Origin of the sequence: Vibrio porteresiae DSM 19223 (genome assembly GCF_024347055.1) — a bacterium.
Taxonomy (GTDB): domain Bacteria; phylum Pseudomonadota; class Gammaproteobacteria; order Enterobacterales; family Vibrionaceae; genus Vibrio; species Vibrio porteresiae.
Map to the genome: position 1 here is coordinate 1095757 of NZ_AP024895.1, position 230686 is coordinate 1326442.

The window sequence follows — 230686 nt, forward strand, 5'->3', positions numbered from 1 at the left end:
AATTAACCAATTTGTGGATAATCCAAGTGCTGGCGTTGATGTGAATAAATTGGATCAAGTGAAAGCAGGTTTAACCAATTTAAATGCGCTCTCTTTTATTGCAAAACGCAAATTAGGCTTAGATTACTTTAATCAGTTTATTACCGATTTCGATAATAAAGCGAATGACTACCGCCATGCGTATCAACAATCGGCTGAAATCAACCAGAAAGTGGATCAGCAAGGTTTGGTCGTGATTGGCGGCGTTAGCTCCTTGGTTGAGCATTTATCTAAAGCGCAGCAATCTAAAGCGAGCCAAGCGCAATGGCTGATCATCATCATTGCTATTGGTGTATTGGTTGTTGGGACACTATCTGCGTGGTTGATAAGTCATGTGATAACTAAGCCACTGCACGATACGGTTGCTTACGCTCATGATGTAGCGGAAGGCAATTTGCAAGAGATTGCCAAAACAACGCGTAAAGATGAATTGGGCTTATTGCAAAATAGCATGGCAACCATGAGTAGCATGCTTCGCCAGATGATTAATGAAATTATTGAGTTGGCAGAGCAGGTGTCGGCCGCGACCACACAAACATCGGTGCTCACCAAAAACACATCGCGCCGCATGTTGAGCCAGCAGCAAGAGAGCGAGCAAGTCAGCACGGCGATGAATGAGATGACCGCGACAGTGCATGAAGTGGCGAAACATGCAGAGCATGCTTCTGTTTCGACTCAAGAAGCAGCACAAGTAGTGAAACATGGTCACGAGTTAGTGCATGAAACCGCGATTCAGATGCGTAGTCTGGTGGACAACATCAATCAAAGCTCTGTTTCGATGCAACAGCTCAAAGAGTGCAGTGATGAGGTGGGTGACATCCTGGAAGTAATCAACACCGTGGCAGAGCAAACCAACTTGTTGGCGCTTAATGCGGCAATTGAAGCCGCTCGTGCCGGTGAATCTGGCCGTGGTTTTGCGGTGGTGGCTGATGAAGTGCGCAATTTGGCAAGTCGTACTCGTCAATCAATTCAAGAGGTTGAACACTTGATTGAACGCCTGCAAAAAGGGGCTGATGAGTCGTTACAGCTGATGAAAGCGAGCCAAAACTATTCAGAAAGTACGCTGCAGCGCTCACATGAGTTAACCGAATCTTTTGAACAAATCAGTTCGGTGATGGCGCAGGTTGAAGATATGGGCATTCAAATTGCCACTTCGTCAGAAGAGCAAAGTCTTGTGTCTGAAGAGATCAGTCGCAGCATGGTTAAAGTCAACGACATTACGCAACAATCGGCGCAAGATGCGACAGAAACCAGCGGTGCCATTGATTCGCTTGCCGAACAAGCTAAACAACTGCAAACCTTGACTCGTCGCTTTTCGCTTTAAGCACGGAATTTGCTGTTCCAGACCGAGATATTACTTCTATAAAACAAAGGCCTAGCGAATATGCTAGGCCTTTGTCTTTATCTGCAGATCAGTATATCCGAAGATCAGTTTATCCAAAGATCGGCTAACCAAAAATCAGTGCAATGAGAAAGACAACGACAAATAGCCCTGCAAACACTTTCAATAATGGCCCAATCTCAGGAGTTCCACCTGCTGGTGGTTTATTACAACAGCTCATACCGCCTCCTGTTTGTTTACGTTAAGGCCACTATAAAGGTTTCCCTAGGGACAAGGTAAAGCGTTACTTCTCTTTAAAACGCATCACCCCTTCTTGCACTGCTGACGCGACTAATGTGCCATCGCGAGTATAAATTTCGCCACGCACTAGGCCGCGGCCACTCGATGCCGTTGGGCTTTCGATCGCAAACAGCAGCCAGTCATCAAGCTTAAACGGGCGGTGATACCAAATGGAGTGATCAATGGTCGCAACCTGAAATTTCGGTGTCATCAAAGTGACGCCATGCGGCTGTAGCGCCGTCACCAAAAATCCCCAGTCCGATGCATAGGCAAGCAAGTATTGATGAATTAATTGATCATCGGGAACCGGCCCGTTGGCTTTAATCCATAGGTATTGCTTAGGTTCGAGTTTTTCTGGCTTCAATGGATTAACCACAGTCACTGGGCGCACCTCAATTGGACGCTCGCCACAGAAGGTGCTTCTTAGTGGTTCCGGCAGCAAATGCGCAATTTTGGATGCGATTTGATTTTCTGAAGCAAAATTTTCGGGGCCAGGAATAGTGGGCATGCTGTTTTGATGTTCAAAGCCCTCAGCCGCTTGCTGATAAGACGCCGTCAGATAAAAAATGGAACGACCATTTTGTATTGCTTTAACGCGGCGAGTACTGAAACTTTGCCCATCGCGTAGGGTTTCTACGTCGTAGACTATTGGTTTCTCTGGGTCACCAGGGTAGAGAAAATAGCTATGAAAAGAGTGCACGGTTCTTTGAGGATCAACCGTGTAACGAGCCGCAGAAAGTGCTTGTCCAATCACCTGACCGCCATACACCTGTGGCAAACCGAGATTTTCACTCTGACCAATGAACGTATGGTCATCTTGAGGAGAAAGTTGCAGAAGGTTTAATAATTCAGAGAGCGCTTTACTCATGCGGATAACGATTCCTTTGTAACAAGATAACTTAACAGTACGTTACCGTAGTGGGTATAGGCAAGGGATTAGCACATTGTTATTCATTGGTCGGTTTATTCCTGCTCAGGATGCCAGCGATATTGACGCAAATTGATTTTCCCTTGCGGCGATACGGCGATGCCTTCTGCCACCAATTTCTCTTTTTGTCGTAAGAGATCGTCTCCCTGCAAAGAGATGCGTCCTTGGCTATTAATGACGCGATGCCAAGGCAATTTTGAGCCTTCAGGTAGGCGACTGAGCGCTTTTCCTACATGCCGTGCATAGCCGGGAAAGCCCGCCATACGGGCGACCTCCCCATAAGTGGTTATACTACCTTCGGGTATTCTATCAATCACATAGAAGATCTGTGCTAAAAATTGATCCATACTACTAGTGTCCTACTTATGAATGTGCCAAGGAAAGGTAAAGGGGGGATCATATGTTATTTTCGATACTTCAATTTGGTATTACAACCTTATTAGCGGTGGTTTGTGCGAGAGCCATGGGATTAAGTGGCAATGACATTCCATTTATATCGTTAGTGATACCTGCTTTGTGGATACTTCCTCGCGGCGGGATTGCCGGAATTCTTCTGCTAGCAGCGATGGCGGCTTACGGTATGACACTCTCTTATCAACCTGCCTCGCTGTCTGTGAGCGTTTGGGTACTGTTCCCACTTTTGATGGTGGCGTTCTCTCAACGCAGCAACATTGGCGTCGTCGCCTGTTGTGGCTTGATTACGTTAACACTCGAAGTGGGCATTATGGTCACACAAGCCTCCGGTAAGCTCGGTGGTACGCCGATGGTCACTATGGTGCAGATTCTCAGTGTCGCAGTGATCTGGTGGATTGCGCGTAGTTGGCGTCCTCGTCAAGGCCACAGCTGGTGGGCTCTGTTCTTGGTGATTCCATTATGGGTAGCCGATTTGGGTTATGCAGCGTTACTGTCATTGACTATCGTCGGTATCATGGCATCCATGGAAACCATCCGTTCCACTATCAAAGACTCCGAGTTTTGTTGGCATACCTTACTCTGTTGGACGTTACCTTCAGTCGGCTTTGCCACCTTCGTGTTGTCGCCCGATTTAGACGTGCCTAACCCTGTATTTGTGGTTTGGATGTGTCTATTAGTTACCGCATGGATGACGGATTATATATTGAGAAGCAATGAAGAACAGTTGGAATAAATTCATTGTTTGTATAGGAATGAAATCGATTACTGCGTAAAAACGAGCAAAAAGAGTGCGATGCTGCCAGGTTATTTTTGGGCATTGTTGAGAATTATCTATATAATGTGCGCCTAAAATATTGATAACTAAAAACTCAACAACGTCCATGTATAAAAAACTGATCCTTTGCGGATGGTTGCTAGCACTCTTTATAACGATACCCAGTCGTGCTGACACCAATAACCCCGCAAAATTGTATCACGTAGCGACAGAATCTGATGATGTCGTCTCGAGGGTACTTTTTGATGCTATTGCACACGAATTTGGTATTGATATTCAATATGTTACGTACACAAGTTATGACGATTTATTGAATTCGGTAGAGCGTGGTGACAGTGATTTCGCTGCCAATGTTACCTATACCGAAGGACGCTCGAAATATTTCGATTTTTCGAGCCCAATTAATGTCGAATATTCCTACCTGTTTACACGCTCGACTCGAACGTTGAACTCGTTACATTCTGTGGCTGTGCCAAGAGGTTCCATTTACGGCAAGCTACTGGAAGACAAGTTCCCACGACTAGAGGTGCAATATTTTAATGGTATCAATGAAGCGCAAGACATGCTTAAGACTGCACAAGTCGATGGGGTAGTCTCTGCAATCAACCAATTGCGTCCGATGCTTGCCAAAGGTTACGAAGCTCAACTGCTTAACGATAAGATCATGGTGCACCCAGTCTCGATGATTGCAACTAAAGGTAAGCATTTACAGATGCTTAAGCAGTTTGAGCATTTTGCTTACTCGAATGACATGCAAAAATTGCTGCGTGATACCATCGCCCGATATCAATTTGATATGCGCCGCCAAGCATTAAGGCAGCGTGTGTTGGATAGCGGTATTAATGCACAACGAACCTTAAAGGTTAAATTCCAAAACCTGCCAATTTATGCCAACTACCAAAATGATGGCCAAGTAAAAGGCATCAGTGCCGATGTGGTGATGAAAGCCTGTGATATTTTGCTGCTGCGTTGCGAAATTGCCAGTCGGGAAAATGAAACTTGGGAGCACATGTTTCAGGATTTGCGCGAGGGCGACATCGATGTTGTGGCACCTATCATCATCTCTGATGAGCGCAAAAAATTTGTCAACTTTAGCGACAGTTACTACCATCCTCACGCCTTGTTAATTAAGCGTGAGAACTATAAAAATGGTCTCTATCACGACATTTCTGAAATGGTGGTAGAGCGAATCGGCGTCATCAAAGATGATTTCTTTGAAGAGTTGCTACACAACATTTTGCCTCACAAATCACTATCGACATTCAATTCGCAAAAAGAGTTAGTTAAAGCGGTACTCGATGGCGACGTTGATTACATTGTATTGAGTCAGGCGGATTATATTCAGGTGCTACGCGACTCGCCTAAAATGCTGCCTCTAGTCGTGGATGAAAGGGTAGGTGACTTTTATCAATTCGACGTTGCGATTGGCTTTAAGAAAGATGTTAATGGACTAAAGCTGGCGCATCTGTTCTCCCAAGCGCTGAATATTATCGATACAGACCAAGTGATTAAACGCTACGAATATCAGCCAGATTGGCGTTCCAATATGGCGCTGCAAAAGCGTTACGACCGTAATTCACAAATAATGTTGGTACTGGTCATTTTGCTGTTGCTATTTATTGGCTTCTACGTGCAACGGCATATGATCATCGACTCGCTAACTAAAGCGCGTAATCGCCGCAGCTTGTGTCGCCGCTTTGTGCATGGTGTACCTAAAGATCTCTCTTTGGTTTACGTTGAAGTGGATGATTTTAAAGAGATCAACGAGAAATACGGCTTTGATATTGGCGATGCGGTGTTAAAAGAGCTCGCACGCAGAATGAAATCACTCTGGAAAGGGCAATGTTACCGTTTCAGTGGCGATGAATTTGTCGCGGTGAATCTGGTATCACCTAAAGACGTGCAAGCTTATATTGAACACATTGAAAGTTATATCTATGTGGATTCAGAGCGTGAGTTGAGTTTTCCTGTCAAGCTATCGATTGGCGTATCACTCTCGCGCGAACATGCAATGCCACTGAGTGAAGTGCTTCATCTTATCTATCAGCAAATGAAAGAGAGCAAAATATCGTAGGTGAACTGAACAAATCGCCTAGAGTGTAAGCACTTAATGCCGTTTTTGGGAATTTTATCTGCTTTAGGGTTGCATTGGAGTAGGGGATGTTTAATAATCTCCGCACTCTTTGGTGACACGAAAACACTAAAGTGATCTATGGAGGCTCTGGTCCTCCCGCAACACTAGTTTGTGAACCTGGTCAGGTCCGGAAGGAAGCAGCCACAGCAAATGACGTGTGTGCCGGGATGTGGCTGGGGCCTCCACCCATTTCAGGCCCCTGAAAATCCCAAATTCAAATTTTCTCTCTAAGCTTAGTTCATCAAATCATTTTTTGCTCTCAAATTGCTTACTATTCACCCATTTTTACTGATCTAGACTCATTAAGTGGTTTCCTGCCGAATAGGCGGAAAGGATCAGCTCGCAGCAATCTGTAATCGCTGTGTAATCACCCCCTAAATTATTCTCATGGATACACGAAGACAAACCGTGCTTAAAGACGGCAACGTTTACAATGTGGTAGCCTAAATCCTTTATCGTTTTCTTCTACTTTCAGTGAGCCATGTAATGACTACTTCAATCATCTCAAGGTTTCCGAGTCTTATCCGAGTTGGACATGTCCATCATTTTAAAAAGAAAGGGACGTTGCTCAACGAAGGCGATATCTGCGATTCAGTCTTTATTATCGAGAAGGGCTGCGTGAGGTCTTGGTTTAATGGTGATGGTCATGATGTTACTTTTCAGTTCTTCTTTGAAGGAGATATAGCCACTTCTTTCGAAAGCCTTAAACGCAACCTTCCTGCTTTGTACAATATTGAAACGATTACAGAGGCTCGTTTACGCGTTATATCTAAGAATGAGCTAGTTCAATTACTCGATAGCGATAACAGCATAAAACAAGCGGTTGATGACTACATTGCAGAGCGTTTGTACCACTACCAAGCGCTGTTCATCTCTCGGATAAAAAATAATCCACAGCAAAGATATGAAGAACTACTCAATCTTCAACCCGATATCTTTGATAAAGTTCCTCATCACTACATAGCGACATACTTAGGCATGACACCTGTGTCGTTAAGTCGAATCAAAGCAAAAAATAAGCGATCCGTTAACAATTGTTAAGGCTGTAAATCTTTCTATCGATAAAGTGTTCCCAACTTATGACAATAAAAGGTGAACACAACATGAATACAAAAAATCTGAAAGTAGGCTTTATCGGTCTTGGTAAAATGGGATCAGGCATCTGTGAAAATATTCAAAAAGCGGGATACCAATTAACGGTTTACAACAGAACGATATCGAAGACTCAGCCGTTTCAGGCGCGAGGAGCTGCGGTCGCTAACAATATCAGGGAACTCGTTGAACAATCCGATATCATTTTTACTAGCTTGTTAGACGACAATTCCATTATTGAGTTATCGCTTGCTGAATATGGCATTCTTGATTCGATGACAACAGGGAAAATCCATGTTGGATTAACGACAATTCAACCCTCAACAGCAGACCATCTAAAATCAGAGCATGAAAAACGTGGTTGCCAATATATAGCAGCCCCTGTTGTTGGTCGTCCTGATGCAGCGGCGGCGGGTAAGCTTATTACCTTCCTTGCTGGAGAATCCTCTGCTTTAGAAGCCGTTCAACCAATAATAGAGTCTTATACAGTGAAACAAGTACCTGTTGGCAACACCGCTAGCTCAGCTAATGGAATGAAAATATGTGTGAATTACATGGCGATGGCGCAACTGGCAATGCTGGGTGAAGTCTTTACATTTGCAGAGAAAAGTCAGCTAGACAAAAGACAAATATTGGCTGTTGCTCAGATGTTTTTTGCAGGAAATGAAGCCATGAGTTCCTATGCAGAAAAAATCGCGGCTAGAGATTTTGATACGGTTGGCTTCGATCTTACAGCGGGTTTAAAAGACGCATTAATATTTGAAACGGCGTTCACTGCTTGTGGCGTAAAACCCTCAGCAATTCTGGGTGCTAAAGATAACTTAGTCGCAGCAAATGCAAATGGACTTGGACAAAAAGACTGGAGCGCTTTGACTGAGATATCGCGACAACTCGCTGGATTAACTGAGTAATGCATTTATCTTAACTACGTTAGACGGACAGCGCTAACGTAGTTATGTTCAGAGATGTGCTGCTGGGGCATGAAACACGAAAATGCCCCAAGGTTTCTTAACGCATTTACTCAGTGGCAGATCATGCCAACGAGATTAGCGTACTTTTACTCATGGTTAGCCGATGAGTGGCTGTGAAAGATAACTCCCATTTTCGTTCTAAGCGGGTATATCTACATCGATATTTTCATCTGCATGACTATTCAATTGTGAGATTGAATCGGCCAAAGAATATCAGTGGGTGGGTTTAAAAAGCATAATTAAAATTGGAGGACAAAAGTTAGTGAAGAAACGCGCAGGTATATCAGTTCTTTAAATCTTGATGTCGGGCAAGCACTTCAGCTGTACGAAGTCATTGGTAAGAAGAAAGTATGCACTGGACGATGAATACCGTGCAGTGCTATTTAAGTAATTAAAATGCACTAGCCGTGGCACATTCTGCGGTTTAACTCACAATCTAATGAAATATAGAGGGCTATGATAAAATTAATCAAAAATTATAACTACTTGGTCTTATGGGAAAAATAACTCTAGATGGAATAACAACAAACAACTTAAAAAGCCTATCGATCAACGTAGTACATCAGAAAATAACGGGTATAACAGGAGTCAGTGGTGGAGGTAAAAGCAGCTTGGGGTATCACACTCTACACAAACTGTGCAGAAATGAGTTTGAAGCAATCGAAAGTGGTACAGTTGAAATTCCAAGGTATAAAGTAAATAAATTTTCGGGTTTAATACCATCCGTATCAATTTCACAAGAGAATAGGAACAACAATCCACTATCTTCAATCTATACTTTTTTGAATATCTACCAAATTATAATAGCCTATGGTGGAGTAAATATAGAAGAACAAGAGAAAATAATAATCAACTCGCATCATAATACATGTAAAAAATGTCAAGGCATGGGTTATATTAAGGAACCGGACTTATTGAAAATATTTGATTATTCTAAACCAATTAAAGAATGTATTAAAATTAAAAACAATAAGGTATTGCAGACATTTATTGCTTACTGTAAAGAAAATATAGGTGATTTAGACAAAACAATAGAACATATATCAGATGAGGTTTTAAACGGCATACTCTATGGTAAACATAAGCTTAGTTCACCAGTGAAGTTTAAATTAAATGGAAGAGAAAGACAAAGCTCATTTTATAATGGCCTTATCGATGAAATATCAAAATCAACATCACTTAAGAATAAATTATTTTTAGATAGCGTTTGCCCTTCCTGTTTGGGCTCAAGAATAAATACAACATGTTCATCAATAAAGGTGTTTGATATACCTTTTATTGATTTCTTAACAGTTCCGTTCCATGAATTAATTGGTAGAATAAGGAATCACAAACTTAGCAAGTTAATTAATACAATAATTGAACTTGGAGCTGGATATCTTACCTTTTCAAGAGCCATACCTACATTGTCAGGTGGAGAACTACAGAAGTTAAAATTAAGTAAAGTCTGCTTTTCAGAAATTAGTGGTATACTGATAACAATTGACGAGATATCAGCCCACCTTCATCAAAATGAAATAAGGCCCTTGTTAAGCTTAATAAAGGAGATCAATAATAAAGGTAACACTATATTACTTATAGATCATAATGCACAGCTACTTTCGGTTTGCGATAGTTTTTATAATATTGGTCCTTTCGCAGGTGAGCGAGGTGGACATTTAACTAGAAAAATTAATCATAAGTTAAAGTATAACGATAAAGACTATGAGAAGGATGATTATTTCGAACTTAATCATTTAACAAGGAATAATGTAATAAATCAGTCTATTAAGATTCTTAAAAATAAAATAAATGTTCTTGTTGGCGTTTCAGGTTCAGGAAAATCCAGCCTAGCATTAGCAGTATTAGAACAATATAGTAACTCAATTTATATTAGACAACGTTCTCCTCTTATAACATATAAAATAGATGTAGCTAGTTACCTAGGAGTGCGTGACAAGATAATTAATATTTTCAACAAAAAGCAACCTGTAAAGTATTGTAATAAGTGTAATGGAGCTGGGGTTATAAGAATTCAACGCTCGTTCAATGATGACATTGAAATAGAATGTAATAAGTGTGAAGGTAGGTTATTTACAAAGTCAACATTAAAAAACAAAGTAAATGATATAAATATATATGATTTTTTTACTAATGAGATATATGCAATTTCTAAATATAAATTAGATTTAGATCCAGTTGTTTATGAGGCAATTAATATCTTAAATTCACTTTCACTATCTCATCTGTCATTATCAAGAAAACTAAAAAACTTGTCAGGTGGAGAAATTCAAAGGTTAAAGCTAGCCAGAGAATTAATTAGAAACTTTAGCAAGAAAGATGCTTTAATTATAATTGATGAAATAGGTGCAGGATTAGATCCTCAGACTAGTATAACAATACTAAACTATCTTCATGAGATAAAATCTAAATTCGCAGCAATATTGTTAGTGGAGCACAAACCGGAAATATATTCTCAAGCAGATTCAATTATTGTTATTGGGCCTGGTTCAGGCATACGAGGTGGCAATGTGATAGACTATTTATCACCTGCTAAGTATCAAGAAAAATATATAGACTATTAAATTAAATTTCTGATAATATCAAATTTTCTATTATATTTTTTCTATTGCACATTACAGATGTCATTGACCCATTTAATCTTAAGTTTTTAGTACGGCACCCACCAGCACATAAATATTTAATATCACATTTGTTACATGTAGGTATATTCGATGTGGATGTCTCAATATTTATAGCATCAAATTGATTTATCATATGACTGATTTTCTCAGTGTTTCTTATGTTATATTTAGTTGGTTGATTATAATCATTACATGGGTATATATCACCAGCAGAGTTTATTACAATAGAAGCACCAATGCCACAATTGCTAAATCTCTTGCACTTATTATCATTTGTTGAATAGTAAAAACCCTGAATTTCTAAATTTTTTATCAACTCGCGAACTCTGGGCTTGTTAACTTTTATCAGATCGAAATTATTACTTGTTAAGTTTGTCGCATTTCCTTTTTTCTCTAACTCATCATTAATTCTTACTTCCATGTTATCATACGACAAATCAGATAAGAACGATTGGATGTTTTTCTCAACATCGGAAAGGTTATCATCTAATATGGTTATTGCTAATATTAACCTTATATTATTATCTTTGATTAATTTAATAGCATTAATTAACCTAGTATAGGTGTTTTTACCTCTAATATCCTCATAGGCATTTTGACTCACACCTTCCATGCTTAATTGTATGCTGTTAATGTTGTTTTTGAGAAAATCTATGTTAGAGTGATTTATCATTAATCCATTAGTAAATAAACAAACTTTAAAGCCTTTGCTATTTAGTCCTGAAATGATTTCATTTATCTCAGGGTGAATAAGGGGCTCGCCACCTGTGACAACAATATTTTCATCAACCCTATCAAGATCTATTTCATTAAAGAATTTATCTATGTCAACCTTGTCTATATACGTAGCATTCTTTTTTCCAGCAGACATATAACAGTGCTTGCATCTAATGTTGCAGTCAGATGTAATTTCTAGATGTATATTTTTCTTGAAGCTATCTATTTTAGGTTCATTCTCACCATAATTAGATGCATAAAACTTACTTTTTTCTACTTTAGATAATAATGAAGTTATAACATTTATACATCTGGTTTCGCTGTATTCAAACTTGTCATGGATTTCATGTAGTGACTCAATTATGCTTTGTCCTTTATTTAGCTCTAAATATAAATTATATTCTTCTTTGTTAAGCACAACCCAGTTTGGGACTAATGGAGCTAAGAGAATAATCTTATCTGCATAATCATGTACCGTAATTGAACTTGGAAACTCAACACATTGATTCACGTCAAATTTAATTTCAGACATAATAAAATCCTACTTAACCCCATCAAAATGCTTAGCAGTCTTTACGTTTGTGCGTTGTACGACACTGAGAGCGTTGTGCTGTTAAAACTTTGCCTTTATTTTCATTGAGTTTTACTGAGATAGTTTTAAGATTCTTAAACATTGATAATTTCCTCATTAAGTTGCATAGTAAGCTTTCTCATATTACTCTGCTTTTTCAATATAAACAAATTGTATATTTATTATATGGATACAAAATAGAAAAAACAAAAAACAGTTAATAATCAATTAGTTAAAATATCATTAGAAAATCTAGCTTGTTTGCTATTTAAATTCACTATCTAGTGCTGATGCCATTGGTGGCAATTTCCCGTGGGGGTTCCTGAACAATGCCACTCTAGGCTCGGTTATAACTGTAAGTATTAGTATGGGTCCGTTACTGAGTAATCGGACTAACTTGTGGTGGGACATAAGCATGTTAGGCTTCACGGTACTTTGCATGTTCAGTGCAAAGTTTTGCATAAAGTGAATCTGACACCACAGAGTGGGGATGATAACTTTTGCCCATTTTCTTGCAAATCGACCACGCTGACAACGGTGCTCTTTGACGTTTTGGAATACGAAAAGTTATCCGAAGGTTGGGAACCGCCTTGCTCTGCTAAATTGGAAATGTCCATCAACGTGCTAGGTGGATTTTGCCTAGCACAAAGCTGATCATTCTGTTGTGCAACTATTGTTTGTGTCAAACCTTATATGCATCCTTTGACTAACTATTGACCCAGCTTTCATATTAGATGTATGGTCATCAATGTTTCTATTGCTTGGATTAACTAAATGAAAGAATGGGGAAAATGGGTAACGATAGCTGTACTGATATTGATATTTGCAGTGGCATCATACTGGTTTGTTACTACTAATCCGTTCAAATTCTCACTCCAAGATGTCCGAGATGTGCTTAAGCAAGTGTTTGTTTATTCATTCGCTGCTGGCGTAGCGATATTTGGTTATTGGTGGACTCAAAGAGAGCAAGGTAGAAGACATGATGACCAACTTTATGAAGCTCGTTGGAATAAGACCTTAGATTTACAATTGGAAGCCTTAGATAAGCTTTCAAGCAAGCGTTTGGAGTTGTATAGCGAACTAAGGAAAGTGTCTAAGCTCTACCTATTTCAGTTCATAACAGACGATGAGTTTAGGAATTTGAAGCTGTATGATTTCGAGGAGCAGATCAGCTGGCAATCAAACCATACATCTTTTTATCTCCACCATGATGATTCCTATCTTATGGACATTATTTTTGAAATGACCGTAACTATCGGTGAGTTGGAATCTTATTGTAATCAAGTAGTCCCACTTCCCAAAGATGCAAGTGTAGAGTTGGAGGAACTTGTAGCGCTTTCGATAAGGCAACACTTCAATAAGATATTGAGATTAAGCTTCGTTTTGGATTGGGAGATAGGCTGTTTAATTGAAGGGAAGGTACTGGATAGATATGACCTAGATCTAGATGATGACAATCAGTGGGATAAGCACGATGACACAGAGACGTACCTTGAGTGGAAAGAACGAGTATATAAACAGCAGAGAAAACTTGTAGGGCTAACAAATACTAATGTAATTCTTAATGAGATAAACTTTGCTGAATGTAATGATGGTAGTGAGGACAAATCCTAACCAACGCATGCTCGGCATCCCAATTTGCATTCCTTAACAAGTTCGATTCTGTCCTAATTCAGCTTATCAAAACGTAACTGTTTAGTGCGGTAGAGCTAAACTGGTTCTGTCCAAAAACCTCACATAAAGACTAAAACTAGGACAAAAAAGCTCGAAACTTTTCGATGACTTTTGTTGTAGTCTGCCTTTTGCTCTGACTGGCATTAGCTCATTTTAAAACTCAACGCAGTGTGATGTGACGTACTTTCGGCCATACTAAAAGCGGCTACTATGCTGGTGGCTATTCATCTATATCTATAAAGGCATCATGATGTCATCAGACCACTACGGAAACAGTGCTCGTTACGCACGTAAAGAAGCTACCTACCGCGAGAAAGCGCTAAAGCTTTATCCTTGGGTGTGTACAAGGTGCGCGAGAGAGTTTGACTATTCCAATCTCAGTGAATTAACGGTTCACCACAAAGATCACGATCATACCAATAACCCCGAAGATGGTAGCAACTGGGAGTTGTTGTGTATTTATTGCCACGATCACGAACATAGTAAATACCTAGACTATGAACGTTACGGTAGCGAAATAATGCCCGGAGAAGATGAACACAAAGGGGCGACGTATAACCCATTTGCTGATTTAGCCAAGATGATGAAGAAATGATGTAAAAGGATTCGAACGATTTGGGTTTGAGCTCTGAAACACGGAGATTGACTATTCATTTTACGAGTGCATTATTTGACCTACTCAATTCGCTTTAAACCTGAAACGAGGGAATGAATGGATAACGTAAAAAGAAAGTCCGCAGGTTTACCTTATCGCTACGATGATCCTGCATTATTAAGTGATCAGCATATTTATCAAAATAAAATGGTGGAATATAACCAAACGCTTCCTACTGAGACCGAAAAACGCCAACGATTGCTACAAGAGGTCTTCGCTGAAATTGGTGAAAATTGTACTGTTGAAACTCCGCTGAATTCTAACTGGGGCTGCAAAAATGTCCATGTTGGGAAAGGTACCTACATTAATTCCAATGTTACCTTTGTTGATGACGAGCATATATACATCGGAAATAGCTGTTTAATTGCCCCTAATGTTGTTTTTTGTACTTCGGGGCATCCTATTCTGCCCATCCTTCGTGAAAATCACTACGTGTACAATCTGCCAATTCGTGTTGGGAATAACGTTTGGATCGGCTCTGGAGCGCAAATTATGCCCGGAATCACGATTGGTGATAATTCAGTCATAGGCGCGGGGAGCGTTGTTACTAACGACATACCCGAAAATGTCGTTGCATTTGGTGTTCCATGCCGCGTAATTAGAGACATTGGAGAAAAGGATCAAAAATTTTATTACAAGCATCATGAACTGGATGTTTGGGAATAGGAACCATATTGTATTCAGTTAGGACACAATATGGTTTTACTGTGTTGATAAGGTGTAGTTGGGTCGTCGTGCTTTGGTGATTGTCTCGTTGCGAAAAGCATTATGTGCTATTAAAACCATAATCTGTTCCTGCGTGGTTGGGTGTTGTGAATCATCGCTAGTGAATGTTCTTTGAACCAAATATCGCTAACATCCACGTGGCAAATAGCATAAGATACACGGCCTTTATCTAGCACTGAGCCACACAAGTAATGACCGAAACAACTCCGCAACAAACATTTGCCAACCTTGGCCTGATTCCAACGTTAATCGAGCGCCTTGATGCGTTGGAATATCACCAGCCGACGCCGATTCAATCTCATGTTATTCCTCATATTTTAAATGGGCGAGACATTGTTGGTGGAGCCAATACGGGTTCTGGTAAAACTGCGGCGTTCGCACTGCCTATTTTGCAAAAAGTACTGCAAGAAGAAGGGCAGCCTCGTCGTGGTAACCTTGTGTCGCACCTGATTTTGGTTCCTACGCGTGAGTTGGCTTCGCAAGTGGCGTATAGCGTGAAATCATACTCGTACCATGTGCGCGAAAAGGTCAAAACGACGGCTGTGTTTGGCGGTGTATCAGTGAATCCGCAGATGCTAGCTCTGCGTGGTGGCAGTGATATCGTGGTGGCGACTCCGGGTCGTTTACTTGATCTTGTCTCCAGTAACGCCATTAAGTTGGATCAAGTCAAAACACTGGTTCTTGATGAAGCCGACCGAATGTTGAGTCTTGGCTTTACCGACGAACTCAACCAGATTCTGGCCTTACTGCCAGAGAAGAAACAGACGCTGCTGTTCTCGGCAACTTTCCCTGAAAAAGTGACTGGTTTGGCTCAGAACTTACTACGCGATCCAATTGAGATTCAATTGCAAAGCGCAGAAGCGAGCACCTTAGTGCAGCGTGTGTTTAGTGTGAATAAAGGCCAGAAAACCGCTGTGCTCGCACACCTCATCAAGCAACATCAGTGGCGTCAAACGTTGATTTTCGTTAACGCTAAAAATGCGTGTAGCCATCTTGCGCAGAAACTGTCGAAACGCGGTATCACCGCTGAAGTGTTCCATGGTGACCAGGGGCAGGGAGCGCGCACACGTGTGCTTGACGAGTTTAAGTCGGGAGTGATTCAAGTGTTGATTGCGACCGATATTGCGGCTCGCGGTTTGGATATCGAAAAACTGCCCGTGGTGATTAACTTTGATTTACCACGTAGCCCGGCTGACTACATGCACCGAATTGGTCGTAGTGGTCGTGCGGGAGAGGTGGGGCTTGGTCTTTCTCTGATTGACTATGATGATTATCACCACTTCAAAGTGATTGAAAAGAAAAATAAATTCCAGCTTGAGCGTGAACAGGTTGCAGGGTTTGAAGTCGATGATGATCAAAGCGAAGCGTACTTTCTACCAATGACCCCGCGAGCAAAACCAGCTGGTACAGGTAAAAAGAAGAAAAAGCGTCAACAAGAGAATCTTTAATTTAGACCGAGTAATTCGCGGTTAAACGCTAACGGTTCTATAAAATAACGCCCCACTTGATTGCTCAACTGGGGCGTTATTATTTGTTCTTATCGAGCTGAATTAGCGACGTGATTGGCTACCACGAGAGGCACGTTGTTTAAACGATGAAGCCGCTTTGGCTTGAGAGTTTAAAATCGATTCCACAGTCAGTTCCATCGGCTCTTTCGGTTTCAAGCCATTCGGGAACGTACGAGCTCTTGGTGGTAAATCATACTCTTCTGCACTCGCGCGTGGCATGCGCTTGAATCGATACAGATAAAAGTTCTCTAATTTTTCTCTCGCCCAATCGGTTTTCTTCAGATACTTCACGCTACTTTCAACCGAAGGCTTGGTATTAAAGCAATTAAAGCGCATTGCTGTATCGAGAATGTCCCAGCCATAAAAATCCACCAACTCTTGCACCATGGTTTCTAGCTTCAAGCCGTGCAGTGGATTGTTTTTTTGCAGTTCAATTCTTTCTTCGTCAGTCATCATTTTAGTGGGCTCACTCATTAACCGGTGGTGGAGTTTAGCAGAGTATATCAAGCAGCGATATCTATAGTCGTGTGGTGATTAGGTTTAATGTTGAGAGTTGGCAAGTAGAAATAAAAGCAAAAAAAGGGGGCACTTAACAAGCGCCCCTTTTACCTTATTGCAAGGGTTGTCCGTTGAGAGTCGGTTGACCGTTAGTGAGTTTAAATGTGGCTGTATATTTATCTTGTGGGCTTACATCAAAGTAGTGATGCATCACAGGCGAAATTGTTGGGAAACTTTGTACGAGTGATTTATCCAAATCAAAATCGACCTGAGCAGATAGATTCTCAATGAGTTGAGTTCGTTTCTGGTATGGTCTCATCTCGGAATACTTAGCAGGAGCAAGCGCAATTGATCCTTTAGCTAAAGAGTCGTTAACTTTTAAAGTAAAGCTATTTCCATTAATTCCGTTGTCAAGAAGCTGATTGAGTATATTTTCTGCTTGTTTCTTAACAACATGATTCGAAATATTACCCTTAGCTAAAACATCGGAAAACTCTTTTAATTGTGACTTTGGTATTCCCGGTACATTCAGGTTAAGGGTGATATCGAAGTTATCTTTAGGAACATTATCAATGTTGATATTCAGTTTATCTATATCGATGTCTGCCGTTAAAGTTGCGGAAGGCTCATTAGTCAGTGAAGTATTCCATTCAAATCCTGAAACTTGGAGGCTCTGATTGTAACGATTATCCAACAAACTCATTTTGCCTGTTTTGATATCGAATGTGTTCTTTGGCGCGTTTTCACCACCGACTGATTTTATGGTGAAATCAGATAAGGAATACTGCTCATCTCTCTTGTTATATATCAAGCGTGGTAGATGTATTGTAGAGCTAAATTGCTTCGATGAACCTACACTGCTAAACGTCAATTCCCCAAGCTCTAAATAGCTAAGTCCGTCTTGTATTTTACCAACCTGAACTTCACCTTTTAAATCAATATTGTTATCAATAGTAGAAAACGAATAAGCAATGTTGTCATTAAAAGTAGTGACTTCTTCAATAAACTTCTTGGCTAAACCTTTGTCTTTAACAATAGTGAAATTGCCATTAATTGATGATGCAAATAGACCAATTTTTGCCGTATGGTTAAAGAAAATTGGTAGATTATCTGCCCGTTTACCATCAACAATGATGTAAATGACATATTGCTCTTCAATCTTGGAGCCATTAACCTCGGAAGACAATCTTTGAATCTGAATCGAATCATTTTCATAATTTTGCAAAGTATGAAGAATTTCTGTAGTCACTTCTTGACCTGCTTTGTTGATCATTATGTTATTTGCAACAAAACCACAACCTACAGCAGCTAAAATGATCCCACTAGCAACTAACTTTCTTTTCATTATTAGTATTTCCTAAAACAAATGTATATTAATAGACATGACTCATTCTGAAAATCGCTTATTAAGCTATTTGTTATTCAGTTAGGTTACTATTTTACAATGTGAAAGTATGTGTCACCATAAAATTATCCATCAAGTTGAATATCGCTATATGAAATGTGATAGATCTTGCGTTGATAACTTAAATTTTTCACCAAAAATAATAATTAATTTAACTTTCTAAACTTTCCTTGTAATTGGTGTTGCTAAATTAGCAATGCATGGAATTTTCACCATGTACAAAAAACGCACATTTAAACTGTTTGATTAGCAATTTTTTCGTTATTTTTCTTAGCTTGAAATGGTTGATGAAGCACTGAAAATATTCCCCGATGGGATAGGGCTGAATAGAGGCATAGTGGACTCTACCTGATCACTGTAAATGATACAGATCCCTGTTGGCTTTTCTCATATCGAGGATCTGTTCTTATGAATAGTTGATTATGAGTCAACTCGACCTTGGGTGGGGCTTTGCAGGGGGGCAGCAAGAGTGCCTCGTTTGTTGGGATCATGGACTAAAACTGAAAAAAAAAGCCCATTACAGGGAAATGGGCTTAAAGGTTTTCCAATCACAACTAAGGAGTATTGCCTATTGGCAGTCCGTCTATTCTTTTTAACTATAGAACAGGGTGGGTTAAACGAAAGTCGAATGTGACTCTTATTTGAGACATTTGGGGCAATATGATGGTAACTGGCTGATTGTTATCTATAACTTTAGCACTAGCTAAAAACGGTGTCCTAGCTGACTTTTATTAATTCCTAAAATGAATTCAGTATACCTATAAGTGTATTTTATTAATGGAGTGGTGGCTGAAAAACAAAATTGCTCAATATTTTAGGGTGATAACTAATAAAACCGTTTTTATTTATGAAACCGCTTCTAGTTCAGTTATGCTGTATTCATGTTCAGTTGAATAATGTCGTAAAAATGGTTCAGCTATCTTCTCGGTGTATTGTTACGCTCCTTCTTTCCTTGCTGCTTAGTGCTGTAAGTTCTGTGCTATTTGCTGCCGAAAACTCGCCACAACGGATCTTGGTATTACACTCTTATGGCACGTCTTACGAGTGGACGCATCAGTTGCAAAAGGGTATCGAAGATAAGTTCCTTGATACGAATGTTAAGCTATCGGTCGAATACCTAGATACCAAACGTATTTTTAATGAAGATTATTTCACGAGTGTTCGCCAATACATTGCCAGCAAATATCATGATTACCCCTTCGATGCAGTTATTATTACCGACGATAATGCACTCACGTTTATCAATAGCTTGGAAATGAGCAATCTTAAAAATTTGCCTACTGTTGCTGTTGGTATTAATAATTTTGATGCTTCTTTAGCGCCGCTAACTCATGATGGCCTCATTATTTATGAGAAAGATCGAATTGAAGAAACGGTTGAGCTTATTTCCCATCTACGGCCGAAAATAAAAAACCTCTACTATTTAGCTGATCGCAGCTCGACAGCCGATTATATTCTGCAAGAAACACAAAAGGTGGTTAAACAATACCCGCACATTCAGTTGGTGGAAATCAGAGATCTGACTTTAGATGAAGCCAGTTCACTGCTCAAAAAGGTATCCCCTGACGATGCGGTATTACTCACTCACTACAATACTGAAATTGCAAAAAATATTTATCACGATTACAACCAAATCGCTGAAGAAATTGGTTCAGCCAGTCCTGCGCCAGTCTTTGTTTTTTGGAAATTTTATGTTCGCAGTGGAATTTTGGGCGGGGTGGTGAGCGACTCGTATCAATTAGGAAGTTTAGCTGCTGATGTGGTTGCGAATAAATTAGCGGGTAAGGTTGTAATTCCAACGCATTTAGAAACGCAATCTTTCGCTACTGCTTTTGATTATCCAGTGCTGTTAAAACATCACATTGACCAATCACTTCTGCCCAAAGGCTCGGTGTTAATCGATAAACCAGAGTCTTTTGTCGAGGCCAATTTCCGTTGGTTGTTGGTGACCTGCAGCATCATTTTGGTGTTGGTAATCATCATTTTTATGTTGGTACTTGCTCTTGGTCGTAAGAAGATTATCAATCAGCAGAACCAGAAAATTCTGTCGCTGCAGAAAAATACCGTGAATGTACAAAAAGAGCTGATTCATCTGTTGGGAGATGCAATCGAAACACGCTCAGGGGAAACTGGTAATCACGTGAAGCGCGTTGCCAAAATGTCCTCGTTATTGGCGAAATATGCGGGTTTATCACCGAGAGAATGCGAAGCCATTGAAGTGGTTAGTCCTATGCACGATATTGGCAAAATTGGTATTCCTGAGGCCATATTGGAAAAACCGGGCAAATTGGAGCCGCATGAGTGGGAAATAATGAAAACCCATGTCGATATTGGCTACAAAATTCTCAGTGCCAGTGAAGGCGAATTTTTGGACTACGCGGCTGTTATTGCTTTGGAACATCATGAGCGTTGGGATGGAATGGGATACCCCGCCGGTAAATCGGGTGAGCAGATTCATTTATATGCTCGTATCACCACAGTGGTGGATGTATTCGATGCTTTAATGAGTGTGCGCTGTTACAAACCAGCGTGGCCGCTAGAGCAGGTGGTGGCTCTTTTTGAAGAGCAACGAGGAAAACAATTTGATCCGCGGTTGACCCAGTTGTTGCTTACTCATATCGATGATTTTATTGCTATTCGTCAGCAATATCCGGATGTGACGACTATTTAATGAATTTGCCTTATCGTAAGTTAGCTCACCAAGCCTGTTCTACTAAAGAGATATGAAGCGTTACTCGTAGACTAGTATTGATAAATCCCAACAGGTGTTTTATCGATATTCTGAATGGCTAGGAGAATAATATGTGGTGGATTATCACTAAATACGCACTAACAGCAGCAATCGTGGTTTTGATCTCTGAGGTCGCTAAAAGGAGCGATAGGCTCGGCGCGTTAGTGGCTGCGTTGCCAACAGTGACCATTTTGGCTCTGATTTGGATGCGGCTTGAAGGGCAAGGTCAGCAAAAACTGGCCAATCATGCCTACTACACCTTTTGGTATGTGCTTCCTACATTGCCGATGTTTCTGATTTTTCCTTGGTTATTAAACCGTTATTCTTTTTGGGTTTCTCTTGGTATCTGCGCGCTTATAACGTTATGCTGCTTTTTTATCGTCGCGTCGATCGTCAAAGAGTTTGGCATAAAGCTGTTGTGATTTATCGATAACGGTAAAGCCACATCGTTCGCCGTACCGTTTTGCATCATGATTCAAGGATGAATATGACCAAGATAGATTACTTCCCGATTTTCGGTGCTGAATTACCCAAAGAGCACTGGGTCACGATTGACCTTTCCGAACAGAATATCGATTTAGATTTCCCAAGAACCAGCGAGCCAGCTTATCTTGCCCAGTTTGTTCGATCACACTTAGTGGATGCCAACAGCGTTGCTATGGGTGGATACCGAGAGAAACGAGCCACCTATCGAGCCGCAGCGCATTTTTCAGATGCGCCACCAGAGAAGGTTAGGGATTTACACCTGGGTATCGATTTATGGGTAGCCGCAGGTACACCCATTTACGCGCCGCTGGATGGCGTGGTACATAGCTTTCAAGTTAATAATTTATCTTTTGATTACGGCCCGACCATCATTCTTGAGCATATTGAGAATGGGCGAGTGTTCTATACGCTTTATGGGCATCTTGCGCTTAATTCATTGGATGGTTTACAAGAGGGGCAAAAAATCGCTCGTGGTGAGGCGTTTGCTTTTGTTGGCGAAAGTTCAGTAAATGGCGGCTGGCCACCACATTTGCACCTGCAAGTGATGCTCGATATGTATGGTCTCAAAGGGGATTTTTATGGTGCCACTTGTGAGCAAGACCAAGAACAGTATTTTACTAACTGCCCTAATCCCGCATTTCTGCTGGGTTTCTAAATAGCGATGCTTTAGACCTTTATGTCTTTAGGTGCTGTGGCGTTAAATCTTGTGTGGCATTATGGTGGAGAAGTACTGCCTATCGTGATAAAACGGGTGTATTGAATTCGTCGCAAATCGAGCGTATTACCGCTTTTACTTCATCTAATCTGGTCGGTATAAATTATGGACAATGCTACCCAACCACAAAGCACTCACCACTTTAATCGTTCGTGGTTGATAGGAGTGCTGCTTCTTTCGTTGCCACCGCTTTTCTGGGCAGGCAATTTTATCGTCGGGCGCTCGGTGCGCTTTGAAATTCCGCCATTGCAACTGTCATTTTATCGCTGGGTTTTAGCGAGCTTATTGTTTCTGCCGTTCTCAATTAAAGTGCTACGCCGTGAATGGCCTTTGTATCTCAAACATAAATACCTGATTATTCTGGCGTCAGTGACCGGAATTAGCGCCTTTAACACGCTAATTTATTGGGGGTTACAATCAACAAAAGCCAATAATGCGCTGATTCTTAATGCCTTCATTCCGCTGCTGATCAGCTTATTAGGGGTATTTGTTGCAGGATTAAAGTTGCGCGCTAAACAGTGGCTTGGGCTGGTGGTTTCCTTTGTTGGCGTGTTGATCATTATTGCGCGTGGCGATCCGGCATTCATTAGCTCAATGTCGATCAATCAAGGGGATGCCATTGTCTTTGTCGCGATGATCTGTTGGGCGATTTACACCTTGAGCCTAAAAAGTATGCCTAAAGAGATCAATCGATTGGGTCTGATGTCGATCCAGATGTTGGTTGGGTTAGCCTTCCTCGCCCCGTTTTTTGCCAATGAATTGGTGCATGGCGCTCCTGCCCATTGGACCATGCATGCGATCTTAAGTTTGGTTTATGTCGGCATCGTGCCATCGGTGATTGCCTACTTGCTCTACACCCAATGTATTGAACGTTTAGGACCGACCAAAGCCGGTATGTCGATTAACCTCATTCCTGTTTTTGGCGTAGTGCTCTCGACCTTATTTCTCGGTGAAACGGTACACGCTTATCAAGCGATTGGCATGGTGTGTATTTTTATCGGAATAGCGCTTAATTAGCGGAAAGTAGATTTGTTTTTATGCCTCATGGGAGGTTGAACCAAGGTCAATTTCGTTACTAAAGCCACAGAGTATCCTTGCGAAGTACGTTGATGGTTTTACTTTAATCGACTGAAAATTAACCATTTTTAATTAAATGGTGTGTTGTTGGTCATCTATTATCAACGTACTTATCTAACTTATTAATTAAAAAGAAATTCGACTTTTTCGTTCAATAGCAGATAGAAGATAAGTCTCATATTCAACGAGACTTTATTATTCTTAGTGTTGAATATATATGTAAGACATTTTTAGTAAATCGCGTTTGTGGTCACGTTTTAAAAATCAAAGTGTTAAATTTTTCTCAAAATGACACGCTGTTGGGAATTAGCAAGCTAACTTTTAAAGGATGAACTTCCTGTAGAGATAGCCAATGACTCAATCACGTCTAGACATCGTCGTCTACGCCTCCACTCAGAATACTCAGTCTGAGCAAATCGTCGCTATTTTGGCCAAAGAATTCTCCGTTGAGTTACTAGCGTTTGGTAGCGATAACCTGCCAGAAAGCCTAGTAAGTATTGCGCCCAAAGCCCTGTTGGTTTTGCTTGATGATGAGCATCGAGCGAGCATGCTCACTGCTTGTCGTGATGTAAAAAACAATGATGAGACAGCGCTTATCGAGTTGATCGTGCTCGACCGTGCCAATTCCATTCAAGAAAAAATGGAAATCTACGATGCGGGAGCGAGTGATTTGGTGGTTTATCCTTGTGATGACGCTGAGTTGTTCAAAAAACTCAGTGTAGCGATTTCGCATGTCCAACATCTCGAAGAGAGTGCCATGCAAGCTCAGGCCGCGATGGACACCGCAATGAGCGCCATTTTGGACGCGGGTGAAATGGGCAGCGTGATTCATTTTATGCGTGACAGTTTTAACTGTAATTCGGTTGAGAGTTTGGCCGATTTGATCATCGAAAGCTCACTGCGTTTTGATCTCTCAAGTTCGGTACAAATTCGTACTTCTTGGGAAGCGATAAATCGTAGCTCTTCCGAATCCATGTCACCTCTAGAAATCGAAATGTTGAATGCAATGCAATCGGTTGAGCGCATTCATCAAACGGGCAGACGACTGCTGCTGCACTTTGGTCCTATTTCTCAAATTATCAAAAACTTACCGGATGATGAATTCAAATGTGGTCGACTGCGTGATCACCTAGCACTCATTTTGGAAGGGGCGAATAGTCGCCTACAGTCATTGTTGATGACTGAAGAAATGAAAAACGTCATGGCAGAAACCAATGAATCTATTTCTGCATTACAGGCGCGACAAGCCAGTCAGAAAAAGCAAAACGTCAAGGTGATGGACGACCTGCTCGAAGAGATTCAAGGGGAATTTTTCCGTCATGGTTTAACTGAAGAGCAAGAAGCGATCCTTATTGCTTTGGTTGATAAATATGTTGAGAAAATCTTTAGCGCCTATGAAGCGGGTTTAAAAGTCGATGAAGAGATGACCAATGTGGTTTCTCGCATCCAAAGAGTGTTGGACAGTATGGATATCTAACATTTTCCAAGTGAGGGGGAAATTGTGAGTAAAACAGTATTAGTCGTGGATGACTCTCCATCAGTGCGCCAAGTGGTCAGCATGGTATTGAAAGCAAGCGGTCACAAAGTCACCGAGGCAGGCAATGGCATCGAAGGTCTCGAAAAGCTGCAAGGGAACAAATTTAATCTCATTGTTTGCGACGTCAATATGCCTGAAATGGATGGATTAACCTTTGTTGAACATGCGCGGCAATTAGAGAGCTGCAAATTTACGCCCATCTTAATGCTTACCACAGAAACCAAGGATGAGATGCGTGAGCGCGCCAAGGCAATGGGAGTGAGAGCTTGGTTGGTAAAACCATTTCAACCGCAAGTACTACTAAGTGCGATTGCCAAGTTGGCGTGATATCTCTAAATAGAGGTTTATATGAGCAGCGAAGATAACGTCTTTTTTATGCCTTCATCGGTGACGATTTATGATGCCGTTGAAGTGTATAAAGATCTTATGGTTTCGTTACCTGAATGTATTTCGCTTAAGGAGACACAAGAGGTAGATACCTGCGGTATCCAATTATTACTCTGTGTCCAAAAGGAGCTTAAATCTTTAGGTCGACCTTTTTATCTTATCGATATTCAGCCGGATATTGCGCACAAGCTTAAATTGTTTTCGCTCTCATTCAGTCAACAAGAGGCTTGAAATGATTGGACCAATAGAAACATTTCAAACTGAAGCCCGAGAACATCTGGAAGCGCTCGAATCAGCATTATTGGATTTGGAAGAAGATGGCGATAATTTCGAGCTGATTAATCGTGCTTTTCGAGCCATGCACACTATTAAAGGTGGAGCAGGCATGTTCGGTTTTATTCAATTAACGGAATTTACTCACCACGTAGAGAATTTATTAGACAAAATTCGTACCGGTGAGCTGAAAATCAATTCTGATATTATTGGCCTATTGCTCGATATCGGTGATTTCACCGGAACCTTATTGGATGACCCTAATTTTACCGATGAGCAGCATGCCAAGGCGGAGCAGTTTATTGACAGAATCACTGCGCTTAGTCATGTAGATAGTCCCGCAGTCATCTCAGAAGAAACCGTGCAAGATACGGCTGAAATAGCCCCTGAAATAGCAACGGAAGTCGTTGCTGAAAATACGCCATTGCCGAAATTAAAATTGATGGTGTTTCGCGTTAACTTTGCTCCCGACATCAATTCCTTTCGGGCTGGACTGGATGTATTCCCGATATTAAATGAACTGCATCAGTGCGGAGAGCTGTTTGTTACCACGGTTGATGAGCCTATTCCTCACATCGCTGATTACGATCCCGAAAGCGCATATTTACGCTTTGAATGCGTGTTAGTGACCTTAAAAAATCGTCAGTTTATCGATGACATTTTTATGTTTGTCTGCGATGACTGGGCGATCACCATCGAACCCATCGATATCGAGGGGTTTAACGCCAAAGAGGGATCGCTAAGAGATTTTCTTCATGCTCAAGGACACATTTCAGCGCAACAAGCCAATATTATTGAGCGTGATGTGTCCCCAGCGTCTCTAATAGAGTCTTCTGAGACTGAACCTTCCGAGATAGAACCTTCCGAGATAGCGTCTTCCGACATACAAGAGTCTGCGACTGAACCGTCTGACGCGGCGTCTTTCGAGGCTGATGTTGCCGATGCTGAGTCTCTCGAAACCGAGGTTCTTGAAGCCGCTGCGCAAGAGATAAGTGAAATACCCATTGAGCCGAAGACATCTTCAAGTCCAGTACTTGAATTGCCTGATGCTAAAGTCCCTGCGTCTGTTACTCCTAACCTAGTTAAGCGCAGCGAGACGGAGTCAACAGCGAAAAAACCGGAGAGCTCTGCTAGTCACGATGCCAGCAAAGCGACCATTCGCGTTGCAGCAGAAAAGCTCGATTCATTAATGAATTTGGTGGGGGAGTTGGTGATCGTGCAAGCGCGTTTAAACCAATTTGCCACCCAGTCAGAAAACGAAGAGGTGCTTGCCATCGCCGAAGAGTTGGACTTGTTAACCAATCAAATGCGCGATGAAACTTTTGGTATTCGGTTAGTGCCGATTGGCACGACGTTCGGCCGTTTTCGTCGCTTGGTGCGCGATCTCTCGGTGGATCTGCACAAACAGATCACCCTAGAAACCGAAGGGGAAGAGACTGAATTGGACAAGATGGTGATTGATAAACTCAGTGACCCGCTTATTCACATTATTCGTAACTCGATTGACCATGGTATTGAGTCACCGGAGGAGCGTTTAGCGGCCAATAAACCGGCCAATGGCACGATTCGCTTAAAAGCGGAACACGCCGAATCGCATGTGTTGATCACCATTACCGACGACGGTAAAGGGCTCAATGGCAGCAAAATTCGCGAAAAGGCGCTCGATAAAGGGCTGATCAATGCCAACGACGACTTGTCGGAAGAGCAGTTACATCAACTGATTTTTGAACCTGGTTTTTCCACTGCTGCGGTGATCTCCGATATCTCAGGGCGAGGCGTGGGGATGGATGTGGTGAGACGTTCAATCCAAGAGTTGGGCGGAAAGGTGTTGCTCAAATCGACTCAAGGCAAAGGAACTCAAATCAAGATATCTCTGCCAATGACCCTAGCGATTATTGAGGGGCTACTGGTACAGGTGGGTGAAGAACATTTTGTACTGCCACTCAACAGTGTCGAAGAGTGCATTGAATTACCGGTCAATGTAGCCAGTGGCAAAAAACGCATCATTGAAGTTCGCGGCCAACAAATTCCCTACATTGCGCTTCGGGAGCATTTCTCGGTGCAAGGAGAGAAGCCTCGGATTGAGCAAGTAGTGGTGCTGCACAACGAAGAAGAGCGTTTCGGCTTTTGCGTTGACGAAGTGGTTGGACAGTATCAAACCGTGATCAAACGGCTTGGACGTTTTTACGAGGGAATTGTGGGTTTTAGTGGTGCCACAATTATGGGGGATGGCAATGTCGCCATCGTGTTAGACCCCCAATCCATTATTGAATCAACAGCGATGTAGTCGCATACCGTTATTGTATTTAGGGATTAAATATGAATCGCATCACATTGAAGGCCTTGATTCTCAGTGCATTTGGTCTGCTCTTGATCACGCTGGGGATTACTAACTTTTTAGGAATAAACTCGCTATCTGACATCAATCATCGATTGGACTTCATCGCTGATGTCACGTCGGAAAAGGTCAAGTTGACTGCACGCATACGCCAAGATTTGCTGTTTATCAGCCGCGCGGAGAAAAACATTATTTTGTCCTCAGACATCGCTGATATGACAAATTATGAGAAAGGGGTACAAGAAGTTGCCAAGTCGTTAAAAGACAAAATGAACAAGCTCAGTGAGCTATCGACTCCTGAAGAAAAGCGCGCATTAGAGGAATTCAATAAAGTTTGGCAAGATTTTTCGGCCATCAATGCGGAAGTGCTGTCGCTCGCCAAGTTAAATTCCAATACCATCGCCAGTGAATTAAGCCAAAAAGAGGCGCAACATGCGATAGATATTGCGCGTGAATCATTGGATAAACTGATTGATTCCTATAAAGCGACGGCAGAACGCGCCGTATCTATCGAGCAATTACGTAATGCCACGCATATTTTGACTTTGGCTGAAGAGATCAAAGTACGCCTTATCGAGATTCAAAAGGCGGAAAAAAATATCATTTTAAGCGACTCAGATGCAGAGATGCACAGATTTATGGCTGATAGCGACAAGCTAAAGCAGCAAACCAACGAATTAAATGAGCAGCTCAATCGTCAATTGTCGGTGGAAGACCGTTCATTACTGCGTGCTTATACGCAAGAGTATGAACATTATCTCTCCATCAACCAAAAAATCATTGAAACCAGTCTAGAAAATGGTAACGCAAGAGCGTTTCGTCTTTCAGTGGAAAAAGGTCGCCCATTGCTCGAAAAAGGAGAATCACTCCTGGCCAGTATTGTGCAAATTAACGATGAATCGTTAACACAAGGCATGGTAGAAAGTGACCGGTTATATGACAGTGCCAGATTACAACTGCTGCTGGCTTTGGCAGTGGCGATTGTTATCGCGATTATTATCTCTTGGGTGGTTCTGAGTCGTATTAATTTGGTCAGTGCCATTACTGCTCGGATTGGCGGTGGTGACCTAACCGCTGAGTTTGACCCTAATGCCAGCGATGCCGATATTTACGGCGTGCTACGTGGTATGAACAAAAACTTGCGCGAGATTGTTTCCGAGATTATTCAAGCAGCAAGTAACGTTGCCGCGGGGAGCACTCAATCCAGTGCCACGGGTCAACAGATAGCGCAAGGGGCAACGGAGCAAGCTGCGTCATTAGAAGAGATCTCCTCTTCGATGGAAGAGATGGCGTCGAATATTGCTCACAGTGCAGATAATGCGCAGCAAACCGAGCAGATCGCGCGCAAAGCGTCGCTTGATGCAGAGTCAACAGGTAAAGCGGTGAAAGAAGCCGTATCGGCGATGAAGGATATCGCAGACAAGATTGGCATCATTGAAGAGATTTCCCGTCAAACTAACTTGCTAGCGCTCAACGCTGCGATTGAAGCTGCTCGTGCGGGTGAACATGGTAAAGGGTTTACGGTGGTGGCAGCAGAAGTGCGCAAATTAGCTGAGCGTAGTCAAAAAGCGGCAGCGGAAATTGTTACGCTGGCGAAAGGCAGTTTGGATGTCTCTGAGCAAGCGGGCGATATGCTGTCACAGTTGCTGCCTAATATTCAAAAAACCTCAGATCTGGTTCAAGAGATCAGTGCATCGGCGCGCGAACAAGATGCGGGCGCAGCCGAGATCAATAAGGCTCTGCAACAGCTTGATCAAGTGGTGCAGCAATCGGCAGCCGCAGCAGAAGAGATGGCTTCCACGTCAGAGGAGCTCTCTGCTCAGGCTGACCAGCTCAATAGTACAGTGTTGTTCTTTAAACTCAGTAATAACGTTGGTTCTGATCATCGCAACACTAAACGCAGTGCACCGAAAAAAACCGCGAAACCGACTAAGCCAATGGCTGCTCCAAAGCGCAAAGAGAGTGTTAGCGAGTCGGGAATTGATATCCAACTGGATGATGATAAGTCGGAATTCATTCGTTACTAATGTGCAGAGGATAGGGTAATGGCAGTCAGTAAAGAGTCAGCAATGACCGAGACCCATCTTACGGATAAAGAGGCAGGGCAAGTGCAACAACTGTTGACCTTTTTGCTCGATAACGAAGTCTACGGTGCCGATATCAGTCAGATTCAAGAAGTGTTGGAGTATCGCAAAGTCACCAAAGTCCCACGTACTCCGGCGTTTATGTTAGGGGTGATCAATCTGCGGGGCAAAGTGGTTCCCGTGATCGATTTGCGCCGCCTGTTTGCGATGGCTGTGATTGAAAATACCGTTAACACCTGCATTGTGATTGTCGATGTGATGTTAGATGGCGAGGATATTGCGATTGGCATTTTGGCCGACGCGGTGAAAGAGGTGATTGAGCTCACTCAAGCCGATATTTGTGCGCCACCAAGATTGGGGCATCGAATTGATACCCGCTTTATTAGTGGGGTGGGTAAAAAAGAGGATGAGTTTGTCATCATTCTCGATTTGGGGCGAGTGATTGGCGATGAAGAGCTGCATGAACTGGTGCAAAGTACCCATGAATTTGATGCAGGCCGCTAAGGATAGATAACGGTGGAGTGGGCAGCCAGTGATGATACGCTAAGTCAGGCCGACCGTTTGCGGGTCGCGCAGTTTGTCGATCAAATCGCCGGTATTCAGCTGCCTGAATCAAAAAAGGTGCTGATAGAAACGCGTTTACGCAAGCGGCAAAAAGCGCTGGGTTACGGGTCACTCAAAGAGTATGTCGATGATGTATTAACTCATCGTAGTAGTGAATTTGAGCTGACTCATTTTCTCGATGCGCTTACGACCAACAAAACGGGCTTCTACCGAGAAGCGGAGCATTTCGAGTTTCTGGTGAGTTACATCGTCAAGCATAGGATGACGCAGGCAAGCCCATATCGAGTTTGGAGTGCGGGTTGTTCCTCAGGTGAAGAGCCTTATACCCTCGCGATTGAGCTATCAGAGTTAGCGGGAAAATTGCCCCATTTCACATCCGAAATTACCGCCACTGACATTTCTGTCTCTTGTTTGGCTGTGGCCAAGAAAGCCATTTACAGCCACGACAAAATTGAAATGATGCCGATGGAGAAAAGGCGTAGGCACTTGTTGCGCGCCAAAAATAAAACAGACCCCCGTATTATGATTGCGCCTGAGACTGCCAGTCATGTGGCATTTAGTGAGTTCAATTTAAAAACCGGTGATTACACCGCCTTTAAGCAGCAATTTAGTGCCATATTTTGTCGTAATGTCATGATTTATTTTAGTAATACTGACAGACAAACCCTCACAGATCGTTTCGCTGCTAGCCTTAAAGAGGGGGGGCTACTGTTTATTGGTCACTCGGAATCACTGATGGATCAACATAATCGATTTGAACGACTCGTTCCGACGATATATCGCAAAAGAGGATAATCCCTAAATGATTAAGGTGATGATCATTGATGATTCAGCGCTCGTTAGGCAGGCGCTACAAGAGGTTCTAAGTAAAGATGAACAACTTGAAGTGATCGCAACAGCGCAAGACCCTTACATCGCTGTGGAAAAAATGAAAAAGCAAGTTCCTGATGTGATTGTGCTCGATATCGAAATGCCCAAGATGGATGGCGTGACCTTTTTAACCAAATTGATGAGTCAGCATCCTATCCCTGTGGTGATTTGCTCTTCGCTGGTGGGTAATGGGTCACCCATGTTTATCAAAGCGTTGGAAGCTGGCGCGGTGGATATTATTCAAAAGCCGCAGTCGGGAACGAAGCAATTTATCCATGATTCGGGCTTGATGATTTGTGATACGGTCAAAGCGGCTGCCCAAGCGAGGCTCAATAAAACGAGAAGTATTTCGCGCCCGGAGAAGAAAAATACCGCCGATGCGGTGCTGGCACCGGGTAGTGACCGAAAAGCCTTAGCCGAAACCACTGACAAAATCATTTTAATTGGCGCATCGACAGGTGGCACCGAAGCGATTCGTGAAGTATTGGAGCGCATGCCACTTGGATGTCCTGGGATCGTTATTGTGCAGCATATGCCTGAAGGCTTTACCAAATCTTTTGCCACCCGATTAGATTCGTTATGCCAAATTTCGGTGAAAGAGGCAGAAAATGGCGATTCGGTGCTCAATGGTCGCGCCTTAATTGCCCCGGGCAACAAACACACCTTAATTAAGCGCAACGGCGCGAGATATTATGTCGAGGTTCGTGATGGCCCGCTGGTCTCGCGCCATCGTCCATCGGTTGATGTGCTGTTTCGTTCGGGCGCTAAATATGCAGGAAGAAATGCGGTGGCCACACTGCTCACTGGCATGGGGGATGATGGCGCGAATGGCATGGTTGAACTCAAAGAAGCGGGAGCTTGGACTTGCGCTCAAGATGAGGCGACCAGTGTGGTCTATGGTATGCCCAAAGAGGCATTTGTGCGTGGTGGCACTGACAAACAGTTGCCGCTGACCAAAATAGCAGACGAGTTGCTCAAGGCAACGCGACTTAATCTGATATGAAAAAAAGAGTGATTCTGCATGCTGGCGACTATTTCTTTGGCACTGCTCGTCATGAAGTCGCCACCTTGCTGGGATCATGTGTTTCGGTAACCTTGTGGCATCCCCAATTGAAAATTGGCGGTATGTGTCACTTCGCGCTGCCGGAAAATCATTTCATCAATCCACGCTTTAATCCACGCTTTGCCGATGACTGCTATCAGCTGTTTCAACGTTCAGCGGCAAAACATAATACGCATTTAGAAGAATACCAAGCGAAGATTTTTGGTGGTGGCAATATGTATGAAAAAATGCCACAAGCGCGCAATATCCTCTCCTCGGTAGAACGCCTGCCCGTTGGCGAAAAGAATGTGATGTCAGCGGTGTCGTTTGTTACTCAGGCCAATATTCCCTTACTTGTGGCGCATGTGGGCGAGTTTGGTTATCGCAATATCATCTTTGATATTGAAACGGGCGATGTGTGGGTGCGTTTTACCCCCATCCATCGTCAAGGAGACCAATCCAGCTTGTCTGGTGGTTTCTAAACATTCTTTTCCTTTGACGCAATCTCTCATAGCCACAATCATCGCCAGTTAGAGCGTTATAGCGGCCTGTTGGCGACTTTCCCAAGCATCACGGTTACCGAAAAACAGTGGTTAGCTTGTTGAGCAAAACTCAATGTGTAGTGGCATTGCTGGCAAAGGTTATTCACGATCGATAAGCCCAAACCAAAACGCTGGTTACTGGTACGTGAACTGTCCACCTGATAGAGCGGTTGAGTGATGTTAGTGAGCTGATCTTCGGTCAATTTCACATGATGGGGATTGGTGACCCTAAGAAAAGCACGCTGACCTTCTTGATACCACAACACCTCAACCTCGCTCTCTGCTGGGCTGTAAAACAGCGCGTTATCGAGTAGGTTGGTTAAGATGGTTTCCATCACAAAACTGTCTGCGACGATCCGTTCCATGGCCTGATAATGCACTTTTAGCCGTTGTTGCAATTGGGGGTATTTAAACTGCAGCGCCAACTGCACGCGATTGGTGAGGTCGGCAAGACAAATCGGCTCTTGCGTTAAGGTTAACGATGGGGATGAGGCGCGTTGCAGCAGCAATAAGTTCTCCACAATCGCTTTCATTCGCTGCGCAATGTGCAGAATATCGTCGGGGTAGGTTTTACTGATGCGCTCATCGTCTGGGTAGAGCAAATGGATTTCACTCAGCGCTAAAATCTCCGCGATGGGAGTTTTTAACTCATGGGCGATGTCGCTGGTAATGCGCTTTTCATTGGCAACCAATTGGCTGTTTGCATCAATGAACGCATTAAGCTCATTGCGAATCGGCTCTATCTCTTTCACCGGTCTGGCCGGTTGGACAAAATGCGAAACGTATGCGCCGCTTTGTTTTAATTCACTAAACTGTTTTAGCTCTTCATTGAGTTTAACCAAGGGAGCTAGCCCTTTTAAAATCAGCAGATTAGTGATGTAACGAACCAAAGCCATGGCAATTAAAAAGCTGCTCACCAGTAAGATATCGACAATCCATAACACATCAAGAGAGTGGGCCGATTCATACACAGTTAAGTGCAGTGGCTTGGTGCCAGTTGGCGCGTTTTTGGGCAAAAAGGTTGAAATGAGCGCTCGGCCTTCTTCACCGTTAGGCATGGTGATCGGAAATACGCGGTCTTTACCCACTGGCAGCGTTGAGCGAATCAGGTTGCGGTCGGGAAAACGCTTTAAATTCTCGGAGCGAATCAGCGTGTTGTCTTCTTGCCACAGTTGGAAAAACTGTGGGTGCTTCTCTTTTTGATATTGCGGCATCACCTGCTTATCAAAGCTCATCACCAACTGCCCATCTTCTAGGGTCACTTGTGATTTAAGATAATTGGCGCGGTTAACCATAGCGGCATCAAACTGCTCTTCAACCCAGTGATCCATTCCGGTATCGACAGAAAGAAACACCACCAACAAAATGGCACCAAAAATCAGCGATACGGAGTTCACCAAATTGCTTTGGATTGATGCCATGGAGTTTTGATACCGTTTACCAATATAGGGCAGAGAGCTGATGAATCGTCGCACAGAGGGTTCCTAAGCTAAAGGGGTCGAGTTTACTGGCTGATGGTGTAACCAAATCCGCGTTTATTTTGGATCGGCAATTGACCATCGACGGCGCGAATTTTTCGGCGAATCGCGCTGATATGCACCTCAATGGCGTTTTTGGACAAATAGTCATAATGACCCACCACCGCCTCACTGATGCTTTCTAAGCTGACCACACGGTTGGGCTTGCTAAATAAACATTCCACGATTTTAAATTCATTGGGAGTGAGCTCAATCGGTTGATTTTGATAGGTGAAAGCGCGTGATGCGAGATTGAGCCTAAAATCACCGACGCTTAAGCTGTCGTCACTGTTTTCTAAACCACCGCGGCGCATCAAGGTGAGAATGCGGGCGTGTAACTCATCAAATGAGAACGGTTTAGTGAGATAGTCATCAGCACCTTTGAGTAATCCGTTGACTCGGTCTTGCGTTTGGTTTTTGGCCGACAGTATCAGCACCCGAGCGGTGTTGTTTTTACTGCGCAGAGTTTGTAGCAATTCCATTCCATCTAGGTTAGGCAACATGAGATCTAAAATGATCACATCGTAACTGTTTTGCAGCGCCATACTGAGTCCAATCGCGCCATCTCCGGTTTCATCGGTGGCAAAACCGAGGTGATTTAACCCCACCACTAAACTGCGACGTAATATTTCTGAATCTTCAATAATTAATATTTTCATAATGGATGTAATGCTAAGTGCCTATCGGCTTAATAATAATGTGAACATTTTGCTTGTCCACTCGTTGTCTTATTAGTCAGTGCCGAGGAAATAAAGTTTCGCCGCTGGTGGAGCAAAGTGATGGCAGTAAAAATGCGAAGCATGTTTAAAACGGCCAAGACTGCGCAAGTGACAGCGTGGTGTTTACCACCACATTCTCTAAGCTCTTATTTTGGATAAATAATAACTCAAGTGAGTGCACTGAAGGTAAATACCATAACTGAATGACCAAGCAGAGAAAAGCGCCGCTACTGAGCATTCTCGCTTTGGTCACTGACAGTGAGTGGTTTTGGCAGGATTGCCATAATGCATTAAATAATAGGGATAAAAAATAGGCCGCAAGCGTTACGCTCAGTAGCATTAAGCACAGGTATTTGTACTGATGGAGCTTGAGTGGTGATTGAAAAATAAACTCCATTGCCGATTTAATAAGAGCAAAAGTTGGCCGATGTTCAAAATGAGTAATAAAAAATGGCGTCACCATTTCACCGAGTATCGTAATCAGTGTGATGGTTAATAAATAGAGTTTCAATAACGGTTTAAAGCGACACTGTGTGTGCGTAAAGAGAGTGATATTTTCTAGCACGGCCACTGGTATAAAGAGCACGCTGAGGGTAATTAAATCTATGGCGAATCCGTAGCAACTAATATCTGGTAAATCGACGTCGCCAAATAATAACCGGCTATCCCAAATCGTAAAAAAGAGCCTTGCTAGGGTAAGCCCGAGCAAATTGATTAGGGCAAAGGTAAACCATACCGGCACCAATGAAAGTGGCTTGGCGTTAGCAACGGTTCGATTAAGATGCCACGGTGTCATAAGGAGACTCAATAATAGCTAAGGCTCCTTTCATTTAGGCGAAAGGAAAACCTAAGTGAAAGGAGCGCAACGGATGATCAATTAATGCAAGCCAGCGACTGACAAACAACTCGTCTTTATTACGATTGCGGAATCAGGAGAGCTGTTTGCAATTGTGTGTAATATCTAACTGCTCATTATCCACTGTAGTTGAAATTCCATATAAGCCCAGCAACGTGTGGAACAGGTTGTCATGAGATAGCGAGTCCTTTTGTGCGACTTGTTGTAGACATTGAATATTTAAATGTTTTTGCTCGGCGTACTGTTTTGGCATCCACAATAGCCAAGGCACGTGAGTTTGCTCTTTCGGTGCAATCGAATAAGGCGTTCCGTGTAAATACAGACCATTCTCTCCTAACGATTCACCATGATCAGAAATATAGGTCATCACCACGTTATAACGATCAGACAGGTCTTTCAGTTCGGTAATCACTTGCGACAAAACAAAGTCGGTATAGACCAAAGTGTTGTCATAAACGTTCTTAATCTCTTGGTCGCTACAGTTTTCAATATCACTGCGATTGCACGCTGGTTGGAACGGGGCGTGTGCGGTTGGATAACGCTGAAAATAGGTTGGCCCGTGGCTACCGATGGTATGCAGCACTAACACTTTGTTTTGCTCATCCTGATTAATAAAGGTTTGCGCTTTTTTCAGCATCACCTCGTCAAAGCAGGTGCTGCCATTGCAATCACGGTCTTTTAGGGCGTTATTGATCGATTGATGCGGTAAGTTATCAGCCACCCCTTTTGAACCTCCATCGTTATCGATCCACAGCACTTTCACTCCGGCATGTTGCATGACATTCAGGACGTTATCTTGAGTCGCTGCACGTTCTTTATTGTAATCAGTGCGATTCATGTTGGAGAACATGCATGGCACGGAAAGCGCAGTGTAAGTGCCGCAAGAACTCACATGCTGAAATGAGATCAAGCCTTGCGACTGGGTATAGGGTTGGGTATTACGACCATAGCCATTGTCACTAAAGTTCATAGCGCGTGCGGTTTCACCGAGTACGATCACCATCAAGGTTGGTTTGCCATTGCTGGTGGCTGTTACTTTGGCATCTGTGCCCTGTGTCTCATAAGGCAGTGTTTTTGTGAAATAGAGCTTATCTAAGTAGCGAACACCACTGTAGATATGTCCCGGAATGATCATACGGTTGAGGTATTTATTGTTGCGACCCACCGAGGCATAGTTCTTGTACTGAGTAGCGGCAACAAGCGAAAGACCGCACGCAGCAATAACCACTAAACTTACTCGAGATAGCGCGGCGACTTTCCATGAGCGCTGCGGCTTAATTTTTACCAGCAGCAGTAATAGGGTTGGGATTAAGCCAAAACCAATGAGGTAAAGTGTTGAGGCCGCATTGGTATAGAACGAAATTTCTGAGCTGTTGGTCTCAAATACACTTTCCATCATGCTCATATCAAACAAAGTATGGAAATTGACCTCGGCATACAGCGCCGCCGCGGAGGAGATCAGCACCAAGGCCATAAAGGGCTTAAATACATAGCGCCAGGCCACGAATGAAAAAATAATCGTGAACGCACAAATCAAGAGTAGCGGTGCTGAGTAGAAAAACAGCGAATCTTGCACGTTTTGACTAAGGCCATAGAGAGTATGGAGAACGGGATAGTTCATGACCGTACCGAAATAGAGCGCGCACACGACAATCAAAGTCGGCATTGTCAGAGAAATACGAGGTAAATTCAGTTTCATATGTATTGAGAGCCTTACAACGAAGATGCTCACATGATGAGACGTAAAACTTAAGGTTTACTTAGGACAACGATGGAGAAAAAAATGTTTTAGAACAGAGGGCATTAGGGAAAGAGCGGACATTCAGCAACTTAAATAAAATTGTTTTGTTTATCAATAAGTAGTCTTAGTAGCAAAACATTGCTTATGCAAATTTTTCTTACTATACATAAAGTTGTTGTTTCACGTTGTTGTGTCATCTAGTTACTCAACAGGGTTGTGAAGGATTCTATGAAAATTAAAACCAAGCTTATTTTGGCCTGTTCTATCGTCACTATGCTGTTTGTGGCGATCAGCTGTATCTCTTTAGGCTATGTGATCTTAAATGAATCAGAAGCGGTTTTGAAAAAAGACGCAGAAGATAAACTGGTCGCCAGCCGCACGCAAATTGCCCATGAATTAAAACTCTATTTGCAGACTTTAGGATCTGAGGTGTCCACTATGGCACTTAGTCCTGCTGTAAAAAATGCGATGGAGCAGTTTGCTACCACGTTTAAGCAGCAATCAACGCCAACCGCAGATTACCCTGAACTACAGCGCTACTATCAAAACGATTTCACGAGCAATTATCAGAAACAGAATACGAACGCCTCTGGTGTGCGTGAAACCGCGTTACAGACTCTCGCGAGGTTAGGTAACGATACGCGCTATTTTCAGCAGCAGTTTATTGGCCTTAACCCCGCACCATTAGGGCAAAAGGATGAGTTAGTCACGCCTAAAGAAGATACCCCTTATGCTCGTGTTCACACTCAGTATCATCAGCTTATGCAACAGTATCTAAAGTCCTATGGGTTGTATGATATTTTTCTGGTCGATGCGAGTACTGGGAAAATTGTGTATACCGTGTATAAAGAGCTTGATTTTGCCACCTCGTTGAAAGATGGGCCTTATGCTTCAACGCCGCTTGCGACCGCTTACAAAAAAGCGCTCACTCTCACCAATAAAGACAGCTCATATATCACCGATTTTGATCACTATTTCCCATCGTATAACGCAGAAGCAGGATTTATAGCCTCTCCTATCGAAGATCCACAAGGGAATACCATTGGGGTGTTAGTGTTCCAAATCCCCGTCAATAAAATCAATGAGATCATGACGCACAATAAACTCTGGAAAGAGTCTGGTTTTGGTGAGTCTGGCGAAACGTATCTGGTGGGTAAAGATAAACTGATGCGCTCTGATGGCCGCTTTTTAATTGATGATAAGGCGGGCTATTTGCAAGCCATTAAGGATGCGGGAGTGAATCCAGCGACCATCGCTAACATAGATGCGCAAAACACCACCATGGGGTTACAGCCTGTCGATACCATCGGGGTGCAGCGTGCGCTGGCGGGGCAAGTCGGGTTTGATATTTTCCCTGATTATCGCGGCGTTTTAGTTTACTCCGCTTATCAACCGCTTGATATCGATGGCATTCACTGGGCGCTGCTCAGTGAGATTGATGAATCAGAAGCGATGAAGATGCTAGGTGTGATTCGCAGCCACATTACCACTGCTTTGATTGCATTGTTGGTGATGTCCAGCGTGATCAGCTGTTTAATCATCTGGTTTATTGCTAGCCGATTGGTCAAACCGATTGCGAAGATGCAAGAGACAGTGAACTCGCTCTCTTCTGGTGATGGTGACTTAACGATTCGTTTGCCTGTTTCCGGAAAAGATGAAATCGCGCAATTGGCGATGGGCATGAATGAATTTATTGGATTCTTGGATGATACCTTTTCAAAATTGTTGGGTTCTATTGTCCGGATGCAACCCATCTCTGAAGATGTGAAAGACATCAATACCTCGCTTAATAAGAATTCGATGGGCACTAAACATCAGTATGAGAGTGTGCAAAGTAAATTGGATTTTGTGATGGAGCACAGCAGTTCGGTTAATAGTACCCTGCAAAGCATCAAAGCCACGGCCTCTGAAGCGGTGGAAAAGGTGACCGCTGGCCGTTCAACAGTGCGGGCTACATCAACTGAAATGACGACGCTGAGCAATGAAATTAACGAAGCGAGCAGCGCGGTTGAAAAACTCAAGACTGACTCCAACGAAATTGTTCGAGTTGTTGAGGTCATTAACAGCATTGCCGAGCAAACCAACTTATTGGCACTCAATGCGGCTATTGAAGCGGCACGTGCCGGAGAAGCGGGGCGTGGCTTTGCTGTGGTGGCGGATGAAGTGCGTGCGTTGGCCAGCCGTACCCAAGCGTCGACCAATGAAGTGGCGGCGATTGTCGATGCCATCAGTGCGAGTACAGTACGTGTTGAGCGCGTAATGGATGATGGTTTACGTTCAACCCAAGCCTGTACCACACGGGTGCAAGAAACCCAGGTAAGTTGGGAAGAGATTGAACACGTTATGCTGGCGATTGATGAACATGTGACGTCGATTACCCACTCCATCGCAGAGCAGGTGGCTGAGCTCAATAGCCTGAGCCAAAACTTCCAAGTGATGGATGATAACTTCTCTGAAACGCAGAAATCGATTGAGATGTGTAACCGAGTGAGTGAAGACATCACTAAAATGGGACAACAGTTACGCTCGCTGACCGAGCAATTTGATGTGACCAACAGTGATCATTCCAACAAGAGACGTAATAAGTTCCGCGTTGAATAGATTTGTACCCAAGTCACTTAGCAATACCCATAAAAGCCACAGGCCGCATTTCGATGTGGCCTGTGGCTTTTATAGTTTTAGCTACCAAAGGATAACATAAAGTTCCTGCTGTTTAGCTTAAAGTGCTAATCGAGCGGTTTCAATCGCGGGCGTTTCAAGCTGGTTTGGCTGTGATGACACACTGCGGTTAACCAAGGCTAGTGGTAATTCTGTCTCTTGATTACTCACAAGTGACTTGCCAAGTAGAGTTTGCCAAACGTTAGTCGCATCGAACTGCTCGATATCGGTAATGTATTGCGCCTTATCGCCCAACATGCCGTAGACGGTGGGATCGGTATGAGTGAACAGACCAATGCAAGGCGTATTGACTGCATCGGCTAAATGGAGCGGTCCTGTGTCGCAGCTGATAAACCCATCGAGATGGTGTAGAAACCCTGCCAACTCTCTTAAATCGGCGCAGTGACAACTTAAGTGATTAGGCGTAAAGCCTTGCTTCATTCCAGGGCCAAGAATTTCAATCCACACGACCGGATAAGGGCTGGCTTGAGTCAACGTGTCTATAGAGTTTTGCCATTGCTTATCGCTTAACTGTTTAGCGCCGCGTGCCTCACGGAAATAGCCAATACATAAGGTTTGTTCATCGGCAATCGCAAGGCGTGCTGCTTTGCCTTCAGCCAGTTCGTGTTGGGTTAAACGCAGCTGGTGGCAAGTTTGCGCAAGGGCAAGTGGGGCAATTTGAGGTATCAGGGCTAAACAACGCAGCGCTGCGTGTTGATAAAACGAAGGATTATTCAACGGATGCGTGAGCGCGTTACGATACCGTTCATGATCAAAGCCGATTTTATTGCGCGCGTTCAAGGCGCTGCACATCAACGCATCTTGCGCCGAGCCACAAGGCATAAAGCACAGGTCAAATTGAGTCTTGCGCAGAGTAACGATTGTCTTGAGTAGCTTACCTAATGAGCTGAAACGGAAGTGGCTTACAACAAAGTGATCAATAGCGAGGCCTTCTAACAGCGACGCTTGCCAATTCGCACACCCTATTAAGGTGATTTCAGCCTGCGGATAAACTTGCTTAACTTGATTGATAAAGGGAATTAAAAACAGGGTATTACCAACGCGCGCATTGTTACGCACTATCACAATACGTTGTACCTGCTGATGGTTAACCAACGTTTCTTGGGTGGCGCTGATGCGATTGAACAGAGCTAAGGGCAGACTCAGCCAGCGCGACATCACTTTTTTGCGTTGCTTATCAAATTGGCGCAAACGATTTTTAAACCTCAGATGATTCTCTTTTGTAATCCACATCATCGACAACCTCAATCTTCTTCTAGTGATTCTGAGTTTGAGATTACAAAGCAATATTTAAGATTTACTTAAGGTTTGCCAATGAAAGAGGTGAAAGGCGATAAAACAATTGGGCAGCGTTTACGCTGCCCAATGTGATTATTTGTGCTCTTTTTTGCTGATCTTATCGAGATAGCCCATGACAAAGGCTGAAGCAACAAAAGTCACATGCAGCAACAGATACCACTTAATCTTGTCGTTCGCGATATGCTGAGTGTTCATAAACACTTTGAGTAGATGAATTGATGAGATAGCAACAATCGATGCTGCGACCTTATTTTTCAACGAACCGGTGTCCATTTTTCCCAGCCAGCCGAGCTTGTCATTATGCTCATCGACATCGATTTTCGAGACAAAGTTTTCGTAACCAGAGAACATCACCATCACGATTAAGCCGCCCACTAAGGCGATATCAATCATGGATAAAGTGGTTAGCACCAAATCCACTTCTTCAATCGAGAAGATGTTGGGAATGATGTGACAAACTTCTTGGAAGAATTTCACCGCCAACGCGAGTAAAACAAAACTTAAGCCTAAATAAACAGGAGCCATAATCCAACGAGCAGAGTACAGCAATTTTTCAAAAAAACGTTCCATAACGTGGGCATCACACCTAGTTAACAAAAAGTAACGTAGCGGATTTTACACGGTTTTTTATCCGCTTTGCACTCTCTGTTATCAATTTGCGCCTGAAAGAGCGACGGCAAGGTCCGATAATCTAAAAAGTGACTATGTCGTCGCAACGATCGCTGACCAATTGGCCGATAGCAAGCGGTTGATTGAAGAGATTAGTGCGCTTCCGCTGTAGTGTGATCCACCACCTTGGCGGTTGAAGCATTGTCTTTGATTAAATTAATGCGGTTTTCTACGGCTTGTTTCGTTGGGTACATGACGCTTCGAGCAAATACATCACCATTTTTTGATACTAAGACGAAGTAGTACAAAGGTTCGGTAGGGCTGGGTTCCATACGAATTTCAAATCGCTGCATGAGAATGGTTCCTCTGTTGCTTGTGCCGGTGTGACACCATTGTCTAATATTCAAACCATAGCATAATAGTAGTGGGTTATTTCCCACTAGGGGCAGATTATTGTGAAGTTGCGATCCTTGAGAAATTATCAGCAAAATCTTAGTGGTAACGGCTAAAAAGAGCTTAAGTATCGTCGCTTAAAGCCGATAATTCTAAACAGCATGGTTATTGGATACGCGGTTAATCGGTTTCAGCGCTCAGTGAGTTTAAGCAACGGGGGCTAAACCAGATAGGAGAACCACAGATGAAAGGGTTAAGTCGAGTATTACTGGTTGGTGGAATGATGTTAAGCGGGATGATGGTGAGCGAAACGAGCATTGCGGCCAGCAGCTCAAACGGCTTATCGCTGGCGGATATGATCAGCCAACTGCCGACCAAGACGTTAGGGTCCGTATGTGGTTCGGGGCAAGAGTCCAGTGTGACTGGCGATCTCTGCTCGGCACAAGTGGATGCACTGCGTGATCAAGTGCTCAAACAAAATCCCGGCTTGAATGTGGAAAACATGAACAAGCAAGCGCAAACCGTGTTTGAAAACACGTTACAGCCGTTGATTTCAGCACTTTCGTCAGGCAATCAGTAATCCTGTCAACTCATCGCTTTTATCAACACCATTTATCACCAGCGTTTACTTAAAAAACAAGGGCCAATTAGGCCCTTGTTTGCTTTCACTTTGTAGGCCCGAAGGGGCGACTACTGTCTTTATTTCTTTTTCGCTCGCGGTTCACTCATTAAGCCTTTAATCAGTGACACGGTCGCGACCAACAACACTATGGTGAATGGGAAGCCGGTAGCAACTGCCATGGCTTGGGCTGCGGCTAAGCCACCACCTAACATCAGTGCAATGGCGACCAAGCCTTCAAAGGTACACCAGAACACCCGCTGAGGTGTCGGTGCATCGACTTTACCGCCAGCGGCGATGGTGTCGATTACCAAGGAACCCGAGTCGGATGAGGTAATAAAGAACACCACCACCAGTACAATACCGACAAACGAGGTGATGCCATGCCACGGCATCACTTCTAACATGGCAAACAGTTTCAAGGAAAGCTCAGCATTCATCACTGCTTGGTAACCGTCATTGACGTATTGGTTTACCGCTGTGCCGCCAAAGGCGGTCATCCAGAATACACACACGGTCGATGGAATCAGCAGTACGCACACAATGAATTCGCGAACCGTACGACCGCGCGAAACGCGAGCGATAAACATGCCGACAAAAGGTGACCATGAAATCCACCACGCCCAATAGAAGGAGGTCCAACCTTGGGAAAAGTTCACATCTTCTCGGTCAAAGGGCATCGAAAGCGCAGGAATATACTCAATGTAATGCCAAATATTGGTGAAGAAGCTGCTTAGAATGGTGAGAGTTGGGCCTACACACACAATAAACAACAGCAATATCGCCGCCAGCCCCATATTGATTTCGGATAACCGTTTCACTCCACTGTCGAGCCCCGCAAGCACAGATGCCAATGCCATGGCGGAAATAATCAGAATGAGCACCACCTTGGTGGTGTCATTAAGTGGAATACCAAAGAGAAAGTTAAGCCCCGTTGCCGCTTGTGATGCGCCATAACCGAGTGAGGTGGCTAACCCAAACACAGTGGCAACCACCGCCAAAATATCGATGATGTGACCTGTCCAGCCCCAGACGCGTTCGCCAAAGAGGGGATAGAAGACCGAACGCATGGTTAAAGGTAAGCCTTTGTTAAACGAGAAAATGGCTAACCCTAAAGCGAGCAGAGCATAAATTGCCCAAGGATGGAGTGCCCAGTGATAAATGGTTGCTGCCATCCCCAAAGCTTCAGCGGCCTCGGTATTGCCGATGGCGGCTCCCAATGGTGCCCAGTCAGTGCGTACGCCATTTTCCATGGTCGTTCCGGCAAGAGATGTGCTGAAATGAGACATTGGCTCTGATACGCCAAAGAACACCAAGCCAATTCCCATCCCTGCCGCAAACAGCATCGCCAGCCAACCTGAGTAGGAATAATCCGGGGTCGCTTCTGTACCGCCAATCCGCACTCGTCCTAGAGGGGAAAAGATAAGCCCCAGACACACAATCACAAATAGGTCTCCAGAGAGGAGGAAAAACCAGTCTAAGTTGGTGACAATCCACGATTTGAGCGAAGTAAACACCGGTTCAACGTGCTCACGGAATATCAAGGTGGCAAACACGAAGATCACAATGGCTAATCCAGAAATGGCGAAAACGCGGTTGTGAATATCTAACCCAAACGGACCGACGGAAAGTACGACGTTATCTTGACCGACCGTATAGTCGGTATCGATAGGATTAACCTTGCCACTGGGTAATGGGATACCCCCATTGTCGACTTCTTTATCGTCTTGGCTCATAGGCGCCTCTCTTAACAGGTAAAGGGAACTGCCTTAAAGCGTAGAAGAAAACGGCCAAGAGTGAGAAAAATAACCGCTATAAAATCAAAGCGTAGAAAACTGGCATGCAACTAATGTGTGCCAGCGCAACGATCATTTCCCTTTGCACTCGAGCTTTTTGCGGCGTTTTTCTTGATACATGGCTTGATCCGCGCGGTTGAGCAAACTGTCGATGGGGGCTTGTTCCACATCTGGATCGCGAATGATAGTGCCGGAACTAAAGTGAATGGTGAATTGTTCATTTTGCGCTAAGTGGGTCAACTCTTGCTCAAGGCGAGCGGGAATGTCCACTTCACGTTGCAAGCCGTTTAAGGTCATTAACACGCAAAATTCATCGCCGCCTAAACGGGCGATTAAGTCACTACCGCGTACCGAATGACGGAGAGCGGTCGCAAAGAGTCTCAGCGCAAGGTCTCCTTGGCTGTGACCAAATTGGTCATTAATGGTTTTAAAGCCATCGATGTCAAAATAGATCAACACATAGCTCTCTTGATTCTCTATGCAGCGCTCGATAAACGATTCGGTTTTGGCATAAAACCCGCGGCGATTGAGTAGTCCAGTCATATCATCGGTGAGGGCAAGGTCGGCGTGATTAATTTGCAGTTCAAGTAAACGGCTCAGCTCACTTAAGGCGTTGATCTGTTCTTGCGTTAAGTGGCGTGGTTTGCCGTGCATGACACACAGTGCGCCAATGTTCTGTTCTCCATTCACACTGATAGGGAATCCAGCGTAAAACCGAATAAAAGGGTCAGCTTGAACTATTGGGTTGTCAGCAAAACGCGCATCTTTGCTTAGGTCGTTAACAATCAGCGGCTGTAATTGTTGCACGGTGTGGATGGTAAACGAATCGGCAGCATTTATCTCTTCGAGGTCAAAGCCCACCTGAGCTTTAAAATAGAGCTTGTCACCCTCAATTAAACTGACTGTCGCGATATCGGTTTGCGCAATAAACGCCGCAAGCCGAGTAAAACGGACAAATGTCTCTTCGCGGGCTGTCTGAGACGATTGAGAAATCAGTGGTTCTGCCGTGGTTACACCATTCATAGCTGCCTCACCCATAATGGGTTGTACGTTATCATCCGTTGCTTGTGTGCTTTAAAGAGAACGATAAGAAGTGATGCTAACACGCCCAAAACAGCGGAAAATCAGAGCGGAAATTTGTTCTTATACGATAGTAAATCAGCACTTTCTTAGCAATTAATGATAATGATCGTTATAAGATCAAATAGTTACTTGTAACAAGTGTAGTTGCTCCCCTTAAAACTGTTGTAGCAGGAATAAGAAAAAGTGATGTGGGTTGAAAAAATAGAGCTGAGGGGAAAGTCATTGTTGTCAACAAAACCAATTTATTCAATTGGCTAGCTAGTGCATTCAGGATAACTTCTCCTATACTATGGTGGTACACGCCGTTAGATGTTTTGTTAATCTCACAGGAATCTATGTTGCAAAAGTCCAAATATGAGAACTCACGTTTTTTTAGAGCTCGTCTCTATGCCTTTGCTGTTTATCTCATGTTGCTTTTGGCGGGTGGGCAGATGGCCTATCACACGATTACTGATGACGTAGAGCGGCAAGTCAAGCAGAACATCAGCAATATCATTGAGCATATGGACTCTATTTTCCGCCAAGTGGATGAGGCGGGAACCTACATCAACCATTACACCCACCTACCTTGCACTACCTTGCGTCGGATGATGATGATTCGCACCTTAGCGATTCCCAGCGGTTTATCGATGGATCTCAAGCTGCCCAATGGCTATTGCAGCTCTATCGATGGTTTTTCTTTAATGCCAATTCATCCCGAGTCAGATAGAAATCTCTATGTTGCCAAGGGATACATTCAATCTAAGGCGTTGATTTATTCCACTGGTAGCATCACCACGGAACTGAGCGAGCACTATTTTCTCGATCAAATCGACATTCGTCCGTACTTTATGCATTTTCAAATAGGGATTGGGCAGTTAGTTCTGACCATGCCTAATGAGCACGCCAACTTACTCAAAGGGATGACGATTGCATCGGAAAACTATCCTTATTCCATTTCGGTGGATTACGATATCGGTTTGATGCTAAAAGATCTTTACGATGAACTGCTGATTACTGCCCTGTTTTTGTTGTTCTTTCCGTTGGTAGTGAGCTACCAATTTTATAAATTCATGACCTTACCACGCTTTTTGGCACGTGAAATTCGCCACGGTATTCGCGCTGGGCAATTTAAAGCGTATGTACAGCCTATTTTTGCGCAAGATGGATCGTTGGCTGGCGGTGAAGTGTTAGTACGTTGGCATCATCCGAAAAAAGGCATTATCTCGCCTTATGAATTTATTGGTCTAGTCGAACAAGGGCAACTGGCTGCACGGTTGTCGACATCGCTGTTTGCTCAGGTGACTCGACAGCTTAAACCTTATGCTCACCTAGTACGTCATGTGATGCATTTGTCGTTTAACTTAAGTGCCCAGCAGCTGTTTGATCGCACCATTGTGTATGATTGCGTGCGCTTTATTTCCAATATTAATAACGACAACATCAAGCTGGTGTTAGAGCTTACTGAGCGTGAGCAGGTCACCAAAGAAGAGCGGATTTTTGAGATGTACAACGAGTTGTATGCTGCTGGAGTACGCTTTTCTATAGACGATTTTGGTACTGGGCATTCCAGTTTGATTTACCTGCAGATGTTTGAGGTTGATTACATCAAAATTGATAAGCAATTTATTGATTTGATTGGGCAAGATCCGATCTCTAACAATATCGTTAATAACTTATTGGATTTATCACAGCGGTTGGAGATTCCGACCGTAGCGGAAGGAATTGAACAAGTGACACAGCTGCAATATCTCAAGGAGCATGGCGTGGATTATTACCAAGGCTACCTTTTTAGTAAGCCAATTCCGCTCGAGCAATTTATTAGCGAGTGGGTTATCAATCCTCAGCCAGCACAATTACCGATCAGCATCGCACCGTAAGCGAGTCCAAATTTGACACGGTAACGTTCCAATTGGTGGCGTACATCAACAACTTGTACCGCCTTTTTCTCCCTTGCCGTCTACACTCAATATATTCAGCGCATTGTAAAAGCGCGGTTTAGGAGTGATATGGACATTTCATCAGCCGACTTTCGTACCACACAGTCTTCATTAGTGAGAAACCATCGTTACGCCATTTTGCTGTTTTTGGTCGGTTTGGTGGTCACTGCCGCCGTGAATTATTTCACTCTAAGCCTTAATGCCAATCGGATTGATGAGGCGATCAACGAAAAGTTTGACCAACTGATTGAGAAAGTTACCGAGCGTTTTCAGCTCTATCAATATGGGATTCGTGAAGCGCGTACGGCGATTTTGTCTGGCGGTGGTGAAGATGTCACCCGTAAAGAGATGAACCAATTTGGCTCGACATTAAGCCTCAAAGAGTATTTTCCTGGTGCGCGAGGTTTTGGTTTTGTTCGCTGGGTAAAACGAGAAGAGCTTAAATCTTTTATTTATCAGGCCAAATCCGATGACGCTCCGGGGTTCTCGATAAGTCAATATTCACCAAACTTTGGTGACTCTTACATCATTCAATATATGGAACCTGAGTTCTATATGCTCAATGAAAAGGCGATTGGTTTTGATATTGCCTCAGAGCCCAAACGGCGCACCACAGCCGATGCGGCGATGAAAAGCGGGCAAGCGCGAATCACTCCCCCCATTCGCTTGGTAACGAATTCCGGAGGTCAAATCGATTCCCTGCTGATTCTCCTGCCGTTATATCGTGGCGGTGACATTCCTGACACCGAGAGTGAGCGATTAGAAAAAGGATTTGGTTGGATCAACGCCCCGTTAAGTCTTACCGATGTGCTAAAAGACATTACCCCAGATCCCACGAAGCAAATATTGACTATTACCGATGTCACCGATCGGCAAGATGCTGTCTCATTTTATAAAAATAGCCTTGAGGTAGGGCTTTACCCACATGAGCGACCATTGAATATGCTTGGCCGACATTGGCTTTTATCATTGTCGATTACCCCCCAATTTTTAGAGTCGGTTCATCTGCATACCTCTGCAGAAGTGTTTTCTATCGGCTTTGCCGTGAGCGCAATGCTGGCGTTGTTAGTTGCGATGTTTAATGTGCAGCGCAGTAACCGGTCTCGCCTGATCCATGAACAGACCAAATTGCACGCGATCGTCGAAAGCTCTGTCGATGGGATCATTGGTAAGAATCTCGATGGGATTATCATCAGTTGGAACACAGGCGCAGAACAGATCTTTGGCTACACACGGGAAGAAGCAATTGGTCAGCCGCTAAAAAACTTAGTCATTCCCCAAAGATTGCAGTATGAAGAGCGCGATATTCTCGCCAAAATCGCCCATGGTGAAACCATTTCCGCCTTTGAAACCATTCGCCATCGCAAGGATGGAACTGAGTTTCCTGTCTCTGCGACCGTGTCACCTATTTTGTCTTCCACGGGGACTGTGCTTGGCGCGGCAAAAACCGTGCGGGATATCTCGAAGCAAAAGGCCGCAGAAGCCAAAATTCATGAATTGAATGCCAATCTTGAACAGCAGGTGGTGCAGCGTACCGCGCAATTAAATGACCTCAACATTCTGTTTTCCAATGTGTTAAGCGCCGCATCAGAGGTGGCCATCATTGCTGTAGAACCGAGTGGGATTATTAAAGTGTTCAACACAGGCGCAGAAAATATGTTGGGTTATACCAGTGAAGAGATGGTCGATAAACAGCTGCCGGTGGTATTTCACGATGCTGAAGAGATTCGTGAGCGCTGTGCTGCGTTATCCAAAGAGTATGGGCAAGAAGTCTCCGGCATGGATGTGTTTACATTAAAAGCTCGTCTTAATGTGTATGAATCGCTTGAGTGGACATACATTCGTAAAGATGGTCGACGTTTACCGATTAACTTAGTGGTCACGGTGATTCGCGGCAATAACGATGAGATTAATGGCTATTTGGGGATTGCGCGGGATATCTCTGAGCAAAAAAGGTCGGAAAAAGCATTGCGCGATGCCAAAGTAGAGGCAGATGATGCGAACGCTGCTAAGTCTCTGTTTCTCGCCAATATGAGTCATGAAATTCGCACCCCAATGAATGCGGTATTGGGGATGCTGCAGTTGTTGCTTAAAACCACCTTAAGTCAAAAACAGCATGATTTTGCGTCGAAGGCGCGCATGGCCGCCACTTCATTACTCACACTGCTCAATGACATATTGGATTATTCAAAGATTGAGTCTGGTAAGTTAGAAATCGATCCACATCCTTTTGATTTAGAGGGTTTGATGGAGCATTTGGCGGTGGTGATGTCAGGTAACTTACGGGAAAAATCCGTGGAGTTACTGTTTGATTTAGATGAGCAGATTCCGCCCTATTTGCTGGGAGATGAACTGCGTATCCAACAAGTACTGATCAATCTTATTAGTAACGCGATTAAATTTACCGATCAAGGCGAAGTGGTGGTGCGCACGCGGTTGCTCTCTACCCATAATCAACAAGTGCGCGTGATGATTGCGGTGACAGATACTGGTATTGGTATTAGCCCTGAACAACAAGAGCGCATTTTTGATGGCTTTACTCAGGCAGAAGCGTCTATCACACGTCGTTATGGCGGGACGGGTTTAGGGTTGGTTATTTCTCGCCGCCTCATTGAGCTTATGGATGGGGAGCTGCTCGTTGAGAGTGAGCTTGGCAAAGGCAGCCGCTTTTTCTTCGAGTTAACTCTGCCAATTGATTCCTCCAAACCTTGGCAGCCACAATGGTTTGAGCGCCAGCCACGGATTCTGGTGGTGGATGATAACGATGTTGCACGTACTATGGTCGCAGAAAGCTTAGTGCGGTTACATGCACAAGTGGCAGTGGCTCACAGTGGCGTTGAAGCTATCGAGATGATTGAAGCGGCAGATCAACACGAGCAACCCTTTGATTGCCTAATTCTGGATTGGTTAATGCCGCATATGGATGGGGTGGAGCTTGCTCAGCACATTAAACATCAACTTCATTTAAGCAAAAAGCCTAAGGCTATTTTAATTAGCGCGGCAAGCCATGGTGAAATTCCAGTGGTTGACGTCAGTTCACCTTTTGAGGCAACGCTATCGAAACCGGTGACACCGTATCAACTGCTTACCTCGGTCAATGATGTGCTCAATAACCGTCGCAGCAATAATTCCGATTTGGTGACATCAGAACAAGCTGAGCAGATGCCGCTAGTGGGGATGAACGTATTGCTGGTGGAAGATAATGTATTTAACCAAGAGGTTGCTCATGAGCTACTCACTAGTGCAGGAGCGAATGTCACTCTGGCACAAGATGGTCTGCAAGGTGTTAATGCGGTGCTCGATCCACAGCTTCACTTTGATGTGGTGTTGATGGACATGCAAATGCCGACCATGGACGGTTTGACGGCCACAAAAGAGATTCGACAACATGCAGAGTTTGCCACGTTGCCGATTATCGCCATGACTGCCAACGTCAGTGATGAGGATAAAAGCGCCTGTTTAGCGGCTGGGATGAACGCGCATTTAGGAAAACCACTCGATTTTAACTTGGTGCTTGAGACCATTCTTACGCTGACGGGCCATGAACCTTTACTCTCCAGTGCGGGAACTCATTGCGATCCGAGTGACAAATTGCAGCAGGTACTTTCTCGCTTTGGTGGTAATGAGCAGCTTTATCGTAAGTTACTGCAAGGGTTTATGCCGTCGTTTCTCGAATTGAACCAATCTCTTCACCAGGCAATTAATCATCAGCACTGGTCGGAGGTTATGACTATACTTCATACCATGAAGGGGTCAGCGGGTACGGCCGGGTTAGATGAGCTATTTACATGGCTTAAAAACAAAGAAGCTGAATTGAAAAAGGTTGATATTGCTGAGCAAGGCAAAGAGCTGCTGACTGGTGTGGTAGAGACCATCGCCAAACAAGCTGCACAAGAGCATCAAACGCTGATGATGAGTCTGGGGTCAAACGAGAGCATTATGCCAGTGGTTGAGTCTAGCTTAGATGTGCAGAGCGTTTGCATCGAACTGGAAGATTGCCTCTCGACAGGCAATATGAAAGCAATTGAATTGGCAGAGCAATTACAGCGCCATTTTTCAGACAATCAAAGCTATCAGGCGCTGCTGATTGCGGTAGAGAATCTGGAATTTGAGTCCGCTCGGCAATGGTTAACGCAGATAAGGGAAGGTCATGTCACGTAATCGTTTGTTGCAACAGTACATTCAGGAAGGACGTAAGCCAGTATTGTTGGTGGTCGATGATCAACCGATCAATATTCGTGCGATTAATGAAGTGTTCAAAGATGAATTTAATGTACTGATGGCAACTAACGGACGTAGCGGCTTACAAAAAGCCCGTGAGCAGCAACCTGACCTTATTTTGCTTGATATTGTTATGCCTGAAATGGATGGCTATGAAGTATGCCAGCAATTGTCTCTCGACCCTCTTACCACGGATATTCCTGTGATTTTTGTGACTGCAGAAACCGAAGCGAACGTTGAAGCAAGAGGCTTTGAAGTGGGCGCGGTGGATTTTATTACTAAACCGTTTAACCCCTTAATTGTACGTGCTCGTGTGATGACACATCTGACTTTAAAACTGCAGATGGACATCATGAAAGACATGGCCTTGATTGACGGGTTAACGGGGCTCGCGAACCGGCGGCGCTTTGATCAGGCGCTACTAGGGGATTGGAATCTGTGTCAAAGAGAGCAAAAGCCCGTGGCTCTACTGATGCTCGATGTCGATTATTTCAAACGTTACAACGACAGTTATGGGCATCTTGCTGGGGATGAGTGCTTGAAGAGCATCGCGCGTGCGTTGCAAACATCGGTGCGGCGCACGTCGGATATTTGTTGTCGTTACGGTGGGGAAGAGTTCGCTTGTTTACTGCCGTTTACAGATAAGGAGGGGGCGACCTTGTGTGCTGACCATGTGATTGGGGCGGTGAAACAACTCAATATTGCCCATAAATCCTCGGATATTGCTCCTCATGTGACGGTTAGTATCGGTATTGCTGTGCGCACGCCTCATACCGATGTGCAAATTGAGCAGTTAATTCAAGAGGCCGATGAGGCCTTGTATGCCAGTAAACAAAATGGCCGCAACCAGTTTACTGTTTATCGCGCCCCTCCAATTAAAGTGGTTTCTGAAACATAGAATAATGCCGTTTATTGAGAAAATGTTGTAGTTGAGCAACTCTACTTGACCTTTTAGCAACGAGTTTGCTTTCCTCTGTCATAATCTTAAACGTAATTTTTCCGAAACTTGCTTTAAAGCTTTACCATGTTAGCTACATTTATTTGAGAACCATTTCATAGGACATTGTGGTGAAAGTCTCAATTCTTATCGCCAGTGTGCTTTTTGCCTCTGCGGCTCACGCCACTGACGTACCCATCGATGAGCTACGTTTCCCTGATCAACAGCTGCAAAAATGCGTGTTAGCCATGGCGCAGCAGCAAAATATCCATTCAGCACAGGATATGGAGTATCTGCAGTGTGCATTTGAGGGAAATGTCTCGTTGCAAGGCATCAAACAACTCCCAGAATTAAAGTCGCTCGTATTAAGCGGTGGCGAGATTGACGATCTACGCGCCTTAAATCAAATTCCTGCATTACGTGACATGTTGCTTAGTCGGGTCTATTTAAATAAGGTAGAGAAATTAAATAAGCCGGATTTGGATGTGGTGTTTAGCCATGTCACTCTCTCTGATTGGGATGCGTTAGCGAAAGTGCATGTCAGCACCATTTCGATTAAAAGCCCCGGAGTGTGTGCCCAATATCGGCCATTAATGAAAGATAAACGTGTCGCCTTGGTGATAAAAGGTGCCAGCGATAAACAGGTATCAGAAGGGATGCAGCAGGTGTATAACGGAGATAAAAACGTTTTTGTCTCTCTTGATTGCGACCGTGCCGATATCTTAAAACCTCTTTGAGAGACAACGGATACAGATGGAAGATGAGGTAACACCATGGATAAAAAGGTATTACTGGCAGGAGCCACCGGGTATTTGGGCAGTTTTGTTGCGGCCGAATTGTTGAAGCGAGATTACACCGTACGCACAGTGGTACGTGATGCAACTAAGTTAGATGAGAGGGGCATTGTCCCCCATGAGTTACTTGAAGCCGAAGTAACGGAATCACAAACGCTGATCGGGTGCTGTGAGGGCATCGATACCGTGATTTCTACCGTTGGTATTACTCGCCAAAAAGATGGCTTAAGCTACATGGATGTAGATTATCAAGCCAATCTCAATCTCCTTGAGCAAGCGAAAGCCAGCGGAGTCCGTAAATTTATTTATGTCTCGATTTTAGATGGAGAGAAATTACGCAAGGTGTCGCTTTGCAAAGCCAAAGAGCGATTTGTTGAAGCGCTGAAAAACTCAGGGCTAGAGTATACCGTGGTAAGACCCAATGGTTTCTTTTCTGACATGGATGAGTTTTATCATATGGCCGAAACAGGGCGTATTTTTCTGTTTTCTGGCGGCCAGTATAAATCAAACCCTATTCATGGTGCTGACCTTGCCAATTTGGTGGTTGATGCGATAGATACCCCTAAACGTGAAGTCGCCGCAGGAGGACCTGATGTGTTAACCCATCGGCAAATTGCAGAAATGGCTTTCAAGTGTGCGGGTAAGAAACCCACCATCATTTATGTACCAGGTTGGGTTGGCGTTCTCGCCATGGGAGCGAGCCGCTTTTTCACCAGCCGCCATCAATATGGTCCAATCGAATTTTTTATGACCGTGATGTCGCGGGACATGTTGGCTCCACCAAAAGGCCAGTTGCATCTTGAAGAGCATTACCGTGAGTTACATGGTCACTCTGCTAGCAAATAAACCGATTGTTCCCATCTATTAAAGTCAGGCTCGCTGCCTGACGTTCCCCCTTTTGTCGCCAGTGGCGATTTACCCAGCCACTGGATGACATCACCTCTCACTCTAAATAGGTACTTACTAAAATTTGATCTGCATCAAGTTTTAGTGGATGATATTGACCAATTACTCAGGGTTATTTGGCGTGTTATCGAGCTGTTGTACGATAACCGCCCTATAATATGAAAAGCAATTTAATACTTTCAATGTAATAATCCCCTTAACACCTTAATTATTAGGATGTTTATGAGCATTAATCGTAAGTTTATTCTCGGCATCAGCTCGCTTATTTGCCTGTTTGCGATTTTGGTGGTGGCTTATCAAAGCGTGACCAATATCGAGAACGTGACTCTTCAGGCACAAGAGCAGCAAAGTGGCGCGAATCAGGACATCACACGTTTGCTGAATACCACCAATGACATTATGCTGGATCGAGTCAAAAGCAGTATGGCATTACTTAAAGAACGTAGCTTAGCGTTAGGGAAGGCGCAGCTAGGTTCTCGCGTGACCGTCGCTAATCGTCAGGCACCGGACCTGCTGTTTGGCCAAGCATCACAAGCCAATCAATATGAATTAGTGGATCAACTGACCCAAGTGATGGGCGGAACAGCGACGCTGTTTGCCCGAGATGGTGACCAGTTTGTTCGTGTTTCAACCAACGTGAAAAAAGATGGACAACGCAGTATCGGCACCGTGTTAGCGCCGACCGGTAAGGCGATGCGTGCGATTAACGCTGGCCAACCGTTTTACGGTGAAGTGGACATTTTGGGCAAACCTTATATCGCCGGTTATGAGCCGATTTTTGATGGCAATAATGTGATCGGTATTTGGTATGTCGGTTACTCGGCAGACATGCAGAGTATTGCTGAAGCGATTCAAGAGTCACGCATTTTACAACAAGGTTTTGTCGCACTGTACGATGCTAAAGACCAAATGCGCATGCACTCAAGCCATGTTTCGGACCAAACCGTTCAACAAGCCCTGCAAGACAGTGCTGCGTGGCATGTTAAAAAAGCAGAGTTTACGCCATGGGGTTATCAAATCGTAACAGCTTATTCGAATGCTGAAGTGAGTGAACAAATCTGGGCTGAGTCACTACGCAGTGCCGGTTTAATCCTCGTCAGTGGTTTAGTGCTGATCCTGTTTAACTCTTGGTTAGTCAACCGCATTGTTGGTAAACCTTTGGCTGTGTTTGTGCAAGCCATTGAAGATATTGCCCAAGGGGAAGGGGATTTGACCCAACGCTTTGCCATTACCACGCAAGACGAATTGGGCAAAATGGCGCACGGCTTTAACTTATTGCTCAGTCGTATCCAGCAAACGATTAAAGAAGCCAAGCAAGCAGCAAACGAAGTGGCAAGTTCAACAGAGCGTTTGTTAGGCTTGGCGAGCCAATCTCACCATGCTTCTGCTGAGCAGACCAAAGAGACCGAGCAAGTGGCTGCTGCATCACACGAATTGAGTCTGTCTGCCCAAGAAGTGGCGCGTAATACGGCGGATGCGGAAGTCTTTGCGCGTCAAGCGAATGACGATGTACGCCAAGTGGGTGATACATTGAGTCAAACCGTTGCCAATATTCGCCGTCAGGCACATGACATTGAAGCGTCAAGTGCAGCGGTAGGGGAATTGGTTGATGCGGGTAATCAAATTAGCCGCGTGTTGGCGGTGATTCGTGAGATTGCTGAGCAAACCAACTTGTTAGCGCTGAACGCCTCGATTGAAGCGGCGCGCGCGGGGGCTCATGGGCGTGGTTTTGCTGTGGTAGCGGATGAGGTACGTTCGTTGGCTAGTCGCACGCAATCTTCTACCGAAGAGATCCGCGGTATGATTGAACGTATTCAGCACAGCGGTCAACGTGCGTCAGCCCAGATGAACAGTAATCAGCAAGCAGCGCGCGATAATGCAACCCAAGCCCAAACGGCTGACGAAGTGTTAAAAACGGTATTGACTGCGGTGGACCGAATTTCTCAGTTGAATATTGAGATTGCCAGTTCGGTAGAGCAGCAGCGCTTAGTGGCTGCTGATGTCAGCAAAAACGTTGACCATATTCGTCAAAGCAGCAGTGAAAACTTGGCGTATAGCAGTGAAACCACCCAAGCGTGTGAATCACTAGCTCAGTTGGCGCAGCAATTAAGTGACCAGCTTAAACATTACAAAGTGTAGAGCGGTTTAGCATTGATATATCGAGACAGTCTCACGGTATTGTCTCCATAGAAAGGGCGCATTGCGCCCTTTTCTCATTGTTGTCGTTGGTGTGTACGGATTCATCTGTGTTGCTGATAGACCCACTCAATGATCTTAGGATTATTTAGGGTTGGAACCCATGAGAAGTGGTTGAGTGGCACATGCGATGCTGCCATTTCTTGATCGGAATAGAGCGTGTGGTGATTGGCTTTCGCGCCTTGCTTTTGCAAAATATCAAACATCATGATCGAAGTGTACGGCGTACAGATACGATCGTTTTGAGCTTGGGCAAACCAAATAGGAACGCCGGTGATGTTGGTGTCTGACAGGGCGTTTTCCATCTCTTGATAGCTAGACTCGTAATCCTCTTCAGCTAGGCGAAGTGCACTGATTGGCGCATCGAAGCGATAGGCAAGATGATACTTATCAGACAAGGGAACGATGGTATCTTTCGCTGCAATGATCACCGCTGCCGCAAACAGTTTGGGGTATTGCATGATAAAACGCAGCCCTGCACCGCCACCTGATGACGCGCCAGAGATATAAATTCGTTTTGTGTCGATAAGTTTGGCGTTAACTAGACTTTGGATGAGCTCATATTGAGCGGTATTGTAGCGCTGCATTTGGGCAAATTGGTCTGGAATGTCGGCGATACCAAAGCTGTAATTCTCAGGAAATTGAACCGACAACACAGCGGTTGGATGACCACTTTCCACCCATGCTGTCGCGCCGCGATTGGCTTCAAGATTGGCTCTAGGATAGGAAGAGGCAAGCACTTCACCACCACCGTGTTCCCACACCATCAAAGGTGCAGGCTGAGCATCTTTGGGCAAATAGAGCCAATAGGATAGGGTGGTTCCATCTTTGGCGACAAACTGATGTTGCACAAAGTCATCCACACTGCGGATGTGTGTCTTATAGACCAAATGGGAGGTGGTTAGTTGCGCTAAGTTGCTGTCCACCTCAATACCGAGCAAGCCTTTGGTATCAAAATCCTGTACATCGACGACTAAGGATTTTCCCACCCAATCGATGTGGGTAACCGGAAGTTCTACGCGTCGATTGGGTGAGTTGTGCTCTTTTGCACTCTGGCCGTCATGAAATGTCCCAACCAATTTGAGCTTAAGTCCAGCTAAGGTTTGAGGTTGTAGCGGCTGTGCAAATTGATATTCAATTCGATCGAATCGCTTACCTTGGTCACCGATATACCACTGCGCGGTCACCGAGTTTAGCGCATTGGTTGTCGTATCTAAGTTGGCGTGAGAAACACAGCCTGTTAGGGAAAGCAGCACAGTGCTGGATAACAACAAAAGTGAAGATTTAAACGTCATTAGAATCTCTATCATACCTGCCGAGATTTTCTAGGTTAATCAATAATATTGCAGCTGACTTTTCCCGTGATCACATTTCGCAGCCATTTAACTTGATGCTTACTTGGCTAGATAGATCAGTCTATCGAGCAAGAGTTTGCTGGCAGAACAATGAAATATCAAACTTAACGCTTATAAAAATGGACTATGCTTGAAGAGATTAAGCGGCTTTTGCACCTAGGTTTTCCCTCTTGTTATTACCATTTCTATTGATAACGAGCTGGCATAGGTGGAAGAAGTGTCAATAAAATGGTGTTCGATATTAACAACTTGCATAAATCTTGGCCTGTTTTGTGTAAAACATTGTGTAAAATTGGCGTTATATCACAGAGTTGATCATTGCAATTTGTCTTCATTTCTGCACCGTCTATTCTATTAGGATAGTAGTCCTGATCATTGAGCGATTTTTTTATGGTGATGAGCACATTGTTGTCGTTGGGAAATAGACGTTGGTTTGCGAGCAAACCTTCTACAGTGGGTGTGTTTGCCGTCGAATCTCTGCTCAATAAGGTGCAGAGTAGCATGGTATCGGGGCACTTTTATTGCTTGGAAAATCGTCTTACTCATCAAGAGATTGAGTCGATTGAAGAGCACTATACGTATAAAGATTATAAAGCGATTCAAGAGCAGTACGAACAATATGTGGTTTTACTGCGCTTGATTAAGCAAGAAGAAAACAGTGCCAGAGTCAATTGTTTGACAGGTCAATTAGATGTGGTGTTAGGCCAACTCGAAAAGCACCTATCAGCGTAATGGATTCAAAAGAGCAAAATCGGAATTATGAAAAAGGGAACTGAGTAATCAGTTCCCTTTTTCTTTTTTATGCGTTGGTCGCGAGATTATGCCGATTTAAACAAACTGGCTAAGCCGTGCGGCTGGCAGCGTAAATACTGAGGTGATACTGCAATGGTATCCCCCAGTTCTGCGGCAGCATGCCAAGGCCAACGAGGGTTGTAAAGAAGACCGCGCGCTAGGCCAATTGCATCTGCTTGGCCTTGCTGCACGATCTCTTCGGCTTGATGAGGGTCGGTAATCAATCCGACAGCAATCACTGGCATGGTAACCTGTGCTTTGATCTGCTCAGCAAAGGGGACTTGGTAGTTTGGACCCACTTTCAGTTGCTGCTGAGCACTGAGACCGCTACTCGAAACATGTATGTAGTGGCAACCTTTAGTATCCAGTATTTTCGCCAGTGCGATACTTTGTTCAGTATCCCAACCACCTTCAACCCAATCGGTCGCGCTAATTCGTATCCCCACCATAAACGATGACGGTACAGCGGCTTTAATCGCCTCAAACACTTGCAGTACTAAGCGCATGCGATTTTCTAAACTGCCGCCAAATTCATCTTCACGCTGGTTACTGATTGGCGATAAAAACTGGTGCAGCAAATAGCCGTGCGCGGCATGAATTTCGATCCCTTGGAACCCGGCAGCTTGCGCTCGTAAAGCGCCAGCAACGAATTCATTGATCACACGCTCAATGTCTTCGAGGCTAAGGGCGTTGGGGGTTGGATCGGTGGCAGCGAAAGTGCTCTCGCTTGGCGCGACTGTCTGCCAACCGTTGGGTTGATCTGCCGCAATTGGTTTGCCACCTTCCCATGGTTTGCTGGTGGATGCTTTGCGCCCAGCGTGACCTAATTGCATGATCATTGGGGTAGCGCTGTAGCGACTCACGTGACTGACCACTTGTTGCCAAGCATCTTGGCACTCTTGGTTCCAAATGCCCGCATCGGCATAACTAATACGACCTTCTGGTGCAACGGCACTGGCTTCTACGATCAGCAGACCCGCACCCGATTGAGCGAGCGTGGCATAGTGCTGTTCATGCCATGGCTGCACTATACCGTTTTCGGCAGAGTACATGCACATCGGGGCGACGATAATCCGGTTAGCTAAGGTCGTTTGACCGAAAGTGATAGGGCTAAATAGGGCTGACACACTTTTCTCCTTCATTATGATTAGTTAGTGAGAAATATGAATGGATAGTAATGCCATTCATACCGCACTCATTGGGGTTAGACAAGTATGTTGATTGGGTGAATTAATTGGACGGTAATGGATTGACTGTGCGGATGGCTTGTTTCGTTTTATGGGGAATAAAACAGCAAGGCCTCCTTTTCAGGAGGCCTTGAAATGGATTAATTGAGCGATTCGTACTGCTCTTCATCACTGGTTTGCTCAGTGGCAACTGGCTCTTCTGACCAATCGTCTAAATGGTGTTCTAGGCCAAGCACCTTACTGGTTTCCAGCAAGATTTTTTGATTGAGCTCTGGCTGGTCGTGGAGTGACTCACCGTAAGATGGCACCATCGCTTTGATCTTAGCTTGCCATTCAGGACTTGCCATCTCTTGGGCAAAGCAGCTTTCAAGCAGTTCCAGCATGATTGCCGCTGATGTTGATGCGCCAGGTGATGCGCCAAGCATGGCAGTAAGGCTACCATCTTGTGCATTCACTAGCTCAGTGCCCAACTGAAGTTGTCCGCCTTTGCCAGGGACGTTTTTGATGATTTGCACACGTTGACCTGCTTGCCATAAACGCCAATCTTGCTGTTTTGCTTGTGGAAAGAAGGTTTGCAGTGCAGCAAAGCGGTCGTTGTCGGTTTGGCGTAGCTGACCAATCAAGTAGGTGACTAGATTAAAGTTGGTCACGCCCACTTTTGCCATAGGCAGTACGTTGGCTGGGGTTAGTGAACCGAACAGATCCCAAAGCGATCCCTCTTTAAGGAATTTACTTGAGAAACTCGCGAACGGTCCAAATAGCAGTAGGCGTTTGCCGTCTATCACGCGCGTATCTAAGTGAGGAACGGACATCGGTGGCGCCCCAACAGAGGCTTTGCCATACACTTTGGCCAAATGCTCTTCGACCAACTCTTGATTTTCGGTAACGAGGAACTGACCTCCGACAGGAAAGCCTGCGTAAGCGCGCGCTTCAGGAATGCCGGATTTTTGTAGTAAACGTAGCGACGCACCACCTGCACCAATGAATACGTACTTAGCACGTACTTGGCGAATAGGTGTGTTGGCTTTGGTATCTTGCACCGATACAGACCAGCCACCCTGAGGATGACGTTTGATATCAGTGACTTGGTGGTTAGTGTGCAGTGAAAAGTGATCGTTATTAGTCAGTTGTTTAACTAACTGTTGGGTCAGCGCACCGAAGTTAACATCGGTTCCAAGACGGGTACGAGTTGCCGCAATCGGTTGATTTTTATCGCGACCGTTCATCACCAATGGAATCCATGATTTGATTTGATCGGCGTCTTCTGAGTAAGCCATACCATCAAAAAGAGGGCTGCGATGCATTGCCTGAAAACGTTTGCGCAGGTAGCGAACATTATCTTCGCCCCAGACAAAACTCATGTGAGGGACACTGTTAATGAAGCTGCTTGGGTTTTTAATCAAACCGTGCTTGACCAAGTAAGCCCAAAATTGACGAGACAGCTGAAATTGCTCGTAGATTTTGATTGCTTTGGAGATGTCGATTTGACCGTCGCTTTTTTCAGGGGTGTAGTTCATTTCAGCTAAGGCTGAATGACCTGTGCCTGCGTTGTTCCAACCATATGAGCTTTCTTGAGCAACATCGCCCAAGCGTTCAAACATCTCAATGGTCCAGTTAGGTTCAAGCTGTTGTAAGAAAGTTCCTAGTGTGGCACTCATCACACCGCCACCAATTAGAACCACGTCCACCAGCTGTTCCTTTGCATCAGAATGAAGCTGGTTCAATCCATTATGACCAGATACTTTTTTCATTGGGCGTTACATCTCTTTTCACTTGCTAACATTTATAATCACATCCGTCCGCCATGGTTTTTATGATTTAAATCCACAAAAGACCCGATACTGTATCACTGTCACTGAACAATGGATCATCGGAATTGGGGTTTTTTATGCAGCGGCGAGGTTTCTTTTTGTGTGTATCAACACCGAGGAGCCTTCAACTTTAGTATTAGGAACCTTGGGTGAATATACCATCATTCAAACTTGTAACAAGCGGTTATCAATTGATTAGTGCTGTTTACATAGAGATATGTCGCAAATATGTCATTCGGTCACACTTTGTTACTTTTATGAAAAAAGGCACCAGCGGTGCCTTTTTATTCATATTAGAGTAATGGCTCGCTTGCGAGCGCTATTGTGCGGTAGCCAATACCCCACTTTTATTCAAGTGCCAGCGCAACAAATCGATCGCAATGAACACTACTAGGCTTACGCCCATCACTGGCAGTGACCAACCGAGAAACAGTGCGACAATAAGTACCAGTGTGCGACCTAAGATCGATAATTTGAGCCAAGCGGCGGTTAAAGGCTCCATCATGTTGCCTGCTTTAGGGCGGCGGACCCACCACATGCGATAGCCCCAGACGATCATGGTGCATAAAGAGAGGCCAAACAGGGCGAGCACAATTTGATTTGGTAAGCCAAACAGTACGCCCATATGTGCATCGATACCCCAGCGAATCAACTTCGCCACGATTGGATAATCAGCAAAATTGGCATGGCTCACGACGTGATCGTTGGTTGGGTCGATAGCCACACTATCGACTTGCGTTGGCCAGGCGCGATCGATCTCTTGTACCACCCAAGCACTGCCCGCTTTATAGGCGGGAACCACCTCAATTTTGCCAGCATCAATGCCAAAATCGCGCGCCGCTGTTACCACGCTATCAAATTGCGTATCTTGATAGACATACTTGCTGTTGGTGACTGGCAATTGGCGTGATGCCGTTGGTGTTACCCAACCAATGGCTTGCCGCCACTGGGCAATATTACTCCCAGCCCATTTAGACCAAGTTAAGCCAGTGGCAGAGAAAAACAGCAGGCCTAGCGCAATCCATACGCCCACTTGACTGTGGCGCGAACGATGATGCGCCCATGATCCTTTTTTGCTTTCTCGACCAATGGCGCGGCGTTGAGTCCACCATAAATAAAGACCGCCTAATGCCGCCACCCACATCCAAGAAGCGGCGAGTTCGCTGTAGTTACGTCCCACAGGGCCAAGGAGTAAATCGGTGTGCATAAAGTCGATGGCGATACGCAGCGGCAAAATTCCACTGGTGCCATAACTGGCAAGATCACCACGAATGGCTAACGTGACCGGATCAACAAATAGCGTGCGAACTTGGTAGTGATCAAGTGTGGGATCACGAAACAGTACGCGCGTGGTTTGTCCCGGCGCTGGAGCAGGGCGCACGGATTTAATCACCAGTGGCGTGGCGAGCGCTTGACGCGCCGCAGCGATTTGCAAACTCAAGGGCTGAGGTTGACCTTGGCTCGTGGTGGTCAGTTCATCGTGATAAACCCACTGTTCTAGTTGCGGTGTCATCACATAAAGAGTGCCCGTTAAAGCGGCCATAAAAATGAAGGGTCCGATAAATAGGCCGATATAGAAATGTAAACGACGAATAAAGGCACTTGCCCCCTGATTGAGCGGGGTGCTTTTTGTTGAGTCCGATTGTGTTGAGTCTGAACTTTGCTTTAACACGGTATCACAACGAGTTGAAGACGCAGCTTTGGCAGGCATTTTCTCTTCTCTTATTTTGAATATGTGCAAGCGCAACAACAGGCAAAGCGAGATGGCTTGGTTGTTAGCGCTAATCAATCCTCATCGGTTTTAAGAAGTAAATGCGTTTCTTGAAGCCGGTGGGATAATAAGTTAATCAATGAAGTGAAGCGGTTAGCGGCGGGGCGCGAGGTCGATAAATGGCCCGTTGAATCGGCAGATAGAACTGATAATCGGTAGAGATAGCGCGATAAAGCAGCAAAAATGTGGCGGCAGCGATGGCGAGAATTGGACTAAAAACCGCATGTAAGGTTGGTAAAAGGTCACAGTAGGCACACCAGCTCATATGAGCTTGTGCATGATCCATCTCGGTCGCTGGGGCATGATGCTGCATGTGTGACATCTCGTGCCCACGCGGCATCGACATGACCATGCTCATCGAAATAAGCGGTGCGATGTAGAGTAATAGCACGGCAAACAGCGAGAGCCATGCAGCGCGGCGCATTACTGGAGGAAGTAACATCTGCTTATTTTACAATCGCTTTAATCGTGGGTAACAAGTTGGACGACAATATAACATACCTGTTACATCAAAAGATAGAATGAGAGTAATTTGCAATAAAAAAATCCCTACTCGGGCGAGTAGGGATAATGGGGGAAGAGCGTGAACAGCTTCCCGATTAAAGGGCTCTATTTAGAGCGCAAAGGCCTTAACTACTGACGAGTTAATGTGAACATTTGGTTTTCTGCACCGGCAGTGCATTGGTATTGAACAATGTTGGCTCCATCTGCCGTCGAGCTATCGACGACGTTTAGACAAAGCTCACTATTACGGTTGATGATGCGCCATTTGTCTTTGCCTGCTGATTGGAAACGAAACTGTTGGTTGGTGGCATCACGATACTCATAGAGCATGATGTTGGTGCCGCTGGTGCGATAGCCGTTATAGACATCGAACGCTTTATCCGATGCGACAACCGGTGAAATGCGGTGCCAGATACCATCAACATTAGAGATGGCAAATTTTTGGCAATCGTTATTTAACCAACTCCATTGTTGAACATTGGCCCCATTGGCTGTATCGCAATTGGCAATATCGACTGCTTTAGAACTGTGCAGAGGGGTAATACGATAAGTCCCGTTCACCGTTCCGTTGGTGGTATCAGAATCGCTATCACCACCGGAGCTACTGCCACAGTTACCATCCGATACCGCAAGCCCGGTATCTGCGCCAGCAGTGGATGTAATGATGTCTGGCACACAGCTCGCGTCATCAAGAGAATATTGATAAGGGATACTGATCGAGGTCGTAGAGGTTGGATTTGGGCCGGCGGGATAATTCTTGCTCGCTTCGTCTGTCCAAGTGACGTTGTCCCAAACGTTACCACTCACATCCCAGTAGCCCATGTCGTTGGTATAGAACGTGCCTAATGGGTCTTGAGAATCTTTCACATAGTTGTTTTCAACTTTGATTTTGCCACCCGCTCTAGGGTTCATACCGGAAGAGATCAGATTGTCGTAGTAGTTGTTGTAGGAGTGCGCGGTCGCGTGACGCAGCAGCGGTGTCCGAGAGTTGATGTTTTGATAGTAGTTATGGTGATAGGTCACAGGGCCATTTTCAGTATCACTATCACTCGATCCCACCAGACCTCCGCGTCCGGAGTTACGCAAAATACTGTAAGAGAGCGTGATGTACTTGGAGTTATTTTTGATATCGAAAAGAGCATCATAGCCGTCACTTTCACCGCCGCTGGCTTCCAGTGTTACGTGGTCAACCCAGACGTTGCTCACGTCTTTTTCGATACCGATAGCGTCACCTCCATTGGAGATGGGCGAGCCTGATTTTTTCACGTTCTTCACGTGTACGTTTTGAATGATGATGTTGGATGAATCTCGAATATGGATACCTAGCTGATCAAATGTCGCGCCGTTACCCACCCCAATAAGGGTCACATTACTGATTTGCTTGAGTTCGATGGTGTCCTCGGCAGTATTGCAACTATCACCACTTACTTTGGAGGTATTACCGTGATTAATGGTGCCTTCAACTTGAATGATGATAGGGGTATCACTGGTTGCGCGCGAGCATAGCGCTTGATGAATTGCTGTCCCGGTTGTGGCATAAACAACAGAACCACCAGCACCGCCAGTGGTTCCCCCATTTTGGGTGGCATAACCTGTGGCAGCAAAAGCAGAGGCAGAACTGATAGCAAGAGCAAGTACCGAGCACTTGAGTGCGGCGGTCAGTGGAGCACTTGGTTTGATCATGGTGGCATCCTATTTAACTGAATCTGTATTGAGTCAAGATCATTGTTATGAGGTTCGGTTTATGGTTGATGTGGTATTTAACACATAAATAAACCGAAGTTTCATTTTTAAAGTTGACACTTATTTACTTTGTTAAATAGTGTTTTGTTAATCCTTTACGCTGACGATCACATAAATTAGTGTAATTACTTTAATATCAAAAACTCGCTTTAATTATGATAATTATTTTTATAACATCATGTTTAATATCTATTTTTAAATCATTAAAAATAGTTGGAAAATTGAGATCAATAAAGTATCAAAAGGATGTTTGGTTAAAAAATATCCACCAAGGCCGATGCTTATTCGGTTGGGGTGATGAGAGTAATTGACGTTTATTTACGGTAATCCGAATCGTGCTCTGTATCTTGTCTCATGAGATTTTTTTAGCTCTATCGCATTTTATTGCTGCGCAAGTTTCCATAAAACGGCGCACAACTCGCGACGTGATCGATAAAGCAAAGTCTCGATGTACTACGCTTTGGGTATGACAATTGCCTTGATAAACCCCGATGCAACGCTACTTTTAGAGAAGTACAACGAAGAGTTGTGTGAGGTTCGAGAGACCTCTCAAACTTCTGCTGTACATCATCTTTGGTGTGGAATGTATTTGGTATGCAATACGTTTAGTGGTAAATGGCGGGCAGAGGAATAGCAAGTGGAGCTGTGGCACTTTCAAGCCATCAATTCAGATGACTATGTACTGATCGACTGGCATTACAATCAGCCACTACTGATTCTTTCAGTGGTGCTCGCCGTTGTCGCCGCTTATGGCTGCCTCACCATTTTGGAAGGGGCGCGCTTTTCTATTTCCGGTCACTTGGTTAAGCGTTGGCAGTTTATGGGCAGTATGCTGTTTGGTGCTGGCGCGTGGTCCACTTTTTATACTGGTGTGTTATCTCTCGATCTGCCTTTAGCGTTACGGGTCAATCCTTGGGAGTCGGTGTTGTCGATGGTGGCCGCCATTACCGGAGCTTGGATCGCTTTTGCGCTATTGCAAAGAGAGCATTTTACTAAAGCAAAAATGGCGATGAGTGCGTTTTGCTTTACCACTGGAATGGTCTTTATGTTGATCATCGGTACTAAAGCGATCCACATTCCTGGCATCTTGGTCTACGACCCGATGATCTTACTTTGTGGCGTGTTGCTTTCTCTATCTTTGAGCTGCTTCGCTTTGTATCTGATTAAGTTACATCTTGAACATCACCGTAAGGATCTCGTGCGGCAAATCACCATTGCTATCGTGTTGGGATTGGCCATGTTTACCTTGCACTCATCCATTACTTTATCGGCGACCTTGTACGCCGAGTTACACAAAATAGAGATGTCTCATTCCAATGTCCACTCTGGGGTATTGGCAATGCAAGGCATGATTTTTTGTCTGTTTATTTTGGTCAGCTTGTTCAGCTCAACGGCGCTTGGGCAAATCCGCGAAGCCAAAGAGGACGTGCGCCAATCAAAGACCCGAGAACAAGATATTGTCGATAGCTTAACCGATGGTTTAATTATCGTTGACAGCCAAGCTCGGGTGCTGAGTATGAACCCCGTAGGCTTGGCGCTGTTTGACTACCAGACTCAAGATCTCAGTGACCTTTCTGTTTCACAGTTACTGCCTTCGGTCGATTTTCAAACCATGTTAGATGTTGAACATGCCGGACTAAACGATCTGAGCCACATTCGTGCCAGAGCGACCCGCAAAGATGGCACTTTTTTCCCTTGTGACTTTACCCTGTCACGAATGTCGGGTCTCTATCAAGGTCATGCGCTTTATACCCTGCTTGTGCGCGACATTTCTGAAATACTCATGTTGGAACAAGAAGTTCGACAAGCCAATCGAATGGAGTCGATTGGTCAGCTTGCCTCGGGAATTGCTCACGAAATTAATACGCCCGCACAGTATCTCACCAATAATTTGACCTTTTTGCGCGATGCTTATGGTCGGTTGATGGGCATGTGTCGTCAACTGAAAGCCGACGAGGAAGATAGCCGTATCTATCAAGCTCGGGCCAATGCTCTGTTTGCTGATCCCGAGTTGGAGTTCATTCGCGATGAGATTCCAATGGCAATCGAGCAATCATTAGAAGGGATTCAACAGATAAGCCACATTATCAAAGCGATGAAATCCTTTACCCATAATAGTGAAGACAAGTTGCAATACATTGATCTGAATGAAGCCATTCAAGCTACCGTGACCATTGCGACCAATCAGTGGAGTAAAATAGCGCAGATTGAAGGGCTGTATGATGAACGATTAAGTGCCATTCCTTGTTATCGTGACCTGTTTAACCAAGTGATCCTCAGTATCCTAGTCAATGCGATACAAGCGATTGAGGAGCGCAAGCGCCAGCAGGAAGAGCCCGCAGGCAAAATTGTCATTACCACGAGTGCAGAGAGTGAGCATGCCGTGGTGCGGATAGCCGATAACGGGGTGGGGATTGACGCAACGATTATCGAACGAATTTTTGATCCTTTTTTCACCACCAAAGAGGTGGGTAAAGGCACTGGCCAAGGATTGAGTCAGGCCTATGCGATCATTGTCGATATGCACCATGGTGAATTGCTGGTGGAATCGACCGTGGGTGCTGGGGCAACGTTTATTCTCAAAATACCCAATACCGTAAAAAAACACAGCCGTGAAATGGAAGAGGCAGATGAAGATTTTATTAGTGGATGATGACCAATTGGTGCTCAACGGTCTGCGTCGAGCGCTTTTTTGCAGTGATATACAGGTACTCACTGCAAATGGTGGTAAGCAGGCGCTAGATATTCTCTCTCATGAAGAGTGCGATTTGATCATCTCAGACATGATGATGCCCAATATGAATGGGTCTGAGCTGTTGGAAATCGTCAGTAAAAAATATCCGTGGATTATTCGCGCTTCGCTCTCTGGGCATGCCGACCCGATGATCACCGTCAAAGGGGGATTTTATGCGCATCAGGCGTTTATGAAGCCTTGTGATACAGCAGTGCTGAAGGACGAAATTGGCCGTATCGGTGTAATGCTCGATCAGTTTCCTGACCGCTTGATCCAAAATGCGATTGGTACGATTACATCGCTGCCTGTGGCACCGAAAATCTATTTTAAAGTGAAAGAGATGTTGGCAAGTAATAGCGCATCGCTAACGGATATCGCAGGAGTGATTAGTGAAGATCCTGCTATCAGTGCCAAGATGATTCAAATGGCCAATAACGCTATTTTTCGCGGTAAGTCTGAGGTGAAAAACGTCGAAGCGGCGGTGTCGCGGTTAGGGTCACAGATTGTGTTGAATGTGATTGCCATGTTAGAGCTCTATGTGTGCCAACAAGATAAGCCCAGTAAAGCGCTGGAAACGCTGTGGAAGCAGAGTTTAAAAGTGGCATTAGTGATGAGCAAATTGGTGCCAGAAGCGCAGCGTTTAGATGCGATGTCTATAGGCATTTTGCATCAAGTCGGTGAATTTGTTCGCACGATGATCTTGCCGGATTTAATGAAAACCTACTTGCATTGTAGCGAGAAAGATGGCGACAAAAGCTACCTAGAAAAATATCTGTTCCATACCAAATCGGAGCAGTTAGGTGCTTATCTACTGCATCTTTGGGGATTTCCACTGCAAGTGATTGAAAGCATTCTCGATCAAAATGACTACGATAAAATCATGGCGCAGCCATACTCGTTAGTGACGGCGCTTTTTGTTGCCAAACGGGTTGTGGGTAAGGAGCAGATTCCACAAGCGATGTTAGAGCAATTTGACCTGCAACAACCCTTGGCTGTGATTGGCTAGAAATTGGTGTCGGTGCGCCAATCTCTTTTTGAGAAAAGTGCGGCAATTTGATAAAACAGCGTATGATTGCACTGCGCCATGGGGCTGCGCCGCATTGTCTAGCCAAGGAAAAGATGAAGTCACAACACTCAGTTCGCGAGCAATTTCCTTTGCCGCAGGATTTAAATGTTCTCATTACCGTCGTTCGCCAAGAGAGTTTTGTTTTGGCGGCAGAAGAATTGGGCGTTTCGCCTGCCTATATCAGTAAACGTATTCAGATATTGGAAAAAACGCTTAATACACGGCTATTGCATCGTACTACCCGTCGCGTGGTCTTGACCGAAGATGGTCAACGTGTGTTTAACCAAGCGATCCGCATTTTGGATAACATGGATGAGATGCTCGATGACCTTTCCCAATCCAAATACATGCCGCGCGGGCAGTTATCCATCTGTACCAGTTTTGGTTTCGGCCGCGCCAAAGTCGCCCCCATCGTCTCTCAATTAGCCACTGCTTATCCGCAATTGGACATTCGTCTCGATGTCAGTGATAAGAACATTGATCTGGTCAAATCCGGTTACGATCTCGAGATCCGAGTGGGTGGGGTTTTGCCCGAACAGCATATTTGCAAATTGTTGGCGAAAAACCGACGTGTTCTCTGTGCAAGCCCAGCCTATCTAGCCAGACAGGGGACGCCTAGTTCATTGGATGAACTTAAAAATCACTCGTGTTTGGTGCTAAAAGAGAAGATCAGCACCGCGGGCATCTGGAATCTGGAACACATCAACGGGGGAGAGACCGCGTTAAGAATCAACAGCGCGCTCTCCTCTAACGATGGTGGTATCGTGAAACAGTGGGCGGTGCACAATCAAGGTATTATCTTGCGCTCATTTTGGGATATTGAGGACGATCTTAAGCAAGGTCGCCTTATCCAATTGTTACCAGACTATTTCCAAACAGCAGATATTTGGGCCATCTATCCAACGCGCATGACGGAGTCTGCCAAACTTCGTGTCTGTATTGAGTTCCTGCAAAAGAGTTTTCAAGAACTTAGCTATGATGAGCGCACTTTTTTTAGAGATTAATCCTGTTATTAAATACGTAATGTTGTTTATATTTTGTTAATTGCCACTATTAAACACACTTTGTGTATATTGGTAACACGGAACGGATTTTGTTTCGGCTAGATTGTTCTCTACTATGGAGTCAGTTCTCCTTGTTGGGCTTCATATCGGGACGTATAGCCGGAGCATTTGAATGACATTATCAAACAGTCAGTCAGTGACAGTGCAGCAATGCACTCGACCATATCACCAGATCTTACCTTGGCTGAGACTTGCCAAGGACACGAGCCGTCATCGTGGCGATTCGGTTATACGTTGTCGCTTTAAGGGAGAGCTAAGCTGCGGTACTTCGTGGCAGGATCTGGTGATGGTCACAATCTCTCGTTTTACCCCAATTCAACTTGCTAGCACCATCTTGGTGTTTGAAGGTTCGACTTTAGCGACGTTTTCAACGGATACCCAATTGGCGATGTGCCGTATGGCGGTGGAAAACGGTGCGCTCAGTGCAGTATGCCAAAGTTCGGATGCGCTATTTCACTGTCAAGCCGATGCTCGTCGTCCTAGTCAAATCTCGATTGCCGAGTTTGGTGTTAATCAGTGGCGTAAACGTTATGCCAGCCAATGGAAACAGGCGCTGGAGCAAGAGTTTGATGTCAGCGCTATGATGCCAGTCATTTGCGCGCCCAGCAGTCAGCGTCTGTTACATCCAGTTCATAGCGTGAATTATGCGATTATCGGTACGGCGATGTTTGCCCCGATTGAAGAGCTACGTAAATTGGCGAGCTTATGTGACGGATGCACCCTTGCATCGGGTATTGCAGGGATTATTGTGTTTCAATCCCGCTTGATGCTTGAACATGCAAAAGAGGAAGGCTTAGTCAAACAATTTGAGTTGGCTGGTTTTCAGTGGTGCATGCTCGATGAGTTACCGCTCTATTTCTATCAAGATCTTGCGTTTGGTTTTTGCGCTGCCAGTTTTGATTTGGCAAGTGAAGCGCTTTATACCGAACAGACCTACCTAATGAGTTCTTCGCAGGTGATGCTCACCGCACTAAACGGTCACTTGTGAGCCAGCCATACGCGCGCCCATAGCCCGAGTGGCGATAATATCCCAGTTGAAGAAAAGCGAATCTTATTCTTATAGATAATCAAGATGCTTGGCGGTGAAGTGACCTGCCATTCGCGGCTAATGTCGTTATTGCTGTCGTTGACGGTCCAGTAGTTGAACTGATGGTCATCAAGATATTGGCGCATCTCTTCATTGCTACCCGACATCATGGCAATACCCACGGTTGGATAATAGTGGCTTAGCCATTCAACCGACGGTGTTAATAGTCGACAACTGTTACACCAAGATCCCCAAAAATAGAGAATCACCGGTCTGCTCTGGCTAAGCTGCGCGATGTTAACCGTTGTGCCTTCCATGTTTTTCATCACGATGGCATCGTTGTAGTCGGTTGGGATGGTTTTGTCATGCCAAGTATCACACAGCATGGTAATGAGCATGATGCAGCACAAGATCAAAAGCCACTTGCTGGTTTTTTGTAAGAAAGAGTGATGCTTTAGAATCAGGCCTTTGATAATAAAGCCAATGAGTATTAGACAGATAACAATGGCGGAGATTAATAAGCTGTTATGTTGCAATGTACTCAAAAACGACATGGGGCACTCTACTTCTTTAGGGGGCTGCATTGTACAAACTTGTGCTAGTGATGACCAATTTATTTGCCTTCAAACCAGTATCAAGGATAAGAATGCCCATCCAAGGCGAAGGCTTCAGAGAAAATGCCAGACCCTGACTTAGCTATGACAAGCGTTGTAAATGAGGTCGTTAGGCTAACCTTTTGAGTATGAAAAATGAGGCCGTAACGCATGAAGGTAACTGTTTTTACACCCATTCTGGGACTGCTACTCGTCGCCAGTAACACCATGGCAGCAGAAACATCCGCTAAGGACAAGCCGAAAAATAACCTCACAGGTAGTGCAAAACTTGGCTTTATCTATTCCAAAACCACCTCTTCAAGTACTTCGTTAAACTCCGGAATAGGTCTTAAGTACAAAACCGAACCCTATACTCAAGAATTTAAAGGCAACACCTATTACACCAATGCCAAAGATGACGACGATGGTGTCAATAAATACTCATTAAACTACAAGTTTTCCTATGAGCTAGAAGGGAGTTACCAAGCCTATATCGATAACGAATACAAACATGACCAATATGAAACCTACCGTCATGTTTATGATGTCACCGTCGGTATCGAAAAGGCGCTTATCGAGACCAAAACCAGTGAGTTGAATGTGGGTGGCGGTCCGGGTTATCGATACACCAAGCGTCAAGGTAACGACGATGATCATCCTAATAAAGTGGAAGAAGATGTGATCGTCAATGCGTTCATTGATGGCAAAACCACCTTGTCAGACAGCTTATCGGTTGGCGGTAGCGCGGATGTCGACTACGGTGAATCCAACACCACTTATACCTTGGGTGGTAACTTGACCAATAAGCTGATTGATAATGTGGCGTTGGTGCTCGATAGCCAATACATCTACAACACTGAAGTGGCATCGAGTAAATCCCACGATGAGATTTACAGCACAGTGAGCATTACTTACGATTTTTAACGCCTGCCACGAGGTCGCCCGTTATGGGCGACCAGCAACAACAGGATAGGCGGATGCGGCGCAATCGGTCCCTTTACAATGGGTTGTGAGCATCTTGATCACACTGGCTGTGGCGGCCGATTTGAGTGTTTGATGATTGACCCCTTTATCTTGCCACTCTAGCTGCGCCATCACATTGTTGGCCGGTGCAAATGTGGCACTGTCGGCACAGCTACTTTGTCGGCTTGGGCATAACAGCTCATCATTGGTGCCCGCCGACAGGGTATAGAAACTGACCATCGGATGGTTTTGTGCCATCGCCCGTAGGCTTTTAAGACCGCTGTCGCTGGTCCATTCGTTGTACCCATCTAAGCTATCTTCACTTGGGTAGAGCCCGAAGTGAAACGCGTTATCCAAACTTTGGGCTGCGCAAACATTTTGCCCTTGTGAGGCATCTTGTTGAGTGGTGCAGTTTGGCAATCCGCGTAGTGGTCCCGCAATATTGACCATTCGGCGCACTTCATCCCAACTGCCACTGTACTCCAGTGTCGCGAGCGCTGCGACAGCACCAATATCGTAACCCACTAGGTCAACTTGGCTGGCATGGGTGAACAGTCGCACACGTTCAATAAACTGATGCAGTAAAGTGAAGGTATCGGGTTGTAACGGATTGTACTCAAGGGATTTTCTTCCCGCATCGGGAATGTAGGTGATGCCAAACAGTTCACAAGGGTTGTAGCCTGCCGTGATGAATTGTTGATAAAGAGACGGTTGGTTATCGGTCGATTTCATCCAATCACTGGCGGTATCTTGTCGTCCATGAATGAAGATGACTGGCGTACGAGAGACTTTACAATCACCCCCGCCAAAACCGCCAAAGGTGGCTCCTGGATGAAATGGCGCTTGAAAATGGTCAAAGGGAGCCGTAGTGGTTTCGCTGTGAGCTGCTGTGCTAATTAGGCAAGCGGCAAAAAAAGTCCAATACCAAGGAGTACCACGATGTTTTGGGGTCATAGGTCGCTCTGCTTGTACGTATCATCATGAGTTTATTTGGATATAGCATAATCCCTTTAAACAGACAAAACGTGTTGATAGGTCAAAGTTGCATTGACTGACGCAAAATTCACTGCATCCGCAGCTAAGTAGCAGAGAATGACGTCAGATAGTGGACGAGATGATGAGGTGAAAAAGGGGTTAGTGTCCTTGCAAATGCTCATCCTTGTAGTGGCGAATGCTGGCGATAATCTGGCGGACTTGATGGTTAAGGTTATTGGGTTCCCATGCTACGACCACCTGACTCACTAATGGCATTTCTGGGATATCAGCCACTGTGGTGGAGTTATCCAGATGTTCCGCCAGCGAGCGGGGCACAATGGCGATGCCAAACCCAGCTTGTGCCATCGCTACCGCTGAGCGCAGTTGCGGTGCAGAGTAGAGCGGATCGCAAGTGATCCCGTTATGACTAAACAGCGACGTCATCTCATCATACAGTGCGGGTCCAGTTTCACGCGGAAACTGCAAAATACGCTCAGTGCGTAACTGGCTAAAGGTGAGGCTAGATTGACTCGCCAGCGCCGTATTGGAAGGAATAACCGCAATAAAAGGTTCTTCAAAAAGCACGATGCGTTCGAGCTGCTCACAGGCATAGCAAGGCAGACGTTTGAAGGCGAGATCGAGTTGCTTCTCCTTCAATTGCTCAACCAATTTGTGCATCGGCAGTTCAACCCCAATAAAGCTCACTTTAGGGAAGGTTTCTCGCAGATGACGCATGATCGCCAGTACTTCCTTGCAAATCGCCGTAGAGGTAGCAAACCCAATCCGCACTTCGATGTTTTCGCCGCGGGCCATTTGCTGCGCTCTGGCTTTGGCTTGTTCCACGCTTTTGAGGATGTTTAACGCATCGACATACAAGGTTTCGCCGACTTTGGTGAGCTCTACTTTGCGCGATGAGCGGTCAAACAGCGGCACACCGATCTCTTGCTCCAACTTTTTGATTTGTTGGCTCAATGGTGGCTGTGCGATGCCCAGCTGCTCTGCAGCTCGGGTGAAATGTTGCGTTTGTGCAACCGTTACGAAATATTTTAGATACCGTAGTTCCATATTTTTTACATATCGAAATAAATGTTTTTTGTATTAGATTTTACGTGTTACAGGTTCCATGCTATTAGCATTCGTTCGAAACCGTAATGGTGTTTATATGTGTGAAATCTACAACTCTCTTTGTTCTTGTTCATTTGATGTAGCAAAAGAATTCGCTGAATATCACAAATTAACTGGTCAAGGAGAGATCTATCAGACTTCATTAATGAGTGCATTAATTGCTGGAGTCTACGATGGATCTACCACAGTTAAACAATTATTAGAGCACGGTGATTTTGGGTTAGGAACCTTTGATCATCTTGATGGCGAATTAATTGCGTTTGATAAAGAAGTATTTCAATTAAAAGAAGATGGTACTGCAAATCAGGCAAGAATGGATCAAAAAACCCCATTTGCTGTCATGACTTATTTTAAACCACAAATCGAATTACCGATCACCGAATCGATGAACCGCGAACAGCTGCACAAGATCATCGACCAACTGGTTCCCTCCGATAACCTATTCTGTGCGGTAAGAATTGACGGGACTTACGAGTATGTTCGTACTCGGACTGTGCCTCGCCAAGAGCCCCCATATCGCCCCATGTTGGATGTGGTAAAAGAACAGCCTACGTTCAGCTTCCGTCAGCTACAAGGGGTTATTGCTGGTTTTAGAAGCCCACAATATACCACGGGAATAAATGTTCCCGGATACCATGAACATTTTATTAATAATGAAAGAACCGGTGGCGGTCATATTCAGGATTACCGTATCGCATCTGGTTTTTTACAAATTGGTGTGGTGTCTAAACTCATTATTGATTTACCAACGACTGAACAATTTTTAGATGCGGACCTTGCTCGAAAAGATATTCGTCAGGCAATCGAAAAAACAGAAAAATAATATTTATTTCGTATATTCCTGACTAATAAAAGGACAACATGATGAAAACAGAATCTTCAAGATGTGGTGCTGATTTAATTGCTCAACAATTAGAACAACTGGGCACTCAATATATTTTTGGTATCCCTGGTGCCAAAATCGACCGCCTGTTTGATGCGATCAATGATACCCATATTCAGATGATCCCCGTGCGCCATGAAGCGAATGCGGCCTTTATGGCTGGGGCTATGGGCCGTTTAACCGGTAAAGCGGGCGTGACTATGGTGACCTCTGGTCCTGGGTGCGGCAACTTAGTCACTGGGGTCGCAACGGCCAACTCTGAAGGTGACCCTATGCTGGCTTTGGGTGGCGCGGTAAAACGCACGGATCAACAGCGCGAAACGCACCAAAGTTTGGACACCGTCGGGATTTTTCGGCCGATTACTAAGTACTGCGCTGAAATCCAACACGTTGATGCCGCAGCAGAAATTATCGCTAATGCGGTACGTGCTGCTGAAACCGGCCGCCCTGGTGCTAGCTTTGTCAGTTTACCTCAAGACGTGTTAAGCGATACCACAGATAAACCGATGATTTTACCACAGCGTTCTATTGCTCAAGGCACTGCAGATGTTACCGCGATTGAAGCTGCGGTAGAACGAATTGAAAAAGCGCACAATGTAGTGGTTTTGGCAGGCTTGCATGCCAGCAAAGAAGAGAACGCACTGGCGATAACTCGCTTTTTGCAAAAAACGCAGTTGCCCGTTGTGGGCACTTATCAAGCCGCTGGAACGTTGGACATTAACCACTATAACCGTTTTGCTGGTCGTGTCGGTCTATTCAATAACCAACCCGGTGACGTGCTGTTACGTGAAGCCGATTTGATTCTCACCATTGGTTTTAACGTGATTGAATATGACCCAGACCTATGGAATCAAAAAGATTGCCCAGTGATTCATCTCGATATTGAACCAGCGGAATATCAACAGCATTATCAACCCGATATCGAATTGGTCGGCAATATCGCCACTACCGTTGAACAGATGACTAATCGCATGTCGTCGTACTCACGTTTATCGCCTTTGAGCTTATCTATTCTGGAAGAGGTGGCTCACCGTCGTCAGCTGATCAAAGCCTATCCAGCGGTTTGGAACAAGGGTGGTTTTCATCCGTTAAGCATTATCAAAGTGATGCAATCCTTGATTACTCAGGATATGACCATGTGTTTGGATATGGGCAGTTTCCATATTTGGCTTGCTCGATACATGGGTTGTTTCCGTGCTCGACAAATGATGATTTCAAATGGTCAACAAACGATGGGCGTAGCTTTGCCTTGGGCGATCAGTGCCAGCCTTTTAAAACCAGGCAGCAAGGTGATTTCTGTCTCTGGGGACGGTGGCTTTATGCAATCCAGCATGGAGTTGGAAACTGCAGTCCGTTTAGGTTGTAACATCCTGCACATTATTTGGGTCGATAATGGCTACAACATGGTTGAGATTCAGGAAGTCAACAAATATGGCCGCCCAGCAGGGGTCAAATTTGGCCCAATCGATTTTAAAGCGTATGCCGAATCGTTTGGTGCAAAAGCGTTTGCGGTGACAGATCCGAAAGGCTTGGCGAGCACACTAAAGCAAGCGATGGATACTCAAGGTCCAGCTGTTGTTGCCATTCCGGTCGATTACAGTGACAACTATAAATTGTTGCAAGCGCGCGGAGCGGATAACAAAGACCCCGTCTTTGTTGGTAACCAAACCGTGTTGGCATAACCGCTACTCTATTCAACATGATGAAAGCGCCGAATGGCGCTTTCGTTGTTTGACGTTTCTTTTGTTGTTTGACCTTTAGCGCGGCTAAGTTTGACCATCAGCGCCGTCAAATTTGCCATCAGTGGCGAATTTCACTTACCTTGCCCCAACTGACTTTGTGTGTCATCCACATAAAGGCAGCGCTGGAAATCAGCGAGATCACAATCACACACAGCCAAGTTGCGAAGTAGCCAATCCCTTCAACTAATAACCCCATCACCACATAAGCCGGCACCATACCGACGTTTTTCATGGTGTTAATCACGCTGCTAATTCTACCGCGATGACTGCGGGGGGACTGGTTAGCGATATAGACATTTTCATTAGTGACCAGCAGCACCTCTGCGGCAGCAAGGATAAAAAATGAGATAAAGAATGCTGGTACCCAATGAGTGGCAATCATGATGACATAACCTAGCGCGAGTAAAGAGCCGCACCACATAAGACTTTTTAGCTCACCATGACCATGTGTTGCTTTGACCAATATAGGAGTGAGGATAACCACCGCAATACATGCCAAGGTCATCAATTGACCGTACAGTTCCGGCCCTTGTTTATCAAACATATGTGCCAGATAAAGCGGCGACAATACAGTCATTTGCGTCATAGAAACGTAGAGTAAGGTACACGATAGGCCAAATGCGATGAGCTGTGGACGAGCTTTCAATACTTGCCACACTGAACCCGTTACGTCTGCTTCTAAACCTTCTGTACTCTCTGATGTTGGTTCACTCTCTATCGCCATCGCTTTATCATTATGTTTGGGGTCACGGACATAATAAGCGACCAAACTAATGCCAACCATGGCAGCAATGCCGTTACACCAGTAGATAATCGAGCTATCAAACCAGAACAGGTAGCCTGCGAGTAGTGAACCAATCCCAGAGCCAATATTGTAGGCAAGATAACTCATCGACATGACCGCAGAGCGGTTTTTGGTTGTGGATAAATTGGCAGCTAAAGCATTACCGCCGGGCACGGACATACCGACCAGCACGTAAGCAATGACGATCATCGCGGGAGCAAGATAATGGTGTTCGGCAAAAAAACCGCAGATGGTGAGGATCACTCCCGCGCCAAACTCGCCGCCCACCATCACATTTTTGTGACCGAAGCTATCTGCCAGCTTTCCGCCTATCATGCTCCCGACCATAAAGGCGCTCATCACGACCATCACCATGCTACTGGCAATCGCTTCGGAATAGCCCAATTTTTGGGTCAGTAACAGCACCAGAAATGGCATGATGAAATTGCCAAGACCGAGAATAAATCGGGATAGGGCGATAAAGTAAATATCGCGCGGAAGTCCTTGGTACATCGCAAGGGATCCCGCAACTCGTTTAAACATGTTGAACATCCTTGAAACACGTTCATCAAGAGGCTGAATAGAAAATAGGGACATAATCTGTCCCTTGATGAGCGATAATAACGGTAAAAGGTACAAGTTATTGGTGGAAATTAGTGATTTTCACCCATTTTTAGTACATTGTTGCATAAGAACTATTGGTATACCGAATCATTGCTGAAATTGCCAGCGCTATTTGTTTGATATTTCGACATTATGTGGGGAAACCGATGAGAGGCTGTTTCGCTCTTATGCAAGCTGCTGGTTATATTGACTGGTTTAGTGACGACTAGACGATCCACCCGCAAATAAAAAAGCTGTGAAAAGATTTCACAGCTCATTGTATTCGTTAGATATCAATAGAAATTAAAGTAAGTCGTTCATTAACGCTTCGTACTCTTCAGAGGCTTCAACCAATAACATGTTGAGGTCTCTGGCATCCCGTTTATGCAGTACCAAAGTGGTGAGTTGGTTGCCCTCTCTGTCTGACACGGTCTCTTCTGCCATGCATACTAAGCAAGGACGACCATTACTGAGTTGTACTTCGACACAGTCCAGCTCAGTGACAAAGTGTTCATCTGTTTCAGGTATATCAATTGCGATAGTACCGCAACGGGTGACTTCTATCTGGGCATGAAAATGGTTCTTGTCCTGTAAAATGTACTCTTTCCGGGTAGACATCATAGTCGCCATCCTCCGACTGTCAGCAGGTTTCGCTAATAAGGATAGAAGAGATGCAAGGAAAGTTTCGGCTCTTAAGTCACGTAAAAAATTAACTGACTGAATGCTCGATAGTTATTTTTTACCCCTAAAGTGGCGGGTTTGTCAGGATGAACGTGAGATCACTAACTGTGAGAGAAAACACTGTTTTATTGCGCGCCTTCTGTCGTGTGTCCCGATGCTTGCCAGCGTAAACTGTACATGCGGCATTCGGCGATAAGGGCGCGGATGGCTGGGTTGTGTTCGCTGGCTCGGTTCATCAACAGATAGATACCATGCGACTCTCTAAGTTCTGGAGCTAATGGGTAAGACTTTAAGCCAATTTGTTCGGAAATTTCTGCTAAACGCAGAGGCAAAAGCGCTGCATAAGCACCGGATTTAAGTGCAAAACTTAAACCAAAGATACTTGAAAACTCAGAATGAATATCCACTTTGCCGTCCAATTTTGCCATCACTTTATCGAAGGTTTCCCGTAGGCCAAAACCTTGAGTTAGGGTCATGTACGATTGCTGTTTTAAGTAGTCAGCTTGGATCGGGATTTGATTGGGTTTGGGTTGTTCACTGCTTTGTGCGACGGTGAAACTCAATTCATCGTCGAACAATTTCATGGCGGTGTGATGGGTATTGTTTTCTAGATGATGATCGCCATAAATCATCAATACATCGAGTTCGGAGCGCTTGAGCTTTTCCACCAACTCACTATTGGAACCGGAATGAAATTCAAGTTGTACATCGGGACGACGATCTTTATACGCTTTCAAAAGATGCGGCACTAAGTCGATGGTCAGTGAGTTCACCGATCCGACACGGATTTTTTTCGGTGTGATACCCGCAGAGATCTGGGTGTTGTCGATAGCACGCGATAGGTCGCTCAGCGCGGAGACACACTGTTGATAGAGAATCTGCGCTGCCTGCAATGGCACGAGGCTGCGACCGCGTTTTTCAAACAGTACGCAACCTAAATCTTCTTCTAAGGCATGAATAGAGCGATAGACCGAAAGTGTATTGATGTCCATCGCTTCGGCTACTTGGTTCATGTTGGTCTGTTCCATGTAGCTGATGAAAATCTCTAACCGTTTAATGGTCGTGGGTATGCGTCTATTCATAATGTCCTAAGTCAGGGAGTTAACCGTATCTTTGCATCAGTGCTGCGAGGTTATCGAGGCTTTCCGATTCCATCGCCACCGCGATAGTATCTGGCATACTCGCTTTGCACAAGCCAGTGAGTACGCTGCCCGGTTTCATTTCAATCGCTAAGGTGACGCCGCGCTCTTTGAGCATAGCGACCGTTTCCCACCAGTGCACTTGTCTTGCCATATTATGGGTTAAATCATCGCCAATTCGGTCCGTTGGATAGAGCACACGTGCGGCATTGGCACTCACATAGGTCACTTTAGGCCGCGCGAGTTCAATATCATCAAAGGCGTGAGCAAATTGTTGTGCTTGAGGCGCGAGAAGTTCGCAGTGGGATGGTACATTGACTTTAAGCCGTTTCGCGCTGGTGGCTTGCTTAGCTAACGCCATCTCACATACGTAATCCAGTGCCTCGATGCTGCCGGAGATCACCACTTGGGATTCGGTATTGATATTGGCGATAAAGACTGGGTGACCTTGTTCTTGAGCGGTGGCGAGTAGGGCTTGCAATACAGGTAAAGTTAAGCCTATGACGGCCGCCATGCCGTAGCCTTGCGGATAAGCGCTCGCCATTAATTCGCCGCGACGAGCCACTAAGTCTAACCCTTGTTCAAAGGTGATAATGCCAGCGGTCATTGCCGCTGGAAATGCGCCTATGGATAAACCCAGTACGTAATCAGGTTTGATCGCTAACGACTGTAAAATTTGAGCGTAGGTATAGCTGCACACGGTCAGCGCCACTTGGGTGTTACGGTTATTGAGCAGCGCTTCTTCGTTATCTAGGCTCAGAATATCTTGTGCTAAATGGTCACTGGCTTGCTGCAAAATTTGCTGACCAAGAGGAAAAGCGGTGAGCTCAGAGAGCATGCCCGCTTTTTGCGTTCCTTGACCAGGAAAGGTGAATAGAGTTGCCATCAATCGCTCCTTAATCAGAGTCTGTTTGCCAAGGGTTTTGGGTGAGAAATGGGCCTTGGTTACTTTTTATCATTACGCTACCGGATGTGTGTACCCATTCAGAAAGAGCAAATGCTCCCAGCGGGGTTTCAATTTGCACATCCGGTCTTTGTTGCAAAGTGGAGAGCTCTTTTGCCAGTTCACTGGCGACCCTTTTATCTAACGTGGTCGGGGCTAATATTCTCAGGTCAATATCACTTTGCTGATTAGCGGTTTCAACGGCGGTAGCCAGTTCAAAGGCCAAACTGCCGGTAATACCCCACGAAAGATCAAACGATCGGAAAATGCGATCGATTTGAGTGAGCGTTTGCCAATGGGGGAGTGGATGCGTTTGCTGCTGTGTATGCCAGCTTTGTTTTTCCACCAACTGTTCGGGAGTGATATGCCGAAATACCGCTTGAGATGTGACAAAGCTTGCGTGACGCTGCGAGCGGTTAAAACCGCGGATGCCGACCGCAATACGGTCGGCTTCGTATGGAGCTCGTCTCACCACCACTGGGCGGCTTATCAGGTCTTTAAGGTGAAACCAAGCTGGCGTTAATTCATCATTAGCCAATTGGTTCACCCAGAGTAAATCATGGGGTTGATAAACGAGTTCCATCATCACCTCTTACAGTAAGAAGTACATAAACAGTGGCATGGTCAGTGCGAACAGAATGGTCGACAGAAGCAGTGTACCTTCCGAGTCTTCGTCTTGCACACCAAAGCCGTTACCAAACATCACACCAAAGAAACCTGTTGCCAATGCGATAAGGAATACCGATGCAGCCAATAGTGTAGCTGGTAGGCCAAAGGCGACAGCAATGACGTAAGCAATCGCTGGTTGAACCAAGTTTTTCAGAATGAAACCAAGGATAACCGCGCCGTTGATTTTCAGTTTACGTGCTGAAACGATAAGACCTGTTAGGAACAGAGCACCGCCGCCAGCGGCTCCTGCTAATGGTTTTAATGCGTGAGTCAGAAGTTCAGGCATTGTGGTACCAAAGCAAGAGAAAATGGTACCCAAAATTGGCCATAGTACGATTGGGTTTTTCAGTGCTTTGATTAATAGAGGCACGATCAATGAGCTCATCGGTGCATCTTTAAATTCGGCTTTGGTCTCTTTTTCCAATACCATCAAAGTCAGTGGAGAAAGGAAGATAGAACCACAGGCAATCGAGATGGCAACGTTTAGAGCGATATCACTACCGGTTGCACCACTGATGGTTTCACTCAAAATGGGCACACCCAGTGCTGCGTAGTTTGGTAGTGAAATGGTCAGAGCATAGATAGCCGCTTGTGCGGGTTCTTTATGAAACACTTTACGTGCAATGTAGTAAGTGACTGCCCATAGGATCCACATTGCCAACACCAAAATCGCGATCAGCGGCAATTTAGCAATGAAGCCGGCAATTGGAGTATGCCATGTGGCAGTAAAGAGTGCGGTTGGCAGCGCAAAGCGCATGACAAACACATTGAGAACAGACACGTTCTTGTTATCCGCAATTTTGCGGTAGCCACAAAAGTAACCCAAACCTAACACAACAAAAATTGGGGCTATGGCATTAAGTACAGCATGAAACATAATAATTATACCTTTTAGGGCAGCATAACCCTGTTATCCACTGAGCGGGATACATCGAATTATGCTGCGTGGGGGAACATTACCAAGCTTTCGCCATCTGTTGACGAACTTCTAATGAAGCGCGACGGTTACCGTTATTGAGACGACCAGAGAGATCACGTTTGCTGTCTTGAGCGATGTCTTCCAGTGCTTGAGCTAACACGGTATTAATAGCGTCGATATCTTGAGCCGCAGGCGCTTGTGCATCAGTTACTGAGACTTTTTTCCAAAGTAGACCGAGTGTGCTGTAGTTCTGAATATCGTAGGCCATCGGTGGAATGGTCGCGGCCAGTTTTTCGAGTTCTGCTACTGAGCGTAGAGTGATACGCGCAGCTGATGCTTTACCCATGGCGTGTACCATACAGCCTTCATCATCTAGCGCGATCAGGCGGTTAGCTTGATAGCCGTGAGCGAGGAAACCACCCGACATCGCTTTACCGACGATGAGACCAATCACTGGGTGACCTGCGTTACGAGCGGTGGCGTAAGCGTTTGCCGCTGCTGCAAGCGCTTGGTGAATACCGTAGGCTTCTTCACGTCGACCGTAAGCTTGTGAAGGAACGTCGATCACAGCCACGATAGCGGTTTTGGTGTTGCTCTCTTTGTCTTGAGCCACGATGTCGCTGATCGCTTTGGCGAGATTCCAACCTTCAAGTAGGCCTACTTCGCCGTTACGAGCGCGAGGAAAAGCGTTGTTTTCATCGGTGACCACCGCGATAAAGCGCGCTTTTTGGTCGCCAATAGTGCCATCAACCACTTTGACTGATGGAGTAAAACCGTCGGCTGCAGTGCCGTTAGCGGTTAAGGCATTAAGCCAAGTCAGACCACGATTACTCATTGGATTCTCCTTTGGCAAAGTAGTGACGAACAAGTTCTGGAGTGGCTTGTTCTTGTTTATCCATCGCTGCAAACACGGAAAGGAAATGCTCTACCTGTTCACAACGTGCCGTTTCTGGCAGTGGTTGATTGATGATGTTGGTCACTTCACCGCGGATTTGTTCTGCGTCGTCTTCAACGAACACGTCAGCAAAACCGGTTGCGAAACGAGGTGCACCACCGGTAAATGACCAAATGAATGGGCGGTTACGTGAGTCGTACTCAGCAATGCCTGCTTCTTGTTCAATCACTTGCGGACCGTTTAGGCCTAAACGCGCTTCTTGAGTCAAAATCAGTTTGCTACACAGACCTGCTGCGATAGACATACCGCCGAAACAACCTACGGTGCCTGCAATCACACAAGTCACTGGCACGTATTGGCGTAATGCAATGATGCCCGCGTGAATATCAGCGATCGCGGCAAGACCTAAGTTGGCTTCTTGTAGACGTACACCACCGGTTTCTAGCAGCAGTACCACTTGAGTTGGGTGGCCAGCTTTGGCGTCTTCTAGGGCAAGTTCTAGCGCTGCCGCCATTTTCGCACCGGAAATTTCACCAATAGCACCGCCTTGGAATGTACCGTCGATGCCAATAACCACACTTGGTTTGCCATCGATAGTCCCTTTCGCTACCACACAGCCATCATCGGTTTGTGGTACAACGCCTTGAGGAACTAGCCATGGCGAGAATGAGTGGTATTCGTTACCCATCACTTCACGGAACGTGCCGTTATCCAAGATGAATTTGGCACGGTCACGGGCGCCCATTTCGATAAAGGAAATATTGCCAAGTGGCGTTGCTGTGGCTGGTGTTGGTTCGCTATTGAGCTGTTCTAGTGCTTGAATAAGACGTAGACCAATCACACCTGGTGTGGCACCAAAATCGTTAATGGTGACGTTCATACCAGCGGTTTGCGCGTCGAATTGACGGTCAAAGATCGCCTGCCACAGTGCTTTACGGTTATCGACAGAGGTAATCAAGTCGATAGTGATGTCGTTATTGTCTGTTGGTTCAAGCAAGATCTCTAAATCGCCAGAACCGACGTTACCTACACGGACCATCTTGTTGATAGATTGTTGTCCCTGATAGGAAAAATGTAGTTGTTCCATAAGTGGAACCTCCCAGTTATTTGGATAGTTCTGAGTGTTCAACCCAGTCGACAAACAGAGTGGCTGCCAGTAGGTCGGCTGCGCCACCGGGTGAAGCATTGAGTGCGATCATCTCGCCATCTAACTGCTCCAGTAGCGCGTAACCTTGCGGGTTACTGACGCCGCCGAGTGCCAAAATCTCATTACTGCGCTGTTGCAGTAAGGTTTGTCCTGCAAGTCCCGCACGACTCAACACACAGGTGTCGGTAAGGTGCGCGGTGAGAGCAAGTAAGGCATTAAGGCGAGCCTCTGTTTCCGAATGGCCAAGTAAACGACTAAGACGCAAAGTTGGCAGAGCATGTTCAGTAATGGCTGGAAAGCCGAGCTGAGCTTGTTGTTTCGCGCCATTCACCTGAAAGTGATTGCTCGCTAACTTACCCTTACTAAAGGTGTTAGGGGCATGGCGATCTTCAAGGCTCGCTATCTGTCCAGCGATGAGGCACAGCCTTTCAGCGCTGTACTCTTTATTGTCCGCAACCATGGCCGCGGTACTGAGTAACCCTAATGCCCAGATGGCACCGCGATGGGTATTGATCCCTTGGGTTTCTGCCATCATCGCCACTTCCGCATCACGTCCAATGGCGCCAATCTGTTCGCGCAGCCAAACCGATACCGGTTGACCGAGTCCCGCCTGCGCCATATCGGCAAAAAACGGTGCTAAACAGGTGGCAGAACGCAGCATTAGGTTCAAGGTCAGATCGGAGTGTGAACCGGTATTGCGACTATCGACTAACCCTGGTTTTGGCGTTAGGGTCACTTCCGCAATCAAGGCTTGTTTGGCGAGATCACCAATCACGGCACACTCGGTTAGGACTAAACGCTCTCTCTGACAACTTTGCATAGTGATCACCAGCTACGGTATTTTGCTGGTGGTTGATACAAGCCGTCTGACCATTTCACTAGGTCGGCAACGCTTTTCGCGGCCAGCAGTGAACGGTTCGCATCGCTACGTTTGATGCCAAGATCTTCTGGTGTGGCCACTTTGCCAGCAGCGCGAAGCTCTTTAACACGTTCTTTTGTCACGCGCTTGCCAAACTCAGAAACACCGGCAACCGCGGCAATCATCTCTTTACGCTCTTCAAGGTCTTTGGCCATGTAGAGGTAAGCGATGCCTTCTTCGGTTAGAAGGTGAGTGACGTCGTCACCGTAGATCATGATCGGTGCGATCGGCATACCGGCTTTTTTTGCTACGTCAACAGCATCTAGGCGGTCAACGAAAGTCGATTTAGATCCATCTTGGTAAGTTTCAACCGATTGAACGACCAGTTTTTTACCTTTCACTACGTCGTGTTGTTTCTCTTCGTCGGTGATCATGTTGAGCCATGCGTCAGTCGCATGACGACGACCACGAGGGTCGTGACCCATGTTTGGCGCGCCACCAAAACCAGCGAGACGACCATGAGTTACGGTGGAAGAGTTACCTTCTGGGTCCATTTGCAGGGTTGAACCGATGAACATGTCAGCAGCATATTGACCCGCCAATTGACACATGGTGCGGTTGGAACGCATTGAACCATCAGGGCCAGTAAAGAACACATCAGAACGAGCACGAGCATACTCTTCCATACCCAGTTCGCCACCGAAGGAGTGCACGGTTTCTACCCAGCCAGATTCAATCGCAGGGATTAGGGTTGGGTGTGGGTTCAAGGTCCAGTGTTTACAGATTTTGCCTTTCAGGCCAAGCTGTTCACCGTAGGTGGGTAGCAGCAATTCAATCGCGGCGGTATTAAAACCGATACCGTGGTTTAGGGTCTGTACGCCGTGTTTTGCGTAGATACCTTTGATTGCCATCATCGCCATTAAGATGTGAGTGTCTTTAATCAGACGAGGGTCACGAGTAAACAGCGGTTCGATATAGAAAGGTTTGTCCGCTTGCACAATGAAATCGACCCAGTCCCCTGGGATATCAACACGTTCTAGGTCATCAGTGTTGTCGACAATTTCATTGACCTGAGCGATGACTAAGCCATCTTTAAAGGCCGGCGCTTCAACCAATCCTGGGGTATCTTCGGTTGATGCACCTGTGTAGAGGTTACCTTTACGGTCAGCTTTGTAGCCAGCAACCAACGCCACGTTAGGAATGAGGTCTGCGTAAAGACGAGCATAAAGTTCGATGTAAGTGTGAATCGCACCGATTTCCAAAATGCCATCTTCCAACATTTGCGCCACGCGCACACTTTGTGGGCCGGCAAAGGCGAAGTCCAGTTTGCTGGCGATGCCTTTTTCGAAGATGTTCATATGCGATGGCAAGCTTACACTTGGCATGATCATATGAAGATGATGAATTTTATCCGGATTTACCTGCTCAAGAACGCGAGCAAGGAAGTCTGCTTGTTTTTGGTTATTGCCTTCAAGAACAACTCGGTCGTTCGGCTTAATCAGCAGTTCCAGTGCGTCAACCATTTTATCGGTTGGCAGTACTTTCCCATCAGCCAAAGACGCTACCGCAGCGATACGCGCTAGCTTTTCTGTTCTCTTGGTTGTCCATTGTTTGGTAGACATTGAGACACCTTCTCTTTGAGATATGAATACACATTACTGAATGAATTGAACGTTATGTTCCGTCTCAGTAACTCTGTAAATCCATCATACGAGTAAGGTGATTTAGAAAAATCAGCACGAATGAACGCTCTATATACAAAAAGTGATAATGTTGAGCGATGCACATCACAAATGCAGCTATAGAAAGGTGCAGAATTGACCGATGATTGTGCAACGGAGCCTGATTTTGGCTCAAATAGCGAGTTGATTGAGATGAATCACTAAAAATGTGATATTTACCGCAAAAAATTCTGTATCTAAATCGACAGTTTATCAAAGGGATAAAAATTGAACTGATCGAAAGTGATAATAAAAGTGCGCGTTTAGCGATTTAGGGCAAGATAAATAGCGCACTGCGAGTCCAATGACTCACAGTGACACAAGGGGGTTTACAGGTCGTTCATCAAATTCTCATAATCTTCGGCGACATCATCTACGTCATGGTGTAGCTGCTTGGCATCTTCGGCGCTCAAAATCAATTGCCACTCTTTGGTCTCGTGAGTTTCATCGTCCTCTTCGACCCCAATGACTTTGATTTTGTTGCCGACTTTCTCAAATGCCACATGGTCGAGATCCGTGGTGAGATGAGTGTGGGTTTCGGTGATGTCGACCTCGATGGTTCCACACACTTTCACTTCGATGTGAGCATGATTATGTTCCTTATCTTCAAGTGTATAGTCACGTTGAACGGCAATCATCGTTAGTCCTCCTTGTGCTTCATCGATCAAACTTTTTTCAGTGTAGAGTAGCTTGGTGAACTTGCTATAGGGAAAAGTGTGTAGATTTATTAACCAATTGATAGTTTTAATAACAGAACTCATCGGATCAGTTCTTGTGGCGCAGATTGCTGCAAAATGAATGAAAAATGTCTCAATTCAACGTGGTGTTTTGCTGGTAAATATCTATGCAATAGTTTGTTATAAAACAAATTAATTCTACAATGGCCGACATTATTACCCCTTCACCTGCCTTGGTGAAATGTAAAAAGGAAATCTCATGGAGAGAATGGACTGTGATCGCATGTTTATTGCAGTGATTGAATTGGGCAGTTTTACCAAGGCTGCAGAGCGGATGGGCACCAGCAGTGGTCAAGCATCAAAGTTGATCTCGCGTTTAGAACAGATTCTCGGTGTGCAGCTGTTTAAGCGCAGTACGCGCTCACTGGCTGCAACGGATGTCGGTCGAGCATATTATGAGGGCATAAAACCCATCATTGACGGCTTTGATGCACTGGACGATTCAGTGCGAAATGCCGCCAAAGATCCGGCTGGCAAATTGCGCATCTCGGTTCCAGTGACCTTTGGCACGACCACGTTGACCCCGTTTTTCATCGATTTTGCCAAACGTTATCCACGCATCGCATTGGATATCAAATATGAAGATCGCAGCGTCAATATTGTTGATGAAGGGTACGATGTGGCGTTGCGGATTGGGCAGTTGAATGACAGTGCGCTCATTGCCCGTAAACTTTATGAAATCCATGTGTTGACCGTCGCCAGTCCTCAATACCTTTTGGAACATGGCGAGCCACAGCACTGGCAAGAGTTAACTCAGCATCAATTGATTATTGATTCCAACTTTCGCGATGCGCACCATTGGACGTTTCAAAATGAGCAGGGAGGCATTGAATACCTCCCTGTGAATGGACGACTGCGCTTTTCTAATGCGACCGCTTGCCTCCAAGCTGCAACCGAGGGGCTAGGTATTACAAAGCTGCCTTCATTTGTGGCATTAGATGAGTTGCATGCAGGGCAACTACAGCCGATTTTGACCCAATATGACATTCCCGCATTAGGGCTGTATGCCCTTTATCCGCCGTCAAAGCACCTCTCTCAATCCTCGCGCGCTTTTATTGATTTTTTGGTGGAGCAGTTTACTCATACCAAGTTAGCTCACTTGCCGTTGTAGCTGAATAAGGATAAAGATAAAGAGTAGTCGATTTCCTTAAGCCTTATCACTGTGGTTAAGCAACCGTATGCCAAGTGCACAGACAGAAACTGTAGTGGCAAAACTCATCACCCCAGTCCATCCCATATGCGCATAACAGTAACTGGCGACTAGACTACCAAGAGACATGCCGATAAACACACCGACCAACAAGATCGAGTTGACGCGGCTCAGGGCGTGCTCTGCTGCCTTGTAACAGATGTTTTGGTGAGCAATCAGTGACATTTGCACCCCAAGGTCGAAGAAGATGGTTGCTATCGACATCAGTACCAGTTCAATCACAATCGATGTGATGAGTAAGTGGGTGACGAGCATGAGAGCAAATGAAAGTCCGGTTAAGGCAGCTCCAATACGAGCGACGTATATGCCCCCTTTTTTATCGGTTAATTTGCCAAGCTTGGGCGCTAACAAAGCGCCAAAGGCGCCAAGTAGGCCGAATAATCCTGCTACAGAACTGCCAAGATGCAGTGGGCTGTCACTTAGGTGGAGTGCAATCGTGGTCCAAAACGCACTAAAGCCCATAGAGAGTAAACCTTGTACTAAAGCGGCTTGACGTACCACTTTATGGACAACAAACAGCTTAGCAATCGAACCAATCAATTGTGGATAAGAAAGCGTGCTTTGTGGTTGGCTATTGGGCGCGACTTTATAAAGTAATGCGACGATCACCGCGACGAAAATCGCAGCAAGCAAAAAAACTATGCGCCATCCCCAAAGGTCACCGATAAAACCGCTAAAAACTCGTGATAGCAAAATGCCGCAGAGCAATCCTGTCATCACTGTACCCACGGTATGACCACGTGATGAGCTTGGTGAAAGTTGTGCAGCCATGGGAATAATATCTTGAGCCAGAGTGGCCATGAGTCCCATGAGAAAGCTAGCGAACATCAGTAAAGCAAAAGAGTGAACGTAGGAGGTCAGCAGCAGTGCAGCAACCAGCGCTATCCCTTTGTACAGGATGATCGAGCGTCGGTTGACTCGGTCACCAAGTGGCGTTAGCAGCAACATGCCAATCGCATAACCCGCTTGGGTTAAGGTGGGCAAACTACCGATTTGTTGTGCAGAGACATTGAGGTCTGTGACCAAATTGCCAAGCAGTGGTTGAGAATAGTAAAGGGATGCGACCGCTAAACCTGCGGCCATAGACATCATAAGCAACAAAACTCGAGAGAGTGATTGTTCCTTAGCGTCAGTAAAAAGAATGTCGGTCATGGAAAGCTACCTGTTGTGAAGTTTCGGCTATTTTGTGGCGGGTAAGCTTGCTTGGGTAGACCTCAAGTGGGTATATTGGTTATACCTAATGCGTATAAAGAAGATGGATATGGCTGTAGCAACTACCGACAAAATCGAACTGATGAAGACGTTTGTACGCATTGTTGAAGCTGGTAGCTTATCGGCAGCCGCGCAACAAATAGGAACAACCCAGCCTACGATTAGCCGTCGTCTTAAACAGCTAGAACACTACGTCGGTGGGCGACTTTTTAATCGTACTACCCATCACTTAAAACTCACTGAGATCGGCGAAAAATACTACCTTGGTGCGGTTGAGCTATTGGCGAATTGGGACGCTTTCGAAGCGGGCGTAGTGGGGTCTGCCAGTGAACCTACGGGAAGGTTGCGTGTGATTGTTCCGCATGCCTTCGGACAAGATACGTTGATTGAGCCGTTAACCGAGTTTATGGCATTACATCCAAAGCTCAATGTTGAGTGGCTGCTGCATGATGATCGCTCGATATTGGATTTTGTGACCAATGATATTGATTGCGCCATTCAGGTCGGCGACAACATTGATGACAATATGGTCGCAATACGTATTGCTGAGGTGCCGCGTATTGCGGTTGCTAAGCCCGGCTTGATCGAAGATTTAGCCAGCGTAAATGAAGAACCACAAAAATTGACGCGCTATCCTTGGCTCGCTTTGCAAACCTTTTATCGCTATCAAGTGGAATTTCATCATCACCAAGGTAAGCCTTCTCAAACGGTGGCGATGGTTCCGCGTTTCTTCACCGATAGTTTATACGCATTGCGTAGTGCTGCTGTTAATGGCCTTGGCGTTGGAGTAGGATCTCAGTGGTTATTAGAGCGGGATATTCAACAGGGTCGACTCATCAATATATTACCCAGTTGGAATGCTGCTCCGCTGCCAGTGTATCTCATCTATCCTTATGCGAAGTTCTATCCTGCAAAATTAACCACTTTTGTGCAGTTTATGCGCCAGCGAATTTCGCAATCGCTTAACACGGTGACGCAAATAACCAACTGAGTTTTCATCGGCTAAGATGATGAAGATGGAAACAATTTATTACCTTAATCGGTTAAGTGCCTTTAGGATTAGGCCGATGAGGTGTCTCAAAATATGCTAAATTAAGCATAAGTTTTCACCAATGGATACCGAACGCTTCCTTGCTTTACTAAAGCTTTTGGTGAGTTAAATAGGTTTATCATGTTACACAATCGCATTGCTTTGGCGCTTTTTGGCGCCGCTCTCACATTTTCTTCTTCTGTCTCTTTTGCTGCTGCATCGCTCACTCCTGCTGATTGGAAAATCATCCAAGAAGGCATCTTAGAAGATGACGGCGCTGCCTATTATCTTGATATTTACAATACCTATGAGTTGACGGCAGTGACGCTGGTGGCTGGCGATCCCGAACAACTTCTGATCGGCTACGATCGTGGCGATCAATGGACGTTCAATAAGCTACCCAAAGGGGATCATATTCCTGCGGAATGTTGGAATCCTAAGAGCAATGTGTGGGTCGCTGAAGATGGGGATTCGAGAGCGAAAGTGACGGTGGAAGGCAATATCATGCATACGGAGTACACCGGAACAGGGGTGCCCATTGATATGCGAGTGACCGCTTACAATACGCGTGACAAAGCGTGGCAAAAGTTAGTGGCCAAATGGCCGCAGTCATTGCAGTTGAGTGCAGTCACATGGCCGGATAAGGTCTATCGTGTGGAAATGTCTCAGGCGCAAGATGTACTGTGTCGTGATCAGGACCCTAATCTTTACCCTTTGCCCAAAGGGATCACTGCCTTCGCGCAGTTTGATTCGCCAACCATAGTGCAAATTTTGTTTGAAGATTTCTTCCCGCGCAATTTTGCCTTTAGTGGTAACCGTTTCTCACTGGGTGATGGTTTGGCGTATCAATGGGAAATCATTACCTTATCTGACGGCGTACAACTACTGGAGTTAATGCAAGAAGATGCGATGGAAATGGAAGAGGAGATGGAGCAGGTGCCGGAATACTACTTGCTGCAAAACGGTCAGCTGTTTGCCGTAGAGCTCTACTCCAAATTCAATTATGAAGATCAAACCAACAACACGCGTTTGACCTTTACTGGCAAATTTGGTGAAACCTTACGTCAGCACTTTAAACGTCTTTGAATGAAGCAAACAGGCCAACCAGCCACTCAATAAATACGCTCACGCGTCGCGGCTGCTGACGACGAGATTCATACAGCACCGACATGGGCATGTTGGTGCAGCGAAAGCTTGGTAACACTTCAATTAATTCGCCCCGTTCAAGGTGATGTGCCACGCCTTGACGGGGTACCTGAATGATCCCTAGTCCATTAAGACACGCCGCCAAATAGGCATCGGTGGTGCTCACCGAAATCAAGCTGGGCATGGCGACATAACGCGGTGTCGCCCCCTCTTGATACTCAAACCCAAGCTGAGTTTGGCGCTCGTCGGGGGAGTAGTCGACGACGAAATGACGATTAAGATCCGCGAGTGACGTTGGTGCGCCATGCTTGGCGATGTAACTTGGACTCACGCAGTTCACCATGTCGAGTTGGCCTAATCCTTTGGCAATCAAGTTGCTATCGTTTAACTTTCCGCCGCGAATCACACAATCGACTCGCTCCTTGATCGGGTCAATCCGATGGTCGGCGCCAATCAGGCGAATTTGGGTGTGAGGATGCAAGGCAAACCACTCGGGCAGATTGGGGGCAATTAAGGTCGAGAAGAGCCGGCTTGGCATATCGACTTTGATAAGCCCAGTGAGATCTTGGCTCTCATGTTGAAATTGCCGCTCCAATTCATCTAATTCTTCAAGCAACTGGCGACTTTGCAGCAAAAAGCGTTCACCAGCTTCGGTTAAGGTCACCTGCCGAGTGCTGCGATGTAGCAAACGGGTCTGAAGATGCTGTTCAAGCTGACTTATCGAGGTTGATATCGCTGATTTGGGTAGGTTCAGTTGATCAGAGGCTTTGGTAAAACTTCCTGTTTGCGACACCGCAATAAAGCGTTTAATGGTCTCGATTTTGTCCATGAGCTTATCCTCAGCGCAGCTTACGACCGTGATTGATCTATTGTTCATATAATACGAACAGTGTCGTCATATTATGCCTATTTTTCAGCCCAGTCATCTTGCTTAGGATAGTTATTACATTAACCAAAGGAGTTTGAGATGAATAAGATTGCATTAATTACTGGCGGAAGTCGTGGGCTTGGTCGAGCTGGTGCGATAGCGCTTGCTGAGCAAGGTGTGGATGTGATTTTTACTTATCAATCTAACCAACTGGCGGCTCAGCAAGTCGTGGAGGCCATTGAGGCGTTAGGACAAAAAGCAGTGGCTTTGGCTTGTGATACACGCGATGTGGAGTCGTTTGCTTCGTTTGCTCAAACGCTAAGTGAGGTGTTAACCAAGCAATTTGGTCGAGATAGCTTTGACTATTTACTTAACAATGCCGGCACTGGCCTGCATGGCAGTTTTGAACAAACAACCTTAGCTGAACTGGATGAGATGTTGACTATCCATATTAAAGGGCCATTTTCCCTTACCCAAACCCTGCTGCCAATGATTGCCGCGGGTGGTCATATAGTGAATGTTTCAACGGGATTAACCCGGTTTACCTTTCCTGGTTCGGCAGCGTATGCCATCGCAAAAGGGGCGGTGGAAGTGATGACACGCTATATGGCAAAAGAGCTCGCTGAGCGCCAAATACGGGTTAATACCTTAGCGCCGGGCGCCATCTTGACCGATTTTCGTCAAGGCGCGATTCGCAATAGTGAACAGGCTCAAGCAGGCGTTGCCTCCGTTACTGCGTTAGGGCGAGTTGGCGAAGCAGAGGATATTGGCAAAATGATTGCTGCGATGCTCAGCGATGGTTTTACATGGGTCACCGGACAACGAATTGAAGCTTCAGGTGGCATGATGCTGTAAGTCGTCTTGGTCACTCTGAACAAAGCTCTTGTGCTGCCTCTGAGTGACCAACCTTGTTTGAATTTGATGGTTGCGTTTGTCGTGGTCAACAAAAATGGGCTAAACGGTTTAAGAAGGATAGCTTACTGAATTGTCAGTAAAATCCGCACAAAAACTGTCAATTTAAAATTTATGTAATGATAATGATTCGTGTTTATTGTTGTGTTATGGTGTCTTCCATTATTCCTAACACGTAGAAAACATCATGCTAAAAACAGCACCCAAACGCTCTTTAGCAGCGTTAGCCATCATGGCACTTTTTGCCGTTACTTCTTCTGTCAGCGCCACCGAATTGGTCGACCAACAGTCACCAGTCAGTGCGGGTAAAAACGTGTATCAAACGGTTTATGGTCCGAAAAGCGATAGCGTTTATGTGGCAGCCGCTGGGGGCGAACAGGGCGAAATCCATGTTTTCCAAGGCCATTCACTAACCGCTAAACCTGTCATCACAATGCAAGATAAGCCGTTAGGTTTGGCTATCGATGAGCAAGACAATGTGCTGTTTACGGGCAATACCTTTAATGGTTCTGTGACCAAAATTGACCTGAACAGCGGCAAAGTATTGGCCAATCTTGTAGTCAGCCAACCAGCCCCGAAAGGCACGCCTCGTGATCAAATGCCACCTATGGTGCATGGTGTACTTTTCCAAGCGAAAGGCGACGTTATTTATGTCACCGGAGCGGCTAAAAATGGTGTGGTTTGGAAAGTGGATGCGAAGTCATTCAAAGTGATCGATACCATTAAAGGCGTTGGTGCTGTACCGACAGGCATGGCTCTAGATGAGTCAACAGGTCTTTTGTATGTAACGGCGCACAGCTCAAATCAACTTACCGTGATTGATACCAATACGGATAAGGTCGTGAAGACCATCTCTGTTGGACAAAATCCGCTATCTGTTGCCATCAATAGCCAGTCACATCAGGCTTATGTGGCGAACAGTAAAGACAACACCGTTTCGGTTATCGACCTAAGCAATGACAAAACGGTTCAGGTGATTTCTGTAGGTCAGTTCCCGGTCGATGTGAACGTTGATGCTGCGATGAATCGTCTATTTGTTGCCAACCGCAGCTCTGGTACGGTGCAAGTATTTAATACCAAGAACTTTACCCTAGAAGAGACGTTACACCCAGGTCTACACCCTAACACTCTGGCGATTGATACCGTGCATCACCAAGCTTATGTCACCAGCAAAGGTTTAAGCCGTCATGAAAAAACCATGCCGGAAGGTATCGTGAATAACGCTGCGGATGTCATCACTCCACTGACCAAATAGGTGTGATTTTGCCGTACCTTATTGGGTGATACTTAACAAAAATGGGTTCTACGTCAGACGCTAGAACCCATTTTTTATTTCAGCTATCTGCTTATCTGTTTATCCAATGATGACCTGACATTGCTGCTCGGCAAAATAGCGAGCGATAGAAGAATCGCTATCAGTGCAAACCAAATAATCCAAATCTTGAGAGTCCAAAAATGGATAGGAGGCGAGTGCTTCGACTTTATCTTCGGTACACAACACGGCGATGGCTCCAGAACGTGTGCACACAAGATGTTTGAAGTCACCATCTTGGTAATGCAGAGCACTGAAACCCACCTCTGAAGACCATGCGCAAACACCAACAAAGCAGAGATCGAAGCGAAATTTACTGACCGCTTGAGCTGCTGTGATATCAATCGCCCCGCCCACGGCATAGTCCAGCACGCCACCGATCAAGATAGTTTTGATGGTTTGTCGTTCCAATAAGCGCGTTGCAATCGCGGGGCTGTTGGTGACAACCGTTACATCAAGATTGGTAGGTAACATACTTGCCAGCAACATGTTGGTACTACTTGCGTCGAGAAAAATCAACTGCTTAGGTTTGATTAAACTCAATGCGGCAACCGCTAAGGCTTGTTTCTCGCTGTTGTGATTACTCAAGCGCTCTTCTGGAGTACCCGTTGGCGGAGCAAGAGATAACGCGCCGCCATGGATGCGTTTACACAGCCCTTCATCTGCTAGGTAACGAAGATCGCGGCGGATCGTCGCTTCGGTTGTGCAAAGCTGAGTGGCAAGATCGACCGCCATCACTTTTTGGTGTGATTGCAGCAGTTGCATGATCAACTGGTGTCGTTCTTCTGGAGAGTACTTGTCCATGGCGCGTTTCTCTATGGGTTTGTTTGGTGTTGAGCGATGAGCTACATGCGCTTCATTCTACTTGGATTTTCCCTGCAGTTGTAACATTTGTAGAATAGTGGTCATCACCGCGTCTTGGTCATTGGAACCGGTGATGTATTTGGCTGCGGCTTGCGTCTCTGGAAAGGCGTTACGCATGGCAAAGCTAAAAGCGCCTCTTTCCATTAATTCGATATCATTAAATCCGTCGCCGAACACCATGGTCTCTTGCTCAGTAACACCAAGCATCTCTTGCAATCGAGCTACCGTTGTCCCTTTATGCACGCCTTGATTGGCAATATCAATCCAGTTTGCTTCTGAAACGACGATATACGCTTGCTCGTCAAAATCCGTTAAATGAGTGCGCAGCTCTGGACATCCACCTTTCGGGTCATAAACGGTAATTTTGACAAAATCCCCGTCTATCTGCTGATAGTGACGTACTTCAGTTAGCTTGGTATAGGAGCGACGCATCAGCGCTTTTAATGGTTCTGGGGTGCTGTCTTGGAGGTACGCCCCGTCTGGGGTACAGGCGATGATAATGTGTTCACCTTGCTCTGATTGCAATCTGTCGATGATCGCTTGCCCAAGAGAGTTAGGTAGCAATGACTGATAAACATACTCGCCTTGATGTTTAATCCGCGTAGCGCTGTCGCCTAAGATCCAAAAATCGCGACTGATATCGCCAAACAGCTCTTCTACACGTTCTACTTGCTTGCCTGTGCATGGGGAAAAATGCACCCCAGCTTGTTGCATTTTCTGGTTCACTTCTTGAAATAAGGTGCGATTGTAATCGCCAGCAGAATTTAAAAAAGTGCCATCCATATCGGTAATGATCAGTTTAATCATGGTGTGTTCCATCTTGTATGTTGATGATGCAAACACGCTATCATGAGTTTAAAATGAACACAAATGAATATTTTAATGTTTATATTTGTTTTTATATGTTCATTTTGTGTTTGTTTGTGTATGCTTTGACTCATGTTGTCACCCTCTGTTTGATGATGAAACGAGTGACAATATGCTTGCTGATTACCCCCCAATCATGGCAAAGGGATGGTGACATCCCTTTTATTCGATGAGTTTCTATTGAAAACAAAGCAGGTGGCAAATGGTCAAAATGGAAGATGTTGCAAGGTGCGCTGGTGTATCAAAATCGACCGTATCAAGGGTTATTAATAACAAAACTGTGTCGAGGGATAACTACAACCGGATTATCGAGGCGATTGAACAACTTGATTACCAGCCCAACAAATTGGCGCAATCTTTAACAACGCGTACAACTGGGTTGATTGGCGTGATGGTGTATCAACCCATCACCACTTGTGTAGCCAAAGCGCTACAACGATTTGAGCAAGCAGGGCTGTTGAGTGTGCTGGTCGTGATCGAAAAAGACCGAGTGAGTTTGCATCAAGCAAGCCAAAAATTGCGCCACTATGGTTGTGACCTGATTGCAATTCAGTCTCAGTTTCACAACGGGCTGTTTATACATGCGCAAAAAAACAAGCAGAGCGAACTCACCCATTTATTGAGCTGCTCTGCTGCAAAATTACGCACGAATTATCTCTACTTGCCGCTAAATTGAAGTCTTTGATATGAAAGCTATTCTTCTTCCAAAATCGTCACAATGTCGTGCATGGATTGCTGATACTGAGCGTCGTTGGAGTTTTTGAAGATCAGTAAGTCGTCAATTACATTAGGATCGTCAAGGCTGGTGGGAATATCAAAGTTAACCCCTTGAATATACTCATCCCAATGCGCCAATTTCCACGTGTCGCGCGGTGAGTTACGGTCAATCATGCGCTGTTTCACCACATCCACAGCGGTTTCAACCCACACCACGGTGAGGCGCGCTTGTTTCTCAGCCAACTGCTTTTTCAGTCCATCAATGTAATTGGTTTGGCGAATCTCGCGGGTAAACGGTGCGTTAATCAGCACAATGTCGTCATACTCTAACGCTTCCATCGCAAGTGCCAAAATCGCATCGTATTCGTAGTTACGAATGTGCTCTTCAAAAAAGTCGGAGCTGCGATTGACCTCTTGATGAGCCACTTTAAAAATCTGATGGGAAAGGACGATTAAGGTATCTTTATCCAAATACACAACATGTTTGAGTGCTTTGGCAAGTTGTTTGGAAATATAAGTTTTGCCACTAGCCGGTGGCGAGGTGACCAAAATCAAGCGTTTCATTATGTATCCTTACGGTCTGTTTCTCTCTGCTCATGCTAATCGAAGCAGAGAGAAAAAACGTGAGAACTCAAGCAAAAGCCGCTTTAGATCTCTTTCACCTTGAGGCGATTCTTATTGTCGCGACTGGCTAGAATGGTTTGATTGTCATCAATCTCGCGCGCAGATTTAGCCAAACGGTCATACAGCAGCACGTTAACAGTGGCAGCCAAATTCATACAGCCAACGGTAGGAACATACACGACGTGATGCGCTTTATCGACCACGTCTTGTGGTAGCGATCCATCTTCAGGGCCAAACAGATAGATGGCCTTTTTCGGGTGAACGAAACTGGGTAGCGAGGTCGCGCCAATGGCAAATTCCACACAGACGATTTCGACGTCGTCTTCCAATCCTGCCGTTAAGTCGGGCATATCCACCAATTGGATCCGTTCATGAACGTTCTTGGTGTCGGTCTGAAATTTCATTGCTCGGTTGTAACGAGTGCCGTTATAGCGCACTTGTGTTGCTTCATAACATCCTGCGGCACGCATCACTGCTCCAACGTTGGTTGGATTCTTCGGGTTATAAAGGCCGATAATGACCGTAGATTGGGTAGACATATTCACTCTTCGACAAAAAATTTGCGCAGAGTATATACCCAAACTCTTAGCGAATGCAGCATTGTGATGGTTTGTCGTGGTTAAACGATGAAGGAGCAAGAAGATAGCGCAGCCGATCAGAATGTTCAGGCTGTTGAGAAAAATCTTCATCCCAAACGCCTTGTGCGCGTTCGATGACTTTTCGCGAGGCGATATTATGTTGATCGCAAATCAAATAAGCGGGTGCATCGATCACGTGTGTTTTCACATGATCTAATAAACTGCTGGCAACCCCTTTGCCTCGAGCGCTGGGCTTGGTGTCATAACCAATATGGCCGATGTCATTGGCGATCACATCATCGGTGCCGTGGCGAACACGAATCGCTCCTAGGATTTCCCCATCTTGAATGGCAAAGTAGGTTGAGCAAGGTACCCAACCTTCGGGTAATTGCTGCCCTTGGGCATTTGCGATCAATTGCGCTAAAAATCGCTCGGGATTGCCTTCGGCCAATTCGTAGTAATCCAACTTAGCCTCTAAACAAATCTGTATGTAGCGAGCGAACATTTCTTGATGAGATGGGTGGGCAAGTTGAATTTCCATGTTTGATATTCCAAATTGATACAATAGCTTAGATAACATTATCAAAATAATGACGTACGCCAAAACAAAAATTTGTGTATCCGTTAGGGTGGATAGAGTAAAGCGAAAAAGAGCAGACGGACCCCCAGCATGAATCAATCGATTGAGAGTTTAGAACAAGAGTTATTGGCTCAATTTGAGCAAGCACAGCACTGGCGACGCGACCTGCATCGCCACCCACAACCGGGGTGGCTTGAGTTTTATGCCACGGCATTTGTGGCAGAAAAACTCGATCAATGGGGATATGAAATAGCGCAAGGGGCGGACATTATTGAGCCTTCAGCCCGTCTTTTTGTGCCAGATGATACCGAGCTACAGCAAGAGTATGACGCGGCGTTGACCTATGGCGCCAACCCGCGTTATCTCGAACCTGCACAGCATGGATTAACTGGGGTAGTGGCGACTCTTCGCGGTAAGCAAGATGGCCCAACCATCGCCTATCGTTTTGACCTCGATTGTTTGCGGATGCAAGAGAGTTTAGACAATTCTCGCCGTGCGGTGATGGAAGAGTATGTCTCATGCCATGCAGGGTTTGCCCATATGTGTGGTCATGATATCAATACCGTGACCGGTTTACTGTTAGCGCACCATTTTGCTGAGCATAGAGATGAGTTAAAGGGGACGATTAAGTTGATTTTTCAGCCCGATGAAGAAGGGCTTTCTGGTGCGAGAGCGATGATTCCCCAAGGTGTGGTTGATCAGGTTAATTATTTAATTGGTGGGCACTTAGCCTCGAACTTACCAATGCTTGGGCAGTTTGCTGCCAAGTCGACCCATATTTTGGCGGTAAAACGCTGGAAATTTCGTTTACTGGGTCAGGCTGCACACTCAACAGGACAGCCACATCTAGGCAAAAACGCGCTGCTGGGAGCGGCTGTCGCGACAGTTAATTTGCATGCGATTGCGCCGCACAGTGCCGGTGTGGGGAGAATTAATGTCGGACGAATAGAAGGTGGTGACAGCTGGAACATCATCGCTCCGAGCGCTGAACTGTGGGTAGAAATTCGCGCGTCAACCGATGAGGCTTTCGACTACTTAACTGAACGAGTCGTCGCAATCATGCAAGCAGCGGCCGATATGTACGGTTTAGGGTTAGAAACCGAGCTGATGGTTGAGGCTCTGGCGGGGCGCAATTCACCAGAGCTAGAAGCGTTAGCTGCTGATGTCGGGCAAGAGCTATCGCTTATCAAAGAGGTAGTGGCAGAACATGCGGTCAACGCTTCGGAAGATTTCACGCTATTGGCCGAGCATGTTCAATCACAAGGTGGTCAGTCGGTCTATGTGATTCACGGTACGCCCATTGCGGGCGGGTTACACAGCCACTCGCTTGAGGTGGATGAACGGGTGATGATTAACGCCGCCGCGATTTATGCGCGAATGCAGCAAAAACTGACACAAGATTAATTGATTAGCGCACTCAGAGAGTATTGGGGCTACGCCAATACTCTTTTCTTAAAAATACCTCTTTATTTCCACATCACTCTCTTTTAAATAGGCAACTCTATGTCTATATTTTTCAGATAAATGTTATTAATGGCCAATTAATTTGCAACTAATTACATAATAATGCTGAATCGTAAAAGGTTGTTTAATTGAAATCGTGGTCATTATTTTAATTGCTTATAAATTGAATGACATTTTATCAGTGGATTGTTCATTTTTATTAATTTAAGGTTGATTGTTTGTCCATTATGTTAATAATTAGCCGGCCAAATTTAAATCGTTATGCTTAATTAGAAACTGTGAGTCTATATGCAACTTAAGTCTATTAAAAAATCATGCGCTATTAATTTTATAGGTGCTCTTTCCCTAGTCACTTTGAGCTGTGTGGCTCAAGCCAACGAGCCTGTTGATTGGAGTGGTCAATATGCTGGCGTTGCGTTAGGTGTGGTTGCAGGTAAGGTCAATCCTACCGTTGAAGCTACCGATGGAAACTATTTCAATACGAATAACTTAAGTGATTTAAAGAGTACCTTTAGCCAAGATTTTTCTGATAACGATGTGTCAGCTACCTTTATCTATGGTTATCAATGGCAGCAAGAAAATTGGGTCTATGGTTTGGAAACAAACCTGTTCGTTAGCAATTTTTCGTCCAAGAAGGGCGAAAATGCACATGTATACGAGAATACACCGACCATTAGTTATGGTTACAGTGAACGTGTAGAAAATAAATTTGGCATTAGCGTTAAACCAAAAGTGGGTTATGCATTCGATAATATGCTAATTAACTTTTCAGTAGGTCCTATACTCTCTAAATTCAAATACACATTTAATTTCAATGATTCAAATTCTACTACTGATGTTTCTAGCGAATATTCTGATTCTAAGTGGGCATTAGGTGTCACTACGGGATTAGATTTCAACTATAAATTGGAGAATGACTACGTACTCTACGCGAGTTATATGTATACCTATTATCCTGATGTTGTTGATGGTAAAAGTGGATTGAATGCTAGTAACTTCACTTGGACTGATGAGTTCAAACATGACGCAAGCTTCTCATCTCACACTGTCTCCGTGGGTTTAGTGAAGTACTTCTAAGTGTCGCGTTAAGCACATGAGTAGGTAGGTAAAAAGGACAGGGCGACCTGTCCTTTTTCTATGGTTGTTAACTTGTCATTTAGGCTTATTCTAAACGGCGATAATCTTGTGTATCTAAGTGGCCCATTTGCACTAACACCCACTGAACGCGTTCTTGTACATAATCTGTCATAGGAGTCGGATGAATCTTATATGGGTTAGGTAGTACGACAGCTAATTGCGCCGCTTGATGACGAGTCACGCGGCTGGCAGGAACGCCAAAGTAAGCTTCACTGGCTGCTTGAACACCATAAATTCCCGGACCAAACTCCACGATATTGATGTACATCTCCATGATGCGCTCTTTGCCCCAAATCAGCTCAAGTAACAGCGCGATATAAAGCTCATAGGCCTTGCGAATATAAGTTTCACTAGGAAAGAGAAAGACGTTTTTGGCGGTTTGCTGCGTAATTGTGCTCGCGCCGCGCTCTGGACCATCTGCGCCACTCGCTTCAATCACCGAAACTAACGCATCAATATCGATACCCCAATGAAATGGGAAACGTTGATCTTCTGATGCCATTATAGCCAAGGGAATCGCAGGGGAGACAGCAGCAAGCGGAACCCATTGATGTTGGGCGTGTTTGGGGTAACCTTCGGGTGGGAAAAGAGTGCGGTTTATTTCCCATGCCCAAAATGGTGGATTAATAAATTTAAGCAAAATGACCAGCACGAGAGGCAATCCCATGAGTAATGCCAGCGTGGCAATCAGCGCGCGTTTTATGCGGCGCTTGATTCGTCTCGTCAACAATTTCACATCATTTCCTTGGTAATGAACTGCCAACACTTTAGAGAGTCGTTTTATATAAATCAACTAAATGAAATTTGTAGCAGGGAAGTGATTAAAACAAATCGCTGTGTGAGCCGATACGAGCAAGTTGTAGTTGTTGATTATAAATACGGTAAATAAGCACTAAATCGGGTTTGACGTGACAATCTCTAAAACCCACCCAATTGCCTGTGAGTGGATGGTCTACATTTTGTGGGGCAAGAGTTTCCCCTCGCTGAAGTTTGGATATGATATTGCCGACCTCAATAATATCCGGAATCGGCATTTTAGTTATCTTCTTAAAGTCTTTCTTAAATTGAGTTGAATACTCGAGACTATACATTTTTGACCTTACCATCAGTCAACTCATCGAACATGGCATCAAGCGATTCTGCTTGGTGACCCTTGCCCTCAACTAGCTCTTTTATTGCGGCAGCTGTGATTTCATTCGGTTGCGTGACGCGCAGTTCGAAAGGAATACCGCCGTGATTGATGACTGCTTTGGCAAACAATTTAATGGCTTGCGAAGTACTTAATCCCATCTCATCGCATATGCTAGTGAAAGCCACTTTTGTTTCATGATCAATACGAGTGCTCAACATTTCTGTTCTCATAACTACACCTTTTTGCACACAATGTAATACATAGTTATACAGAGTATAAGGTTAGATGACAAAGTGTTCAACAAACCATCGACACGGGATGAAACTAGATATGAAAAGAACGTTAGAGTTCGGTGCCCCATATGGGGACCTCGCAAAGGTGTTAGTGCCTTGAAGGTAAGTGATAACGGGGGATTATATGAGAGCGTTTCCCCATTCTGCTATTGCTAAAATGAACGTGATTGTTGAATATGGGTATCTATAACTAACTGATACAAGAATATATATCGTCAAGGTTACGTGAATTTCCAGCTATTGAACAAAGGAGTGTTCGATGAGTATTGAAATATGGATGATGTTTGCCTCCGCTTTCCTTCTTATTACTTTATCACCAGGGCCCAATGTCTTGCTGGTGCTGAAAAACAGCATTCAATATGGCTGGCAGTCTGCCTTTATTACTGTTCTTGGCAATTTATCGTGTCAATTATTGATTGTCTGTTTAGTCGCTATTGGTGTTGGTGGCTTACTGGCGCAGCTACCCAGTTGGTTTTTGGTGATGAAGTGTGTTGGGGGAGCTTACTTAATTTATCTTGGTATCAAGAGTCTTCGTTCAAAACCGAAAAACAGTATGACATTGCCAGACAGTGCGGATAAAACTGAGCACAAAGGATTGCTATCGTTATATCTCCAAGCGTTTTTGGTTTCGGCTAGTAATCCTAAGACATTGATTTTTCTCTCCGCTTTCTTACCGCAATTTTTGGATGTGAGCCACTCCCACTTTGAGCAGTTTTCTATCATGTACTTAACCATCGCCGTGATTGTTACTTTGGTACATCTAAGCTATGCCATGATTGTCTGTCGCTTGGGGCAGAAGCTGCGTACCCATCATTTTGAGCGCAAACTGGCTAAAGTCACTGGGGGGCTTTTTATCACTATGGGTAGTGGGGTGCTACTCAGTTCAAGGCCTTAATTCGTTTTATGGTTTAGAGGTTGGTGATGGGGTTTATTAGCCTTTCAGCCATTGCACATCAACCATGCCTCCAATAACCAAATACTCACGTTCCCCACGCAATAGATTGGGAAGCAGATCGGGAAAGTAGAGGATCTTGGTGGTTGGGATATTTGCGCTAAACACATGGTCACCAAAGATGCTCGCTTGATCGCGAGCGTCACTGAACGAATTGTTGTTATTGAGCAGAAGTTGGCTACAAGAATTGGATTTGGGGAGCCCATTCACACCCCTAAACAGAGCAAGGTGTGTGGTTTTAGGCATTTGCCGAATGAGTTCATATTGGCAGTAGGTGTAGAGCAAATCGAGCTGTGATTCCAGCGCATTACTGTTGTATAAACCGCGTACATAATCTTGAAGATAGCGTTGATATTCATCGCTCGACACTCCTTGAATAACGCCTTTGTGGTTAAGGGTTAGAAGGCCAAAACGCGATTCAACCCAACGTTTTATGACGGCGGCTTCAATACTATTGGCGTCAAACATCCAACCGCGAATCAATCTTAAGTAATCGGCTTTATCGCGGCGAATTCCGTTGTTTTGGTGGCTAAATCCTACTTGTTCGCTGTCGCTTAGTAGAAAGGCAGAATTCATGTACTGACGAAAATGTTGGGCGCGTTCGCTAGGTGTGTCTAGTCCATCCAACTGCGTGAATAGACGTGCATGAAACTCTTGCACCATATCGATATGCAGGGCCGTAGGGCAGTGTTGGTAGGTTAATCCACCCAGTATCACGGCTGGTAAATTGCAGCGATTGATTGGAGCGGCAGCAAAAGCGGGCAGTGTTAGCAGCCGATCAGCTAACGAAATAGTGGTATTAGTGTCGCACGGTTGAGTGGATGTCATGGGCTATCGTATTGCAATTTTATCCGTTTATTGACGTTGGTTTTAACATCGGATGTTAAAAGCAAAGTTCAAATTAAAAGCGATTGGAAGAGTATAGAAATGTCTACGCAAAAAGAACGTTATCAAGGTTGTCTTCTAGGACTTGCGATTGGTGATGCGATTGGCACGACGGTGGAATTTCAGCCGCGCGGCAGTTTTACCCCAGTCACGGATATGGTCGGTGGCGGTGTATTTCGGCTAAAAGCGGGGCAGTGGACTGATGATACGTCGATGGCATTGTGTCTTGCGCACTCGTTGCTGGAATGCCAAGGCTTTGATCCCAATGATCAAATGAACAAATATCAGCAATGGCGAGTGAATGGCTACATGAGCAGTAATGGCCGCTGTTTTGATATCGGCACCACCGTTTCAGAAGCATTAGCTCACTACGCGGCGACCCATCAACCTTTCGCAGGTTCAACCCATCCTCTTGCTGCGGGTAACGGGTCACTCATGCGTTTAGCCCCCGTGGTGCTTTTCTACCATCCAGATAAGCAATCAGTTGTTCATTACGCGGGTGAGAGTTCACGCACGACTCATGGAGCCAAAGAGTGTATCGATGCGTGTGGTTACTACGCCTCACTTTTGAGTGCAGCGCTTGATGGACAAACTAAAGATCAGATTCTTAGCAGTGATAGTTACCACGCCCAAACCGCCAAAATAGCGGCGATTCAAAAGGGCTCATATCGAGCTAAAGAGGAAAAAGAGATTAGCGGCACTGGCTATGTGGTGGATAGCTTAGAAGCGGCATTATGGTGTTTTAACCAGAGCGATTCCTATGCGCAAGCGGTACTTCTGGCGGCAAATCTCGGTGATGATGCCGATACCACTGCTGCCATTTGTGGGCAATTAGCGGGCGCTTTTTATGGTTTGCAAGGCATTCCTAGCGCTTGGCGAGAGCGTGTTTATTGGAGCGAGGAGATCCTTTCTTTAGCTGACTCTTTTTATCAAATGAACGAATAATTCATATCAATCAATTAATTAACTGGAGAATGGGTTCGGCGTTGCTTGCTGTGTTTTTATCATTTGATGGTGGGTTAATCATTTCTTCCAAATTGGAAGTAAAGTTCCCCGTTTTGACCCAATAATCATTACAGTGGAAGTAAGGTACAGTTTCATCATCAACTTGTGAGGGAGATTGTTACCATGACTGATTCAAAAACCACACCTTATGCTGCTTTGCTGCTCCGTATTACTCTTGGCATTTTGTTTCTTGCCCACCTTGGCTTGAAATATTTCGTCTTTACTCCAGCGGGCACAGCCCAATTTTTCCAATCCCTATCTTTGCCAGGCTGGTTTGCTTACGTCACTATGCTTTGGGAATTGTTAGGTGCATTGGCACTGATCACCGGTTTCTATACTCGCATTAGCGCGATCGTTATGGTGCCTGTGCTACTTGGTGCGATTGTGACTGTACACGGTCCAGCAGGGTTTTTCTTTACTGACCCGAACGGTGGTTGGGAATACCCAGCATTCTGGATTGTCGGTTTGCTTGCTTTGGCACTGATTGGTGATGGCCCTTATGCGATTAAGCCAACCAAATTCAACTTTGCCAAATAGGGTTATCAATAACAGAAATTTATCGATAACGCTGGAAAAATGATGTGAAAAGGCCAACAGTGATGTTGGCCTTTTGGTCTTCTAGGGCGCAAATACATCACCAGCTCTTATTTACTAAAGAGTATGACCTCGCTACACCATTCCTTTGACCATCCTTGATTTAACGGCGATTTCTTTGCAACACGAACGAGTTACCGCCGAAATACTCTAAACGAATAAAAACTTATTTATATAGAACGCAAAGTCATAATTATGTGATGAATATAAGCATTTGTTATTATTTTTTGACATGTAACAAAAGTTTTCCGTTGTGAATGATAATAGTTTGCGATAGCATTCGCGTGTTCAGGGTATTACAGGGATTTCACCATGTTAAAGCTCGCGAAGCTTTTCATCGTTATGTTGTGTGCATTTGTGGCCGTTACTTCTCAAGCGGCAATCATTGATTATCAAGCTGCAGCAGACGACATCAACCAACGTCTAGATAAAACCGTAGAGCTTTATCAATCTGGTCAAACGGCCGAAGCCAAAACCACAGTGCAAATGGCTTACTTTGAGGTATTTGAAGGCCTTGAAGGTCCAATTCGAATTAACTACTCACAAAAATACGCTTACGAGCTGGAAGCCAAATTTGGCGAAATCCGCAAAATGATTGCAGCCCAAGGGGATGTTGGTGAAGTCACGCAACAGATCGCTTGGCTTAAAACGCAAATTGCTTCCGTGCCAGACATCTTAGAGTCCGGCACTCAATTGGTGGCAGAAACCACTGACGTGCATCAAGACAGTATTTTGCCTTACTGGCGTGAGCAAGTACTCACCATCGAACGTCTGGTTAACCAAGGTTTGGCTAGTTACCGCTTATCTGCACAAGGCAGCGAAACTGAGCAGGTAGAGAAGCGTCAAGCTGCGACCCAATTAGTACAGCAAGCTCAGTTTGAGGCCTACAAAAACTCCGATTTGGAAACAGCGATTCGTTTGAATCGTTCTGGCAGTAAAGCGGCTGATTACAACGACCGTTTTAAAGCGCTGCTGGAGATCACTAAAGAGCCGTTCTCTATGCAACACTTGGTGGATTTTGGTTATCAAGTATCAACCTTAACGCAAGATCTTAAAGACGATTTACCTGGGTTACCTGCAACGCGTGATTCACAAAAACAGACCCAAGATGAAGCACAAGCGGTAGTAAAACAGGACTGGCAAGCAGTGATTACGGGTATTGATGCCGCGATTACTCAAGCCATTGATACGTATCAAAAAGGCAATGTGTCTGAAGCGATGATGGCGGTTCAAGATGCCTACTTTGATCGCTTCGAAGCTACCGGTATGGAAAATGCCATCGGTGCCCGTGATACCGCATTCAAGTCCGAGTTAGAAGGCTATTTCACTCGTATCGTCAGTATGATGAAAGCCGGTTCGAAACTTGCTGATATCCAAGCACAGCAACAAGCACTTAGCCAAGCGCTAGATAAAGGTGCGGCGATGCTGGGTGAGGGTAACCAAGGTTTCTGGGCGATTTTCATCGCAAGCTTGACCATCATTTTGCGTGAAGGTTTGGAGGCACTGCTGATTGTGGCAGCCATTACGGCCTACTTGGTGAAAAACGACCATACCGACAAACTGCACATCATTAAAAACTCCGTCATCGTGGGCTTGATTTGTAGTCTGATTACCGCGGCACTGTTCCAGTGGCTATTTACCAATGCAGGCGCGAGTCGAGAAATGCTCGAAGGCATCACTATGCTGGTGGCGGTTGTCGTGCTGTTTATGATGAGTTACTGGCTGCTGTCTAAAGTGGAAGCGACCCAGTGGAAAAAATATTTGGAAAGCAAACTGTCACGCTCATTAACAGCGGGCTCAGTGGCTGGGCTTTGGTTTGCGAGCTTCCTTGCTGTCTACCGTGAAGGTGCGGAAACGGTGCTGTTCTACTACGCATTGGGCGCAGATGGTTCAGCCAGTTCGCTAGGCGGCATCTTTGGTGGCTTGGCGTTGGGTATTGTGATTCTCGCGGTGATTTTCGTCATCATGCGCTACAGCGTGGTGAAGCTGCCGCTAAAACCTTTCTTTATGTTTACCGGTGGATTTATGTATCTGATGGCCTTTGTCTTTGCTGGCAAAGGGGTGTTGGAACTGATTGAAGCCAAATTGTTTAATCCAACACTGATGGACGCCGTTCCGCAAATCGGTTTGTTGGGTATTTACCCTTACGTCGAAACCTTGATTCCGCAAGTGGTGCTGCTGGCTGCAGCGGTGCTTGCGTTGGTTGTCATTCGTCGTCAGGGACAAAAATCAGCATAGCGACATTTTTATATTTATAACTGCGTGACTTTAGCGCGACAAACTCTTGTTAAAAGGAATAACGATAATGGCTAACAAAATTTTGGTTCCAGCTGCAATGGCAGCGATGCTGTTCTCAGCAACAACAATGGCTGGCGAGCACCCTGCTGGTGAAACTATCGAAATGAATGGTATGGAGCTAGCGGCAGTTTACCTAGAGCCAGTAACTATGGAACCTCAAGGTATGATGATGGCAGCTTCTAAAGCTGACGTTCACCTTGAAGCGGACATCCACGCACTAAAAGGCAACAAAAACGGTTTTGCTGCAGGTGAATGGATTCCTTACCTAACCATCAGCTACAAAATGAAAAACCTAGACACAGGCAAAACTCAAGAAGGCACTTTCATGCCGATGATCGCGTCTGATGGTCCACACTACGGTTCAAACGTAAAAATGCTGGGTGTTGGTAACTACGAGCTGACTTTCCACATCGAATCTCCTGCTAAAGCAGGTCTACTACGCCACACAGATAAAGAAACAGGTGTAGGTCGTTGGTACAAACCTTTCGATGCAACTTACAAATTCAAATACGTTGGTTTGAACTAAGCCAATCAGCTGCTAGCAGTGATTTTGCACTGCTAGCACAAAAGGTGGCCGGTTCGTCATCGGCGAAACGGCCGCCTTCCATAATAATATGATGTGAGCAATATGAGTTTTTATCTCTCTCAGGTACTTTCTTATTTCCTCCTCCCCGCCGTCATGTTCGGACTGCTTTGGTCCGGTGCAACCTCTTCATTCTACAAACAGCGTTTTTGGTGGTCTGTACTGGCAAGCGTTGCTGGTGTTGCAGCGAATGCATTGTTGCCTTACAGCCAAACATCACTGTTGATCATCGGCGCAGGGGATATGGCACTAACGGTATTGCTGTTGGTGTATGGCCTATGGGTAACCAAACCCAATCGATTGTTGCTGCTGTGGCAATTTATCATTGTCGCGTTAACCGCTTTTATGTGGGCGCGCGTGGCAAAACTCGATATGGTAACGGCCACTAGTGTGATTAATACGGAACTGATCTTGAATATCGCCGCGCTGTTGCTTGGGTGGATTCTCATCGGTTTGGTGCACTATTTTACGGCTCAGGTGATGGCTGAGCGCAGTGCGCTGTTTAAACGCGTGTTCTTTTTCGTCTTAATCTTACTGGCATTACTTCCTCTCTCTGGCGACGTGCTGCTTTCTGCGATGAAGTTACAGATTCTGGACCTTTATCAAGAGTTATTGAGCTATGTGTCGCGGGTCACCAACTTCTTTTGGACCTATGCCTACGTGGTGATGGCGATGTGTTTGCTGCCGGCTTTAGTCAAATATCGCCACGATATTGTGCCGATCAAAACGGCGATAAAGGGTGAGCAGCGCGCCATCGAACGTCGCAAATGGCAAGCTAAGTTGATTGGTCAGCAGCGTATTGTGCGCTGGTTCTTATTCTCCTTAGTGATGATATTTGCTGCCTTGCTCTATTGGGATGCCGTCGCTTCTCAACCACCGACTCGTTCTCCAGCTCAAAGCATCGAATTAAGCGCAGATGAGTCCGTGCATATTGCGATTACCGATGAGCTCAAAGATGGCAAGTTGCATCGTTATCAATGGATTGCCAGCGACGGTAAAGTGGTGCGTTTCTTTGTCATTGACCGCTACCCAAGCGAAATGAAATTTGGTGTGGTGTTTGACGCTTGTATGCTTTGTGGCGATGCAGGGTATATTCAAGACGGCGATCAAGTGATCTGTTTGGCTTGCGGCGTGCACATCTTCATTCCTTCGATTGGTAACCCGGGCGGCTGTAACCCGATACCGATCAAAGAGTGGTCATTGAAAAACAACGAAATCGTCATTAGCCAAGCGATGCTGGAATCGGGTCTGCAGTATTTCAGTGAGGTGGTGAAAATCACGGTGAAAGATCCGGTTAACGGCGATGCCTTAACCAATATCGACGCTCCGTTTAGTTATCAATTTGGCGGTAAGACCTATTTCTTCTCGAAACAAGCTTCTTACGACGCCTTCCGCGATAACCCTTGGCAATATGTAAAAGGCAGCTCAGCGTTGGGAGGTGACCAATAATGTTATGGACTATGTTGCGCCAATCTTGGCGCCATGACAGTGGTCGTAAATGGCTTGCGACCACCACTATCTTTTTGGCTGCAGGTTTGATTTCGGCGCTGCTCGCTATCTCGATTACCATTGGCGATAAAATGTCAGTGGAGATGAAACGCTATGGCGCTAACATCGAAATCACCCCAGAAGGTCAGGTGCAGTTGCCGTATGCATTGAAAAATGCCTTAGCGTCGATGGATAAAGATGACCTGTTGCTGGAATCTGAACTGCCGAACATCAAGAACATTTTTTGGCGTAACAACATCATAGGTTTTGCGCCTTTTGTGCGTGGTTCTGTTCAAGTTGCAGATAGCCAAAATCATACCAGTCAACATAAGGTGGCGTTAGTCGGCACCTTCTTTGATCAGTCGTTAGCTGTTCCCGATGAGCCGGATTACCACACCGGTAATAAGATCATTGCTCAGTATTGGAAAGTAAATGGCCAGTGGCCAGACGATAGCCAAGCTCAAGCCTTGGTTGGGCAATCTATTGCGGCGCATATGGGTTGGAAAGTGGGTGACTCACTGACGTTAACTCGTGGTAAGCAAACCATTTCCGTTCAAGTGACCGGCATTTTGACCAATGGCGGTGCTGAGGAAGAGGCGATTGTGGTGCCGTTGCATATTGGTCAAACACTGCTCAATCTGCAAGATCGGGTGGAGAGTATCAATGTATCGGCTTTGACCGTGCCAGAAAATGCGTTGTCAAAGAAAGCCCGCGAAAACTTGGAGTCGCTTGACTCCGATGAATACGACTTGTGGTTTTGTACTGCGTTTGTCTCTTCGATTTCATTCCAATTAGAAAAGGCCTTAAGTAATGCCAGCGTTCACCCTGTGTGGCAGGTGGCTGCCTCCGAAGGGATCGTGATTGAGAAAATCCAAAGTTTGCTGTTTATGGTGACCTTAGCTGCCTTTATTGCTGCTTCAATGGGGATTGCATCACTGATGACCAATGCGATTTTGCAACGTTCAAAAGAGATTGGTTTGATGAAATCGCTCGGCGCGCATAACTGGCAAGTGTACTTACTGTTTTATGCTGAATCGATGATCTGTGGTTTGCTTGGTGGCTCACTGGGATGTGTTGCTGGCTGGGGGCTTGCCAAGGTTATGGGCTATGCCTTGTTTGGTTCAAGTATCACATTCCATTGGATTATTATCCCGTTGATTCTCGTGATTTCTGTGGTAATGACAGTGTGCGGAACCTATTTCCCATCGCGTCGTATTGCTGCGCTTTACCCAATCGAGGTGTTGTATGGCCGCCAATAATCGTTCGATGAATACTCTGCTGGTGGTGCGATCTTTGAAGTTGCGCCTGCGCCGCGTGATTGTGGTGTTGGCTGCGCTGACTATGGGCGCGGCGATTGTCACGGCCATGGCGGGCGTTTATTTCGATATCAACCAAAAAATGAGCCATGAGCTACGTAACTATGGCGCTAACTTTTATGTTGGACCGGGTGCCAAAGAGAGCACTTTATCTACCGCCGATTACCACACCATGGTGAGCATGGCGCCGCAAGGCAAGCTGGTCGCCTCAAGCCCTTATCTCTATGGCATGGTGCAATCGGATTTGGAAAAAGTGGTGGCGATGGGCGTTGATTTTTCGCAATTGAAAAAGCTGGTGCCCTATTGGCAAGTCCAAGGTGAGTGGATTGGTGTCTCGTTTGATAAACGCAATGCCATGATAGGTGCGAGCCTAGCCAAAAAATTGGAGCTAAAAGTGGGCTCTGAAATCAGCATGATCAAAGGGCAAGAGCGTCATACCTTTACCATTAAGGGTATTATCGACTCCGGTGCCGAAGAAGATAACTATCTCATTGTTAATTTGGGTGTTTTACAAGAATGGCTCGGCCAAGCTGACCAAGCGAATTACGCCATGTTCAGTATCGATAACGATAAAGATCAGGTCGATCAATTTGCCAAACAGCTACAAGCGAAATTCCCTGATCTAACGATTCGCCCGATCCTTAAAGTCTCCTCATCGGAGGGGAAAGTGCTCGATAAAATCAAGCTATTGATGGGTGTGGTGGCCTTTGTCATTTTGGTGTTATCAACCCTATGCGTGAACACCACGTTGACGGCCATGATTGGCGAGCGTCGCCATGAGTTCGCCCTGCAAAAAGCTTTAGGCGCTTCCCACAAAGCGATCACCAGACAAATCTTGGCAGAAACGTTAGTGATGACGGTCGCTGCAATCGTATTGGGGTTGGGCATCGGTTATGTATTGGCTCAAATTTTAGGGCAAACCGTGTTTAGCTCGGCGATTGATTTACGTGCCCCTGTGTTTGCCATTACGGCAGTGTTATCGATCGGTGCGGCACTGATTGCTGCCACGATTCCAACTTTGCGCGCGATGAATGTTGATCCCGCCAAAGTGTTGAAAGGAGAATAAGATGACTGCATTAGCTATGAAGAACGAACTAGCTATTGAAAGTGAATTTGCCATTGAAACGAAAGGGTTGTGCAAACGCTTCGACCAAGTCAGCGCCCTCGACAACATCAATATTTCGATTCGCAAAGGGGAATTTGTGGCCATCATGGGTGCCTCTGGCTCTGGTAAAACCACGTTAATGAACATTCTCAGTTGCTTAGATACCGCGACCGAAGGACAGGTGATTCTGGATGGGCAGGATGCCGCGAGCCTTGATGAAGATGGTCGACGTGCTTTTCGCGCCGAAAAAATTGGCTTACTGTTCCAACAGTTCCACTTGATTCCATACCTTACTGCGTTAGAAAACGTCATGCTGGCGCAGCACTACCACAGCGTGACCGATAAAGACGCAGCAGTCAAAGTGTTAGAGGAAGTTGGGCTGGGGCATCGTATTGATCACCTGCCAAGTCAACTCTCGGGTGGTGAACAACAGCGCGTTTGTATCGCGCGCGCCTTAGTTAATGAATGTCCGATTCTGTTTGCCGATGAACCGACAGGTAACCTTGACGAAGCGAACGAGCAGATTGTACTGGATATTTTTAAGCGTCTGCATGAGCAAAATCGTACCATCATCATGGTGACCCATAACCCTGATTTGGGGCGCTACACCGATCGCATCATTCGTCTGCAGCATGGCAAATACATCGGTGAGGAGCGGATGAATGACGCTTAAGCGGCTGGGATGGGTAAGCTTACTGGTCGCGATGTTGGCGATCAGTGGCTGCAAAGAACAAACGTTAGCGATTGGTCAACCTGCACCAGACTTAGCTGTGCTGGATAACCAGAAAAACAAGATGACCTTAGACGAAGCTCAAGGTCAGCCGGTGGTCGTCGAGTTCTGGTCATCGACCTGCGGCGCGTGTTTGGTGATGATGAAAGCGTGGCAAGATTATGTGGCGGCGCATCCAGGTAAGATTCGCTTTATTGGTGTGGGCATTCCCCCTTTTCCTGATGATTTACCCGCATTTGCCGACAAGCTGGGTGTTGATTTGCCGTTAGGTTTGGATCAATTGGGTATTACCCAAGAGCGTTATCAAGTGGTCGCAACGCCCACCACCTTTTTTATTGATCGCCATGGCGTGCTTCGTGAGCAGCACATCGGTTATTCACCGGGTATGGATTTTGATCGCTATGTTAATGCCATTTTAAAGTAGGAAGGAAAAGTGCTTAGTCAGGTAGAGGATATACCGTGTGTGCATCGGTTACTGTGTGGTTTACTGATGTTGCTGGTCAGTGTTTTTTCTGGCGCGGCGACAGCGCAAAGTGTCGATGTTGAAGTTGGGCAAGCGGAGATTTTTTTGCCACAAAATGGCGCTTCGGCGACTGGCTCCAAAATGACGATTTACAATCACACCGACCAGCCACTAGTGATTACTAAGGTTCAGGGAAAATTGTTTAAACACATTATGTTGCATGAGACTGTGTTTGAAGGTGGGCAACGTGTCATGCAGCCGATTGCGCAAATTACCGTCAAGCCTCATCAGCAACTCGCCTTAACACCCAATACGGCGCATATCATGTTGATGGGCTTATTGCGACCGCTGAAACAGGGCGAATTGGTTCCGCTCACCTTAGTGACCAATCAAGGGGCAGTGAATGTGATCGCCCGTGTTGTCCCTATGCATCTTCATTGATTTTCTTTTCACCCAGCTATTTTTGAGAATGGTTATGAAAAAAACACATCTTCTTGTCGCCGCTCTTTTACCCAGCACACTGTTGTTGACGGGGTGTTTTGACAAAGCCAGTCAGTCTAACCAAGCGGTCGATGCGTCTAGCACTATCGTTAAGGGAGCTGCGGCGAAAAAGTCGGAGACTCAATTGGTGCTAAAGGATGACAAGCGAACCCTGTTGGAAGTGGCCGATTTAGACCAAATTCATGACAGCGCGAGCAAAATCATCGCCACGCACCTTGAACCTATGCTGGTGGATTTCACGCAACATACTGTGACTAATTCAGTCAGCGCTATCAGTCAATATCAGCAAGCGTTACAACAAGATAAAGTCACCACGATTGAGCTGAGCTCAACCGACAATCCCGCTGGACTCACTAACAAGCCAAGTCAGCAGATCATTTATCGAGTCCATAATAGCGATGTGGTCATCTTGCCGATTGAAGGACAAGGGTATCTTTCGTATCTCAAAGGCTTTGTCGCGTTGCATTTGGCTACGGGACAATTTGCTAAGGTTCGTTTCTATCAGCAAGGGGAAACCCCCGCGCTCGGTGGGCACATCATGACGGATAGGGTTTGGCTCCAACAGTTTGTGGGCAAATTGGCGCTAAAAGATTCTCAACCTGCGTTAAAGATTGTTCAGCCTGCTAGAGTGGAAAACAACAGTTCAGAAAACAAAAGCACCGACACTTCTACCGCAAACCCAAATCAGTTAGATGAGTACACGATTGATGGTATTACAGGTGCAACCAACACCAGTCAACGTGTCGAGCACATCATTAATTATTGGTTAGGTGATGAGGGATACGGTCCGATTCTTAAGCAGCTTAATACCACACAATCCTAATCTCGTTATTATTGGTTGAAAAAAGGCAGCTAGGCTGCCTTTTTTGATGCTCAATTTTCAAGTGTAGTGGCAAATCTAATGCCACTTAGCGGTTTTGAAACTCTGGCAGTAGTGGCGGAATACTTGGTACGACTGGCGCGTTATCAATATCTTCTTGAGTGATTTTGAAAGCGTCAGGGTAGTGTTCACGGCTAGTGCGACGTAAAGGTTCAGTTGAGCGCCAAGTATAGAGACAATGTTGGCATTGATACACTTCCCAGACATTTGCAACAGGGGAGGTGGCAAGTACTTCGATGTGGTCTTCTCCGCAACGTGGACAAATCATTATTTTCTCTCCTGTTTTTGTTTGGCGATCATCTCAGTCAGTTTGCTGACCCAAGCTTTGGTTTCTGGCAAATCTTTCACTGGCTGGCTGTAATGGCCGCGGTTATCTGGAGCAACCGGTGTGGTGGCATCAATGATCAATTTATCTGTGATACCTGCAGGTGATGAACCAGGATCAAGTTCAAGAACCGACATATTAGGCAGCTGAACTAAGTCGCCAGCAGGGTTCACTTTGGATGACATTGCCCACATCACCTGTTGCAAATCGAATGGGTCGACATCTTCATCCACCATGATGACCATTTTCACGTAACCTAAACCGTGTGGTGTCGTCATCGCGCGCATGCCGACTGCACGAGCAAAGCCGCCAAAGCGTTTTTTGGTTGAAATGATTGCTAGCAGGCCGTGAGTGTACATAGCGTTAACCGCTTGTACTTCAGGGAATTCTGCTTTGAGCTGTTGGTATAGAGGCACACAAGTGACCGGACCAATCAAGTAGTCAATTTCCGTCCACGGCATACCTAAATAGAGCGATTCGAAAATTGGATTAGTGCGGTAAGAGATTTTGTCGATGCGCACTACGGTCATGTTACGACCACCAGAGTAGTGCCCAGTAAACTCGCCAAATGGACCTTCGATTTCACGCACGCGACCTTCAATCACCCCTTCAAGAATCACTTCAGATCCCCATGGCACATCAAAACCAGTGAGAGGCGCTGTAGCGATCGGATAAGGTTTTTCACGTAGCGCGCCAGCCATCTCATATTCAGATTGGTCATATCTTAGAGGCGTCGCCCCCATCAAGGTAATCATAGGTTCGTTACCTAGTGAGATAGCGATGGGTAAATCTTCACCACGCTCTTCCGCTTTGTTGAGGTGAATCGCAATGTCGTGCATTGGAATGGGTTGCAGCGCCAACTTGCGTTTGCCTTTCACTTCCATACGGTAGATGCCGACGTTTTGTTTACCAAAGTTGTCAGGATCGGATGGGTCGCGAGAGATGGTACAAGCTTTATCCAAATAGAAACCGCCGTCACCGTCATTGAGGCGGAACAGTGGCAATACGTCAAATAGGTTAACGTCTTCACCTTCAAGGGTATTTTCTGCCCATGGTGGATTGGCACGACGTTCTGGAGCAATAGGGTATTTGTCCCAACGGCGAATCAATTCGGCAATCTGCTCTTTCACTGGTGTGTTGGGTGCCAAGCCCAGAGAAATCGCGTGGTTTTGCCAAGAGCCAATGGTGTTCATAGCTACTTGGGCATTGTTGAAACCTTCGATGTTATTGAACATCAATGCTGGAGCGCCTTCACCAATACGCCCCGTCGCATTTGCTGCCGCGGCGATATCCGGTTCAGCTTTAACTTGTTCGGTGATAGGCAGCAGTTGTCCGTGCTCGTTTAAGGCGTGCAGAAAACTGCGTAAATCATCATATGCCATCGTTATTCTCCTTGGATGGTTAATCTAAATTATTGCCGTCGGATAGACCTTGCCAGCGTTTGGCTTTGGGGAAATCCAAGTTAAATTGGTCCAGCACGCGGGCAACAATATGGTTTTTGATGTCGTCGATGGTTTCGGGATGGTTATACCAAGCTGGCATGGGAGGAATCATGGTGACGCCCTTTTGGGCTAAAGCGAGCATGTTTTCGAGGTGGATGGTACTCAAAGGGGTTTCACGAGGGACAAGGACTAATTTGCGATTTTCCTTGATGATCACATCAGCTGCTCGTCCTACTAATCCATCGGCGTATCCGGCGCGAATTCCCGCTAAGGTCTTCATGCTGCAGGGGATGATGATCATCCCATCGGTGCGAAACGACCCTGAAGAGATGGCAGCGGCTTGGTCAGCCGAGCTATAAGTCACATCTGCGAGGGCGGCGACATCTTTCGCCGTGTACGGAGTCTCTAGTTCAATGGTGGTTTTCGCCCAACGTGACATCACTAAATGGGTTTCAACTTCTGGGATAGCGGCTAGGGCTTCTAGTAAAGCGACCCCTAGTGGCGCTCCAGTCGCGCCGGTCATTCCAACAACTAGTTTCATATTACCTCTTGCTAATTTAAGTTCGTACACGAACATTGTGGGTAAATGTACGCTCATTGAAACGAATGTTCAATAGTTCATAAAAGTTAAAGATCGTGCACGAATTATAATTTCAACTCATGTTTTCAGATTTGGTAACAAAATTTAGCAACAACTTATGGTAAAGTGTCGAAAGTTATCAATCACGTATGAGTAGTAAGCGGATATGTATTCCAAATTAGATCATGTTGCATTTCACTTGTTGCGTAAGCTAATGCAAGAGCATACTGCCGCATGGCAAAGCGAAATGCCCAATTTGACTAAACCTCAGCACTCCGTAATGCGCGCTATCGCCGATCAACCAGGCATCGAGCAAGTGGAGTTAATGGGGGCCTCGGTCACCACCAAAGCCACCTTGGCTGAAATGCTAGGTCGTATGGAAAAACGTGGGTTGATCTATCGCGAGCAAGGAGAGACGGACAAACGTCGTCGTTTTGTGTATCTCACCGAAGAGGGGCAAGCTCAGCTTGAAGCATCCACTTCATTAGCGAATAAAGTGGATGATGTATTTTTGCAGCGCATTGAGCCAGAGGATCGCGACGCGTTTATTCGTATCCTCAAAACCATGATTTATGGCCCGAAAGAGGACTAGTGCAGTTTCAGTTTAAGGATAAATTGATCAAGTAGTTCTGTTACTAGGGACTGAATGCTTTTGATTTGCTGCGCATCTGCATTATCCATGTGGATGCCGCAGCTCACACTCACCACACAGTTGAGATGCGACGCGAGTGTTTGTGCCAAATGGTGCGCTAACATGTCTTCTTTATGGCCCATCACACAGAGAACGGAGGTCGATGCACTGATCTTCTCTGAGTTTTTCAAACTGGGTCTCGGTTGCGCCAATGCTGTCGCTCCGATGTGAGCTTTATCGCCACCGGATACAATCGTCACCAGATCGCTTCCCACTTTAATACCTTGAAAGCAAACAGAAAAACCTGCTCGTTCCCCTGACAATTCAATCATGGCTTGATGCGACATGATAGGTTCTCCTTAATCGTATGCGAACAAAATACATGCTAGCACGTAACTAATTCTGCTCTCTAGAGAATTTTTTCCCTAAGTCTGTGAATAGAAACTGAAGTTACCCTTGGTGTCCATTACGGTAGGCAAGCGGAGTGCGGTTGAGCGCGGTTTTAAAAAAGCGCGAAAAGACCGCTTGAGAAGAAAAGCCGAGTTGATCGCTAATATCTAAAAGGGACAAATTGGTTTGCGTCAGTAGTTCACAGGCTTTATCAACACGCACCTTTTTGACTAGCTCTGTAAAGCTGGTCTGCTCCTCTTTTAAACGCAAATTCAGCGTCCAGCGGCTGACTTTCAATTCAAAACAGACTTGGTGAAGTAAATGGGTCTCCGGTGTTGAGCTCTGATTACCCAACTGTCTTTCAATCTGCTCAATCACATTTTGTCGCCAAGAGGTTTGTTCATCTAACGACGTATTAAGCCGTGCTACACGTTCCAACTGCAGCGCATAAAGCGTGGCATTCCAGTAGGGATGTTGGGTGATAAGTGTGCTTTGGTCGATGACTATTTGGGTCGTTCCGGCATGATAAACGCATTGGTTGTCAAACGCGGTAGCCAGTTTCGATTGATAAGCGGTGCTGCTCAATGGCAAGTAAATGGTCACTTTAGGTACGGGTGTGTAGTTGTGCAGCAATTCATAGATCAGAATAAAGTAACTGATGGCGGCAAGAGTGTTGCTCTCGTTACAGCCGCTGCTCACCACGTTTAAATGCCACGCTTGTGGGTAACATTCGATCTCAATTTGGTTGGTATTTTCAATCAGACTACGATGGGCGAAAAAGTGCTGCAGGCAGTGCTCAACATCAGGGCTATTGAGACATAATCCGAGCAAATCTGGTGATTGACTGTAGAGAAATTGAAGATATTCAGACTGTTGCTGCTTGACCATCAAGTAATCATAGTACTGAGAAGTATAGCGGGTTAAGGACTTGAGCAATTTGGCATATTGGTCTTGTGTCAGGCGACCTTCAGGGCGTTCCAGCTCGCAGCGCACAATTCCTGAGTGATGGAGAATCGGTTCAACAGCTATCCCTTTCTCGTCGAAAAAACGCAGAATGTCTCTCGCAATCCAATTGGTACAGGTACCCACGATCTCCTCCATTTCGTCACTCTTGTTGTCAGTAATCTACGATTGTTTGACCATGCGAACAAATGGAGAAAAGTGAAACCATGACTAACCACGCAAAATGCAACCGGTTTCACTTGGGCGCCAATAGTTAGTTAAGATTTGGGCGATCTGCTACTTGAGAGAAGGCAAGCCATACAAAATATACAGCGTCTTGTCCTTTGATACCCATTGTTTGAGAATCTTTGCTTTACCTAGATCCAAGTTTTGAATTGATATCTCTTTAGTATTCGTTTCGATGTTTGAGTGAAAAATACCATCGCGAAGGTGTTCTGTTATTTGCGTTGAATCATCAATAAATGATACTGCTTGCTTTGATAATTCGGCTTGAGCATCCAACTCTGCTGCTAGCATTTGTAGTCTTTTATTATTGTCTTGCTGTGGTGGTGCTACACCTACCACGGTCGTGTAACCCTTCACGAAAGGTGCAAAGACCCAAGCTGGTAATTGCTCTTTAATTTGTTTTTTCTCTACTGTGTTTGAAATGCTAGCATCATTGACACAAGCAGATAATAGGAAAACAATTGATAAAAAGAGAAAATGAAATTTTTTCATAATAAATAGCTATCTATTTATGCAATCAAAAAACCGTATCAGGGAGAACTGTGTATATTAGATCTCTCTTAATAAGCCTGATTACCGATTGTATATACTGCAAATTTGTAATCATAATTTCTTATTATAAAGTCAATTGAGCACTTGGAAATGAAAATAATAGGTTGTTGAAGTGTGAATAATGCGTGTTACAAAAGCTTAGTTTAAAAGTTGCCATTGCCAACACCGCTGAGATAAATTTTTTTGTGTGAGTTTAGATGCCTAAAGTCAATTGTAATCAATATGTTTGAGTGGTAACTTTATCATATTATTCATATGTAAATCATTTTGTATTGGATAAATATACATGAAATTTGGCAAGGTTTATTTAGGCGCTCTTTGTTCTTTCGGATTTGTTTTTGGTTGTTATGCTGCATCTGCTTCGAACTTAGATGCTTTAGAAAAGGCGATGGAAAAGTCTAGCATCGCTTATCAAATATTGACGAATAAGTTTGAAAAAAAACAGATAGAACTTAAGAATGCAGAACAATCCGCAGATTTTGCCCTCAATAAATACGCCCAGAGCAGAGAAAAGCTTCAAGAATTATTAAAGATAGATGATAAAAATCCAGGTTCTATTAATGGACCTCTCGCAGCTGGCCGTAAAGAGCGTGATGATAACTACGCTGTATTAAAAGAATCAAAAAATGCGTTATCTGACAATAAAGAGCAACTTTCACGCCTTTCTATCGAGCTTGAGGCTGCTAATCAAGATTATGAAAACAGTGTAAAACAATACATTGAAAAGGCTAACCAAGTCATAGATTCAAAACTATCTGAGAAAATTAAGAACTATGAGGAAGTTCGTGAAGTTACTGTCGAAGGAACTCATAACTGTGGTGACGATGAGACTCGTAGACAATGTCGTGAAAAAGCTCAACAAGATGCAGAACGTAGAGCAATAGAACAAGGTTCTAGTATTTTTATAAACTCTGTAACAGAGATGAAGAACTTCAAAATTCAGAAGGATGTTATTGAGAGAAAAGTAAATGCTTCGATTGTATCTTCTACCGAGCTGAAATCTTGGCACTCCTATTCAGGCCAAGGTGAGAATGAAACAGAAACGTACTTCTACAAAATGAAGGCGAATGTAAAGCCTAATTTTCCATCAGAAATACGTAAAGATCTTCGTTATGCAATTCAATTGCAACTAGCTGGGAAATATAGCCAACTATTGGATTCCGATAAAAAGGATAAAGAACAAAAAATCGTGGCACAAAAGAACCACGAAAAAGAAAAGTTGTTAGCAACAAAGCCAAAAGAAAATCACTTCGCCATCGAATGGAAGGGGGACGGAAAATCATATTGGCTTTATGTCGATGGTAAAGACATATCGAGTAATGGTGGAACAATCAGTGAACTGATTGGACATGATCTATTCGTGAATCAGTTAAGTACGGGCAAGTATTATTTATTAGAAGATTATACTTATAGAATTGATGATAAATTGCGTCCGGCCAAGAATATCAATTTTCTTTGGCGCGGGAAAAGCGGAGCCTTTTGGAAAGGTGAAAGTGATCTGTATTGGCTTTATGTAGACGGAAAGCTGATATCTGGTGATAGCTCAGTCACAAGTGAGTTTCTCGATAATGATTTGCTTGTACATGATCTTAAAAGTGAAGATTACTATTTGCTTAAAGACTTTAAGCATAACTTAGATGAAAAAATGAGACCGGCTAAGTTAGTAAAAAATCTATGGCGCAGTAATGGTGAATCTTATTGGGTCTATGTCAATGGTAAGCTTATATCCGGTGATGTGACCAACAAGTTGTTAGGCAATGATCTGTTTGTTCACGATGGGAAAACAGATAAGTACTATTTACTTGAAGACTACAAACATAAATCGGATAACAAAATTCGCCCGGCTAAGTTGATTAGCAACGTTTGGCGCAGTGATGGTCAATCATACTGGCTTTATGTCGATGGTAAGCAAGTCTCTGGCGATGTCACTAGTGAATGGCGAAATGATGACCTTGTTGTTCATGATGTAAATACCGATAGTTATTATTTGTTTAAAGATTATAAACATAAAGGTGATAACCAATTTTATCCTGCACAAAACTACTATAAGTCATAACGTTTTTCATATGCCTTCTTCTTCCCCTTATTTGGGGGAGAAGAGCATGATACTAAAAGAGTTATTGGTGAACTTTGTTACTAGTATTGACTTTAAACGGATAACCCTTAACTCATCCGATCAATTACCCATCCTCCCACTTTTCGTTATAATGCCAGCGTTTTGGAATTTTGAAGCTTGCTTTAGCAGAGCTTCTTTTGATTGAGTTGATAATGCATACACTTGAACAACTGCGCTCTGGGGCGTTACAAGGGATTCGTCGGTTAAAGCTTTGCTGTGGGTTGACGGAGTTCCCTCGCGAGATTTTTTCGTTAGCGGATACGTTGGAAATTCTTGATCTTACGGGTAATGAGCTCACTACGCTTCCTGAGGATCTGGACCAACTCACAAAGCTTAAAGTCATTTTCTGTTCGCAAAATCAATTCACTCAGTTACCTGCCGTGTTAGGTCGTTGCCCCTCATTAAGTATGGTAGGGTTTAAAGCCAACCAGATTGTTGATGTACCCGCTGACGCTTTGCCGGTTAACCTGCGCTGGCTTATTTTGACCGATAACTGTATTGCATCACTTCCAAAGAGCATTGGCGATTGCGCACACTTGCAAAAACTGATGTTGGCAGGAAATCAGCTCACATCTTTGCCAGACGCATTAGCCTCTTGCCAGCGTTTAGAATTAATTCGCGTAGCGGCAAACAAACTGACGTGTTTACCTGAGTGGTTACTGGCTTTACCTAGGTTGACTTGGCTTGCTTATGCGGGCAATCCTTTTTCTGCGCCACTTGAGCAACAAGCGCTGGCGCTGAACATGGCTGAGATTGATTGGCAGCAGCTAGACATTGGCGAATTACTGGGTGAGGGCGCTTCCGGATTAATTTATCGTGCCAACTGGATGCACTCTGACACTTCTTATCCTGTTGCGGTGAAGCTATTTAAAGGGGCGATGACCAGTGATGGGTTGCCGCTGTGTGAAATGGCATCGACGATGAAAGCAGGGCAGCATCGAGCGCTTACCCAGACGTTAGGACGCATTCACCACCATCCCGAAGGTAGTGATGGCTTAGTGATGAAGTTGATTCCTGCAAAATTCGATAACCTAGCGGGTCCACCAAGTCTTGAATCTTGTACGCGTGATGTTTATCAAGCAGATGTGCATTTTTCTGCGGCGGCGCTATTTAAACTGGCAATAAGTATTGCTGATGGGGCGCATCATCTTCATCAGCAAGGTGTGATGCATGGTGACCTATATGCGCACAATATTTTGGTGACCCCTAGCGGTGAGGCTTTGCTTAGCGATTATGGTGCTGCGTCATTTTTCGATGTTGCCGATGTAACAATAGCGTCTAAATTACAACGACTGGAAGTACGAGCGTTTGGCTATTTATTGCAAGAGCTGAGCGAACGTTGTGCAGAGTTATCTACTGAGGGGCTTTTAGAAATCAATGCGTTAATTGCCTCCTGCTTGCAACCAGAGATGATGGCAAGACCCAATTTGGCACAGATTGGCGAGCAGTTAAAAGAGCTTAGTTACCGCTAATTCAAAGCTCTTTCGTTTGAAGTGAAACGTCCCATGCGAAAGCAAAACCCCGCGCGATAAAACACGGGGTTTTTCATTTCTCATGTCAATTATTTAACTTCAATACAGCCAGTGGCATCAACTTTATAACCCACAGGTAGCGCTAATGCGTTTGGTGTGGTTTGTGCGATGAAAACCGCTTTCTTCACGGTGAATTTCACCGGTTCAATGCCAGTTACATCAGACGATGGGGCGATATACGCTTGATACTCTCCGGGTTCGATAACCCATTGGTTGGCCTTCGCATCAAAGCTAGCAAGCCATTTGGCGGGAATATCGAAAGATAGAGACTCTTTTTCACCTGGTTGTAACGCGGTGGTTTTAGCAAAGGCTTTCAATTCAATCGCTGGTTTTACCAACTTGCCTTGCGGCGCACTGATATAGACTTCAGCAACCTCTTTCCCAGCCAATTTACCAATGTTTGCAATGCTGGCTGACAACGACACTTGTCCTTTTGCTCCCGCTTTATCCAGTGTATTGACGGTCACTTTCGCATCATCGTATTGGAAGTTGGTGTAAGAGAGACCATAACCAAACGGATACGCAACCGGCTTGTTGGCTGTAGTGTAGTAGCGATAGCCTACCATGATCCCTTCGTTGTAATAGTTGGTGTCGATTTCACCATCGCCATTGGTATCACTACCAAAGAACGATTGAGCGGAAGGAACGTCATTGTAGTTGAGTGGGAAGGTTTGAGTTAGCTTACCACTTGGGTTGGTTTTGCCTGAGAGAATATTGGCAACAGCATAACCTGCTTCCTCCCCAGGCATATACGCAAGCAGGATGCTGTCGACTTTGTTACTCCATGAGGTGTCGATAACACCCGGAATATTGAGCACGACGATGACTTTTTTATCCGCTGCATGGAATGCTTTAGAGACATTGTTAATCAGCGCGGTTTCATCGTTGGTCAGTAGATAGTCGCCTTTGGTCACGGTGCGGTCGGTGCCTTCACCCGCCATACGAGAAATGGTGATAACCGCGGCGTCATTTGTTTTTGCGGCATTAGTCAATTGGGTTGCTGTGAGTTTGGGCTCCTCACAGGTGTACGTTTTACTGATGCCAAACTGGTCAGTATGTTCTACTCGATGGGCTGCATACCAAGTTTGATAGGTGTTTTGCAGCTTAGCATCGACTTTAAACTGTTCAGACAGCCCTTCAGTAATCGTCACTAAATGATCAGGGTGAACGTCGCCACTGCCAGTTCCCCCTTTTTGGGTGAGTTGCTGAGCAATACCAAACATGGCGACAGGTTGGTTAGCTTTGAGTGGCAGAGCTTGCTGGTGGTTTTTCAGCAAAATCATGCCTTGCTCTGCTGCGTACCGCGAAACATTGGCATTGGTCGACAAGTTGGGATGGTTAGTTAAAGGCTGATTTTGTGCCGCAGGGGTTTTGAGCATTTGAGTGACAATACGCTCTGCGCTGAGATTGATCTCTGCGTCTTTAAGCCTGCCTTCTTTGTAGCCTTGTTGCAGAGCTTGCAACTGTTTCTCTTTGGTGACCATATTGATGCCGCCCGGCTGAATGCTGTCATTCCCGGCATTGATCATTTCAACGGAATTATCACCAGCGAACCAGTCACTCATCACTAAGCCGTTAAAGCCCCATTCATTGCGCAGCACATCGGTCAACAAGTCATAGCGTTGCGCAGTGTACGTCCCATTTACCTTGTTGTAAGAGGACATAATTGCCCACGGCTGGGCAGTTTCAACGGTATCTTCAAAGCCACGCAGATAGATTTCACGCAGCGCACGCGGAGAGATGATGTTATTGACGGTACGACGGTTGGTTTCAGAGTTATTGGCAATAAAGTGCTTGATAGTGACACCAATACCTTCTTCTTGTACGCCTCGAGTAATGGATTCGGCGATTTTAGCTGTGACAAATGGATCTTCAGAATAGTATTCGAAGTTACGACCATTGAGAGGGTTACGTTGAATATTCATCCCCGGAGCAAGCCAAAAATCGACACCGTAGGCGCGCGCTTCTTGACCAATGCTTTCCGCCACTTTGTGGGTGAGATTGGTATCCCAGCTTGACGCGAGTAACACGCCGATAGGAAACGCGGTGGCATGATAGGTGTTAGGATCATTTTTACGCGTAGCATCTAAACGTACACCTGCAGGGCCGTCAGCTAATACGACCGCAGGAAGGTCGATGCCTTCTTCCGTGTTGTTCACACCATTGATGTAGCCCGCTGTCCCTTTCACACTGTTTTTCGCGTTAGTACCATCATTACCATAGCCGGGACCAACCAAAATATTCAGCTTTTCATCGACGCTCATTTTGCTGACCATTTCATGTGCAGCAGCGCGAGCGGCTTGGTCTGTATCTTCGCTGGTTGTGCTACAACCGACCAAACCAACTCCAAGAGTTAGTGAGACAGCCACTGCGACCGTACTTAACCGATAGTGTTCACCGTATTTCATTCTAATGTCCTTTTGCTTTTCGACGTGACGCCAAAACATGCGTGCACAAATTCGTAGCGCCTAATGCGATACCGTTTCAGTAGGCACATGTGCATTAGGTGCTATCAATGCCTTCTATGAAAGCGGATTGTGGAACCGATTTCTTTGCCTATGGGTGCAATTTTTATCGTTTGGGTGAATGTGTAGGAAATGAGAATTGGGTCATCCTTCTATCGCTTTATTAACAGAGATATTGGATGACCCATTTGACCCAAACTTATTTAACGATATAAGAAGCCGTTATGGCGCGATAACACCCCCTGTAGCGTTGGTTTCAATCCCTGCAGGGAGAGCAAGAGCGCCTTCGGTAGCTGGAATGATCACCGTTTTTTTAACCCGAAATGTTAAAGGCGTGACCTCAGAAACATCTGAGGATGGGCTGATATAAGCCTTGTACATACCGGATGCGACAACCCATTGGTGATTGGCTGCATCGAAGCTGGCTAACCAACGAGTTGGAATCGTGAAATGCAGTGTTTGTTTTCCGCCCGGTTGTAGAGTGTGGGTTTTGGCAAACGCTTTAAGTTCATAGCGCGGTTTGGTTAAGCCATTTTGTGGCGCAGAAATATAGACTTGCGCTACTTCTTGCCCGGCAGTATTTCCGGTATTGGCCACGGTTACTTTCAGTTTGAGATGACCTTTTTGTCCTTTGTCGCCAACGCTATTGAGTTGCACAATCGGACGATTGTAGGTGAATTTGGTGTATGACAGACCATAACCAAATGGGTAGGCGACAGGTACATCATTTGTGGTGTAATAACGATAACCGACCAAGATACCGTCATCGTAATAGTTGGTATCGATCGTGCCATCACCATCGGTATCGACTCCGGCAAACGAATTAGCCGATGGGACATCTTGATAATCCATCGGGAAGGTTTGTGCGAGCTTGCCGCTTGGGTTGGTGACGCCACTGAGAATATCGGCGATGGCATAGCCAGCTTCTTGCCCTGGCATATAGGCTAGCAAGATGGCATCAACATCGTCGCGCCACGAAGCGGTATCAATGACCCCAGGAATATTTAGAACCACCACCACTTTTTTGCCTTTTTCATGGAAAGCAGTAGAAACTTGGCTAATCAAATTGGTTTCATCTTCAGAGAGTAAGTAGTCACCGGCGGTCACCGTGCGATCGCTGCCTTCACCAGCAACACGGGAAATACTGATCACGGCAACGTTGTCGTCTTCCGCGGCTTGAGCGATTTGGTCATCGGTTAAGGTCAGTTCATCGCAATAGTAAGTGGTGCTCACGCCCAAAGAGTCCGTTTCTGACGTACGGTTATTGGTGTACCAAGTGCTGTACAGACTTTGCAACGTGCTGTCGACGGTAAACTGCGACGCCAAACCATCGGCAATATTGATCACATGAGCACTGTTGACATCGCCACTGCCGGTGCCACCTTTACGAGTGGTGTATTGGGCAATACCGAACGAAGCAACGTTATTACCACTGGCAATCGGTAGGGCAGAACCGTCGTTTTTCAGCAGCACCATACCCGCTTCAGCGACTTGTTTAGAGAGGGTGGCATGAGCATCGAGGTCTGGATTGTTGCTTGGCGTAACACGGGCATAAGCTGGCGTTTTGATCATTTGCGTCACGATATGAATCGCATTCGCTGTAATGGTTTTTTCATCCAGTTCGCCCGCTTCATACGCGGCTTCTAGGGCGCTAAGCTGGGCTTCACCACTAACCACATTGGTGCCGCCGGGCTGGATCAAATCGTTGCCCGCTTGGGTTTGGGCAACAGCACTGTCACCCGCATACCAGTCACTCATAACTAAGCCACTGAAGCCCCATTCACCACGTAAAATTTGCGTGATCAAATCATAGCGTTGAGAAGTGTATGTCCCATTCACTTTGTTGTAACTGGTCATCAAAGCCCAGGGATTGGCGTTTTCAACCGTATCTTCAAAACCGCGCAGGTAAATTTCACGCAGCGCACGAGGGGAGATAATGTTATCGACATTCATGCGGTTGGTTTCGGAGTTATTGGCGACAAAGTGTTTGATGGTGACGCCCACCCCTTGCGATTGAACCCCGTCAATTTCAGCTTCAGCAATCTTGGCAGTGACGAGGGGGTCTTCAGAAAAATATTCAAAGTTACGTCCGTTGAGTGGGTCACGTTGAATGTTCATCCCCGGAGCAAGCCAAAAATCGACGCCATAAGCGTAGGCCTCTTCACCCACTGCGGTACCGATTTTTTTGACCAGTTTAGGGTCCCAAGTGGAAGCGAGCAGTGTGCCGACGGGAAAGCCGGTTGCATAGTAAGTGGCTGAATCGTCATCGCGAGTGGGGTCGATACGAATACCCGCAGGTCCGTCAGAGAGTACGGCAGCAGGTAAATCGATCCCCGTTTCGCTATTGATTACCCCATTGATATACCCAGCGGTACCCGAAACACTCTTTAATGCATTGGTGCCATCAACACCATAACCGGGACCAACCAAGAGGCTCAAACGTTCGCTAATGGTCATCTGTTTAACCAATTGAGTGGCCATTTTTTCGGCGGTCATTTTGGTCGCTTTATCGCTGTGAGGGTTTTCCTTAGCCGTGACGCTGGTTGCCAAAGATAAGGCAGCCGCAATCGCACTCAAAGTAAAGAGAGAATGAGTTACTTTCATGTTTCTATCCTTTATTTGCATTTTTGTTATTGATTTAATTAGGGTTTAAGAGATTTTGAAAGGCGATAAAGATAGCGTAGGGAGACATCTTTACCTGTGAAAAATGGATCTCTTAACGAGACTGTAGATGAGGAATACGCGAAATATTTTGCCTTGCGGGGAGGATTTTTTGCTTTTCGGGGAAATGCCCATATTTGGAATCAAGTGCAAACATTCACTGTGATCTGCCCGACATTGAATCTTTGCCTAAGTACCTGTAGCACATTAGAAAGTGATTAAGTAAAAGTTTAATTGAGAAAAGTTATCATTTCGATTGAGAAAAACGATTGGATTTTAGTCATTGTTTTAACCGAAGATAAGGATGTTAACCGAGGTTAACTTGTGTGAGGTGAGTTTAATGCTGCAATCTATTTCAGATCGTTCTATCCAATTTCAAGCAAGCAACGTGTTGCAAGGCAAGGCTGCGCGCTTTAGCTGGCTCGTCATGTTTGGGCCAGCCTTGATTGCAGCGGTTGCCTACGTCGACCCTGGTAACTTTGCCACCAATATAGAAGCTGGCGCTCGCTATGGTTACGCCCTGTTGTGGGTGGTGTTAGCCGCAAACCTGATGGCGATGTTGATTCAAGGTATGTCGGCCCGTTTGGGGCTGGCGACTGGGCAAAACTTGGCGCAAGTGATTCGAGATCGTTATCCGCGGCCAGTAGTGTGGTTTTACTGGGTTCAAGCAGAAATTGTCGCCATTGCGACCGATTTGGCGGAATTTTTAGGTGCAGCACTCGCATTTCAACTGCTGTTTGATATCCCGATGATTTATGGTGCGCTGTTAACCGGTGTGATCACTTATGCTGCGCTGCTGCTACAAAAATACGGCTTTCGCTTAATGGAGATCCTGATTGGCGCGATGATCATGGCGATCGCTTGTGGCTTTGGCGTGGAGTTACTGCTTAGTCGTCCTGATATGGCGGCATTGACGCAAGGCTTGTTGATTCCATCCTTCCCAGACAGTTATGCCATCTATCTTGCTTCAGGTATTTTAGGCGCGACGATTATGCCGCATGTGATTTACCTGCACTCTGCCTTGGCGCAAAACCGAATTAAAGTGCGCAATCAAGCAGAGCAACAAAAGGTGGCTCGCTTCTATCGCTGGGATGTGATCATTGGGATGGCACTGGCTGGTGTGGTGAATATGGCCTTGCTAGCGTTAGCCGCTTCGACATTCCACAATAATGGTCATCAAGATGTCGCGACCATTTCAGAAAGTTACCAACTGCTAACCCCGTTAATGGGTGGCAAAGCCGCGAGCATTATCTTTGGTGTTGGGTTACTTCTGGCGGGTTTATCTTCATCGATTGTGGGTACGTTATCTGGGCAGGTATTGATGCAAGGTTTTGTGCGCTTCACCATTCCTGTTGGCGTACGTCGCTTGATTACCATGATTCCCGCATTAGCTGTGATTATGTTGGGCGTATCAGAGCAAAAAGCCTTGGTTGCCAGTCAAGTGGTACTGAGTTTTGGCATCCCCTTTGCGCTAATTCCACTACTGACCTTTACCTCCAAACGTTCCGTGATGGGCGAGATGGTCAATAAAAAATGGATAACTGTGCTTGGAGGCTTGATTTGTAGTTTAATCATAGGCTTAAATGTGTATGTCATTTTTTACACTGTAGCTTAAGAACCATGCCTAAATCACAACAGTGCGCCTATTTTAATAAGACCAAAGAAGACCACCAAAGTGAGCTGGTGGAGGACTATGTTGAAGAAATTGCGGACCTTTTCCAAACTCATGGGGAGGTTCGCAGTGCCGATCTCGCCGCCCGCTTTGGTGTCAGCGCCGCCGCGGTATCTAAATTTATCACTCGCCTGAAAAAAGAGGGCTTGGTTGAATCCATGCCCTATCGAGGCGTGTTTCTCACCGACAAAGGGCGCGAACTCGCCGAAAAAGTGGCCCATCGCCATCATGTGGTATTCGAAACCTTGATTGCTTTAGGCGTACCAGAAGCGAATGCCCGTGCCGATGCAGAAGGTATTGAACACCACTGCAGCCAAGAAACCGTGATTGCCATGGAAGCGTTTTTAAGTAATAAAGTTTCTGGTTAAGAGACTTTCCTTTCACTGTGGCAGGGTGTGGCCATGCTTCACTTGGGTTATGACGTCAGCTAAATGTTAACGTTTTACCCATTCCTTTCATAATGCCTTTTCTTTGCTCAGAACGGTTGATTTGGCTGTGACTGAGATCGCAGCTTTGATATCGATATTCACCATTTTCTCTAATAAATACAGGTAATAGGGTGTAAAAGTGTGAGCTGTTCCTCTTTCTGACTACTTTGTGGAAACGTTTCCATTTGCTGGCGTTGGGATCACAGAATTTGCCTAGTGAAGTAAACATAATGTTTACATCATAAAAACATATAAAGGCTCTTACTCTATGAAACCTACCCATATTACTCTAAAAACTAAGGCGTCCTACGGCCTTGGTGCATTAGGTAAGGATCTCGCCTGTGCGCCAATCTATATCTTCTTAATGTTTTACTTCACCGATGTGGTGGGCCTTTCTGCCGCTTATGTCGGTGCGGTGTTCCTTGCTGCGCGTATTGTCGATGCGATTACCGACCCGATGATGGGGATTGTGGTGGATAACACTCGCTCACGCTTTGGTAAATTCCGTCCGTGGATTGTGATTGGGACAGTGGTGAACGCCTTTGTTCTGATTGCCCTATTTAGTACGCATATGTTCACTGGGACCAGTGCTTATGTGTATGCCGCAGCCATCTATATTTTGTGGGGCTTGACTTACACCATTATGGATATTCCTTTTTGGTCAATGATCCCAGCCATTTCTGACTCACGTCGTGAACGAGAAAAATTGGTGGTTTGGCCCCGTCTTTTCGCCAGCATTGCGTGGTTTATTGTCGGTAGCTACGGCTTAGTGATCGTGAAAGACCTCGGCAATGGCGACCAAGGCCAAGGCTTCTTCAACGTCTCTTGCATTATTGCTGTGCTGTTTGTCCTCAGTGCGCTGATTACGTTTAAAAACGTCAAAGAGAAAGTGGTGGTGTCGACTCAAACTGAAAAATTCAGTTTGAAAGATACGCTGCACATTATCGGTGGTAACGATCAATTAAAAGCACTGATTGCGACCGTTTTGAGTTTCCAGATCGCTAACCTGCTGGTAGGTGGATTTGCGATTTATTACTTCACTTATGCCATGGGCAACGCGGAACTGTTCCCGGTTTACATGATGATCGCCGGTGGCGCAGAAGTGGCTGGCGTATTCCTTTTCCCTCGTTTAGCCGCCATTTTGCCACGTAAAAATCTGTGGGTGATTGCTTGTGGTCTGCCGGTGGTTTCTTGCTTACTGCTGCTTGCGATGAGCATGATTGCGCCGGGAAATACTTTAATGATCGGCCTTGCTGGTGCAGCGATTAAGTTCGGGGTCGGTATCGCGAACGCATTGCAAACTGTGATGTTGGCCGATGTAGTGGATTACGGTGAATACAAAATTGGTCGTCGTACCGAAAGCGTTATTTTCTCGGTACAAACCATGTTGGTGAAATTTGCTGGTGCAGCAGGCGCATTCATTGTGGGTGTCGGTCTGTCAGCAATCGGTTATGTACCGAATGTAGTCCAAAGTGACAGCACTGTGTTTGGCTTGAACGTGATGATGATTGGGTTACCAACCATCATGATGGTGCTAAGTGCGATTATCTACAAACGCTACTATCGATTACACGAAGGCTTTATTCGCCCAGAAACAGAAGCGGAAACCGAGTCAGCCCTGCATGCTGCAACAGAAAAAACCGCGTAATCAGTGGCTAGGGCAAGCCTTAGTTAACATCCTGATTATGCAGAAAGAGTTATAAAAATTGTACTAAAAGGGGGAAGCGGATTGTCCCCCTTTGTTCGTCGTTATGAGGTCTTCTATTATGCGAACTTTTCACGATATTATCGCAAGCCAAGAGTGGCAAAATCCGTTAGTGGTGAAATTGGGTACACTTGCCCCTCATGCACCACTGCATAGCTTTCGTAGTGCGGACGACGCACTGACTCAGAGTCACTCGGCTCGTCATTACCTCAATGGAAAATGGCAATTCAAACTCTATTCTGCGCCCGAGCAAGTAGAGGCTGAGTTTATTCAGCCGCAAACCGATCTCAGTGCTTGGCATGAGATTAGCGTGCCCGGTAACTGGCAGATGCAAGGGTTTGATAAGCCGATTTATACCAACGTCAAATATCCGTTTCCAGATAAAGCGCCTTATGTTCCAGACGAAAACCCAACGGGCTGCTACGTGTGTGACTTTGAAGTTGATTCTCTTGGTGCAGAGCAAAGCCGCCTAGTGTTTGAAGGGGTTAACTCAGCGTTTCACCTTTGGTGTAATGGTCAATGGGTGGGGTACTCGCAAGATAGCCGTTTGCCAGCCGAATTTGATATTTCTGCTCATCTGCAATTGGGCAGCAACCGCATTGCCGTGATGGTGCTGCGCTGGTCAGATGGTTCTTATCTCGAAGACCAAGACATGTGGTGGCTGAGTGGAATTTTCCGTGACGTGTTTTGGTATCAAAAACCTCAACTCGCCATCAAAGATGTCTTTATCCGCCCAAGTTTAAGCCCTGAATATCGTGATGGAATTTTGGATATCACCACCACTTTAACCGCACCAAGCAGTGAGCATACTGTCTCTATTGCTTTGTATGACGCTCAAGGCGTTAAAGTGACGCTGCAAGGTCCTAGTGAATTGGGTACCAACAGTTATGCCGTGGATGAAAAGGGCGGCTGGGGTGATAAAGTCGAACAGCATTTTATCGTCAGTCAACCCGCGCACTGGACTGCTGAAACGCCAAATCTTTATCGCTGCGTGGTGAGTTTGCTTGATAAGCAAGGTAACACCGTCGAATGCGAAGCTTTTACCATAGGTTTTCGCTCTGTATGTATTGAAGATGGGTTGCTCAAAGTGAACGGTCAGCCTTTGCTGATTCGTGGGGTAAACCGCCATGAGCATCATCCTGAAACGGGTCACTTTGTTGATGAAGAGACCATGATTCAAGACATCGTGCTGATGAAACAGCATAACTTTAATGCGGTGCGTACTTCCCATTATCCAAACCATCCACGTTGGTACGAACTGTGCGACCAATATGGTTTGTATGTGGTAGATGAAGCCAACGTGGAAACTCACGGTCAATTTCCGATGTGCCGTTTGTCGAACGAAGTGCAATGGAACCACGCTTATATGCAGCGCATGATGGGGATGGTGGAACGAGATAAAAACCATCCATCGATCATCATCTGGTCGTTAGGCAATGAGTCGGGGATCGGTTTTAACCATCACGCCATGTACCAATGGACCAAGCAGCGCGATCCTTCGCGTCCAATTCAATATGAAGGGGGCGGTGCTAATAGCGCAGCGACCGACATCATCTGTCCGATGTATGCTCGCGTCAATCAACACCAAGGTGGGGTAAACCCGAAATACGCGATCAAAGATTGGATCGGTCATCCCGGTGAAACACGACCGCTGATTTTGTGCGAATACGCTCATGCGATGGGCAACAGCCTTGGTAGCTACAGCGAATACTGGCAAGCGTTTCGTGATTTTCCTCGTCTGCAAGGTGGGTTTATTTGGGACTGGGTTGACCAAGGTATTTCCAAATGGGACGACCAAGGCAAACACTATTGGGCTTATGGTGGCGACTTTGGTGATGAGATTAACGATCGTCAATTCTGTATTAACGGTTTGATTTGGCCTGATAGAACGCCGCATCCTACCTTGCTTGAAGCCAAGCGCGCGCAGCAGTTTTACCAAATGGCCTATGATGGGCAAAAAGCGCTGACGATAACCAGTGAGCATCTCTTTGCCAGCGAAGCACTGCTGTGCCGTTGGTCATTATTGGAAGAGGGCGTTGAGATAGCCTTTGGCGAGTTGTCACTCGAGATCGCGCCGCAAGCCTCGGTCGAAATTCCTGTCACGTTCGATAAAACCGGCTGGAAAGATGCCAATGCCTATCATCTTAATGTCGATCTGATGCTAGCGAAAGGCACGGCTTGGGCGAGTGCGGGTCACTGTGTGGCAGAGTTCCAACAGTGTTTAAAAGCCGCTTATCCTAAAACGCGGATTCCGTGCATCGATGGGCAACTGGATGTGACTGAAACTGAGCAATCACTACTGATTCGTGCAGCACAAAATCAGTGGCAGTTTGATCGCCACACTGGGTATTTAACCCAATGGATCGCCCATGACCAACATCTCTTGGTTGCACCGCTCACCGATCGTTTCTACCGCGCTCCTTTGGATAACGATATTGGCACGAGTGAAGTCGATCGCCCAGATCCCAACAGTTGGATGGCACGTTGGAAAAAGGCAGGGCTGGATCGCCTTGAAGCACATTGCAGTCAATTTAGTTATCAAACCCTTGCTCACCAAGTGTTGGTCACCGCGCAGTTTGAGCATTATGCCCTAGGGAAAAAGGTGCTTGGCAGTGTGTGGCAGTATGCTATTGATGCTCAAGGGGTGATGAACGTGAGTGTCGATGTGACCCGTTACGCTGAGTTGCCTTCTTTGGCGCGTGTTGGGATGAGTTGCGCGATACCACTGGCACAGAACGTCAGTTGGTTTGGTCGTGGCCCACATGAAAACTACCCTGATCGCCAACTGGCTGCGCGTATGGGCCGTTATCATCGCCCACTTGAAGAGTTACATACTGACTATATCTTCCCAAGTGACAATGGGTTACGCTGCGATACCCAAGAGCTCACCATTGGTGCATTAACCGTGAAAGGGCATTTCCATTTTGCGGCAAGCCGTTACAGTTTAGCCAATTTGGAACAGGCCAAACACACCAATGAACTGAATGCTGAGCCGCATATTTACCTCACCCTTGATGGTTACCATATGGGAATTGGCGGCGATGATTCATGGACACCCAGTGTCCATCGTGAATTCTTACTGGAAGCCCCTCACTACCGTTACCAAGTGAGTTTTGTTGCTGAGCCTAACGCAGGAGAAAAGTGATGAGTCAAGAAGTCTATCAACTGAGCGGCACGCGCAGTCAGTTGATTGTGCAAGTTGGTGAAGTGGCTGAAATCGTCTATTACGGTAAGCGTTTGCAGCACAAAGCCTCGCTCACTGAATTGGCCGCAATTGCTCGGGCGATTCCCTATGGGCGTTTAGATGTGGATGTGCCTGTGTCACTGAATCCTCAACTGGCAAGGGGAGCCTTTGGCTCTCCTGGGCTTGAAGGACATCGCAACGGTTTGGCTTGGGCGCCAGCATTTACCCTGCAAGAGGTAAAGCAGCAAGGAAATGGTCTCTCTTTTACCAGCCGCGATGAGTTGGCCCAACTTAGCCTAGTAGTGGAGCTTGAGCTAGACAGCGACGATGTGTTGCAAATTCGTCAAACCCTGACCAATGAAGGAGAGCAGGGGTATAGCGTGACGCGGCTAGCCAATACGCTCCCATTGCCAGAGAGAGCCAATGAAGTGCTCTCCTATTTTGGTCGTTGGGTAAAAGAGTTCCAACAAACCCGCACCTTGATTCAAGCGGGTGGTTATATTCAAGAAAACCGCCGTGGCCGCACCTCCCATGAACATTACCCAGCCTTGATGGTGGGGCCGCAAGGTTTTGCGCAAGAGAGTGGCGAGGTGTGGGGCGCACACTTGGCATGGAGCGGCAACCATCGTATGCGCGTGGATGTCAAAGCAGATGGCCGCCGCGTATTGCAAGCAGAAGCGCTTTATCTGCCAGGGGAAGTGTATCTGCAACCCACTCAGAGTATAACCACACCGACTTTGTATGTGAGCTACAGCGCGGCGGGTTTAAATGGCATGAGCCAGCAATTCCACGAACATGTGCGTCACGCCATTTTGGGTGAACGCCTGAGTAAGCCGCGTCCAGTGCATCTTAATACTTGGGAAGGCATCTATTTTAAACATGATCCTGACTACATTATGCAGATGGCAAGCGCTGCCGCTGAAATCGGCGTTGAGCGATTTATTGTCGATGATGGTTGGTTTAAAGGCCGTAACGATGATACGTCATCGCTTGGTGACTGGTTTATCGACAAACATAAATACCCGCAAGGGATACGCTCGCTGATCGAACATGTGCATGGGTTAGGGATGGAGTTTGGTTTGTGGTTTGAGCCAGAAATGGTCAACAAGGATTCCGACTTATACCGAGCTCATCCCGATTGGCTGCTAGCGGTAGAAGGCTATGATGCGCCAACGGGTCGCCACCAATATGTACTCGATTTGCAGCAAGAAGAGGTTTTTGACTACCTCTTTGAGCGGTTAGACAACTTCTTAACCAACTATCCTATCGACTACATCAAATGGGATATGAACCGAGAAATCGTCCAGCCAGCACACCATGACATGGCCGCCGGCATTGGTCAGGTTGAGCAATACTACCGTTTGGTGGATAAGCTGGTGGCGAAACATCCGGATGTGGATATTGAATCTTGTGCTGCGGGTGGCGGTCGTATCGACTTTGAAGTGTTGAAACGTACTCACCGTTTTTGGGCGTCAGATAATAACGATGCACTGGAGCGCCAGCAGATCCAACGTGGTATGAGCTACTTCTTTCCACCGGAAGTGATGGGGTCACATATTGGCGCTGAACATAGCCATACGACAAGACGCACTCATTCCCTAGGTATTCGTGGTTTAACCGCCATGCTCGGCCATATGGGACTGGAGCTTGACCCAGTCACTTTAAACGAAGAGCAAAAAGCCAATTATCGTCATTATGTTGAATTGCATAAAACATGGCGTGGTTTGCTGCACTCTGGTGTTACGTATCGGTTGACTCTTGATGATGCCCAAGCGCAACAAGGGTTAATGGTGCTAAGCGAAGATAAAGAGCTGGGTTTGGTCAATATCACCCAAACGGCGATGGGCACTTATTCGCTTTCAGGTGTTTTGCGTTTACCGGGGTTAGATCCACAAGCGAGCTATCGTATTTGTGTGATTGATGAACCGCAAGGTTTACACCAGATTGTCAATCGCCAACCCCTTTGGATGACAGAATCCACGGTACTCACCGGTGAATGGTTAGCAGAAGTAGGATTGGCGATGCCATTGATGGACCCAGAAACCGCGCTGCTATTTTCTCTAGAAAAAGAGTAGCGATTGGGCTTGGGTGCTTCGATTCAAAGCAAGATAAGCGATTCAAATTAAGATAAGCAAAGAGGACGCTGTGGCGTCCTCTCTGTTTGTACAGAGAAAACCCCCAGCTTGGCTGGGGGTTCCGTTAAGCTTATAGCTATAAGTCAGTTATAAAACCCCTTTCAATTTGTTAGAAATACCTTGTGGTCTGGCAACTACAAGAGTTAATCAGAAATTGAAAGGGGGTCCCAATATGGGGGACGAGAAGAGCTTAGCTCACACAAAATAGAACTGTAAATATCATATAGTATTCGCACCCAAATATAGAAGGCAGGTGTTCTACGGTGAAAAACGTCGAGCAGTTGGAGAAATATTGCGAAAGCTATGTGAATGGAAAGACGTGAATATACTTGAGGCTGAATGCTGTAAAGATCATGTACATATGCTTTTAGAAATCCCACCGAAGTTGAGAATTTTGGTGCCGGGGTTATTACGTTGATACAGCCGGTAAAAATACAAGCCAGATCCAAAATTACATCAAGCATCAATTAGATCAAGATAAAATGGGAGAGCAACTGTCGCTCCCATATTCAGGTAACCCGTTTACGGGTCGCAAGAAATAGTCATATGCAAATGTCAGATCACGATGCGCCTGCTAGGGCGCTGCTGGTAGGAGAGCCTTATAGGCGCATATGAAAAACCTCCGGCTATGCCGGAGGATATTTTTTTTTGTTGCTTTATCGTTGCATTGAAGCGATGGAGATTAAATCTCATCCACCACTTGTAATACCGCTGCCAGGGTATCTTCACCAAAGGCACTACTGCGCTCAGGTGACCAACCATAAAGCTCATCAGGATGGTTATCGTTATCTTTAAACGGCATTTCAATGGTGTAAGAAAGCACTTTAAATTGCTCGGCAACCCATTTAGAGCCGATCAGCAGATTGGCCGCTCCCGGCGCATTTTTAGGATAGCCGTGCTCATCTTGAAACTCTGGTGTGATAGTGAGTAGGGCTTGTTTAAAGTGCTGCTCCAGCTTCGCCATACGCTCATCGTAGCTTGGCACACCTTCGCTGCCCGCCACGAAGTTATATGGAATCGCTTCGTCGCCATGAATATCAAGGAACATATCGACACCGGTTTGCAGCATACGTTCACGCACGTAGTAAACTTCAGGGCTACGTTCAATTGATGGGGTTTGCCATTCGCGGTTTAGGTTTACCCCAATCGCGTTGCAACGCAAATGACCACGAATACCACCATCGGGGTTCATGTTTGGCACAACGTAAAACACAGCTTTATCCAGTAGTGCGCGGGCTACGGTGTCGGATTCATCCAATAAACGCTCAATTAAGCCTTCCATAAACCATTCGGCCATGGTTTCCCCTGGGTGTTGACGCGCGATGATCCAAATACGTTTTTTCCCTTGGTCGGGTTCACCTATGGTCAGCAGCGACATGTCGTTGCCATCAAGTGTTTGACCTAGGGTTTCTAATTGGCACTGATAGCTCATTTGCGCTTGATGCAGCAGATCCAAATGGCGCGAGTAACTGTAAGGCGCAAAATAGGCAAAGTAGATTGATCCAAATTCAGGAATAAACGTGGTGGTCAACGTATCACCATCAAACTCACAAGGAATACGGAACCACTCTTGACGATCGTACGAGGCGACCATGTCGTAGTCCTTCCAACCTTCTGGGTAGGCAGATTGAGACAGATTGAGTAGCTGGATTTGGTGCTGAACTTGCGCGGTGGTTTCCAAACGGAAATGGAACCATTGGGCAAATTCTGATTGGTTGTCTTTAGGAATGGTCAATTGAATATTGAGTGGGTCATCGGCGCGGACCACTTCAATATTGCCACTTTCAAAATTACTGAATACTTGCATCGTCATAAACTCGAAAAATTATTTCCATCAAATTAGCAAGAATAGCGCTTATTGAAAAGCGGCATTACCCTTTGGTTTATGGGAAATTAAGTGCTCGTCTACAGAATTATTGAGTCGGTCATTCTGATTGGCATGCAAACATTTTTTTCTACATTTCTTTCATATTTTTTCATATTTTTTCATATTGACGGCGTTATCCCGATTTTATTGGCTATAACATAATTTAATGAATAAATAGGTGTTTTTAGTAGAAATTTCTATTGGTTTCATATGGGAAGGGTAAGTACAATAAGTGAATAAAAATGGTCAATATTATCGCGAGTGTAAGCCGTGTATTAAGTAAGTTGTGCTAAGGGGATAGTGTGTTTAAGGAAAGAATTTACTGGAAGTTTATTGTGAGCTTTGTGCTCTTTGGTATCAGTATTCTGACTATCTCGCTGCTGTTACTTACTCGCCATGCCCAAGTGGTTATTGAAAGTTCTGTTGCGCAAAGTATTCAGTTTCAGCAAGCGCGTGTGGATGCTGTTGCCCGCTTTTTTACTGAATCCGGTTCGAGCTCAGTGGTGCGCTTAGCCGACAGTATGGAAGCCCACCGCTATATGCTTGATCAGAACTTAGATGATCTAAAAGTCATCTCGCGTTGGATGGAAAGTATCGTCTCCGCTTCGATGGATCACTATCGCGTTGAAATGTACGACACCCAAGGTAAAGTCATTCTTTCGTATTTCAGTAGCCCGCAAAAGTTTATCCGCCAAGATCAAACGTCCGTTGGAATGGTTCGTTTGAGTTCGAAAGTGTTACAAGAAAACGTCTTCAATCGCTACTTCCCCATAGTGCCTGCAAGCCAATATCATTTTTCCGATCACCCCAACATTAAAGTAATGTTGGTGCTGGCACCCATTTTTAAAGATGGCTATGGGCATATCGCCGGTTATGTTGGCTTGTATGTCAATGTTGATTTGTTACTTAAGGTAATGACCACCAACAATACCCTTGACCTGTTCGTTGCCGATAAGAACAACAATCTTATCGATGCGTCGATACCCAATGCGAACGCCATCTGGCTCCATTTAATCAATAACCCACAAGCCAATGACTATGTTGCCAAAGAACGCAGATTAGTCCGTTATCCGATTGAAGGGATTAACAATGGGCAAGGACTGGTTCTCTACAGTCGGGCAGCTAAATCCTTTTTGGTTGAGCGCGAGAATGAAATTCGGCAAGACATTGTGAACATCGCATTTGTTGTTTTTGTGTTCTCGATTGTGTTTGGTTTACTGCTGGCAGTGAGTCCTTCGCGAGTGGTGACTCGGTTACATCGGGTCTCTAAAGAGCGCAATCAATATCTGAAAATCATGGATCAATATGTACCGGTTCTGGAAACCGATCTGCACGGGGTGATTACCAACTGCAATAACGCTTTTGCGATCATTAGTGGTTACCCTAAAGGTCAGTTGGTGGGGCAGCGCGCCAGTGTGCTTAGCTTTTCGTCAGATAGAGCCCAAAGTCAGGATATGTGGGATACGCTAACCCGCAGGCTGCCTTGGCAGGGCGAATTTCATAACGTCACTTTGGATGGGCGCGAGTTTTGGCTCTTTAGTACGGTGATTCCTATTTACCATGATGGCAAGGTCACCGGATATATGTCGGTTTCGACCGACAAGACGGAGAAAAAACGTCTCGAATTACTGGCGGAGATGGATTCCTTAACCAAGCTTTATAACCGTGCCAAATTGGACAAGTGTTTAGCGCAAGAGCAATCACGAGCTCGTCGTTACGGCACCTATTTCTCAATCATTTTGTTGGATGTCGATCTATTTAAGCAGGTTAACGATACCTACGGGCATCTTATCGGTGACAAAGTGCTGCACCAACTTGCGATCATGCTTAACCACAGCACCCGGATTACCGATGAAGTGGGGCGCTGGGGCGGTGAAGAATTTATGATTGTTTGCCCTGAAACTGATCTTGAACAAGCGGAAATCGTGGCAGAGAAAGTACGCAAAGCTGTTGAAGAATATGAGTTCCCAGAAGCGGGAAATATCACGGTGAGTCTTGGAGTTGCCATGTATGAAGCGCCTCTGGACTTGCAACGCACCATTGCCGAAGCGGATTGCTATCTCTACGAGGCGAAGAAACTCGGCCGAAACCGAGTTGCTAGCCGCTTATCAAAAGTCACATCATTAAAAACGGTTGGAAAGGCAAGGTCTTGAGCTTGCCCTTGTCCTTGCCCTTTCTCGCCCTATTCCCTATTTAACGCATTTGCAGTTGAGCATCACGCGCGGATTTTGGCTGCGGAAACGCCTCATTCAACAGGTGTAAATCGTCTTGAGTAAGCAGCAGCTCTGCTGCGTCTAAGTTCTCTTTGACGCGCTCAAGGTGGGTCGATTTAGGAATGGCAATAACGCCTTTTTGGGCAAGCAGCCAGGCTAACGCTATTTGAGCAGTGGTTGCATCATGGCGTTCGGCCAATTGACGTAACACCGGATGTTGCAGCAAGTGGCCTTGGTCAAGCGGGCAATAAGCCATTAACGAAATTTGCTTACTGTCCATAAAGGGTTTTAATGCGTAATCGGCTTCACGACGTTTGAGGTTATACAACACTTGGTTGGTTGCACATAGGCTAAGCTGGTCGGCATCACACCACTCTTGCATGTCATCAAGGTCAAGGTTACTGACGCCGTAGTCGACGATTTTGCCTTGTTCCCGCAGTTGATAGAGCGCTTCTAAGGTCTCTGCAAAAGGCACCGAGCCACGCCAGTGCAGCAGATACAAATCCAAATGATCGGTATTTAAGCGGCGCAGTGAACGCTCACAAGCAGTAATCACCTGTTTGCGACCGGCATGATGAGGATAGAACTTACTGACAAGATAGAGATTGTCACGATAGCCACGCATCGCTTCGCCAGTGATCAGCTCCGCTTCACCTTCACCATACATTTCTGCAGTATCAATAAGCTTGGCGCCATACTCAATACCAAAACGTAACGCTGCCACTTCTTGCTGGCGTTGGGATTTGTTTTCACCCATATACCAAGTGCCTAGCCCTAAGCGAGGAATCCGCTTTTGTGAGGGAAGTTGAATGTCTGCCATGGAATTCTCCTTTACCAAAAGGTGCAATGTTCAGTTGAGTGGCCTTGGGCTAACAGCTGAATGAATGAGAGCTTTTTATTGTAACGAGGCTCGACAGGGCGTGCTATGGGCTTAACGCCAATAAGTCTCAAATCTATAGAGGAATTTTTGTGCATGGTGACAAATCAACCGGTGTCTACCAGAAACAGTGCTGATGAAATGAAAAAAGCACCGCAAGTCAGCGGTGCTTTTTGATTCGAACCAACGGCATGCTCTTATTGAGATTAACCGAAATGACCACCTACGTAGTCTGCTGTCATCGTTTGATCAGGAGAGTTAAAGATCTTCTCAGTAGGAGCAAACTCGATAAGCTTACCTAAGTGCATAAACGCAGTGTAATCAGAGATACGTTTCGCCTGTTGCATGTTGTGCGTCACGATAACAATAGTGAAGTCACGACGTAGCTTAGTGATCAGCTCTTCGATACCTTGCGTTGCAATTGGGTCAAGCGCAGAGGTAGGTTCATCCATCAGCAATACTTCTGGTTTCAGCGCGATAGCACGAGCGATACACAGACGTTGCTGTTGACCACCTGAAAGACCCGCAGCATCAGTGTGCAGCTTCTCTTTCACTTCTTTCCATAGACGAGCTTGCTCAAGAGCTTGTTGAACTCGCGCATCCATTTCTTTCTTCGAGAGATTTTCTTTCAAACGCAAACCGAACGCGATGTTTTCATAAATGCTCATCGGGAATGGTGTTGGTTTTTGGAAAATCATGCCCACTTCACCGCGCAATTGGTTGAGGTCATAACTGCTCTCAAGGATGTTAGTTTCATCCAACATGATGGTGCCGCGCGCATGTTGTTTTGGGTAGAGCTTATAGATACGGTTTAGTGTACGTAGCAAGGTCGATTTGCCACAACCAGACGGACCAATAATAGCGGTAACGCGGTTTTTATAAATCGGCATATTGATGTCGAATAAGGCTTGTTTGCCTTCACCGTAGAAGAAGTTCAGACCTTCAACACTCATACGTTTTTCTGATGCGACAGCACTGTCAGTTTCTGCTGCGATTTCACGAATTGCTTGAGGTTCAATAAACGAGGTCATCATAGTTACCGCCTATTAATTAATGCTGGAATGGAACGTGAAAGAATGTTGAGCGCTAGGATTGTCGTTGTAATGATCAGTGCACCTGTCCACGCCAAGTTATTCCACGTTTCATATGGGCTCATCGCCAAGTTGTAGATTGTCACAGGAAGGTTTGCCATTGGGCCTGCCATATCCAGAGACATAAATGAGTTACTTAATGAGGTAAACAGCAAAGGTGCTGTCTCACCTGCGATACGTGCAAAAGAGAGCAAAATACCAGTGACGATACCTGCACCTACGCTGCGATAGCTCAGTGCTGTGGTCACTTTCCACATTGGAGCACCGATACCCGCGCCAGCTTCACGTAAGCTAGGTGGAACCAATTTCAACATCTCTTCTGTGGTTGAAATGATCATTGGCAAAGCAATGATGGCGAGTGCAATTGCACCGGCCCAACCTGAAAAGTGATGAAATGGTGCCACGAAGATCAAGTAGACAAACAGACCAATCAGAATCGATGGTGATGACATCAACATCCCGTTCATAAAACGGATGGTGTCAGCCATTTTTGACTCTTTACCAAATTCTGCAAGCCATGTACCGGCCATCACACCGATTGGAATCGCAATCAGGATACCCAATACGCTGATCATCACTGAACCGACAATCGCATTAGCCAGACCGCCATCTGTGTCGCCAGGAGCGGGTAGGGATTTGGTAAACACATCTAAGTTAAGTGCGACTGTGCCTTTGCTGATGAGGCTGTACATGATGGCTGCCAGAATGAACAGACCAATCGTTGTTGCCGCAAAACACGCTGCTTTGAACAGCCAGTTTTTCACTTTACGAGCTCTCATTATGCCACCTTACTTTTACGTAGTTGCAGACGGGCATATCCCATAACAAGGAATGTCACAATGAACAGCACTAGGCCTAATGCCATGAGTGAAGCCATTTTGATGCCATCCGCTTCGTTGAACTGGTTTGCAATCGTCGCGGAGATCGAGGTTGCTGGCATAAACAGTGATGAGCTAATGTCTTGCGAGTTACCGATGACAAACGTCACCGCCATGGTTTCCCCAAGCGCGCGGCCAAGTGCCAGAATAAAAGCACCAAACACCGAGCTTTTGATGGATGGCAGCAGGATATTGCTGATCACTTCGTAGGTGTTCGCGCCAATGCCGTATGAGGATTCACGAAGTACATTAGGTACTGTGCTCAGTGCATCTTTAATCAACGAGGTCATGATAGGCAGAATCATGAACGAAAGAATGATGCCTGCAGTTAATAATCCTTGTCCTAGTGGTGCACCGCTAAACAGTGGACCAATCACAGGAATCACACCCATGTGCTCAATCATCCACAATTGCGGACCTTCAGCAAACCAAGGAGCGAACACGAACAAGCCCCACATACCATAGATGATACTTGGAACAGCAGAGAGCAGCTCAATCGCTAGACCAACTGGATAAGATATCCATTTTGGAAGTAGCTCAGAGAGTGTAATCGCAATCGCAATACCAATCGGTGTTGCAATAATGACTGCGATGATCGAAGAAACTAAAGTGCCATAAAGGGCGTTACCCGCGCCGAAGACAAAATTAATAGGATCCCATTCTGTACTGAAGATAAAACTAAGACCGAATTCCTGTACTGCTGGCATCGCTCCGCCTACTAACGTAGCGAAGATAGCGGCCATCATTACAGTGATCAGCAAGGCGGTACTGAAACTACCTTGTTTAAAACAACGATCATAAATAGCGTGAGAAGCAATCACAGATTCATACCGTTTTAAATAAAAAGGGAATACGACCCCTGATGTCATCACCAGAGGCCATTAAAAAATTACTACTTTAGACTCTGGCGATTAGTAAACTTTCTTACCGTTCGCTTTGATGTCTTTTGACCACATGTCGTTAACCATGGTCACAACAGATTTAGGCATTGGAACATAACCTAGGCCTGTTGCTAGATCGCCGTGCTCATAACCCCATTGGAAGAATTTCAACACTTCTTTAGCGTTATCTGCATTCGCTTGATCTTTGTACATCAAGATGAATGTCGCAGCGGTCATTGGCCATGATTTCGCGCCAGGTTGGTTGTTTAGGTCGATAGCAAAGCCAGGTGCTGAGTTCCAATCTGCGTTAGCTGCAGCGGCTTGGAATGTTTCAAGAGAAGGCTCTACGAAGGTACCTGCACTGTTTTTCATTGCGGTGTAGATCAGTTTGTTTTGTTCCGCGTAAGCGTATTCAACATAACCAATCGCACCTGGAGTACGTTTCACTAAGTTAGCAACACCTGCGTTACCTTTACCGCCTAGGTTTGTTGCTGCTTTTGGCCATACCACTTCTTTACCTTGACCTACTTGTTCTTTCCAGTCGTTGCTGACTTTTGCTAGGTAACCGGTGTAGTTGAATGAAGTACCTGAAGCATCAGAACGGTGAACAGTCACGATAGGTTGGTGTGGCAGAGTCAAAGAGGCGTTGTCTACTTTAACTGCTTTGTCATCCCAGAATTTCACTTTACCTAGGTAGATGTCAGCCAGTAGTTCACCAGAGATTTTCAGTTCGCCAGCGTTAATTCCTTTAACATTCACAACTGGAACGATAGAACCCATAACAGCTGGGAATTGTACCAAGCCGATTTTGTCTAGTTGTGTTTCGGTTAGCGGAGCATCAGAAGCACCAAAATCAACAGTTTTTGCAGAGATTTGTTTGATACCACCGCCAGAACCGATCGCTTGATAGTTAAGTTTTACGCCAGTTTCTGCTTGGTATTCTTTTGCCCATTTCATGTACACAGGATATGGGAATGTTGCGCCTGCACCGTTGATTGTTGTATCTGCGAAAGCACCAGCAGATAGCATGGTTAGTGAAGCAGCTAATACCGCAAATTTTTTCATTTTTTGAATCCCTAAAAGATGACTTGTTGGTTCGGGAATGGATGTTAGGGAGATATTTTTAAGAGATAAAGTTTCATTTTTAAAAATAACTTTCCGAATATGAGGGTCTAAAAAAGTCATTTTGAAATATTACTGACACAATATTGAGTTAATACAAAAGGGGTATTGATAGGTGTAACCGTGGGAATTTCTTTGATTGATAGGCGTTGGCTGGCTTTTGTAATCTTTCTGTCACATTGGTGACATTTAAAGTTCTTATTCAAAATGCACAAAAAAACAGCACATGCCGAGGGTTTATAGTCGCTGGTGATGAAGTGACTAATTTATATGCGCAAACGCTATATTGGTGGCGAATCTGGAGAAAAAGTTCAATGCCTTAAGCAATCGGTTGAGTGAATAGTCAAGGCGACTCTATATGATTTGTCAATAAAGATGAGGCTTTGTTTTGAGATGGGTTCCGCTTCAAGTGCAATGAGTGCACTTGAAGGGAACGAAACGAGTCAATAAAGAAGTGGTTATTGGATGTCGTAGGTGACAGTGATATTAAATTCCCGTTGCAGCCAATCCACATTGCTTGGGGCTGCAGGAAATGGGCTCGCTTTGGCCAGCATTTTTACCGCAGCTTTATTAAAGGCGCGAATACGTGACGCTTTGGCAATCTCTGCTTTGAGCACTTTACCTTGTCGGTCTAGGGTGAAAATCAAGGTGACTTCCCCACGGATGCGACTTGAGCTCATCAAATTAGGCGCCATTTTCTTCGCCAGTAAATGTTGCCGTACTAAATAGTCATACTGTTCGCTAGCACTTGCTGCAGCGCGGTTGGCTAAGCCAGTTTCGCTTTGTTGCTGGCTATCTTGAGTTGAACCGTTCACTCCTTGCTCACCGGCGACGCTATCAATCGATTGAGTCTGAGCGATAGCCGCTTTGCTCACTTTGGGCTGCTCTTCTTGTTTAGGCTCTGGTTCTTTTTTTACCACCTCTTTAGGTGGGGACTCTTTGGGCTTAACTTCTTGCGGTTTGGGGACAGCCTTAACGAGTGCTTTGGGCGTTTCTATTGGCTTCGTCTTTTTAATTGGCTTTTCTTCACGCTGCTCTTCTGGTTTTACAGGCTTAGGTTCAACATTGGCTTGCATCTCTTTCGCTTCGTTTTGTGCCTGCTTCGCATGGCTTGTTGCAGCCCCTGCAAGAGCCGCTTGCAAGCCCAGTGATATCGCCAGTTTGTCATTACTCTTCACTGGCGTTGGCGGTAACGATTGTATTTGCCACAACACCATCGCCAAAATCACTAGGTGCAAAGCAACAGAAAACACCAAACTCAGAGAGAAGCGAGTTTGAGTCGGGAATTTCATTTAGCGCCCCGTCTCTTTCAGAGCCAATTGGGTGACATCGAGCGGTACCGATTGCAACAAGGTAAATAGTTGCACCATACGTTCCATGGGCACTTGTTTGTCACTATTGACGATCACCTGCAGATCGGGATGAGCAAGTTTGCGCTGCTTTAATGTATCTACCAGCGTTTCACTGTTCATCGGCTGTTGGTCGATATACCAGTTGTCATCTTGGTTGATAATCGAGAGCGTGACACTCTCTTTTTTTACAGTGATGGTCTGTGCCGTGGCATCTGTGCTCGGCAAGCTCACTTCCATTGACGCCAGTGGCGTATTGATCATGAGCATCATAAACGCGATCAGCGTGAAGATAACGTCGATCATCGCCGTTAAAGGTTCAGATGCACCTTGCTCTTCTTCTAAGGCACTATTATTAATCATTTTTGGCCTCTGCAACTAAGTGAGTTAAGCAGCAGCGGTTAAGAAGATCGGTCACATCGCTCAAATGGTAACGAATGCGAGACTGAAACATTGCATGGCACATGACGCAGAGAACCGCGATGATCATCCCTGCTGCCGTTGTCGATAGGGCTTGCCATAAACCGTCCGCAACTAACGCAGGTTCAACGGGACCATTACTCAGTCCAATATTATGAAATGAGCGCATTAGACCGACTATCGTACCCAGCAGCCCCAGCATAGGCGCTAATGTTGCGATGGTAGTTAGGGCCGATAAGCGACGACGTAAGGTTTTGGTGTAACGGGCAAGCCACAAGCCTAATGCTTCTTCGCGCAGCTCTTTATCCATGGACGTTGTGCTAGCAAATTCACTCATTGCCGCTTGATAGCCCTCGCCAGAAGAGGCGATGGCGTTACTCACTTGGTTCACTTCACCATTGTTAAGCAGAGCTTGTACTTGTTGCTGCTGCTTTTGCGACAGGACCTTACAACGCAAGGCTGCCACACTGCGATCGAGAATCAGCGCCAACGCGATCAATGAACAGATCAGCAGTGGAATAGCGGTCGCTATGGACCAGATATCTTGGTTTAAAATGACATCACTCATTGAAATTCGCCTCTATTAATTAAGGTCATTGTTTTTAATTGGTCGTGTTTTCTATCGGTAGTTCAATTCGCGTTTGGCTCGCGGGTTGCGGAAATATCTTATCTGCCCACTGGGTGAGCGATGCTTTGCTTATGTTTTCATCTAACGAAAGCATGCGCGTTAAATACTCAGGGGATTGATAACGTTCAAAACTCAGTTGCAGACGGCGCAGCCAAGTGTTTGGCGATTGCAAACGAACCTGCTCGGCAAACTCAATATCATCTTTGATGAGGTCGATATTCTCTTGCTCAATCTGACGGTCAAGGTGGTTGAGCACCTCGGTTGCGGCGGCAATCAGCTCATCGACACGCAGTGGGTCGGTGGTAAAGCTGAGTGTGGATTCCACCTGATTATTTTTGTTCAAGTTCATCTCAAAGTTCATGCGATACACACCACCAAGTTGGTGACGCAGACGGTTTTTCAGCGCGCGCTGCGCAATTGGATTGAGCGCAGATATCTCAAAACTCGCCTCTGGCGACCATTGCATCGGCGTTTGTGACTTCACCGTTACTGTGGCTTTGTTGTCATGGTAAATGTGTTTCACTGTTTTGGTTGAAGCTGGTTGCTTAAGGTGTGTGTCCTGCTTAGCGCTTTCCTGTGTAGCGGAAGTGTTGGCCACGCGATGGTCGCGCTTAATGCCAGCAAGATACGGCAGCACATTTTGCTCGATAGATTGGCTAGATAGCTTCCCAACGATATAGAGATCAATCGGTTGACGAGCTAATACGCGAACGGTTTGTTGTAATTGGGCTGTGCTAAATTGTTCTACCTGGGCTAGCTCGGCTTTATTGGTGAGCTGCTTCGCCAGATCCTTTTTCAAATCAGTGATATTGAGATCAAGCCATTGCGGTGCTTGTTGCATCGCTGCGTAACTTTGCATCGCTTGGCTAAGGTGTGTGTCCTTTTTAGCGGCCGTTTTGCTCTCCAACATTAAACCGAGGTCAAGTTGTTGCTGGTGGGGTGCCCATTGCCATGCCACCTTGTGACTGTCGCGCCAATCGTTAAAAGCGGTTTGTGTCGCAAAGGCGTAGTCTGCCTGTTGCCAAAGTTGGTAAGCCGTTTGGGTTAACCAATCTGGCTGATGCAAGGTGTTGGCTGTTGTTTGTGAGAGCAGACGTAAATACACCTTACCTTGCGCCGGTTGATCTAACCAAGTGACCGTGTCACCATTTTTTAGCGTCCAGCGGGTTACATGATCACGTGACCACGCTTGTTTGCTGGCAATGTTGAGCTCTGCCTGCTTAAGTTCGGGCACTGTAGGTAGCTGTTTAAGTTGTTTCGGCGCTGCCTTTTTTGTCACCATCGCTACCGCGGGTGCTTTTTCTAACCTTGTGTTGCTCAGGGTTTGCTGTAGCTTTCGCACTTGCTCTTTGCTTGGTAACTCGGCGTCACGATTGCCAGGGACTTGGTAAAACAAAAACTGATCTTGGCTGGAAAGTAGCTCGTGTAAACGACGATTTAAACTCTCTACGGTTTGACCCGTAATGGCTTTACGCAGCAGCGGTTCGCTCGCTTCATAACTGGTTAGTACGCCATTTTGCATAATCGCAGAGGCAATTTTGTCCTCCCAATCGGTGTAAGTGCGGTGGGTACTTGCGATGCGGTTGTTGTCTAGCGAGCGTAATAAGGTCTGCTTCAGTTTGATCAGCTCTTTTTCATCAATGCCATTTTGCAGTAGACGTTGCCACTCGGTTAAAGCAATGGTTAATCCTCGTTGGTGATCGAGTGTACGCACTTGAAAGGCAATAATGCCACGCTCTGGCGTTGGCTCTTTAGCGGTGACCAAAATGGATTTGATATCGCTTTCATTTTTATAGCGTTCTTTAGCTCGTGACAGCTCAGTTTTCATCAGTCGACGTAACATGTTCTGCTGAATGCGCTGCTCAATACCAGCATCCGTTGCACGGCTAAGCAGGGGAAACCTCAGTCCAAAAGTGGTGAATGATGAGGTACCTTGTGGGTCTTGAACTTTGCCGATATAGAGATCGTTCACGAGTGGAAAATCGACATAATCGCGATTGACGACGTTCGCTTTTTCGCCTTGTCCAAATGCTTGTTCGATCGCCGCTTTAGCGCGCTTCGCCGTTACATTGCCGCTCACAATCAGGGTCATGTTCGCTGGCACATAATAGGTGTCGAGAAACGCACGAATGTCGCTTGCAGTGGTTTGTTGAATGGTTTGAGCAAACCCAATCGTTGGACCATTGGTATAGCGAGAATCATGACGAATAACCGCTTTCTTTTGGTCGTTAATGCGGCTTGCTACGCCTTCGCCCAGACGTAACTCTTCCAAAATAACCTTTTTCTCAATCTTCCATTCATCTGGTTGAATAGTTGGGTGCAAGCTTAAATTTGCTAATAGGGCAATGGATTGCTCTAAATTTAATACGTCATTAGGACGAGTTCGCACCATAAATTGTGTTTCAGTTGGGCGAGTTAATGCATTTATTTGCAGACCCGATTTCCAACCGATTTGATTTAAAAATTGATGGATACTAATGCCGTAAATATCGTTATGGCGAAACACCATATGTTCAACAATATGCGCAATACCGGGGATGGTGTCATCAATAGAACCCGCATGAACCACTAAACGTAAATTAAAGGGTTCGCTACTATTTTTACTCGGGTAAATAATGTATTGGAAACCGTTAGGAAGCTCACCAACGGTTAACTTTTCGTCCCATTGTTGGGCGGAAAACACCGTAGTAGAGAAGAAGTAGCAAATGCTAATTAAGCAAATTGTGAGAGTGCGCATTATTATGACCGATTAAAAAGAAGTATTACAAATTGTAACCATGAATTGCTGATGAGAATTAATTTCATTATCATTGCTCTTTACATTCTGTGAATAATACAGAGTTCTTACTCTGAAGCAAACAAAGAAACAATGACAAATTATGAAATTCACGCATTTTAGTTTGGCAGTGGTAGCCATAACTCCTTGTTCTAATTTGGTTTATGCAGAGCCTATTGAACTAGGGGAATTAGAAATTGTTGAGTCAACAGTGCAGGATGATCCGGCCAAAACGGTTGGCGTGAATGGTGCACCGGTGATGAGTCGCAGTTACGATCCTATCGATACAGGTAAAACGGTTATTGATAAGAATGCGATGGCGTTGGGGTATGACTCTGGTGTTGATACAACGAAAATCATCCAAGATGTTCCGGGCGTTCAGCTTGATGTAAACGAATCTCAAGCGACTCAAGAGAAAATACAATCACTTCGTCCTGCAGATTTTTCAATTAATGGTGGTGCTTATTACGAAAATAACATCATGATTGATGGCATTGGTGTTAACTCAGTCATGGATGTCACCTCTAATTCCTATGGTGATGTGGATGGTGTGGCTGGGGTAACCTCGCAAATAATGTACGTTGACGCATCATTATTGGGCACTGCTCAGATAATGACCAATAACGTATCTGCAGAATATGGTGGTTTTCTTGGAGGAGCGGTGAATTATGATATTCGCGATCCTGCTAAAGAATTCCATATGACCCTAAATGGCAGATATCAAAATGACTCTTTCTTAAGCTATGTCTATGCTAAATCGGATTTAGATGAAGGAGAAGAATTAATCGCTCCGCCAGATTTTAGTAAATACAAGGGCACTCTCGCATTTGATTTACCAATGACCGACAGCTTTTTTGTGTTGGCATCCTATTCACGTGGTGAGTCAAAAGTAAAATACACCAACGATGAGAGTTACGGTGGTGAAAATCATTTTAAAGGTGATACTTCTGAACAATATCTTTTAAAAAGTTTGTATGAATATCGCGATGACTTAACATTCAGAGGCACGTTGCTCTATAGCCCTTACCGAAGTGAATATTCCCAACCTAACCAAATTGATAACTATACGGTGCATCATACTGATGGATTAAAAGCTCAGTTTCAGGCAAATGGCTATGTGGGCTTAACCACTTGGGAAAGTAAGCTCGCTTATGTATCGAGCGATATGGGTAAAGAATCGGCCGATTATCAAGTCAATTATCGAGGAGCATCGGTTGACTGGTGTTCCGCTACAACATGTTGGGCTGGCGGTTATGGAAACCTAGGGATATTACAAGAAGAGTACACTTGGAAATCGAAAGTCTCTACACCGTTATGGCTGGGTAATCTTGATTCAGGACTCGATCTAAAATATACCCATGCAGAAAATAATCGGTTGTCCGACTATTACACCTATTCAGGTGCAAGGTCTAGCACCTGGAATTGTGCAGACGATGATATTTCATGCACAAGTACCAGTGCAGCTAGAACTCGTATTCTCTATCCAGAAAATAGCGCAACAGTTAGTTTTGCTAGCCAAGCTCTATGGTCTCAATATACACAGCCTATTGGTCCAGTAGAATTGCGTCTTGGATTGCGTTATGAACACGACGAGTTTTTAGACAACCATAATATTTCTCCAAGAGTCACTGCCACGTGGGAGTTTATGGAAGATACCTATTTTACAGTAGGGGCTAACCGTTATTATGCCAATGATATGGTTGGATATGCGTTAAAAGCTCAGTCTGCTGATAAAATAACTTATACGCGCACCCTTGACAGTAGTACTGGTGATGTTGGGGAATGGACGCAGTCAAGAGTAGTCAGCGCCACGAAATACAATAATGCCAAACTGAAGACGCCTCACTCGGATGAATTGGTTGCTGCTTTTATCTTTCCGACCGCGCTTGAAGGGAAACTCCAATTAGAGGCCGTATATCGTAAAAACAGAGATCGATTTGCATTAAGTCAAATGATTGAAAGTGATGACGGTGACTATTACGAAATGACTAACGAAGGTAAATCAGATTACCGAGGATATACCATTAAATGGAATGGTGGCATTGAACATCATAAATTTGGTATGGGGCTTACTTGGTCTGAAACGAAGTCTTATGGTCAAAGTGATTACACGGATATTGTTTCAGACGTTGATACAGTTTATTACCATGGCGATTTGGTGACAAATAGTGAGTTGTATTCTTCAGCCGCTGCTAATAATTTTGCAGCGCCCATCACCGCCAAATTATCATGGACGGCTGATTGGTTTAGTGAGCGTTTGGTGACGAATACTGAGCTGAGATATCGCCATCGTTATAGCGCCATTGGGGATACCAAAGAAAATATCACTATTGATGGCTCCTCTTATGATGTTTACGATGAAATCGAAAGACCATCATTTACCTCGGTAAATATGAAAATTCTGTATAAATTGATTAAACAACAAGATCAGCAATTAAATGTAACGGCTGAAATTACCAATGTGTTTAACCGAATTCCTTATACCGATACAACGGCAAGTAACCGCTACCAAATTGGTCGCCAAGTATGGATTGGGTTTAACTACTATATGTAACTTAAATAAATTAAGTGTATTTACAAGATGATACAACCGCCCGACACCCCATCGGGCGGTTTTTATTTGGTTTGAACAAACTTACTGTAGGTACTGACTTGGCCGTTAATGTATTCAATACCGCAGTGAATACTCTCTTGCGCATTGCCGACAATTTGGTATTCGACAATAAACTCACCGCTGACGATTTTAATAAACAGAAAACCGTCGATGACTTTCCAAACTCCTTGTAGCGAGCTGGCGCTAAACAGGTCAGATTCCGTTACCTTGCCATTGGGCAAGAGTCGCAAACACGACGAACCGCCCTCGATATTGACTTTGACCCAAGGATGCTGATGCACTTCAAAGTTAAGAATTTTGCGGCGTCCTTTGACCCAATTGGCTAACTCTTGATGCTGTGCAGGCGAAAGCTCTGGAAGGTCTTCCATTTCCAATAAAGTGTGGTGCTTTTCATACCAGAACAGTTGTAGATGGAGTAATTTCATTGTCAGTCATGGAGTTAGGTTGGTGGTTAGGGTTAGTTAATGTGCGCTTAGCCATAGGTAAAGTCAATCTAGAACAGGATACCCTATCGAATGCAAATCGGTAAGAAAGCATGTGATGTCCTCGGGGGAAGACATCACATGTCCCAAAGGGAGCAAATCCACGGCATGAGTGGCATGCGGGATAGAGGAGATTCATCGCATTTATTATGGTTGAAAGGAGTGCTTAAGCTGCAAACAAGCGTGGCAACTGCGCGTTATCACACGCTTGGTTGAGCCTGCGTTTGGCTAACTTAATGTTCTCTTTCCAGTTTTCATCATGGGCCCACATTTCAATCACCATGGGAACCACACAATCTGTTTCTTTGAGGGTTTGGAAAATCGCATCAAAATTCACCTCACCATCACCAATGACTAAGTCACGAAATTGTCCTTGATAACCAGGGCTCACTTTGTGTGTGTCCTTTAAATGGATTTGGGTAATATGCGCTTTACTCAGAGCCAGTTCGGTACACACATCGTAATTCCAACCAGAGATATTGCCCACATCCGGATAGGCGGTGAAGTAGGGAGAATTGATCGCCCGATTGAGAATTTCAAACTTACTCAAAGAGTTGAGATAGTTCGTATCCATGATCTCAACCGCTAACATCACGCCAGCACGTTCTGCCATTTTCGCCGCTTGACGCATACCCGCAATAAAGCGTTCATGGGTCTCTTTATTCGCTGGCTCGTAATAGACATCGTAGCCAGCGAGTTGAATGGTACGAATGCCCAGTTTAAAGGCGAGGGTAATCGCTTTTTCCATGTGCAATACGGCTTGATGGCGAATTTCTGGGTCAGCAGAACCAAACGGATATTTGCGATGCGCACTTAAGCACAACGATTGCAAAGGTAACCCTACTTTTTCACACAGGTGGCGCAGTGAATAGATGGTTTCATCGTCCCAATCTAAACGGCTACGGCGCTCATCGGATTCATCTACCGAGATTTCCAGAAAATCAAAACCCAGCTGTTTGGTGGTGGTGAGTTTCTCTTCCCAACTCAGGTCGTTAGGAAGGGCTTTTTCATAAAGCCCGATCCGTTGACGTTGCAGAGGCTGATACATAGGCGCTCCTTATTCGTTCCAATAACGATCAATTTGTGCACGTAGCGCCGCGGCGACTTCTGCGCCTTTGTCACCGGCGAGTGCGCGCCCAGCGATAAAGGTTTTAGCTTGAATGCCTTCAAATAAGTGAATGTCTTCAGGAACAATGCCACCGGTAATAGAGAGTTCGATGCCCATGTCAGACAGCTCGCGCATTTTGGCAATATCCGCATCGGTCCAACTCACACCAGCCAATTCAGCGTCACGTGAGCGGTGATAAATGGCTTGTTTGATGCCTAAATCGACCCAAGCTTGCGCATCTTCCATGGTCCAACGACCGTAAATTTCGATCTGAATTTCACCACCGAATTCATCGGCAACTTTCTTACACGCGGTGATGGTGGCAATGTGGGCTGCGGCGGAAACGGTAATCCAGTTTGCTCCTGCTTCAAATGCCATACGGGCAAGGATGGCACCGCCGTCAGTGGTTTTCATATCACACACCAAAATATGGTTAGGGTGATTGTGCCGCAGAGTTCGAACCGCGTTCATCCCTTCGGCGAAGGCCAAAATGGTGCCCACTTCAATCACGTCGACAAAGCCTTGCACGTTATGTGCAACATCAATAGCAGGAGCAAGAGAAGTTTGGTCTAGGGCGATTTGAATAAGAGGTTTAGTCATGATGTTATCCTTGAATTTTTTCACGTATAAGGCGGGCTAGGCCGTCTTGGTTATTATTGGTTGAGCAAACAAGGTTAGCGCCTTGTTTGACAAGATCAGATGCATTCGCCATGGCAACGCCAAGGCCAGCAAAACGAATCATGGAGAGATCGTTTTCGTTATCGCCGACCGCCATCACATGGTTGGCGTCGTAACCCAGTTCACGCACATATTCAGCTAGGCGTTTGCCTTTGCTGTTGCCTTGAGCAGAGAAATCGATGCGATTGGACCATGACCGTTCCCCATTGAAGGTCTTTTGAATCCACTCTTGCTGAGCAAAGCGTTCAACAGAATGAGGCTGCCCTTCAACGACAAATTTCCAGATGTACTCGGTTTGGCGCGCCAGTTCGGCAAAGGAGGCAATTCGTTCAATGCGCGGCTGTTGCTCTGGAGGAAATTGCTGTGCCCAATGTTCGAGTGCTTGCATGTAAGCGATGGGATTGCATTTGGAGTAAGTCATGGCGTTGGTGACGTACATGACTAACTTCATTTGGTACTGCTGCGCTAAGTCGATAAAGTCGAGCGCATCGTCTTGTGCAATTGCGTTGTGTTTCAGCACTTGGTGGTTTGCATAATCATACACATAGGTCCCGTTGCAGCAGATGATCGGTGTGGTGAGCCCCAACTCATCGTAGTAAGGCTTGGCTGCAGTATGATGGCGACCGGTGACAATCACGACATGACATACTTCTTGCGCGTCGCGAATGGCTTGCTTCACTGCAGGATGGATGGTCTGTTGGTCGTTAAGAACCGTACCATCTAGATCAAGTGCTAATACTTTGTACATAGAGATTACCTTTGTCCGTAATAGGCATTGGCGCCATGTTTTCTTAAGTAGTGTTTGTCTGACAATTCACGCTGAATGTGCACGCCGCTATTAATGGTGCGTGTGGCAATCGCCATCGAAGCGACTTCTTCTAACACCACAGCGTTGTGCACCGCATCGATACCATTTTTGCCCCAAGAGAAAGGGCCATGACCTGCGACAACCACACTGGGGACAGCAAGAGGATCAAGATCGCGACGTTGAAACTCTTCAATGATCACTGCGCCTGTGTTCTTTTCGTACTGCTCGGCAATTTCTTGTTTTGACAGCAGTCGTGTACAAGGAATGTCGCCGTAGAAGTAGTCGGCGTGAGTGGTGCCGAGTGCTGGAATGTCACTTTCTGCTTGGGCCCAAACGGTCGCAAAGTGAGAGTGGGTATGAACGATGCCACCGAGTTGTGGAAACGCACGGTACAACTCTAAATGTGTGGGCGTATCACTGGAGGGATTGAGTGTGCCTTCAATGATGTTGCCATTAAGATCCAGTACCACGATGTCGTTCACTGTCATCACATCGTATTCAACGCCTGATGGTTTAATCGCAATCACACTGCGTTCGCGGTCAATTTCAGAGACGTTACCCCAAGTGAAGGTCACTAAGCCGTAGTCTGGCAATTTGAGGTTAGCTGCGAGTACGCGCTCTTTTAATGCTTGATACATGATGAACTCCTACGCCGTAGCTTCTTCTAGAGCAGCATCAATGACTTGATAAACGTCTTGCGCGCTCTGGCAGCGACGTAACTTGTCCAAGTCGACGCCCGTTTCGCTCTCTTCATCGTCTAACACTTGAGTGACTTCCATCAGACCTTCCATGTGTTGGTCAGAAGTGCTACCGGCTAAGGTAATCAAAACGTCTATTGGGCTCTCTTCGCCGTCAAAGAACACCGGTTCTTTTAAGGTGACTAAAGCAAAAGCGGTGCGCACCACGCCATTTTCTGGGCGAGCATGAGGCATCGCTAAACTTGGGGCGATAACGATATAAGGCCCTAATTTTTCGACACTACTAATGATGGCGTCATGATAAGAAGGCTTAATTGCGCCTGATTTGATCAACATGTCAGTGCCAATTTTGATCGCGGCTTTCCAGTCACTGGCTTCTGCTTGCAGGCAGATGGAATTGTTTTCGATAAGAGATTGTTTTAATGCCATGATATGTCTCTCCTATAGGCGCCGGAGGAGTCCGGCACCTTCAGTACATTGCTTACGTTTTGGATATAGAGGTTTTATTTGGTTGGAATAAAATTCTTATTAATGATGTCGAGCAGCTCATCGCCAAAGGAGTTGGGATTGAGCATGTTTTGCACCCCAAGTACAAACTTGCCTTCACCTGGGTCCATCTCACCGGATAAGTGTTTGGACGAAACAATGATGTCAGTGGTCGCCAGTTTGGCTTTGTAATCAGATAGGGCACAGGAATCCATGACATGAGGGATGCCTTTTTTCTCTAGGTATTTGCCAATTTTCATCTTCATCATCATCGATGATCCTTGACCATTACCACACACAGCTAAGATGCTAACTGGGCGAACTCCGTCGCTTGCGGCGATGGCTTGTTCTACTGCTTTGATGATTTCAGGTTCTTCAGCAATATTCACAAGACCAGCTGCATCTTCTTCTGCGCGCAATTTTTTGGAAGCGAAGAACATGTAAACACAAGCCAGTGCAATCAACACATAAAAGAACATTTTAGAAATTGAGATACCTTGCATGACCGCAGGGAAAAGAATTGCCCAGTCAGCCATACCCATCCAACCGTTGAATGAGGTGCCAAACACAGAGAACAGATGAATTGCCCAAGCAGAACCCAAAATTTCGATAATCCCCATCACGAAACAGATTTTCATCACTGCACGCCAGCCGCCGTAGTGGTTCGCAAACACACCGATGGTTGCGTTAGAGAAGAACATCGGAATAAATCCTGGGATGATCATGATTGGAGCATTAAAGGCCAGCATTGCAAGGACTGCAGTAAATTGCCCGATAGCGCCCCACATAAAACCAAATACCATCGCGTTAGGTGAGAAGGCATAGATAGCGGCACAGTCAATTGCCAGCACTGCATTTGGAATCACACGTTCAGAGATACCTTTAAACGCTTCAGACAACTCGGCCACGAACATACGTACGCCGACTACGATAACCTGTACGGCCACCGCAAATTTCAAACCGGTTTCGAGGATATAGATAGACCAGTGAGTAGAACCCGCCATGGACTGTAAGTTATCTAGGCCAAATGAAAGCAGGATAACGCCAAAGAACAGAGTCATGACGATTGCCGTAGAAGCGATGCTGTCGTGGAAAATGTGCAGCCATTTAGGCAAGTTTAAGTGGTCAACGCTTTCGTTCTTGTCACCCAATTTCGGCGCTACTTTGGTGGCAATCCAAGACGCTACTTGTTGTTGGTGACCGATAGAAAAGCCGGCTCCACCAGTCACTTCTTCCGTGGCCTTGAACATGATATTGGAAGAGATCCCCCAATACAGTGCCATGATCACGGCAGAGTAGATGATGGTTTGCCACATGCCAACGCCCATCACGTAATAGAACACAGCAATCAGACCTGCTTGCTGGAACATGATGTGCCCAGTCAGCATGATGGTGCGAATGCCGGTAATACGACGAAATAGCACCAGAATAATATTGATCGCCAGTGCCAATAGAACGGTGTAACCGACCCAAGAGTAGTTATCGCCCATGGCATCCATGGTCGCCATCATTGAGGTGTATGGGTCTGCAACAGAACCTGTAAGGTGATGATATTCTGCTAATTTTTCTATTACTGGTTTAAAACCAGCCGTCAGTGTGCCTGCACCGACTTGCACCAGCATAAAGCCAACAATGGTTTTAATGGTGCCTTTTAAAATCGTGGTGCCGTCTCGTCTCAGTAGCCAGTAGCCTATCAGTGTAACTAGCCCCAGAAGTAGCGGCGCTTTGGTCATCACTTGGCTGTAAAAAATATAGAAGATGTTATACAAGGTCTCCATATCTTTACCCCTGAATATGTTGTCGTTGTAATCGTTGTAGGTCAGAGAAATTCTCGTAAGATGCGGCGAGAAAAACTCGTTAAGTGCTCACGCAATAAACAATACCAATCAAAAGTAATCATTCAATGCGCGTTTATGATTACTTTGAACTGCGTCAAATTTGTCCTTGATTTGGCCTCTATTTTGATAGCCAGATCACTTGTGTGGAATTAAATATAAATAAAAACAATCACTTATTTTTATTTGTGATCAAGGTGTCGTTTTTCCTCGTTGATTGTTTGACAATCATTTTTGAGATTAATACAATCAAATCAAATCAAAAGTAATCAAAAATAATCATGCGAAATCATGAGGGTGATAAAATGAATGAAGTTCAGAGACATAATGGCATTCTGTCGTTGTTGGAAGAGAAGCAAACCATCAACGTCAACCACATTATTGAGCAGTTCCATGTCTCTCCCGCCACTGCCCGCCGTGATATCGCTAAGCTCGATGAACTTGGTAAGTTGAAGAAAGTGCGTAATGGTGCCGAGCGTATTGAAGGGAAAAAGCGCACTTGGTCGCCACTCAATATCGATAGCACTGAGCATTATGAAGAGAAAGAGCGTATTGCTATTCATGCGGCGCAACTCTGCCAACCTGGTGATAGTGTGGTGATCAACTGTGGTTCAACCGCGTTCCTACTCGGACAGCAGCTTTGCGGGCAAGATGTACAGATAGTGACCAACTATTTTCCGCTGGCAAGCTATTTGATTAACGAAGATCACGATGATGTCATCATCATTGGTGGTCAATACAACAAAGCGCAGCACATCTTTCTCAATCCAGCTCCTGATTCACTGGGCAGTTACGCGGGTAACTGGATGTTCACCAGTGGTAAGGGATTGACAGAAAACGGTTTGTATAAAGCAGACATGCTAACTGCAGTGGCGGAACAGCAGATGCTTGAGCAGATCGATAAGCTGGTGGTCGTCGTCGACAGTTCGAAAGTTGGGCAGCGTACGGGCATGCTGTTCTGCCCAGCGGAAAAAATCGATATTGTTGTCACTGGTAAAGAGGCCGACCCAAAAGTGGTCGCCGCACTGGAGGCGCAAGGGACGCAAGTGATCTTGGTCTGAATCGCGCCATCTTAATTACACATTAACTTAATCACCTTAAATTTAGCCGCCTTGTGCAAAACAAGGCGTCGACTCCCTACATCTTAAATTTAATAAAACGCGATAATTCGCGGTGAAACAAAAAGGTATATGGTTATGAGCAAAGTAGATGAAATTACACGTGAATCTTGGATCTTAAACACGTTTCCTGAATGGGGAACTTGGTTAAACGAAGAGATTGAAAAAACCGAAGTGCAACCTAATACCTTTGCCATGTGGTGGCTTGGTTGTACTGGTATTTGGTTGAAATCAGAAGGTAATACCAACCTCACTATCGATTTCTGGTGTGGTACAGGTAAGAAAACGCAGAAAAACCCATTAATGAAACATCAACACCAAATGATGCGTATGGGCGGTGTGCGTGCATTACAACCTAACTTACGTACTTCACCATTTGTGTTGGACCCATTTGGGATCAAACAAATCGATGCAGTCATGGCAACCCATGACCATGCAGACCATATTGACCCTAACGTTGCCGCTGCCGTTTTGCAAAACTGCGATAACCATGTGAAATTCATTGGCCCACAAGCTTGTGTTGATTTGTGGTTAGGTTGGGGCGTGCCTAAAGAACGTTGTGTTGTAGCGAAAGTAGGCGATGTGATTGAAGTCGGCGATATGAAAATTCACGTGTTGGATTCTTTCGACCGCACTGCGTTGGTCACTTTGCCTGAAGGTGTCTCTTCTTATAATAAAGAGATTTTGGATGGTATGGACAAACGTGCGGTGAACTATCTGATTGAAACTACAGGTGGTAACCTTTACCACTCTGGTGACTCACACTATTCAAACTACTATGCTAAACATGGTAACGACTACAAAATCGATGTGGCCTTGCTCTCTTATGGGGAAAACCCACGCGGTGTTACCGATAAAATGACGTCATCTGATATTTTGCGTGCCGGTGAATCGCTAGATTGTAATGTGGTGATTCCATTCCACCATGATATTTGGGCAAACTTCCAAAGTGATCCGCGTGAAATCGAAGTGTTGTGGAACATGAAGAAAGACCGTCTCAACTATCATTTCAGCCCATTCTTCTGGCAAGTGGGTGGCAAATATACTTATCCAACCGATAAGGACACGATGCATTACCAACATTTCCGCGGTTTTGCTGATATTTTCACCGATGAACCAGAGCTACCATACAAAGCATTCTTGTAAGGTTTGACATTTGACTAGGCAAATCTGCTCACATTTGCCCAGTCTCTAGGGGGATGCGCTCCCATACCGATACAGCCCAACATTCGTTGGGCTTTTTTGGTGCAGGCTTGTTTATTAGGTCGCAAAGTTGTTATTCTGTTTCGCGTTATACTGCAGTGCAGATCGACAATGAGGTAGGAGAATTACCTTGAGTGAGCGACGAGTCAATAGACAGCCTGGTGAGTTGTATTCGGCGATGGATCCCGAATTACGACGCTTACAATTCAAAGCCAAAGAGAGAACGTATCAATATAATCAAACTTTGCCTAATCAAGCGTTGCGCAGACAAATTTTGTTAGCGGAACTGCTTGGAGACTGTGGCGAGCAGACGTTTATTGAGCCCAACTTTACCTGTGATTACGGTTTTAATGTGCATTTTAAAGGTTCTGCTGTGGTGGAATCTGGGTGCGTAATGCTTGATAGCGCAGAGATTACGATAGGCAATAATGTCTATTTTGCGGCCAATGTGTGTTGCGCTTGTGCTAGTCATCCGCTTGTGGTGGAAGAACGACAAAATGCCTTGGCGTATGCGCAAAATATTACCATTGAAGAGGATGTTTGGATTGGCGCGCATTGCACCATTTTGGGTGGTGTAACGATTGGGCGCGGCGCAATTATTCAAGCAGGATCGGTCGTAAGCGAAGATATTCCAAGTAATAAAGTGGCGGCTGGTAATCCGTGTAAAGCGATACGAGAAGTCTCTGAGGCGGATAGAGAGGATTGTAGATTACCAGAGAGCTGCATCCTTGCAGACTCTCCGGCAGTGGATATTCATCAATGATCTAGAATCATTTGGGTTGCTAAGCGATGTTTTTCTTGTTCAAAACGTTTTAGCAGGCGGTGTAGCGCTAACAACTGTTCTGATAAACGGTTTTTCTTGCGCACCGCGAGTACCAGTTTGGCAACCCAACTAAAGCGATTTAGAACCGTTTCTGCGAGGCGAAATGCTTTGTCTGTACCGTGACCAAACTCCTGGTACCAGTGCATTAGCGCGCGTAGACGAATGTCATCGCTGACCTCATTGAGACGATAAGAATCCAGCAAAAACAAAAGGAAGTCGCGCGTGCGCAAAGTGGGGTTGCTTGAGATTCTTGCTTCTTCTAAATCTAAGAAAGTCACTTTCCCTTCATCATTGACCACGATATCGCGCATCGCTGGGCGACCATGAATCATGTTATGACGATGGAATTCACATAGAACATCGGTCGCTTTCATAAAAAGCGCAGCGTGTTTTTGCTCATCTTGGCGATGAATAGGCTCACCTGCGTTTTTGGTAATAAAAAACGAACGACCTTTAAAAATCAGATCAGGGGTTGATAAACCATGTTTGTTAGCGTAATCCAATAGTGCCACTTCTTTTTTAAAGCGTTCTTTTGGGCTTAAGCCACTGGTCAACACAAGGTGAGACAGATTTTTTTTATGTCTCAGATAAAAATTGATTAGCCGATTAATGGCATTGCGCTTGTCTTCGCCACATTTTTTGAGCCAGTAAGTTGAATTACATTGCTCAAGCATGTAAACGAACACTTTGCGGTGATTATTACTCATACATTCCTCAAAGCCGATTTCGAGTGTTTATTATAAAATTGTTAATTGCACACTGTTCATCATTAGAGTGTCATAATACTCTGAAACACCTTGAAACATATGTCATGTTTTTGTCAGAATTTATGCATATTGGTTTATATATAACTGAAATCAATAAGTTGCAATCGTTGATATATTGTCCAATCAATTATTCGGCATAGGCTAACGGTGTGTGTCCTTTTCCACTCTTGTTTGGCTTTTTTTAGCCAAATGTCGCTAGCGTATTGAAAAGTAGCAACTACTATCGTCTAATCAAATCACAAATGAGAACCGCGTTATAAAGGATATCAGCGGTGTCGTTCCTTAGGATGTACAGGAAAAGAATCTATGAGCTCTTATCAAATCGACGAATACGATATTAAAATGCTGACTCTGCTTCAGGAGAACGGTCGTTTAACCAGTCAGGAACTTAGCGAACTCGTGGGTTTATCTCCATCACAATGTTCACGTCGCCGTATTCAGTTAGAACAGCAACAGTTGATCTTGGGCTACCAAGCTCGTTTGTCCCCACAAGCGTTAAAACAAGAAGTGGTGGCGATGGTCGAAGTTAAATTGCTTAGCCATGAAGAAGAAAACGCTAGACGTTTTCTTGAATATATTCACAGTGAAGCTGCCATTTTCGATGCCTATAAAACCACAGGTGATGGCGACTATTCACTTCGTTGTGTCGTTTCTGACCTCGCGAATCTGAACGATCTCATCAACCGCATTTTCAGTACTCGTACGATTGCTCATATCAAAACATCCGTGGTACTTGATCGCGTCAAAGAGAATGGCATCGTAATTAGCTAATACCGTTTTTTCCGCTCACTTCATGCAAATAATTTCAAATGATGCATTTATTTCGCATAAGTGAGCAAATAATCCTTGATTTTGCCCGTGTGCAGTGTTTAATGAACTGCAACGGAGAATTAACTAAGGATTGTTACTATGACTCAAGCGTCCAACGCTCAGAGCCTCTCTGCGGATGTTTCTGCTATCAAGATTGATCACCGCTGGTTTGAAGATGTTATTGCTATCATGATTGGCTCAAGCATGGTGGCTTTTGGTGTCATGTTCCTCAAACAGATTGGCATGATCACTGGTGGTACCGCAGGGCTTTCGCTGTTTCTGCACTACAAATTTAATATTGAATTCGGCACTGTCTTTTTTCTCATCAATTTGCCGTTCTATTATCTCGCTATTCGCCGCATGGGGTGGCAGTTCACCCTAAAAACGTTTCTCGCGGTCGGATTGGTCTCTTTCTTCACCAATATTCAAGGTCAGTTTATTCAGATTTCGTCACTGCAGCCGCTTTATGCCGCGCTGTTCGGCGGCTGTATATTTGGTGTAGGATTTATCGTGTTATTTCGTCACAAAGCAAGCCTAGGTGGATTTAATATTCTGGCGCTTTACATTCAAGAGCGCACGGGGCTGCGTGCGGGGTGGTTATTGATGGGATGTGATGTGGTCATTATGCTCATTTCTCTGTCGGTAATTGGGACCTACGCATTGCTCTTATCCATCGTTTGTGGCTTACTGCTCAACCTTATTATTGCGTTAAACCATCGCAAAGACCGTTACCAAGCTTAGTCAACAAGGAGTATGACTGTGTTAAACCATGTGAAGCCATATGCTGGCGACCCAATTTTGTCGTTGATGGAAAAATTCTTCGCCGATGAGCGTGAAGGAAAAGTCAATCTGAGTATTGGTCTCTATTACGACGCAGATGGTGCGATTCCAACATTGGATTCGGTACATGCTGCAAAAGAGCAGTACAATCAACAGCCAGAACAACCTTGTTTATACCTACCGATGGATGGCATTCCAGCCTACCGCAGTGCGGTGCAATCCTTGGTGTTTGGTGATGAGCATCCAGCCTTAGCTCAAGGTCGCGTAGCAACTATCCAAAGCCTTGGCGGCTCTGGCGCTTTGATGATCGGGGGAGATTTCCTTCATCATTATTTCCCAGAATCAAAAGTGTATGTGAGCGATCCTACATGGGAAAACCACCATGCCATTTTCCAAGGTGCGGGTTTTGAAACAGCCACATACCCTTACTACAACTCAGAAACCAACTTGTTGAACTTTGATGGCATGATGGACACGTTGAGTCAGTTGCCAGAGAAAACCATCGTTCTACTGCACCCATGTTGCCACAACCCAACAGGGGTTGATTTGAATAATCAACAGTGGGACGAAGTGATCAAAGTGGTGGTTGAACGTCAATTGATCCCATTCTTTGATATGGCTTATCAAGGCTTCGCCGATGGCATCGCTGAAGATGCGCATGTTATTCGTGCTTTAGCTGAGCGTACTAATGCTACTTTCTTGGTGAGCAACTCGTTCTCTAAAACCTTCTCTCTATACGGTGAGCGTGTTGGTGGTCTATCAGTTGTGTGCGAAAACGCAGCTGTTGCTGCCAACGTTCAAGGTCAACTAAAAGCGACTGTTCGCCGCAACTATTCAAGCCCAGCTAAATACGGTGCGGTTTTGGTCTCTTGTGTACTTAACAGTGACTTAAAAGCAACTTGGTTGGCAGAAGTTGACACGATGCGTGCGCGTATGAGCGAAGTACGTGAAGGTCTATACGAACGCCTGCAAGCGCTTTGCCCTGAAAAAGATTTTAGTTTCTTGATTAAACAAAAAGGCATGTTTAGCTACACAGGTTTTAGTGTTGAGCAGGTGACTGTGCTACGTGAAGAGCATGGCATTTATCTCATCAACAGCGGCCGTATGTGTGTGGCTGGTCTGAATGCTGCGAATATCGAGAAAGTAGCACAAGCTTTTGCTGCGGTAGCGTAAGTACAGATTTCTCTCTTCTTATAAAGTGTTATCAATTTGATAAGTGTTATAAGTGTTGGCGACTTGTGGTAAGTCGCCTTTTTTCTTTTTAGCGGGACACACACTTTTGCAACAGGACACACACCACAGTCCAAAAAACTAAAAGAGTCCAGCTAAAAGGGACACACACCTTCATTTTGAATAATAGGTCGTCATTTTCAGTTGTGGCTAAACCAATGAACTTTCTGTCTTTGATAAAAAGGGGGTTATTGGGATGAATGAGTATTGCCAGCAGGGCAACCCCTTACACTGTTTTTTTGAGGTGGTGGATGGGTTTTTAGAGAGTAGGTTTTTGTTTATTCGTTAATTATGCAATGACCAATGCGACCATTCGTTGACGTTCTAATTTTGTCTTGGCATTTACGATATTGTCGGAAGTGCCTATCCAAAGGCGTGGTTTGCTCTCTAGGGCGGTACATACGCAATAGTACTCCTTGTGAGACAAGGTTAATCTTTGCAAGATTTTAGGCTCAGTTTTTTCAATATGCCCTTGTTTATCTTCGCGAATTTGTCGTCCGATCCAATCTACTAATTCCAAATAATCAACAAAAGAAAATGGGATAGAGTGAGATGATTTTTCGTTAAGGTCGCTAGCAAAAGGGAGCAACGCAATAGGTTGTTTTTGCGAAAGTTTCAATGAATCTAAGCGATATTTAAGCGATGTATGTTCTGATGTTTCTGGTAGCTTGGCCGTGTTCGCTCGGACAGGATTAAGATCGACGTAAGCCATCGCAGCTAAGAGTGCTTTTTCATCAAGTAATGCTTGTGATTTAAATCTCCCTTCCCAAAATCGGCCTGTGCATTGATCTTCTTTGTTCGCTTGCACGGCGATGCCATGGTTTAACTCTTTCATAAACCAACTAATAGAAGATAATCGTTCTCGCCATATCGTGATGATCTCAGAACAAACCTGCTTTTCGGTATCCGTCATTATCTGATGAGATTTGAATTTTTTTATAATGCTTGGAGAGTCATGTTCTGAACACCATCGTTCAATAACTTCATGATCAGAAAGATCTTTGCCTTTCTTTTTATCAATATGAACCACGATGTGATAATGATTACTCATCACCGCATAAGCACATACATCAATGCAATACACCGAGCCGAGTGTGAGTATTCTCTCTTCAATCCATGCTCTTCGATGTTCATACGATTGGCCCGTAAAGCTATCTTCTCCACATAGAAATGAGCGACGCACACAGCGAGAAACACAGTGATAATAAGGCGTAATGTCGGGATGAATTTGCTGTGAGCGGGCGGTTGTCACGTGATGTACTCCTATCAAGAAAACATCAGGATCATGACGGATACTGTATAAAATGCCAGTGTATCGAGCATTTGTTTGGATCTTATTCGCACTACGCTGCAAAATCGGTGTTGAGTGAGTATTAATACTTGTGAATCAATAAAGAGCAATAAACGGGACACACAGCATTACTGTGGGTGTGTGTCCAGTTTAAAAAAGCTCGTTTAAAAAACTATGTGTCGGTGTGTGTCCCGTTAAGGGGGAGTTACTCAACCTCCTGCTCTAGGTTGCGATTCATCTCATTAATGATGAAATCACAAAACGATGCGACAGCTTTAGGTAGGGTTCGCCCTGCTAACACTTGCACTTCTAAGTTTCTAATTCCCATGCCTTTATCGCTGATTGGGATCGATTCAAACCAATGTTGACGAATCATACGTCGTACTGAAATTTCCCCAGAGAGTGAAATTCCAGCGCCGGAAACGGTGTATTGATTCAATGCCGACATATAGTTACTCACCAGAGCAGGCTCGTAGCTCAAGCCTTGCTGACTGGCACAAATATCAAACAGTTGGCGCACTGTGGTGTCTGGATAAGGCAGAGCCAATGGATAAGCGCAAATTTGGCGTAGCGAAACACGCTTTTTATTGGCAAGAGGATGCCCGATGGGAATAAGGGCTCGAATAGGCGCTTGCTGAGAGTGCACCACACGAATGTTTGGGGTGGGACTAAAACTAAACGCGAGCCCAATATCGGCATCGCCGTTTTGTACCGCTTTGGAGACTTCTCTTGGTGGAAAAACATCAACTTGAAAGTGAATGCCTGGAAATTGCTGTTGAAAGTCTTTGATGCAAAAAGGCAGAAACTCCATGCTAAACCCTTCGGTTGAGGCAACGATCACTTTGCCTTTTTGCAATCCCTCTAACGCATCGATTTCGCCAATGACACGGTGTGTGTCCAGTTGAACTTTACGGGCGTAAGCGGCGAGCAGTTCGCCAGCGGCACTTAAGGTCATTCCGCGAGGTTTTCGCTCAAATAATGGCGTGCCAATTTGGTCTTCCAGCGCCGATATTTGGCGGCTGATGGCACTGGTTGCCACATTTAGGTGCGCAGATGCTTCGCTGATCGAGCCGCATTTGGCTACGGCGAGAAAGTAGCGTATCGCAGGTGCTGTGAGTTGATAGAGAGATGCCATGGCTTTGATTCCTTTCCTTCACCAATTTGGTGCCCAAAAATGAAGCAATTGCGTTGCTGGTTTGGCAATGCTTTGTTGCTGATTTACTAATTGTGGCAAGGTTTTTAATAACATAGTATGAAATCAAAGTGAATGATTTTTGGTCAACGCTTGCTTACATCAACTGACTGTTTTGTCGCAAATTTTTCGGCCCAGTCATTCACTTTTACGCTCCCGGTTAGCGTAGTCTTATTCAAGAAGTGCACTGCTATACACGGCTTGAATATGTGCAGAAAGGGATGGATTAACGAGTACTCAAGTATAAGGAAATGCTTATGACTCTGGTTAAACATGGACTCTCTCTTGTTATCGCTTCAACTCTTGCAGTGGCATCGGCCAGCGCGTTTGCTGGTAAATCAGATGACACATTGACTTACGCCTCAAACAGTTGGCCAGAAAATATCAGTCCTTATCACAATAACTTACGTGAAGGGGTAATTCTGGGACACTTAGCGTGGGACACTCTAATTTACCGCGATCCAGCATCGGGCAAATATGAACCAATGCTCGCGACAGAGTGGGAATGGAAAGATCCAACGCACTTAGTGGTCAAACTGCGTAACGATGTGAAGTTCCAAAACGGCGACCCGTTTAGTGCTGATGATGTGGCTTTCACCTTTAATTACGCCCTCGACCCAAGTTCCAAAGTGGTTACCCTGCAAAACATCAACTGGATTGATCACGTCAATAAAATCGACGATTACACCGCTGAGTTTGTACTAAAACAACCTTTCCCTGCTGCAATCGAATACCTCTCTGGTCCGCTGCCTATCTATCCTGAAAAGTACTTTAAAAAGGTCGGTCTTGCTGGCTTTGATAAAGCGCCAATTGGTACTGGGCCGTACAAAATTGTCAAAGTCATCAGTGGTCAAGAAGTAGAAATGGTGAAAAACCCAGACTACTTCAAAGAGAGCCCAATTGGTCAGCCTAAGATTGGCAAAATCAACTTTGTGATGATCCCAGACCCGGACACTCGCGTTGCTCAGCTCATGACGGGCCAAGTGGATTGGATTTGGCGTGTTCCTTCCGACCAAGCCGACCAATTGAAACAGATGCCAAACGTTTCTGTGCTCAGCAGTGAAACCATGCGTGTGGGCTTTTTGACATTGAACAGCCGTGGCACTGACCAAGCTGATTCACCATTTAAAGATTTGAAAGTGCGTGAAGCAGTTAACTATGCAATCAAGCGTGATGCACTCGCTAACGCCTTGGTTCGTGGTGGCAGTCGCCCATTAGATGCCCCATGTTTCCCTGACCAATTTGGTTGCGCCGTCGATAAAGCCGTGTCGTACAAATACGATCCTAAGAAAGCCAAAGCGTTACTCGCAGAAGCTGGCTATCCAAAAGGGTTTGATACCGATATCTACGCCTATCGCGATCGCGATTATGTGGAAGCGGTCATTGGTGACCTGCGTAAAATTGGCATTCGCGCCAAATTGCATTACCTCAGCTACGCCGCACTCCGTGACCAACAACGTTCAGGCAAAGTGCCAATGGCTTTCCAAACTTGGGGCTCTTATTCCATCAACGATGCATCGGCTATCGTGAGTGTCTACTTTAAAGGTGGTGCAGACGATGAAGATAAAGATCCACAAGTGATCAAATGGTTAGAGCAGGCGGATACCTCGGTTGATCCAACTGAACGTAAGAAGCTCTATGGCGAGGCGATTGAGAAAATCACCAAAAACGCCTACTGGGCACCGATGTTTACTTACTCAAGTAACTACGCCTTTACCTCAGACCTGAACTTTAAAGCCTATCCAGACGAGCTGCCACGTTTTTGGGAAGCTAGCTGGAAGTAATCACTTGTTATCTCAGGGAAGGGAGGAACACTATGCTTAAATATCTATTGCGTCGATTGTGCATGGCCATTGGAGTGGCCTTCACTGTCTCCATCGTCTGTTTCATGTTGCTGCACTTATCCGGCGATTTAGCTACGGCCATTGCTGGGCCAGAAGCAACAGCAGAGCAGGTTGAACAGGTACGGATTCAATTTGGATTAAACGATCCGATCATGATTCAGTATCTGCATTGGTTATGGGGAGCGTTGCATTTTGATTTTGGCAACTCCTATTACTTCCCTGAGTCGGTCAGTGATTTGATCAGCACTCGTTTACCGATCACCATGACGCTTGGTGGTATTGCATTAGCGGTTGCTACGCTGATTGCCATTCCACTGGGAGTGATTGCGGCGATCAAACAAGACACATGGATTGACCGTTTAGCGCTGATGATTGCGGTGTTTGGTCAAGCCATGCCAAGTTTCTTTTTTAGCTTAGTGCTGATCATCATCTTTGCGGTGACGCTGCACTGGCTACCCGTTGCGGGTAACCAAACATGGCAACACTTTGTTTTGCCAGCCATTGCTCTGGGCTACTACGCAACCCCATCGATTATGCGCTTAACTCGCACAGGGATGCTGGAAGTGCTTGGTTCTGACTATATTCGTACCGCCCGCGCCAAAGGCATCAGTGAAACCAAAGTGGTGCTCAAACATGCGCTGCGTAATGCGGTGATTCCGGTCGTTGCACTGCTGGCTGTGGAGTTGGGCTTTATGCTGGGTGGCTCAGTGGTTGTGGAATCGATTTTCTCATTGCAAGGGCTAGGGCAGCTGGCTTGGGATTCGATCTCCCGTAACGATTATCCAGTGGTGCAAGCGATTGTTCTGCTTATCGCGCTGTTTTATATCGTATTGACCTTTCTTGCCGACATGCTGAATGCGGCGCTCGACCCTAAATTGCGCATCGCTTGATAAGGAGATTGACTATGAACGCAACCGTGATGAGTTCTGCTCATGCCGCATTACCGGAAGTTCCTGCGTGGCGTAAAGGGTTAAATCAAATCCTTGGCCATCACAGCTTAACGCTGGGTGCGGCGGTATTGCTGGTGGTGGTGCTCGGCGCACTGCTCGCACCCATTATCGCCCCGCATGACCCTTATGCCCAAGATGTTACCCAACGTATGATCCCGCCGGTATGGCAGGACAAAGGTTCGTGGGATCACGTTCTTGGCACCGATAAACTTGGGCGCGATTACCTAAGCCGCCTACTGTATGGCGCACAAATCTCCATGACGATTGGTCTGGCAACAGCGATGCTGTCAGGGTTAATCGGTACCACGCTTGGCATTTTAGCTGGTTACTTTGGTGGCAAAACCGATGCGATCATCAGCTATTTGATTACCACTCGTCTCTCTATGCCGGTGATTTTGGTCGCGTTGGCCATGGCTTCTTTGGTTGGGGGCTCATTGCAGATGGTGATCATATTGTTGGGGGTATTGCTCTGGGACCGCTTTGCGGTGGTTGCGCGTGCAACAACTCAGCAGCTGCGCGATGCCGAATTTATTGCCTCCGCCAAAGTGCTAGGCGCTTCAACACCTTACATCTTAGTTAAAGAGTTATTACCCAATATTTTGAGCCCTTTGATTGTGGTTGTGACCTTGGAAATGGCGCACGCCATCTTATTGGAAGCGACCTTGTCTTTCTTGGGTCTTGGCGTTCAACCTCCTTTGCCATCGTGGGGATTGATGGTGGCGGAAGGCAAAGCGTACATGTTTTTCCAACCTTGGGTGATTGCGATTCCTGGGATTGCCCTGATGGTGTTGGTGATGGCGATTAACTTGGTTGGTGATGGTTTACGTGACCTTAACGCGCCACAAAACCGTAGCTAAGGCTCAAGGAGGAGTTATGCAAGAACAATATGCGCAAGAGACCTTACTGGAAGTCAAACAGCTCAAAGTCTCTTTACCAACAGCAAACGGCCCTTTAAATGCGGTGCGTGGTATCGATTTCTCGGTCAAACGAGGAGAAATGCTGTGCATCGTAGGAGAGTCGGGTTGTGGTAAATCGATGACATCAATGGCGCTCATGGATCTCCTACCGAAAAAGGCCAAGTGCCAAGCGGAGAAAATCGAATTCTTAGGTCATGACCTGCTCACCATGTCGAAAAAAGATCGCAATAAGCTACGTGGTCTTAATATGTCGATGATTTTCCAAGAGCCTATGACCTCGCTAAATCCCTCTTATAAATTGGGTGACCAACTGACTGAAGGGATCATCAACCACAAAAAAGTGTCACGTAAAGAGGCTAATGAACGGGCACTTTATCTGCTCAAGAGGGCGGGTGTCCCGTTCCCAGAAGAGCGTCTTAATCAATATCCCCATGAATTATCTGGTGGGTTAAGACAGCGCATAATGATTGCGATGGCCTTGATGTGTGAACCGGATTTGATCATCGCCGATGAACCGACCACGGCATTGGACGTGACCATACAAGCGCAGATACTCACTCTGATTCGTGAGTTGCAACAAGAGTTTGGTACGGCGGTTATTTTCATTACCCACGATCTTGGTGTAGTGGCGCGTATTGCTGACCGAGTTGCTGTGATGTACGCCGGACAAATTGTCGAAACGGCAACCGTCAAAGAAATCTTCGCGCAACCTAAACACCCTTACACTCGTGGCTTATTGAATTGCATTCCGATTCCAGGCAAAACCAAACCGGGTGAAGCGTTAGCCACCATTCATGGCGTTGTGCCCAGTTTGGTCGGTGAGACCATAGGTTGTGCATTTGCCAATCGCTGCGAACAAGCGAACAGTCGCTGCCAAGAGTGTCAGCCACAACTTGAAAAACGTGGGCAACAACATTGGGTTCGTTGTCCTATCACTGTTTATCCAGTACAGGAGGCGTCGTAATGGAATATGCGTTAGAACTGTGCGATCTCACTCGCCACTTCGAAGTGAGTAAAGGCTTGTGGAAAGAGAAAAAACGCTTCACTGCGGTCAATAAAGTCAATTTGCGTCTGCGACCGGGAGAAGTGCTGGGGCTAGTGGGTGAATCCGGCTGTGGCAAAAGTACCTTATCGAAAATGATCTTGGGCTTATTGGCACCCAGTGAAGGGAACGTACTGATTCACGATAAAGAGATGGATCTCAGCGATCGCATGGCGCTGGCAAAAGTGATTCAGCCTGTGTTTCAAGACCCTTACTCATCACTGAATCCGCGTAAACGAGTCAAAGATATCATTCGTTTACCTTTGGTTTTGCATGGCGTCGGTAACCGTGCGGAGCAGGAACGTATGGTGGTGGACATTGCACGCAAAGTCGGCTTGCCAGATCGACTGTTAGAGCAGTTTCCTGGGCAGCTTTCTGGTGGGCAGCGGCAACGTGTTGCGATTGCTCGCGCCTTGATTCTTAAACCCAGCATTTTGATTTGTGATGAACCGACGTCCGCATTGGATGTGTCGGTGCAGGCACAGATTCTTAATTTGCTGATGGAGCTGAAGCAGGAGCTTGGTTTGACCTATCTGTTCATCAGCCACAACTTAGCCGTGGTGGAGTATCTCTCTGACCGAGTGGCGGTGATGCATCAGGGGCGAATTGTCGAGCAAGGGGAGCGGGAGCAGATTTTCCACGATCCGCAGCATCCTTATACCAAAACCTTATTGGCATCGATTTTAACGCCTGACCCAGATCTTGGACTGCCCAATCCCCAAGATTTGGTCTGGTCGAAAGCCAGCTAGTGCGATAAGCCAATCCCATAATTGGCCAAAATTATAAGTAGAGACGCCTTGCATCAAAGCCAAGGACGGCGTCTCTCGTCTCAAAAAAGGAGATTACCCATGACTCGTCAACTTGCCATCGACAGTGTGACTGAATATTTTGAATCAGGGGCTTTTTTACGCCTGCTGACTGAACGTGTTGCGGTGCACAGTGAAAGCCAAACCCCAGCGGGTTACCCAGCGCTAACCGATTATCTTAAGTCGCAAATGATCCCTTATTTGCAGCAGATGGGCTTTGCGTGCGAGATATTGCCCAACCCAGGGGCGGATGACCCGATGGCATGGCCGCTGTTACTTGCTGAACGGATTGAAGACCCCGAAAAAATCACGCTACTCACCTACGGTCATGGTGATGTGGTGCGTGGCTATGATGAGCAGTGGCGCGAGGGGTTAAAACCTTGGCAACTGACTGTGGATGGTGATTTCTGGTATGGCCGCGGCACAGCGGATAACAAAGGCCAGCACAGCGTGAATTTAGCCGCGCTGAAAAATCTGCTCGATGTGAAAGGTGAGCTGGGCTTTAACGTCAAAGTGTTGCTAGAGATGGGGGAAGAAGCTGGCTCTCCGGGGCTCGACCTTTTTTGTCAGCAATACAAAGATCGCCTAGCAGCGGATCTTTTCATCGCCTCTGATGGCCCTCGGGTAGGCGCTGATTATCCCACTCTCTTTTTGGGCTCACGTGGCTCGCTCAATTTTGATTTGACCGTCAAAGCACGGGAAGGCTCACACCACTCAGGTAACTGGGGCGGATTGCTCTCGAATTCGGCAACACGATTGATGAACGCGTGGAGTTCCATGGTCGATGCCAACGGACGTATCTTAGTGCCGGATCTTTTACCCAGCTCTCTGCCTGACGCGGTGCGTGAGGCAGTGAAACACATTCCTGTTGGCGCTGGTGCCAATGACCCTGAATTATCAGCCCATTGGGGCGAACCAGGCTTAACACCTGCCGAGCGTGTGTTTGGTTGGAATACGCTAGAAATCTTGGCCTGCCATGCCGGTAACCCAGAGGCGCCAGCCAATGCGATTCCGGGCAAAGCCAGTTTGCATGGTCAGCTGCGTTATGTGGTGGGCAGCCAAGCCGATCGTTTTATTGATATTATCCGCGAACATTTAGTGGCACACGGTTTTGACGATGTGGCAGTGACCACCAGTGGTGTGGTGCAGATGGAGGCGACCCGTCTTGACCCTACCGACCCATGGGTTGAGTGGGCGATGAGCTCAATTTTAACCACCACTGGCCAACCCGCCTCACTGATTCCTAACCTCGGTGGGTCACTACCGAATGCGAGCTTTGCCATTACCTTAGGCCTACCTACTTTGTGGATCCCGCACTCTTATCCAGCGTGTTTGCAACACGGCCCGAACGAACACTGTTTGGGATCGGTGATGAAACAATCTTTGCAAATCATGACCGGGGTATTTTGGGATCTAGCAGAAAATGGTCAACAAATTAAGGAGATGCGTCAATGAGTGACACCAATAAAATGATGACCTTCGTTAGTGAATGGTTGCAAGAGCAGTACGAACCGATGCGCCAATTACTGCAAGAGTTGGTGGATATCGACTCATACAGCCTTAATGAACCGGGGCGTCTTGCTGTGGCGCAACGGGTGATTAAGCAGTTAACCGATGCTGGGATTGATGCTGCATTGCTTACCGATCATGAAACCTACGCAGTCAAAGCGTGTGTTGGCGACCCAAGTGCGGCTCCTGTGGTACTTTCTGGGCATATGGACACGGTATTTCCGACTGGTGAAGTATTAAAACGCCCTTACACTGAGCAAGATGGCAAGGCGATGGGCCCAGGTGTGACTGATATGAAAGCGGGCATTGTGATGAACTGCTTTATCTTGCAAGCCTTTCACCACTACCAAATGGCCAGTGGTAAAACCCTGCCATTGCAATTGATGCTGCTGGCAACTACTGATGAAGAGATTGGATCGCCACAAGGGCGACACGTTATCTATCAACACGTGGAAGGGGCTAAGGCGGTGTTTAATGCTGAACCGGGACGTATCTCGGGTAACGTGGTTAACGCCCGTAAAGGTGGGGCAACGTACACATTTGAAGTGACAGGAAGAGCCGCACATGCGGGTGTGAGTCACCAAGATGGGATCAGCGCCATTGGTATCTTGGCTGACCTGATTCAAAAGTTACATGCCTTAACCGATTACGATGCGGGCATCACCACCAACGTGGGGGTGATTAGTGGCGGCACAACACCCAATACGGTAGCGCAATACGCCAGTGCGAAATTGGATGTCCGGTATCTCACTGCAACACAAGGGGAGTGGCTAGAAGAGCAAATCACCCAATGTGTTACTGCGGCGCAGCGAGCAAACTCGACTATCGCTTGGCATAAAAATGCGGGCTTTGTTCCCTTTGAAGAGCCGATGAGCCGTTCATTGTTGAGTCTGTATAAAGAAGAAGCGCTAGCGCTCGGTATTACCGTAGATGGGGAGTTTACCGGAGGCTGCTCGGATGCCGGCTGGACCTCTTCGATGGGCATTCCAACGCTTTGCGCAACGGGCCCGGTGGGTGGTTATGCTCATACGGAGCGGGAATTTTGTGACTTAACTACCTTTGTACCTCGCGCACTGATTGTTGCGCGTTGCTGCTGTGCGATTGGTTAAGTTATTAAGTGTTGAGCCTTTAAGCGGTTAAGCTGGAGTGTTCATCACGTAATTAGAAACACTGTTTCAAAACCAGTTTACCGGCTGCGGTAAGCTGGTTATCATGCTTAGCAATCATTGTTGCTAAGGAAGAAGTTATGTTTATCGCGACCCAAGCGGAGTTGTCTTTTACTCGCGCCTTGCATCCTAAATTGGTTTCTCTCATCAACCAAGTTTTCGACAAAGTGAATAGTGGTTTAGAAGATGGACGTTATGCTCTCGAAGGAGATAACGCCTTTTTTATGCTCGTTCATGACCAAACTCACCCTATCAGTGAACGCATTCCTGAGTGTCACCGCCAATACCTTGATGTGCAATGTCTTTTGGAAGGTGAAGAGACGTTTGGTTACAGCACCCAACCCTTTACTGGTTTAGATAACGATATGTTGGCTGAGAAAGATTTGGCGTTCAGTCTGCAATTGCAAAACGAACGCTTTGTCACTCTAGGTGCGGGCGATTTGATTGTGTTCTATCCAGGTCAACCTCACCGTCCTCTTGTGGCTGGTAATGACACGCCAGCACCGATTCGTAAAGCCATCATCAAAGTTCACAAAGATATCCTCATCTAAACAACCGTTGCTACTCATGATCCAGTTCTGATAAGCAGACCCTCTTTGCCAAAGATGGCAAAGAGGAGCTCATGGATGGGTTAATGCGAGTCAGCGTTTAGCATTGGCCTAAGACCTATATTTAGGAACAGTTAGTTAGAGTCTTGCTCTGTGCAAATCGCGTCATAAAAGCGTGTCGGTAATGATAAGCTTTTGGGGTGATTTGCAGACATCATCCTTTCCCAGCGAAAATCAGCCAATAGCTAAGAAGGTTATTTGGGTATATCTATTCATTTTTGGTTCATATCATTCATCTAATAACCACGGTTATTTAGTTATCATTTGATAATATTAAAACATAGAAAATATAGGTTATAGATACGAGAAAAATGAGCCGAATTATCATTATTTAACCTGAGTAAAATAGTCTTTCTTTGTGTGGTTGCAAATTATTACACGTCGGTTAATTATTGTGCTTTATTTTTATAACTGTATGATTTTATTATAAAGCCATGATTATTTATATTTTTTATAGCTGTTATTAGTATTACTTATAATGATAGATAAAATATTATACAACGTGTTTATTATTGTCTATTTTAATTGAAATTAATTCTCATTACATACTTAAAATGGTGAATTTAATTAAGATTATTCGCATGCAGATGATCTAAATCATATATCTGAGCCCTGTTCATGGTTACGCTATTTTCATACAGATTGTTCATATTTTTAAATAATAAAAACCACATCATTTATTGCATCAATCTATTGAATTAAAACAAACGTTTTTCTTATACATCACCATATCGAGCGATGAGAGTAACCTGATTGTGAATGCGCTCATTCCTCCTTATGGACCAGATGTCATTGGGGTTATTAAGCGGAGTATTCCATGAGCAAGTTGTCCTTCCTCAACGTCGAAACCACACGACGTAAACTACTCGAGTATTCAGGGAAGATCGGTGCAGGTTCTGCATTGCTTTCTACACTCACCACTTTACCATTTTCCAAAAAAGCCTTGGCACAGTCAGTGGCACTACAATCTGGTGTGACTTACAAACACAGCGCTTGCTTAGTGAACTGTGGTAGTCGTTGTGCACTGCGTGTACGAGTTGAAAATGATCGTATCGTTCAAGTTGAACCTGAATTACCAACCGATGAAAGCGTGTTCGGTGAACACACTATTCGTCCTTGTTTACGTGGTCGTTCTAACAAATTTCGCGTATATAACCCAGACCGTTTGAAATACCCAATGAAACGTATTGGCAAACGCGGGGAAGGCAAGTTTAAACGTATCTCTTGGGAAGAAGCGACGCAGTACATTGCTGCAGAGATCGAACGTATCAGCAATAAATACGGTAACGAAGCGATCTTCTACCAATACGGCACTGGCGCGTTTTACCACACTCAAGGTCGCCCAGCATGGAAACGTCTGTTGGCGTGTGCTGGTGGTTACATGGATTACTTCAATACTTATTCCACTGCGCAAATCGCTAAAGCGACTACTTACACTTACGGTAAGTACGAAGGGGCGAACTTTACTCAAATCGCTCACTCTGATTTGGTTGTGCTGTTCGGTCTGAACGTTTCGGAAACTCGTATGTCTGGCGGCGGTCAGGTAGAAGAGCTACGTCGTGCATTGGAAAAATCTCACGCTCGCGTGATTGTCATCGACCCACGTTACACCGATTCTGCTGTGGTAGAAAATGCTGAGTGGATTCCGATTCGCCCAACCGCGGATGCGGCATTGGTTGCAGCTTTGGTGCACACCATGATTGGTGAAGACCTTATCGACGAAGATCAAATCAACAAGTACGCAGTAGGTTACAGTGCGGCAACATTGCCAGCATCAGCGAAGAAAAACGCGAGCTACAAAGATTACGTGCTAGGCCAAGGTGATGACGGTATTGAGAAGACACCTGAATGGGCTTCCGCTATCACGGGTATTCCTGTTGCTCGTATCAAACAGCTGGCACGTGAAATCGCGAGCGCGAAAGCGGCGTATATTTGTCAAGGTTGGGGGCCGCAACGTCATGGTAACGGTGAGCAAACCGTTCGTGCGATTCAAATTTTACCCATCATCGCCAACCAATTTGGTCGCTTAGGTACTAACAACGGTAACTGGCCACACGGTCCAAACTACAAAGTGCCTTATTTGCCTTCGCCAGCAAACAAAGTGGCGATTAAGATCCCAGTGTACGTGTGGACTGATGCGATTGCGCATCCAGAAACCATCACTGCCAATACTCACGACTTGAAAGGTGCGGACAAGTTAAACGTGGGTATCAAGATGATCGTCAACCAAGCAGGCAACGTGTTGGCTAACCAACATGGCCAGCTCAACCGTACTCGTGAAATTCTTGAAGACGATACTTTGTGTGAAACCATCATCGTGATTGATAACCACATGACGGCAACAGCGAAGTTTGCTGACATTTTGTTACCTGAAACTGCGTATCTGGAATCAAGTGACCTAGTAGGTAACTCACATGCTGGTGCGCACCAATACATGATCTCAATGGAGAACACCATTACTCCAATGTGGGAATGTCGCAGTACTTATGATCTGTGTGCGGATATTGCTCGCCATCTGGGTATTGAAGAGCAGTTCACTGAAGGTCGCACTCAAGCACAGTGGGTAGAATTGCATTACGAACAAGTACGTAAAGCGCGTCCTCATTTGCCACCATTTGAGCAAGTTCGTGGTACAGGTATTGTGGAGCAGTTCCTCTCTCCAGAAGCAATGAAACCAGTAATGGGTGAGTTCTTCGCTAACCCTGAAGCGAGCCCATTAACCACTCCAACCGGTAAAGTTGAGATCTATTCTGCAGCGCTACAGCATTTGCAAGAGACTTGGACTCTACCTGAAGGTGACCGAATTCCAGCGATTCCTGAATTCTTAGCGGTGAAAGACACCATTTGGGACCAAGAGGTAGCGAACAAATATCCGCTACAACTATCGGGTTTCCATACTAAAGGTCATGCTCACTCAACTTACGCTAGCGTGGGTGTACTGAAAGAAGCGGTACCAAACCAAATTTGGACCAACCCCATTGACGCGCAAGAACGTGGCATCAAAAACAACGACTTGGTCAAAGTGTATAACGATCGTGGCGTAGCGATGATTGAAGCAAAAGTCACGCACCGTATTTTGCCGGGCGTTACTGCGATGCCAGAAGGTGTTTGGTCAGTCGTGAAAAATGGCGTTGATATTGGCGGTTGCATTAACTCATTAACCAGTCACCGTTTATCACCTTTAGCAAAAGGTAACCCACAGCACACCAACATGGTTGAAATTGAGAAGGCTTAAGTAAATGAAACAATTAGGATTTTATATTGATACTTCCCGTTGTTCAGGCTGCAAAACCTGTCAGGTGAGTTGTAAAGACAAAAACAACATCGATGTTGGTCGCAAATTCCGCCGTGTTTACGAATACGGTGGCGGTAGCTGGGAAAAAGTCGATAACGCATGGCAACACAATACATTTGCTTACTATGCCTCTATCTCTTGTAACCATTGTGATGAGCCTGCGTGTGTGAAAGGTTGCCCAACTGGCGCGATGCACAAACGTGAAGATAACGGCATTGTTTTGGTAAACCAAGACGTGTGTATTGGTTGTCGTTACTGTGAAATGCGCTGCCCATATGGCGCGCCACAATTCGATGAAGAGAAGAAAGTAATGTCAAAATGCGACGGCTGTTTAGACCGTCTGCAACAAGGCCTAAACCCAGTGTGTATGGACTCTTGTCCACAACGCGCAATTGAGTTCGGTCCAATTGACGAACTGCGTGCCAAGTATGGTCATGAATGCGATATCGCGCCGCTGCCTTCATCGTCTTTGACTCATCCCAACTTGATTATTAAACCGCATGCAAAAGCGGTTGCTAACACCGAGAACCGTTTCGGGGAATTGCAAAACCCTAAGGAAGTGAAACATGCATGAGTTACCGTTAGTTTTCTTCACCGTATTGGCACAAGCTTCAGCGGGTTTGTTGATCCTTAGCGTGTTGCATCAGCTACTCGGTGGGCGTCAGGTTCATTCCGCCACACTCTCCAAAGTCGGTATTGCGGCTTTGGTGATCGTGGGTGTGGCGGGATGCTCTGCGATTCTGCACTTAGGACGTCCATTCCGTGCAATGAATGCGTTGTTTGGTGTTGGCCGTTCGCCAATGAGTAATGAGATTTTCTCTTGTGCGGTTTACGGTGGTTTGTTGTTTGTCTCTTTGGCAGTGACCTATCTACGTCCAGCAATGGAAAAAGCACAGCTGTTGCTGCGCGTACTCACCGCAGTGGCTGCCGTAGTATTACTGATTTTGATTCCAGCGGTATACACCATTGAAACCATTCCACAGTGGTCAACGTCATACACCTTGTGGCAAATGGTGTTGGCTGGCTTCACTGCAGGTGGTGCGCTAACGCTGATTTGGTTACCTTCACGTGTGAGCATGATGATCACTGTGGTTGCGACCTTGCTTAGTGGCATGATGCTGCCTGGCTACATGGCACATCTAAGTGCAACAGCACCAGACATGCTGCAACACGGTATGGGTTTCTTTAATGCAAAAATGGCGTTGTATGTCATTGCGTTAGTGTTATCTGTGGTAGGCTTTGTCAAACAAAAAACCTCACTAGCGAGCATCGCAGCGGTGGCGTTTATTTTGGCAGAATTGGCGGGTCGTATTGCTTTTTATGACCTTTGGTCAATCGGCATGTAACTCGCCAAATAAGCGAAGCAAACTCAATCAAGGCGGGCTCGCCCGCCTTATCGAAAAGGAAATGGTATGAGCAAATTAGCTATTTTGCCTCGTCTTCTCGGTAGCTTAATGTACTTATCTCCGAGCAGCGAAACGAACCAAAGTTTATTCGAACAGCTTGATGTGCTAACCGACGTATTTCCTTGGCATGAGGAAGCGCAAGTTAAACACTTGCTTGATGAGCTAATTCAGACGCGTGTATCCGCCACCGATTACACCTTCTCCGTATTGTTTGAAGGGCAGGGTGAGATGGTCGCGCCGCCTTGGGGTTCGGTCTACCAAGAGAAAGAAAACATTGTGATGGGTGAATCCACAGGTCGATGGGATCTGTTTGTGAAAACCTATGGCATGGAGCTAACCGACAAAATTGAACCCAACGATCAATACGGGTTAATGCTTTGGGCGATGGCAGCGCTGCTCGAAGATGGTCAAGAAGAAGCGGTTGTTACCCTACTTGAGCAACATCTGCTGCCTTGGGCATATCGCTATCTCGAATTGCTTGCCACTAACCAAGAAAGCGCTTTTTACGCCGCATTGGCTCAGCTAAATACGCTGTTTTTACAGCAGCTTGAGCAACAAATGGCGCTATCACCAAACGTGGTGCAATTGTACAAATAAAGCAAAATAACGGGGACAGTCGCCTTTGCGACTGTGCTTGTCACTGATGAGGAGAGCAACATGACGCAATTTGATCCAAGCCGCCGAGCACTTTTTCGTCGCTTGACCTCCGTTCCGGCTTCGTTGCCTTCAGAAGTAAGTTTTGCTCGACCACCTCATGCCAAAGCGGAAGTCGATTTTCTTGCTCTTTGCGCACAATGTGGTGAGTGCTTAAGTGCCTGCCCAACCAATGCGCTGACGCTGGTACAAGGTTTTCCGGTGCTATCAGCTCCAGAGCGTTGTGACAGCTGTATGGCGTGTACCACTGCTTGTCGTCATGGTGCATTAGATAAGGGCGGTTTGACACTGCGAGTCACTAGTCAATGTTCTCCAGCACTCGCAATATACTGTCAGAGCTGCCAAGAACAGTGTGCCTCTCAAGCGATTACTATCCAAGCGGGACACGCAGCACAAATTGATGCTGCACTCTGTAATGGATGTGCTGCTTGTATTCCATCTTGTGACTTTAATGCGATTCAGATACTCAATTAGCAACAAAATAGGTGACTGGCTACGCTTTATTTTTATGCTTTACTGAAAATAAAATCCTTATATTTTTATAATTCTAATGTAATAAGAAATTTTGAACCGTGTTGCTTATTTTTAATCATTGGTTTTTTGTGAATTTATTCACCGTATTTCTTGTTTATTTACACCGTGATTTCTCTAAAAACTCCTCCACCATTTCTTCTGGGTTATTTGTTTTTTTTCACCATTTCCCTGTAATTCTGATTTTCCTATTTTTACCCTTAATTGTTGATAAAATGTAACTTTTATCTGATTTTGTCCCTGCGGATTTCTTATCTATCCCATTAGTGAATTATATAGCTCATATTTATTTTGTATATACAACTGAGTGAGCAAGATCGTATTTTTTATGATTCTATTTTGTATATAAAACTAATTTTATAGCAAATGATTTAGATCATTTTTGTTCCAAAGCAAAAGTCCTATTTTGCCTATTAAGTCATCAGATTTCTTGCACGATATTTAATAAATGTTGCTGTTTAACATCAGCTTAACTTACGCAATAAATAACTTACGCAATAAATACGCTTTATAAATAACAATATGGATGACACCACATCCCTATAGCGCATCAATCATTATTGAAACGAATAGGGGGAAGCAAGCCGTCGCTTTCCTTGGCTAACCACACTTTAAGCCGTCTCAGAAAGCGCATGACTGAACATATCGACATTACTTATCGACATTGGAGCATTCCATGAGCAAGTTAGCCTTTTTGAATGTCGCGACAACTCGGCGTTCATTACTCGAATATTCGGGCAAAATCGGGGTGGGTACGGCATTACTATCGACGTTAGGTTCGTTACCATTTAGCAAAAAAGCATTAGCGCAAGAGGTTTCGGCTCATACCGAACCCCAGTTCAAGCACAGTGCTTGTTTGGTCAACTGTGGTAGCCGTTGTGCGCTGCGCGTACGAGTAGAAAATGATCGCATTGTGCAGGTAGAACCGGAAATTCCGCTTAACGAAAATGAGTTGGGCACACATCAAATTCGGCCTTGTTTGCGTGGTCGTTCGAACCGTTTTCGAGTGTACAATCCCGACCGTCTCAAGTACCCGATGAAACGAGTGGGTAAGCGTGGTGAAGGCAAATTTGAGCGCATTAGCTGGGATGAGGCGACCAAATACATCGCCGATGAGCTAGTACGAATTCGTGAAAAATACGGCAATGAGTCCATCTATTATCAATACGCAACTGGCGCGTATTACCACACCCAAGGTCGCCCAGCATGGCAGCGATTACTCAATTTGGCGGGTGGCTATCTGCAATATTTCAATAGTTATTCCACCGCACAAATCACCACTGCCACCCCATATACCTATGGTCTCTATGAAGCGTCGATGTTCACGCAAGTGGCGCATTCAGATTTAGTGGTGCTGTTTGGTTTGAACCTGTCGGAAACTCGTATGTCTGGCGGCGGCCAAGTCGAAGAGCTGCGTCGTTCGCTAGAAAAATCCCATGCGAAAGTGATTGTGATTGACCCACGTTATACCGATTCTGCCATTGTGGAACATGCCGAATGGATTCCGATTCGCCCAACAGCCGATGCCGCTTTAGTCGCTGGCTTAGTGCATACCATGATCAAAGAAGATCTGGTCGATGATGAAACCGTTGACCGTTATGCAGTCGGTTATACGCAAGCCAGTCTACCTGCTTCAGCCAAGCCTAACGCAGGCTACAAAGATTATGTGCTCGGTAAAGGTCCTGATGGGGTGGAGAAAACCGCCCAATGGGCATCGAATATCACGGGTATTCCAGTGACGCGCATTATCCAGTTGGCCCGTGAAATTGCCAGTGCCAAAGCCGCCTATATTTGCCAAGGGTGGGGACCGCAGCGTCATGGCAACGGTGAGCAAACAGCGCGCGCTATTCAGATTTTGCCTATCATCGCTAATCAATTTGGTCGCTTGGGCACGAACAATGGCAACTGGCCACAAGGTGAAAACTACAAAGTGCCTTATATGCCAACAGGAACTAACCCGGTACAGGTAAAAATCCCCGTCTATACCTGGACTGATGCGATTGCCCATCCAGAAATCATCACCCCTAAGACTCATCACTTGCAGGGGGCTGAAAAGCTCAATCATGGGATCAAGATGATCATCAACCAAGCGGGTAACGTGCTGGCCAACCAGCATGGTGAACTCAATCGTACACGCGCCATTTTGGAAGATGACACCCTATGTGAAACCATAGTGGTGATTGATAACCACATGACGGCCACTGCGAAGTTTGCCGATATCTTGTTGCCAGAAACCACCTATCTCGAAGCCAGTGATTTGGTGGGTAACTCTTACGCAACGGGTGCTCATCAGTACATGATTTCGATGGAAAACACCATCACGCCAATGTGGGAGTGTCGCAGTACCTATGATGTGTGTGCCGATATCGCGCGCCATCTTGGAGTTGAAGAGGCATTTACGTTAGGTCGTACTCAAGCGCAATGGGTGGAATACCATTATGAACAAGTTCGTAAAGAGCGCCCACACTTACCGCCATTTGCCAAGGTACGAGGGACTGGGGTCGTTGAGCAGTTTATCTCGCCGAACTCAGAAGTCCCGGTGATGAACGAATTTTACGCCGATCCAAAAGCGCACCCGTTAACCACACCATCGGGCAAAGTGGAAATCTATTCTGCAGCCTTACAAGAGCTACAAGATAGCTGGATTTTGCCAGAAGGCGACAAGATTGCGGCGATTCCAGAATTTTTGGTGGTACCTGATACCCCATGGGATACCGAGTTGGCGAAGAAATTCCCACTGCAATTATGCGGCTTTCATACCAAAGGACACGCGCACTCAACTTATGCCAGTGTCGCGGTGTTACAAGAAGCCGTGCCAAACCAAGTGTGGATCAACCCTATCGATGCCATGGCGCGCGGGATTCACAATAACGATCTGGTCAAAGTGTATAACGACCGTGGCACAGTCATGATTGAAGCGAAAGTGACTCATCGCGTCTTACCTGGGGTGGCATCGATGCCTGAAGGGGCTTGGTCTGTGGTGAAAAACGGTGTGGATATTGGTGGTTGTATTAACTCGATTACCAGTCATCGCATTACTCCGTTGGCGAAAGGTAATCCGCAGCATACTAACTTAGTTGAGATAGCGAGGGCGTAAGATGATGAAACAATTAGGCTTTTATATTGATACTTCCCGCTGCTCTGGATGCAAAACCTGTCAGGTCAGCTGTAAAGACAAAAACAATCTCGACGTTGGACGCAAGTTTCGCCGTGTGTATGAATATGGTGGCGGTAGCTGGCAGCGGGTCGACAACGCCTGGCAGCACAGTACGTTTGCTTACTATGCGTCGATCTCCTGTAACCACTGCGATAACCCAACCTGTGTTGAAGGTTGCCCAACGGGGGCGATGCATAAACGGGAAGATAACGGGATAGTGTTGGTCAATCAGGACGTGTGTATCGGTTGTCGATATTGCGAAATGCGCTGCCCTTATGGTGCACCGCAGTTTGATCAAGAGAAAAAAGTGATGTCCAAATGCGATGGCTGTTTGGATCGCTTGCTTGAAGGACTTAATCCAATTTGTATGGACTCTTGCCCACAGCGTGCCATTGAGTTTGGCCCGATTGATGAACTGCGTGCCAAATATGGCAGCGCGTGTGACATTGCGCCGTTGCCTTCTTCACAACTGACCCATCCTAATTTGGTGGTTAAAGCACATCCTCAAGCGGTATCGAATCAAGAGCAAAATTTAGGGGAATTGCAAAATCCTAAGGAAGTGAAATATGCATGAGTTACCTCTGGTCTTTTTTACCGTCTTAGCGCAGGCGTCTGCTGGGTTATTGATTCTCAGCGTGATTAACCGCTTGGTGTTTGCCAAACAATATGACGAAGAGCGCAACAAAACGATGCTGTTGGTTTGCTTTGGTATCGTGGCTCTGGCGAGCATTTGTGCCATCTTCCACTTAGGTCGACCACTGCGAGCCATCAATGCACTGTTTGGTTTGGGCCGCTCTCCCATGAGTAACGAAATCTTCTCATGCGCGGTTTATGGTGGTTTGGTATTGGTGTGTGTCCTGCTTAGCTATTTGCGCCCAGGTCTGAAAGGGGTACAACTGGCGGTGCAAGTGCTGGCAGCGATAGCTGGCGTTGTGTTGTTACTGCTGATCCCTGCCGTTTATTCGTTCCCAACGGTGACGCAATGGAGTACCTCGTTTACCCAAGCGCAGATGATTTTGGCTGCCTTTACCCTAGGTGGTGCACTGTGCTTGGTATGGCTGCCTAATCGTTTTAATGTGGTTGTTACGGTTGTGGCGACGTTGCTGAGCTTTTTCATTGTGCCAAGTTACATGGCATTTGTGGCCGATACGGCCCCAGCCATGCTTAACAATGGCATGCAGTTTTGGGATGCTAAGTTAGTGCTGTATGGATTGGCGTTGGTCTTTGCATTATTTGGCTATCAAAAATCCTACCGAACCGTCACGCTCGGTTGTTGTGGGCTGTTCCTACTGGCTGAATTGGCAGGACGAGTGGCGTTCTATGATCTTTGGTCGATCACTATGTAGCGCGTAAGCTATTTGAACCATAACAGTCCAAATAATAAGGCGAGCTGCTGCTCGCCTTATTTATTGTTGCTGTCGATGGGTATAACGACAGAGACGTGCAGTGATTATTCCGACAGAGCAACAGCAAAGGTGCCTTGTGGTTGCACTGGCAGGTATTTTGCGTAGAAATCTAAGTAGCTCTGTTCTGGATTAAGATCTTTAAATAGCTCTGGATACATGGATTTCGCCATAAATTGCAGCATGCTGGCATCCATAATTGAGCGAGAACCGTAGTGGTAAATCCCGTAAATACGATGATGTTGCACGGCAGGAAGGCTATCCCAACCCAGTCGAGATTCAAACCCTTTGAGGCGAGCTTTAGCGGCTTCGCGGTCAATGCCTTCGCCCATCAATGTCGAATGGCTGTCTTTACCAAATTCAGTGCCGGTTAAGAAAATAACGTCAGGACGTGCGGCAAGCACCTGTTCAGGATTGAGATGTCCCCACCATTTGATGAACGGCGCTGCAATGTTATCACCGCCAGCCAACATCGCCATTTTGCCCCACATGTTTTCACCAAAGGTGTAGCCATATTCATCAGGCCCAGTGAAACCATATTCTACATACACTTTAGGTTTAGGTAGATTCGCTTTTGCAAGGCGATCTAACACCAACTGTGTGTCGCGAACATAATTATCGGCAATCTCTTTAGCGCGTTTTTCTTGGCCAGTCAGTTGACCAATGATCAGCGTGCTTTGCACATGGCGTTCAACGGTTTGTGCGTTGTAATCCACCACAACCACTTTGATGCCTGCTTGTTCCATGCGAGGAATTTCAGCGGTCAGTGCTTGGTATTGCCACTCAGCAAGCAGGAGCACGTCCGGTTTTAGGCTGATCACCTTCTCGACAGAGAAGGTTTGTGTGTCTACTTTGCCAACTTCAGGCAGAGTTTCCAGCGCAGGACGGTGCTTAACGTACATCGCCCAGTTGTTTGGACGCCACTGTTCCCAAATGCCTTTTGACATACCCACGACATGGTCGTAAGAGGCTTCACCACCAATCGCCATATAGTCTTCGCCATAAAAGCCGATGACCACACGTTGTGCAGGAAGGTCGAGTTGAATTTGACGGCCCAACACATCAGTAATAGTGGTGGATTTTGCATTGGTAAGGGCAGAGAAAAAAAGCGTAGTAATAACCAGAAGTAACTTTTTCATTTCATATCTGTTATGCGGATAATAGTAATGATTATCATATTTATTAATGTATAATCGCGCAACTTATAATATTGATGTTATTACATTCATGAGATGTTTGATTGGTTGCGCCGAGCGATGCTGCGAATCAAGCATGAATGGAACATGATTAGGAACGTGCATGTCTTCATCTACCATCAGTAACGCGATTGCATTACAGCGAAAAAGCGAGCAACGGCGTTGGAAAACTTTGTTGTTGATTGGCGCTTTACTGCTGCTCACATTTGTTATGGATATTGCCACCGGCCCCTCTATGCTGGACGTGACCAGTGTGACGTACGCGCTACTCCATTTTGTCGGTTTCCCTTTGCAAGTTGACCCAACGACGGTTGTGATCGTAGAAAACCTGCGTCTGCCTATCGCTGTGATGGCGGTGATTGTGGGTGGAAGTCTTGGCATGGGCGGCGCTGAGATGCAAACCTTGCTTAACAACCCGATGGCAAGTCCTTACACCTTAGGTATGGCTGCGGCGGCAGGCTTTGGTGCTGCGCTGATGTTGTACATCGGTTCGTTAGGTTTGAATTCAGATTATGCGGTGCCGCTTGGTGCTTTTGTCTGCTGTATGCTTTCTGCCAGTTTTCTGTTTATGTTGGCCATGATGCGACATATCTCGTCAGGTCAATTGATTTTGGCCGGCATTGCTTTGCTGTTTTTGTTTCAATCGCTTTTGTCACTGGTGCAGTTCATCTCCTCACCGGAGCTAAGCCAACAAATTTTGTTCTGGTTATTTGGCAGCTTATCGAAAGCAACGTGGACCAATCTGGCGATTATCGGTACGGTGATTTTTGCCAGCTTTGCGGTGCTGATGGGGGATGCGTGGAAACTAACCGCGCTGCGAATGGGTGAAGAGCGGGCCAAAAGCTTGGGGGTCGATGTTGCAAAACTGCGCATGAAGATTCTATTTATCGTGGCCTTGATGACCGCAACGGTCACCAGCTTTGTGGGCATCATTGGTTTTATTGGTATTGTGGCACCCAATATCGCACGTATGATCGTAGGTGAAGACCAACGCTTCTTTTTACCGCTCTCCTTTTTGGTTGGTGCATTTTTACTTTCCAGTGCTTCTGTGCTGTCAAAAGTGATTGTACCGGGAGCACTGTTTCCAATCGGTATCGTTACGGCCATCATTGGCGTGCCGTTTTTCTTTTGGCTGATTATCGCAAGGAGACGCTAAATGCTGACTGTTCAAGATCTCAATTTAAAAATTGATCAGCTCACCTTGGCTGATGAGATGAATTTCTCCCTTCAGCCTGGGCAAATCAATGTGATTATCGGTCCCAATGGTACCGGCAAAAGTACGCTGCTCAAAACCTTGTTTGGCGATTTAAAACCCCAGCGTGGCACTATTCAATATCAAGGCAATGCACTAGATTACAAACGGTTAAGCCAGTGGCGAGCGCAGATTGGTTATATGCCACAAGACATCCGTTTGGATGTCAATTTATCAGTGATTGAGGTGGTATTACTGGGGCGTTTAGATGCGCTCAGTTGGCGAATTGATGAAGCGATGTTGCGCGAAGCCGTTAATGCGCTGGAAGAGATTGGCTTAGCCCATCTTGCCGATCGCGATGTGCGCACGTTGAGTGGTGGGCAATGTCAGATGGTACTGTTTGCGCAGGCGATTTTGCGTCAGCCGCCATTTTTGATGTTGGATGAGCCGGTGAGTGCGCTCGATCTGCATTTCCAACATGTGCTGCTCGATCACTTAGTGGATAAGACCAATCAACACGGTTGGACATCGCTCTTAGTGCTGCATGATCTTAACCTTGCGGCGCAGTATGCCGATAACCTTTTGGTGCTAAAAGCAGGTAAAGTGGTGGCTTCTGGAAGACCGTCTGAGGTGCTGACGCCAGCCTTGATTGATGAGGTCTATGGGGTTAATGCGCAAGTCTCGTACGACCAGCAAGGAATTCCTTTCGTAAGGACTTTACGTCGACCGCAAGTTGCTTAATAATTCAACAATCATTTGCCTATCGCGCTGTTTCATGCAGCGCGTTTTATTCCGAGGTTACACCGTGTTCTCTTTGCGTCGCTTAAGCGCATTTTCACTTTTAACAGCGCCATCTAAGGTGCTGATACTCAATTCATTTTCGTTTAACCTCGGCTTTTATATGCTCCTGCCATATTTGGCGGACCACTTGTATCAGCTGGGACTCACCAGTTGGCATGTGGGGATCATCATCGGTTTGAGGGTGTTGAGCCAGCAAGGACTGTTTTTGATTGGGGGAACGCTGGGGGATCGCTTCGGCTATAAGCCTTTGATTTTGTCCGGCTGCGCTGTGCGCATTTTGGGCTTTATTATGCTGGGCATGGGCGAAACTTTCTCGTTGCTGATTTTGGGGGCATTCTTAACCGGTTTTGCTGGAGCGCTGTTTACGCCAAGTAGCGATGCGTATTTAGCATCAGAATATCCTGATGCGCGGGTACGTAACCAAGTTTTTTCCTTGAAAAAAATGGCGGGGGAAACAGGCATGTTACTCGGGCCGCTGGTTGGTTTAACTCTGCTGAGCTGGAGTTTTATGTCGGTTGGTTTGACCGCAGCCGCACTTTTTGCCGCACTGTTGGTGTTGCAATGGTGCTATTTGCCAGCACAGGCAATCAATACCGAGAGCGAAGGGGAGAGCGCAGATTTCGTTTTCTGGCGTCAATGGGGCAGCATGTTACGTAAGCCAGTGTTTGTGAAATTTATTCTGGCTGCGTCGGTTAACAGTATCTTATTCCATCAACTCTATCTGAGTGTGCCACATCAAATCCATGTGATGACGGGCAATGAATCGATTTTGACTTTGGTGTTTATGACCACCTCGATTTTGGGGGTGTTCTGCCAGTTACCGATCAGCCGTTGGGTTGTCGCTGCTTTTGGTGATGCTCGTTCGATGGGGTTAGGCATGAGTCTCATGGGCTGTGCTTATTTGGTATTGCAATGGCACTATGCACCTATGCCTGCCTTACCATTTATTCTTTACGCCGCGCTATTTAGTTTTGGCACCATGCTTTCGTTCCCTGTGATGTATTCCTATATCCCGAACTTTGCCCCTCGCCGTGAAATGGCCAGTTACTATGGGCTGTATTCTTGCGCTGGTGGCTTTATGGCGTTTATGGGCAACTGGATCACTGGTTGGTATTTGAGCCTTGACTCGTTTTCGATCGGTACGCTCACTGCCTGTCTCGCTTTGCTAGGTGTGATTTCCGGCGTGAGTTTGTTTGCTATTGTCTCAACGCATCAACGCAAAGAAAAAGTCATGGCTCATTGATAAAGCCACTTCTAAGCAGGACACACACCGTAAGTCTATGAACTAAGCCACTGCAATTGCAGTGGTTTTTTATTTGCCCGTTTTTCTAAAGAAAACTGTTAACGGGACACACACTGTAATGTTAAGGGGACACACACTGTAGGGATTGTGGTGTGTGTCCCTTTAAGAACTTGGCATTATGTGTGGCGATTAGGGTGTGTGTCCTGCTAACAATAAGGAGCGTTTGCAGTGATAACTTATGTCAAAGTGTGAGGATCTCCGATAATTACCCATAAGGGTAAGATAATTAGTTGCACACAATATAGTTGTGCGCTATCTTGTTGCAAGTTGAGTTGGCGACCACGGTTGGCCAGCCGAGATAAAAACGAAGCAAAAGGAAGATAAAATGAGTTCTCTATACGATATCGAAGTGGTTTCAATTGAAGGCAAAACACAAAAATTGTCTGAATTTTCTGGTAAAGCACTTCTGATTGTTAACACTGCATCTGAGTGTGGTCTGACTCCACAATACGAAGCACTTGAAGCTCTTTACAACGCTCGTAAAGAAGAAGGTCTAGTGGTACTTGGTTTCCCATGTAACCAATTTGGCGCACAAGAACCAGGTGAAGAAGCAGAGATCAAATCATTCTGTACTGCTCGTTTTGGCGTAACATTCCCAATGTTCAGCAAAATTGAAGTGAATGGCGCAGGTCGTCACCCACTGTATCAAGCCCTATTTGCAGCGCAACCAGCACGTACTACTGCTCCAGAAAGCGGTTTTGTTGAAAAGCTAAAAGGCTACGGCTTTGAAGCAAAAGATGGCGATGTTCTATGGAACTTTGAAAAATTCCTAGTGAACAAAGAAGGCCAAGTGGTAGGTCATTTTGCACCAGATATGACTCCTGACCACCCAATTCTAGTAGAAGCACTAGACAAAGTGCTTGCATAAGCCTGATTTACATGACCAATAGTGGTCAATAAAACAGCAAAAAACCGCGGTTGCAAGACCGCGGTTTTTTTGTCGTGATTCTCACTATGCAAGAAAGTGAAATCTCATATTCCAAAAATTTTGTGATCCATCTATCTTTTTGTTAAAAAACGAGCGACAATCGCTCCGTTTCTGGAACCGTTTCTTTTTTCTACTGAGTCGTTATGAACCAAACTTTAGCATCGGCGCCACCTGTGACGCGCCATAGTCAGTATATGCGTGTGTTTGCACTCGGATTTAGTGGCTTCATTTTCAACACCACAGAATTTGTCCCTGTTGGCTTGTTATCCGATATAGCGAAAGATTTTGATATTACAGCGGCTCATGCCGGCTGGATGTTGACCATCTATGCATGGATCGTCGCATCCATGTCTCTACCTATGATGATGTTGACCAGTAAGATTGAGCGTAAAAAGCTGCTGATTGGCATTTTCATGTTGTTTATTGCTAGCCATGTGGCATCGGTCTTCGCTTGGAGTTTTGAATCACTGGTTGCCAGTCGTGTTGGTATTGCTTTTGCCCACGCTGTTTTCTGGTCGATTACCGCTTCTATTACCATCCGTGTTGCTCCTCCGGGTAAGAAAACCTTTGCTTTGAGTGTATTGGCAACAGGTACGTCGGTCGCGATGATCCTCGGTGTCCCAATGGGACGTATGGTCGGTCAATGGTTTGGTTGGCGTGCTACGTTTGGTCTGATTGCGGTCGTGGCATTCATCGTGATGTTGCTGCTTATTCGCCTATTGCCACAGATGCCAAGTCTGTTTAAAGGCACCAGCAAAACCTTGCCACGCTTGCTGAAAAACCCAATGTTGATGGGCTTGTATTTGTTCATCTTCCTACTATTTACCGCGCACTACACTGCTTATAGCTATATCGAACCATTTATGATGGAAGTAGGTAAAGTGAGTCCAAACTTCACTACGTTGTTGTTATTGGGCTTTGGCGGCGCTGGTATCTTGGGCAGTATCGTCTTTAGCTACTGTGGTGAGAAACACAACACGTCGTTATTGGTGTGGAATTGTGTGGTGGTGATTATCTGTATGGCATTGTTGCTAGCCACCGTATTTAGTCCATGGGCCGTGATGACCGATGTGATTATTTGGGGTATTGCCTTGACGATCGTCACTCTTGCTATGCAGGTGAAGGTACTGAATATTGATGCAGATGCATCTGACATGATTCAATCGATGTATTCAGGGATTATTAACCTTGGTATCGGGTCTGGTGCATTGATCGGTGCAAAAGTGATTCAGTGGTTTGAATTGAGTTGGGTTGGTTTTGCCGGGGTGATTTTCGCGGTTGTTGCGATTGCCTTTATGGTCTTTCTACTGCGTCGTTATCCAGCACTACGTTAATTCATTGAATGAAATAACAAAAAAGCGCCACATCCTGTGGCGCTTTTTTATTGAGCCAGTGAAAGGCGATCCCGAATCTTGGGGAGGCTGGAATCACTTTCCACTGGCGACAATTAGATTACCTATAAATTTTTAAGATAGCAACGATTATCATTTATATTAAGTTATGCTTATTTATCCATAATAAATGCATCAGCCAAGCATATAAAACATTATTCTTATTGTGGATTTTGCATCGCGAATTAAGTATAGCATAGGAATGAAATTACGATGCCTGACGAGTCGACTCACGACTCACTAATATACCTGGATAGGTTTTGTGCGTGATAGCCGCAGGTTGTTTCAAACTACGTTGAATGGCTATTTGCATCGCATCATGGGTGAGATCTTGGATTGGCAGTGAGACACTAGAAAGGCTTGGCAGGGCATAAGCGGCGGCGGGTTCATTATCAATACCAATGACGGAAATATCTTGTGGCACCGCGTAACCTGCATCGTGCAGTGCTCGAATTGCGCCTAGCGCCATGTCGTCATTACACGCAAAAATGGCACTAAAGGGGCGTCCGGATTTAAGCAGTTTTTGCGCACATTGATAGCCCGTCTCTAGCGTATTCTCTCCTTCGGCAAACCATTCTTGATAAGCGGGAAGTCCAGCCTGTTTTAGGGCGTCAAGGTATGCGTGATAACGTAATCGGCCAGTTTCACTTGCAAGGGGCGAGGAGATACAGGCGATTGATTGATGTCCTAAATCCAATAAATGCTGCAGCGCAATCGCTGCCAGTTGAGTCTGTTCTAAACCAAAACTGTGCACATTACTGAGGTGAAGTTGGCGATTGAGGATGATTAACGGGACGCCTAAATCTTGCTGACAATCATGCAGTTGCGCTGGAGTGAGGTGACGGCTATAGAGCAAAATGGCATCGCAGCGTTGCATGGCCAATGTCGCTAGTGCCTCTTGTTCACCTGCAGCGCTGTTTTTACTGCTGACGACCAACAACTTTTTGTTTGCCCGTTGGGCGGATTGCTCCGCTTCACACAAAATGGTGCCGAAATAGTTACTCTGAAACTGCGGTAAAATCAGACCAATTGAGTTAGAAACGTTGGTTGCGAGCGCTTGCGCGACCGAACTTGGATGATAATTGAGGGTCTTCATGGCGCTGAGAACCTTTTCACGGGTGCTCTCTTTGACTTGCCCACTCGCATTGATTACCCGCGATACGGTCGCTTTGGATAATCCAGTTAGGTTACAAACGTCAGTGATGGTTGCCATGGAGACTCCTAATTAATATCGCCACCCAGAGAGATAGGGTGGCGAGTGTAGCAGATTTTCTTCATCCTTGAGGAAAGAGATCAATACCTTGCCAATCAAACGCTTGATAAAACCCAACTGAGCTTTTGCGCTTTGCTGGTGGTCATCTCTTTTAATAACGGTAATTAGATTTCTTGACCGTTGCTACGTATGACGTTTTGGTACCAGAAGAAACTCTTCTTCTTCGAGCGAGCCATCGTACCTGTGCCGTCATCGTGTTTGTCGACGTAGATAAAACCGTAGCGTTTTTTGTATTCACCCGTGGTGAAAGAGACGCAGTCGATACAGCCCCAAGGGGTGTATCCCATGACTGGCACACCATCGAGTTCAACCGCTTTCTTCACTTCACGGATATGTTCTGCAAGATATTCAATACGATAGTCATCGTTAATTGAACCATCGGCTTCCACAGTATCGACAGCACCTAGGCCGTTTTCAACAATGAAAATCGGTTTTTGATAACGTTCATACAGTTCTGATAACGCGTAACGTAGGCCTTGTGGATCCACTTGCCATCCCCAGTCTGAGGCTGGTAGGTAAGGGTTCAATCGACTTTCGCCAAATAGGCTGTCAGATTGACCTTCAACAGGTTGTGCAGACACGATATTGGTCATGTAGTAGCTGATGGCAAGATAGTCGGAGCAGCCTTGGCGTAGAATCTCGGCATCGCCTTCTTCCATTACCACTTCAATGCCTTTACGTTCCCACTCTTTCAGCAAGTAAGTTGGGTAGTAACCACGAACTTGAACATCACTGAATAGGTATTTTTGACGCATCATATCTTGCGCTTTTAACAGATCTTCAGGGCGGCATGATGCAGGGTAGAGTGGCATCATGTGAATCATGCTACCAATCTGCATGCTTGGGTTGATCTCATGACCGAGTTTGACCACTTTCGCGTGTGCCACAAATTGGTGGTGAGCGACTTGGAAAAGCGTCTGTTCTGGTTTTTCATGGTCAACGTAAATAACGCCAGAATTACAGTAGCCAAATAAAGGTGCACGCCAGTTAGCTTGGTTATTGATCTCGTTAAAAGTGATCCAATATTTCACTTTGTGCTGGTAACGTTTGAGTACCACTTCAGAGAATTTAACGAAGAAGTCGATCACTTTACGGTTAGTCCAACCACCATACTCTTTTACCAAATGGTGTGGCATTTCGAAGTGAGATAGGGTGATGACTGGCTCGATACCGTATTTAAGTAACTCATCAAACATGTCATCGTAGAATTGTAGGCCAGCTTCGTTTGGCGTCTCTTCATCACCCAATGGGAAAATACGCGTCCAAGCGATCGAAGTACGAAAACATTTAAAGCCCATTTCCGCGAACAAGGCGATGTCTTGTTTGTAATGACCATAGAAATCAACGGCTTCATGGTTAGGGTAGAATTTATCGCTCTCTACTGTTTCAGTAATAACGCGAGGAACGCCGTGTGCACCTTTGGTTAATACATCAACAATACTTGGGCCTTTGCCTTGAGCATTCCAGCCACCTTCTACTTGGTGAGCTGCTACTGCGCCACCCCACAAAAAATCATCAGGAAAACCTAATTTGGACATTGAACACCTCTGTTACGCGACAATCGATCGCTATCTAGATTGGATTGCTTATGATTGTAGATCATTTTTTTGATTATTGTAACCGGTTTCTGTAACCGGTTACAAAAGTACAGAAATACCAGCTATTTGTGGTCAGAGAGACTATGGTTTAATGTTTAATTGTGTTGTAAACGGTAACGAAAATGCCCTCAAAAGAGGGCATTATTGTCATTAATGAATAGAGTGGCTCGTATTGAGTTGACCACTTATGGCAGATCAAACAGCAGTGCAAGAATAGGCTGTGTTCCGACATTGACCAGATCCAATGCACACTCTTCGGCAATTTTGGCTCCATCGCCGGGTTGAAGCTTGATGCCATTGATCTCAAGTTCGCCAGTAATCAAATGGACGTAAACACGACGGCCATGTTCTACGGCAAAACGCTGCTGAGTCTCTTGCGCTAACGTCACTTGGTAAATGGTCGCGTTTTGTTTAATGATGAAAGAGCCGTCATGACCATCTGGTGAGGCAATCGGCACAAAACCTTGGCGAGTTTCGAAGGGTTTTTGTTGATAGCCCGGCTCTGTGTCTTGCACATTAGGTTCAACCCAGATTTGCAAAAAATGTAGGGAATCTTGTTGTGATGCGTTGAACTCACTGTGATAGATACCACGACCAGCGGACATTAACTGAAACTCACCTTGTGGCAGGGTTTCAATATTGCCAGTGCTGTCTTTATGGGCAATAGTACCATCTAATACAAAACTCAAAATTTCCATATTACGATGCCCATGAGTAGCAAAGCCTGCTCCTGGTTGTACCGTATCATCGTTAATGACTCGCAGCGCGGAAAATCCCATGTGGTGAGGGTCGTAATACTGGCCGAACGAGAATGAGTGGTAGCTATTGAGCCAACCCATATCCACATTACCTCTGTCATGCGCGGCACGAATTTCTATCATAAGATGTCCTTACAGTGGTCAAAAACGTTTGTTTGCCGAGCGATGCCATGTCACTCAGCAAAAATATCAAGCGCAGTTTAGCCAGTCCTTACGGGGGATAACACTGGGTTCCCCCGTTGAGGTCCATCAAAAAATTTGAACATGTCACCGATTAATATGGGTGTCTTTCGATGTTCATTTTTAACCGTTTACTTAGTGTCGCCTCATCCAGATGATAGAGAATGTCTAACATCTCCCCAGCCAGAAAACCGGGTCCATCACATTGCTCGGCGGCAATTTCTCCGACGACGCCCCAAATTGCCGCAGCAGCTAAACCGCTGCACTCACCGACGGCAGCAAAAGCGCCAGTGAGTGAACTTAATGCGCAGCCTAAGCCAGTAACGTAAGGCATGATTGGCGAACCATTAGTTAAATAATAGTCGTGATTTTGGGTAACGATAATATCCGTCGCTCCAGAAATAGACACATCCGTTTGATATTGCTCACGAATTTGATGAGCCGCTCCAAGGGCACTCAGTGTTGAATCTTGGCTATCCACCCCTTTATTACCTCGGGGACATTCATCAATAGAAGGTGTGTGTCCCGCTAACGGATATCCTTCTGCTGAGTTATCTAGTGGTGTGTGTCCCGCTAACGGATATCCTTCTGCTGAGTTATCTAATGGTGTGTGTCCCGCTAACGCAATCACTTCTGATGCGTTGGCTCGAAGGGTGAGGTGGCAGGCGAGTGAGGCGAAGTAGCGGCTCACTTTGGTGCGATAGGTGCTGGCTCCACAACCTACAGGGTCGAGTACGATGGGAGTATGGTGTTGGTTTGCGCATTCAATGGCGTATTCCATCTGTGCGACGCGTTTCTCATCGAGTGTGCCGATATTGACCACTAGCGCTCCAGCCAATGGCATCAGCTCAGCCATCTCTTGGCGAGAATGGGCCATGATTGGGGATGCGCCTAACGCCAAAAGACTATTAGCGCAAAGATTCATGACCACATCGTTGGTCATGTTGATGACCAACGGACGTTCGCGGCGCACTGTTGCAAGAAAATCAGCAATTTGTTTAATGTTCATAGGATTCATAACGCCTCCGCATAGTCGGCATTGGCCACTGGTGTGGCGTTGTAAGCATAAAAGTGATGAACAGGGCCGTGACCATGACCCACTTGGAGTCGATGACTGTGGCGTAGCGCTTCAGTGAGATAAACTTTCGCTGTTGCGATCGCTTGTTCGAGCGAGCAGCCCAGTGCTAACTGAGTTGCAATCGCGGCAGAAAGCGTACAACCCGTGCCGTGGGTATTGTGGGTAGTAATGCGTGGGCCGTTAAAGGTGGTGATCTTGTCGTGGTGGATCAGGTAATCATTCGCATAATGAGCATCGTCGCTGTGACCCCCTTTGAGCAAGATAGGATAGTCAAAGCGTGTTAGGGCAGAGCGGAGGTTCTCAACGCTGGTGTAATGGAATGGTTTGTCGACCATGATCGCCGCTTCGTAAAAATTGGGGGTCACTAGCGAAGCTAAGGGAAACAGGGTTTGACATAAGGTGTTAATCGCATCTGGAGAAACTAACTGATCGCCGCTGGTTGCTACCATCACCGGATCGATCACCACATGTTTGATAGCATATTGCTGCAGTTTTGCCGCAACGGCTTCCATAATGGCAATATTAGGCAGCATGCCTATTTTTATCGCATCAATACGGATATCTGAAAGCACCGCATCAAGCTGCGCGGCAACACTTTGTGGTGGAATGGGATGAATATGAGTGACGCCGCAACTATTTTGCGCTGTTACTGCGGTGATAACGCTACAAGCAAACCCACCATTTGCGCTAATGGTTTTGATATCGGCTTGAATACCGGCGCCGCCACCACTATCAGACCCTGCTATGGTCAGAATGTTAGGTAGGGGAGATGGGGTAGATAAAGAAATGTCTGTTTTAGAGTTCATGGTTGTGCTCCTCAACATGACATGAGGAACCAACCTAAGGCACAAAGACCCTAGTGATTGTCGTTGGAAAATGATCGGTAAATGGATCGCGCCGCAGACTCTCATAGTTCCCTACGTCAGTGTTAACTGAATCAGGTTCAACGGGTCTCGCAAAGCGATCTCAGCCAAATGGCACCCCGACTATCGGCTTTTATCCTAACAACTTAGATCAAATTAGCAATCAATTAATCACACCTATTGTTGAGTGTTACCTATCAAGGAACGACTCAAGCAAGCAAAGCAACGCACGCGGTTATTTTTTGTAAAGACACAGAAACGCTTCGACCGCTTTATCGACGGTTTCGCGAATCTGTTTATCCGTTGGCATCTCGATAGCCCTTAGAGCGTAAGGTTCGAAGTGCTCTGCGGTTAATAGCCCTTTTAACTGCATTGCCGCATACCAAGGGTCCGCTTGGCGTAAAGTGCCGCGTTCCATTTGATGACGTAAATAGCCACTAAGATGAATCCAGCCTTTCTTTGGTCCATTTTCATAAAAATGACGGCCGATCGATGAGCGTTCTGCTTCATTGATCGCCATGCGGTAAATCGCCATTAAATCTGGCTTTAATACCGATTGCAGAAAATTAAAGCCAAATTCTGGCAAAGCCACATGAATATCATCTTGGTGCTCTAGAGAGACAAAGGCGTTCTCAATCTGCTCGGTCGCAGAAGACTCCATCACCGCGGCGAAGATTTCTTCTTTAGAATTGAAGTAGTTGTAGAGCGTTGCCTTTGAGCCTCCAAGCTGCTTGGCAATATACGACATGGATGTCTGCTCAAATCCTTGTTGGGTAAAAGAATCCTTCGCTATGTCCAATATAGCTTGCCTTTTTTCTTCGCTTTTTACTCGCATCGGCTACTCGTGTCCTATCAGAAATTGTGGATAAGTTTCGCTTGACGAACGATCAAAGTCAAGAGTATAACTGTACGGTACGGTTTAGTTATAAGGTAATTTAGCGTGAAAAGCAATGCGTTATGTCCTCGCTGGCGCGCCATTCGTCCCCGTCATCTGGCTCTGACTTTGATCAGTGTGGCGGTACTCAATGGCTGTGCAGCCCCTGATGATGAAGCCACTCCGCAACTGACGGTTATGAGTGAACTTCACTACCAACAAAGTTTTGCCAACAGCCAATTAGTTAATTGGCCAACCATGGAGTGGTGGACTCGCTATCAAGATCCACAACTCAACACTTTGATGCAAGAAGCCTTTGCCAACTCGCCTGATCTGAAGATCGCGCAGGCGCGCTTACGTGATGCGCGCGGTATCGCTGAACAAATTGGCGCAGTTAAGCGTCCTTCAGTGGGGTTAAATGCCAGCGCTTCAGAAAGCAAGGTGAGTTACAAATATCAAGCTTACAGTCCGCCATACGATTGGAACGACTACGGTTCCGTTACCCTCAACTTCCAGTATGACTTTGACTTTTGGGGTAAAAACAAGGCTGCTGTGGTGGCTGCGACCAGTGAATTGGCTGCAACACAAGCAGAAACCGTTTCTGCCCAGTTAATGTTGGCGACCTCAATTGCCAATGCGTACGCCGAGCTGGCCCGTCTGTATAAAAACCAGCACACGGTGGATGAAGCAGTACAACTGCGTGCTAAAACCGTTGAGCTAATGCAAAAACGTTATGACAACGGACTTGAGACACTCGGCTCGGTTAACCAAGCCAAAGCGATTCGCGCCAGTGTGGAAGCGGAATTGCTGGGAATTAATGAATCGATCGCATTGCAGAAAAACGCCATTGCGGCACTGCTTGGTGAAGGCCCCGATCGCGCGTTAACCATAACCGAGCCTAAGATTGCTCTCGATAAACGCTATGGTTTACCCAGCGAAGTGGGCATTGGCTTACTTGGACACCGTGCTGATATCACCGCCGCTCGTTGGCGCGCAGAAGCTGCAGCTCAGCGTGTCGGTATCGCCAAAGCGCAATACTACCCAGACGTAACTTTATCTGCGTTTATCGGTTATCAAGCCTTTGGTTTAGATAACTTAACGCGCACAGGTAACGATGCTGGCGGTATTGGCCCTGCTATCTACCTACCGCTGTTTACTGGCGGTCGATTAGACGGGCAACTCACTTCTGCTCGTGCCCATTATCAAGAAGCAGTCAACAGCTATAACCGCACGTTGACCAACGCATTGCACGAAGTGGCGGATGTGGTGACCAGCAGTTCTGCGCTCGATGCTCGAATTCAAAAAACGCACGAAGCGGTTAATGCAGCACAGCGTGCCTACGACATTGCCAATAATCGTTACAACGGTGGACTGGCGACTTACCTCGATGTGTTAGTCGCGGAAGAAGCGTTACTGAATAACCAAAGGGCGTTGGTTAACTTGCAATCGCGCGCTTTCAGTCTTGACCTCGCTCTAGTACATGCCTTGGGCGCAGGCTACCAACCTCAAAAGTCATGATCGGTTAAAAGGTTTTACAAATGAGTACTGAACAATCTCAAAATGAGACAACTAATCTCGATAATCAACGTGTTAACCGTGCGCGCAAACGTGGTTTTACTGCGTTAGCGGCAGCGATTGTGATTGCCGCGGCCGGTTATGGTTCTTACTGGTATTTTTACGCATCTCGCTATGTCAGCACCGATAACGCGTATGCTGAAGCGGAAGTGGCTGCGGTGACGCCAGCGGTGGGTGGCATTATCGGTAAGGTAAATGTGGTCGATACCCAATTTGTGCACAAAGGCGATGTGCTCGTCCAGATTGATGATACCGATGCTCGCATTACCCTTGATCGCGCCGCTGCCGATTTGGCGCTGGCGAAACGTCATGTGCAAAGTTACTTAGCCAATAATGACGGGTTAACCGCTTTAGTCGATGCACAAGAAGAGAATGCCAAACGCGCTGATGCTCAACTGCAAGCGTCAAAAGCAGACTTTGATCGTGCCACCATCGATCTAAAACGTCGTGAAGACCTAGTGCGTTCTGGTTCGGTGTCTGGTGAAGAGCTGACGAACGCTCAAACTGCATTTGAACAGGCAAAAGCCAACTTAAATGCAGCCAAAGCCGCTGCAGCGCAAGCGCATGCCAACAAGCTCTCTACCATTGGGCAAAAAGAGGCCAATGAAGCTTTGATTGCCAATACCACAGTGGAAAACAACCCAGAAGTATTGGCGGCGAAAGCGCGCTTTGAACAAGCTCAAGTCGACCTCGACCGCACTGTGATTCGCGCGCCAATTGATGGTGTCGTTGCTGAACGTCACGTCCAAATTGGTCGTCGCGTCCAAATCGGCGAAGCTTTGATGACCGTCGTTCCCGTACAGAACATCTATGTAGATGCCAACTTTAAAGAAGTGCAGCTCAACAAAGTGGATGTAGGTCAACCAGTTGAATTGATAGCCGATCTTTATGGCGATGATGTGGTGTATCACGGCGTAGTGACTGGCCTATCCGGCGGTACAGGTTCTGCGTTCTCTATGATTCCTGCGCAAAACGCGACAGGTAACTGGATCAAAGTAGTACAGCGTTTACCGGTGCGTATTCAGCTCAATCGTGACGATTTAAAAGCTCATCCATTGCAAGTTGGTTTATCTATGGAAGTGACTATCGATACCAGCCGCAAGGTGGATGACGATACGTTACAAGAATACCGTACAGCAATGCTGACTGAATAAGTCTTGGGGGAATGTCATGAGTCAGACGAATGACAATCAGATCCAGCCTTTAACCGGAGCTGCGCTGTTTTTTGGGGCGCTCTGTTTAGCGATGGCCAACTTTTTGGCCATCTTGGATACCACGATCGCGAACGTGTCTGTGGCGAATATCGCCGGGGCACTGGGGACATCGACAAGCCAAGGGACATACGTCATCACCTCGTATGCGGTAGCGGAAGCGATTTCCGTACCGTTGACCGGGTGGCTCTCTTCACGCTTTGGTTCGATTCGCGTATTTGTGGTCTGTTTTCTGATGTTTGGGGTGTTCTCACTGTTATGTGGGATGGCGACCAGCATGAGCATGTTGGTCATGTTTAGGGTCTTTTTAGGTTTTTCGGGCGGGCCACTTATGCCGCTATCGCAAACCTTGATGATGCGAATTTTTCCAAAAAACAAAGCGCATGCAGCGATTGGGATCTGGAGTATGACCACCTTGGTGGCTCCAATTATGGGACCCATTCTCGGTGGCATCTTGTGCGACCAATACAGCTGGCCATACGTATTCATCGTAAAAACACCATTTGCCTTGATTGCTGGTATTGCGTGTTGGCAACTGTTGAAAAAATTCGAAACCAAAACCATCAAGGCCAAAATCGACAAAGTGGGTTTGGCTCTGCTGGTGGTGTGGGTTGCTTGTTTGCAAATCATGCTTGATGAAGGGAAAGACCACGACTGGTTTGCTTCAAATCGCATCTTGATTTTGGGCATCATCGCTCTGATTGGTTTTATCTCGTTCATCATTTGGGAAATGACCGAACGTAACCCTGTGGTCGATTTGAAAGTCTTCCGTCACCGTGGTTACAGCGCCTGCATGATTACCTTGTCGTTGGCATTTGGGGCTTTCTTTGCCATCCAAGTGGTGACGCCACTGTGGTTACAAGTTTATATGGGCTATACCGCCACCATTGCCGGTTATTCAACCGCTACCATGGGGATTTTGGCGGTGTTTATGGCGCCCGCTGTGGCGAATTTGGCATCGAAAATCGACCCAAGGCCGTTGGTGTTTATTGGGGTGTTGTGGCTGGGCTCGTGGACCTTCATTCGTGGTTTCGCCAATTTGGATATGACCTTTGCTCAGATAAGTTGGCCCATGTTTTTCCAAGGAATTGGCATGCCGCTGTTCTTTGTGCCACTGACGGCATTAGCTTTGGGGAGCGTGAGTGATGCAGAGATGGATTCAGCGGCAGGCCTAATGAACTTTATCCGAAGTCTGGCTGGGGCGTTTGCGACTTCTATTGTTAACACTTCGTGGGAAAACGAAAGTCGTTATGTTCATGCCGAGTTGGCGGGCTTGACCGACAAGGCGGGCGTTGCCACCCATATGATGCAGCAATCGGGGATGTCGATGGGGCAGATTCGCAGTTCGATTGATTGGCTGGTACAAAAACAGAGTGTGATGGTAGCTACCAACCAGCTGTTTTTCATTATTGCCGCCATTTTTATCGGTGCCGCATTTCTTATTTGGTTAGCACCAAAACCCCGTCTTGGTGTGGATACCAGCTCAGCTCACTAAAATTTTAAGCACTGCTATCAACTCACAGAGTTTGATGTTTGGCTGACTATGCGTAATAGGACACGCTGGTCAGCCTTTTTTATTCGTACCGCGATGCAAAATAATAGTGATGAAGTGGATCAGCGTTAGCTAATCACCCATTTATGGTGGGGATCGCTGGATGCGATTGTGCTGGACTTGGATTCATTAATCGTGACCGATGTATGTGCTTCCAAACACAGCAATATCTTTTTTAACGTGGAATATTTGGGGTCAGTGCGACCATTTTCGATGCGTTCTAATGTCGAGACAGCAATGCCGATGTTATCAGCTAAGGCTTCGCGGGAAATTCCTTTATATTCGCGGATCTCTCTTATCATATGATGTAACTCAGTCATAACTGATGTTTCGCCTCGATAACGTACCTGTGGCTATTATATTGGCTAATCAGTAATAAGCTCAAAGGAGTTAGCCCAATAGCCGTATGCTGTCTGTTAATTGGTCAATAATTGTCCTGATAATATAGTTTATTTAAATTAGTTATTTTGGAATGGTCAGCAAATAATGACACATTGCAAAATGTGGTTTGGCTTACGGTTCTATTTAATGAAAAATTAAAGGCTCTATTTTCCATTATGATACATGGGGTTTACTGACTATAGTGATGGATATCTAAACTTGAAATAACGTTTTATTACGAGTTTATTAATATTATAAGATGATTTTATATTCTGTTTTAATTGTGGTGCGGTTCAAATAACTACTCTAATAGAGCATGAGTGCTCTGGATGAGTATGCATTTTAATTTAATTATTTCTCTATCTAATGCTAAGAAATTCCTATGAGCTTCTTAGCAGTTTGAAAATGCTCAAATAACATAATGCTCAAATAACATAGAGATGCGTTATATTGACAGTGTGATGGCGTCTTTACGTTATTTGGGTGTGTCATTCTCAATAGGAGATAGAGAACGTATGAAATTGACACTCACCCCTCTTAACCGATGGATAAAGCTTGGCCTGATGGCATCGTTGCTGGTGACGCCACTCGCAGCGTTAGCAGCGGATGTGACCTTAGATGGAACTGCCGGTGATGGTAAAGTGGTACTGACGTGGGATAGCTCTGATACCGATTCCAATTACCAAATCTACTACGATACCGACAGTGATGCTTCAGGGCGTGTTCGCTTAGGTTCAGTGAACTCCTCCACTTTGCACTACACCGCATCGGGGCTTAGCAACGGTACCCAATATTGGTTCTGGGTCAAATACAAAAATGCCAGTGGTGATTACGAAGACTCTTCAACCTTTACCACCACACCACAATCGGTGGTGTTAGCGGCAACTGCAGGCAATCAGCAAGTGTCATTAACATGGAATGATTCGGGCGCAGATTCCAACTATCAAATCTACTACGACACCGACAATGATCCTTCAGGTCGTGTTCGCTTAGGCACGGTTAACTCATCCACCACCAAATATACCGCCACGGGGTTAACCAATGGCACCCCGTATTGGTTTTGGGTGAAATACACCGACAGTGATGGCAACCAAGCCGATTCCACCAGTGTTAAATCCACACCAGAATCGGTAGTCCTGACAGGGACCGCCGGAGATGGCCAAGTGGCGCTCAACTGGACCGATTCAGGCTCGGATTCTAACTACCAAGTTTACTACGATACCGACAGCAATCCTTCTGGTCGCGTGCGTTTAACCACGGTGGGCTCATCCACTCTGAGCTACACCGCAACGGGATTGACCAACGGAACGCCTTATTGGTTCTGGATCAAATACACAGACGCCAGTGGTGATAGTGCCGATTCAACGGCGTTTACCGCAACGCCAGATAGCACCACTACCGTCGACCCAGACGCAACTGTGGTCAGCACCGCCAGCGCGATCATTTCTGCGATCAACAGCGCCAGTGCCGGTGATGTGATTTATGTGCGCGGCGGCACATACTACTTTGATGAACCTTTAGAGTTGGATGCCAAAGGCAGTTCAGGTAACACAATCACATTGCGCCAATACCCGACCGATTCTGCAAGACCAGTATTTGACTTCTCCGCTGAATCAGAAAGTTCATCTAATCGTGGTATGGAGTTGAGTGGTAACTATTGGTACATCTACGGAATCGATGTCCAATATGCGGGTGATAACGGGATGCACATTAGCGGCTCGTATAACACGGTCGAATACTCAACTTTCTCTCATAACGCAGATACGGGTCTGCAACTCGACAGTGGTGCTTCTTACAACCTGATTAAGAACGTCGACTCTTACTACAACGCCGATTCCTCTTTGGAAAACGCCGATGGATTCGCGTCAAAAATGGGCGTAGGAACGGGCAACACCTTCTATGGCTGCCGCGCGTGGAACAACCTCGACGATGGTTATGATGGTTATTTGCGTGGCGCAGACGGCGTGACCACCACTTATCAAAACTGCTGGGCCATTCGTAACGGTTATTTGGAAAGCGGGAAAGCCAGTGGCGGTGATGGTAACGGCTTTAAAACTGGGGGCAGTGACGATAAGGACTTGCAACATAACGCCATTTTCACCAACAGCATCGCAGCGGGTAACGCAGAAGATGGTTTCGACCATAACAGCAACCGCGGTACGGTCACCATTTACAACAGTATTGGTTATAAAAACGGTCGCAACTTTGGCTTTAGCAGTACCAATCCTCTGAAAAAACTGACGATCAAAAACAGCATCTCTTACCAAGGAGATTCATCTGACAGTTTGAAAGCGACCAGCACCAGCATCTCAAATGACAGTTGGAGTGGCAGTGTATCGGTGAGCAGTAGCGACTTCGAAAGTGTCAGCATTGATACCTTGTTGGCGGATCGTCAATCAGATGGCAGCTTGCCGGACGTGACCTTCTTCCATTTGGTCAGTGGCAGCGATTTGATTGATGCAGGGACCGATGTGGGCTTGGATTACGAAGGTGATGCTCCAGATATTGGTGCATTCGAATCCGATTATTAAGCTCGGCGGTTAACTTGCTTAAATGACTAATGAAGTGCGGCAATAAGCGCTCTCTGTGTAGGGCGCTTTTCTTTTTATGGGCAATTTGCATGCAATAAGGACAAAGTGGTTAAGGATAAGTGATTCGAGAAAATAGTGACCTTAGGTGAGGAGGATTCATCAGCAGAAATAGGCGGAGCTGCTACACTTTGATCAGATTAACTCTCTGGTTTTCCATTGATTTATGTTCAGGCTTAGCCTGCCTCTTGACTTAAGTTATTCGGAGAATGTGATGACCGCGACGCTAGCTCACCGCTCCGTTTCCCTTGAAACTGAGCTTAATCCCTTCCAATTGTTTATCTTGGTGCTCTCGCTATTTGTGTTACTTGAATTGACCATTCAAGCCGTGTTTCCTTTACCTGCGCAAACCAAGCAGATCCTCAATATGGGGGACAATATTATCTGTGTGTTTTTTCTTGCTGATTTCTTTATTCGCTTTAAACAAGCGGAGAATAAATGGCAGTTTATGCGCTGGGGCTGGATTGATCTGCTCTCGAGTTTGCCTCTGGCCGATGTATTGCAGTATGGGCGCATTGTACGAGTGGTGCGGGTACTGCGTTTGCTACGTTCAACGCGCATCATCATGGCTTTTCTGTTTCGTAACAAGGTGCGCGGTACGTTCTCTTTGGTCTTTTCAGTCTCGATTATCTTGGTGATTTTCGGGGCACTGGCCATCTTGCAACTGGAGAAAGGCGCTGAGGGAGCCAATATTCAAGACCCTGTCGATGCCCTGTGGTGGGCGTTTGTCACAGTGACGACGGTTGGTTATGGCGACTATTATCCGGTCACCTTAGAGGGACGAATTGTCGCAGCCATATTGATGATGGCTGGAGTAGGGATGTTTGGCACTTTCACTGGGTTTGTGGCGTCATGGTTTTTGGAAGATGACAAAGAAAAGCAGGATAAACACGTCGCAACCAATATGAGTAACGATATTAGTGAGTTAAAAGACGAGATTGGTGAGCTTAAGGCCATGATCATCCAGTTAAAATCACCCGATAGACGAGAGTAATGACTCACCACTATTGGGCATAATGCACTCTTTTGGTTCATCAATGCATAACGCTTAAATTATTGATGAAGCAAACGATAACTTACAGTATGCTGCTCCCTGAAATGACAATTAACAATAAATGGAGTTACCATGACCCCAACGTTTTTTTTGCGTTCTAAATGGACGCAATTAGGTGCAATTACTTTAAGTGCACTTCTTAGCGGATGCAGTTACCAACCAGCACAAAGTGCCGCAGCAGCGCCAACATCAGCGTGTGCTGTCGGTGATTTGATGGCAGAAACCACACTGTACTTTGGCATGAGCCGTCCTCACGGTCCAGACATTACCGATAAAGAGTGGCAAGCTTTTGTGGACAAAGAGGTGACCCCTCGTTTTCGCGATGGTTTGACCGTATTTAATGGTAAAGGACAGTGGTTAGGCGCTGACGGCAAAGTGGCAAAAGAGTCGAGCCATGCGTTGATGCTGATCCACTCAATCAACGATGCAGAAAGTGAAAAGAGCATTGAAGCTCTACGCACTATCTACAAAACCCAATTTGCACAAGAATCTGTAATGCGTGTCGACACCAATAAGTGTGTGGCATTTTAAGACGCTGTTTTAAATTGCTATTGAAAAGATTCTGAAGGGCGGGGTAAACGCTCGAATAATCTAAGCGCAGAGAATTTGGATAAACAAAAGCCAGCACTCATTATGCTGGCTTTTTCGTTGTTGTGGTTTAGAACCCACTCGTTATTTTACGAGGCGAGTTACATCACCAATCCGGCAATAGCCGCTGATAGCAAGCTAACAAGTGTAGAACCGTACACTAAGCGGAAACCAAAACGTGAAACGATGTTGCCTTGGTTTTCATCAACCCCTTTGATGGCACCTGCAACGATACCAATCGAAGCGAAGTTAGCAAATGACACCAGGAACACCGACAAAATGCCTAGGCTGCGTGGTGCAAACTCTGCTGCAATTTCTTTCAGTTGCAGCATGGCAACGAACTCGTTCGATACCAATTTGGTTGCCATGATACTGCCCGCGTGCAGTGCATCTTGGCTAGGAATACCGATGATCCATGCCAATGGATAGAAGACATACCCCATCAATTCTTGGAAGCTAAAACCAATCACTGCTGAAAACAGCGCGTTTAGCGCAGCAATCAGTGCGATAAAACCGATCAGCATTGCGGCAACGATCATCGCAACACGAAAACCAGCGAGAATGTAATCGCCAAGCATCTCAAAGAAGCTCTGTTTTTCATGCAGTTCGCTCAGTTCAGGTTCTGGTTCTTCGCTCGCATCGTATGGGTTGATGATCGATAGCAAAATGAAAGTGCTGAACATGTTCAAAATCAGTGCGACCACAACGTAACGTGCTTCAATCATCGACATGTACGCGCCAACGATGGACATCGAAACGGTCGACATCGCTGTTGCCGCCATCGTGTACATACGACGTGGTGATTGCTGACCTAGAATACCTTTATAAGCGATAAAGTTTTCTGATTGACCCAGCATCAAAGAACTGACCGCGTTAAACGATTCCAGTTTGCCCATGCCGTTGATCTTTGAAAGCACAGTACCAACGATACGGATGAACCAAGGTAGGATACGGAAATGCTGCAAAATGCCGATCAAAGCGGAAATGAAGATAATTGGGCACAATACGTTTAAGAACACATAAGCCATGCCTTGCTTACTCATGTTACCAAACACAAAGTCTGAACCCTGTCCTGCGAATTTCATCAACTCATCAAATAGACCAGCAAAAGAAGAGACTGCAACGACACCGGCTTTAGAGTTCAACAAGAACCAAGCTAACAGTACCTCAATAACAACTAACTGAATGATATAACGAATTTTAATCTGCTTACGGTCGTAACTGACCAAAAGAGCTAGGGCGAAGATCACCGCGATAGCCAAACAGAAATGTAAAACGGATTGCATAAAAAATTATCCCTAAACAAAGAACAGCAAAACCAAGGAGCCGGAGTATACCATACGCCTAATGAATAACGACTAATGAGTGAGTTATTAATATTCGCGTGCTTTATGAAATTAGGCGGGCTGAACGAAGTAAAGAGAAGTGAAGGAAGCAAGTTATCGGACGGTGTGGAATGTCCAAGAGAAGTTTACCTCCATGCCTCCATACTTAGCTATTTAGCTATTTAGTTGCATGGAGGCGGGAAGGTAAAAGGTTAACGGCAATCTGTCGGGGCGCTGTCTGGCTTGACGATGGATTGAGCGATAGGGTCGACCACCGCATCAAGCCAGCTTTGGGCAAGAGCATTTGCCATGGCTTGATAACCTTGTGCGCTCAAGGTGTCGCCATGGGAGAATCGACCACATTGGATGATTTTCCCTTCAGCACTGCGTAGCAACCATTGACCATTGATAGTGAGTTTTCCATCGGGGCTGGCATCAAAACGCGCCACATTGATCATCAATTGCTGCGCCTGGGCAGAGTTAAGATCAAATGGGGTTAGCCAATGGGCCGCAGGTAAACGCTGTTCTAGGCGATTGAGTGCTAACCGTTGTAATTGAGTGTCTAACGGCTCTGCCCACAGGTTTTGCCGCGCGCGGCTCACCTGTCCCTGTTCACTGACCAGTACCATACCGTTGCCCGCTAAATAGAGCGGTACACTGACGGTCGGCACGACCACAGTGCCATGATAAGCGGTGCTCAATGCTGGCGCTGTTTGACTCATCAGCAGATATTCTTGCGCTGGTGGTGCTGAGGTAGAACAACCAACGAGCACCATGAGTAACGCACTGGCACTCACGCAACGTCCCAAATAACGAGGTAGGGGAAACATACGACGCATTATTGTCCTCCTTTGGTTGGAATGGTGTCTGGAGCCGCATTGCTTTCAAAAATCAATGCGTTCGGTTTTTGTTGTAATTGGCGTAATACGGGTTGCAGATCGTTTAAGGTGCGCTCTAAGGTGCCTAAACTTTTTTGCAGTTGCGAGCCGACAGCCCCCTCTTCTTGATAGGTTTTTAGGGTACGTTGCAGGTCTTGCAGCGACAAGGTCAACTGCTCTGGTAACTGCTGAGTATGCGGCGCAGCGAGCAGTGTATCGATCTGCTTACTGACCGTATTGAGCGTTTTCAACGTATCGTTAGCACTTTGCAGTGTTTTATCTAGCGAATTCATGGTGTCGTTAAGTGGCAAGTTATTGAGCTTATCCAGTAGAGAAGCAAACTTCTGACCTAGGCTATCAAAGCTATTAGGCACCGATGGAAAGACCGGGTAACCCGCCACTTGTTCGGCCTTAGCTGGTTTAGCTTGCGCATCAAAATCGACGCTGATGATCTTACTGCCGGTGAGAATGTTGCTGGTTACCAAACTGGCACGAAAACCCCGCTTAATCGCATTATCCAAGAGCTGACGCCATTCGGTCAGGTTCATCTCCTCACCGGTGCTCAAGCTACTTAAACGCTGCGGTTCAATACGACCAAGGACGGGAAGTACAGGATTGAGCATAGTGGCACTCCAATCTCGAATGCTCACGCCTTGAAAGGGAACCTGTTGAACCGTCCCGATGCGCACGCCACGAAACTCGATTGGTGCGCCGGGTTCAAGGCCGCCAATATTGCCATCAAATAGGAACATGAACGGAATCGCTTGGGTGTAGCGATTATCGGTTGCTTGCTCTTTGGATTCATAGAGGGTGAAACGAGTCATGTCTTTGACAGGTTTTCCTACAGCACCTTCTTCGGTGGTGCCAAAGGAGATGCCGCCAGTGATTAAGGTTTCTAGCGAGTCCATTTTCACCGCTATCCCTTTGGTTGAGCTTTGAATAGCAAGGCCTGGAGTCACCCAAAACTGCACAGCATCACTGACTAACGAATCAAACGGTTCTCTGATAAAGAGGCGATAGGTGATATTTTGCTGTTGCGGATCAAAGTTAACATCTTCGATATGACCGACATCGAAGCCGTGGAAATGGATAGGAGTGCCCACAGTCATCTTCGGAATGTCTTTACTGACCAATTCTAAACGCAGCCCTTTATCGTCTGCTGTTGATAGCGGTGGCTGAGCTAACATGGTGTACTCACGTTTGGCATCCCCACTGGTGCCTGGTTCAGCTTCAATGTAAGCACCAGACAATAAGGTACCAAGGCCGCTGATACCTGCAGTACCGACACGCGGTTTAATGACCCAAAACTTAGTGTCTTGGCGCAGCAGCTTGTCGGAGCCTTTTTGTAACTCAATCGTGATAATGGCGTGTTCAAAATCATCACTCAGTTTCACTTGAGTCACTTCACCCACGTCAACGTTATGCACTTTGACTTTGGTTTTTCCAGCTTCGATACCATCGGCATTATTGGCGATGACCGTTAGCTGTGGTCCTTGGCTATCCCAATCTTGATAAAGCATCCAAGCAGCGACAAACAGCGCTAACAGGGGTACTACCCACACCGGGTTAAAACTAAAGCGAGTCGTTGGACGCGACTGCAATGTAGGCTCAGTCAAGAGAAGTCTCCTTAGTTGGGTTGTCCCGCAATGAACGGGGATTATCCCAGAATGAACGTGGATCAAACGATTGTGCTGCTAACATAGTCAGGACAACAACACTGGCAAAAGCAATAATGGCTGGCCCTGGGATGATGCGCATTAAGCTGCCCAGTTGGACCAGCGCAGTCAAAATTGCGACGACAAAAATATCGATCATCGACCAGCGGCCAATCAATTCTGTAAAGAAGTAAAAGTGCTGCAACTGTTTTGCTGAGCGCGCCTGTTGATGACGGCTTTGCCAGCACAGCCAACTTAACAGCAAGATTTTGAAAATGGGCACCACCACACTGGCGATAAAGACCACCAAGGCGATTGGGTACGAACCTGTTGCCCACAGCAATATCACACCACCAATAATGGTGGATCCATGGCTGCTACCTAAAAAGGCGGTATCCATGATCGGAAACCAGTTGGCGGGTATAAACATCACGCAAGAGGCAATGAGGAGCGCTACAGTCTTTTGCTGGTGGCCCTTAGTGCGCGATTCCACATGGGTTGAGCAGCGTGGGCAATATCCTTGTAAGCCATGACTCACTGCGCCGCAGCACTGACATACCGCAAAACCTTGCTCGCGTGCAACGCCACTATGTAGCGATGCTGGAGTCGGTTGCGGGAACAGGCTGTCCCAAAGCCAAACGCTGTCACACAGCAATAAGGTTTTGATTAACAACACGACAAACAAGCAGAAAGGCCAAAATGAGAGGCCAAACTCCACGTGCGCCATCGAGTGCAATTTAATTAACGCAACTAAGATGCCAACGAGGAACACATCCATCATCAGCCAAGGTTCAATTCCCCAAAGCATGCGTAAACTGAGCTTAAGAGCTGGGAACGTTCGTTTTCGCTCAATGGCACTGGCAACGTACATCGCCAGTAGCAAATAGATCACCGGCAATATCAGCAGCAAACTGAGCAAGATGCCAAGGGCGACAAAATGATTGGTGAGTAGGACTTCAATGGTATCGGTAAAACGAATGCGATGCTCAACCCCTTTAGCCGAAAAGCCTAAAAAGGAGTACAGCATCGACATCACCAGCATCAACATGGCCGACAATGCGTACCATTTTAACGTGGTTGCTTGGTGAGCGGTTTGATGAGTAATACGATGACCACAACGCTCACAACGTATTTGTGTTGGGGATGATTCCTCAGTTGTGACGGAAACCGAAGTGACCCAGTCACAATGTGGGCAAACATAATGTGCGCTAGACTCTTGGTTGCTCGTAGCACGCAAAGTGGTTGGGTGCGGCGCGTTATGCATTGACGGACAAATAGAACACCTCCCTTTGACGGCGTGCGGTCAGAGTGCTGATAAATAGCATGGTCATGACTTACTGTCCTTAATACTAGCCTATTCCCAAGCGGGCATTTCTATTGGTATGAGCTATGAGTTAACTCTATGGCAAATCAGCAGGTTAGATGCAGTGACTGCCTGTAACATCGCAACATTAGTCGTATATATATCACAAAATCATGTAAGGCGATGTCAGAGTTAAAGCTTAAGTGGCACGCAGTTAACGAAGAGTTAAGAAGCTCAGTTTGAAGAGCGAAAAGCAAAAGGGTTTCTGTGCTCGATGAGGAGGAGTCACTGAGTATAGAAACCCTATCTATTGATTCTCTTTATGTCGGTAAGCTTAATCAGTAAGTGCGAATATCGGCTTCTTCTACTAATTTAGGCAGAGCACTTTTCAGTGCTTTTAGATAAGAGGTGTTGGAGTGAAATTCAAAATCGGCTTTGCTTTTATACAGTTCATTGACCAAAAAACGTTGGCTATCTTCGGTACTGGTAAACACTTCATAGGACAGACAGCCCGGTTCTTTACGGGTATGAACGACTAAATCGTCTAAAACTTCTTTTAACTGTTGCGCTTTACCTTCGCGAGCGGCAAAGACCGCCACACAAGTTAATGTTTTTTCACTCATTGATATTTCTCCAGAGCAATGATGTGCTGTAAATGCGTTTGGTATTACCAACCAAAGCTCCGCCAAATGGCGTAGATTAATCATACTCTTATTCAATGATACTGTATTCAATTGGTTTGATAATAATTGTGTTTGCTCAAGCGCATTCTGGTTGCATGAGCTTTACTCTCTGCTTAACCCAACCTTAACCAAATAGTACGTAAACTAACTTAACCTCGATATGATGGTTCCGATGCAGCATAAGCATCATTCTGTAAACTGGGTATAATAGCCCGCATATCGATGTCACCTTGGGCAAACTTTCATTTTCACAGTACAATTTTAATAAAGAAAGTTGCTCTTCTTTTGCCGACAACAAGTGACACTAAAGATGGCTTTATTGTTGGTATTCAGGGTCTTGGAATCGAGTATTGCCAAGCACGCGCAAGAATAAAATCTCTCGGAGTAGGGAAGGCTGCGATGCCTGAAATTGGTTCATTTTAAGAGTGGTAGGTTGTCATGTTTAAAGCCCTTTTAGTCGAGGATGATTTAGATTTAGCGACTGCATTGATTGACTACATGTCGTTAGAGGACATCGAGTGTGATTATGCAGCCGATGGTCAAGTCGGTTATAACCTCATCATCAGCAATGTGTACGATGTGATTGTTCTGGATCTTAACTTGCCTAAGATTAAAGGATTGGCGGTCTGTGAACGCATTCGCGCTCAAGGAGTAGAAACCCCAGTGTTGATGCTGACTGCTTGCGATACGCTCGATGATAAGTTGCAAGGCTTTAGCCATGGGGCTGATGACTATTTAGTGAAACCTTTTGCCACCGAAGAGCTGATCGTTCGTCTTAAAGCATTGTCGCGTCGCCGCAGTGGGCAAATCTCCAAATTGCGTGTTGGCGAACTCGAACTCGACCTCACGCATCGCCAAGCCAGTCGCCAAGGTACACCCATTAAACTCTCTCCAATCGCGTTAAAAATCCTAGAAGTATTGATGCGCGAATACCCTTCTGGTGTGTCTCGGGAAAAAATTGTCCAATCGGTTTGGGGTGATGAACAGCCCGACAGTAACAGTTTAAAAGTTCACATCTTTAACTTGCGTAAGCAGATCGATAAACCCGGCTTAACGCCGCTGATTCAAACCGTACCTGGCTACGGTTTCTGTCTTAAACCATAGTGATACGCCATGAAGATCAGTCGTAGCCTTAAGATCTATTTTGTGTTGTCGGTCATGGCGATTGCCACGGTCACCGTCATTAGTTTTTCGACCATTGCTGCCAACTATTTTGTCTCTGGGCTGGACATCAGTTTGCGCTATTCGATGTTGGAAATTGCCAAGCAAGTGGATACCAGTGATAACAAACCGGTTGACGTGATTGGTTATCAGCTAGCCACCAAATGGGAAGATGTGCAGCCGGAGATCAAAAGAAATTTGCCCCAACCCGTTGGCCCGTTCGGTTTTCAAAAGAAAATGGATAAAAGCGGTTGGTTTCAATCACCAACGAAAGCCTACTTTGTGATGCGTTTCGATCGCCCTAATGGGCAAACGGTTTATATCTCGAAAGTGTTTGATAAGCTAAGTTCTGATGACACAACAAAAGAGCAGTTTCACAAAGAAGGCAACAGCTATGACATGATGTTGATCCTCTATGCCTTTTTAGCCTTGGCGTTCTTTGCGATTGGTCTGTTTTTTATGTTTCGTCATATTGCTCGTCCACAAGAAAACTTAGTCGAGTGGGCAAAACGTCTTACTCCAGAACAACTTGAGCAGCCGACGCCCGATTTTTACTTCAATGAGCTCAACCGATTGGCTGATATCATTAAAAACAGTTTGTCTTCGGTACAGGTTGCGTTGAAGCGTGAACAGAGCTTTTTGGCGAATGCCAGTCACGAGCTGCGTACGCCTATTGCGGTGGTGCGCAGTAACGCCGAGCTGATGAATAAGCTGATTGATAAACCGCATTCCGAACAGATTCACGTTAAAAAGAAACAGGTAATGGAGCGGATTTTACGTGCCGGCGTCACCATGACCGATTTGTGTGAAACCTTGCTGTGGCTAAACCGCCGTGAGCAGAGTGAACTGCCATTGGGTAAGGTCAGTTTGGCCAATATGGTGGACCAAATCAGTCGCGACTTGAGCTATTTACTGCGCGATAAATCCGTGGAAGTCGAGCTGCACATCAAAGAGGGCACCTACGAACTGCCATCCACCTTGTGTCGTATCGTGATCAGTAACCTGATACGTAACGCTTATCAGCACACTCATGCGGGTAGAGTTTATATCGAGCAAAGCGGCACGCGCGTGCTTATTGTGAATCGAGATGAAGGTGAAATTGATAGCCAAGACCAGCTCGGTTTTGGTTTAGGATTGGAACTGACCAACCGTATCATTCGTCAATATGACTGGTCGTATGAAACCACCGATAGCCTTAACGGACGTGAAGTTACCATCGATTTTCGCCCGCTCAAAACCCCAATGCTAGAGCAAGATAAAACCGCTCTTTGAACCGCGAATCATCAAGTAGGCGAGACAGGATAAGCTGACTCGCTCTACTTATCCTTTCTATTTGCCCTAACTCATTGACTTAGCCTCTATGCTGAAAAGCATAAACGAGGGTCATCTGGTGCTGTCTGTTTGCTGCTCAGCAATAAAATAACCCGCTTGCAAGCAAGCGGGTTAGGATGGGGGAGGAGCAATTTAGAGATTAAGCAGCCGCTTTCACGTTCGCTTTTTGTTTGTTACGTAGGCTCAAGGCAACCGTTACGCTAAATGAGATAACGATAGAGATAAGCATACCAATCACGTAGTAACTGAGTTTGTCAGGTACGATGGAGATAACACCTGGCAGACCTGCAGTACCCAATGCCAATGCTTTAACATGGTAAAGAGTGATAAACGCACTTGCTACGCCAGCGCCAATGATGGCAGCAAAGAATGGGTAACGAAGTTTCAAGTTCACACCAAACATGGCAGGTTCTGTAATACCTAGCAGAGCAGTAACGCCTGATGGCAATGCAATACCTTTCATTTTTGCGTCTTTAGTGGTGAATGCCACAGCAAGTGACGCTGCACCTTGCGCTACGTTAGACATCGCAGCGATTGGGAAAATAAAGGTACCGCCAGTGCGAGCGATGTCCGCTAGGAGTTGAGTTTCAATCGCAATAAAGCTGTTGTGCATACCAGTGATAACAAATGGTGCATAAACAAAGCCCATGATACCGCCACCGATAAAGCCTACGTTGTCATAAATCCAGCTTAGGCCATCACCCAGTAGGAAACCGGCATCACGTGTGATTGGTCCCACCAAAGTAAAGGTCAGTAACCCTGTGATGAGAATAGAACACAGTGGAGTTACTAGGTTGTCTAGCATGGATGGCGTGAACTTACGGAACGTCAGTTCTACTTTCGCTAGGATAAAGCAGCTTACCAATACAGGCAGTACCGAACCTTGATAACCCACTTTTTGGATTTCAAAGCCCATGATGTTCCAGGTTGGAATATCGCCGCTCACCGATGCGCTACCAAAGCCCCAACCACTTAATAGGTCAGGGTGAACCATTAGCATCCCTAACGCTGCGCCAAGGAATGGGTTACCACCAAATTTTTTGGTTGCTGAGAAAGCAAGTAACACTGGCAAGAACACAAACGGTGCGTTAGCAAAGGTGTTAAGCATGCTTGCCAAGTCTGCAAGACCTGGGTGAACATCGATAATCGATAAGTTATCGATAAACAAGCCTTTAGCAGTAAAGACGTTGTATAGCCCCATCAGCAAACCACCCGCAACGATAGCTGGGATGATTGGCATGAAGATGTCAGATAAGCCTTTTACCGCACGTTGCAGTAAGTTTTGTTTTTCTGCGCCAGCTGCCGCAACATCCTTGGTCGACATCTCTGTCATACCAGTCAGTTGTGCCAGTTCTGCGTAAACTTTGTTTACTGTGCCTGAACCAAAAATAATTTGGTATTGGCCAGCCACTTTAAATTGACCTTTCACACCCTCGATGTTTTCGATGGCCGCTTCATCAATGACAGAGTCGTCTTTCAGAGCAAGACGTAAACGAGTAGCACAGTGAGCCAGAGCTTGAAGGTTTTCTTTGCCGCCCAATTGCTCAAGTAGTTGTTTTGCTATGACAGGATAGTTCATAACACACCCCAGATATTGTTATTCGTCAGTACAGTAGTCATTGTTGTTTTTAATTTTTGGGAACGTTTGCAAAACCTATTTTTGAGTAAGTTTTTGTTGCGGTCAAAACGATTGATTGAATTCTGTGAAAAAGATCGACTATTACACCCCTCATCAATAGCAAAACAAGGTTAAAATCACGTTCTGCACGAGATTCGTGTATCATTTGGTCAATCCATTCTTCGTAATAATGACAATAAGGATCATGAATGGCGAGTTTACATGATGTTGCACGTCTGTCTGGCGTTTCGAAATCCACCGTTTCCCGCGTGATTAACAATGAGTACGGCGTTAAAGAATCAACTAAAATCAAAGTATTAGAAGCAGTTGCTCAATGTGGTTATGTGGTTAACCAAGTGGCAAAGGATTTAAAATCGCAGCGTACTAACTTAATTGGTGTGATTGTGCCACGCGTGTCATCTCATGCGACCGCACAAGGTGTCGACGGATTAACGTCTATTTTTGAACAGGCAGGTAAACACGTATTACTGGCCAACACCCATCAAGTTCATGCCAAAGAATTGGAATACATTCAGATCTTCAATCAAAAGCGTGTCGAAGGCATTGTCTTTTACGCAACCCACCTTGATCCACCGCTGATTCAAGCTATTCAGGGCTCGAATGTGCCAGTGGTACTAGTAGGCCAAGATGGCTCAATGTATAACATCCCAAGCGTAGTGCATGATGATACGCGTGTCGGCTATGAAGCAGGAGTGCGACTTATCGCAGCGGGATGTCGTCAGGTAGGTTTCGTTGGTGTTCAAAGTGACGATACCGCAGTGGATTCACTGCGCTCGCAAGGTTTAGAGCAGGCGTTACGTATGAACCAACAAGAGTTGCTGTTTCACGTACACAGCGATTTCTCGATTGAGTCTGGCTATCGTTTAACTAAAAAGATCCTCGCTGAATACCCCAATTTAGATGGTCTATTTTGTGCAACTGACCGTTTAGCGGTCGGTGCGGTTAAAGCACTCACCGAGTCTGGACTCGTGGCAGGAGAGAAGATCAAAGTGCTAGGCGTTGGTAATGATGAGCTGGCGTTTGTGAGCAATCCAAGCCTGTCCACTTTTAACTATGCCTTTGATAAAGCTGGTGAAAATGCAGCTAAGATGTTGTTAGAACGTATCGATGGACGCGGTAAAGAGATGAGTAAAGTGGTGCTCACTTTCCAAAATATTGCCCGTCAAACCTGTCCTTAAGGCTATTTAACACGCCATTCTTGTGAGGAGTAACCACAAAATTTGTGTGTGCCTCCTCACAACCATGTGAACCAAATACACTGAACCAACATTAAAACTTGCTTAACCCTGCATTGTTTTATATTTTGAGAACGTTCCCAAAAATTTAATTAGGTAAGACTATGTCTCTAGAATTCCTTGTTGAACTGGCTGGTGGGGTGGAAAATATCCGCCGCATTCTTGCGCCAGCCGGGCGAGTTACAGTCGCCGTTCATCAACCAGAGTCATCTCCTCTACCAGAGTCCATCTCGGCAGAGTGGGTGTTAGGCGAGCGTCAGTTGAGTGTGGCGCGTGACAATATCACCGATGATCAATTGCGTGCTCTTGGCGAGCAGATCGCAACACAACAACGTAAAGCGGCGACGCCTTATCTTGAGCCAAAACCTTCCCATTATCGACCTGCATGGCATATTGCACCGCCACAAGGGTTGGTGAACGATCCAAACGGATTTATCTATCATGAAGGTGCTTACCACCTGTTTTATCAGTGGTATCCCTACGGTTGTGAACACAAAGACAAACATTGGGTACATTTAAAAAGCGCGGATCTTATCAACTGGCATCATCAGTCGATTGCATTAACCCCGTCCGATTGGTTTGATAGCCATGGCGTATTCTCAGGGCACGCAGTCAGTCAAGATGATGGCTTATGGGTGTTTTACACTGGTAACGTACGCTTAGGTGAAGAGCGTTATCGTCAAACGACTCAATGTATGGCTCACAGTGCTGATGGCAAAACGTTTGTCAAACATGGCCCGGTGATTCGCGAATTGCCTGAAGGTGTCACTGAGCATTTTCGTGATCCGAAAATTTTCTATGCCAATGACAAATGGTTCATGATCCTCGGCGCGCAAACCACGGCCCTCGAAGGACGTTTAGCCGTGTACCATTCTGCAGATTTAATTCATTGGACGTTTGATAAGTTATACGGTGATGAACTTGCGCCATTTGGTTACATGTGGGAGTGCCCAGATTGGTTCACATTAGGTGATGAATCCTTTTTGGTCTTTGGTCCGCAAGGGATCAAAGATGGCAATCCAAACCACACCATTGGTCACCAAAACCGTATCTTCCGCATGACCTTAGATGAACATGACGCGTTTCATTTTATTGAAGGATGGCAATTGGATGCAGGCTTTGATTTCTATGCGCCACAAAGCATGCAAACTCCAGACGGTCGCCGCGTGATGGTCGGCTGGATGGGCTTACCTGATGAAGTGAATCAACCTAGCTGTGAAGATGGCTGGATTCATCAGCTGACCACTCTACGTGAACTGCGTTGGCAAGAGGGTCATATTGTGCAAACCCCAGCCCAAGAAATCACTTCTTTACGTGGCAAAGCGCAAGCACTGACACTTAGTGAAACCACTATCGACCTAGGCACCAAGAGCTTTGAGCTGCAACTGACACTGCCTTGGGGCAGTGAGTTACAGCTGATGCAAAATAGTGATTATGCAGTACGTTTGATTGCTGACAGAGAGCTGGGCGTATTGCGTTTTGACCGCTCGCAAACTGAGTTACGTGAAGGCGATGTGATTCGTGAATTACAACTTGATGGTGCCGACATTGCTTTAACCATTTTGGCTGATCACTCTTCTTTGGAAGTGTTTATCAACCATGGTGAAAAGGTAATGACCAGCCGCGTATTTACGCCAGCAGACGCGACAAAGGCAACAGTCCTTGGCGGTGCAATCGATGCAACCTTCTACCCACTCAACGGCGCATTTCAAACCTATCCACTGAGTTAAGTACGGTAGGTTTAACTCCCTAAAAACGCAGCATTAGCTGCGTTTTTTGTTTGGATAACTTAATGATTTTTCGCAATCTATTAAGTACAGAATCCACATAGCCCATGTAGCTAAAACACTTTCCTATCTCAGTTCCTGACCTCGTTTTATCTACAGCGGATTATGACCGCGGATGAATATGTCTAAACGCTTGCAGAGCGAGTAATCAAGGTTAAGTTATGAACCCAAATTATTTAATCCACGACGAGATCTATGCTCAGGTCAAAAATGCGGGCTTAGCAGGGTGGGGTGGAAATGAAAGAATGGCTCGGGAGTCAGAGTTTATTGATCGAGTATTTTCAATAAACGATGTTCCAACGGCAGGCAAACTCCTTGAGTTAGGTTGTGGTGAAGGGCATTTTAGTCGGCGTTTCGCTCAATTAGGCTATGAAGTCACAGGGGTAGATATTTCAGCAACCGCTATCCAATGGGCTAAGGAAAAATCATTATCCATGAAGATTCCGGGTCAATTCTATGTGGCAGATCTCACTCAGCCCCCGCTCGAATTTTTAGAATCCTACGATGTGATCATCGATGGAAACTGCCTTCATTGCATCATTGGTGATGACCGGCAGACATTTCTCCACTTGGTTTATACGTTACTAGCCAGTGACGGGGTCTTTTTTGTGAGTAGCTTATGTGCCAAAGACGATCAAAATCACTATATCAGCAAAGCGGGTTTTGCATATCGCCACATACCATCGGTAAACCATTTGCTTGCAGAACTATCAAGCGTGGGCTTTGACGTTTTAAGTGTCAACGTCTATGAACGAGAGCAATACAATCACATCACAGTGCATCTAAAAAATAAGCACTTAGCCCCAAAGTCGTTAAGTCAGGTTTCGTCCTTGGCATTTTATCACTTGATTGCAATACCTGTTTTGGCGTTCTCGTTGGGCATGTTTTTATGCTGTAATCGCCACTTTTATTTGCAATAGAAAAGCCCAACAGGGTTGGGCTTGAATGGACAATTGAATTTAGGTAGCAGCTCCCATCAGGGGAGGGAACAATGGGAACTGAAAAGAGTGACGGAGCGTTTTCAGGCAGTGTCGCCCCGTAACTCTATGTGATGGTTAAACCAATCGAGGTTAGAACCAAGTTTCCATTTGTAGAGCGAAGATAGTTTCGCCGCCATTACCCATAGTGGTTGCACCTGTTGCTGTGCTGACTGCGAAGTTGTCTAGGTCGTTACTCCAATCTACATAGCTTACAGCAAAGCGCAGTTCTGGACGGTCAAAGAAGCCTGCTACAGTAGACAGTTTCAATGTTGGGGCGATAGTCGCTTTGTAGTAGCTGCCTTTCGCGGTATCCACTGAGTTGTCTAGGTCCATGTATTGGTAAGAACCTTCATACACCATGGCAAAGTTTTCGTTGAAGTTCTGTTGTACACGTAGGTTGAATGTACCCCATTTGAACTCATCATTATCTTTGATGCGATCTTTGCTGATTTCGGCCATCAATGCCGGTGCAATGCTCCAGGTGTCGTTCAGATTCGTTACGCCGTAAGAGAAAATACGCACTGCTTTTGCGTCGCTGTTCAGGTTGCCATCAGAGCCAATACCTTTTAGCTGCGCACCTAAACCAGAACCCAACAACATCCCAGTTTTAGAAAAGCCATCGCGTCGACCATAGAAAGAATCGTCGTGATAAGCGAACAATGCGTGGAAACCTGATTCAGCGCGATCAGTCGCTGTTGAATCTTCAGTCACTTTGGCATTGTCATTTGAGTACATGGCACTCAACATCACTTGAACTTTGCCAATGTGGTTGTTCATTGTTCCGATGTAGTTCTCGACGTCAGTTCCCGCGCTCTCTACTGAGCCAAAATCACGACCGTAGATAGAGAAGTTGGCTTTCCAGTCGTCAGACATTTGCACATCATAAATACCCGCACCAGTACCTGCGAGGAAGACGATGTCAGAATCCATAAAGTGGATATCAAAGTTGTCACGGTCAAAACGTTTACCAGCCCAAACTGTAGAGTTGGCGAACGCACCAGTGAAAGAAGGTATACCTGACATCTGTGTATAAACTTGGCGAATGTTTAACTCGCTTTCATCTTCTGTCCAGTCGTTGCTGGTTTCAACGCCATCGGCCAACATGATTTTGAACATCGCGTTTGAGCCATTATCCAGTTGACGATTATGGATAAAGTTCGCTTCCAAATAGTTGGTATCTTCTAAGCCTAAACGGCCAACAGGAGCGCCAAGGTCACCAGCTGCTGTCATGTAAGGACCAGTGCCAGTGGCACCAGTACGGTCATCATTCATCAACAGACCAGAACGAGCGTAACCATGAAACTCAAAAGAAGAGGCGGTGTCTTCCGCTTTCTTCGTTGCTTGTTCGTTTTGCGCTAAACGACTTTCTAAATCATTAATGCGCGCTTCAAGGGCAGAAATATCACTTGCAGCCCACACAGAGGTTGTAGGTAGTAGGGCGGCTAGAGCCAAAGTAAGTGCTTTTGCTTTCATCTTATTGTTACTCCGAAATGGATGTTATTAGTATTGGAATCTTGCAAACGTTCCCAATAAATTTCACAACAA

At 45.6% G+C, this 230686-nt stretch carries 195 protein-coding genes, 1 other RNA gene, 1 pseudogene and 1 riboswitch (1 of these 198 cut by a window edge); of the genes and pseudogenes, 109 read left to right on the forward strand and 88 right to left on the reverse strand.

The features are described from left to right. Positions 1 to 1363: the 3' portion of a HAMP domain-containing methyl-accepting chemotaxis protein gene (locus OCV11_RS05170; protein WP_261895422.1), read on the forward strand. It extends 554 nt beyond the left edge of the window; 1363 of the gene's 1917 nt are visible here — the last part of the coding sequence; its start codon lies off the left edge, out of view; the stop codon is at positions 1361 to 1363. Between the two features lie 301 nt (positions 1364 to 1664). Here OCV11_RS05170 and tesB read toward each other — a convergent pair whose 3' ends face one another. Both tesB and OCV11_RS05180 read right to left on the reverse strand, forming a co-directional pair. Next, on the reverse strand, positions 1665 to 2528 hold the full coding sequence (gene tesB / locus OCV11_RS05175) for an acyl-CoA thioesterase II (protein ID WP_261895423.1): 864 nt from the start codon (positions 2526 to 2528) through the stop codon (positions 1665 to 1667). A 95-nt stretch (positions 2529 to 2623) separates the two neighbouring features. Then, a complete protein-coding gene (locus tag OCV11_RS05180; protein WP_261895424.1) occupies positions 2624 to 2935 on the reverse strand; it encodes an MGMT family protein in 312 nt (103 codons plus the stop codon). A 53-nt stretch (positions 2936 to 2988) separates the two neighbouring features. Between OCV11_RS05180 and OCV11_RS05185 the strand changes: the two genes are divergently transcribed. The 6 genes from OCV11_RS05185 (at position 2989) to OCV11_RS05210 (ending at position 10538) form a co-directional block, all read left to right on the forward strand. Next, positions 2989 to 3735, forward strand: coding sequence for a VP0952 family biofilm-associated protein (locus OCV11_RS05185; RefSeq protein ID WP_261895425.1), 747 nt, complete (start codon positions 2989 to 2991; stop codon positions 3733 to 3735). Between the two features lie 148 nt (positions 3736 to 3883). After that, positions 3884 to 5851 (forward strand): GGDEF domain-containing protein, encoded by a 1968-nt coding sequence (locus OCV11_RS05190; RefSeq protein ID WP_261895426.1) that lies wholly within the window; start codon positions 3884 to 3886, stop codon positions 5849 to 5851. 145 nt (positions 5852 to 5996) lie between these two features. Continuing rightward, an RNA gene (ffs, locus tag OCV11_RS05195) (signal recognition particle sRNA small type) lies at positions 5997 to 6093 on the forward strand. A gap of 304 nt (positions 6094 to 6397) precedes the next feature. Then, positions 6398 to 6952: a Crp/Fnr family transcriptional regulator gene (locus tag OCV11_RS05200; protein WP_261895427.1), complete on the forward strand. Its 555-nt coding sequence runs from the start codon at positions 6398 to 6400 to the stop codon at positions 6950 to 6952. 62 nt (positions 6953 to 7014) lie between these two features. Continuing rightward, the gene (locus OCV11_RS05205; protein WP_261895428.1) at positions 7015 to 7914 is read left to right on the forward strand and encodes an NAD(P)-dependent oxidoreductase; all 900 of its coding nucleotides are present in this window, start codon (positions 7015 to 7017) and stop codon (positions 7912 to 7914) included. Between the two features lie 554 nt (positions 7915 to 8468). Further along, complete coding sequence (locus OCV11_RS05210) at positions 8469 to 10538, forward strand: ATP-binding cassette domain-containing protein (RefSeq protein WP_261895430.1); 2070 nt, start codon at positions 8469 to 8471, stop codon at positions 10536 to 10538. A 1-nt stretch (position 10539) separates the two neighbouring features. On the opposite strand, the gene OCV11_RS05215 is transcribed toward OCV11_RS05210, so the two are convergent. After that, entirely contained in the window at positions 10540 to 11847 is a 1308-nt protein-coding gene (locus OCV11_RS05215) for a radical SAM/SPASM domain-containing protein (protein ID WP_261895431.1), read from the reverse strand. Between the two features lie 813 nt (positions 11848 to 12660). Between OCV11_RS05215 and OCV11_RS05220 the strand changes: the two genes are divergently transcribed. The 4 genes from OCV11_RS05220 to OCV11_RS05235 all read left to right on the forward strand — a co-directional run bounded on the left by OCV11_RS05220 (position 12661) and on the right by OCV11_RS05235 (position 16389). Further along, the gene (locus OCV11_RS05220; RefSeq protein WP_261895432.1) at positions 12661 to 13500 is read left to right on the forward strand and encodes a hypothetical protein; all 840 of its coding nucleotides are present in this window, start codon (positions 12661 to 12663) and stop codon (positions 13498 to 13500) included. Positions 13501 to 13810: 310 nt separating this feature from the next. Further along, positions 13811 to 14155 carry a YajD family HNH nuclease gene (locus tag OCV11_RS05225; protein WP_261896230.1) on the forward strand — a complete coding sequence of 115 codons (345 nt, stop codon included), beginning with the start codon at positions 13811 to 13813 and terminating at the stop codon, positions 14153 to 14155. 117 nt (positions 14156 to 14272) lie between these two features. Beyond that, positions 14273 to 14881, forward strand: coding sequence for a sugar O-acetyltransferase (locus tag OCV11_RS05230; protein ID WP_261895434.1), 609 nt, complete (start codon positions 14273 to 14275; stop codon positions 14879 to 14881). A gap of 251 nt (positions 14882 to 15132) precedes the next feature. Then, a complete protein-coding gene (locus OCV11_RS05235; protein ID WP_261895436.1) occupies positions 15133 to 16389 on the forward strand; it encodes a DEAD/DEAH box helicase in 1257 nt (418 codons plus the stop codon). A gap of 102 nt (positions 16390 to 16491) precedes the next feature. On the opposite strand, the gene OCV11_RS05240 is transcribed toward OCV11_RS05235, so the two are convergent. Then, complete coding sequence (locus tag OCV11_RS05240) at positions 16492 to 16905, reverse strand: VF530 family protein (protein WP_261895438.1); 414 nt, start codon at positions 16903 to 16905, stop codon at positions 16492 to 16494. A gap of 154 nt (positions 16906 to 17059) precedes the next feature. Then, positions 17060 to 18292, reverse strand: coding sequence for a YdgA family protein (locus tag OCV11_RS05245; protein ID WP_261895439.1), 1233 nt, complete (start codon positions 18290 to 18292; stop codon positions 17060 to 17062). Between the two features lie 967 nt (positions 18293 to 19259). On the opposite strand from OCV11_RS05245, the gene OCV11_RS05250 reads away from it, so the two are divergent. The 13 genes from OCV11_RS05250 to OCV11_RS05310 all read left to right on the forward strand — a co-directional run bounded on the left by OCV11_RS05250 (position 19260) and on the right by OCV11_RS05310 (position 32938). After that, a complete protein-coding gene (locus OCV11_RS05250; RefSeq protein ID WP_261895441.1) occupies positions 19260 to 21023 on the forward strand; it encodes an ABC transporter substrate binding protein in 1764 nt (587 codons plus the stop codon). Between the two features lie 131 nt (positions 21024 to 21154). Then, positions 21155 to 21505, forward strand: a complete 351-nt coding sequence (locus OCV11_RS05255; RefSeq protein WP_261895443.1) for a DUF3147 family protein — start codon at positions 21155 to 21157, stop codon at positions 21503 to 21505. A gap of 65 nt (positions 21506 to 21570) precedes the next feature. Beyond that, entirely contained in the window at positions 21571 to 22224 is a 654-nt protein-coding gene (locus OCV11_RS05260) for a peptidoglycan DD-metalloendopeptidase family protein (RefSeq protein WP_261895445.1), read from the forward strand. Positions 22225 to 22389: 165 nt separating this feature from the next. Further along, on the forward strand, positions 22390 to 23301 hold the full coding sequence (locus tag OCV11_RS05265; RefSeq protein ID WP_261895447.1) for a DMT family transporter: 912 nt from the start codon (positions 22390 to 22392) through the stop codon (positions 23299 to 23301). Between the two features lie 412 nt (positions 23302 to 23713). Beyond that, positions 23714 to 24838 (forward strand): response regulator, encoded by a 1125-nt coding sequence (locus OCV11_RS05270; protein ID WP_261895449.1) that lies wholly within the window; start codon positions 23714 to 23716, stop codon positions 24836 to 24838. A gap of 24 nt (positions 24839 to 24862) precedes the next feature. Then, a complete protein-coding gene (locus OCV11_RS05275; protein ID WP_261895451.1) occupies positions 24863 to 25225 on the forward strand; it encodes a response regulator in 363 nt (120 codons plus the stop codon). 21 nt (positions 25226 to 25246) lie between these two features. Next, positions 25247 to 25516, forward strand: coding sequence for an STAS domain-containing protein (locus tag OCV11_RS05280; protein WP_261895453.1), 270 nt, complete (start codon positions 25247 to 25249; stop codon positions 25514 to 25516). A 1-nt stretch (position 25517) separates the two neighbouring features. After that, positions 25518 to 27845: a chemotaxis protein CheA gene (locus OCV11_RS05285; protein ID WP_261895454.1), complete on the forward strand. Its 2328-nt coding sequence runs from the start codon at positions 25518 to 25520 to the stop codon at positions 27843 to 27845. A 32-nt stretch (positions 27846 to 27877) separates the two neighbouring features. Continuing rightward, complete coding sequence (locus OCV11_RS05290; protein ID WP_261895455.1) at positions 27878 to 29923, forward strand: HAMP domain-containing methyl-accepting chemotaxis protein; 2046 nt, start codon at positions 27878 to 27880, stop codon at positions 29921 to 29923. An 18-nt stretch (positions 29924 to 29941) separates the two neighbouring features. After that, on the forward strand, positions 29942 to 30484 hold the full coding sequence (locus OCV11_RS05295; protein WP_261895457.1) for a chemotaxis protein CheW: 543 nt from the start codon (positions 29942 to 29944) through the stop codon (positions 30482 to 30484). A 12-nt stretch (positions 30485 to 30496) separates the two neighbouring features. After that, the gene (locus OCV11_RS05300) at positions 30497 to 31339 is read left to right on the forward strand and encodes a CheR family methyltransferase (RefSeq protein WP_261895458.1); all 843 of its coding nucleotides are present in this window, start codon (positions 30497 to 30499) and stop codon (positions 31337 to 31339) included. A gap of 7 nt (positions 31340 to 31346) precedes the next feature. After that, positions 31347 to 32417, forward strand: coding sequence for a protein-glutamate methylesterase/protein-glutamine glutaminase (locus tag OCV11_RS05305; protein WP_261895459.1), 1071 nt, complete (start codon positions 31347 to 31349; stop codon positions 32415 to 32417). Continuing rightward, positions 32414 to 32938, forward strand: a complete 525-nt coding sequence (locus OCV11_RS05310) for a chemotaxis protein CheD (protein ID WP_261895461.1) — start codon at positions 32414 to 32416, stop codon at positions 32936 to 32938. The genes OCV11_RS05305 and OCV11_RS05310 overlap by 4 nt, the downstream gene beginning before the upstream one ends. A gap of 56 nt (positions 32939 to 32994) precedes the next feature. Here OCV11_RS05310 and OCV11_RS05315 read toward each other — a convergent pair whose 3' ends face one another. The 4 genes from OCV11_RS05315 to OCV11_RS05330 all read right to left on the reverse strand — a co-directional run bounded on the left by OCV11_RS05315 (position 32995) and on the right by OCV11_RS05330 (position 37756). Beyond that, on the reverse strand, positions 32995 to 34473 hold the full coding sequence (locus OCV11_RS05315) for a sensor histidine kinase (RefSeq protein ID WP_261895463.1): 1479 nt from the start codon (positions 34471 to 34473) through the stop codon (positions 32995 to 32997). Positions 34474 to 34502: 29 nt separating this feature from the next. Then, positions 34503 to 35174: a response regulator transcription factor gene (locus OCV11_RS05320; RefSeq protein ID WP_261895464.1), complete on the reverse strand. Its 672-nt coding sequence runs from the start codon at positions 35172 to 35174 to the stop codon at positions 34503 to 34505. A 145-nt stretch (positions 35175 to 35319) separates the two neighbouring features. Beyond that, the gene (locus tag OCV11_RS05325; protein WP_261895465.1) at positions 35320 to 36030 is read right to left on the reverse strand and encodes a hypothetical protein; all 711 of its coding nucleotides are present in this window, start codon (positions 36028 to 36030) and stop codon (positions 35320 to 35322) included. 133 nt (positions 36031 to 36163) lie between these two features. After that, positions 36164 to 37756 carry a phosphoethanolamine transferase gene (locus OCV11_RS05330; protein ID WP_261896231.1) on the reverse strand — a complete coding sequence of 531 codons (1593 nt, stop codon included), beginning with the start codon at positions 37754 to 37756 and terminating at the stop codon, positions 36164 to 36166. A gap of 303 nt (positions 37757 to 38059) precedes the next feature. Here OCV11_RS05330 and OCV11_RS05335 point away from each other — a divergent pair, with 303 nt between their 5' ends. Continuing rightward, the gene (locus OCV11_RS05335) at positions 38060 to 40432 is read left to right on the forward strand and encodes a methyl-accepting chemotaxis protein (protein ID WP_261895467.1); all 2373 of its coding nucleotides are present in this window, start codon (positions 38060 to 38062) and stop codon (positions 40430 to 40432) included. 117 nt (positions 40433 to 40549) lie between these two features. On the opposite strand, the gene OCV11_RS05340 is transcribed toward OCV11_RS05335, so the two are convergent. From OCV11_RS05340 to OCV11_RS05350, 3 genes are all read right to left on the reverse strand, one after another. Then, positions 40550 to 41746, reverse strand: a complete 1197-nt coding sequence (locus OCV11_RS05340) for a glycosyltransferase family 9 protein (protein ID WP_261895468.1) — start codon at positions 41744 to 41746, stop codon at positions 40550 to 40552. 135 nt (positions 41747 to 41881) lie between these two features. Next, the gene (locus OCV11_RS05345) at positions 41882 to 42379 is read right to left on the reverse strand and encodes a TIGR00645 family protein (RefSeq protein WP_261895470.1); all 498 of its coding nucleotides are present in this window, start codon (positions 42377 to 42379) and stop codon (positions 41882 to 41884) included. Positions 42380 to 42570: 191 nt separating this feature from the next. Next, positions 42571 to 42771 carry a YegP family protein gene (locus OCV11_RS05350; RefSeq protein WP_261895472.1) on the reverse strand — a complete coding sequence of 67 codons (201 nt, stop codon included), beginning with the start codon at positions 42769 to 42771 and terminating at the stop codon, positions 42571 to 42573. 284 nt (positions 42772 to 43055) lie between these two features. Between OCV11_RS05350 and OCV11_RS05355 the strand changes: the two genes are divergently transcribed. Next, a complete protein-coding gene (locus OCV11_RS05355) occupies positions 43056 to 43391 on the forward strand; it encodes a hypothetical protein (RefSeq protein WP_261895473.1) in 336 nt (111 codons plus the stop codon). Positions 43392 to 43510: 119 nt separating this feature from the next. On the opposite strand, the gene OCV11_RS05360 is transcribed toward OCV11_RS05355, so the two are convergent. Continuing rightward, positions 43511 to 45166, reverse strand: a complete 1656-nt coding sequence (locus OCV11_RS05360) for a BCCT family transporter (protein ID WP_261895475.1) — start codon at positions 45164 to 45166, stop codon at positions 43511 to 43513. A gap of 132 nt (positions 45167 to 45298) precedes the next feature. Beyond that, entirely contained in the window at positions 45299 to 46249 is a 951-nt protein-coding gene (locus tag OCV11_RS05365) for a sensor domain-containing diguanylate cyclase (protein ID WP_261895477.1), read from the reverse strand. 395 nt (positions 46250 to 46644) lie between these two features. Between OCV11_RS05365 and OCV11_RS05370 the strand changes: the two genes are divergently transcribed. The 6 genes from OCV11_RS05370 to OCV11_RS05395 all read left to right on the forward strand — a co-directional run bounded on the left by OCV11_RS05370 (position 46645) and on the right by OCV11_RS05395 (position 57225). Continuing rightward, positions 46645 to 48168: an EAL domain-containing protein gene (locus OCV11_RS05370; protein ID WP_261895479.1), complete on the forward strand. Its 1524-nt coding sequence runs from the start codon at positions 46645 to 46647 to the stop codon at positions 48166 to 48168. A gap of 129 nt (positions 48169 to 48297) precedes the next feature. Next, positions 48298 to 52389 (forward strand): CHASE domain-containing hybrid sensor histidine kinase/response regulator, encoded by a 4092-nt coding sequence (locus OCV11_RS05375; protein ID WP_261895481.1) that lies wholly within the window; start codon positions 48298 to 48300, stop codon positions 52387 to 52389. Further along, positions 52379 to 53347, forward strand: coding sequence for a diguanylate cyclase domain-containing protein (locus OCV11_RS05380; RefSeq protein WP_261895482.1), 969 nt, complete (start codon positions 52379 to 52381; stop codon positions 53345 to 53347). The genes OCV11_RS05375 and OCV11_RS05380 overlap by 11 nt, the downstream gene beginning before the upstream one ends. Before the next feature lie 170 nt (positions 53348 to 53517). Further along, positions 53518 to 54123 carry a hypothetical protein gene (locus OCV11_RS05385; protein ID WP_261895483.1) on the forward strand — a complete coding sequence of 202 codons (606 nt, stop codon included), beginning with the start codon at positions 53518 to 53520 and terminating at the stop codon, positions 54121 to 54123. A 36-nt stretch (positions 54124 to 54159) separates the two neighbouring features. Continuing rightward, positions 54160 to 55026: an SDR family oxidoreductase gene (locus OCV11_RS05390; protein WP_261895484.1), complete on the forward strand. Its 867-nt coding sequence runs from the start codon at positions 54160 to 54162 to the stop codon at positions 55024 to 55026. 282 nt (positions 55027 to 55308) lie between these two features. Next, positions 55309 to 57225 carry a methyl-accepting chemotaxis protein gene (locus OCV11_RS05395; protein WP_261895485.1) on the forward strand — a complete coding sequence of 639 codons (1917 nt, stop codon included), beginning with the start codon at positions 55309 to 55311 and terminating at the stop codon, positions 57223 to 57225. Between the two features lie 101 nt (positions 57226 to 57326). On the opposite strand, the gene OCV11_RS05400 is transcribed toward OCV11_RS05395, so the two are convergent. Further along, positions 57327 to 58577 (reverse strand): carboxylesterase family protein, encoded by a 1251-nt coding sequence (locus tag OCV11_RS05400; protein WP_261895487.1) that lies wholly within the window; start codon positions 58575 to 58577, stop codon positions 57327 to 57329. A gap of 450 nt (positions 58578 to 59027) precedes the next feature. On the opposite strand from OCV11_RS05400, the gene OCV11_RS05405 reads away from it, so the two are divergent. Next, positions 59028 to 59369: a hypothetical protein gene (locus OCV11_RS05405; protein ID WP_261895489.1), complete on the forward strand. Its 342-nt coding sequence runs from the start codon at positions 59028 to 59030 to the stop codon at positions 59367 to 59369. Between the two features lie 86 nt (positions 59370 to 59455). Here OCV11_RS05405 and OCV11_RS05410 read toward each other — a convergent pair whose 3' ends face one another. From OCV11_RS05410 to OCV11_RS05430, 5 genes are all read right to left on the reverse strand, one after another. After that, positions 59456 to 60556, reverse strand: coding sequence for an NADH:flavin oxidoreductase/NADH oxidase (locus OCV11_RS05410; protein WP_261895491.1), 1101 nt, complete (start codon positions 60554 to 60556; stop codon positions 59456 to 59458). 200 nt (positions 60557 to 60756) lie between these two features. Beyond that, complete coding sequence (gene mqo / locus OCV11_RS05415) at positions 60757 to 62367, reverse strand: malate dehydrogenase (quinone) (protein WP_261895493.1); 1611 nt, start codon at positions 62365 to 62367, stop codon at positions 60757 to 60759. A gap of 379 nt (positions 62368 to 62746) precedes the next feature. Beyond that, complete coding sequence (locus OCV11_RS05420) at positions 62747 to 64138, reverse strand: PepSY-associated TM helix domain-containing protein (protein WP_261895495.1); 1392 nt, start codon at positions 64136 to 64138, stop codon at positions 62747 to 62749. A 136-nt stretch (positions 64139 to 64274) separates the two neighbouring features. Next, on the reverse strand, positions 64275 to 64640 hold the full coding sequence (locus tag OCV11_RS05425; RefSeq protein WP_261895497.1) for a DUF2946 domain-containing protein: 366 nt from the start codon (positions 64638 to 64640) through the stop codon (positions 64275 to 64277). A gap of 191 nt (positions 64641 to 64831) precedes the next feature. Next, positions 64832 to 66385 (reverse strand): pectate lyase family protein, encoded by a 1554-nt coding sequence (locus OCV11_RS05430; RefSeq protein WP_261895499.1) that lies wholly within the window; start codon positions 66383 to 66385, stop codon positions 64832 to 64834. Between the two features lie 697 nt (positions 66386 to 67082). On the opposite strand from OCV11_RS05430, the gene OCV11_RS05435 reads away from it, so the two are divergent. From OCV11_RS05435 to OCV11_RS05450, 4 genes are all read left to right on the forward strand, one after another. Beyond that, positions 67083 to 69098 carry an ATP-binding protein gene (locus OCV11_RS05435; RefSeq protein ID WP_261895500.1) on the forward strand — a complete coding sequence of 672 codons (2016 nt, stop codon included), beginning with the start codon at positions 67083 to 67085 and terminating at the stop codon, positions 69096 to 69098. After that, a complete protein-coding gene (locus tag OCV11_RS05440) occupies positions 69076 to 70185 on the forward strand; it encodes a response regulator (RefSeq protein WP_261895501.1) in 1110 nt (369 codons plus the stop codon). Before OCV11_RS05435 ends, OCV11_RS05440 begins: the two co-directional genes overlap by 23 nt. Positions 70186 to 70298: 113 nt before the next feature. Then, positions 70299 to 71249 carry a LysR substrate-binding domain-containing protein gene (locus tag OCV11_RS05445; protein ID WP_261895502.1) on the forward strand — a complete coding sequence of 317 codons (951 nt, stop codon included), beginning with the start codon at positions 70299 to 70301 and terminating at the stop codon, positions 71247 to 71249. A gap of 172 nt (positions 71250 to 71421) precedes the next feature. After that, complete coding sequence (locus OCV11_RS05450) at positions 71422 to 72297, forward strand: aconitase family protein (RefSeq protein ID WP_261895503.1); 876 nt, start codon at positions 71422 to 71424, stop codon at positions 72295 to 72297. Here OCV11_RS05450 and OCV11_RS05455 read toward each other — a convergent pair. Continuing rightward, positions 72288 to 72890, reverse strand: coding sequence for a protein disulfide oxidoreductase (locus OCV11_RS05455; protein WP_261895504.1), 603 nt, complete (start codon positions 72888 to 72890; stop codon positions 72288 to 72290). The genes OCV11_RS05450 and OCV11_RS05455 overlap by 10 nt on opposite strands. A 210-nt stretch (positions 72891 to 73100) precedes the next feature. Between OCV11_RS05455 and OCV11_RS05460 the strand changes: the two genes are divergently transcribed. Further along, the gene (locus OCV11_RS05460; protein ID WP_261895506.1) at positions 73101 to 73853 is read left to right on the forward strand and encodes a DUF481 domain-containing protein; all 753 of its coding nucleotides are present in this window, start codon (positions 73101 to 73103) and stop codon (positions 73851 to 73853) included. Between the two features lie 21 nt (positions 73854 to 73874). Here OCV11_RS05460 and OCV11_RS05465 read toward each other — a convergent pair whose 3' ends face one another. Both OCV11_RS05465 and OCV11_RS05470 read right to left on the reverse strand, forming a co-directional pair. Then, positions 73875 to 74846, reverse strand: a complete 972-nt coding sequence (locus OCV11_RS05465; RefSeq protein ID WP_261895508.1) for a lipase family protein — start codon at positions 74844 to 74846, stop codon at positions 73875 to 73877. A 180-nt stretch (positions 74847 to 75026) separates the two neighbouring features. Continuing rightward, positions 75027 to 75932: a LysR family transcriptional regulator gene (locus tag OCV11_RS05470; protein ID WP_261895509.1), complete on the reverse strand. Its 906-nt coding sequence runs from the start codon at positions 75930 to 75932 to the stop codon at positions 75027 to 75029. A 97-nt stretch (positions 75933 to 76029) separates the two neighbouring features. Here OCV11_RS05470 and budA point away from each other — a divergent pair, with 97 nt between their 5' ends. Next, the gene (budA, locus tag OCV11_RS05475; RefSeq protein WP_261895511.1) at positions 76030 to 76815 is read left to right on the forward strand and encodes an acetolactate decarboxylase; all 786 of its coding nucleotides are present in this window, start codon (positions 76030 to 76032) and stop codon (positions 76813 to 76815) included. 38 nt (positions 76816 to 76853) lie between these two features. After that, positions 76854 to 78557 carry an acetolactate synthase AlsS gene (gene alsS / locus OCV11_RS05480; RefSeq protein WP_261895513.1) on the forward strand — a complete coding sequence of 568 codons (1704 nt, stop codon included), beginning with the start codon at positions 76854 to 76856 and terminating at the stop codon, positions 78555 to 78557. A 118-nt stretch (positions 78558 to 78675) separates the two neighbouring features. Here the strand turns inward: alsS and OCV11_RS05485 are convergent, their stop codons facing one another. The 11 genes from OCV11_RS05485 to OCV11_RS05535 all read right to left on the reverse strand — a co-directional run bounded on the left by OCV11_RS05485 (position 78676) and on the right by OCV11_RS05535 (position 89615). Further along, complete coding sequence (locus OCV11_RS05485; protein WP_261895515.1) at positions 78676 to 79944, reverse strand: MFS transporter; 1269 nt, start codon at positions 79942 to 79944, stop codon at positions 78676 to 78678. A 363-nt stretch (positions 79945 to 80307) separates the two neighbouring features. After that, positions 80308 to 80625, reverse strand: a complete 318-nt coding sequence (locus OCV11_RS05490; protein ID WP_261895517.1) for a hypothetical protein — start codon at positions 80623 to 80625, stop codon at positions 80308 to 80310. A 185-nt stretch (positions 80626 to 80810) separates the two neighbouring features. Further along, positions 80811 to 81767, reverse strand: coding sequence for a LysR family transcriptional regulator (locus tag OCV11_RS05495; protein ID WP_261895518.1), 957 nt, complete (start codon positions 81765 to 81767; stop codon positions 80811 to 80813). Positions 81768 to 81786: 19 nt separating this feature from the next. Beyond that, positions 81787 to 82710: an ACP S-malonyltransferase gene (locus OCV11_RS05500; protein WP_261895520.1), complete on the reverse strand. Its 924-nt coding sequence runs from the start codon at positions 82708 to 82710 to the stop codon at positions 81787 to 81789. 10 nt (positions 82711 to 82720) lie between these two features. Then, positions 82721 to 83353 carry a malonate decarboxylase holo-ACP synthase gene (locus tag OCV11_RS05505; RefSeq protein WP_261895521.1) on the reverse strand — a complete coding sequence of 211 codons (633 nt, stop codon included), beginning with the start codon at positions 83351 to 83353 and terminating at the stop codon, positions 82721 to 82723. Positions 83354 to 83359: 6 nt separating this feature from the next. Continuing rightward, entirely contained in the window at positions 83360 to 84313 is a 954-nt protein-coding gene (locus tag OCV11_RS05510) for an AEC family transporter (protein ID WP_261895522.1), read from the reverse strand. Positions 84314 to 84392: 79 nt separating this feature from the next. After that, positions 84393 to 85190, reverse strand: a complete 798-nt coding sequence (mdcE, locus tag OCV11_RS05515) for a biotin-independent malonate decarboxylase subunit gamma (protein WP_261895523.1) — start codon at positions 85188 to 85190, stop codon at positions 84393 to 84395. Beyond that, the gene (locus tag OCV11_RS05520; protein WP_261895525.1) at positions 85183 to 86337 is read right to left on the reverse strand and encodes a biotin-independent malonate decarboxylase subunit beta; all 1155 of its coding nucleotides are present in this window, start codon (positions 86335 to 86337) and stop codon (positions 85183 to 85185) included. The genes mdcE and OCV11_RS05520 overlap by 8 nt, the downstream gene beginning before the upstream one ends. A 16-nt stretch (positions 86338 to 86353) precedes the next feature. Then, complete coding sequence (locus OCV11_RS05525) at positions 86354 to 87217, reverse strand: triphosphoribosyl-dephospho-CoA synthase (protein ID WP_261895527.1); 864 nt, start codon at positions 87215 to 87217, stop codon at positions 86354 to 86356. Between the two features lie 5 nt (positions 87218 to 87222). Next, positions 87223 to 88878, reverse strand: a complete 1656-nt coding sequence (mdcA, locus tag OCV11_RS05530; RefSeq protein WP_261895528.1) for a malonate decarboxylase subunit alpha — start codon at positions 88876 to 88878, stop codon at positions 87223 to 87225. 428 nt (positions 88879 to 89306) lie between these two features. Further along, entirely contained in the window at positions 89307 to 89615 is a 309-nt protein-coding gene (locus tag OCV11_RS05535) for a hypothetical protein (RefSeq protein WP_261895530.1), read from the reverse strand. 298 nt (positions 89616 to 89913) lie between these two features. Here OCV11_RS05535 and OCV11_RS05540 point away from each other — a divergent pair, with 298 nt between their 5' ends. Then, positions 89914 to 90825 (forward strand): LysR family transcriptional regulator, encoded by a 912-nt coding sequence (locus tag OCV11_RS05540; protein WP_261895532.1) that lies wholly within the window; start codon positions 89914 to 89916, stop codon positions 90823 to 90825. A gap of 36 nt (positions 90826 to 90861) precedes the next feature. On the opposite strand, the gene OCV11_RS05545 is transcribed toward OCV11_RS05540, so the two are convergent. After that, positions 90862 to 92076: an MFS transporter gene (locus OCV11_RS05545; RefSeq protein WP_261895534.1), complete on the reverse strand. Its 1215-nt coding sequence runs from the start codon at positions 92074 to 92076 to the stop codon at positions 90862 to 90864. Positions 92077 to 92185: 109 nt separating this feature from the next. Here OCV11_RS05545 and OCV11_RS05550 point away from each other — a divergent pair, with 109 nt between their 5' ends. Next, complete coding sequence (locus OCV11_RS05550) at positions 92186 to 93127, forward strand: LysR family transcriptional regulator (RefSeq protein WP_261895535.1); 942 nt, start codon at positions 92186 to 92188, stop codon at positions 93125 to 93127. 180 nt (positions 93128 to 93307) lie between these two features. Further along, complete coding sequence (locus OCV11_RS05555) at positions 93308 to 94252, forward strand: hypothetical protein (RefSeq protein WP_261895537.1); 945 nt, start codon at positions 93308 to 93310, stop codon at positions 94250 to 94252. Here OCV11_RS05555 and OCV11_RS05560 read toward each other — a convergent pair. Beyond that, complete coding sequence (locus OCV11_RS05560) at positions 94239 to 95141, reverse strand: LysR family transcriptional regulator (protein WP_261895538.1); 903 nt, start codon at positions 95139 to 95141, stop codon at positions 94239 to 94241. The genes OCV11_RS05555 and OCV11_RS05560 overlap by 14 nt on opposite strands. 138 nt (positions 95142 to 95279) lie before the next feature. On the opposite strand from OCV11_RS05560, the gene OCV11_RS05565 reads away from it, so the two are divergent. Both OCV11_RS05565 and OCV11_RS05570 read left to right on the forward strand, forming a co-directional pair. After that, positions 95280 to 96035 (forward strand): SDR family NAD(P)-dependent oxidoreductase, encoded by a 756-nt coding sequence (locus OCV11_RS05565; RefSeq protein ID WP_261895540.1) that lies wholly within the window; start codon positions 95280 to 95282, stop codon positions 96033 to 96035. Between the two features lie 244 nt (positions 96036 to 96279). Then, a complete protein-coding gene (locus OCV11_RS05570; protein WP_261895541.1) occupies positions 96280 to 97347 on the forward strand; it encodes a YncE family protein in 1068 nt (355 codons plus the stop codon). 99 nt (positions 97348 to 97446) lie between these two features. Here the strand turns inward: OCV11_RS05570 and OCV11_RS05575 are convergent, their stop codons facing one another. Beyond that, positions 97447 to 98208 (reverse strand): DeoR/GlpR family DNA-binding transcription regulator, encoded by a 762-nt coding sequence (locus tag OCV11_RS05575; protein ID WP_261895543.1) that lies wholly within the window; start codon positions 98206 to 98208, stop codon positions 97447 to 97449. Positions 98209 to 98265: 57 nt separating this feature from the next. After that, positions 98266 to 99075, reverse strand: a complete 810-nt coding sequence (locus tag OCV11_RS05580; RefSeq protein ID WP_261895544.1) for a Cof-type HAD-IIB family hydrolase — start codon at positions 99073 to 99075, stop codon at positions 98266 to 98268. 262 nt (positions 99076 to 99337) lie between these two features. On the opposite strand from OCV11_RS05580, the gene OCV11_RS05585 reads away from it, so the two are divergent. Then, the gene (locus tag OCV11_RS05585; protein ID WP_261895546.1) at positions 99338 to 99811 is read left to right on the forward strand and encodes a LacI family DNA-binding transcriptional regulator; all 474 of its coding nucleotides are present in this window, start codon (positions 99338 to 99340) and stop codon (positions 99809 to 99811) included. A 17-nt stretch (positions 99812 to 99828) separates the two neighbouring features. Here OCV11_RS05585 and OCV11_RS05590 read toward each other — a convergent pair whose 3' ends face one another. The 3 genes from OCV11_RS05590 to OCV11_RS05600 form a co-directional block, all read right to left on the reverse strand. Beyond that, positions 99829 to 100416 carry an AAA family ATPase gene (locus OCV11_RS05590; RefSeq protein ID WP_261895548.1) on the reverse strand — a complete coding sequence of 196 codons (588 nt, stop codon included), beginning with the start codon at positions 100414 to 100416 and terminating at the stop codon, positions 99829 to 99831. A gap of 83 nt (positions 100417 to 100499) precedes the next feature. Further along, entirely contained in the window at positions 100500 to 101015 is a 516-nt protein-coding gene (locus tag OCV11_RS05595; protein WP_261895549.1) for an RNA methyltransferase, read from the reverse strand. Positions 101016 to 101061: 46 nt separating this feature from the next. Next, complete coding sequence (locus tag OCV11_RS05600) at positions 101062 to 101595, reverse strand: GNAT family N-acetyltransferase (protein ID WP_261895550.1); 534 nt, start codon at positions 101593 to 101595, stop codon at positions 101062 to 101064. 129 nt (positions 101596 to 101724) lie between these two features. Here OCV11_RS05600 and OCV11_RS05605 point away from each other — a divergent pair, with 129 nt between their 5' ends. Together OCV11_RS05605 and OCV11_RS05610 are read left to right on the forward strand one after the other, a co-directional pair. Further along, positions 101725 to 103038, forward strand: a complete 1314-nt coding sequence (locus tag OCV11_RS05605; RefSeq protein ID WP_261895551.1) for an amidohydrolase — start codon at positions 101725 to 101727, stop codon at positions 103036 to 103038. A 348-nt stretch (positions 103039 to 103386) separates the two neighbouring features. Next, a complete protein-coding gene (locus tag OCV11_RS05610) occupies positions 103387 to 104175 on the forward strand; it encodes an outer membrane protein (RefSeq protein WP_261895553.1) in 789 nt (262 codons plus the stop codon). A gap of 85 nt (positions 104176 to 104260) precedes the next feature. Here OCV11_RS05610 and mtgA read toward each other — a convergent pair whose 3' ends face one another. From mtgA to OCV11_RS05625, 3 genes are all read right to left on the reverse strand, one after another. After that, positions 104261 to 104950, reverse strand: coding sequence for a monofunctional biosynthetic peptidoglycan transglycosylase (gene mtgA, locus OCV11_RS05615; protein WP_373332819.1), 690 nt, complete (start codon positions 104948 to 104950; stop codon positions 104261 to 104263). Positions 104951 to 105056: 106 nt separating this feature from the next. Then, positions 105057 to 105326 carry a type II toxin-antitoxin system RelE/ParE family toxin gene (locus OCV11_RS05620; protein ID WP_068713044.1) on the reverse strand — a complete coding sequence of 90 codons (270 nt, stop codon included), beginning with the start codon at positions 105324 to 105326 and terminating at the stop codon, positions 105057 to 105059. Continuing rightward, the gene (locus tag OCV11_RS05625; protein WP_261895555.1) at positions 105319 to 105597 is read right to left on the reverse strand and encodes a type II toxin-antitoxin system RelB/DinJ family antitoxin; all 279 of its coding nucleotides are present in this window, start codon (positions 105595 to 105597) and stop codon (positions 105319 to 105321) included. The genes OCV11_RS05620 and OCV11_RS05625 overlap by 8 nt, the downstream gene beginning before the upstream one ends. Positions 105598 to 105919: 322 nt before the next feature. On the opposite strand from OCV11_RS05625, the gene OCV11_RS05630 reads away from it, so the two are divergent. Further along, a complete protein-coding gene (locus tag OCV11_RS05630; protein WP_261895557.1) occupies positions 105920 to 106555 on the forward strand; it encodes a LysE family translocator in 636 nt (211 codons plus the stop codon). 36 nt (positions 106556 to 106591) lie between these two features. Here OCV11_RS05630 and OCV11_RS05635 read toward each other — a convergent pair whose 3' ends face one another. Then, positions 106592 to 107440 carry an NAD(+)--dinitrogen-reductase ADP-D-ribosyltransferase gene (locus OCV11_RS05635; RefSeq protein ID WP_261895558.1) on the reverse strand — a complete coding sequence of 283 codons (849 nt, stop codon included), beginning with the start codon at positions 107438 to 107440 and terminating at the stop codon, positions 106592 to 106594. Positions 107441 to 107539: 99 nt separating this feature from the next. Between OCV11_RS05635 and OCV11_RS05640 the strand changes: the two genes are divergently transcribed. From OCV11_RS05640 to OCV11_RS05690, 11 genes are all read left to right on the forward strand, one after another. Beyond that, positions 107540 to 108442 carry an ADP-ribosylglycohydrolase family protein gene (locus tag OCV11_RS05640; protein ID WP_261895560.1) on the forward strand — a complete coding sequence of 301 codons (903 nt, stop codon included), beginning with the start codon at positions 107540 to 107542 and terminating at the stop codon, positions 108440 to 108442. Between the two features lie 183 nt (positions 108443 to 108625). Beyond that, positions 108626 to 109039 carry a DoxX family protein gene (locus tag OCV11_RS05645; RefSeq protein WP_261895561.1) on the forward strand — a complete coding sequence of 138 codons (414 nt, stop codon included), beginning with the start codon at positions 108626 to 108628 and terminating at the stop codon, positions 109037 to 109039. Between the two features lie 369 nt (positions 109040 to 109408). Beyond that, entirely contained in the window at positions 109409 to 111334 is a 1926-nt protein-coding gene (locus tag OCV11_RS05650) for an FTR1 family iron permease (protein ID WP_261895563.1), read from the forward strand. 67 nt (positions 111335 to 111401) lie between these two features. After that, positions 111402 to 111920, forward strand: coding sequence for an iron transporter (locus OCV11_RS05655; protein WP_373332805.1), 519 nt, complete (start codon positions 111402 to 111404; stop codon positions 111918 to 111920). A 102-nt stretch (positions 111921 to 112022) separates the two neighbouring features. Beyond that, positions 112023 to 113426 carry a Fe-S-containing protein gene (locus OCV11_RS05660; RefSeq protein ID WP_261895565.1) on the forward strand — a complete coding sequence of 468 codons (1404 nt, stop codon included), beginning with the start codon at positions 112023 to 112025 and terminating at the stop codon, positions 113424 to 113426. Next, positions 113426 to 114724, forward strand: a complete 1299-nt coding sequence (locus tag OCV11_RS05665) for an ABC transporter permease (RefSeq protein WP_261895567.1) — start codon at positions 113426 to 113428, stop codon at positions 114722 to 114724. The genes OCV11_RS05660 and OCV11_RS05665 overlap by 1 nt, the downstream gene beginning before the upstream one ends. Next, positions 114711 to 115847 carry an ABC transporter permease gene (locus OCV11_RS05670; protein ID WP_261895568.1) on the forward strand — a complete coding sequence of 379 codons (1137 nt, stop codon included), beginning with the start codon at positions 114711 to 114713 and terminating at the stop codon, positions 115845 to 115847. The genes OCV11_RS05665 and OCV11_RS05670 overlap by 14 nt, the downstream gene beginning before the upstream one ends. A 1-nt stretch (position 115848) precedes the next feature. After that, entirely contained in the window at positions 115849 to 116559 is a 711-nt protein-coding gene (locus OCV11_RS05675) for an ABC transporter ATP-binding protein (RefSeq protein WP_261895570.1), read from the forward strand. After that, the gene (locus OCV11_RS05680; RefSeq protein WP_261895571.1) at positions 116549 to 117040 is read left to right on the forward strand and encodes a TlpA family protein disulfide reductase; all 492 of its coding nucleotides are present in this window, start codon (positions 116549 to 116551) and stop codon (positions 117038 to 117040) included. Before OCV11_RS05675 ends, OCV11_RS05680 begins: the two co-directional genes overlap by 11 nt. Positions 117041 to 117079: 39 nt before the next feature. Next, positions 117080 to 117520, forward strand: coding sequence for a copper chaperone PCu(A)C (locus OCV11_RS05685; protein ID WP_261895573.1), 441 nt, complete (start codon positions 117080 to 117082; stop codon positions 117518 to 117520). Between the two features lie 34 nt (positions 117521 to 117554). Continuing rightward, complete coding sequence (locus tag OCV11_RS05690; RefSeq protein ID WP_261895575.1) at positions 117555 to 118403, forward strand: FMN-binding protein; 849 nt, start codon at positions 117555 to 117557, stop codon at positions 118401 to 118403. An 85-nt stretch (positions 118404 to 118488) separates the two neighbouring features. Here the strand turns inward: OCV11_RS05690 and OCV11_RS05695 are convergent, their stop codons facing one another. From OCV11_RS05695 to OCV11_RS05705, 3 genes are read right to left on the reverse strand one after another with little or no spacing between them, the layout of a single operon-like run. After that, the gene (locus OCV11_RS05695) at positions 118489 to 118728 is read right to left on the reverse strand and encodes a non-oxidative hydroxyarylic acid decarboxylases subunit D (protein ID WP_261895576.1); all 240 of its coding nucleotides are present in this window, start codon (positions 118726 to 118728) and stop codon (positions 118489 to 118491) included. Further along, positions 118728 to 120167 (reverse strand): non-oxidative hydroxyarylic acid decarboxylases subunit C, encoded by a 1440-nt coding sequence (locus OCV11_RS05700; RefSeq protein WP_261895578.1) that lies wholly within the window; start codon positions 120165 to 120167, stop codon positions 118728 to 118730. Before OCV11_RS05700 ends, OCV11_RS05695 begins: the two co-directional genes overlap by 1 nt. A gap of 19 nt (positions 120168 to 120186) precedes the next feature. Continuing rightward, a complete protein-coding gene (locus OCV11_RS05705) occupies positions 120187 to 120768 on the reverse strand; it encodes a non-oxidative hydroxyarylic acid decarboxylases subunit B (RefSeq protein ID WP_261895580.1) in 582 nt (193 codons plus the stop codon). A gap of 205 nt (positions 120769 to 120973) precedes the next feature. Between OCV11_RS05705 and OCV11_RS05710 the strand changes: the two genes are divergently transcribed. Next, positions 120974 to 121399 carry a MarR family winged helix-turn-helix transcriptional regulator gene (locus tag OCV11_RS05710; protein WP_261895582.1) on the forward strand — a complete coding sequence of 142 codons (426 nt, stop codon included), beginning with the start codon at positions 120974 to 120976 and terminating at the stop codon, positions 121397 to 121399. Here OCV11_RS05710 and lpdD read toward each other — a convergent pair. From lpdD to OCV11_RS05725, 3 genes are all read right to left on the reverse strand, one after another. Continuing rightward, positions 121396 to 121785: a prenylated flavin chaperone LpdD gene (gene lpdD / locus OCV11_RS05715; RefSeq protein ID WP_261895584.1), complete on the reverse strand. Its 390-nt coding sequence runs from the start codon at positions 121783 to 121785 to the stop codon at positions 121396 to 121398. The genes OCV11_RS05710 and lpdD overlap by 4 nt on opposite strands. Before the next feature lie 103 nt (positions 121786 to 121888). Next, positions 121889 to 122929, reverse strand: a complete 1041-nt coding sequence (locus OCV11_RS05720; protein WP_261895585.1) for a helix-turn-helix transcriptional regulator — start codon at positions 122927 to 122929, stop codon at positions 121889 to 121891. A 138-nt stretch (positions 122930 to 123067) separates the two neighbouring features. Further along, a complete protein-coding gene (locus OCV11_RS05725; protein WP_261895586.1) occupies positions 123068 to 123508 on the reverse strand; it encodes a hypothetical protein in 441 nt (146 codons plus the stop codon). Between the two features lie 346 nt (positions 123509 to 123854). On the opposite strand from OCV11_RS05725, the gene OCV11_RS05730 reads away from it, so the two are divergent. Both OCV11_RS05730 and OCV11_RS05735 read left to right on the forward strand, forming a co-directional pair. Further along, positions 123855 to 125624 (forward strand): hypothetical protein, encoded by a 1770-nt coding sequence (locus OCV11_RS05730; RefSeq protein WP_261895588.1) that lies wholly within the window; start codon positions 123855 to 123857, stop codon positions 125622 to 125624. Positions 125625 to 125836: 212 nt separating this feature from the next. Beyond that, the gene (locus OCV11_RS05735) at positions 125837 to 127156 is read left to right on the forward strand and encodes a leucine-rich repeat-containing protein kinase family protein (RefSeq protein WP_261895589.1); all 1320 of its coding nucleotides are present in this window, start codon (positions 125837 to 125839) and stop codon (positions 127154 to 127156) included. Between the two features lie 89 nt (positions 127157 to 127245). Here the strand turns inward: OCV11_RS05735 and OCV11_RS05740 are convergent, their stop codons facing one another. Both OCV11_RS05740 and OCV11_RS05745 read right to left on the reverse strand, forming a co-directional pair. Continuing rightward, a complete protein-coding gene (locus OCV11_RS05740) occupies positions 127246 to 129624 on the reverse strand; it encodes a glycoside hydrolase family 3 C-terminal domain-containing protein (RefSeq protein WP_261895590.1) in 2379 nt (792 codons plus the stop codon). A gap of 279 nt (positions 129625 to 129903) precedes the next feature. Then, positions 129904 to 132285: a beta-glucosidase gene (locus tag OCV11_RS05745; RefSeq protein ID WP_261895593.1), complete on the reverse strand. Its 2382-nt coding sequence runs from the start codon at positions 132283 to 132285 to the stop codon at positions 129904 to 129906. A 397-nt stretch (positions 132286 to 132682) separates the two neighbouring features. Here OCV11_RS05745 and OCV11_RS05750 point away from each other — a divergent pair, with 397 nt between their 5' ends. The 6 genes and pseudogenes from OCV11_RS05750 to tnpA all read left to right on the forward strand — a co-directional run bounded on the left by OCV11_RS05750 (position 132683) and on the right by tnpA (position 142008). After that, positions 132683 to 133957 carry an Nramp family divalent metal transporter gene (locus tag OCV11_RS05750; protein ID WP_261895594.1) on the forward strand — a complete coding sequence of 425 codons (1275 nt, stop codon included), beginning with the start codon at positions 132683 to 132685 and terminating at the stop codon, positions 133955 to 133957. A 5-nt stretch (positions 133958 to 133962) separates the two neighbouring features. Continuing rightward, positions 133963 to 134382, forward strand: coding sequence for a manganese-binding transcriptional regulator MntR (mntR, locus tag OCV11_RS05755; protein ID WP_261895596.1), 420 nt, complete (start codon positions 133963 to 133965; stop codon positions 134380 to 134382). A gap of 328 nt (positions 134383 to 134710) precedes the next feature. Further along, entirely contained in the window at positions 134711 to 136090 is a 1380-nt protein-coding gene (melB, locus tag OCV11_RS05760; protein ID WP_261895597.1) for a melibiose:sodium transporter MelB, read from the forward strand. 118 nt (positions 136091 to 136208) lie between these two features. Continuing rightward, positions 136209 to 139292, forward strand: coding sequence for a beta-galactosidase (locus tag OCV11_RS05765; protein ID WP_261895598.1), 3084 nt, complete (start codon positions 136209 to 136211; stop codon positions 139290 to 139292). Beyond that, a complete protein-coding gene (locus tag OCV11_RS05770; protein ID WP_261895600.1) occupies positions 139292 to 141406 on the forward strand; it encodes an alpha-galactosidase in 2115 nt (704 codons plus the stop codon). The genes OCV11_RS05765 and OCV11_RS05770 overlap by 1 nt, the downstream gene beginning before the upstream one ends. A gap of 283 nt (positions 141407 to 141689) precedes the next feature. Then, positions 141690 to 142008: pseudogene (gene tnpA / locus OCV11_RS05775) on the forward strand (IS200/IS605 family transposase). Positions 142009 to 142148: 140 nt separating this feature from the next. Here tnpA and OCV11_RS05780 read toward each other — a convergent pair. After that, the gene (locus OCV11_RS05780; RefSeq protein WP_261895602.1) at positions 142149 to 143273 is read right to left on the reverse strand and encodes a M14 family metallopeptidase; all 1125 of its coding nucleotides are present in this window, start codon (positions 143271 to 143273) and stop codon (positions 142149 to 142151) included. A gap of 362 nt (positions 143274 to 143635) precedes the next feature. Between OCV11_RS05780 and OCV11_RS05785 the strand changes: the two genes are divergently transcribed. Beyond that, positions 143636 to 145486, forward strand: a complete 1851-nt coding sequence (locus OCV11_RS05785; protein WP_261895603.1) for a sensor domain-containing diguanylate cyclase — start codon at positions 143636 to 143638, stop codon at positions 145484 to 145486. Positions 145487 to 145526: 40 nt separating this feature from the next. Here the strand turns inward: OCV11_RS05785 and OCV11_RS05790 are convergent, their stop codons facing one another. The 9 genes from OCV11_RS05790 to OCV11_RS05830 all read right to left on the reverse strand — a co-directional run bounded on the left by OCV11_RS05790 (position 145527) and on the right by OCV11_RS05830 (position 155529). After that, entirely contained in the window at positions 145527 to 146366 is an 840-nt protein-coding gene (locus tag OCV11_RS05790) for an aldo/keto reductase (RefSeq protein WP_261895604.1), read from the reverse strand. 263 nt (positions 146367 to 146629) lie between these two features. Next, a complete protein-coding gene (gene pstB, locus OCV11_RS05795; RefSeq protein ID WP_373332806.1) occupies positions 146630 to 147457 on the reverse strand; it encodes a phosphate ABC transporter ATP-binding protein PstB in 828 nt (275 codons plus the stop codon). Between the two features lie 2 nt (positions 147458 to 147459). Next, the gene (gene pstA / locus OCV11_RS05800; protein WP_261895605.1) at positions 147460 to 148293 is read right to left on the reverse strand and encodes a phosphate ABC transporter permease PstA; all 834 of its coding nucleotides are present in this window, start codon (positions 148291 to 148293) and stop codon (positions 147460 to 147462) included. Next, positions 148293 to 149213 carry a phosphate ABC transporter permease subunit PstC gene (gene pstC / locus OCV11_RS05805; protein ID WP_261895607.1) on the reverse strand — a complete coding sequence of 307 codons (921 nt, stop codon included), beginning with the start codon at positions 149211 to 149213 and terminating at the stop codon, positions 148293 to 148295. The genes pstA and pstC overlap by 1 nt, the downstream gene beginning before the upstream one ends. A gap of 90 nt (positions 149214 to 149303) precedes the next feature. Beyond that, on the reverse strand, positions 149304 to 150338 hold the full coding sequence (pstS, locus tag OCV11_RS05810) for a phosphate ABC transporter substrate-binding protein PstS (protein WP_261895608.1): 1035 nt from the start codon (positions 150336 to 150338) through the stop codon (positions 149304 to 149306). Positions 150339 to 150853: 515 nt separating this feature from the next. Next, a complete protein-coding gene (locus OCV11_RS05815) occupies positions 150854 to 151687 on the reverse strand; it encodes a TonB family protein (protein WP_261895610.1) in 834 nt (277 codons plus the stop codon). Further along, positions 151688 to 152107, reverse strand: a complete 420-nt coding sequence (locus OCV11_RS05820) for an ExbD/TolR family protein (RefSeq protein WP_261895611.1) — start codon at positions 152105 to 152107, stop codon at positions 151688 to 151690. It abuts the gene before it with no gap. Further along, positions 152100 to 152732 (reverse strand): MotA/TolQ/ExbB proton channel family protein, encoded by a 633-nt coding sequence (locus tag OCV11_RS05825; RefSeq protein ID WP_261895613.1) that lies wholly within the window; start codon positions 152730 to 152732, stop codon positions 152100 to 152102. The genes OCV11_RS05820 and OCV11_RS05825 overlap by 8 nt, the downstream gene beginning before the upstream one ends. 34 nt (positions 152733 to 152766) lie before the next feature. Further along, a complete protein-coding gene (locus tag OCV11_RS05830) occupies positions 152767 to 155529 on the reverse strand; it encodes a M16 family metallopeptidase (protein ID WP_261895614.1) in 2763 nt (920 codons plus the stop codon). A 142-nt stretch (positions 155530 to 155671) separates the two neighbouring features. Between OCV11_RS05830 and OCV11_RS05835 the strand changes: the two genes are divergently transcribed. Next, entirely contained in the window at positions 155672 to 158122 is a 2451-nt protein-coding gene (locus OCV11_RS05835; protein ID WP_261895615.1) for a TonB-dependent receptor, read from the forward strand. Between the two features lie 62 nt (positions 158123 to 158184). Here the strand turns inward: OCV11_RS05835 and OCV11_RS05840 are convergent, their stop codons facing one another. From OCV11_RS05840 to OCV11_RS05870, 7 genes are all read right to left on the reverse strand, one after another. Next, a complete protein-coding gene (locus tag OCV11_RS05840) occupies positions 158185 to 158607 on the reverse strand; it encodes a hypothetical protein (protein WP_261895616.1) in 423 nt (140 codons plus the stop codon). Positions 158608 to 158830: 223 nt separating this feature from the next. Further along, on the reverse strand, positions 158831 to 159712 hold the full coding sequence (locus OCV11_RS05845) for an L-ribulose-5-phosphate 3-epimerase (protein WP_261895618.1): 882 nt from the start codon (positions 159710 to 159712) through the stop codon (positions 158831 to 158833). 9 nt (positions 159713 to 159721) lie between these two features. Continuing rightward, entirely contained in the window at positions 159722 to 160372 is a 651-nt protein-coding gene (locus tag OCV11_RS05850) for a 3-keto-L-gulonate-6-phosphate decarboxylase UlaD (RefSeq protein ID WP_068713125.1), read from the reverse strand. 4 nt (positions 160373 to 160376) lie between these two features. Then, complete coding sequence (locus tag OCV11_RS05855; RefSeq protein ID WP_261895619.1) at positions 160377 to 161198, reverse strand: Cof-type HAD-IIB family hydrolase; 822 nt, start codon at positions 161196 to 161198, stop codon at positions 160377 to 160379. Positions 161199 to 161203: 5 nt separating this feature from the next. Further along, positions 161204 to 161896: an L-ribulose-5-phosphate 4-epimerase gene (locus OCV11_RS05860; protein ID WP_261895620.1), complete on the reverse strand. Its 693-nt coding sequence runs from the start codon at positions 161894 to 161896 to the stop codon at positions 161204 to 161206. Positions 161897 to 161905: 9 nt separating this feature from the next. Next, on the reverse strand, positions 161906 to 162385 hold the full coding sequence (locus OCV11_RS05865) for a PTS sugar transporter subunit IIA (protein WP_261895621.1): 480 nt from the start codon (positions 162383 to 162385) through the stop codon (positions 161906 to 161908). Between the two features lie 74 nt (positions 162386 to 162459). After that, the gene (locus OCV11_RS05870; RefSeq protein ID WP_261895622.1) at positions 162460 to 164220 is read right to left on the reverse strand and encodes a PTS ascorbate-specific subunit IIBC; all 1761 of its coding nucleotides are present in this window, start codon (positions 164218 to 164220) and stop codon (positions 162460 to 162462) included. Positions 164221 to 164582: 362 nt separating this feature from the next. Between OCV11_RS05870 and ulaR the strand changes: the two genes are divergently transcribed. The 3 genes from ulaR to OCV11_RS05885 all read left to right on the forward strand — a co-directional run bounded on the left by ulaR (position 164583) and on the right by OCV11_RS05885 (position 167361). Continuing rightward, positions 164583 to 165338 carry an HTH-type transcriptional regulator UlaR gene (gene ulaR, locus OCV11_RS05875; RefSeq protein WP_261895624.1) on the forward strand — a complete coding sequence of 252 codons (756 nt, stop codon included), beginning with the start codon at positions 164583 to 164585 and terminating at the stop codon, positions 165336 to 165338. A 135-nt stretch (positions 165339 to 165473) separates the two neighbouring features. Then, on the forward strand, positions 165474 to 166541 hold the full coding sequence (gene ulaG / locus OCV11_RS05880) for an L-ascorbate 6-phosphate lactonase (protein WP_068713143.1): 1068 nt from the start codon (positions 165474 to 165476) through the stop codon (positions 166539 to 166541). 187 nt (positions 166542 to 166728) lie between these two features. Then, on the forward strand, positions 166729 to 167361 hold the full coding sequence (locus OCV11_RS05885) for a sugar O-acetyltransferase (RefSeq protein ID WP_261895626.1): 633 nt from the start codon (positions 166729 to 166731) through the stop codon (positions 167359 to 167361). On the opposite strand, the gene OCV11_RS05890 is transcribed toward OCV11_RS05885, so the two are convergent. Then, the gene (locus tag OCV11_RS05890) at positions 167355 to 168128 is read right to left on the reverse strand and encodes a BUD32 family EKC/KEOPS complex subunit (protein ID WP_261895628.1); all 774 of its coding nucleotides are present in this window, start codon (positions 168126 to 168128) and stop codon (positions 167355 to 167357) included. The genes OCV11_RS05885 and OCV11_RS05890 overlap by 7 nt on opposite strands. Before the next feature lie 366 nt (positions 168129 to 168494). Between OCV11_RS05890 and OCV11_RS05895 the strand changes: the two genes are divergently transcribed. The 3 genes from OCV11_RS05895 (at position 168495) to OCV11_RS05905 (ending at position 170951) form a co-directional block, all read left to right on the forward strand. After that, positions 168495 to 168959 (forward strand): Lrp/AsnC family transcriptional regulator, encoded by a 465-nt coding sequence (locus tag OCV11_RS05895; protein ID WP_261895630.1) that lies wholly within the window; start codon positions 168495 to 168497, stop codon positions 168957 to 168959. A gap of 138 nt (positions 168960 to 169097) precedes the next feature. Further along, complete coding sequence (locus tag OCV11_RS05900) at positions 169098 to 169739, forward strand: YitT family protein (RefSeq protein WP_261895631.1); 642 nt, start codon at positions 169098 to 169100, stop codon at positions 169737 to 169739. Positions 169740 to 169757: 18 nt separating this feature from the next. Further along, positions 169758 to 170951, forward strand: coding sequence for an amino acid aminotransferase (locus tag OCV11_RS05905; RefSeq protein WP_261895632.1), 1194 nt, complete (start codon positions 169758 to 169760; stop codon positions 170949 to 170951). 346 nt (positions 170952 to 171297) lie between these two features. Here the strand turns inward: OCV11_RS05905 and OCV11_RS05910 are convergent, their stop codons facing one another. After that, positions 171298 to 172260, reverse strand: a complete 963-nt coding sequence (locus OCV11_RS05910; protein WP_261895634.1) for a transposase — start codon at positions 172258 to 172260, stop codon at positions 171298 to 171300. A 244-nt stretch (positions 172261 to 172504) separates the two neighbouring features. Then, positions 172505 to 173434, reverse strand: coding sequence for a LysR family transcriptional regulator (locus OCV11_RS05915; protein WP_261895635.1), 930 nt, complete (start codon positions 173432 to 173434; stop codon positions 172505 to 172507). A gap of 314 nt (positions 173435 to 173748) precedes the next feature. Between OCV11_RS05915 and OCV11_RS05920 the strand changes: the two genes are divergently transcribed. From OCV11_RS05920 to OCV11_RS05995, 16 genes are all read left to right on the forward strand, one after another. Then, positions 173749 to 175275, forward strand: coding sequence for an ABC transporter substrate-binding protein (locus tag OCV11_RS05920; RefSeq protein WP_261895636.1), 1527 nt, complete (start codon positions 173749 to 173751; stop codon positions 175273 to 175275). Between the two features lie 32 nt (positions 175276 to 175307). Beyond that, positions 175308 to 176225, forward strand: a complete 918-nt coding sequence (locus OCV11_RS05925; protein ID WP_225252191.1) for an ABC transporter permease — start codon at positions 175308 to 175310, stop codon at positions 176223 to 176225. A 14-nt stretch (positions 176226 to 176239) separates the two neighbouring features. Further along, the gene (locus OCV11_RS05930; RefSeq protein WP_261895637.1) at positions 176240 to 177142 is read left to right on the forward strand and encodes an ABC transporter permease; all 903 of its coding nucleotides are present in this window, start codon (positions 176240 to 176242) and stop codon (positions 177140 to 177142) included. 16 nt (positions 177143 to 177158) lie between these two features. Beyond that, positions 177159 to 178166 carry an ABC transporter ATP-binding protein gene (locus tag OCV11_RS05935; RefSeq protein WP_261895638.1) on the forward strand — a complete coding sequence of 336 codons (1008 nt, stop codon included), beginning with the start codon at positions 177159 to 177161 and terminating at the stop codon, positions 178164 to 178166. Beyond that, the gene (locus OCV11_RS05940) at positions 178166 to 178993 is read left to right on the forward strand and encodes an ATP-binding cassette domain-containing protein (protein WP_261895639.1); all 828 of its coding nucleotides are present in this window, start codon (positions 178166 to 178168) and stop codon (positions 178991 to 178993) included. The genes OCV11_RS05935 and OCV11_RS05940 overlap by 1 nt, the downstream gene beginning before the upstream one ends. Before the next feature lie 99 nt (positions 178994 to 179092). Then, complete coding sequence (locus tag OCV11_RS05945) at positions 179093 to 180505, forward strand: M20 family metallopeptidase (protein WP_261895640.1); 1413 nt, start codon at positions 179093 to 179095, stop codon at positions 180503 to 180505. Continuing rightward, on the forward strand, positions 180502 to 181668 hold the full coding sequence (locus OCV11_RS05950) for a M20 family metallopeptidase (RefSeq protein ID WP_261895641.1): 1167 nt from the start codon (positions 180502 to 180504) through the stop codon (positions 181666 to 181668). Before OCV11_RS05945 ends, OCV11_RS05950 begins: the two co-directional genes overlap by 4 nt. Positions 181669 to 181805: 137 nt before the next feature. After that, complete coding sequence (locus tag OCV11_RS05955) at positions 181806 to 182276, forward strand: YhcH/YjgK/YiaL family protein (RefSeq protein WP_261895643.1); 471 nt, start codon at positions 181806 to 181808, stop codon at positions 182274 to 182276. A gap of 874 nt (positions 182277 to 183150) precedes the next feature. Further along, positions 183151 to 185568, forward strand: coding sequence for a DMSO/selenate family reductase complex A subunit (locus OCV11_RS05960; RefSeq protein WP_261895645.1), 2418 nt, complete (start codon positions 183151 to 183153; stop codon positions 185566 to 185568). A gap of 4 nt (positions 185569 to 185572) precedes the next feature. Beyond that, positions 185573 to 186202 (forward strand): DMSO/selenate family reductase complex B subunit, encoded by a 630-nt coding sequence (locus OCV11_RS05965; protein WP_261895647.1) that lies wholly within the window; start codon positions 185573 to 185575, stop codon positions 186200 to 186202. Beyond that, positions 186195 to 186974, forward strand: a complete 780-nt coding sequence (locus tag OCV11_RS05970) for a dimethyl sulfoxide reductase anchor subunit family protein (protein ID WP_261895648.1) — start codon at positions 186195 to 186197, stop codon at positions 186972 to 186974. Before OCV11_RS05965 ends, OCV11_RS05970 begins: the two co-directional genes overlap by 8 nt. A gap of 66 nt (positions 186975 to 187040) precedes the next feature. After that, positions 187041 to 187631: a TorD/DmsD family molecular chaperone gene (locus tag OCV11_RS05975; RefSeq protein WP_261895649.1), complete on the forward strand. Its 591-nt coding sequence runs from the start codon at positions 187041 to 187043 to the stop codon at positions 187629 to 187631. Between the two features lie 60 nt (positions 187632 to 187691). Then, positions 187692 to 188162 (forward strand): 4Fe-4S binding protein, encoded by a 471-nt coding sequence (locus OCV11_RS05980; RefSeq protein WP_261895651.1) that lies wholly within the window; start codon positions 187692 to 187694, stop codon positions 188160 to 188162. Between the two features lie 733 nt (positions 188163 to 188895). Then, positions 188896 to 191316, forward strand: coding sequence for a DMSO/selenate family reductase complex A subunit (locus OCV11_RS05985; protein WP_261895652.1), 2421 nt, complete (start codon positions 188896 to 188898; stop codon positions 191314 to 191316). Between the two features lie 4 nt (positions 191317 to 191320). Next, on the forward strand, positions 191321 to 191950 hold the full coding sequence (locus OCV11_RS05990; protein ID WP_261896234.1) for a DMSO/selenate family reductase complex B subunit: 630 nt from the start codon (positions 191321 to 191323) through the stop codon (positions 191948 to 191950). Continuing rightward, a complete protein-coding gene (locus tag OCV11_RS05995) occupies positions 191943 to 192722 on the forward strand; it encodes a dimethyl sulfoxide reductase anchor subunit family protein (RefSeq protein WP_261895654.1) in 780 nt (259 codons plus the stop codon). Before OCV11_RS05990 ends, OCV11_RS05995 begins: the two co-directional genes overlap by 8 nt. Before the next feature lie 104 nt (positions 192723 to 192826). Here the strand turns inward: OCV11_RS05995 and OCV11_RS06000 are convergent, their stop codons facing one another. After that, positions 192827 to 193918: an ABC transporter substrate-binding protein gene (locus tag OCV11_RS06000; protein WP_261895656.1), complete on the reverse strand. Its 1092-nt coding sequence runs from the start codon at positions 193916 to 193918 to the stop codon at positions 192827 to 192829. 160 nt (positions 193919 to 194078) lie between these two features. On the opposite strand from OCV11_RS06000, the gene OCV11_RS06005 reads away from it, so the two are divergent. The 5 genes from OCV11_RS06005 (at position 194079) to OCV11_RS06025 (ending at position 199533) form a co-directional block, all read left to right on the forward strand. Next, on the forward strand, positions 194079 to 195131 hold the full coding sequence (locus OCV11_RS06005) for a FecCD family ABC transporter permease (protein WP_261895658.1): 1053 nt from the start codon (positions 194079 to 194081) through the stop codon (positions 195129 to 195131). Next, positions 195132 to 195908, forward strand: coding sequence for an ABC transporter ATP-binding protein (locus OCV11_RS06010; RefSeq protein WP_261895659.1), 777 nt, complete (start codon positions 195132 to 195134; stop codon positions 195906 to 195908). A 34-nt stretch (positions 195909 to 195942) separates the two neighbouring features. Beyond that, on the forward strand, positions 195943 to 197211 hold the full coding sequence (locus tag OCV11_RS06015) for an MFS transporter (protein WP_261895661.1): 1269 nt from the start codon (positions 195943 to 195945) through the stop codon (positions 197209 to 197211). A 385-nt stretch (positions 197212 to 197596) separates the two neighbouring features. Next, positions 197597 to 198139: a glutathione peroxidase gene (locus OCV11_RS06020; protein ID WP_261895662.1), complete on the forward strand. Its 543-nt coding sequence runs from the start codon at positions 197597 to 197599 to the stop codon at positions 198137 to 198139. A gap of 203 nt (positions 198140 to 198342) precedes the next feature. Further along, a complete protein-coding gene (locus OCV11_RS06025) occupies positions 198343 to 199533 on the forward strand; it encodes a sugar transporter (protein ID WP_261895663.1) in 1191 nt (396 codons plus the stop codon). Positions 199534 to 199798: 265 nt separating this feature from the next. Here the strand turns inward: OCV11_RS06025 and OCV11_RS06030 are convergent, their stop codons facing one another. From OCV11_RS06030 to OCV11_RS06055, 6 genes are all read right to left on the reverse strand, one after another. Then, the gene (locus OCV11_RS06030; protein ID WP_261895664.1) at positions 199799 to 200803 is read right to left on the reverse strand and encodes a LacI family DNA-binding transcriptional regulator; all 1005 of its coding nucleotides are present in this window, start codon (positions 200801 to 200803) and stop codon (positions 199799 to 199801) included. A gap of 164 nt (positions 200804 to 200967) precedes the next feature. After that, positions 200968 to 202401 (reverse strand): 6-phospho-beta-glucosidase, encoded by a 1434-nt coding sequence (locus OCV11_RS06035; protein ID WP_261895665.1) that lies wholly within the window; start codon positions 202399 to 202401, stop codon positions 200968 to 200970. Positions 202402 to 202646: 245 nt separating this feature from the next. Next, complete coding sequence (locus OCV11_RS06040) at positions 202647 to 203342, reverse strand: pirin family protein (RefSeq protein WP_261895666.1); 696 nt, start codon at positions 203340 to 203342, stop codon at positions 202647 to 202649. A 151-nt stretch (positions 203343 to 203493) separates the two neighbouring features. Continuing rightward, positions 203494 to 204408: a hydroxyethylthiazole kinase gene (locus tag OCV11_RS06045; protein ID WP_261895667.1), complete on the reverse strand. Its 915-nt coding sequence runs from the start codon at positions 204406 to 204408 to the stop codon at positions 203494 to 203496. A gap of 5 nt (positions 204409 to 204413) precedes the next feature. Continuing rightward, positions 204414 to 205283: a bifunctional hydroxymethylpyrimidine kinase/phosphomethylpyrimidine kinase gene (gene thiD, locus OCV11_RS06050; RefSeq protein WP_261895668.1), complete on the reverse strand. Its 870-nt coding sequence runs from the start codon at positions 205281 to 205283 to the stop codon at positions 204414 to 204416. Positions 205284 to 205374: 91 nt separating this feature from the next. Then, positions 205375 to 205472: riboswitch (TPP riboswitch) on the reverse strand. Between the two features lie 103 nt (positions 205473 to 205575). Further along, positions 205576 to 206175, reverse strand: coding sequence for a TetR/AcrR family transcriptional regulator (locus OCV11_RS06055; RefSeq protein ID WP_261895670.1), 600 nt, complete (start codon positions 206173 to 206175; stop codon positions 205576 to 205578). A gap of 105 nt (positions 206176 to 206280) precedes the next feature. On the opposite strand from OCV11_RS06055, the gene OCV11_RS06060 reads away from it, so the two are divergent. The 3 genes from OCV11_RS06060 to OCV11_RS06070 are packed head-to-tail and all read left to right on the forward strand — an operon-like array spanning position 206281 to position 210495. Next, positions 206281 to 207732, forward strand: coding sequence for an AdeC/AdeK/OprM family multidrug efflux complex outer membrane factor (locus OCV11_RS06060; RefSeq protein ID WP_261895672.1), 1452 nt, complete (start codon positions 206281 to 206283; stop codon positions 207730 to 207732). A gap of 20 nt (positions 207733 to 207752) precedes the next feature. Further along, on the forward strand, positions 207753 to 208943 hold the full coding sequence (locus tag OCV11_RS06065) for an HlyD family secretion protein (protein WP_261895673.1): 1191 nt from the start codon (positions 207753 to 207755) through the stop codon (positions 208941 to 208943). Between the two features lie 16 nt (positions 208944 to 208959). After that, entirely contained in the window at positions 208960 to 210495 is a 1536-nt protein-coding gene (locus OCV11_RS06070) for a DHA2 family efflux MFS transporter permease subunit (RefSeq protein ID WP_261895674.1), read from the forward strand. 125 nt (positions 210496 to 210620) lie between these two features. Here the strand turns inward: OCV11_RS06070 and OCV11_RS06075 are convergent, their stop codons facing one another. Continuing rightward, the gene (locus OCV11_RS06075; protein WP_261895676.1) at positions 210621 to 210872 is read right to left on the reverse strand and encodes a helix-turn-helix domain-containing protein; all 252 of its coding nucleotides are present in this window, start codon (positions 210870 to 210872) and stop codon (positions 210621 to 210623) included. Positions 210873 to 211448: 576 nt separating this feature from the next. Between OCV11_RS06075 and OCV11_RS06080 the strand changes: the two genes are divergently transcribed. From OCV11_RS06080 to OCV11_RS06090, 3 genes are all read left to right on the forward strand, one after another. After that, entirely contained in the window at positions 211449 to 213464 is a 2016-nt protein-coding gene (locus tag OCV11_RS06080; RefSeq protein ID WP_261895677.1) for a fibronectin type III domain-containing protein, read from the forward strand. Positions 213465 to 213735: 271 nt separating this feature from the next. Next, positions 213736 to 214515 (forward strand): potassium channel family protein, encoded by a 780-nt coding sequence (locus OCV11_RS06085; protein WP_261895679.1) that lies wholly within the window; start codon positions 213736 to 213738, stop codon positions 214513 to 214515. Between the two features lie 132 nt (positions 214516 to 214647). Continuing rightward, positions 214648 to 215106 carry a DUF3574 domain-containing protein gene (locus tag OCV11_RS06090; RefSeq protein WP_261895681.1) on the forward strand — a complete coding sequence of 153 codons (459 nt, stop codon included), beginning with the start codon at positions 214648 to 214650 and terminating at the stop codon, positions 215104 to 215106. Between the two features lie 158 nt (positions 215107 to 215264). Here OCV11_RS06090 and OCV11_RS06095 read toward each other — a convergent pair whose 3' ends face one another. From OCV11_RS06095 to OCV11_RS06115, 5 genes are all read right to left on the reverse strand, one after another. Further along, the gene (locus OCV11_RS06095; RefSeq protein ID WP_261895683.1) at positions 215265 to 216449 is read right to left on the reverse strand and encodes a NupC/NupG family nucleoside CNT transporter; all 1185 of its coding nucleotides are present in this window, start codon (positions 216447 to 216449) and stop codon (positions 215265 to 215267) included. A 251-nt stretch (positions 216450 to 216700) separates the two neighbouring features. Then, positions 216701 to 217327 carry a PqiC family protein gene (locus tag OCV11_RS06100; protein ID WP_261895684.1) on the reverse strand — a complete coding sequence of 209 codons (627 nt, stop codon included), beginning with the start codon at positions 217325 to 217327 and terminating at the stop codon, positions 216701 to 216703. Continuing rightward, entirely contained in the window at positions 217327 to 218982 is a 1656-nt protein-coding gene (pqiB, locus tag OCV11_RS06105; RefSeq protein WP_261895685.1) for an intermembrane transport protein PqiB, read from the reverse strand. Before pqiB ends, OCV11_RS06100 begins: the two co-directional genes overlap by 1 nt. Beyond that, complete coding sequence (locus OCV11_RS06110; RefSeq protein ID WP_261895687.1) at positions 218975 to 220285, reverse strand: paraquat-inducible protein A; 1311 nt, start codon at positions 220283 to 220285, stop codon at positions 218975 to 218977. Before OCV11_RS06110 ends, pqiB begins: the two co-directional genes overlap by 8 nt. A gap of 377 nt (positions 220286 to 220662) precedes the next feature. After that, on the reverse strand, positions 220663 to 220947 hold the full coding sequence (locus tag OCV11_RS06115) for a putative quinol monooxygenase (protein WP_261895688.1): 285 nt from the start codon (positions 220945 to 220947) through the stop codon (positions 220663 to 220665). A gap of 498 nt (positions 220948 to 221445) precedes the next feature. On the opposite strand from OCV11_RS06115, the gene OCV11_RS06120 reads away from it, so the two are divergent. Both OCV11_RS06120 and OCV11_RS06125 read left to right on the forward strand, forming a co-directional pair. Then, on the forward strand, positions 221446 to 222111 hold the full coding sequence (locus OCV11_RS06120; protein WP_261895689.1) for a response regulator transcription factor: 666 nt from the start codon (positions 221446 to 221448) through the stop codon (positions 222109 to 222111). 9 nt (positions 222112 to 222120) lie between these two features. Beyond that, positions 222121 to 223440 (forward strand): sensor histidine kinase, encoded by a 1320-nt coding sequence (locus OCV11_RS06125; RefSeq protein WP_261895691.1) that lies wholly within the window; start codon positions 222121 to 222123, stop codon positions 223438 to 223440. 199 nt (positions 223441 to 223639) lie between these two features. On the opposite strand, the gene OCV11_RS06130 is transcribed toward OCV11_RS06125, so the two are convergent. Continuing rightward, positions 223640 to 225079, reverse strand: a complete 1440-nt coding sequence (locus tag OCV11_RS06130) for a sucrose-specific PTS transporter subunit IIBC (RefSeq protein WP_261895692.1) — start codon at positions 225077 to 225079, stop codon at positions 223640 to 223642. Between the two features lie 248 nt (positions 225080 to 225327). Between OCV11_RS06130 and OCV11_RS06135 the strand changes: the two genes are divergently transcribed. The 3 genes from OCV11_RS06135 to OCV11_RS06145 all read left to right on the forward strand — a co-directional run bounded on the left by OCV11_RS06135 (position 225328) and on the right by OCV11_RS06145 (position 229081). Next, a complete protein-coding gene (locus tag OCV11_RS06135; protein WP_261895693.1) occupies positions 225328 to 226317 on the forward strand; it encodes a LacI family DNA-binding transcriptional regulator in 990 nt (329 codons plus the stop codon). Positions 226318 to 226478: 161 nt separating this feature from the next. After that, entirely contained in the window at positions 226479 to 228104 is a 1626-nt protein-coding gene (locus tag OCV11_RS06140; protein WP_261895694.1) for a glycoside hydrolase family 32 protein, read from the forward strand. A 218-nt stretch (positions 228105 to 228322) separates the two neighbouring features. Then, a complete protein-coding gene (locus tag OCV11_RS06145; RefSeq protein ID WP_261895695.1) occupies positions 228323 to 229081 on the forward strand; it encodes a class I SAM-dependent methyltransferase in 759 nt (252 codons plus the stop codon). Positions 229082 to 229231: 150 nt separating this feature from the next. Here the strand turns inward: OCV11_RS06145 and OCV11_RS06150 are convergent, their stop codons facing one another. Then, positions 229232 to 230614, reverse strand: coding sequence for a carbohydrate porin (locus OCV11_RS06150; protein ID WP_261895696.1), 1383 nt, complete (start codon positions 230612 to 230614; stop codon positions 229232 to 229234). Between the last annotated feature and the right edge of the window lie 72 nt (positions 230615 to 230686).

Coding starts and splice junctions, on each gene's coding strand:
- tesB (WP_261895423.1), bottom strand. CDS start 2,528: ATGAGTAAAGCGCTCTCTGAATTATTAAACCTTCTGCAACTTTCTCCT.
- OCV11_RS05180 (WP_261895424.1), bottom strand. CDS start 2,935: ATGGATCAATTTTTAGCACAGATCTTCTATGTGATTGATAGAATACCC.
- OCV11_RS05185 (WP_261895425.1), top strand. CDS start 2,989: ATGTTATTTTCGATACTTCAATTTGGTATTACAACCTTATTAGCGGTG.
- OCV11_RS05190 (WP_261895426.1), top strand. CDS start 3,884: ATGTATAAAAAACTGATCCTTTGCGGATGGTTGCTAGCACTCTTTATA.
- OCV11_RS05200 (WP_261895427.1), top strand. CDS start 6,398: ATGACTACTTCAATCATCTCAAGGTTTCCGAGTCTTATCCGAGTTGGA.
- OCV11_RS05205 (WP_261895428.1), top strand. CDS start 7,015: ATGAATACAAAAAATCTGAAAGTAGGCTTTATCGGTCTTGGTAAAATG.
- OCV11_RS05210 (WP_261895430.1), top strand. CDS start 8,469: ATGGGAAAAATAACTCTAGATGGAATAACAACAAACAACTTAAAAAGC.
- OCV11_RS05215 (WP_261895431.1), bottom strand. CDS start 11,847: ATGTCTGAAATTAAATTTGACGTGAATCAATGTGTTGAGTTTCCAAGT.
- OCV11_RS05220 (WP_261895432.1), top strand. CDS start 12,661: ATGAAAGAATGGGGAAAATGGGTAACGATAGCTGTACTGATATTGATA.
- OCV11_RS05225 (WP_261896230.1), top strand. CDS start 13,811: ATGTCATCAGACCACTACGGAAACAGTGCTCGTTACGCACGTAAAGAA.
- OCV11_RS05230 (WP_261895434.1), top strand. CDS start 14,273: ATGGATAACGTAAAAAGAAAGTCCGCAGGTTTACCTTATCGCTACGAT.
- OCV11_RS05235 (WP_261895436.1), top strand. CDS start 15,133: ATGACCGAAACAACTCCGCAACAAACATTTGCCAACCTTGGCCTGATT.
- OCV11_RS05240 (WP_261895438.1), bottom strand. CDS start 16,905: ATGATGACTGACGAAGAAAGAATTGAACTGCAAAAAAACAATCCACTG.
- OCV11_RS05245 (WP_261895439.1), bottom strand. CDS start 18,292: ATGAAAAGAAAGTTAGTTGCTAGTGGGATCATTTTAGCTGCTGTAGGT.
- OCV11_RS05250 (WP_261895441.1), top strand. CDS start 19,260: ATGGTTCAGCTATCTTCTCGGTGTATTGTTACGCTCCTTCTTTCCTTG.
- OCV11_RS05255 (WP_261895443.1), top strand. CDS start 21,155: ATGTGGTGGATTATCACTAAATACGCACTAACAGCAGCAATCGTGGTT.
- OCV11_RS05260 (WP_261895445.1), top strand. CDS start 21,571: ATGACCAAGATAGATTACTTCCCGATTTTCGGTGCTGAATTACCCAAA.
- OCV11_RS05265 (WP_261895447.1), top strand. CDS start 22,390: ATGGACAATGCTACCCAACCACAAAGCACTCACCACTTTAATCGTTCG.
- OCV11_RS05270 (WP_261895449.1), top strand. CDS start 23,714: ATGACTCAATCACGTCTAGACATCGTCGTCTACGCCTCCACTCAGAAT.
- OCV11_RS05280 (WP_261895453.1), top strand. CDS start 25,247: ATGAGCAGCGAAGATAACGTCTTTTTTATGCCTTCATCGGTGACGATT.
- OCV11_RS05285 (WP_261895454.1), top strand. CDS start 25,518: ATGATTGGACCAATAGAAACATTTCAAACTGAAGCCCGAGAACATCTG.
- OCV11_RS05290 (WP_261895455.1), top strand. CDS start 27,878: ATGAATCGCATCACATTGAAGGCCTTGATTCTCAGTGCATTTGGTCTG.
- OCV11_RS05295 (WP_261895457.1), top strand. CDS start 29,942: ATGGCAGTCAGTAAAGAGTCAGCAATGACCGAGACCCATCTTACGGAT.
- OCV11_RS05305 (WP_261895459.1), top strand. CDS start 31,347: ATGATTAAGGTGATGATCATTGATGATTCAGCGCTCGTTAGGCAGGCG.
- OCV11_RS05310 (WP_261895461.1), top strand. CDS start 32,414: ATGAAAAAAAGAGTGATTCTGCATGCTGGCGACTATTTCTTTGGCACT.
- OCV11_RS05320 (WP_261895464.1), bottom strand. CDS start 35,174: ATGAAAATATTAATTATTGAAGATTCAGAAATATTACGTCGCAGTTTA.
- OCV11_RS05325 (WP_261895465.1), bottom strand. CDS start 36,030: ATGACACCGTGGCATCTTAATCGAACCGTTGCTAACGCCAAGCCACTT.
- OCV11_RS05330 (WP_261896231.1), bottom strand. CDS start 37,756: ATGCCGACTTTGATTGTCGTGTGCGCGCTCTATTTCGGTACGGTCATG.
- OCV11_RS05335 (WP_261895467.1), top strand. CDS start 38,060: ATGAAAATTAAAACCAAGCTTATTTTGGCCTGTTCTATCGTCACTATG.
- OCV11_RS05340 (WP_261895468.1), bottom strand. CDS start 41,746: ATGATGTGGATTACAAAAGAGAATCATCTGAGGTTTAAAAATCGTTTG.
- OCV11_RS05345 (WP_261895470.1), bottom strand. CDS start 42,379: ATGGAACGTTTTTTTGAAAAATTGCTGTACTCTGCTCGTTGGATTATG.
- OCV11_RS05350 (WP_261895472.1), bottom strand. CDS start 42,771: ATGCAGCGATTTGAAATTCGTATGGAACCCAGCCCTACCGAACCTTTG.
- OCV11_RS05355 (WP_261895473.1), top strand. CDS start 43,056: ATGAAAGGGTTAAGTCGAGTATTACTGGTTGGTGGAATGATGTTAAGC.
- OCV11_RS05360 (WP_261895475.1), bottom strand. CDS start 45,166: ATGAGCCAAGACGATAAAGAAGTCGACAATGGGGGTATCCCATTACCC.
- OCV11_RS05365 (WP_261895477.1), bottom strand. CDS start 46,249: ATGAATGGTGTAACCACGGCAGAACCACTGATTTCTCAATCGTCTCAG.
- OCV11_RS05370 (WP_261895479.1), top strand. CDS start 46,645: ATGTTGCAAAAGTCCAAATATGAGAACTCACGTTTTTTTAGAGCTCGT.
- OCV11_RS05375 (WP_261895481.1), top strand. CDS start 48,298: ATGGACATTTCATCAGCCGACTTTCGTACCACACAGTCTTCATTAGTG.
- OCV11_RS05380 (WP_261895482.1), top strand. CDS start 52,379: ATGTCACGTAATCGTTTGTTGCAACAGTACATTCAGGAAGGACGTAAG.
- OCV11_RS05390 (WP_261895484.1), top strand. CDS start 54,160: ATGGATAAAAAGGTATTACTGGCAGGAGCCACCGGGTATTTGGGCAGT.
- OCV11_RS05395 (WP_261895485.1), top strand. CDS start 55,309: ATGAGCATTAATCGTAAGTTTATTCTCGGCATCAGCTCGCTTATTTGC.
- OCV11_RS05400 (WP_261895487.1), bottom strand. CDS start 58,577: ATGACGTTTAAATCTTCACTTTTGTTGTTATCCAGCACTGTGCTGCTT.
- OCV11_RS05405 (WP_261895489.1), top strand. CDS start 59,028: ATGGTGATGAGCACATTGTTGTCGTTGGGAAATAGACGTTGGTTTGCG.
- mqo (WP_261895493.1), bottom strand. CDS start 62,367: ATGAAAAAAGTATCTGGTCATAATGGATTGAACCAGCTTCATTCTGAT.
- OCV11_RS05420 (WP_261895495.1), bottom strand. CDS start 64,138: ATGCCTGCCAAAGCTGCGTCTTCAACTCGTTGTGATACCGTGTTAAAG.
- OCV11_RS05425 (WP_261895497.1), bottom strand. CDS start 64,640: ATGTTACTTCCTCCAGTAATGCGCCGCGCTGCATGGCTCTCGCTGTTT.
- OCV11_RS05430 (WP_261895499.1), bottom strand. CDS start 66,385: ATGATCAAACCAAGTGCTCCACTGACCGCCGCACTCAAGTGCTCGGTA.
- OCV11_RS05440 (WP_261895501.1), top strand. CDS start 69,076: ATGAAGATTTTATTAGTGGATGATGACCAATTGGTGCTCAACGGTCTG.
- OCV11_RS05445 (WP_261895502.1), top strand. CDS start 70,299: ATGAAGTCACAACACTCAGTTCGCGAGCAATTTCCTTTGCCGCAGGAT.
- OCV11_RS05450 (WP_261895503.1), top strand. CDS start 71,422: ATGACATTATCAAACAGTCAGTCAGTGACAGTGCAGCAATGCACTCGA.
- OCV11_RS05455 (WP_261895504.1), bottom strand. CDS start 72,890: ATGTCGTTTTTGAGTACATTGCAACATAACAGCTTATTAATCTCCGCC.
- OCV11_RS05460 (WP_261895506.1), top strand. CDS start 73,101: ATGAAGGTAACTGTTTTTACACCCATTCTGGGACTGCTACTCGTCGCC.
- OCV11_RS05465 (WP_261895508.1), bottom strand. CDS start 74,846: ATGACCCCAAAACATCGTGGTACTCCTTGGTATTGGACTTTTTTTGCC.
- OCV11_RS05470 (WP_261895509.1), bottom strand. CDS start 75,932: ATGGAACTACGGTATCTAAAATATTTCGTAACGGTTGCACAAACGCAA.
- budA (WP_261895511.1), top strand. CDS start 76,030: ATGTGTGAAATCTACAACTCTCTTTGTTCTTGTTCATTTGATGTAGCA.
- alsS (WP_261895513.1), top strand. CDS start 76,854: ATGATGAAAACAGAATCTTCAAGATGTGGTGCTGATTTAATTGCTCAA.
- OCV11_RS05485 (WP_261895515.1), bottom strand. CDS start 79,944: ATGTTTAAACGAGTTGCGGGATCCCTTGCGATGTACCAAGGACTTCCG.
- OCV11_RS05490 (WP_261895517.1), bottom strand. CDS start 80,625: ATGATGTCTACCCGGAAAGAGTACATTTTACAGGACAAGAACCATTTT.
- OCV11_RS05495 (WP_261895518.1), bottom strand. CDS start 81,767: ATGAATAGACGCATACCCACGACCATTAAACGGTTAGAGATTTTCATC.
- OCV11_RS05500 (WP_261895520.1), bottom strand. CDS start 82,710: ATGGCAACTCTATTCACCTTTCCTGGTCAAGGAACGCAAAAAGCGGGC.
- OCV11_RS05505 (WP_261895521.1), bottom strand. CDS start 83,353: ATGATGGAACTCGTTTATCAACCCCATGATTTACTCTGGGTGAACCAA.
- OCV11_RS05510 (WP_261895522.1), bottom strand. CDS start 84,313: ATGTTTCATGCTGTACTTAATGCCATAGCCCCAATTTTTGTTGTGTTA.
- mdcE (WP_261895523.1), bottom strand. CDS start 85,190: ATGAGTAATCGTGGTCTGACTTGGCTTAATGCCTTAACCGCTAACGGC.
- OCV11_RS05520 (WP_261895525.1), bottom strand. CDS start 86,337: ATGGAACAACTACATTTTTCCTATCAGGGACAACAATCTATCAACAAG.
- OCV11_RS05525 (WP_261895527.1), bottom strand. CDS start 87,217: ATGCAAAGTTGTCAGAGAGAGCGTTTAGTCCTAACCGAGTGTGCCGTG.
- mdcA (WP_261895528.1), bottom strand. CDS start 88,878: ATGTCTACCAAACAATGGACAACCAAGAGAACAGAAAAGCTAGCGCGT.
- OCV11_RS05535 (WP_261895530.1), bottom strand. CDS start 89,615: ATGATTGCCGTTCAACGTGACTATACACTTGAAGATAAGGAACATAAT.
- OCV11_RS05540 (WP_261895532.1), top strand. CDS start 89,914: ATGGAGAGAATGGACTGTGATCGCATGTTTATTGCAGTGATTGAATTG.
- OCV11_RS05545 (WP_261895534.1), bottom strand. CDS start 92,076: ATGACCGACATTCTTTTTACTGACGCTAAGGAACAATCACTCTCTCGA.
- OCV11_RS05550 (WP_261895535.1), top strand. CDS start 92,186: ATGGCTGTAGCAACTACCGACAAAATCGAACTGATGAAGACGTTTGTA.
- OCV11_RS05555 (WP_261895537.1), top strand. CDS start 93,308: ATGTTACACAATCGCATTGCTTTGGCGCTTTTTGGCGCCGCTCTCACA.
- OCV11_RS05560 (WP_261895538.1), bottom strand. CDS start 95,141: ATGGACAAAATCGAGACCATTAAACGCTTTATTGCGGTGTCGCAAACA.
- OCV11_RS05565 (WP_261895540.1), top strand. CDS start 95,280: ATGAATAAGATTGCATTAATTACTGGCGGAAGTCGTGGGCTTGGTCGA.
- OCV11_RS05570 (WP_261895541.1), top strand. CDS start 96,280: ATGCTAAAAACAGCACCCAAACGCTCTTTAGCAGCGTTAGCCATCATG.
- OCV11_RS05575 (WP_261895543.1), bottom strand. CDS start 98,208: ATGGACAAGTACTCTCCAGAAGAACGACACCAGTTGATCATGCAACTG.
- OCV11_RS05580 (WP_261895544.1), bottom strand. CDS start 99,075: ATGATTAAACTGATCATTACCGATATGGATGGCACTTTTTTAAATTCT.
- OCV11_RS05585 (WP_261895546.1), top strand. CDS start 99,338: ATGGTCAAAATGGAAGATGTTGCAAGGTGCGCTGGTGTATCAAAATCG.
- OCV11_RS05590 (WP_261895548.1), bottom strand. CDS start 100,416: ATGAAACGCTTGATTTTGGTCACCTCGCCACCGGCTAGTGGCAAAACT.
- OCV11_RS05595 (WP_261895549.1), bottom strand. CDS start 101,015: ATGTCTACCCAATCTACGGTCATTATCGGCCTTTATAACCCGAAGAAT.
- OCV11_RS05600 (WP_261895550.1), bottom strand. CDS start 101,595: ATGGAAATTCAACTTGCCCACCCATCTCATCAAGAAATGTTCGCTCGC.
- OCV11_RS05605 (WP_261895551.1), top strand. CDS start 101,725: ATGAATCAATCGATTGAGAGTTTAGAACAAGAGTTATTGGCTCAATTT.
- OCV11_RS05610 (WP_261895553.1), top strand. CDS start 103,387: ATGCAACTTAAGTCTATTAAAAAATCATGCGCTATTAATTTTATAGGT.
- OCV11_RS05620 (WP_068713044.1), bottom strand. CDS start 105,326: ATGTATAGTCTCGAGTATTCAACTCAATTTAAGAAAGACTTTAAGAAG.
- OCV11_RS05625 (WP_261895555.1), bottom strand. CDS start 105,597: ATGAGAACAGAAATGTTGAGCACTCGTATTGATCATGAAACAAAAGTG.
- OCV11_RS05630 (WP_261895557.1), top strand. CDS start 105,920: ATGAGTATTGAAATATGGATGATGTTTGCCTCCGCTTTCCTTCTTATT.
- OCV11_RS05635 (WP_261895558.1), bottom strand. CDS start 107,440: ATGACATCCACTCAACCGTGCGACACTAATACCACTATTTCGTTAGCT.
- OCV11_RS05640 (WP_261895560.1), top strand. CDS start 107,540: ATGTCTACGCAAAAAGAACGTTATCAAGGTTGTCTTCTAGGACTTGCG.
- OCV11_RS05645 (WP_261895561.1), top strand. CDS start 108,626: ATGACTGATTCAAAAACCACACCTTATGCTGCTTTGCTGCTCCGTATT.
- OCV11_RS05650 (WP_261895563.1), top strand. CDS start 109,409: ATGTTAAAGCTCGCGAAGCTTTTCATCGTTATGTTGTGTGCATTTGTG.
- OCV11_RS05655 (WP_373332805.1), top strand. CDS start 111,402: ATGGCTAACAAAATTTTGGTTCCAGCTGCAATGGCAGCGATGCTGTTC.
- OCV11_RS05660 (WP_261895565.1), top strand. CDS start 112,023: ATGAGTTTTTATCTCTCTCAGGTACTTTCTTATTTCCTCCTCCCCGCC.
- OCV11_RS05665 (WP_261895567.1), top strand. CDS start 113,426: ATGTTATGGACTATGTTGCGCCAATCTTGGCGCCATGACAGTGGTCGT.
- OCV11_RS05670 (WP_261895568.1), top strand. CDS start 114,711: ATGGCCGCCAATAATCGTTCGATGAATACTCTGCTGGTGGTGCGATCT.
- OCV11_RS05675 (WP_261895570.1), top strand. CDS start 115,849: ATGACTGCATTAGCTATGAAGAACGAACTAGCTATTGAAAGTGAATTT.
- OCV11_RS05680 (WP_261895571.1), top strand. CDS start 116,549: ATGACGCTTAAGCGGCTGGGATGGGTAAGCTTACTGGTCGCGATGTTG.
- OCV11_RS05690 (WP_261895575.1), top strand. CDS start 117,555: ATGAAAAAAACACATCTTCTTGTCGCCGCTCTTTTACCCAGCACACTG.
- OCV11_RS05695 (WP_261895576.1), bottom strand. CDS start 118,728: ATGATTTGTCCACGTTGCGGAGAAGACCACATCGAAGTACTTGCCACC.
- OCV11_RS05700 (WP_261895578.1), bottom strand. CDS start 120,167: ATGGCATATGATGATTTACGCAGTTTTCTGCACGCCTTAAACGAGCAC.
- OCV11_RS05705 (WP_261895580.1), bottom strand. CDS start 120,768: ATGAAACTAGTTGTTGGAATGACCGGCGCGACTGGAGCGCCACTAGGG.
- OCV11_RS05710 (WP_261895582.1), top strand. CDS start 120,974: ATGTATTCCAAATTAGATCATGTTGCATTTCACTTGTTGCGTAAGCTA.
- lpdD (WP_261895584.1), bottom strand. CDS start 121,785: ATGTCGCATCAAGCCATGATTGAATTGTCAGGGGAACGAGCAGGTTTT.
- OCV11_RS05720 (WP_261895585.1), bottom strand. CDS start 122,929: ATGGAGGAGATCGTGGGTACCTGTACCAATTGGATTGCGAGAGACATT.
- OCV11_RS05725 (WP_261895586.1), bottom strand. CDS start 123,508: ATGAAAAAATTTCATTTTCTCTTTTTATCAATTGTTTTCCTATTATCT.
- OCV11_RS05730 (WP_261895588.1), top strand. CDS start 123,855: ATGAAATTTGGCAAGGTTTATTTAGGCGCTCTTTGTTCTTTCGGATTT.
- OCV11_RS05735 (WP_261895589.1), top strand. CDS start 125,837: ATGCATACACTTGAACAACTGCGCTCTGGGGCGTTACAAGGGATTCGT.
- OCV11_RS05740 (WP_261895590.1), bottom strand. CDS start 129,624: ATGAAATACGGTGAACACTATCGGTTAAGTACGGTCGCAGTGGCTGTC.
- OCV11_RS05745 (WP_261895593.1), bottom strand. CDS start 132,285: ATGAAAGTAACTCATTCTCTCTTTACTTTGAGTGCGATTGCGGCTGCC.
- OCV11_RS05750 (WP_261895594.1), top strand. CDS start 132,683: ATGCTGCAATCTATTTCAGATCGTTCTATCCAATTTCAAGCAAGCAAC.
- mntR (WP_261895596.1), top strand. CDS start 133,963: ATGCCTAAATCACAACAGTGCGCCTATTTTAATAAGACCAAAGAAGAC.
- melB (WP_261895597.1), top strand. CDS start 134,711: ATGAAACCTACCCATATTACTCTAAAAACTAAGGCGTCCTACGGCCTT.
- OCV11_RS05765 (WP_261895598.1), top strand. CDS start 136,209: ATGCGAACTTTTCACGATATTATCGCAAGCCAAGAGTGGCAAAATCCG.
- OCV11_RS05770 (WP_261895600.1), top strand. CDS start 139,292: ATGAGTCAAGAAGTCTATCAACTGAGCGGCACGCGCAGTCAGTTGATT.
- OCV11_RS05780 (WP_261895602.1), bottom strand. CDS start 143,273: ATGCAAGTATTCAGTAATTTTGAAAGTGGCAATATTGAAGTGGTCCGC.
- OCV11_RS05790 (WP_261895604.1), bottom strand. CDS start 146,366: ATGGCAGACATTCAACTTCCCTCACAAAAGCGGATTCCTCGCTTAGGG.
- pstB (WP_373332806.1), bottom strand. CDS start 147,457: ATGATGACCTCGTTTATTGAACCTCAAGCAATTCGTGAAATCGCAGCA.
- pstA (WP_261895605.1), bottom strand. CDS start 148,293: ATGAGAGCTCGTAAAGTGAAAAACTGGCTGTTCAAAGCAGCGTGTTTT.
- pstS (WP_261895608.1), bottom strand. CDS start 150,338: ATGAAAAAATTTGCGGTATTAGCTGCTTCACTAACCATGCTATCTGCT.
- OCV11_RS05815 (WP_261895610.1), bottom strand. CDS start 151,687: ATGAAATTCCCGACTCAAACTCGCTTCTCTCTGAGTTTGGTGTTTTCT.
- OCV11_RS05820 (WP_261895611.1), bottom strand. CDS start 152,107: ATGATTAATAATAGTGCCTTAGAAGAAGAGCAAGGTGCATCTGAACCT.
- OCV11_RS05825 (WP_261895613.1), bottom strand. CDS start 152,732: ATGAGTGATGTCATTTTAAACCAAGATATCTGGTCCATAGCGACCGCT.
- OCV11_RS05830 (WP_261895614.1), bottom strand. CDS start 155,529: ATGCGCACTCTCACAATTTGCTTAATTAGCATTTGCTACTTCTTCTCT.
- OCV11_RS05835 (WP_261895615.1), top strand. CDS start 155,672: ATGAAATTCACGCATTTTAGTTTGGCAGTGGTAGCCATAACTCCTTGT.
- OCV11_RS05840 (WP_261895616.1), bottom strand. CDS start 158,607: ATGAAATTACTCCATCTACAACTGTTCTGGTATGAAAAGCACCACACT.
- OCV11_RS05845 (WP_261895618.1), bottom strand. CDS start 159,712: ATGTATCAGCCTCTGCAACGTCAACGGATCGGGCTTTATGAAAAAGCC.
- OCV11_RS05850 (WP_068713125.1), bottom strand. CDS start 160,372: ATGACTAAACCTCTTATTCAAATCGCCCTAGACCAAACTTCTCTTGCT.
- OCV11_RS05855 (WP_261895619.1), bottom strand. CDS start 161,198: ATGTACAAAGTATTAGCACTTGATCTAGATGGTACGGTTCTTAACGAC.
- OCV11_RS05860 (WP_261895620.1), bottom strand. CDS start 161,896: ATGTATCAAGCATTAAAAGAGCGCGTACTCGCAGCTAACCTCAAATTG.
- OCV11_RS05865 (WP_261895621.1), bottom strand. CDS start 162,385: ATGGCATTAAAACAATCTCTTATCGAAAACAATTCCATCTGCCTGCAA.
- OCV11_RS05870 (WP_261895622.1), bottom strand. CDS start 164,220: ATGGAGACCTTGTATAACATCTTCTATATTTTTTACAGCCAAGTGATG.
- ulaR (WP_261895624.1), top strand. CDS start 164,583: ATGAATGAAGTTCAGAGACATAATGGCATTCTGTCGTTGTTGGAAGAG.
- ulaG (WP_068713143.1), top strand. CDS start 165,474: ATGAGCAAAGTAGATGAAATTACACGTGAATCTTGGATCTTAAACACG.
- OCV11_RS05890 (WP_261895628.1), bottom strand. CDS start 168,128: ATGAGTAATAATCACCGCAAAGTGTTCGTTTACATGCTTGAGCAATGT.
- OCV11_RS05895 (WP_261895630.1), top strand. CDS start 168,495: ATGAGCTCTTATCAAATCGACGAATACGATATTAAAATGCTGACTCTG.
- OCV11_RS05900 (WP_261895631.1), top strand. CDS start 169,098: ATGACTCAAGCGTCCAACGCTCAGAGCCTCTCTGCGGATGTTTCTGCT.
- OCV11_RS05915 (WP_261895635.1), bottom strand. CDS start 173,434: ATGGCATCTCTCTATCAACTCACAGCACCTGCGATACGCTACTTTCTC.
- OCV11_RS05920 (WP_261895636.1), top strand. CDS start 173,749: ATGACTCTGGTTAAACATGGACTCTCTCTTGTTATCGCTTCAACTCTT.
- OCV11_RS05925 (WP_225252191.1), top strand. CDS start 175,308: ATGCTTAAATATCTATTGCGTCGATTGTGCATGGCCATTGGAGTGGCC.
- OCV11_RS05930 (WP_261895637.1), top strand. CDS start 176,240: ATGAACGCAACCGTGATGAGTTCTGCTCATGCCGCATTACCGGAAGTT.
- OCV11_RS05935 (WP_261895638.1), top strand. CDS start 177,159: ATGCAAGAACAATATGCGCAAGAGACCTTACTGGAAGTCAAACAGCTC.
- OCV11_RS05940 (WP_261895639.1), top strand. CDS start 178,166: ATGGAATATGCGTTAGAACTGTGCGATCTCACTCGCCACTTCGAAGTG.
- OCV11_RS05945 (WP_261895640.1), top strand. CDS start 179,093: ATGACTCGTCAACTTGCCATCGACAGTGTGACTGAATATTTTGAATCA.
- OCV11_RS05950 (WP_261895641.1), top strand. CDS start 180,502: ATGAGTGACACCAATAAAATGATGACCTTCGTTAGTGAATGGTTGCAA.
- OCV11_RS05955 (WP_261895643.1), top strand. CDS start 181,806: ATGTTTATCGCGACCCAAGCGGAGTTGTCTTTTACTCGCGCCTTGCAT.
- OCV11_RS05960 (WP_261895645.1), top strand. CDS start 183,151: ATGAGCAAGTTGTCCTTCCTCAACGTCGAAACCACACGACGTAAACTA.
- OCV11_RS05965 (WP_261895647.1), top strand. CDS start 185,573: ATGAAACAATTAGGATTTTATATTGATACTTCCCGTTGTTCAGGCTGC.
- OCV11_RS05970 (WP_261895648.1), top strand. CDS start 186,195: ATGCATGAGTTACCGTTAGTTTTCTTCACCGTATTGGCACAAGCTTCA.
- OCV11_RS05975 (WP_261895649.1), top strand. CDS start 187,041: ATGAGCAAATTAGCTATTTTGCCTCGTCTTCTCGGTAGCTTAATGTAC.
- OCV11_RS05980 (WP_261895651.1), top strand. CDS start 187,692: ATGACGCAATTTGATCCAAGCCGCCGAGCACTTTTTCGTCGCTTGACC.
- OCV11_RS05985 (WP_261895652.1), top strand. CDS start 188,896: ATGAGCAAGTTAGCCTTTTTGAATGTCGCGACAACTCGGCGTTCATTA.
- OCV11_RS05990 (WP_261896234.1), top strand. CDS start 191,321: ATGAAACAATTAGGCTTTTATATTGATACTTCCCGCTGCTCTGGATGC.
- OCV11_RS05995 (WP_261895654.1), top strand. CDS start 191,943: ATGCATGAGTTACCTCTGGTCTTTTTTACCGTCTTAGCGCAGGCGTCT.
- OCV11_RS06000 (WP_261895656.1), bottom strand. CDS start 193,918: ATGAAAAAGTTACTTCTGGTTATTACTACGCTTTTTTTCTCTGCCCTT.
- OCV11_RS06005 (WP_261895658.1), top strand. CDS start 194,079: ATGTCTTCATCTACCATCAGTAACGCGATTGCATTACAGCGAAAAAGC.
- OCV11_RS06010 (WP_261895659.1), top strand. CDS start 195,132: ATGCTGACTGTTCAAGATCTCAATTTAAAAATTGATCAGCTCACCTTG.
- OCV11_RS06015 (WP_261895661.1), top strand. CDS start 195,943: ATGCAGCGCGTTTTATTCCGAGGTTACACCGTGTTCTCTTTGCGTCGC.
- OCV11_RS06020 (WP_261895662.1), top strand. CDS start 197,597: ATGAGTTCTCTATACGATATCGAAGTGGTTTCAATTGAAGGCAAAACA.
- OCV11_RS06025 (WP_261895663.1), top strand. CDS start 198,343: ATGAACCAAACTTTAGCATCGGCGCCACCTGTGACGCGCCATAGTCAG.
- OCV11_RS06030 (WP_261895664.1), bottom strand. CDS start 200,803: ATGGCAACCATCACTGACGTTTGTAACCTAACTGGATTATCCAAAGCG.
- OCV11_RS06035 (WP_261895665.1), bottom strand. CDS start 202,401: ATGTCCAAATTAGGTTTTCCTGATGATTTTTTGTGGGGTGGCGCAGTA.
- OCV11_RS06040 (WP_261895666.1), bottom strand. CDS start 203,342: ATGATAGAAATTCGTGCCGCGCATGACAGAGGTAATGTGGATATGGGT.
- OCV11_RS06045 (WP_261895667.1), bottom strand. CDS start 204,408: ATGAACATTAAACAAATTGCTGATTTTCTTGCAACAGTGCGCCGCGAA.
- thiD (WP_261895668.1), bottom strand. CDS start 205,283: ATGAACTCTAAAACAGACATTTCTTTATCTACCCCATCTCCCCTACCT.
- OCV11_RS06055 (WP_261895670.1), bottom strand. CDS start 206,175: ATGCGAGTAAAAAGCGAAGAAAAAAGGCAAGCTATATTGGACATAGCG.
- OCV11_RS06065 (WP_261895673.1), top strand. CDS start 207,753: ATGAGTACTGAACAATCTCAAAATGAGACAACTAATCTCGATAATCAA.
- OCV11_RS06070 (WP_261895674.1), top strand. CDS start 208,960: ATGAGTCAGACGAATGACAATCAGATCCAGCCTTTAACCGGAGCTGCG.
- OCV11_RS06075 (WP_261895676.1), bottom strand. CDS start 210,872: ATGACTGAGTTACATCATATGATAAGAGAGATCCGCGAATATAAAGGA.
- OCV11_RS06080 (WP_261895677.1), top strand. CDS start 211,449: ATGAAATTGACACTCACCCCTCTTAACCGATGGATAAAGCTTGGCCTG.
- OCV11_RS06085 (WP_261895679.1), top strand. CDS start 213,736: ATGACCGCGACGCTAGCTCACCGCTCCGTTTCCCTTGAAACTGAGCTT.
- OCV11_RS06090 (WP_261895681.1), top strand. CDS start 214,648: ATGACCCCAACGTTTTTTTTGCGTTCTAAATGGACGCAATTAGGTGCA.
- OCV11_RS06095 (WP_261895683.1), bottom strand. CDS start 216,449: ATGCAATCCGTTTTACATTTCTGTTTGGCTATCGCGGTGATCTTCGCC.
- OCV11_RS06100 (WP_261895684.1), bottom strand. CDS start 217,327: ATGCGTCGTATGTTTCCCCTACCTCGTTATTTGGGACGTTGCGTGAGT.
- OCV11_RS06110 (WP_261895687.1), bottom strand. CDS start 220,285: ATGCATAACGCGCCGCACCCAACCACTTTGCGTGCTACGAGCAACCAA.
- OCV11_RS06115 (WP_261895688.1), bottom strand. CDS start 220,947: ATGAGTGAAAAAACATTAACTTGTGTGGCGGTCTTTGCCGCTCGCGAA.
- OCV11_RS06120 (WP_261895689.1), top strand. CDS start 221,446: ATGTTTAAAGCCCTTTTAGTCGAGGATGATTTAGATTTAGCGACTGCA.
- OCV11_RS06125 (WP_261895691.1), top strand. CDS start 222,121: ATGAAGATCAGTCGTAGCCTTAAGATCTATTTTGTGTTGTCGGTCATG.
- OCV11_RS06130 (WP_261895692.1), bottom strand. CDS start 225,079: ATGAACTATCCTGTCATAGCAAAACAACTACTTGAGCAATTGGGCGGC.
- OCV11_RS06135 (WP_261895693.1), top strand. CDS start 225,328: ATGGCGAGTTTACATGATGTTGCACGTCTGTCTGGCGTTTCGAAATCC.
- OCV11_RS06140 (WP_261895694.1), top strand. CDS start 226,479: ATGTCTCTAGAATTCCTTGTTGAACTGGCTGGTGGGGTGGAAAATATC.
- OCV11_RS06145 (WP_261895695.1), top strand. CDS start 228,323: ATGAACCCAAATTATTTAATCCACGACGAGATCTATGCTCAGGTCAAA.
- OCV11_RS06150 (WP_261895696.1), bottom strand. CDS start 230,614: ATGAAAGCAAAAGCACTTACTTTGGCTCTAGCCGCCCTACTACCTACA.